This window comes from Acidisarcina polymorpha (assembly GCF_003330725.1).
Taxonomy (GTDB): domain Bacteria; phylum Acidobacteriota; class Terriglobia; order Terriglobales; family Acidobacteriaceae; genus Acidisarcina; species Acidisarcina polymorpha.
The window spans coordinates 1,960,134-2,190,819 of the sequence record NZ_CP030840.1; the positions used below are offsets into that span (position 1 = coordinate 1,960,134).

The following is a 230,686-nucleotide window of genomic DNA, read 5'->3' on the forward strand; positions in this document are numbered from 1 at the left end:
TTTGATCTCGGCTGACCTTGATGGGGAACAACTGCGCTACCAACTTCTTTTTAGTGCCAGAGACTTCGCGGCGGAACACCTGATAAACGATCCGTACGCACGTGATGCACACCACCAGCACGCAGTGAGCGTGCTTACCACCTTACAAAAGGCCGAAACCGAATGGTCTTGGGTGGACAATCGTCTTTGGCGTACACGCTATGGCGAAAAAGCGGCGGACCTTCGCAAAGCACTTGACTGGTGTTTCGGCGCAAGCGGTGACCCAACGCTTGGCATTAGTCTCGCCATCGCTGCGATTCGTCTCTGGAACGAGCAGTCTTCTACTATCGATCAGCTCTACCAAGTCGACCGAGCCTTACAACACTGCGTCATGCTTCCTGAAGGTTTGAAGCGCGGAGCTCAACTCGCAACTTCACGGGCCTGGGGACTTCTGCATGCCCGACGGCTCCGCAGCGAGGCGGACAATGCATGGAACACAGCATTGGAAGTTGCCCGTTTAGACGGTGGGGTCGATCAAGAGATAGCGGTGCACTGCGGAAGAGTCATCTTCTTCGTGTACACAGGGCGCTGCGATCAGGCGATCATAGTCTTGGATCAATTTGCCCGTATCGCGGAACACGCGAATGATCAAGCCTCTCTTTTCGACGAAGCACGACTAAGAGCTTTCGTAAGTATCCATCTTGGTCATGTTGTCGAGGTGCGGATTCAACTTGAGCAGCTCGCGAAGGAGCTTGATCGAGGACTCTCCATCTCGCGAGCAGCCTCCCGCTACGGATTGCAGAGGCTCGTCAGTGTTCAGACAACACTCGCGCTCGCTAATTGGTTGAGTGGCCGCCCTCGTAGTGCAGTTGGCGCTATCGAGGAGCTTCTCTCAAGAACGAGTGAGGCGCGTCAACTTATTGGCCAGGCACACGTGCTAGCACTCTTTGCGATGCCACTCGCACTGTGGATGGGAGACATCGAGACCTTGGAGCGTTACACAAAGATGCTCCGAGACATACTGAATGTAGAAAATATTGCCTTGTGGGACCCAGTTCAACGTTTTTACGAACATGTGGCCCGTCAAGCGCGAGGCCATCATGCCATCGAGGAAATTCAGTCCGCTATCCAAGATCTCGTCAAGGACAACTTTGTGTTTCGTACACCAATGTACCTCGGAGTTTTGGCCCAGATTTTGCTTCGATCAGGTCAACGGGAGCAAGCGCAGGAGACTATCGAGTCGGCACTAAAGCTGCAGCATCAGCTGCAGGAGCGCTGGTGCCTGCCAGAACTAATGCGTATCAAGGGAAGTGTCCTCGAGGCACTTGGAGAGCATGCGATGGCAGACGCCTGGCGACGCCGAGCCCTTGAGGGAGCCCAAAGAGACGGAAGCCGCTTCCTAGAGTTAAGGGTGGCGAATGACCTTGCAGAGACAGCGCTCGACAGCGGAGACTTTTCCAGCGCTGTCAACTTACTCTGCCCAATAACTAAGTTTAGCGACGAAGAGGAAGAGTTCCCCACCGAGGACTTTGGGAGGCGCGCCAGGCTTTTGGCCGAGGCAAGGACCTTGGCGTCATCAGCTGCGTATAACGTCCCAACAATGAGACCGATGGTGACGACCAAACACGATTGATCCTAACTTTAGCGCCGAATGCGGTGCTGACTATCTTGCTGCCCTGAATATATCGACCAACAAAGGCGAAGACCGTTGCACCGGTCCGATACTCTCGTCATCGAGTTGGCTCTCGTCATCGGTTGCTACCTGCTCACTACCGCGGCGACGGCTTCGCTAATAGCGGTCCCACCTGCGGTGACCTCTAGAAGTCTTCGTCGCACCCCCGGCATGTGCAGGAGTACTGCGATCGTCTCGGCTACATCGTCGCGCGGGATCTGTGTGTGATTCTCAGCTGGGCCCAGGCTGGTGAGTCCTTGGCCGGGACCATCGGTCAACACAGAAGGCCTGAGAATAATCCAATCAAGTGGGCTCCGAGCGAGACAGACATCAGCTCTCTTCTTTACTTCTATGTAGTGTTCAAAGCTCTTCGGCATCTGACGTTCTCGCCAAGCCTCAGGAAACACCGACACCAATAAAAGCCTCGAAATGTTCGCCAGACGCGCCGCTTCTATTGCTTTGCTCACCCCATCCCCGTCGACAGCATCTATCATCGAGTCGGGATCCTCGGCTCCGGAACCTGCTGCAAATACCACGACGTCAGCCCCTGAGGCCGCCGATGCGAGCTCAGCCCCGACATGTCGGAAATGTCGCCTAAAATGCCTGCGACGCCGTATTTAATTATGGTCGCTTTTTGTTCAGGTCTTCGGTAGAGACCGGAGACGACGTCTCCCCGATCCGCAAGGAGCCTCGCAACACGAGATCCTGTTGCCCCAGCAACCCCTACAATAAAGACGTTCATCCGTAGCCTCTAGAACGCGTAACTCTGATCCCGGCCCGTGACGGCCCAAACTGTTAGTACGAGCCTCTCTCCAAGTGTACGAGGAACGCGGAGTATTAGGAGACGCAGGAGGATCGCTAGACGCCACACCAACGTCCCGCGAAGCTTAGCGCATTCCTGCTAGTCGAGAACGCCCCTCGAATTCACAAGAGGCATCTCGCGTGATCCACGTCGCCCCCTACCTCGATCGACACGCCTTCCCGATCCATTAGCACCTAGGCGTATGCGAGTCAGTCATATTATTGGCGAGTGACAAAGTAATCCATATAGCTCGCACTCTGAAACAACGGCGCAGACATCTCATTCGACAATCTCTCACCCAACTTTATGTGGCACATAGAGCTCGAAATTGCCAATAGCTGTCAATTGTTGCCCACTCCTGTCACCCAGCGTCAGCAGCGCATCAATGAATCGCAAGTGTACGCTTAGTAGCCAGATGCCGGCGGCCGTAGGGTGACGTGTGACCCACTCTTCCGAAGAACTTAGGAGCGTCAGATCTCAAGCTAACAAGTCTGCTGCGAGAGATTTGCTTTTGGCTACTGTCGGGTTCGGGCGGCAGGCAGCTTGCGCAGCGCCTGGTTACAGCTGGCCAAGGGGTTCGCGCATCTGACGCCGTAAAGCACTTGCATGCAAACTACAGCAATCCCGTATGTATTGACGACCTAGCGGCTCTTGTATACATGAGCCCAGCGACGTTGCATCGCCAGTTCAAACTCTTGACCTCTTTGTCCCCACACCAGTACCTAAAACGCCTTCGGCTTCTCGAAGCCAGGCGGCTCCTCTTTTGCGGGAATAGAAGTGTCAAGAGCGTTGCGTTTCAAGTTGGATACGTAAGTGCGTCCCATTTCAGCCGGGAGTACGCGCGTTTGTTCGGCCAGCGCCCAGGACAGAAGGAGACGCCACGCGTTCGCGATTGCATCTACCGAGATCAACGACGCAATGAGGTGCCAGATTGAGAGCTTTAGACATAAAAGTCACACAGCTTCAGCCATAACATTGTTACATAAGGTTGGGTATTCATAGCTCTGCTTAGTGAGCGGTGGAGGGGCCAATGCACCGCAAAACCCGAATAGGAGGAGGATGATGAAGAAGGTCTTGGTCACGGGAGCAGGCACCGGCTTCGGGCACGAAGCCGCTATGAGGCTGGCCGAGAAAGGTTTCGAGGTAATTGCCTCAGTAGAAATATGGGCGCAAAAGCAAACCGTTGAGCGCGATGCGAAGGCTCGCGGTGTGAAGCTTCAGGTAGAGAAGCTGGATGTAACAGTTGCGGGGGATCGAAAGAAGGCCCTCGACTGGGGTATCGAGATCCTGGTGAATAATGCCGGCGTCCTTGAAGGCGGCGCTGTCGTGGACATTCCAGGGGACAACATGCGGCGCGAATTCGAAGTCAACGTCATCGGCCCGATCCTTCTCACGCAAGGAATTGCTAAGCAGATGGTGAAGCGCGGAAAAGGGAGAATCGTCTGGGTCTCTTCGCGAGAGGGCCTCAACGTAAACCCGTTCACCGGTATCTATTCGGCTTCCAAACACGCCATTGAGGCAGTTGCAGAGACGATGAAAATGGAACTTCAGGAGTTTGGGATTGAGGTCGCTACCGTGAATCCGGGACCGTTCCTCACCGGCTTCAATGACCGGGGGTTTGAAACCTGGAAGAGCTGGGAAGACGAACCCTCCGAACGACTGTTTAACTATTCGAAGTTAGCCTTTCCCAGAGCGCAATTCGATCCCGAGCCGGTTTACGCCACGCTCACTGCAGTAGCGGCAGGTGAACTCGATACGTATCGCAACTTGGAACCGAAGTCGATGCTTGACGAGACCAAGCAACTGATTATGGCGCCGTGGGACAAGAAAACCACTGACGATCTCGGTAAGCGGGCAGAGCAGGTCAAGAAGTGCTACGAGATGACACCGGAAACTCCTGCCCCGACGAAGCCTGGGAAGTAGCCATCCCCGCCTGAGCCGAATGGGCGCCCACGCGCAGCTCATATCTTTGTCAGATTCCAGAGCCGCCTACCAAGAAAGGTTGAGATCAATGCCAAACATCCCGGACACAGAAATTAAGGATGGGAACTATAAGCCTGGAACGATTCTCGATGAGAAATGGCGAGTCGAGATCGATTCGATGGGGCAAGTGAGAGTACCTGCAGAACGCCTTTGGGGAGCTCAGACTCAGAGGTCCTTGATCCATTTCTCCATCGGAAACGACCACATGCCGATCGAGGTCTACCACGCGTACGGCGTTGTGAAGAAGGCGGCGGCGCTGGTAAATACCCGGCTCGGACGTCTTCCGAAGGAGAAGGCCGACCTCATCATCAAGAGCGCCGATGAGGTCATTGCCGGAAAGCTTGATGAGAACTTCCCGCTGTTTGTCTGGCAGACCGGTAGCGGCACTCAAAGCAATATGAACGTCAACGAGGTGATCAGCAACCGCTCCATTCAGCTCGCCAACGGCCTGGTAGGCTCGCAGCACCCAATACATCCAAACGACCACGTGAACTTGTCTCAGAGTTCAAACGACACCTTTCCGACCGCAATGCACATCGCAGCGGTCAAGGAATTACGGGAAGTCCTTCTACCAAAGGTAGGAGCGTTGCTTACTGCTATCGAGAACAAAGCGAATCAATGGAAGGACGTCGTTAAGATTGGACGAACTCACCTGGAAGATGCGGTTCCCCTCACCGTAGGTCAAGAATGGTCGGGCTATGCGGTACAGATACGTCAAGCCCTGCAGCGGGTCGAAGCATCGCTCGATGAGCTTTATCAATTGGCGGCTGGTGGCACTGCGGTCGGCACCGGTCTGAATGCACCGGAACACTTCGGCGTCGAGATCGCGAAAGAGATCGCCAACTTGACAACATTTCCCTTTGTGACCGCCCCAAACAAATTTGCCGCACAGGGGTCGCTCGACGCGATGGTTGCGGCGCATGCAGCACTAAGGGGCTTGGCCGTTGCACTGATGAAGATTGCCAACGATATGCGATGGCTTGCATCGGGTCCGCGATGCGGTATCAGCGAATTGATTCTTCCCTCGAACGAGCCAGGCTCCTCAATCATGCCGGGCAAGGTCAACCCGACTCAATGCGAAGCTATCGTCATGATCTGCATTCAGGTGATTGGCGATGACGCAGCGGTTGCTTTTGCTGGCTCACAGGGCAACTTTGAGCTGAATGCTATGCGACCGATCATCATCAACAACTTCTTACACTCCGCACGGATACTTGCCGACGGTTGTGAAAAGTTCAGATTGTTCTCTGTCGAGGGCACCAAGATCAACGAGAAGAAGATCGAGGGGTATGTCGCGAACTCGCTTATGCTCGTCACGGCTTTGAGCCCGGTGATCGGTTATGAAAAAGCATCGAAGATTGCCTACGCTGCGCAGAACGACGGTAGTACTTTACGCGAGGCGGCTACAAAGTCCGGGGAGATTGATGAAAAGAAGTTCGACGAAATCGTGAACCCGCAGAAGATGGTTGGTGACACCACGCTGATCTTCGAAGTCTAGCGTCCAAATCGACCTGAATACCTTTCAGAACAAAGGGACTACTAAACAACACCCTAGGAGATAAATCATGTCAGACCTCGCTGGAGTCGCGCTGCTCGAAGACCCGAAGCAGAACTTTGGAACAGCCTTCACGCAAAAGGAACGAGAAGAAAAGGGCTTGATCGGCCTCCTCCCTCCGACTATGGAGAAGCTGGAAGATCAAGTCAAGCGCTGTCTTTTCCAACTCAGCAAAAAGAACAACGACCTCGAGCAGTACATCTATTTGACGCAGCTAGCAGATGACAACCGGACGTTGTTCTATGCCGTGATAGCGACAGATCCTGCTCGGTTTCTGAAGATTGTTTATGACCCGACCGTCGGTACTGCATGTCTTGAGTTTGGACATATCTACCGCAAACCGAACGGCATGTATGTCTCTTATGACCAACGCGGCAAGCTGAAGGAGGTGCTGAAGAACTGGCCGGTAGAGGATGTTCGGGTCATTTGCGTCTCGACAGGCGGCCGCATTTTAGGGCTCGGCGACCTTGGAGCTAACGGTATGGGCATTCCAATCGGGAAGCTGCAGCTCTACACCGCCTGTGCCGCTGTTCATCCCGACGTTCTCTTGCCGGTGCTCCTGGATTGCGGAACGGATAACGAGAAGCTGCTTGCCGATCCTCTTTATCTGGGCTTGAAGCAGAAGCGCCCAACAACCGATGACCTTGATGCCTTTGTGCAGGAATTCGTTGATGCCGTACTGGATCGCTTCCCCAAGTGCTGCATTCACTTTGAAGACTGGAAAGGCGCCGATGCGATTCGGCTGTTGGCACGTTATGTCAACCAGATCAGCTGCTATAACGATGACATTCAAGGCACGGGCAGCGTCACGGTCGCAGGTTTGTACAACGCGATGAAAATTGCGAAAAGCAATCTTAAGGATCAGCGCGTTCTATTCTTGGGAGCAGGTTCGGCCGGTATCGGCATCGCAAACATGATCGTTTCGGCGATGAAGTTGGAGGGGCTGAGCGAAAAAGAAGCTCAGGCGAGGATCTCTCTTTTCGACTTGAACGGCCTGTTGGAGCCATCGAGGAAGGACATCACGCCGGAACAACAGAAGTACGTGCATGACGGAGAAAAGCCTGCCAAGGATCTCAGCGAGGCCATCAAAGCTTTGAAGCCGACTGTTCTGATTGGTGTCAGTACCGTAAAAGGCACTTTCACACAGCAGGTCATTGAGACAATGACCCAACTAAACGACCGCCCCGTGATCTTCGCCCTATCAAATCCGACGGACCATGCTGAATGCACGGCCGAGGAGGCTTACAAGTTCTCGCAAGGCAAAGCGATCTATGCCGCGGGTGTGCAGTTCGACCCCGTCGATTTGAACGGTAAAACACTGGTTCCCAGTCAGGCCAATAACTTCTACGTGTTTCCGGCTGTGGGGATGGCGATCGTAGCGACAGAAGCTAAGCACGTACCGGACGAGATCTTCATCGCCGCGGCGCGAGCAGTCGCCGATCAGGTCACGGAAGAGCAGCTGGATAAAGGAATGCTTTTTCCGCCACAAGCCAGTGTGCAAGCGACCTCGCACGTCACTGCGGTGAAGTCCGCGCAACGGATATTCGAGCTAGGATTGGCACGCATCCCAAAGCCAGACTCGGTTGACAAGCATGTGACGATGCTTGAGTACAAAGCTGAATACCCCTCCTAATCATACGGGAGCCGCTGGGCAACGCGTCCATAGGCTCCCTGTCCGGGTGCAAAGGCGCGATGGTTACCGACACAAAGCGGCAATCTGTCATTGCTGTATACGCATTCGCAGGCGGCTTTGCGGATGCCGCGAGTTTCCTCTTGTTCAGATCATTCGCAGGACATGTAACGGGAAATCTCGTGCTGATGACAATCTCAATGGCAAGCCGACGCTGGGCTGAAGCTCTTACACGGCTGGCGGCGATCGTCAGCTTCCTTGCCTGCACTTCAGCGGGATTCTACCTGGCGCAGTCACGGAGAAAGAGTCTGTGGCTCTTCTTGTGCCAGGCGGCGTTGCTTGTACCTGTCGCTTTGAGACCGGATGTTCTCGCAAATACGAAGACGCTGGGGCTGTTGAGTGTCTGCTGCGCACTCGGCCTTCAGAATGGTGTAGTTACTTCCGCTCTGGGGATCAGTGTGCATTCAACCTTCGTCTCGGGCGACTTCACCTCCCTTCTAAAGGGCGGTAATGAGAAATTCCGTTCTGGACAACTACATGATGCAGGCGACTATAAACAACGAGTTCTCTTGTGTGTAGTCGCTTGTTTCAGCCTGGGAGCTTTCTGTGCGGCAGTGGCTGCCATCGCGCAGCCACACTCGGTATTTTTCCTACTATTGGTTCCTCTTTGCCTGGCTGCGATTCTCGATAGCTCGCTTCATTCATGACTATCGAACTCGAGGTATCGGTAAGGTGAATCAATGCACCGAAACTCTCAAACGTGCTCGCAAACCCGACTGTTTAACCAAGAGTCTTGACGGGACGGCATCGGAGATTACAAGGCAGGCCGGAACCATCGCCAGCTACTCATAAGGACAGAGGAGAAGCACTCAATGATAGATACATCCAAGATCCAAAATGATATGGACGTTGTAGGGTCAGACGGTAAGCACGTAGGCACCGTTGACAACATTGGAATCAAATTAACAAAGAATGATTCAAATGCTCATGACCAACACCACTACTTAAAGCTTGAAGCGGTTCAGTCGATTGATGGAAATAAGCTGGTTCTGGGCCTGCCGGCCGAAGAAGCCCTGAGTCAGCTCAAGGCTGTTGAGAATTGAAATTTCGACTTGAGTATGGGCCCACTTTCATCAGCGTGGACCCGCTTTCGAGTACACGCATTAGAGGGCGCAGTCGCACCGTAACGCGAACGCGCCCTTCCGTGTTCCTGCGAGGGGCGGTGCTTGTTGGAGTGTCCTGCTCACCTCTTCTGCACGGGCAGACTGATGCGACCGCACTGCAGGCACAGGTATCCCCCCCAAGTACGAGCTACCTGTCGGCGGAACCTTCTGCCGCCGCAATCACCCCTGAAGAACTTCGCAAACGATATGCATTTGGGAACTGGGCCGGATTACGAACGCAGCTTGGACGGCACGGTATCGTGCCTACTGCTCTCCTGATTACAGATCCCTTCGGCAATATCCATGGTGGAACCCAAACGGGAGCTGCGAACTACAGCCTCTTCGGAGTCGATATTCGATTGGATACAAAGGCGTTGCTTGGACTGAAGGGCGGACAACTCGACATCGGCGGCGCAGTAAACTTCGGGACAAGCCTATCTCGGAGCTACATCGGAAACACTTTCCCTGTTCAGCTCGCCGACGTCGCTGGCGCCCAACCACGATTAACTTACCTGTCCTATACCCAAGCTCTACTGCGAAATCGACTGAGTTTCCGGGTGGGACGAACAACGTTGAATTCTGTCTTTGGAGAAGAGTTCGCCGGCTCCGAAGCTTTTAAGAAATTTGTTTCAGTTGGGTTCGATTTGGTCCCTCAGGGTCTCTTTCTCGACGTGCCGGGAGGGGCAGGATACCCCCGCGCGACGTGGGGAACACGGTTAAAGTACTCCGCGACGAAACACCTCTACGTCCAAGGCGCTGCTTACAATGCCGACGCAAAGCAACTGACAGGCGATCGACATGGAGTCGACTTTTCACTACACGGTCCCGTGTTTGCGATAGGCGAGGCTGGTTTTCGACATTTCAGGCGTCCTGACGACGCCAAGCCATCTCGCAACATAAAGGTTGGCGGCTTCTATGGTGGGGGGACACACTACTCTGTAAAGAACGGGAGCCTGGTTCCGGTCAAAGGGCTTTCTGGCTTTTACGCGCTGGCTGACCAGAACCTCTTCCGGCTTAATGCTCTATCGGACACACCGAAGAGCAGCGAAGAACTGTCCAGGTGGGGAGAGGCTGAATTGGAACGGCGTGTAGGCGCATTTGCATCCGTGGTCGTGGTACCAGAAGCGAGAACAAACATCGTTCCCTATTTCTTCAACGTCGGGCTAATCAGCTTCGGACTTAGCCCGAGCCGGCTGCGTGATCTTTTTGGGGTAGGTTTTGCATATGGCTCGCACAGTAGAGGCCCCTCAATGGGGATATCAGATGCCAGTGAGCCAAGTGTACCGAGAACACCCGCCTACGAAGGCACGTTGGAGGTCACATATGGATTTGCTCTTCGCCCCGGTGTACTCCTCCAGCCAGATTTGCAATACATCCTCCACCCAATAGGTGTTCCGTCCAGGCTTCGAGCACCCGCCTCGAACGTTGCTACCCCGAACGCTACAGCCATCGGCGTAAATGTGGTCGTGAACTTCTGAGCACCGGGCACCGCGCTTCCAAGCCCCAGGGCTCCACAGGATAGATAAAGAGAGCTGAGCAAATCCTTGCTGAGCCACGCCGCTTCGCCGCGTGGCTCAGAGTCGTGTTCCGTCGCGACTGGATCGTTTACTCCAAGCGACCGCGTGGAGTCGGGGAAGGCAGCATGGCCATCCCGTTTATCATCAATATCTAGCTTTGTAAGTTGGCTGCAATGCGCGGGACTCGAAAGCGAAACAGACAAAGGACAAGAATGCATCGATTACAAATTTGCTTACTGACCTTAACAATTTGCTGCTCATTGCCACACTCTCTTCTAGCGGCAGAGTCAAAGGTTGGAACAACCCAAACCGTTCCGATGACCTCAGGTCACTGGCGTCCTGTCAGCGACAAGCCCGACGTGCACTATGTGACACAAGAAGGTTTTCCCGACGGAATCATTGTTCTGAAATCGGGCGATCTTGCTCTCAATGACTTCATCTTTCGCGACGGAACCATCGACTTCGATATGAAGCCATTGGCTGAGGACATACCCGGCATCCGGTTTCGCCAGCGCGATCCTCAAAACGGAGAGGAGTTCTACATCCGAAGTCTGCCCGACTGCAGGGCGGAGAACGACTGCATTCAATACAGTCCGGTGATAAATGGGTTCTTGCTCTGGGATGTCTACCCTCAATATCAGACGCATGCGCCCGTCTTCGCTGACGGCTGGAATCATGTGTGCCTTGTAGTTTCAGGCAAGCGTATGAACGTGTTCGTCAACGACTCGATCCAACCTACGCTCTCAGTCGGCGAACTCCTCGGGAACACCCAGGCGGGCGGTTTAGAACTACACGGCCCTGCAGCCTTTGCGAATCTGACGGTTACCCCTGGTAAAACGGATGGATTGTCACCGGTCCCACTTCCCGACAGCATCGGAAGTTCGCCGGGTATCGTTCATGATTGGGCGTTAGGCCCATTGACACCTCTGCACTACGGATCGGCCCCTACTTACGCCGAGCGACCCCAAGACCCCGCAGCATGGAAGCGCCTCCGTTCAGAACGCTTTGGCATTCTCAACCTGAACCGACAATTCCATGCTTCCAAAGAACCGTCGGCCCTAACCTGGGTAATGACATCCATTGATTCCAATCAGGACCAGACCAAACAAATCTCGCTGGGTTGGTTAGGCCAAGCCTGGATATTCGTTAACGGAGCCTTGATTACCTCCGGTAAAAACTTCTACTACCCGGACTCAGAGCGACGCTTTCCTGACGGTCGTCTCTCCCTTCAGAATGGATCGTTTCCCATTCCACTCCATCGAGGTCACAACGAGATCGTCATTGCTCTGCATGACTCAATTCACGACGACGTAAGTTCTCGAACAAAATACGGATGGGGATTGGCAATGCGCTATGACGACGTACGAGGTCTCTCCGTTCCACGCTAAGACATTACGCGAGCGAATGTTTGCTAAGGTCTAGGCGCAAGGTCATAGAATCCTTCCAGCGATACAAGCGGTGGGAAGAAGAAGTCCAAGCGACAAGGCAATCTGCCTGTGACTCTGTAGCCCTTGACGTACACCTTTTGAAGAAGGAAGCAATATGGACCGACGTCGTTTTCTCACGCGTTTCACGGCAGCACTCTTGCCCCACAGCCGACCCCAGCAGAGACCTCATACGTCGCTCGAGGACCACGCTGGGCAGAAAACTCGACTGACATCTGCTCCTTCCTCCACGGGTTCGCTACTTTTCAAAAGCGGAGGTCGTGATCGCAGGGCTCTCCCATTCAGACACGCCTGCATCTCTGAGACTATAGCGAGCGCGATGGCGACCGGGCCGTCGCCTCCCAAGTCCAGGCCTGCCGGGGTTGCCACTCCTTTTGCAACTTCGTGGAGCGACCAACCAAGGATTTCAGAAGCCTCCGTTACAATCTTGAAGCTCCTCTGCCTTGCCCCGAGAAGCGCGAGATAGAGCGGTCGACGTGGCAGGATGTATCGTAGCCAATCTCGATCCTGCGAGTAACTGTGAGACATCAGGATCACGAGATCCCGCTCACCAACATCCAGGTCTGCCGCATCCCTCAGATCTAGATGAAGGACCCGTTCTGCGTCGGGGAAGCGACTCGCTTTTGCCCATTGCGTTCGTCCGTCGAAGACAACTACTCGCCATCCTAAGAGCGCCGCGAGTTTCACAAGCGGCTGGGCATCATCACCAGCCCCAAGAATGAGAACTCGGGGAGGAGGTTCGACTTGCTCTAAGAAGCAGGTGTCATCCTCCAAGGTCGAACGGAGACCGAACGGTTCCACCAAGAAGCGTTGGAAATGTCGGGAATCGCTCGGCAGGATCGTGATCATCTCAGCACTATCGCCTCGCAACGAGCGTTCGAGAGTGGTCATTAGCAAGTCGAACTCTCGGGTCCCAGCAGGCTCCACGAGTAGATCGAGGGTGCCACCACATCCTAAGCCAAACGGAATCGCATCTGTATCGTCAAACTCAGTAGAATACCTAACCATTGAAGCGCCGTCTTTTATGAGCCAGTGCGCCTTCCGGAGGAGGTCTGCTTCCAGGCAACCCCCAGAGATCGACCCCACGTAGTTCCCGTGTTGGTCGATCATCAGTCGAGCTCCAACCTTGCGGTAGCTGGATCCTTGAACGCGAACAAGGGTAATGAGTGCTCTAGCGCTTCCTGAACGCCACATCCTTACTAAGTCTCGTGTCTCGGCTGTCAAGATGGATCCTCCTCAGAATGGGGCTGTTCACAGGCTTCTCTGTCAATCCTCGAAGCTATCCCCCCGATTTGAAACGTGCCTCGAGAGGGTTGCACAAAGTCGGTCTCACCGATGCGGTGCCGTGCCTCTTTGGTCAGAATTACTTTGCTGAAGAACGATCGTAGTTGCTCCTCAGAAGCATCTGCTTGCAGTCGTGGAGAAATGTCATGGTCTTCATGAGAAAAGAGGCAGGTCTTTAGTTTGGCGTCGGCCGTAATTCTTATCCGCGAACACTGCCACAGAAGGGGCGCGATACTTGCCCAATAATGCCAATCTCCCCACCCCATCAATGAAGGCATACCGGCGTGCGGTTTCGCTTGATTGATTTGCAGGGAAGAAGCGTAAATCGCTCGGCGGACGGCTGCTTACCTTCTCCTCGCCTTTCAGTGCCTGGACCAGCACAGCGCAGGAACTTAGATGGCAGCGAAGACCTATACTGGGTCCGCGTCGGCTGGAGGATGACGGAGTTTTTCCAAGGTAACCCTCTTGCCGAAGATTCCCCAGTCGGAGGCAGGATTCTCCCTGATCAGCACGAAGACAGGGCAACGCGCACCGGAAGGTGTTCCGGAGAATTTACCTATGGATTCGGTGAAGCCTTCGATCAGCTCTTCCTTCGCCGCATCGTCGAGTCCCCCCTCAAATGCATTGACCTCAACCGTGATGACCTTAGTTCCACCCGTGTGCCCCCCTACAAATACTTGATCTGTGGGGTATTCGCGTGCATAAATCCAAACGTTGCTGCGGCCGTACGTTGTTTCTGGCATGTGTTCGCATTGGAGGCCTATTTGGGTAAGCTCCTGTGCGAGCAATTCGAGATTAGCCTGAGTGAAGGCGCCCTGTGGATAGTGAAGAATCATCTTCGGCATGACTTCTCCTTAGAATTAGAAACCTCTTGGTATGGAAACAGTCGCTACGTGTCGGTGCCGCGAGCGCACCTAGGCGAACAGCTTATCCATGATGATTGGAAGATCCCGGACGCGTTTGCCAGTTGCGTGAAAGACAGCATTTGCAACCGCCGCGGCTGTTCCAACAATGCCGAGTTCTCCAATGCCCTTCACTCCGAGAGGATTCACTTCGTTGTCTTCCTCGGGAACCATGATGACGTCCACTTGCGGGATGTCCGCGTTGACCGGGATGAGGTATTCAGCGAGACTGTCATTTGTATAACGACCCCGTGTAGGATCTACCTCTGTTGCCTCGAAGAGCGCGGAAGACAGGCCCCAGATCATGCCGCCCATCAACTGGCTTCGTGCTGTACGGGGATTTATGATTCGGCCAGCAGCAAACGCCCCCGTGATTCGGGGTACCCGAATCTCATGTGTCAGGCGGTGGATGCGCACTTCGACGAACTGTGCACCGAAAGCGAACATGAGGGGCTTGCCGTCCTTTGACTCGTCTCCACGCGCTTCGTTTTTAAATGGGACCTGCCCTTTACGCAGCATATCCAGCACTTCGGGCTTCTGGCCTGGTGGAACATTCTCCCCCACCTCACTGATCTGCGACATTCCTAAACGACGAAAGGCTTCCGTGAGCTTCTTGCCTGCGGGCACGCTTTCTCCAAAATGTCCTTTGATCTTGTCGGCGGCCAGCGTTACCGCGGATCCGACAGACGCCGTAGAGAGCGAGTTGGCTGAGGTGGGTGCAGCCGGCAACTTCGAATCGCCCATGTTGACCTTAACCTGTTGTGGCGATAGACCGAGCGCACGAGCTGCGATCTGACCGAGCGCGGTATAAATTCCCTGCCCGGAGTCCTGCCCGGCCACATCCACCGAGACCTCACCGTTCGCGTGGAGTGTCACTCTCGCAGTAGCCGGAGCAAGATGGGTCGGAAGGCAGGAGGTCGCGCAACCGTAACCGACCATCCAATCGCCGTCAACCATCGACGCTGGTTTTGGATTCCTTTTGCTCCAACCGAAGGTTGCGGCACCCTGGTCGTAGCACTGCATTAAAGATCGACTCGTAAACCTTGCACCGTCAATAGGGCTCTCACGGATGTCGTTAATTCGCCGCAACTCGATTGGGTCCATCTTGAGCGCCACCGCGAGTTCATCCATGGCACTCTCTAGCGTGTACATGTAAGGCATCTCGACTGGTGCGCGCATAAATCCCGACGTTTGCCGGTCGGCTTTGACCAAGTTGACCCGTGACGCAATAGCGGGTTTACCGTACATGGCTGTTGTTACTCCAAGGCCGGCGAGTGGGTAATCGTCAAATCGCGACTGCATCTCCCAGCTCTCGTGTCCATACGCGAGTAGGTGTCCGCTGCTGTCCGCCGCCAAACGGACGTGATGTTTCGTTTCAGAACGGTAGGTGGCGAGTGTAAATCCCTGATCGCGCGTGACCACGTTCCGAACCGGCTTGCCCAGTTCTCGGGAGGCCCCAACGATAAGGGCGGTTCGCTGTGTCATGTACCCTTTTCCACCGAAAGCGCCTCCTATGTAGTGGTTGACCACGTGCACGTTTGCTTGATCGATGCCGGCCATCGTCGCCGCGCCATATGAGAGTTCCACCACAGACTGACACGGCTCATAGATCGTCAGCTGGTCTCCGGACCAGAAGGCTGTAGTGGAATAGAGTTCAATGGGATTCTGGTGCTGTGGCGGTGTACTGTAAGTAGCATCGACCTTGATGGAAGCAGAAGCAAACGACGCCTCGAAGTCACCGACCTTCTTCTCTTTCTCAGAAAGCGCGTCAGGATGCGTAAGTTGCACTCCAGGGCTATCGAGTGATGATGCAGGCGTGACCGATTTATACCGTACGACGATCCGGTGTGAGGCGTCACGTGCCGTCTCATAGGAGTCTGCAACGATCATTGCGATGATCTGGCCGTCGTTATGAATCTCTGTTCCAGTAAGCGGCATGTTGGTATCGGAAACGTACCCGCCCTTCTGGATGTAGGGCGTGGCCACTCGCTTGGGAGCATTCAGGTGTGTATAGATCTTGACCACTCCGCTCAGCGCTTCTGCCGGCGAGGTATCCATTGACGCAATCTCACCTTTGGCGATGGCGCTGGTCAGAAAATATGCCTCAAGAGGCTCTTTCAAAGGCATATCAGTCGCATACTGCAGTGCGCCAGTGACCTTTGCCACTGATTCAGTTCGGCGGATGGGATCTCCCATATTGGCGAGGGGAGCAGGTGCGGCAGCATTTACTGGATCATTCATTAGGAAACCTCCATGGCTTTTGCCTCGAGCAGTGCGCGAACTAACGTGCGCTTTCCAAGAACGACCTTGGGCGCGTTGTGGCCGCGTGGGCGAGCTTCCTTGAACTCCTCGTCCGCGGCACGAGCAGCTGCAGATTCGGTGAGGCGTTTCCCGCGCAGCATAGCCTCTGCGCGGTGTGCACGCCAAGGGACCGTAGCCACGCCGCCTAATCCGATCCTCACGTCCCGGAGAACGTCTCCCTGAAGGTCGAGGGCCACGGCAGCGCTCGCATTCGCGAACTGATAGCTCTCGCGATCTCGGATCTTTCTGTACAGCGATCGTCTCTGTGGGCCGACTGGAATGATGAAGGCTGTGATCAGATCACCGGGTCTTAAGTTCGTCTCGATATGCGGAGTGGCGCCAGGCAAACGATGTAATTCTGAAAACGGCAGCGTGCGCTTACCGGACCGGCTCAAGACTTCCACTTGGGCGTCCAGCGCGATGAGCGCAGGTGCCCAATCACCGGGGTAGGTAGCGATACAGTGCTCGCTCGTTCCCAGAATCGCGTGGCCTCTGTTCATTCCATCCAAGGCCGCACAACCTGAACCAGGGATACGTTTGTTGCATTGCTCATAGCTCGTGTCGCGAAAGTACGAACAACGCGTGCGCTGAAGTACATTGCCTCCGAGTCGCGCCATATTACGCAGCTGCTGCGAGGCTGCTCGCCAGAGGCTCTCTGTCAAGATCGGATAGTCCCGAACGATGGCTTTATCAGAATGCAACTGCCCCATGGAAACGAGAGAGCCAATCCGCAATCCCGTCTCGGTTTGAACAACCTTGTGCATGTCTTCATCACGGATCGAGCTGATGTCGACAAGCGTACTCGGCTGCATGACTTCCAGCTTCATCAGATCGACCAAGGTGGTGCCGCCGCCAATGAACTGAACATTCGAAGTCACGTGAGCGCTTGCCGGAACTGAGGCAAGTGCAACAGCTGACGCACCATCGGTCGCTACTTGGTAAGAAAAAGGTCGCATCAGCCCTTCTCCATTTCTGTCTTGGCCTGCTTGATAGCCGCCACGATGTTAGGGTAAGCCGCGCAGCGACACAGATTACCGCTCATGTACTCTCGAATGTCTTCATCCGATGTAGCATGTCCTTCACGAACACAGGCCACCGCCGACATAATCTGTCCAGAGGTGCAATATCCGCACTGGAAGCCGTCATGGTCAATGAACGCCTGCTGCATGGAATGCAGTTGCCCGTCGTGTTGGGACAAGCCCTCTATAGTCGTGATCTTGTGTCCCTGGGCTGCAACGGTGAGAGTGAGACATGACAAACGACGCTCTCCATCCATGTGGATTGTGCAGGCTCCGCATTGGCCCTGATCACAGCCTTTTTTCGACCCGGTGAGCAGCAGCTTATTCCGGAGAGCGTCAAGCAAGGTCATGCGAGTATCCACTTGTATAGGGCGATTCTCGCCATTCACCGAGAGTACGATGTTTACCATCTGTGGTTCTGTTCTGGTATCTGACACGCTTTGCGCCTCTAGCGGAGAGTACTCCAGGAAAAGCGACGCAGCAGCCGCAGCGCCGGTTGAAACAAATGTGCGACGGTCAAGGAATAAGTCATCCATTTAAAGCCTCTCGCATTCTTGTGGGAAGAAGTAGTAAGCGCGGCGTGCCGAATCGCGCTCGAGGTTGTCGCTGTTAGATCCAGGGTTGGCCTTTGCCAAACGACCAGTTCTCATCGGCTTCGATGACGATGTTGATGAAGACATCTTCGCGGCGCACACCAAGTCGATCATGCAAGCCGTTGGCAACATGCTTGAAGAATGCACGCTTTTGCTCTGTGGTGTCCGACCGTGGTGTACAGCTGGACGAGAATGAGGTCAGGCGTCCTCGGCACGTCCAAACATGTCTTGTCATAGATGAAATTTGTGGTGTCATCTTCGGTCACAATCGAGAGGTGATCACGATCTGGTGCTCCCATGATTTTGTGAGTCCTTCATAAACAACATCGCCGATGGTTGAACGGCAGTCGTCCGGCTTCCCTTTGGGCAGGGGTTGTGCGGCGGTCGTCCGGCCTCCCTTTGAGCAGGTCGATCCCGGTAAATGGCATATTTCTGCACTCCGAAGCGTCGATACTCGATGGAGTTCCGCATCCGCGAGGCGTCCCACCGAGGTGATATCACTATCATTTCTTTGGCCACGGAAAGATTGCTCAAAACTCTCATAGATATGCGGAGTTCTCGCTAAGTCGCATTTCTGCCGCCCGGGCGATGAGAGTCATACGAATCGAGATAATCTTATGCAAGTCTCATGTGACCGAGAAGGAGAGGCCCCGCGCTAGATACGAGCGCGCCGTTGCGAGTCTTAGGCAATCGCTTTCACTCTTGGCGAGGAAGCTGGAAGAGCACCAGAGCCAATGGTAATAGTGATCATCTGAAAAACGCCCAGCGACTGCAGGTAACCGTCTACCAGGAGTAAGTGCCGTCTTTGTGGATGAAGCTCGCGGTAGGCCCATCGTCCGGTAGTTGGGCGAGGCGAACGATGGCGACGGCTCCCTCTTCCAGCGTCTGGTGACCGCTGTGGTTGTTCAAGTCGGTCGCGGTATAGCCGGGGCAGGCTGAATTCACCTTGATTTTTGTGTCGCGTAGATCGTAGGCGAGGTCGACCGTGAACATATTAAGCGCTGCCTTCGAGGCGTTGTAGGCGAGAACCTTGGCGTCGTAGTAGGGAGTGTTGGGGTCATTGTTGATGGCGATCGAACCTAACCCACTGGACACATTTACGATGCGCGCACTTTCTGCGGCGCGCAGAAGAGGTAACAGCGGCTGGGTGAATGCCACGGTGCCGAAGAAGTTGGTTTCGAACGTGCTTCGCAGTGTTTCGATGCTGACATCACTTGCGTGTCCATCGCCCTTTTCGAAGATTCCGGCGTTATTCACGAGCACATCGAGATGCCCAAACTCTGCACCGATTTGCTTTGCAAGCTGTGTCGCACTTTCGCCCGCTTGATTGAGGTCTGCCACAACGAAGCGCACATCAAGCCCCTCTTCTCGCAGCTTGCTCGAAGCCTCTTCTCCTCGCGAAGCATCTCGCGCTCCTAGCAGCACTGTAAACCCGGCTCGCCCAAGCTGACGTGCCACCTCGAAACCGATGCCCTTGTTGGCTCCCGTGATCAGAACAACCTTTGCCATGAATCCCTCTAGATGTGGTCAGTTTGGAAGTGATGCTAAAGATGTACATCATCCACCACGATCATGTACACCGTATACGTTGGCTTGCCCGGGCGTCAAGATGTACAGTGTCAATTGATGGCATATCCCTCGAAGACCGACCGAGAAAGCATTCTGGCTGCGGCGCTGGAGGAAGTCGAAAGCGGCGGCCTTGAGAACCTTGCCATTCGGTCCGTGGCTGCAAAGCTGGGACTGGCGCCAAATGCGCTCTACCGATACTTCGAGAATCTATCAGCTCTGGAGCTTGCTGTAGCTGAACAAGTCCGTTTCCAGATGCTCGAGGTCTTGAAGAAGGTGATCGGGCGAAGGGGTCCATCTGAGTCAATTCGCGCCCTCTCCGAGGCGTACCTCCAGTTTGCGCAGGAACGGCCTCGCGCCTTTGCGCTTTATTTGAAGAACTCCGATTTGCAGACTCCGCAGTGCGCGAAGAACACCGAGTTTTTTGTGGAGCAGGTAAAGCGGGTGTACGGAGAAGAGCGCGCAGAACTCGCGTCCCATGCGCTTTGGGCTCAGGTTCACGGTCTAGCGGTATTGATAGGTGCCGGGGTTTTGCCCTGGGAGGAAGCGCACGTCCGCCTAAAGTTCAATATCAAGATCTGGCTTGACGGCGCTTCAGCGTCGCCAAGAAAGGGCTCCAGCTCCGGTGAGCTGTCACACCGCTCGTGATCATGACCGCCAGACGAATTACTGGTATTCGACTTTAGGCGGAATCTGAGGATGGATGGTGCGCTGCACGATGCCATCACTCCAGGCAGCGTAACTGCTGAATGAGCATCTTCTGGGACACATCGGGAACAGCTCGCTCCAACTCCGACAAGCGCATAACGGACGGCTTGCCTCTTTCAGAGCCAAAGAGATTGTGAATAATCACATGCTTCCATCGTCCTTCCAAGAGTTCGAAAGCCTCTGCCGCAGCTTCAGGGGAGCAGTCCCTTGTCCCGGTAGAAACATTGGGCTTACTCTTCGGTGAGTACCCAACCATCTTGTGGGTTCTTGTCATTCCTGCAGCATAACGCATAGGGTTGATCTATGCCGTCGTAACTTGCGGAACGAGGAGCTCCATGCGCTATACGATTTTTGGAGATCGAACAGGTCTAAAGGTTTCGGAGTTCGCCCTGGGAACAGGGATGTTGGGTAAAGCCTATGGATATGGAACAGAGCCCGACGAGGCTTTGAGAATTCTGGAGGGCTACGCAGAAGCAGGTGGCAATCTAATCGATTTATCGGACGCGTATCAACGAGGAGAGTCAGAGCGCCTGATCGGAACGTTCGTTGGCAACAATCGTAATGACTTCATCCTCATTTCGAAATACACCCGTAGTGCCCATGCCGACCCTTCGCTTGGTGTTTTGGGAAACAGCCGGAAGGTCATGGTGCAAGCTGTTGAAGAGAGTTTGAAGCGGCTGAAGACCGACCGTATCGACATCTATCTCGCACATCTGGATGATGGCGTAACTCCCATTGAGGAGATTGTGCGCGGCTTCGACGACCTGGCGCGTGCAGGCAAGATCGTCTATGGAGGCTTGTGCAACTTTCCGGCATGGAGGGTCGCCACGGCCGTAACGATAGCCGATCTGAGAGGCTGGTTACCGATTGCTGTAGTCCAGTTGGAATATAGCTTGATCGAGCGAACGACGGAGCGCGAGCTCCTGCCCATGGCAGAGGCGATGGGATTGGCTGTCCTCGGCTACTCGCCTCTTGCGTCCGGGATCCTCACAGGAAAGTACCGCACGGGCGAGAAAGGGCGCGTGACTGAATTCAAAGCTGGGGTCCCTCAGGCGGGGGGCAACCATGAGGCTCTGCTTGACGTCGTGATTGCTGTTGCCGCTGAGCTACACAGCGATCCCGCGAAGGTCGCGATCGCGTGGGTGAGCGCCAAAGGAGTCATTCCCATCCTCGGGGCGAACACTCGCTCGCAACTGGACGCAAACCTCGGAGCTTCCTTGATCCGACTCGACGCTGAGCAAATTGCACGTCTGGATAAGGCAAGTGACATACCCCTCGGCTATCCGCAGGAGCGGCTTCGCAGCGAAGGAGTCCGCGCTATGCTCACCGGCGATCGATGGAACCAGATCGATCGTCCAGCTCGTGTTGTCCGGTAGAAAAGAATGGATCGCTCCGAGACTCGACGACTAATAATCGCCAATGCTCGCTTTGAGCGCCGGTCGGGCTGGAGACAACTCGGCCTGTGTCGACATTTGAGTGGCGACAACAGGCCACTTCTGAACGCTAATCGACTTATCTCCATGTCTCCACGGAGCAGCCTCCGAATACCACATGTTGCCTCAATGCAGGCGTAAAGAGGCTATATAGAAATCGCGGCTCGGACGAAGCGCTTACCGCATCGAGGGCCGCACGATGGTCTGCTGAAAGTACGATGTCCGACGCGGATGCATTGTCCATGACCTGCTCGGGTCTGCTGACTCCTATGAGCGTTGAAGTTATCCCGGGTCTTCCGATGACCCAGGACAGGGCGATACGGGCAGGGGTATCTCCGGTCTCCGTAGAAATCCTTTTGACTTCATCCACGATCTTCCAGTTGCGCGGCGTAAAGAGCGAATCTCCAAAAGGGTTTGCGCCGTCGAGCCGCTTATCACCTTCCGGACGCTTGAATTCTCCGGTCGCTGCATCGCGCGGTAACCCACCCGGGCGTGAGGGCGCGGCCTCAACCGCCGCGCGATCGTACTTACCCGTAAGCAACCCATAAGCCAGGGGACTCCACGGCACGATGGCCATTCCAAATTCCTCGGCTAACGGGACATGCTCATCCTCTATGTCGCGATTTACCAGAGAATAAAAATACTGCAACGCAATGGGACCGGAGACTCCGCGCACAGCGGCCAAGGTGGCGAGCTTTGAGACATACCAGGCCGGCGCATTGGACATGCCCCAATACCGGATCTTGCCGGAACGGACTAGAGCCGTCATCGTTTCGAGAAGCTCTTCCGCCGGCGTAACAGAATCCCATACATGAATCCAGAAAAGGTCGACGTAGTCCGTGCGAAGACGCCTCAAAGAACCTTCGAGCGCGGTGTGCAGGTGCTTTGCTCCATTACCGCCCGTATGCACGCCCTGACCTGCTGCAAAGCCGGCTTTGGTCGCAACGATGATCTTGTCGCGAAGCTTCTGCTCAGCGATGAAAGTCCCCAGCATCTCCTCGCTTCGACCTCCTGCATACACGTCTGCTGTATCGACGAAGTTCCCACCCGCCTCAACGTAGGCGTTGAAGACGGCAGCGGACCCAGCTTCATCCAATCCCCAGCGTGCGGTTCCAAAGGTCATGGTGCCTAGGGCGAGAGGGCTGACTACGAGGCCAGAGCGGCCTAAGGTGCGATAGCTTGCGAGAGTCACTGGGTTTCCTTAGTGATTACTATCAAATCCATAATAAACTCCACTTGCAGTGAGGCGTCAAGCTGTTCCATAGTAATAACTATGGAACAGCCTGAAGGCATCGCGAACCGCAAGGTAGGACGGCCTCTGGGGTTTGATCGAGATGCCGCGTTACGCGAAGCGATGTTGTTGTTCTGGAGGCACGGCTACGAAGCCACGTCAGTGAGCGAGTTGACCAGAGTGATGGGAATCACGCCGCCAAGCCTCTACACAGCTTTCGGGGATAAGAAGCAACTTTTCCTTGAATCCGTCCAGCTTTACACATCAGGCGACGTGACTTCAGAACTGATCATCGACAGGGCATCCACTGCACGTGATGCAGCCCTCGGACTGCTACAGGCGTCAGCGATCGGATTCACCGGTGAGAGCACTCCAGCAGGATGTTTACTAGCGAGCTCGGCCATCAGCTGCTCTGCTGCGGCCGCGGATGTGCAGAGAGCACTGCGCGACATACGGCTCAACATTGAGAAGCGTCTTCGAGGCAAGATTGTTGCCGACCGATCGATCCGTAAGCTCAAGCCGAAGATCGACGCAGAAGCCCTGGCAGGTCATGTTATGGCCGTTATTCAAGGGATGTCCACGTTGGCCCGTGATGGTGCCACGAGGGCTAAACTCTTGTCTGTTGCATCGGCAGCGATGCTGGCATGGCCGACTGCAAGCTAGCCCTTTCAGACTTATCTGTATGAGTCTGGCACTGGGTGTATCGCCTCCCATCCGCGTAATCGCAAGATTCTGACAACGTTCAGCTACTTATCGCAAGTCCATCTTGCGTTGGGAGAATCAGATAATTTAGTTGAGATAATCAGTATAGGTGGACTGAAAACAGTGGCAACGTCGGCACGGATCATGGAAGTCGTTGGCTACAAAATTGGCAACATAGAGGACGAGGCAGCGATGACGTCGGATATTGAAATTGATTCCGCAGATCGATTCCGCCAGCCTTAACAATAATGTTGACCTAGAGTGCCGGACAATGGAGGTCCACGCCAAGTCAAATCGCATTAGGGCCATTCACCTTGGCGCTCGGCCGGACCCTGCCGAGTGAACTATGCCTTGCCGTCCTAAGCTTCGCTCGAGTAGTGCGCATGAAACTTGAAAGAAGGCGCTTCCGCAATGTGCCACTGCGTGACTGCTAAGTGCCCCAGCGAAACTTGCCACGGGATGCCGAGAACACCTCGTTGCCACCGTGGCACAACCATCGCGGTTACGCCAGGAATGCCACGCTGGCGACGTCCGAACTACTTTACTGCTGCATCATGTCGGTGGCTCGGCATCAATATGGAGATCTGATTTGCGCACATCGATTGGTGATATATCTCTCTGGTTCGACACCGACGGTGTCGGCCTCGTTGTGGACGGGAAGGCCATGCTCGAACGTAGGACAATAGTGATATTGCATGGCGGTCCCGGCTTCGACCACAGCACCCTCAAGCCAGAGTATGAGGTTCTGGCACAGGTTGCTCAGCTGGTGTTCATCGACCAGCGCGGTCATGGCCGCAGCGACTTGAGTGAAAAGCAGTTCTGGAACCTCGATCGCTGGGCTGACGATGTTGCGGCCTTCTGTCACACGCTCGACATCAAAGAGCCAATCCTGTTGGGGCAGTCCTTTGGGGGCTTTGTAGCGCTTGCCGCTGCCATTCGGCACCCGTCGCTTTTCCGAGGCGTCATCACGCTGGGATCGGTGGCCCACGTTGAGCGCGAGGCAGCGATCGCCCGCTTCGGCGAGTTAGGCGGACCACCCGCAGCGGCCGCGTTTGCAGACGTGCTCGCCAGGCCCGAGGACGAAACGGCTTTCACAAAATTCACCCAGCTGTGCTTTCCACTCTATTCTCGGCAGGGATTCAATCCAGTCAAGATGGCTCGCTCAATCATCAATCGTGAGCTGATCAACCATTTCTTCGGTCCGGGCGGAGAGTATGGCAATTTTGATCTCCGCGCCGGTCTGGCAACTACCCACACCCCTACTCTTCTGCTGCACGGCAAACTTGACCCGATTCTGCCGATCGAATTCGCGAGAGCGACTGCTGCTGCCTTTCCGCCCGGAGTAGCGGAACTCGTCGCGTATGACGATTGCGCCCATAGTGTGGCTGCTGACCGCTGGGAGGATGCCCACTCACGCATGGTGGAATTTATCCGCCGGCTCGACTAAAACATGGCCTGACATGAGAGATCAACTTTGGATTCATGAGCAACGGGCTAGTCATGGAACAGCATCATGGCTGGCAGACGCGTGGAGAGTGGCGGCTAGTCCCTTCATGCAGCGCAGCATCTCAACAGACGCAGCTTGTTAAGCTTTCGCTAGGTTAAGGCCATAGACTCTGCCTGCGTTTCGGGTACTGACTAGAACGAACCTATCGACCATCTGTGCTGCTGGAAGGACTTGAAAATGGGTGTGGTTGAATCGCTTACACCAGCCGAGTGGGCCAAACAACTTGCCAATCCAGAGGGGGAGATTGGCCTCGCAGTGATTGAGCGGGTCTACGAGAGTAACGCCAAATCCAGCCTAGGAGAGGTCGCGAAGCTGGCATTGGGGCCAGGCAGCCGCGTCCTCGAGATTGGATTTGGGAATGGTCGAATGGCGCCGCACGTTATCGGCCAGGCAGAGGGTGTTTCATACGCCGGGCTTGATTACTCGCCAACCATGGTTGCGGAAGCGGAGCGATTCAATGCTGCGCTGGTTGCCAAAGGTCGCGCCAGCTTCCATCTCGGTTCGGCCGAGCACATGCCATTTCCACGCAGCAGTTTCGACTGCGTCTTTTCTGTTGGTGCAGCTCATTTCTGGCCCGCTCCCAACCTCGCGCTTTCTGAGATCCGTCGTGTATTGCGCTTAGGAGGCCGAAGTTTGATGGGCTGTTTGCACCCTCTTACGGCGCCTCCGTTTGCCCGACCCGAGAATGGCTTCTACCTTCGGGAAGCCGAAGAGTGGAATGCGCTTCACCAGGCTGCTGGCTTTGTGGGTGTTCAGGTTGAAACGATAGAAACAGAGCAAATAGGTGCGGCAGGCACATTGGTGAAACGTTATATCTTGAAGATTGACGGACGTGCTTAACGACGTGTTGCGCAAACGAACGTTTGTGCAAGGACTTCCGCGATCCGGATGCAGTACTGCACGACCTATTGCGCGCTTGTGCCCTTCGGCAAGGTGTCCAGGGGCGATTACGTCATCATTACTGCAGCAAGTTCCTCTGTCGGAGTGGCAGCGATCCAAATCGTCGAAGCTAAGAGTGGAACTTCGATAGCACTCACAAGGACGTCTGAGAATAAGGAGAGCCTGCTTGGCAGTAGACGGTTCGTTGAGGCCGGAGATAGCGCGTCTTCCAGTTTGGCGACACCGTCGGGGCCTACGGATATGCCGAAAGCAATGAACAGATCGGCAAAGTGGTAATCACACTTTGAAATACCGAGCGGCCGCTTCCTATGAGGTGTGAGCGATCCGAGAACAGCATTGGGGAATCAGTATGAAGGCATATCATTACACGAACCTTTCAGGCAAGAGCGCCATATCATTACACGAACCTTTCAGGCAAGAGCGCCATCACTCTCGGCGAGGCCAAACGACCCGAGCCAGGTCCGGGCGAGATCCGTATCCGCATGGAGGCGACGAGCGTTAACTACCGCGAACTACTCATCCTTGCAGCAGCGGGTCGTGGAGAAGTAGAGAATCGCATCCCCCTCTCGGACGGGGCAGGCGGGGTTGAGGCGGGCGGAGAGGTAGCGCAGCGATGGCCGGTAGGAACTCGGGTAGCGATGTCTCACTTCCGCGACTGGGTCGCGGGACCTTTCCGATCCGCTTACGTGTCTTCTGGCCTGGGAGGCCTAGCGACAGATGGTGTGCTGGCGAAGTATGTCGTGATGCCCGAATTCTCCGTGGTCGCTATCCCGAACATCATTCCTTTGCGGAGGCGGCTAGTCTCCCATGTGCTGCCGTGACCGCGTGGAATGGACTGGTTGTGCGGGCCGGTCTGAAGGCTGGCGACACGCTCCTCGTCCAGGGCACCGGTGGCGTGTCGCTGTTCGGTCTCCAGTTTGCGGTGGCGCGGGGCTGAGGTCATCGTGCTCTCAAACGACCGGAGCGCGGCCATGCTCCCAGCGTAGACGGAGAAGCCGGGGAATCCCTTCACGCTCATGCCCGATCCATTCATGAAGATCGAGCCCTTGTCGTTGAACAGGGGCGACGCACTGTGAAACAGGGTGCCCCGCAAGTCGAGATTGGAGATGTTGTCAAAAAAAACCTCCTTTACCTGCCCAAGTGGCTCAGGCTCGCCTCTTCCAGCACTCGCGAACAAGACGTCGATGCCGCCCTTCTCCCGCTTCACCGTATCGTAGAGCCGATCCAGAGCGATCGATCTCTCGGGTAGTGGGTAGGCTACTCCGCTGGAAAGCAACGCCTTCGTGCTTCCAGATTCCCACCGCCAGCAGCGCCACTATTTATCCTCAACATATGCGCTGTCTTATTGTGCTCGTACCGTTCATGTTCCCTGCCGTTACTATCCATTCCCAAATACTCCTGCAGCAGCGAATTGCCACGTTGGCGGAGGAAGCGAAGGGTATTGTCTCCGTCTCCTGCTCACTGCCAAGAACAAATCTCAACTGCGATTTGAACGCGCATGGCCATCAGCCCATGCAGTCGGCGTTCAAGCTGCCTCTAGGACTTGCCGTGCTGCACGCGGTAGAGCAAGGGCAGCTATCTCTCGATCAACAGGTGCGTTTCCTTCCCTCGGATATCTATAAAGATACGTTCAGTCCGCTTCAGGACATGTATCCGAATGCAAACGTTGATGTGCCTCTTCGTCAGTTGCTCGAGCTGTCTGTCGGTCGGTCCGACAACACAGCCACGGACATTCTGCTCCGACTTATGGGTGGAACAGGGCCGGTCCAAAGTTATCTCGACACACTCGGATTGCAAGGCATTCAGATACGTGATTCGGAACGTAGTCTGCACGACGATGAGCGACGTCAATACCGCAATTTCGCGGAGCCTGCGGCCTTTGTGAAACTGCTGCGCTTACTTGCAGATACCTCCCCGCTGAACGCTGAACATGCCCAATACCTGCTGGCCATCATGACGGCATCGCCCTCGGGGCCGAAGCGACTGAAAGGCCTGCTCCCCGCTGGCACCATCGTTGCACATAAGACGGGAACATCCGGCTATGAAAATGGCATGGCAGCGGCTACGAATGATGTAGGCCTCATCACGCTGCCCGACGGACGCCGCCTCGCCCTAGCCGTCCTCGTGACAGACGCACATGCCGATGAAGCTGCGGTGGAACATACCATCGCTTCGATCGCTCACGCATGCTATGACGCAGCGCTCGTCGCGAAGCCATGAATGGACTTTCAGACGATTTGATCGCATCATTTCGGTACGTTCTCCGTTGCACCCCTCACTCGAAAGCGCGTCTCTGATTATCAGCCCGGTTGATCTAATACTCGGAGATTTCGCATTAGCCCAGATGCATGCATGCCGACAAGCGCTTCTAACGGGACTTAACGTCCTCCTGCCGTCCAGTCGAGATGTCCGACCTAGGTGGTATGTGAAACGGTTCTACGGAGATGCGCTCGTATCGCACTTCCAGCACCGTCAGGGTTTCCGTGCCGCCCGGGGCATGAAGAACCACTTCGTCGCCCTCTGCCGCTCCCTTTAGTGCGTGCCCCAGGGGTGAAGCCCAACTGATGTGGTTGCGGTCGAGATTCACTTCATCTGTGCCGACGATGCTCACCTCTCGCTTTGCACCCGCGGCATTCGCATAGCGCACGGTGGCTCCAAAGAATGCCCTTGTCGCCCGTTGCCATTTCCTCGGAGCTTCCGGATCCACCACCTCTGCTGCTTCGATTCGCTTTGTCAGGAAACGAACCCGTCCGTCGATCTGCCGCAGTCGTCGCTTGCTGTATTGATAGTCGGCGTTCTCGCTGCGATCGCCATTGCTCGCAGCCCACGCCACCACTTCCACCACGGCGGGGCGATCGTGCGTGAGCAAGAAACGTCGTTCATCTTCCAGGCGTTGGATTCCCCCTGGGGTGATGTAGTTTTTGTCGTGGTTTGCCGCCGGCTCCTCTGCTTTCGGTCTTCTCGTAAACCCTTTTCGCAATTTGCGCCCTTTATTAACGCGATTTGAGCTATAGACGTTTATCGATACTAATCCTTGCACGGCTTCCCATACAGTGCCGGGAAATCGGGCTGTGGCTAGCAATCCGAGCGGGCTCAATCGGCGTATCCAGGCCAAAACGCTCATTGATCCGAACCGTAGGTGATCCTTGCATCCCTGGCCAGATCTCCGACGTAGAATAAGCCGCTGAAGGACATCCTACGAGCATGAGATCGATTCAGTTTGCTGCACGGAGTACCGTTTGGGATATCGCTCTACGAGGTCTGAAAGCTGATCGGTTATTAACGTTAACCTACCAAGAGGTATGTTCAGCTATGCGGAACCAGTTCAATTACAAAGCCGGTTCGATCGGCCCCCTTGGTAGCTAGCTTCTTCCCGGCCGCTCGCACCCGCAGGTGGCTACCCGAACATCCGGATCCCAATCGATTCAACTAATTGAAGTATCACGAACAAAGACCGGGATGATGTTCGAGCCGCCCTGAACCTCCAGATCCCGCAAAGCAGCCAGGTTACAAACAGCCTCCGAAAAACTGCATCCAAGGCACATAGTTACGGGCAGATAGGCGTCATCGTCACGCTCCTAGCGAGATCATTGCTGCTGAAAGGGGACTATTGAACCCTCATATTCCTATCCTCTGCTTCTCCCACCTTCGCTGGCATTTCGTCTATCAAAGACCTCAACACCTTTTGAGTCGCTGCCAAATTAACGCAGATGTATTTTTCTTTGAGGAACCGGTACATGAAGAGAGGGTGGGTCCTGCTCTCCATATCCGCAGGGAAGAGAATGGATTGCATGTGGTGACCCCTCTCCTTCCCCTTGGTACCAGCGGGGCCGAAGCGATAGACGCTCAGCGTTTTTTGTTGAAGAACTTCCTTAAGGAACGAAAGATTCACAGCTTCCTAGCTTGGTATTACACGCCGATGGCCTTGGAGTATACCTCAGATGTGAAACCAGAGCTGGTGATCTACGACTGCATGGATGAATTGTCAGCCTTCCAGGGGGCTCCTCCTCAGTTGGTAGAGCTAGAGCGCGAACTCTTCCGCCGTGCCGACCTTGTCTTTGTTGGAGGTCAGAGCCTTTACCATGTCAAACGAAAGCAACACGCGAACGTGCATTGCTTTCCCAGCAGCATCGATCGGGCCCACTTTGTAGTCGCGCGAGAGGGACTCGCGAATCCAACGGACCAGCGACTTATTCCGCATCCCCGTATTGGTTTTTTTGGTGTGCTCGATGAGCGACTTGACACTGCCCTGCTCGCTGCAGTCGCAGAGCAGAACCCGCAGTGGAGTTTGATTTTGCTTGGACCAGTGGTAAAGATTCGTCCGGAACAACTGCCGCGACTTCCTAACATTCATTATCTCGGGCAAAAACAATACGGCGATCTCCCCGCCTATCTCAGCAATTGGGATGTGGCGATGCTGCCCTTTGCCAACAATGCATCCACTCGCTTCATCAGCCCCACTAAGACACCGGAGTACCTGGCTGCAGGAAAGCGTGTAGTAAGCACTCCCATTCAGGACGTGATCGAGCCGTATGGTCGGCTTGGCCTGGTAGATATTGCAGCGACCCCAAAAGAGTTCAGTACTGCCATCGAAAGTGCCCTTACGAGCACGGATGACGAGAGCTGGTTAGACAGAGTCGACCAGATGCTGAGCCATATATCCTGGGATAAGACCTTCGCGGGCATGTGGCACGAGGTCACTCGCCTTCTCGGCCGCTCGTCGGAATATGCTGCAGGTTACACAACCGTAAAGGAGATTGCGAGTGTTTGACTATTTGATCGTAGGCGCGGGCTTTGCCGGCAGTGTGATGGCAGAACGCCTTGCTTCACAGATGGACGCGAGCGTCCTGCTGATTGATCGCCGTCCCCACATCGGCGGCAATGCGTATGACTTCTACAACGAAGCGGGGATTCTCGTTCATCGCTACGGTCCGCATATTTTCCACACAAATTCGAAGAGAGTGTTCGACTACCTCACGCGATTTACAGCGTGGCGCCCGTATGAGCATCGCGTGCAGGCGAGTGTGGATGGCCAGCTCGTACCGATTCCAATCAACCTGGATACGTTGAACAAATTATACGGATTAAATATGACCTGCAGGCAGGTCGAGGATTTTCTTACTTCGGTGGCTGAACCGCGCAGCCCCATCATGACTTCGGAAGACGTGGTGGTAAGTCGCGTAGGTCGTGAGCTCTACGAAAAGTTCTTTCGCAACTATACAAGAAAGCAGTGGGGGCTAGATCCATCTGAGTTGGACGCTTCCGTCACGTTGCGGGTTCCCGTAAGAACCAGCAGAGATGATCGATATTTCACCGACCAATATCAGGCGATGCCACTGCACGGGTATACCAGGATGTTCGAGCGAATGCTCGATCATCCGAATATCCGGATAATGCTCAATACAGAATTCCGGGACGTTCGTGAAGAGGTCTCGTTTACCAACGTAATCTTCACTGGCAAGATCGATGAATACTTCGATTACTGCTTAGGCAAATTGCCTTATCGTTCGCTACGTTTCGAGCACCAGACTCACAACTCCAAAAGGTTTCAGCCGGCCGCTGTGGTCAACTACCCGAACGAGCACGCTTATACGCGAGTGACGGAGTTCAAGTATCTGACCGGTCAACAGCATGCAAGTACAAGCGTTGTATTCGAATACCCTTGTTCAGAAGGCGATCCATACTATCCGATCCCGCAACCGCAGAATGCCGAGTTATACAGGCAGTACAAGACAATGGCAGAGTTTACACCGAACGTCCACTTTGCGGGGCGGCTCGGCACCTACAAGTATTACAACATGGACCAGGTAGTCGCTCAGGCGCTCAAGCTGTATCAAACTATCACGGAGCGCGCGGATCACCCGTTGCTACTTACAGATAGAGCTGTTGATCAGGAAGAAATGAGAGACAGGTCCGCCGCGTGATCCAAATCAAGCAACCTGCCCTGCAGATCTGGGGTGGAGTTGAATACACGTGTAATCGGGTACGCGATCGCTACTTTGATCAACTTGCCCTGTCCGGACACGGAGAGCGGCTAGATGACTTTGATCTTATTGCGGGGCTTGGTATTCAGGTGCTGCGCCACGGTTTGCTGTGGGAACATCATCACCGAGATCAATCCTGGAAGAAGGCCGATGTTTGCATCGACCGCATGACACAGGTCGGCATTTCCCCGATCATCGGGCTCGTTCATCATGGCAGTGGTCCTCCGTACACAAGCCTAGTCGATGATTCTTTACCAGAGAGGCTCGCCGCCTATGCTGGCGCGGTGGCAGCAAGGTATCCATTCATCGAAAGGTACACTCCTGTCAACGAGCCGCACACGACCGCCCGCTTTAGTTGCATGTACGGTATCTGGTATCCGCACCACATGGACCGAACCAGTTATCTGCGCGCTCTCCTGCGTCAAGTTAAGGGAACCGTTTTGAGTATGGAGGCGGTCCGGAAGGTCCGTTCAGATGCCTTGTTAATACAGACCGAAGATATAGGGAGGATCTGCTCGACACCCGAACTAAGTTCGTTATCCGATCTGCTAAATCAACGGCGCTGGTTGCCGTTTGACTTGCTGTGCGGCCGCGTAGAGCGTGATCATCCCATGTTTGATTATCTTCTGGAAAACGGGATTGATGAAGCAGAGGTACTGTGGTTCCGCGATAATCCGTGCATTCCTGATGTTATTGGGGTGAATTACTATTTGACGAGCGATCGCTATCTCGACCATCGGGTGGAGCTGTTTCCTGAGGACCGCATGTCGGCAGAAGGAAACTTCGTTGATATCGAGGCCGTTCGCGTCTGGCCTGATGGCATCGTTGGCTTCGACGAACTGCTTCTTGAGGCTTGGGAACGATTTCATCTCCCGGTTGCGATTACAGAGGTACACCTTGGGGGCGAAGTAGAGGAGCAGATCCGCTGGGCTGCGGAGGCCTGGTCGGCTGCGCAGTACGCGCGGCATAAGGGAGCTTCGTGCGTCGCTATCACTTTCTGGGCTATGTTGGGCTCCTACTTTTGGGATGCCCTGGTCACGCGGAACAATGGTCACTACCAACCTGGAGTCTTCGACGTTCGTGGCGGATCGCCATCGCCAACTGAGTTAGCCGATCTGGTGCGACAGCTTAGCCGCGGCGACGAGCCGCGCCACTCATACCTTCATCATCCAGGTTGGTGGCGATCTCCCAATCGCATCTCTTTTAAACTTCAAGAGGAGTTGGCGCATGCACGGTGAGACTCGGGAGCACTGTCCTTACTGCTGGAGGATTTGCTCCCTCCAGAGGGTCTCGATATGTGCATCGTAACTCTCTGTCGAGCCCGTAGTTGCCCGCGCAACTTCATGAAAAGGCACTTTTGGCCTGCGATCTGCATAGAGCAGACCATTCGCCTCCTGGTAGGTATCGGTGAACTGGGTATAGCAGAAGCCGGCAAGTAGCGGCAGTTGCCGGACGGTATTCAGCAGCGCTGAATATCTGCTCAGTAGATCGTCCGCCGACTCGGTTTGTGAGTAACCCCATATGGCCTCGCGATCTTCTCCGAAGGCGATGCCGCCAAACTCGGTGAGCACGATGGGGTGGTTCGTCTTATCAGCCTCCCCCAACTGAAGCATCCGGCCGCCGGGGCGTTCCCGCTTCAACAATCGGGTCGCTACATCCTTGATACCGTACCGCAGTCCAAGCCGTTCGGGCTGATCATCATAATCATGGATGCCTATGATGTCTGTAGCTACGCTCTCCCATCCGTCATTACCAATTACCGGTCTGCTCGAGTCGATGCATTTCGTCAGGTGGTAGAGTGCCTGGACATAATGTCGTTGTGCGGGACTATCGGGTAGATCAGGAACTCCCCAGCTCTCATTGAACGGCACCCAGGAAACGATGCATGGATGACTCTTATCTCGTTCCAGTACCTCCAGCCATTCGCGGGTGAGCCGGTGAATGGAACGCGTTGTGTACCGGTAGGCACTTGGCATTTCTTCCCACACCAAAAGTCCCAGCCTATCGGCCCAGTAATGGTATCGTTCGCTCTCGATCTTTTGGTGCTTGCGAACTCCATTGAAGCCGAGTCTCTTGGCAAGCTCGACATCCCGCCTTAGGGCGTCGTCGCTAGGAGCAGTTGCTCCACTTTCAGGCCAATAACCCTGATCAAGAACCAGGCGCAGGTTTAGCGGACGTCCATTTAGAACAAAGCGGTCACGCTGCGTGGTGACCGTGCGGATAGCTGTGTAGCTGCGAAGTGAATCGATAACCTTCCCCTCTTCGTCCAGTAATTCGAGGAGTGCATCGATGATTGTTGGCGATTGCGGAGACCATAAAAGCGTATTGCGGTAATCGTCAATCCCTGGATCGGATAGAGCGATCCTCCGGTGCACCTCACCCGCTATGACTGCATACGTATCAAGAGCCAGCAGTTGACCGCCTGCTAATAGCCGGACGCGCAACGCCGTTTCTCGAAGCTCAGAGTTCACCAGCGCTGTCAGGCAAATTTCCCAGCTTTCAAGGTTTGAACTCCAGTGCACCGACGATATGTGCGTAGCGGCAACAACCTCAAGCCAGACCGTCTGCCAGATTCCAGTGGTTCGCGGATACCAGATGGAATGGGGCTCGAGCTTCCAATCCTGCTTGCCACGAGGTTTTTCCAGATCGGCTGGATCGTCTTGGGCTCTGACAATGATTTCCTGTGTGCCCTCACGCAGCGCGCGGGTAATGTCGGCTTTAAAGGGCGTATAGCCGCCTTCATGCGTGGCCACTTCTTGCCCGTTGACCCACACAGTAGCCCGGTAGTCTACCGCTTCGAAGTGCAGAATGAGCCGATGTTGGGCGTCCAGGCCCGGGCTCTCGAAGCTGCGGCGGTACCATACCGTCGAGTAGAAGCCGGTGTCACCTACTCCACTGGCTGCAGTCTCCGGACTGAATGGAACCAATATTCTTTGGTCCCATTGCACCTCGTCGGGCCTAGAGAAACTTGTCTCCCGGCCGGAGCAGAAGTCCCACGTTCCATCCAAGCTAATCCAAAACTCACGTTCCATTTGCGGGCGAGGAAAAGGAAGACCCTTCCGCTGCTGAGAACTAGCCAAATGGTCGTTCAAGAAGTACCCTCCCGGAGGCTTGCTATCGGACCTTTTTTCGGGGCGCAAGGCCCAACAGATAAAGGCAACAGCACCTTATCACGAGTTTATACACTTCCTCCGTGACCGTTGAGCGATGCTTCGAATGGCGCGGCCTAAGAGGCGGTCCAGTATCGCTCACCGCTGCAGACCAGCCGGCACGGCAGCGATGAAAAAAGCAAGCCGCTGTCTGCGCCTCACTGCCACTATCTTGGTCTTTTTGCGAGGTACCCAAAAGGATGGAAGTTGTCACGGCGGGCTTCAGGAGGAACGAAGGAGTGCCGCCCGATTAACAGGCATAAGCGTTGCCGCCGGCCCGTTTCCTTAGGGACGAGCCGGAGGCATGAATTTAGGCTGCTTCGCTGGCGGCCGCGGAGTTGGAACGCTGTGAAATCTGCGTGAGCAGCTGATCGGCGTGCTTTTCCTCGTCTAATGTTTGCTGGAGGATTGCAGCATGGTCGCTTAGACCCAGTTGCGTCGCCCAGTCACGGGCGCTACCATATGAGGCAATTTCGTAGTGCTCGATCTTCTGCGCTGTGGCGATGAGGCCGGTGTCCCGGATGGCGCCTGCGTCGGTCTCCTTGGTGATGTTCTCCCCGGAACCGACAATTGCGGTAAGAATCGGATCCTTTTTGTCATCAACGTCACCATCATTTACATCGCCAATCAGTTCTTCCAGGCGATTGACATGAACCTGAGACTCCTGGAGGTGCGATTGGAATGCCTGTTTGAGTTGAGGATCATCGGCATGCTCAATCATAGCCGGCAGACCTTTGACGATTTGGTTCTCCGTTGAAAGCAGATAACGGAGCTGGGCGGTATAGAGGGCGTGCAGGCTCTTAAAGTCATTTGGAGTAATCAATCCCATTGCAAAACCTCGTAGACAAAAATGAGTTACTGCCGGTAAGAGGTGACAAACGAGTGCGGCGTTGTCCGGGGCAAGTCCTGGAAATTGATTGCACTGCACCGCTTCAATCAATCTATAGTGAGGACCACAACGGCCTGAGCACGAGATTCACAATTTCGCAGTAATGTGTTGTGTCGGCGGGTTTTATCTTCGGCTGAGGAGTATGGATGAAATATCTTCCAATGGATAGACTGGGCGCTCGCGAGACATCGCCCAAGGTGATTGAGTTCGGCATCTTCCTTCCCGGTATCAGCTCCGCGGCGGGTTACTCGGTGGTCGTGAAGATCATTCACGAGACGGACCAATACATCCAGGCGATCCAGCCGGTCATCGTGAAGCAGGACCATTCTGCCGACCCGACGTACAGCGACTACTGGTCGGGCAAAATGAATCTACAAACAACACCTGCGCCAGCCGGGTCAACCGCATGGGAAGCCCAGGGCGCTATGCTTATCGCTATCTGGTCGGCACTCCCGGAGGGAGCACCATCGACTTCATCATCGATCCCTACGCACGAGAGGTCGGTATCGGGCGGCTTTCGGCCATCACCGTGGGTGGCACGCCATACAACTTCTCTCTAAACGAGTTGACGTGGAAGACCCCGGCGCTAAAAAGCTGCATTATCTATGAGCTGATGATCGCCGAGTTCCGGCAAGACCTCGAGAGGGCCATCGGGATGGTCCCGTATCTGGCGGACCTCGGGGTCAACTGCATCGAAGTTATGCCGGTGGCCAATATGTTGGCGGTCATCGATTGGGGCTATGACCCGGTCGGGTACTTCTGCCTGGCGGAGCGGTACGGCGCGACGAACGATTTCCAGAAGTTCGTGGACCTGTGTCACCAGCACAAGATGGCGGTCATTGTCGATTCCGTCTACGGACACACCGGCGGCGACTTCGCCTACCCGCAGCTTTACGCGGCGCTGCAGCTTCCTTACCCCATCGGCGGTAAGTTAGGTGATTACGGGATCATAAACGACTTCTCGAAGACGCTTACACAGGATTACTTTTACTCGGTGAACCAGTACCTGCTGGACACCTTCCACATTGATGGATTCCGCTATGACGACGTGCCGGAATATTGGGACGGCGGCGCAGGCAAAGGTTACGCGAATCTCGTCTACACCACCTACCAGTTCGTGAAGAACAAGAAGGGCAAGGCGGACCACTATCAGCGGTTTTTTGACGGGCGGTGACATCAACCTGATCCAGATCGCCGAGGACCTGAGCGACCCCATCGGCAATCTTGACCAGAGCTACAGCACCGGGACGTGGCAGAATACCACCCTTGCCTGCGCTCAGTCCTGTGCGGCGGGCAGTACCGGCGCGATTGAGGCTCTGGGGCTGCAGCTCGGATTGAGCGGCTATCCGACTTCCGTCACAATGAACGGGGAAACCCTTTCAAAGACAGGTATCCAGTACGTCGAGAACCACGATCACCAGCGGTTCATCTGCAACTTCGGGACAGTGGGGGTCGATAACGCGCCCTGGGATGAGCTGATCAAGCAAGGAGATCGCAACAACAACTGGTCGCGGGTTCAGCCGTACTTGATCGCCCTCTTCACTGCCAAGGGCACACCGCTGTTGGCTGAGGGTCAGGAAATCTGTGAGAACTACTGGATCCCGGAGCAGATCAGCGAGGGCCGCGTGATGGTCTACAGACCCGTCCGGTGGAATTATTTCTACGACGAGATTGGAAAGTCGGTGATCCGCCTGTTCCGCAAGCTCACCGCCATTCGCAAGGCAGGTGCACAGTTCACCGAAGGCGATCACTACTTCATCAACGACTATGACCGGTTCAACTCCAAGGGACTTCTAGCCTTCACACGTACAACCGCGACGGCGTTCAGCCTTGTCGTCGTGAACTTCACGAGCGAAGATCAAACGACTTCGTACCGGTTTCCCAAAAATGGAACCTACACCGAACTGATTGAGGGCAACAACACTGTCACGGGTGTGGTCGCAAATACCGATCAGTCTATAAAGATTCCCAGCAATTACGGTTGTATCTGGACGATGTAGGCGGCTCCAGATTGTCTCGAAACCGCGTGAGACAGTCTGGGAAATGCCCGGTTCAACGCGTCCTGCGTCACTGCCGTCCAGGTTATCCCGTCGAGGCAGTTGGGACAGCCTCGTCATCGTCTAGGGTGTAGGACTTGGTACTCTACGGAAAATATCCTCACGTGCCCTGACCTTCAAAGGAAGCCGGGCAGAGAAATCGCCCGGAGGGGGATTATGAATCCTCCCTTCGGGCGATAAGTTTAGTGCATCCCGCTAATCGACCTTTTGAGAAAGGGTCGACGAAGTGCTTGTCGCATCATCGGAACTTCCTACGTATATTGCGGTGATCGAGTGGGTACCGGATGCCAGCGCTATGGTGCTGAAAGTGGCTTTCCCAGAACCATTGACGGTGCCCGATCCCAAGGTTGTGGAACCATCCTTGTAGGTGACGCTTCCAGTCGGCGTTGCACCCGAGGCCGCATGCACATTCGCAGTGAAGGTGACCGAACTTCCGTGAGTTGACGGGTCCTTCGAAGAGGTGAGGGTGGTGGTTGTCGAGGCCTTGTTGACGATCTGCGCCTCCTGGCTGGAAGTGCTGGTGAGGAATTCGCTGCTGCCCCCATAAGTGGCCTCAACGTGAGTGGTCCCGACCGAGAAGTTAGAGAGGGTCAGTTTGGCGACACCGCCTGAGGGGGTTACAGAACCGAGAACGGTGCTTCCATGAAGGAAGGTCACCGTGCCGGTTGGGGTTCCTCCGAAGCTGGGTTTGACAGTAGCAGTGAGGGTTACGGACTCACCATAGTTGACGGGTCCTTCGAAGAGGTGAGTGTGGTGGTTGTCGACGCTTTGTTGACGACCTGCGCCAACTGGCTGGAGGTGCTGGTGAGGAATTCGCTGGTGCCTTCATAAGTGGCCTCAACGTGAGTGGTCCCAACCGAGAAGTTAGTGATGGTCAGTTTGGCGACACCGCCTAAGGGCTTTACAGAACCGAGAATCGTACTTCCATGAAGGAAGGTCACCGTGCCGGTTGGCGTTCCTCCGAAGCTGGGTTTGACAGTAGCAGTGAGGGTGACGGACTCATCATAGTTCGACGGGTTCTTGGAAGAGGTGAGTGTAGTGGCTGTCGACGCCTTGTTGACGACCTGCGCCAGAGTGCCGGAGTTGCTGGTGAGATATTTGCTACTGCCTCCATAGGCGGCTGTAACGTGGGTTGTCCCAACGGAGAGGTTTGAGAGGGTTAGTTTGGCGACATTGCCTGAGAGGGTGGCAGTACCCAGAACGGCAGTCCCATGAAGGAAGCTCACGGTGCCGGTTGCAGTCCCCCCACCGTTTGGAGTAACGGTAGTTGTCAGAGTGACGGGCTCGTTGTGGCTCGATGGGTTCTTCGAAGAAGAGAGTGCGGTGGTAGTGGTGGTGGAGATGGTGAAGCTGGTCGACCTCACCGATGAACTGTTCCCGGCAACGTCCCTGCTATAGTACAGAACGCCGTGGGAACCCAGTGCAGATGAGGGAACGGTGAAAGGAGAGCTGTAGGCGACGTAACCCCCGCCGTCGAGAGAGTAGTAGGTGTGGGCAACGCCGCTCGTCGCATCCGTGCTGTTGATAGTAACCTTGACGGCGCTGGAATAGACATTCCCATTCACGGTTCCGCTTAAAGTGGCTGTCGATACTGGCGCTACCGAGTCATAGCAGACCGGTCCGTAAGAACCGATGGTAGTACGCCCCTGGTTGTCCCATCCTTCTACGTAGGCGGTATGGCACCCTTGAGTGACGCCGCCCGCGCACCCGAGCGCGCCGTTGAAAGAGAGGCACCCGGCTGTTGCATTTGGAAACTGCGGTCCGCTGTAAAATGAGTTCCCATCGCCCCCGTGTGGCTCGCTGGACGGATCGGAGGGGATGGAGTCCCAGCCCTGAGTAAATCCGAGGGCGCCCGGTGCTGGATAGCTGCCACTCCCCGCGTCGAGCAGGTTCCAATCGACAACCTGGTCGGTGTTAAACCAGGTGTTGGTCGCCGGACCGCCGAAGGAAAGGGAGGGATTTCCGACTGCGGGAATGATCTGCCAGTTGATGGCCCAGGCGAGCTGCATCATGTTGGCTGAGCCCCAGCCGGTAGCCGGGTCATAGCCGGCGTAGGCGCAGTAGTAGAACAGATCGTTTGCCACTGTAACGTTGTTGTTATTGCAGCCGCCGGTCACGTCATAGAGGGGGTTGTGGGGCGCGCCATAAACACCAGCGTCATAGATGAACGGAGACGCGAGGCCCACCGGAGAGCAAGCCGAGGAACCACTTCCGCATACACTGCCGACTTTGTCGAGGTAGGAGTTCTCCTGGGCAAAGAAGCCGGCGAGCTCAGGCGCCACGATGCTGGTACCGCCGCCGTAACTAGTCCAGGAGCCGCCGGTTACGTACCACTGACCCAGGACGTCTGGGTTTGCCGTCAGGGCGATATCCGGCACGAGGCGGCTTGTGAAGCCGGTGTTGATGTATTCGGTGGTGGTGCCGTTTACGGTCTGCCACGAGTAGAAGGGAGACTCGACGCCGGTCGAATAGTTGCCGCCTGTCATGCTCTGCCAGTAGGGCGCGCCAAAGAGCACGCTTCTTCCGCCGGTGCCGCCGCCGTAGTTGTTTCCGCATGCGCCGCCGTTGTTAGTCCAGAATTCGCCCTGCCAGGCAGTTTCACTGGAGAAGATTCCGGAGGTAGTCATGTTCATCTGTGTGCCGCCCGCCGCAATAAAGTCAGGATCGGAGGACGGGTATTGAACCGCAGTTGCGGCCCCGCAACCTGCGGCCGCGCCCTGGTCGCCCGCGGCGGCGATTAGGGTGATGCCCGATGCCACCATGTTATTGAGGATGCTGTGCATGGTGCCCGTCTCTATTCCCGCAGAAGTTGAGTTCGAGTCCTCGTTGCCGCCGTAGCTGGTGGACACCACCTTGGCGTGGCCGTCGCTCAAAACGAAGTTATAAGCATCCTCGAAAGTGCTCCAAAGGTTATTGGTCATCTCGTACTCGTAGATCGCCGCTGTATCGACCCAAGAGCCGTAGCTGTTGGACATGGCGCCCGAGTACTCGACATCGAGAGGTGCTTCTCCGTCCACTGCCGGGCAGGTCGATCCATCAATGCAGTACGGGGTGACGTTCGCCGCCATCCCGTAGGCGTTGAAGAACGTGACGATGTCGGAGGAGTTGTAGTTGCCGAATCCTACCAGCGCGATCGAACTTTCCGGCGGTGAGCCGGCGGAGTTGCCGGGCACGTTGCAGCAGCCACTAAACCTTTGCAGCGCATTGTAGTCGTAGCCCTGGGAGCTTTGAACATTGGCCGGATCCATGGCGTACGTACCATTCTTGTTGTCCAGGGCATAGTTATCGTTGGCCCCAAAGCCTGTAGACGACTTGCTCACGTTTGCCACCGCGGGCCTTCCGTTTATCGTCGAAGCCAGAGTCCACGGAGCCTTCGCCGGGTTGCCCGCGAGTTGCAACTTCTCAAGAGGAGTGATCGCAGGGCCAGGAACATAATCCGCACCCTTTATCGTCCCATGTGTGGTGCCCATCCTGTGCACCCTCTCGATGCTGTTCAGACCCGCGACGGCACTGAGAATTCCTGAGAGCCTGGCGGGGATCGCCGGGTCGCGGTCATTGGAAAAGTCGACTTCCTCGCCCACCTGGTAGTTGTTGATGGTTACTTTGAACGCCGCCTCAATCGTGCGGGCCGTTCCTTCAACGTCCACCAGCAGTCGATTGGGATAGCGTTTCGTCACAGTGAGGCCAACGCTCTGGGCCCAGTCCACCACCGCCTGCTCATCTTCAACGGACGGGGCGAAGCGCGCGTTCCACTCTTCCTGGCTCAAGAATTTGTGAAAGCCGGGCGAGCCCTTTCTGACCAGTTCCTGGATGAACTGGTCCTCATCGGCCAGGTGTGGCGGTTGAAGATTCAGCACCAGGCGCAGCTTCTGGTCAGGGTTGTAGTGGCTGACCAGGCCAGCCCTCCCCTCCCGTACTTCCCTCGGCGTAAACACCGCAATGCGTGCTGAAGAATCGGGCGACGCAGAAGCTCGAATTTCCTGAATGGGATTCTGTTGGCCCAACGCGGAATGTGGAGCACACAAAGCAATGATGGTGAACAGACCCGCCAACGATTGGCAAGCCCTGAAGGACCAGCGGCAATGGGACGAAACACTTTGCATACACTTCTCCGAGTACTGAATTGAAGGAACGCGGTTGCGGAGAGGGGGCGCGCCGCACCGGCGAAGGCAAAAATGCCGTTCGCAGGATAGTGGAGGGGGAGTAAGTTTCGTTACACATCCTAGCAAAGAAAATAGACATTGCCATGAGAATGCTGGAGCGGGCTGCCCAACTTAACGGCAGTATCTGCAAGGAAGCATGCACAGAAATAGGGCCGCAGTCGGGAACAGGAGAACTGGTGTGTCACTTTCAGAGGTATCTGGCGCAATATTTCGGAGCTATTTGGCGCAGCCCCAGCAGCCAGAGATGTCGAATCTATAGCGGCATTGTCGAGACAAATCCACAATAAGCCATTTGTTTTCCGTGCCAAGCAGTGTCTAACTAGTTATTAGCCGGCATCACTGTTAAAGCAGCCTAGATCTTTGCCTAATCATCATTAGGAAATCTCTTGATTGCTTTCTCAAGCCAATTCCGAAAGTCATCAGCCACAGTTCCGTGAGCATCGATTGTCAGCGTGATTGTGACCACCGTTGCATCCATGCGGGTCAGACAGAGTTGCGGGTCACAACAGAGTTGTAGGGCCTCTAGAGCCTAGCGGACGGCGCAACCGCAGTGCTGATGAAGACAACGATGACAGTGACAATGATGAGGAGAACCTTCCTTCCCAGCTATGGTCACGGCGCGTCACATTCGTGGTGTATCGTGCACAGGCGCAGAGTAAATCCAAGAACTTGTCACCTCTTTTGAGGTTGCGAATGATTGGTCTTGAGGGGTGGTCCGACATTGATTTTGAGTGAGTCATCTTCCATCAGGGGTTTGTCAACACCGGTTGCGCCCTCTAAATCCCGCACCATACGAAGGGGAAGGCGGTCTTTCCTGACCTCTGCTTCCCCGGAATGCACCTTCATTGCTAAAAGTCGACGCGCAGTGCGACCTGCCCTGTCCGGTTTCCTGCGTTCTCGGCCGTTTGTGGCGCGCTGAGAACTCCGAAAGTAGAGGTGTTGTCGATTTGCGTGGCGGGCGGAGCGAAGTTCGTGTGGTTGAGGACATTATTAAATGTGGACTCGAAGCGCACATTTACTCCTTCGGTCACCCTGAAGACCTTGCCAAGACCGAGCGCGACCGCCGCGGTTCCAGGCCCTTCGAGGCTCCCGACAGCTGCGTTGCCAAATCGGCCCGCGCCTGCAGGCGTCGGTCCGAATGCGGCCGGGTTGAAATATTGCGTACGCGACTGCCCGCGATAAAACGCGTTCGAGAGAGCATCTGGCCGTAGAAACGCGCCGCGGTTCACGACATTCGTATTCGACTGATCGAAGGAGCCGCTGATGCTCGGCGTAAGCCACGGCCCGGTTTCGAGCAGAGTCACAGTCGTCAGCTCCCATCCCCCGGCAATCGCGTTCTTCCAGCCTCCAGTGTTCAGGAACTGCTGGCCTTGCCCAAATGGCAGCTTGTAGAGCCCGGAGAGCAGGAAGCGGTTGCGGCGTGTCCCTTCTACGTTTCCGTAGTTGGTGCCCACATGAAAACGGTCCGCGATGGGAGTACCGTAGTTCACCTCGCCTGCGAACGCTGTCGGGGTATCGCCCTGGTTGTCCGCGAGATTCTTGGCAAACGTGTAGTTCGCGTCGAAGTATAAGCCGTGGGCCATTTTGTGACTTTCTTCCACTTCCAGGGCGTTATAGCTCTGAGTGCCGGCGTTGAAGGTGCTATAGATCTCGAACCAGTTGTGATAGGGTGCCCTCGGGTCGACGTAGGGGCTAGCTGCATTCGGCTGATACGCAGTGGTGCTCGCAGGAATCTGGTTAAGGTCTTCGGTGATGTTCAGCCGATACGTGTGCATCCCCACATAGCTGACACGAATGCTGTCGCTATTGGTAATCTGTCTTTCCACAGTAAGGTTCCACTGTTCCGATTGTGGGTCACGATAGTTCGGATCGACGCCCTGATCGATCGAGCCGCCCCCGTATTGCACTCCGACGCTGGGAGGCGCGGTGTTCGGGAACTGGATTAAAGGCGTACCGTTAGCCGTCGTCGCGTTGGTATAGGTGTGAAGAGCTGAGGTCGGGTTACCACTGTTGTTGAACGACAAAGGGCCTAGGTTCGTCATTGTGAAGATCCCGAATCCTGCACGAATGACGGTTCGGGCATCGTTGGTCGGTCTATAAGCAAGCGAGATGCGGGGCTGGAAATTGCCTTTATAGGTATTCCGCAACCCCTGAGGCAGATGGTCCTGGCTGGCGGTGACGTAGTTCGTGCAGGGAAGCGCGGTGTAATTAAGGTTGCAGGCGTTGAATGACTGCTGAAAAGCAAGGTTCGATGACTGTATGTTTTCCTTGGCCAAGTACGCCGCTAGACTGTTGGGGACGACAATGGAGTTATTTCTCTGGTCAAAATTGGCCAGGTTGCCACCGTCTTCATTGAAGGCTGGAAGGATCTGCCAGCGCAAGCCAACATTGACCGTGAGCTTGTTCGTGACCTGGAACTCGTCCTGTCCGAAAGCACTGTACTGCCAAGCTGTACCGGCAACATCTGGACTGGACACGGCGAAGAAGAGATTAGTAGGAGCCCCCTCCAGAAAATCCCCGAACGCGTTGCCGGTGAAGGTTGGCTCAAAGGTGAATTGGCCGAAATCATCGGAAGGCAGGAATGTCTCGATGTCCGAGTAGCGGACTCGCCGCGCATCGATTCCACCCTTGAAGGTATGCCGTCCCGACGTAAAAGTAAGGCTATCGGTCAGCTGGAGCGTTTTCGATTGAGTGACGCCAGTTTTATCGCGACCGATCGGCGTGAAGCCGGTACCGGCGCTAAAGTTGAAGGTCGGGAATGCATGCGTCGTCGGATGTTGGCTGATGTTGACACCCGTCAGGTCGAGTTGCGAGAGGGCCGCCGCACCCTGGATCGGAAAACCGACACTGGTTGTTACGTTGGTGAAGCCGAAACGAAACTCGTTCAACAGTCTCGGCGTGATGGTGTAGGTATGCGAGATCAGGAAGCTGCGATTGTGTACGCTATCGGAATCGTTCGGCAGAAGCGGGTTTGCATAGTCCTCTGTGATGTTCTTCCGGCTAAAGCGCGCATAGGCTGATTGCTTCGCATTGATGGTTTGATCGATGCGGATGTCCGCCCCGTCGGTGCGCGCCGGTGTTTGCTGGAAGTTCTCATAGTTATAGTTGGACTGGCCGGATACATTCGGTAAGGGGTAGTACGTCAGCAATGCGGTAGCAGTCGGGCTGATCTGTCCCTGGGGAATCACAGGGCCCCCGAGTGCGCTCAAATCTCCGTTCCTCTCTGCTGCCGTTGGAACGAGGAACTGCTGCGCTATCGATGTGGAGCGGCGATTTCCCTCATAATCGGCGAAAAAGAACGTATGGTTCTTGCCGTCGTAGAGGTGCGGGATCGTCATCGGCCCGCCGAGGGATCCGCCAAAGGTATTGAAATGCTTTGGCGCCTTCCCGGAAAATCCGTAAGGGTCGGCGTCCAACGCATCGTTTTGAAGATAATCGAAGACGCTTCCGTGAAGTGAGTTTGTGCCGCTTTTGGTGGTGAAAGTCACGTCGCCAACCTGGGAGAATTCCGCGCTATTGTTGAAGGAGGTCACTTTCACCGCAGCGATTCCCTCTTGCGACGGATAGGAATCCTGCAAGGCGCCATTCTGTCGAACATTAGCGGTCGAGATTCCATCCACCGAAAAGTTGACCATCGACGAACTAGCGCCCCCTAATGCGATATTCCCGGAGCTGTCTTGTTGGACATTAGGAGACAGCATGAGCGCGCCGAGCGGACTTGTTGTTGTCGCCCGATTGTTTAACGGCAGTTGGGTGATTTGCTGATTATTCTTCGAGTCCCCGACCGTGCCGTTCTCAGTGTTGATTAGTTCGGCATCGGCGACGACTTCCACGCTCTGCGCTTGAGACTCGACGGAGAGTGTAATCGGAATCCGCAAATCCTGACGGGCCTCCAGGGACGCGGCTGCAACCACGGCCCTGTTGAAACCGGAATGCTCAACGGTGATCGAGTAATGGCCGGGCTTCAGGTTTTCGAACAGGAATTCGCCTGCATCGTTTGATAGCATATCGCGGTCAGAGCTCTGATCAAGCGAGTGAACCGTAATCGTTGAGCCAGGAAGTACTGCGCCGGAGTTGTCCTGTACCGTGCCGCGAATGCTGCCGAAGGTCGATTGCGCGTAAGCACTCAGTGTCACTGCAAAAACCGCAATTGCAATCGATGCCAGCCTACGCCCAATAACTCTTATTCGACGTCGAGGGGTTTCCCGGTACTTTAAGGTTCCCTGGGGGGAAGGGCAGCCGTTAAGCGTGCCGAGAAGAATTACGCGTTCCATCTGGAGATGCAAAATGCCGTGCGCCACGGCCGCCGAAGTATGTCGTGCGTCTATAGGTGTTCTCATTTGAATGGTGTCCGTTTCCGACGGGGGTAGACCCGCTCACCATTAGCTGACAACAGAACCCATTAGCGCGGCGTAAAACATCTTAGAGCATTTATGGACTCTTTATGGAAAATGCAATCGGGCGATTTCTGCTGAGGCACTTATATCTTACTTACAGACCAGTCGTTAGTCTGTTATTGGTGACTGACTAACCGACCGATGAAAAAGGCTGCATACTTCCCAGCTGCTTGGCGCGTGATGTGCGTATTCACGCTTCTCGGAACACTAACCTACGCAGGGCTTAGCTTCCATATCGATATCTTCATCGAAGGTTTCGTGTTCCTGCTTCCGGTTCTGCTCATCTCCGTTCGGTGGGGCTTCCGGGAGGCGACTATCGCTTCGATTGCATCGGTCTTGTGCCTGGATTATTTATTCACAGAACCTCGCTACAGTTTTTACATGGCCGCCCGTCATGACTGGGTTGCGTTATGCGCCTTCGAGACCTTGGCACTCGCGGTGAGCGGACTTGCGGCCCAAGTCAAAGCTCAGGCGGAGAATGCCCAACAGCAGCGACTTCGCTTTGAGAGGCTCTATCGCATTAGCAAGGAGGCCTTCGTATTCGACCAGACACAGTACTGTGGCTCTCAACTTGTCCAAATCACAAAGGACGTGCTTGCAGCCGATGGTGTCTCTCTCTGGGATGCAATTGCGCTCAGGACCGTAACGTTTGGCGACATCGATCTTGATCATGAGGATCTCCGATCGTGGTATGAGGATTCGCATGACGAGATGTGCGTACAAGGAAAGCTTTGGATGCAAAGGCTTCGAGTTAGTGAAAAATCCTTAGGTGTGCTCTGCGTGTCTGCACGGGAGATCGACCCGCTAACCCTGGCTTCGGTCGCATCCATTGCGGCACTCGCATTAGAGCGAGCTAGAGCCTTTGAGGAGAGGAGCGACGCCGAGGCGGCAAACCGGACCGAACAGCTAAGAAGCGCCGTTCTTGACGGTCTGGCTCATGCATTCAAGACACCTCTGACGATCATTCAGAGTGCCAGTTCCGGACTTTTAGAAATCCGGAGACTTGACGATCGACAAAGAGAGTTGGTCGAATTCATCGATCACGAAGCAACGCGTCTCTCGGACCTAACCACGCGGCTGCTCACAACTGCGAGGCTCGACGGTGCAAGATTGGAAGTTCACCGGGAGCAAGTGCTATTAACGGAACTTGTCGACCGATGCTGCATCGACGTTTCGTCGGGTTGTGCCGACCACTGGCTGAGCTGTGACGAAGTCTCCGCGGACAGTCAGGTCTGGGCCGATCCGCTATTGATGAAGCTGGCGCTTGATCAACTGATAGACAACGCCGCTAAGTATTCAGCGTCCGGATCTCAAATCAGGATCTCTTTGCGGAAAGACGGCGATGCAAGCATTGTTGGGGTCCACAATGATGGGTCGTTCATACGCCCCGAAGAGCGTCAACGTATTTTCATGCGGTACTATCGCGCCGCTGGATCCGAATACAAAGCTGCTGGGACAGGCATCGGCCTGTCGGTGACTAAGAGAATTGTGGAAGCCCACGGTGGAAGCGTCTGGGTGGATAGCGATGTTGTCTGCGGGACTACTGTGTTCTTCACCTTACCGCATCGCCCAGGGAGGCCCGAGTGAGTGTATCGCAAGGACGTTTGTTGATTACAGAGGACGATTCCTCTTTGCGTCGGGCGCTCAAGACGACTCTTCAGGCATTGGGCTTCGATGTGGATGAAGCTCCGGATGGAGAGTCGGCGTTGGTGCTGGTTCATCAGAACCAATATGACACCGTGCTTCTAGATATCAATATGCCTGGCATAGATGGTCTGGAAACCTGCGTACGCATTCGCCGGGGCTTCACAAGGCTGCCGATTCTCATGCTCACCGTCCGCGATAGTGAGGATGATAAAGTGAACGCACTCGATGCGGGAGCGGACGACTACATCACTAAGCCCTTCCAGATCAGAGAACTGATTGCTCGCATTCGGACTGCGATCCGTCGCCTCCATGCACCAGGAATCCCTACCGACGCTCCTCTAACCATCGGCGAAATCATTCTCGATCCCGTACGGCATCGGCTCTTCAAAAACGGTGTCGAGATTAAGCTGACGCCTCGTGAGTTTTCAGCGACTCAGTTTCTGATGGAAAATGCAGGCCGGCCCGTCACCCATGCGCGACTGTTGACTCTTCTCTGGGGCTCCGGTTATGGAGATGAGCGTGAATACCTTCGTGTCTTAATCAGCACACTGCGTAAGAAGGTGGAGAGCGATCCAACGAAGCCCGAGTACCTGCTTACGGAAAGCTACATCGGCTATCGCTTTCGCGAAGCATAGCCGCACGCGAAGGAGTTTCCGCGAGGCATTATTGCCCATGCTGTAACCCTTATACCTCTTTTATCAGTCATGCAGGATACTTAAATTGTGGGTTACGAACAGACATCTCAGATCGACCCCGTCAAAGCGGCGCGGCGTTATTCGCGAGCATTACGGACAAGTAAGCGCCGCGATCAAAAGCGGGCGAAGTGTTTCGCGTTGATCGCAGCAGTTCTTCTATGCGTCCTCGTGACGACCTTCGCTATGAGGACCTCTCGACGATTGAGGACGACTGTTGACCGTCTTCATGCAGCAGTTCCAACGCGCATGGCACAGTTCAACGCCTCGCAGTAGTTTGATCAGTCGTATGATCTGAACCGCCATGATCTTTGCTCGAGAGGTTCAACCGGATCATCGAGCCAGTCGGCGAAGCAACGGGCCGACCTCGATTGATTTCAGCAGTGAGTTGGCTCGCCATGATAGAGGCTACTGCGCCCGAACAATACCGCCCTTCGCCTACTCGATCAACTGATGTAACTGAGACTCCGCCCACGTCTAAATGCGTGATACGAGCAGCTACGTCTGAGGATATGGCTGCAGTGACCGCGATTTACGCGCACTTCGTCGAAACCACCACGGCCACCCTTGACCTTATTGCGCCCGGTGAAGCCACGATGCTTCGTAGGCGGCAGGTAGCATTGGATCATGATCTGCCTTACCTGGTGGCGGAGCTCGAAGGCTATATCGTGGGTTATTCCTACGCTGCGCCATTCCGCCCTCGCGAGGGCTATCGATTCACCGTTGAAGACTCGATCTACGTGCGCGCGGATTGTAGAGGGCATGGGGTAGGCAAGAAGCTCTTGTCCGAGCTGCTCTCAAAGTGCCAGGAGAGGAAATGTCACAGCATGATCGCATACGTTTGTGGCGCTAACCCGCCGTCCGTCGCACTCCATGCGTCAGTAGGTTTTCTCCCCATCGGGACCCTGCCGGAGGTGGGAAAGAAGTTTGGGAAGTGGGTGAGCATCTCGATCATGCAGCGGCTCCTCTGATAGGTCGAGTCTTGATCCGGGAGTTGCTGTGTTCTCCGGATTCTATACAGAGGATGTAAGCTCTTCACGTTACTCCCGTCCTAGAGGATCTGTTTACGCTTCCTTTATCAATTTATGCTTCTAATTGGTTTGTAGATATCTTTGTGCAACTCACAGAATGAATCAATAAGGGTACGGTTGCCTGCAGGAAGACATCGCCTCGAGGGGCACACAAAGCCCGGTGCTGCATTCCGTCACCGTTTCTAAAGCTGATCCGAATGGTCTTACTGCCGCTCATTTCGCGACAGGCGGATAGGCCCGCTCTGGCAATCCCGCGGTGGCGGGAAGAGGACTTGCGCGTGGCTCTGGTCATCAGTTGTGACGCGGAGCCTCGCCGGCTGAGGCTTGCTGAACAGGCAACAGCATAGACACTCGCGGTGCGGAATGAGGTTACATTGAACGACGGCCATAGATCGACCAGGAAGGTTTTGTTTGTGGCGATTCTGGCGAATCTGGCAATCCTGATCGCTAAGCTCATTGCCGCTGCGTTTACCGGAAGCTCTGCAATGCTCTCAGAAGCCATTCACTCGCTGGTCGACACTGGCAACGGTGCCTTGTTACTGATGGGACAAAGACTCAGCATTAAGCCACCCGACGAAACACACCCGTTTGGGTATGGAAAAGAACTCTACTTTTGGACAATGATCGTGGCGTTCGTCGTGTTTGCTCTAGGTGGGGGCGCTTCCATCTACGAGGGGATTGTTCATTTGTATCATCCACAAGCCCTCGAACATCTTCGTGCCACGTATGTCGTGCTGGGATGTTCCGCTGCATTTGAGGGCTACTCTCTTGCCGTTGCATTGCGGGAGTTTCGCAAGGTCCGGGGCGACCGGTCGTACTTGAAGGCTATACGGTCCAGCAAAGACCCGGCATCCTTCACCGTTCTGTTCGAGGATTCAACGGCTGTTCTCGGGATCGTTGTTGCGCTCGTCGCTACTTTCTTCGGTCAAAGGTACAGGTTGCAATGGTTTGATGGAGCCGCATCCGTTGTAATCGGCTGTCTTCTGATGACAGTCGCGGGATTGCTCGCCGCGAAGACAAAAGCATTGTTGATCGGGGAGGGAGCGGATAAGGAAACTCTGCTGAGCATTCGAGAGATCGCTGAAGCCGTTCCAGGCGTGAAACGATTAGGATACCCGTTCACGATGTTCTTTGGACCTCAGCAAGCGCTCCTGACAATGACCGTACAGTTTCATGCCGGCTTCTCGATCTCGGAGGTTGAACTTACTGTTGATCGTATAGAAGCGTCGATTCAGGCCAAGTATCCGCAGCTTAAACACATTTTCCTTGAGGTGGATACCGTGCGAGACGTGAAGGAAGAAAGTCTTGGAGGCGAGGTCGTTCTCCTTGAAAAGAGCAGCACAATCCATTCTGAATCGTGAGGGCTTAACGTCGAGCCTCTCTCACGAACGCAGCCACCCGCATTGTGGTGCCTCAAGTTCGCGATTCCGGACGTTTCGGACTCGTAAGGCGGCATCCCTTGTACACCAGTGACGTTCTTGCCGACTAGCAACAGCCTCGGAGAGCTTCTTCTGACGACGCCCTATGATGAACACGTCGGCGTCCTCTTCTACGAATAGCTTTGCTGTCGCGAGTGCCACACCTGAAGTCGCAGCAGTGATCACGGCGACTCTTCCTTTAAGTTTCCCATATCTCATCCTCTCTGGAATGCAACTGAGGATGTCATGTTGGTCGCCTTGGTAAGGCCGAAACCCCCATACCCGACCTACTCAGCAAACCCGGGAAACAACTCACATGCTTGCCTACTTAACAGCGTCGTGCCACAAGCGTTAGGCCATTGAGTCTGGCGGCAAAGCTGGAAGGCTGACGCCGATCGTGTTATCGTCTTCAACGATCAATTGGCAGTCAGGGGTCTTGCAAGTAAATCACGACGTCATAGCAACTGAGGTCTCTGCGCAGTCACATCAAGTTTTCCTAGAAGGGGAGCAAACGTTTCATGTCTCAGATATGGTTTATCACTGGATGTTCGCGAGGATTGGGCCGCGCGTTTGCGGTGGCGGCGCTCGAATCCGGGCATTGCGTCACGGTTACCGCCAGGAACGTGAACGAGGTTGCCGATTTTCGGCAGAAGTATGGCGACCGCGTGCTCCCTCTCTCGTTGGACGTCACCAACGAATCTCAGGCGAAGGACGCTGTCCAAAGCACAATTAAGACATTCGGTCGACTGGACGTTCTCGTCAACAATGCGGGCTACGGCAACGTTGCCCCGATCGAAGACACAAGCCTCGAAGAGTTCCGCGCGCAAATTGAAACAAATCTCTTCGGCGTCATTATTCTGACCAAGGCGGCGCTTCCTCATTTCCGTGAGCGCCGGTCCGGGCACTTCTTCCAAGTCTCATCGATCGCCGCTCGTATCGGCCCGATAGGCCGGGCTCCCTACGCAGCGGCAAAGTGGGGGGTCGAAGGCTTCTCCGAAACGCTGGCCAAGGAAGTCGCACCGTTTGGCGTTAAGGTAACGATCGTCGAACCAGGGGGATTCAGGACCGACTTCGCAGGGGCATCCACTTCCTTGCGGGAGGGCCGTCCGGAATACGAGGAGACGGTTGGCAAAACAGTCCGGTTTCAGCGCGAATATAACGGGAAGCAGCCGGGGGATCCTGCGCGAGCCGCTGCTGCTCTACTGCGTCTTGCCGCCGAGCGGGACCCTCCCTTGCGGATCGTCCTGGGGAGTGATGCCTACAACGCCGCGGAGAAAAACGACCTGACCAAGATCGAACTCGCCAGGAAGTGGAAAGACGTCAGCATCTCGGCTGATTTTCCGAAAGTTGGCGAGTGACAGAAGCTCACGAATGGAAGAGTGCAATTCGTGGCCTCGGCCGGCGGGAGGCAGAAGATATGCCCGGTGGAGCGGGCGCAGCACAAAGAGGGAGCCAATATTGGCAGCGCTCGAGCGCAGCGACCGAAGCGCGCGCTCCGAGTTCTACCTTACTCGGAGCCGTCTTCTGTTCACCAGGCGGTACTGCCCGGGGTTTTGGATGACGATCTTGGCCATGATCGAAGCCAGTGTCCTGCAACGCCCACTGATTGGACGGCCCGAAAACGCAGCCGCCATCTTCCGCGGGGCACTCGCCAGCTTCAGCCGTAAACGATCCAAACATTCGGTTGAACGTTGGCCATGGAGCAGACTCTTTAGCCTCCAGGACGATGCCCTCCCAAGAAGCCAGCTTGTGCGCCGGAGTTTCCCGGCGCTCAACGCTCAATAGCGGGGTACATCGGCAAGCCGGTTCACGTTCTGAAAAGGGATCATCCAGCCGGGGTATTCCGGCGGCAGGGCACTCACCTCATCCAATTTCCGGATCTCGTCGTCATTGAGCTGGATCTCGACCGCCGCGAGGTTCTGCTGAAGTTGATCCACGCGTTTTGCGCCAATGATCACTGAGGTGACAAACGGCTTGGCCAGCACCCAAGCCAACGCAATCGTGGCGACGCTCGAATCATGGGCTTGTGCAATCGGCCGCAAAACGTCAAGAATGCGCCAGGTGCGTTCCTTATCCACGATAGGAAAATCGAACGCGGAACGCCGCGAATCTTCCGGCTTTTGATTCTCGCGGGAATACTTCCCAGAAAGGAGTCCGCCGGCCAGAGGGCTCCAGACCAGGAGTCCGGTTCGCTGATCCTGTAGAAACGGTACGATCTCGCGCTCTAAATCACGCCCGGCGATTGAGTAATAGGCCTGAAGTGTGTCGAACTTGGCGAGGTTCTTCGCATCGGAGATGCCGATCGCCTTCATGATCTGCCATGCGTACCAGTTGGAGCAGCCGATATAGCGGACCTTTCCTTGAGACACGAGTGTGTCCAGGGCGCGAAGGGTCTCTTCAATCGGAGTCACCGAATCGGAGGCATGGATTTGGTATAGGTCGATGTAGTCCGTCTTGAGGCGTTTCAGCGATGCCTCCACGGCATCCATGATGTGACCGCGGGAGGCGCCAATGTCGTTGCGCCCGGGACCAGTCCGTCCATAGACTTTGGTGGCGATGAAGATGTCTTTTCGAGCAATGCCGAGGTTCGCAATCGCCTGGCCGAGGACCTTCTCCGCCCCCCATTGGTGTAAACATCGGCCGTATCGACGAAGTTGATGCCGGCATCGAACGACAGTTTAAGAAGCTCATCAGCGAGTTTCTGTTCGACGCCAGCAACCGGTTTCCACATGCCTTCGCCGGTAGCGAAAGTCATGGTACCGAGACAGAGTTCAGAGACGAGAATTCCGGTGTGGCCTAGAGTGTTGTATTTCATGCGCCCTTGCCTGCTGAGAATGGATTATTGGAGATTTCGGTAAGTTAGATGTCCCCTCAAGGCACGCGATTCAGAGCAAACCTTCCCGAACTCAACGCTACTGGGCAGGATCGTAGTTGAGGTTCTGGCCGAGCCACCGCTCAACTTCCGCCACACTCATCCCCTTGCGTTGGCTGTAGTCCACGACTTGATCGCGGTCGATTTTTCCGAGGCTAAAATATCGCGACTCGGGGTGGGCGAAATAGAGGCCGCTGACGCTTGATCCCGGCCACATCGCAAACGATTCTGTAATCACCATTCCCGTGTTCGCTTGGACGTCAAGCAAGCGCCACAGCGTGCCCTTTTCGGTGTGGTCTGGGCAAGCCGGATACCCGGCGGCCGGCCTGATCCCGCGATACTTTTCCTGGATAAGGTCGCTATTGCTCAGGCCTTCAGCACACCCGTAGCCCCACTCTTCCCGCACCCGTTTATGCAGGCATTCGGCGAAAGCCTCGGCGAGGCGGTCGGCGAGCGCCTCAGCCATAATAGCGTTGTAGTCGTCGTGCGCGGCCCGGAAGCGGTCACATAGTTCCTGAAGGCCGATTCCACTGGTCACCGCGAAAGCGCCGATGTGATCGGCCAACCCGGTTTCTTTGGGGGCGATGAAGTCGCTCAGCGAGCGGCATGGTTCGCTGCCTTCCCGATTTGCTTGCTGGCGCAGGAAGTGAAACTCCTCCAACCTCTTTTCGCGCTTCGAGTCGGTGTACAGTTCCACATCGTCTCCCACCGCATTCGCAGGAAAGAAGCCATAGACTCCGCGGGCAGTAACCAGCTTTTTCTCAATGATGGTGTCGAGAAGAGCATTGCCATCGGCGAAGATCTGTCTCGCCTGCTCGCCGTGTCCCTCATGCTCGAGGATGCGGGGGTAAGCGCCTTTCAGTCCCCAGGTATGGAAGAAAGGCGACCAGTCGATGAAGTCCCGGAGCGTCGCCAGCGGGAAATTATCGAGCACACGCAATCCAGTGAACTGCGGGACCGGCAGGTCTTCGGGACGCCACTCGATCGAAGTTCGCCTCGCGCGAGCCGCTTCCAGAGAGACGACCGACTGGCGCGGTGCCGAGTGCGCCTTGCGGAGCGCTTCGTAGTCGGTGCGATGCTGGGTCACAAACTCCGCTTTGCCGTCCTCGCTCAACAAGCTGGTCGTGACCGGTACGGCGCGGCTGGCATCAAGCACGTGAACAACCGGTTCGCTGTAGTGCGGTGCAATCTTCACGGCCGTGTGCGCCCGGCTGGTCGTCGCCCCACCAACCAGCAGCGGGATTTTGAAGCCCTGCCGCTCCATCTCCTTGGCCACATGCACCATCTCGTCGAGCGAGGGCGTAATCAGGCCGCTGAGGCCGATCAGGTCCGCCTTTTCTGTCCTGGCACGCTCGAGGATTTTTTCGCTCGAGACCATCACTCCCATGTCAATGACTTCGTAGTTATTGCAGGCCAAGACGACGCCGACAATATTTTTGCCGATATCGTGAACATCTCCCTTGACGGTTGCAAGCACGATCTTTCCTTGCGCCTTGACGACCTGTCCAGCGGCCTCCATCGCGGCCTTCTCAGCTTCCATGAATGGTGTCAGGTGCGCTACCGCCTTCTTCATGACCCGCGCCGACTTGACCACTTGGGGCAGGAACATCTTGCCGGCGCCGAACAGATCCCCGACCACGCTCATGCCATCCATCAGGGGGCCTTCAATCACTAATAAGGGACGCCCAAACTTGATGCGCGCTTCCTCAGTATCGACCTCGATGTATGCGTCGATACCTTTGACGAGCGCGTGGGAGAGACGTTCCTCGACGGTACCGTTGCGCCATTCCTCGGCCTTCTTTTCGCTGACCACGGTGCCGATGCTCTTCAGCGATTCGCCGTGCTCGACCAGCCGCTCGGTTGCGTCCGGGCGGCGGTTAAGTAGAACATCTTCGACCAGCACCTTCAGCTCAGGCTCAATCTCCTCGTACACTTCGAGCATCCCGGCGTTGACGATGCCCATGTCCATACCCGCCGCAATGGCGTGATACAGAAATGCCGAGTGCATCGCTTCCCGGACTTTGTTGTTGCCGCGGAAGCTGAAAGAGATGTTCGAAACACCGCCGCTGACCTTCGCATTCGGTAGATTCTTCTTGATCCAGCGGGTAGCGTTGATGAAGTCGACCGCGTAGTTGTTGTGCTCCTCCATGCCCGTGGCAACGGTGAGAATGTTCGGATCGAAGATGATGTCTTCGGACGGAAAACCCACTTGATCGACGAGGATGCGATAGGCGCGCTCGCAGATCCGTATTTTTTCGTCGAAGGTCGCCGCCTGGCCCTGTTCGTCGAAAGCCATGACCACCGCCGCAGCGCCATATTTCAGTACGGTGGAGGCGTTCTGGCGAAACTTGTCTTCGCCTTCCTTCAGCGAGATGGAATTGACGATCCCCTTGCCCTGCAGGCACTTGAGCCCAGCTTCAATGACCTCCCACTTCGACGAATCCACCATGAATGGGACTTTAGCGACCTCAGGCTCGCTGCCTAGCAACTGCAGAAAACGAGTCATTGCGACGACACCGTCGATCATGCCCTCGTCCATGCAGATGTCAATGACATTGGCGCCATTTTCGACCTGCTGCCGGGCTATGCTTACCGCTTCTTCGTATTTCCCTTCCTTGATCAGCCGCGCGAATTTGGGCGAACCGGCCACGTTGGTCCGCTCGCCGATCATGATGTAGACGCCCGGCTGCTGAGTGAATGGTTGTGACCCGGATAGACGCAATGGCTTTACTACAGCATCAGCAATCGCAGCCTCTACGACACTCCCGCTTTCGATTATGCTCATGCTCGGCTCTCACCCTGGAGAGCGTAGGAACCCTCAGTCATCGTTGTTCCCCATTTTCTCGGAGCCTGGCCCTCAAGCGCCTTCGCAATCGCCGCAATGTGCTCAGGAGTATTGCCGCAGCACCCGCCGGCAATGTTGATCAAACCCGCCCGCGCGAAGTCGCCCAGGTAACGAGCCATGTCCGACGGTCCCAAATCGAAGCCGGTTGCAGAGAGCGGATTGGGCAAACCCGCATTGGGATAACAGGAAATCGCCACGTTCGCCTTCTCCGAAAGTTCTTCCAGGAACGGATACATCAGATCGGGACCAAGCGAGCAATTCAGACCTACGGAGAGCGGCTTTACATGCTGCACCGCATTCCAGAACGCCTCGGTCGTCTGCGCCGAGATCAGGGTCTCCCCGCCCCGCCCCACCGCCGCCGAGATCATCACCGGCAGTTCTCTGCCGTCCTGGTCAAACACGTCGCGGATAGCCACGAGCGCTGCTTTGGCATTCAAAGAGTCGAAGATGGTCTCGACCAGAAGCATGTCCGAGCCACCGGCGATAAGCGCGCGCACTTGCTCCATGTAGGCGGCCTTGACCTGATCGAACGTGACTACCCGGAAGCCTGCATCATCGGCGTCGGGCGAGTTCGAGAGAGAGACGGTCAGCGGCCCGATCGCTCCCGCCACGAACCTTTGACGCCCGGTCGCGCTCCCCACGCGCTCGGCCCACTCCCGGCACTGCCGCGCTGATGTCTCGTTGATCTCCCATGCCAGGCTGCTCAACGAAGCATCCTCGATCACCTTTTGGTAGAACTCTGGATCCTTGCGGCCGCCATGCTCGCGAGGGTCGTCGACAAAAAATTCGCTCTGGGTAATGCTGGTCGCACCAAACGTGTTCGTCTCGATGATGTCCGCGCCTGCCTCCAGAAACCGCCGGTGTATGTCACAGATCATGTCCGGCTGGGTCAGCGAGAAGAGGTCGCCGTTATTCAGCAGATCCTTCGTCGAGTTCTTGAAGCGCTCCCCGCGAATATCGGCTTCGGTCATGCTATAGGTGCGGATCGTCGTGCCCATCGCTCCGTCAATGATGGCGATGCGATTTTCGAGAATCTTTTGCAAAGGGTGTTGGCGCTCTGAATTTGTCATTTTCTCCCCGATGGTCTCACACCTGTCAATAGCGCAATAAGGGGTACCTGCCTCGCGTGGTTCACTGGCCATCGAGGCCGGTTAGGCGGCAGAGTCAAACAAGTGCAACTTTTGCTTCCAGCCGCAGGCGTCTAGCCGGAGCGGTGATTTCATCCGCGTGGCGTCATCAACAGCCGTAGAATGCTCTTCTAATTATAGCGTTGCGATTCTGGCGGCCACGGAATGCGCGTCGGCTCTTCGGTCAGCAGGCTTCTCCGCCATTCAGCAGGCTTCTCCGCCATTATGAATACAACCGGCCCGGTGATCGCCATCCACTGATTTCTTTTACGAAAGCGCCGCCCCACCCCCGCGGAGATTTTTGATGCTTGAGAGGGTTGCAACGATTCGACAGGGGCTAACGTAGAAGCAAGTGCTTGAAGAGGGACCGGGCAGGACCGGTTTTCCTGAGCCTGGCAGCTCAACTTCGTTGCCCGAGAGCGCTAAAAAATTAATCTCGCAGTAAAAACGAGTTCGTGATTGTAGCTGTGAAAATGGGAAGTCGCCATCTGCATGCCTGCTCCAAAGGCGATGCCGGTGCGACTATGAGTGTCCTGGGGATGAAACTTGAATTTGCTGAATGTTATGCCGGGAGTCAAGAAATTCTGCGTCTTCCCATCATTCTTACCACCGAGGAAATGAGTCGTGTTCGCCTCGAGTTCCGGCCAAACATACCTGCCTAGGCGGTATTGCGCGGTGGTATTCCACGCGATGGAACGACCAAGCGTCTTGGTATCGCCGGTCGGAAGCAGCCCTCCCAGGGAAGAAATCACGTCGAATCTGCCCAAACCCTTGCCGCCGAGAATTGAAGGCGAGACCGAGGCATCCGTGCTCCCATTGCTGTGGCTCCCGGTTGGAATCGTGGCGGTCACTTGCGCACTCAGCATGTAATTCCCCTGCTTTTCATTGGCCGAGAGGAAACGGTACTTGTACAGGAATCCGACATCGCCGAAACCATCCTTGGCTTTAGGCGTATTGTGCTGAAGATAAGGCGGATAGTAAAAATCAATCTCGCTGTTGAGGCCCGGAACCAGGTTTAGGCCTCGACTGGCTCCGTAATTCCAGGTCGAAGTGTGAGTTGGCGTGATCTGGCGAGTGAAGTCCGAACGGAAGACCTGGATCAGCATCGGATATGGCGCCACCAGCGGAACCGACCAGGACGGCTGTTTTGCCTGGACCGCCGAGGTGCGGGTTTCCCACCGCTGGAAGAAGTTCTCTTGCGCATGGACGACTCCAGCCAACGCAATCAAGCAAACGAGAGCTGCAACTTTTCTCATGGTTTTCCTGTTTATCCTGAACAGAGATCGTGCGCCTGCAGGTGAGGCGGTCTTGTATTTGCGACGGGAGGGTGGTTGATTCGGCTGCTGCCGCGTCGCGAGATCTGCGTCACGGAAATGCTGGGACGAGATGCGGCCCACATAACGCCGCCTCCCGCGGGAAGGAGAGCCGGCTACCAAGTTCTCGGGCTGGCTTTTTCGAGGACTTCATAAATCGTAAGCCAAACCGATCTGCTTCATCAGGTCGTCACGAAGCTGCAAATAACGCGGAGAGCTAATATTTCTCGGGTGAGGGATATCTATCTTAAGGATGTCTTGCACTCGAGCTGGACGAGAACTAAGGACAACGACGCGGTCCGCAAGCTGGACGGCCTCATCGATATCGTGAGTGACAAAAAAAATCGTCCGCTGCTCAGTCTGCCAGATGCGAAGCAGCTCGCCGCGCATGATAAGCCGGGTGATCGAGTCCAGAGCGCCAAAAGGCTCATCGAGATAGAGAATGTCCGGGTTCACCGCTAGTGCGCGCGCCACCTGCACTCGCTGCTTCATACCTCCCGAGAGATCGGAGGGATAGCTATTCTCAAATCCCTGCAGGCGAACCATCTGCACGTAATGTGCGATGCGTTCCTTGCGTTCAGCGCGGGACAGTTTCGAGAGCCCGAAGCCAATGTTGCCTTCAACGGTCAGCCAGGGAAAAACACCCCGCTCCTGGAAGACGAGAATGCGGCGCGGATCCGGACCGCGGACGGCTTCGCCGTCGATCGAGATCGTGCCGCTGGTGGGGGCGAGGAAACCAGCCAGTGCATTGAGGAGCGTGGATTTGCCGCATCCAGATGGACCTACCAGGCAGACGAACTCTCCGTCGCTTACCTCTAGATCAATGTCCTCAAGTACTGAGATTCTTTTGCCATCTCGTTCGAAAACCATACCGAGCTTTTCTGTGCGCAGTTTCGTGGCCACGGATCTTGAGACGCCTACGAACTCAGTTGTCGACATCAACTCTCCGAACACCTCCAGCAGAACGACCTCACTCGCCAGCATAGGACACAGTCTAGTGCGCCCGCACCTACTGGGGCATCATAGTGCCGCGAGCAACGCTAGCGCCTCCACCAAAAGATGGAAGTCGAAATTCTTGATCCTGGGCAGTCGGATCCTCCCATAGGCGTGCGGTTGTGCGTTCAAGGGAAGCAGGCTCGCCCTATAATCCTCCGATGAGCACAAGCTGGAAGACCAGGCTAATTCACGCCGACGTCCGCGTTCCGGAAGGATACCGTTCCCTGGCCGCGCCTACCTTCCGGGGATCAACCACCCTCTTTTCCAGCGCATCGTCTGTTTCGGATGCCTGGAACCAGTACGAGACGGGGTACACCTACGGCCTCTACGGGACTCCGACAACGCTCGAGCTTGCCGAGCGGATCCGTGAACTCGAACAGGGCTATCGGACAGTCATTACCCCCGGAGGGCAGAGTGCGATTTCGCTGATCAACCTGGCGTTCCTGGGAGCCGGCGACCACGTTCTGCTTCCTGCAAGCATCTACGGACCGCATCGTAAGCTTGCCGACAATCTCCTCCGTCGATTCGGATTGGATCACAGCTACTACGAGCCCACTGTTGGTGAGGGCATTCAGGCCGTGATGAAGCCGAATACAAGACTGGTATGGTGTGAGAGCCCAGGTTCTATCACCATGGAAGTGCAGGACCTGCCCGCTATCACCCGAGTCGCACATGCGAACGGGACCTTGGTCGCGGTTGATAACACCTGGTCCGGCGGCGTCTATTTCGATGCGCTGGCCCACGGCGCCGATATCACCATGCAGGCTCTAACCAAGTATGTCGGGGGACACAGCGATTTGCTACTGGGCTCGGTCACGGTGAAGAACGAGGCGGATTGGCAGAAAGTTGGGGCGACCCACCAAGAACTCGGATTTGCGGCTTCCCCAGACGACTGCACTCTCGCCTTGCGCGGAATGAAGACGCTGGCTGTGCGCCTTGCAGCGATTGAAGCCTCGGCTCTTTCAATTGCGCGCTGGCTCGCAGATCGTCCGGAGATCGAGCGCGTCCTGCATCCCGCATTGAACTCGTGTCCCGGACATGAAATCTGGCGACGGGATTTCACCGGCTCTTCAGGCGTTTTCGCCATCGTGTTCAGATCAGGCACGACGAAGGAACAGGTGGTGGCCTTCGTGGATGCCCTGCAGATTTTCAAGATCGGTTATAGCTGGGGCGGCGTCACCAGCCTTGCAGTGGCCTACGATCTCACCGAATGGACAGGCAGGCCGAACTACCAACATCGGATCGTCAGACTCAATATAGGCCTGGAAGATACCGATGACCTGATCGCGGACCTTGAACGAGGCCTGCGAAAGATGTTTGGGTACGCCTGAAGCGGGGCCGCCGGCCTTTTGCTGGCCCCGCCCCAGCTACCTTGACTCGGCGGTTATGGGCACATCCGAGATCAGATCCTGGTTCGAACAATTCGAAGGTCCATTGACTGGATTACACCTGGCGACAGCACCCTCGGGAAGGCTGACCGAGTACGTCGTCCAAGCGGACGGTTCAGACGCTGGGTAGTCGGTGCTTAGCAATTGGGCTCCGCTTGCCAATGCGATTTCCCGTCGAGTGGTGTCGTTGGTTCTCGCTTCTTTGGTATCGGCATCGGTTCTGGTGCGCACGAGATAGCCCCTCCGAACAAGATCTGCGATCTCCTGCTGACTTCCATCGTTTTCTTCCGTGAAGGCGCAATCAGGTTGGCCCGGCGCGGCATTGGTGAAAATGACTCGGCCACGAAGCGAGGGATGCCCCTCAAGATAGACCGGGCCGACTGGCCGCTGATCCATGAGAAATACAACCTTGCCCCGCGCAGCCGCCAGCGTGGGCCAATCGTTGTGCAGCACAGCCTCCTCGAGGGTTTTGTGTTTGCCACGCACCTGGTCCGGGACAATCAGTTCGCCAGCTGAAAATACCGACCGGATTTCTGCATCGAGAGCGTCGAACGTCGCCGACGTGAAGTGTTCCGTCGGCGTCGCGTGATACTCGGCAGGCAGGTCACTCTGCTTCGTTTCGAGAAGAATATAGACAGGCAAATGATTCGGATGGGACTGAGACCATTCACGGACGATCTTGAGGCATGCGGTGAGCGGCTGGCAGGTGCTGCGATAGTCGAAATCCTGAACATGCATGACTTTAAATCCAGGCTTGTTCATGATTCCTTCGGGATCGAACTCCGGATCCTTCGCCAGTCCCGCAGCGGCGACTGCGTCCGGCCCTTTTGGGTGCGCATAGCGGCCGCCGTTGCTGTCCGCGTAAATGTCGAGTTCGATCTGACGTATGCCTGAGTTCAATTGCTGATCGAGCGGGCGATGTCGATATTCGAACGCCTGATACAGTTTTGGGTTCTTCGCCTTCATTAACTTCGCTTCACTCGGCGCAATGCCTGCATGATAGCTGTTATGCGACCCAATCACCTGAATCTGATTCATCTTGACCGAGTCGTTAGCAGCCGCCACGGCCACAGTCTGCAAAGCCAGAGATAAGGCGGCGATACAGACTGTGCCGGACCCATTCCTTTTCATCAAAACCATCTCCATAAGTGTGAACTTCGTCTAGCGTCTAGAAGGACAAGCGCAGGGCTACCTGCACTTGGCGAGAAGGATAGGCATTCGACGCAGTGTAAGTGCCGAAGCTCGCTCCATCGGTGACTGTTGTGTCCGGATACTGAAAGTTGGTTGAGTTCAAGACATTGAATGCCTCAATGCGGAACTCAAGGATTCTGCTCTCCGACCATAGCTGGGCCGACTTATGCAGCGACAAGTCGAGTTGCGCGAACGCCGGACCAGCGAGAGCGTTGCGGCCCGCGTTGCCGAAGTACTGGCTCGGAGAGGGAATGCTCACTTGACTCGCCAGCAGGGTGTTGCTCAGAGCACTCTTTGTCTTGACATAGCTGGATTTAGGCGCGTACACGGCCTGAGCTGTAGTTACCAAGTTCGGACGCACCGCATACGCCGAGCTGGTGCTCGATACGACATTTTGAGCCGAGGGCGTATAGGTCAAGTTGATCGGCAATCCGCTGGTCACGGTGTTGATGGCCGTCACCTGCCACCCTCCCAGAGTCGCTTGTTCCCAACCGGGAGCATTCTGTCCGAACATCCTGCCCTTGCCGAAGGGAAGGTCTGCGATGAAAGACAGGGTGTCATTCAATGGCTGATTGTAGCTGGAGAGGCCGCGGTCTCCAGCCGGATTGTAGAAGTTAACCACCGCCCCATCCCCGCCATAGGTCTCCAGATCGGCAGACGCGTTGTTGATGGCCTTGCCCCAGGTAAAAGAATTAATGAGGAAGATTCCGTCGCTGAACCGCCGTTCAAGCTTGGTTTGGAGTGAGTTGTAAATGAGAAATCCCTGGGGGAGCGCAGTCAGGATGTTGGTGAAGTTGGCGATCGGCCGCCTCTGCTGCTGAGTCAGGCATCCTACGCCGACGTCGCAACTCACTGGCTCTGTGGCACCCTGATTGAAGTCCGCCAGGACGGGAATGCGAACTCCGTGGCTCCCCACATAAGAGACCTCAAGCGTGGTGTTTTTCATGACTTCACGCTGAACGGTGAGGTGAAAAGCCTGCACATACGCCGCATTGAAGTTCCTAGGAATATATCGCGTCTGGGCCTGCAGGGTGGAGAAATTCTGCGCGGTCGCGAAGTTCGTCTCATACCCGGATTGGGTGGTCCGGAAACAAGTGGAAGGATTGTCGGTAACCGACGTGCAAAGTTGCTGGGTGGCCCCGCTCGCCTGACTCGGAGGCGTCTGGTTGATGGTCGCATCCACAATGTAGGGGCCGTTGTAGCCGAGGGTGCTTTCGCCGCCGAAACGGAAGTAATGCATGAACCCGATACCGTAGCCGCCACGTACGACCGTCTTCGGGTTCACTTCATAAGCAAAGCCAAGTCGCGGGGCAAAGTCCTTCTTGTCGATGTTGACGAGCGATCGGTTATAGAGCGAGCCGCCCGATGCTTGCAGCAGCGTATTAGTCGTCGGATCGAAGTTCGCCAGATGATTATGTTGCTCCCAGTTTGGTGTCACCAGTTCATAGCGAAGACCCATATTGAACGTCAGCCGGTCGCTGAACTTGAAGTCGTCCTGAAAGTAGCCCATGTACCAGCGGCGCTCATAGTTGATCGTCGCCAGATTATTCAACTGATAGCTATTGCGGGCGCCGACCAGGAAGTCGGCGAGGTTATAGGCCTGGATGTGCGCGGCGTCGGTCGCTTGTGTTGCCGTGGCTCGGCTGAATTGGCCGGCGTAAAAGTCTTCCCCGAACTGCGGGTGAAAGTCCGATATCGCCATGTTGAAGTAGCCGTATTCGCCGCCCATCTTGAGGCTGTGACGACCCTTCACAATGCTGTAATTGACCTTGGGATTTGCGTCGTAAGGATTGGTAAACTGCGGATTTGTCGTCTGCCGGCCGAACTGCGAGTAGCCGGTAACTGCCTGGCTGTTCAAGCCTCCGGTGATCGATGGATCAGTCGGAATATTCGGGATGTTGAACTCTGCGAGCAGGTTTTCCGCGCCTATATTGACGGGCGACTTGCCGCTCCTGGTCCAAGTGAGGCCGAGACGAAGCTCTAAAATCGAATTCGCTGTCGGGGTGAAGTTATATCCTCCCGCTATTTGCCGTGTATACGCGAAGAGCGTTCCGTTGCTGTTTCCTCCCGCCAGACCGGGTATGTTCGGGGCCAGAAAATAGACCCACGAGTCCTGGCTATAGCGCGCGAAGGCTGTCGAGCGGGGGCTGATGTAAGCGTCGACGCGGCCATCTCCCTTGTTCACCGTCTCAGTGTTGGCTGGAGTCGAGACGAAGTTGCTGCCGCCTGCCGCAACATTAGTGTTGGGCGCCGCATCTGCCTGCAGAATACTCAAGACCTTGGCCGCAAACGGACTCTGATCGGCGGCGGGGATCACGCCGTTAGCGTACTGCGCACCGGTGATCGGGTTGCGCAAGGGAATCGGGTTTCCTTGTGGATCGGTGAAGATACCCTGCGATTGCGCTGGGGTCGGAACTACAGCCGTCTGAATAGAGTGGTCGACGTGGCGCAACCCTTCGTAATCCGCAAAGAAGAAGAGCTTGTCCTTCTTGATCGGCCCCCCGAACGTGCCGCCAAACTGGTTCTGCACCAAAGTAGGCTTGACGCCTGTACCGATGAACGGCCCGTAGGCATTCAAGACCGTGTTTCGCAGATAGTCGTAGAGAACTCCATGAAACTGGTTGGTCCCACTGCGGATGGTGGCGTTAATGATGGCTCCGCCAGCGCGCCGTATTCAGCGCTGTAATTGTCCGTCTGGACCTTGAACTCCTGGATTGCGTCGGGCGAGGGAACGATCGCCTCGTTCGAATATCCCTGGTTCGCGCTCTGGTAGGCGTTATTGTCGATGCCGTCCAACTGGAAGTTGTTGACCATCGAGTTCAGGCCGTTGACGTTGTACGAAGCGTCTCGGCTAGGAAGGGACAGCACTTCGAGCAAGGACTTGCGCACCCCTGGAACCAGAGTCGACAGGTCGGCGTAGGAACGCCCGTTCAGCGGGAGGGTGACTGCTTCTTGGGCCTGGACCGTCTCGCCTCGATCGCTGGTGTCCGTTTCAAGCTGGCTAGCAGCTCCTGAAACAGTCACAGTCTGCGCGTCGCCACCCAGCTTCAGCGTGAGCGAGACTCGCTGTCTGGCGCCCACCGTCACTGTGAAATGGTCGGTCTTCGAGGTCTCGAAACCGGGAGCCGATACGGTGATCGCGTAGTCTCCAGGCAATACATTTGTGAATTCGTAATTGCCGTTGGCATCAGTCGCTCGGGTAACAACCACACCCTTTCCCGAATCCTCCAGCTGAACCGTAGCTGATGGGACACTTGCGCCATTCGGATCGGTGATGCTTCCTAGAACGCTTGCCGAGTCAAACTGCGCATAGGCTAGGGGATGGATGGCTTGAACGATCGCGAACAGGACCAGGGCCGCACTCGCGAAGAACCTGGGAAAAGAGAGACATCCGCTCCGGGGCCTAGAATGGATAGACTTCCTCGACATAACTGCTACTCCTATGCTCGATGGCCGATGTGGAGATCGTCCTCTTTCCGAACTCTAGCCAGTAGCAGCGGGATGTACCCAGTCATTTCGCAGTAGCACCCATGTTAAGCGGACTAAGTTCAATTGGGTTAACCATTTACCCCGCCTTAACAAGGAGATTTACGAGCCGGATTTATCTTTGTTAAATGCTCCGGGCTGAAAACACCTCCTCACTTGCCTTTTATCAAGCGTTCATCTGGAAAGTGTTTACTGACACTTAACCGAATTGACACAACTGTTTGCATGAGCGACACCATACCTCAGCTTGAGCTGCAACCAGCCATCGTGGAAGATCCACGTTGGGCGTTGGTGGAGCGAATTGTTTCGTCGGCCTCATTTGTGAAGTCGCCTAGGTTATGCAGCATCCTTCTTTATATCTGCGAACTTTCACTGCGCGGACGTAACGACGAAATCAACGAACTCAACATTGGCGCGGGCGTCTTCGGAAGAAGCCGCAATTACGATCCGTCGGTGGATGGCATTGTTCGCTCTCATGCGAGTCGATTACGCCAAAAACTGGAACAATACTTCACCGAAGAGGGCATTCACGAGACGATGCGTCTCTCCATTCCCAAGGGAGGCTACGTCCCTGCATTTGAGCCGAGGGGACCGCTTTGGTCGATCGAAGAGACTGGACCGTCTGTCTTGTCAGCGACTGCGAATGAACTTGATCCACCACCGCCGTCCACACCAATGCCGGTCGCTGAAGACTTCGATCGCCGCGTCATATGGGTCTTGAGCGTTGCTCTACTGCTGGCTTGTGGCTGTATCGCATATCTGCTGGCCTCTGCTCGTTCCGATCCGCGTGCTGCACCGTTCATCACAAAAGAGCACCCGTTATGGAGAAATTTCTTTTCGCACGATCGGCCCACGATGGTGATTTGCTCCGACACCGGCTTGACAATCCTTGAAAACCTCACTGGTAGCCCCGTTAACCTGACGGACTATCTGAGCGGCAATTACCGGACACATATAGATTCTCCGGCCGGTACCACCGTGCAGACAGTGCAGACTATCGCAGAACATCGATATACCTCGATTGTGGATACAGAAATCGTCGCTCGTCTCTATCGAACGGCTGGTCCGTCCACAAACGGGATCGAAGTCCGGTATTCCCGTGATGTTCGGCCCAACGACTTGAAGGCCGGTCCAGTCATCCTCCTGGGAACTCAGGAGGGTACGCCATGGGTGGAGCTTTTCGAAGACCAGATGAACTTCCGTGTGCAGCATAATCATCAATGGGGTTCATTCTCGATAATCAATCGCTCGCCTCGCGACAAGGAGCTTCCCCGCTACGAATCAGACCGGGCGGATCCCGAACATAAGATCTACGGCATCGTCGCGTTGAGGCCCAATCTGGCTGGTTCAGGCCAGGTCTTAATCCTCGAAGGCACCTCAATGGCCGGCACCGAGTCTGCTGCGGACTTCGTCTTTGATGACGCTCGCCTATTACCTTTCCTCCAAAGAATCCGCAAACCGGATGGCTCGATTCCCTTCTTTGAGATCCTGCTGCAGTCGAGCAATATGAATGGCAACGCTTCTCATTCCGAAGTCATGGGATATCGCGTCTCTCCTGAGTAATTTTCCAGTTTCTCGCCTTTGATTATCAGCAAGGATTCTCGTCCGGCGCCCAGATCGAGACGTACGTCGACAACACCTCACAGGCGCTCTATTCTGGTGTCTCGCTGCACAACCCCTTTCATTCTCCGAGGACCTCTACCACCCTCACACAGCCCGCGACGAAATCCAGTTGCGGCAATCCCGGGCTCAGACCGCTTAAGCTTGAGAATGATTCAGGGGCAGCTGAGCTGAGCGCATGCTTCGCACTTCAATAGTTGACGACCGCCGGAGAGCCACCAGCCGAGAGGGACTTTAGGCAGCCGATCGCACAACGCGACTGGCCATCTCTTCCTCTATCCAGCGATAGGTCTTCTCTAGACCAATGCGGAGCGGAATCGAAGGCTCCCATTGCAGTCGATCCAAGATCATGGAATTGTCACTATTGCGTCCATTAACGCCCCGAGGTGCATTCAGATCATAGGTTCGCCTCAGCTTGATGCCAGCGATTTCCTCCACGATATCGACTAGATTATTGATCGTGACGACTTCGCTTGATCCAAGGTTGATTGGGGTCTCAATATCACTGTTCATAATCAGTTCAGTACCGTGAATGCAGTCGTCGATGAACATGAAGCTACGGGTTTGCTGGCCGTTGCCCCAGATATTGATCTCTCGCGATCCTGAGACCTTGGCCTCGATGACTTTGCGGCAGATTGCAGCGGGCGCTTTTTCGCGACCCCCTATCCAGGTGCCATGTGTCCCATACACGTTATGAAAGCGGGCCACGCGGCAGATCATGCCGAAGTCCTCTTCGAAGTGTCGGCACATTCGCTCGCTGAATAGTTTTTCCCATCCATAGCCGTCTTCGGGCTGAGCCGGGTATGCATCGCCTTCCTTCAACGGAGAGGCATTTACGCTCCCTTGCTTATCCGCATTGTAGACACAGGCGGAAGACGAGTAGAAGAACCGATCAACCCCACATTCCTTCGCCGCTAGCAACATATTGGTGTTGGTCAACACGTTGAGCATGCAAAGAGCTTTATTGTTCTCGATGAATCCCATTCCGCCCATGTCGGCGGCCAGCTGATAGACCAGATCGGCACCTTCAACAGCCAAGAGACAATTGTGCCTTTCCTTCAGATCAAGTGAAAGGTTCTCCACATCGTCCGATACCTGGTGCCAGTAGCCGACGGGTTTGATGTCTACAGCCCTGATAACCTCGATGCCTCGCTCGAGTAGCCGCTTTACGAGATGGCCGCCTATAAAGCCGCCCGCACCGCAGACTACTGCTGTTTTCCTCTTGGTATCCATCAGCAAGTCCCGACCTTCATTTTCGCGAACGTAGCAGCGCAATAATCTTGCTCAGCTAATTGCGTTGACGCGATTCAGATAGCAACTTAATTGTTCGCGCTGAGGTACTTGTCACCTTCTTGACCTCAGATTGTCACTGCTTTGTTAACCTTCTCAGGTCCCTTCCTCATCCGGCAGCATTCCGGTCCCTACCCAGAGCCGCAGCAGGCATCGCTGGGTCGTCTCGCAACAATGGTACAAAATGATGACATTTCAATAACAAATCGACGAGTGGATGAATTCATACTCGGTCTCCAGGTGACGTCAATCTTTTGCAAAGCCAGTAATGACATAAGAGAGTGAATACTGTCACCAGTTAGCCTCCTTCGTCCTTGCCCACAACTTCCCCGGAACTTAGCCGAGACAGCTTATGATGACGATCGAAGAATTAGAGTCCGCGTGTGATGCCTCGCAGATGTTGGATTTTTCAAGGCATCTCCTGGATGCTCCTGAGCTCCCCCTGCAGAGAATGTTCTATCCGTTTGGATTTCCAGCCGAGCTACGGACAAATTCAGCAGAAATCCTCTCAATATCTGAAGAGGTCTGGGGAGTCTACGAGCCGCGATTCGACACAAAGCCCATCCTGGTGGACGTTCACGTTCTCGAGTGTGACTCGATCGAGTGCCCTCCCGCTCCAGAATATCGGATCATGCAGCCGCTGCTGGTGAGTGTTGCAGATAGCAACAACTACTGCATCTGTGACCTCTCGCAACATCGGACGCAGATGGTTATTTCCACTGCTGCTCTGCGGCACAAGAGCTACCTGCGCTACTTTTTTCTAGAGTCAACCGCCGGCTGCCACATCGCCAATCAGCATACGACTCCCATTCACGCCGGATGTGTAGCGCTTGAAGGAAGTGGCGTCCTGTTGTGCGGCGACTCCGGAGCGGGCAAATCAACTCTCTCTTATGCCTGTGCTCGAAGCGGATGGACATACATCACTGACGATTGCAGTTATCTTTTGAACTCCGGCAAAGAGCGAATCGTCATGGGCAACAGCCACCAGGTCCGCTTCCGTCCATCGGCTGGAGAGCTTTTTCCAGAAGTCTCAAGCCTTGAGATCACTCCGCGCGCGGCAGGCAAGCCATCGATCGAGATGCCGACCAGGTTGATGCATCGGATCGTGCGGGCAGAGACAGCCGAGATCGACTTCATTGTCTTTCTGAATCGGCGGACGGGCGGCGTGCCGCAGCTCACACGCTACCGGACTGACGTGGCCCGCCAGTTTATGCGCCAGGTTCTTTTCGGATCAGCGGAGTCGCTCGCCGTCCACTACGAAGCCATCGAACGGCTGCTGACCGCCGAGGTCTTCGAGCTTCGATACAACGATCTGGACTGGGCCGTTGAGCGGCTGCGCGCATTAGTGAGCGAGGGACGCTGATGGATCTTCTTCTGGAGCCGATCCCTGCGACAGTGGCAGCTTCTTCCTTTTGGAGGAGTCCTTCCGCTTGGCTTCGTCAGAGAAACCTAAGCCGCAGTTTCTGGATTTTCTTCGCCGCTGCATTCTTCTTCGATGCGGGCTTCTCGGTTTATTTCTTCCTCTTTAATCTCTACTTGCTCGATTTCCACTTCAATGAGCGGGCGATTGGCTTGATAGGCGGAGCAATGACGCTCGGATCCGTGGTGGGCACGCTCCCGGCAGGGATGTTCGCACACAAATATGGGATTGGGCCGCTGCTAGTTCTTTGCTTCCTTTTAGCCCCGTTCTTGAATGCGCTGCGTGTGCTGTTGATGTGGCAGACGGCGCAGATCGGGCTCGCCTTCTTGTCAGGGTTAGCCATGTCCAGCTGGGGCGTTTGCTTTCTTCCGGCAGTAGCGCGGTCGACCACCGAGAAGAACCGGCCCTCGGCGTTCAGTCTGATCTTTTCTGTAAGTATCGGTACCAGTGCCTTGGGGGGCGTCGTGTGCGGCTATCTCCCACAGTGGCTCAAGCGGATTGGCCTCCCCATGCAGGCCTTCGAGGTAAAGCGGTTAATACTGCTCGGTTCGTGCGGGGTCGCCATTTTAGGTCTAATCTTCGTGCTTCGTCTACCACTGCCGCGACAACTCGATCAATCGACGACGTCACAGACAGGTTCGTTCCATCGCGGTTGGTTGAGCCGATTGCGGGTTCATCCTTTTTTGTTGACGTTCTTGCCGGCTATGGCCCTCTGGTCTGGAGTGATTGCAGCCTTCAGTCCCTTCGCGAATGTTTACCTGTCGCGCGACCTGCACATCCCGATGAGCCGGATCGGACTGATCTTTTCGACGACCCAAGTCGTTCAGCTTTGTTTGGGGCTGTTGACGCCGTTCGTTTTTCGCAAACTCGGACTGGTCAAAGGAATCATCGCGACCCAGATCGCCACGGCGTTGGCTCTCGCCTCTCTGTCGATTGCAGTGGATGCCAGGGTGGCCGTCGCTTTGTATCTCGGCTTTTCAGCCGCCCAATGGATGAGCTCTCCAGGCCTCTACAACTTGCTCATGAATAGAACCCCCGACAGTGGGCGTAGTAACGCTGCAGCGATGACACTCTTCTGCAATGCTCTCGCGGCGTCTGCTGCTACTGCGGGCGCGGGGATACTTTTCACGCGATTCGGATACCCGCGCGTGTTGCAGGCAATAGCGGCATTGGCGCTCGTAGTGGCAGCGATGTTTTGGATACTGATCGGATCCCGCAACGATGAAGTGCAGGTGCAAACATAGAGCCTCGTTGCGTTGCTCTTGAACTAGCGATTCGGAGATGAAAGAGATGAAGCAGTTCTTCGCCGTGCTGTTTATCGTCCTCGCAGCAACTGTCAGCCAAGCCGGAACCCTTTTACCCGGGAGCGTACAGTTGCGGTGCCATCGAACCGCGAACGAAGATGTTCCGGAGAATACGCTCGAATCTCTGGAGCAGGCGGCGCTTCTAGGCTGCAACGTCGTCGAGATCGATCTGCGGCGCACCCTTGGCGGAGAAATCGTGCTCAACCACGACGGCATCTTGGAAAGGCTCACGGACGGAGTTGGCGAAACGGAAAAGAGCTACTACGAGGATCTTGAACTGCGCGATGCAGGTTCCTGGATGGGTGAAAGATTTGCTGGAATGCATATCGTGCTCTTTGAGGACGCGCTGCGAATGGCACGAAGACTCGACGTCCGGCTCGTCTTAGATATAAAGACGAAAGGCATTGGGTTGAGCGTCTTGGAGGTGGTGCGACATGAGGGCATGTTGGAGCGGGTCCAGTTCGGCGGCCAGTGGAGCGATGTCAAGCAGATCTATCCGGACGCTAAAGACGTCGGTGACGGCACGGTCTGGGTGCAGCCAGGGATAACTGAGACTGAGGTCAGGCAGTACCACTTAAAGGGGAAGAGCGTCGTAGCGAACTTCTCTGCTAACGAGCATGAGATGGATTTGCCTGCAATGAAGGCAGCGGTGGTGGCCGGGGTAGACGCGATCAATGTGGACTACCCCAGGCTGGGGGCGGATGCAGTCGGTAGACCAGTAGAACACAAGCTGCAGGAACTTTCCGAACAAGCCGACAATTGCGCTAGTGACGGGCGCGTCAAAGCCATCCTGCAGCTCTCTCGATATCGTGGACTTCCGCTGCAGAATGATTTTGCGCGATGGCTTTCGGATGGGGACGACCACGTCTCCCGAGCAGCAGCAGTAGCGCTCGTTACGGCCCGTCCGCGAACGCCGATCTCCGCGTTCACTAAAGCCTTGCGATCTCAAGATGCTGATGCCCGTGCCAATGCGGCATGGGCGCTTGGGATGTTAGAGGCCCCCGCAAGCACACTACTTCCGCTGCTGCACGACCAAGATCCAGCGGTCTTGCAAGCGGCGCTGATGGCGCTGTCACGTGCGCCCGGTGACGCTCCCGCTGAAGCGCTGCTGCCGATGTTGTCCCATGGCGACCCCGCGGTTCGTGGAGCGGCTGCCATGGCGTTAGCTAAGCATCAGCCAGAGATCGCGATCAGGGACATCCCGCCGCGGCTTCGCGTAGAGATGTCCTCAGAACGCGTGATCTATGATGACCGAATCAAACGAGGCAAGGCCCCATTCACACCGTCTGAAACTGACGCGCTCACGGCTTCTTTTCGTTGTCAGATGAAGATGGTGCAGGCGATATCCATGCTTAAGGGCACCGACGCCATGCAGGTTTTAGAGGAATTGGCCTTTCGCTCCGATAAGGACTTCGCCCAAGTAAACGCAACCGTGGCGGCATTCGACATGTGGGACCGCATCGGAGGGGATCCACGGCCGGCGGTTGAAGCTCTCGGCTCAGCTGACAATGATGTTGCTGAGCGGGCAGAGTGGATGTTGGTGCAAGGCGGCCCAGCGGTGCTGCCGGAGGTGCGGAAGGCGCTTGCCAACGACAGCGCACAGGTTCGGGAGCGGGCCATCCAGGTCTTGGCCTGGCAAGGAGATCCCGAGGCGCTCGACGCTCTGAAGACCCTTAGCAAAAATCACCCTGCACAAGAACATTTAGCCTTATGGGCAATCGCCAAGATAGAGATGTTGCACCCCAAGGTCTAAATCTCTGGGCATGAGCTACATTCCCACAGCTGCTGTCCGCATTGCTTTTTATGGATCGTCAGTTTAACCAAGTGTATCCAAGAGAGAATGGTAAATATGCTGCAAAATGAGAGAACTAACAGCGACCAGGAGCAAAATAGTGGAGCTAAGAGCAACTCGGATATCGTCGAGACGACAGCGGACGTGCGCAGCAGAATTCTTGTCATCGAAGACGACGTGCGCATGCAAAAGGTGCTCCAACGAATGTTTATTGAGCAAGGATATTCAGTAACCGTATGTGGTGACGGGACGTCCGCGCTTGAGGCTTTCCGTTCACTCAAAGCATCTGCGATCGTACTGGATCTGGTTCTTCCGAACATGCTTGGACGCGATCTCTGCAAGACGATCAAAGCGGAACAGCCAGAAATACCGGTCATTGTCGTCAGTGCCATCAATGAGGTTGCGGATAAGGTTCTGCTTCTCGAGTTGGGCGCCGACGATTACGTGACCAAGCCATTTAGTCCGCGCGAGCTGATGGCCCGAGTGCAGGCGGCGATCCGCAGGCGCCAGAAAACGGCGCCCGGAGCCACCTATAGCTTTGGGGAATGCGAGATCGACTTCGCTAAGATGAGTGCGCGGCGCGGAAATCAGCCCGTGATATTGACGGCCCACGAGTTCAAGCTGCTGAAGTATTTCGTAGAACATGCTGAGCGGGTGCTTAGCCGGGAAGAATTGTTGAACGAGGTGTGGGGCTACAACTCGTATCCCACCACCCGCACTGTGGATAATCAGATCCTGAAGCTCAGGCAGAAGCTGGAACCAGAAGCATCAGAACCCCGGCACCTGCTTACAGTCTATGGCGCCGGATACAAGTTCATCCCTTAGCAGCGCCCGTCCCTTCATGCCATCCAGAACGCTAGAGGTGAGTGTCGCCTCCACTCGCAAGTTCTACGGGGACTCAGCGCCGATGGAAGCATCGACAGATTCATAGAGGTGTCGGAGCTCAATTTCTTTCGGCAACTACCTTCAAAAAGGAGCACCAAGGGCGCCATTGCATGCGCATCGATTTACGGATTCAAGAAGCGAAGCAGCTCCTGTTCATCATGCTGGCTAAGCGATGCGCGAACTCGCATGTGGCGCAGGATCGTACCGGAGATGCGCGGCGAAAAGCTGTCCGGCGCTGCGTGGCAGCGGGAACAATTCTGTCGGAAGATGCGGTCTCCGTCATCATCCTGCGGTCCTGCCTGGTGTGTTCCTGACTGCTGGTTGCCGGGTTGAGAGGCGGGTTGAGGCGGAGGCTGAGTTTCCTTTTGGGGCGTGCTCTGAGAGTGGCCGAGTGAAAACGAGCAGATCCCCACCATAGTAGCGATAGCAAAGAAAACACACTTGAACTTCATCGTCATTTTCCTTTCCAGGCGGGGAAGAGGAAGCGATACACGATTCCCGTCTCCCATTTGTTAGCGTTGCCGGCGGAAGAAAACTGCCGCGAATAGCTGGTAAGGATCCTGACACTATGCGGCAGATTGTAATCCAGACCAAAGTCGGCCTGCTGTGTATTCACCAGCGGAACCCCATCGCTGACGATCGTATCCCGTCGAAAGGTCTGCTGCATGCGAAAGAGCGGTTCAAAGCGGCCGATAAAACTCTCCAGCCCACCAAACGCCTGTGTGCGGTAATCGGCCTCGATCCAGTAGCCCTGCGCATGGTGTCCGCGCGCGTACTCCGAACGCAGGCGAAAAGCGGTGTCCTTGGGTTCCCACCACACATGCGAGCCATAGAAGTTCTCGTGGGTGCCTTGCAGGAGTCGATTGTAGGATAACCCCACTTCAAGACGCTGCTCAGGTAGATAAAGACTGGCACGGCCCCCCGCGGACCGCTCCGAATTGAACTGCTCATTTCCGCTTCGTGCAGAGAAATAAGTGGCGTAATCAATTGAATATTTGGGTCGAGATATAGCGGAGCCGCGCACCATGCCGCCGACACCGGTACCCGTGCCCATAAGCCCCAGATTGGTCGCCAGTGGAACGTCCTGAAAGTTGCCGATCCATAGCGGCGACAGACGTTCGTTGTAGCTATTGAAAGGAATCAAGAAGCTGCCACCCACGATGGTAAAGTGCCGGGAAGCGATGTAGTCCCCTTGAAAATAATTGAGCCCGGTGAAATGAGTATGGATATAGCCGTTGGGTCCGGGGGAAAACGCCTCAAGCAGCGTGGCGCGAGACTCAAACAAGAAATGCCGGCCGATAGGTGCAGCCAACAATGGCTCGATAATCGGCGTGTAAGTCGTATTACCGGCGTTGGTATTGCTCAAGAACCCGACGCCACCGGAAAGCAGCGGAGTATCCTGGGCGACGCCAAAGCGCGAGACGCAGAGCATGATCAGGGTGAGGATTATAAGCCTGGTCCGCCGTGCCACTGTTGAGGACTGTAAGCTGAATAAGAAACGCGGCATACCAGCAACAGTAGCCCGGTGAGGCAAGCTAGCGTGTCCCTAGATCATCCCTGCATTGTCAATTGATTGTCACTTTCGCGGAGTCATGTGTGCACTCCCGAACCCCTAACGACGGGGAGGCAGAGGCCTTTCCTACTGACATCATTGGTCTCAAAAACATAAAACAACCCAGTGACATTCTGCTTACAGCCACATGACAACCCTCGTTCTACGGCTGATTAGAGTCAGGACAACTTATGGCAGCCACGGCTTGACACCATATGCAGAGTAAAGTCGGGCGCGTTAATTAACGGCCGTAAGCAGGGAACACTAGTATTGTTCGCCGAAATCCTAATAGAGGAATTTATAGATGAAGCTGAAGTTCGTGTTACTTTCCGGCTTTGTGGTCGCGCTGGCCGCGTCGCTGTTACTCGTTCATTCCACCCATGCTCAGGCTGCGCCTCGGCGAATTGAAATCACGGCCAAGCGGTTTGACTATACCCCGGGCGACATCACGCTGAAAAAGGGCGAGCCAGTAGTACTCGTACTGAAAAGCGACGACGTCACTCATGGATTGCGATTTAAAGACCTAGGCCTCAACATCAAGATCACGAAAGGCCAAACTACCGAAGTGCCATTCACACCGGATAAGACCGGCGATTTTGTCGGTCAATGCTCCGTCTTTTGCGGCTCCGGTCATGGCTCCATGAAGATGACCGTGCACGTTGTGGGATAAGCGATGCGCCGATTCTTAGTCCTTCCGCTCGGCGCGGCCCTCCTACTCAGCCTGTCTGGCGGCTGCAAAGCAGACCCGCCGGGCAGGCTGGAGACTTCGATCGTGACCACCGCAAAGAGAGACATCTTCGTGCAGGATAAGTCAGAAAAGAACCCCCTCAAGTCCGATTCCGCCACCATCGCGGACGGTAAGGAGGCGTTTTCGCACTACTGCGCGGCCTGCCATGGGTTCGACGGCCAAAATACCGGAGTGCCCTTCGCCGACCGAATGTCCCCACCCGTTCCACTGTTGTCCAGCAGAAACGTGCAGGCTTATACCGACGGGCAACTCAAATGGGTCATCGACTATGGCATTAAACCTTCAGGGATGCCGGGATCTAAGAATATTTTGAGCGACGACGAGATTTGGTCGATCGTAGTTTACCTGCGCCACTTACCCCCTGCCGGCAGCTTAGGGGAACCAGAAATGTATTCGCGCTAAACACCTATGCCTATAGTTCAACCCAATTTGGCGCATCACTCGGTCGACGGAACAGTGTCGATGCGAGAGGCCGTTCTACTGAGCTTCTGCGATCCGTTGCCGGAGACATGCTCGCGGCTATGGCAGCTGTCCCGGAAAGATTGGCAGCAACTGCTTACGTGGCTTGATACCAGCGGACTGGCCCTCTATTTCCTCGAACGGGTTACACAGCTGGAACTCTGCGAGCTCTTCCAGCCGGAGATACTCTTGCGCTTGCGTAGGAATCTGGCCGAAAACACGGAGAAGACTGAAGATTTGATTGCGGAATCCGCAGCGATCCATCGCAGCTTTCAGAATGCAGAGCTCTCTTATGCCACGCTGAAGGGATTTTCTTTATGGCCCAGTTCAGTGCCAAAACCGGAGTTGAGGTCCCAACTGGACCTCGACTTCCTTATCTCAGAGAAGAGTGCGCCTGCTGCGCGACGGATCTTGGAAGAGCGCGGCTACCGTTTGCGCGCAGTTTCCGGCAGGAGTTGGGAATTCAAGACTGACGGTGTTCGCCATACCTCCGTTCAGGACATCTACAAGGTTGTTCCCAATCGTTCCGTTGAATTGCATTTAGAAAGCGAGGAGGCGGGCGGGCGTTCCCTCCTGTGCCGCACCGAGAAACTTCATTTTCGGGGAGTTTGTATGCCAGTGCTCCCCCGTGCCGATCTCTTCCTCGGACAGGGTTTACACCTTTTCAAGCATGTTTGCAGTGAGTTTTTCCGCACGGCGCACTTGATCGAGTTTCGTCGTCATGTGATCGCTCGCCGTTACGACCATGCTTTCTGGAACGAGCTGCGATCGCTCGCTGAGCAGAATCGCCTCGCGCCGATTGCCTTGGGTGTGATCACGCTGTTAATCACGCGGGTGATGGGCGAGTTCGCTCCGGAGGCTCTTACCAGTTGGACAGTGGATCGCTTGCCGGCCGCAGCCCGACTCTGGGTGGATTTATACGGGCGGCATTCCGTCCTTGCCAGCTTTCCGGGTAGTAAGCTTTATCTCTTTTTACACCGGGAGCTTCAGCTATTCGGCGCGCCGGCTCAACGTTCTCTGCGGCGTGTTCTTTTGCCACTCCGCCTGCCGCCGGCGATCACTCATGGAACTGCAGATGAACACTTGCAGGCTCGTCTTCGACGTTATCGCGCAGAACTTCATTATTTAACTTTCCGGATGCGTTTCCACACTGTTGAAGGGCTTCGCTATCTACGCGAGTCAATCCGTTGGCAACAGCACCTGAACGGACTGGCGTCATGATCGTTCTTCGAACCTCAATTTCGTCCTGGCTATCGAGAGCTGCATGGCTCGCTCTGCCCATGGCGTTCGCCGTCTTTTTGCACTCGTTTGCGAATGCCCAACAGAGCTCAGCCGACAGCGCGTCCCCGGCATCCTCCTCTTCACCGCTATCTCCCCTGGCCGGTATGTCAGGGCAGAGTTCATCTGCCGACAGCACAGGCACCTCCGGTTCAGGGACGACCCTCTCTTCAGGGGCTAGTCAGTCGGCCGACCCAACGGCTGCAAGCGGGCTCTCAACCACCGAGAATCCGTCCACGAATACAAGCTTTGCAAATGGGGGGACAAGTCTTGCCAATGGCGCTCCGGCTCCACTGACTGCTGATCAGATCTTCGCCGTATTGCAGGAGGAACCAGACACAATCGTCGAGTTGAAGTCGCTCGTGTCAGACCTTGCCCAGCAGCAGGGTACTCCCATTCAGCCCGACTCTATCACCGATGAGATGCTTTACAGCAAGATCGCTTCTAGCCCCGAGCTTCGCGCGAACATAACCACATTTCTGCGCGCTCGCGGCTATGTAACTGACAATGACCTCCAAAGCTTTGCTGCCGGCAGTGATGGGAACGATGCATTTTCGTTCCAGGTTCCACAGACGCCGGATCAACAGTTCGCCGGCGGAAGCCTTCCACTGAACGTGCTGCCAGAGGCAATTTCAGGCGTACCCTCGCAAGCAAGCAGGGCCGGAACCACACAAAGCAACCTCGCCCGTCCGGTAACAAGTGCGCGCACGAATCCTCCCCGCGAGCCTCAAGTGCTACACCGGCCGACGCCTTATAACTTGCTGTCGTTGCGAGATCTCTATACCCAGTTGCCCGAGCAGAATGGTCAACTCAAACGCTTCGGCTCTGAAGTCTTTCTGCGTCGAAGCGGCTACTCCTCGAACCAGATTGCTCCAAACGCTCGCGAAACTCCCCTCGATGTGCCTGCTGGTCCTGCTTATGTGATAGGACCTGGCGACAGCTTGACGATCACTCTTTGGGGAGGCATCTCGCAGACGGTTACGCGGGTGATCGACCGCGAGGGAAAGCTCGCCCTTCCCGAAGCGGGAGTCGTGCAGGTCGCCGGCCTCTCTCTGGAGCATGCGCAAGCCGTGATTGCCGATACCTTGAAACGACAGTTTCGCGACGCTCAAGTGGCAGTCACGGTAGCTCGCCTGCGGAGCATTCGAATCTTCGTTGTCGGTGATGTGCAGCGTCCCGGAGCCTACGACATCAGCTCTCTCTCTACCCCCTTGAATGCGCTCTATGCCGCCGGGGGCCCGACGTCTACCGGCTCGCTGCGCCTGTTGCGCCACTATCGCGGCAAGGAGCTAATAGGCGAGATCGATCTTTACGACTTCCTGCTGCATGGCGTGCAAAACGAAGAGCATCTAGAGTCGGGCGACACGGTGCTGGTACCGCCGACAGGACCGCAAGTGTCAGTATACGGAGCCGTAAAGCGGCCCGCGCTCTACGAGCTCAAGGGTGAGACTACGCTGGCGGCGATGCTCGATGATGCGGGCGGCGTCACCGTGACCGCGGAACTCGGTCACATCGTGATTGACCGGGTTGTCGCCAACCAGCAACGAGAGACGGTGAGTCTGGACTTGCCCGCGGGAAGCAGCCCGGACAGTGCGCGTGCCGCCATTGTGGCATTTCCCGTGCATGACGGCGATCGCATTCATGTCTCCCGCATCCTGCCTTACAGCCAACGCCTGGTGTATGTCGAGGGCCACGTTGTGCGGCCAGGCCGCATGCCCTACCACGATGGCATGCAGCTAAGCGAGGTTCTGCATAGCTATCAGGACATGCTGCCGGAGCCTGCCGACCGTGGCGAGATCATTCGCCTGGTGCCGCCAGATCTCCATCCTGAGACGATCAACTTCAATGTGCCCGAGACGCTGATCGGCAACAACAATCTCACGCTTCAACCGTTCGACACGATTCGCATTCTGGGACGCTATGAGGCGGATGCTCCGCAGGTGACCGTCGGTGGTGAAGTGCTGAGGCCCGGCACTTACGCGCTCTCCGAAGGATTGACGGCGGCCCAGCTGGTACGCATGGCTGGCGGCTTTAAACGCGACGCCCTACTGACTGACGCCGACCTTACCAGTTATCAGGTTGTAGGGGGAACGAAAGTGGTGAGCGATCGCGCCTCGATTCGCATCGGCGACGCCGTGGATCACAATGATCGAAGTGCCGACGCGCCATTGAAGCCCGGTGATGTCCTCACCATCCACCAACTCACTGGGTGGAACGACATCGGTTCCTCTATCACCATCGAGGGTGAGGTCTCGCACCCCGGGGTTTATGGATTTCAACAGGGGGAACGGCTTAGCTCCATCTTGCGGCGCGCCGGAGGCTTCCGCGATACAAGCTACCCAGCAGGCGCCGTTCTTGTCCGCGATGACGTGCGCAAGCTGGAGGAGAAGAGTCGAGAAGAGCTCATTCGCCAGATTGAGACCAGCAGCACAGCAGCCCGGATGAGACCTACTATCGCCTCCGGAGACCAGTCAGCCACGTTGCAATTGATACAGGAAGAGCAGACCGAAGTACTCTCGCGCTTGCGCAGCCAACCACCCACCGGGCGGCTGGTCATCCACATCGACTCTGATATCAGCAGCTGGGAAAATACGCCCGCGGACATCGAAGTGCGTTCCGGAGACGTACTTCGCATTCCAAAACGTCCCGGGTTCGTACTGGTCAGCGGGCAGGTCTACAACGCATCAGCCATTACCTTCTCTCCGGGGAAGACGGCTGCGTGGTACCTGCGTCGGGCCGGGGGAGCGAACCAGATCGCCAACAAGGGAGACATCTTTGTCATCCGCGCGAATGGCTCGGTGGTCGGCCGCGGGTCGGGTTCGTGGTTCGACCACGACGTGCTCTCGACACAACTCGAACCAGGCGACGTTGTTGTTGTCCCGCAGAAGATCATTGGCGCATCGGTCTTCTGGCGAAACCTGCTGACCGTTGCCCAGCTCAGCTCCTCGATTGCCATCACCGCTTCCGTAGCAGGTCTTCTATGAGCGCAACAAATGGTTTTCAGCATGAATTGTCCGCCGGCGAGGGACATCATCACGACTCGTCAGTACTCGTCGAGAGACCGCCTGTGGCAGCGCCTGCTCCGCAGTTCGCATCGCGCGCAATCCCTCCACCCGCGCTCTCGCCGAACTGGGTGACGAACGCAAGTGTTCTCTGGGAGCACCGGCGGCTCCTGGTCCGCGTCGCCGCTGTCTCTCTGATTCTGAGTCTGCTCCTCGCCTTTATCCTGCCGAAGCAATACAAGTCTTCTGCGAGCATCATGCCGCCGAGTAACTCGGGCGCTAGCACTGCCATGCTTGCCGCTCTGGCCGGACGCGCTCTCGGAGGACTCAACGGCCTCGGAGGACTGGCAGGGTCCTTGCTCGGCGGGAACAACACCACTGCGCTGTTCGTTGAATTGCTCCGCAGCGGCACGGTGGCCAACCACCTCATAGATCGTTTTGACCTCCAGCACGTCTATCGCAAACGCTACCGCGTGGACACAGCAAAGTATCTCGCTCGCCATACGACCTTTGTCGAGGACAAGAAAAGCGGTGTCATTACCATCACGGTCGTGGACACCGACCCTCGTCGTTCCCGGGACCTCGCCCAGGGCTATCTCGAAGAGCTCAACCTGCTGCTGAACCGCACCAGCACCTCTTCCGCGCATCAAGAACGCGTCTTTATCGAAAAACGGCTCGCGAAGGTGAAGGCCGATCTCGAACAGGCGCAACAGGAGATGAGTGAGTTCTCCAGCACCCACTCCACCGTCGACATTAAGGAGCAAACTCGAGCACTCGTCGACGCGGCCGCCAGACTGCAGGCGCAGATGATCGTCGAGCAATCGAGCCTCTCCTCGCTTCGCCAGATCTATGGGGATGGCAATGTGCGAGTGCGCGCTGCACAGGCGCGCATCGGCGTCCTCCAGGGCGAGCTCACGAAGATGAGTGGGACATCTGCGCCCCTATCCACCACCGAAGCCTCACCGGCTGGAGATGAGGGTAGCTCCAACAACGAACTCTACCCGCCGCTCCGTCAACTGCCGCGTCTTGCTGTCCCTTTCGCCGATCTCTATCGCAAGGTCCAGGTTCAGGAAACTGTATTCGAATTGCTCACCCAGCAATACGAACTCGCCCGCATTCAGGAGGCGAAAGATGTTCCAGTAGTGAGCGTCATCGACTCGCCAGGCATCCCCGAGAAGAAGTCGTTTCCTCCGCGCCTGCTTCTCACCCTGCTGCTCACACTGCTCGCCACGGCGGCGGCCTCGGCGGCCTTGCTCTTCCGTCACCGCTGGTCGCAGGTAGGTCCGGCGGATCCGCGCAAGTTGCTTGCAGACCAGATCGTCGGCAGCCTGCAGGCACGACTGACCAACGGACGAAGTGGAGAGCCCCGGTGAGGGAGCAGCTAACCAATGCGGCCTATGGTGTGTTGGACTACGCCGCATATCCGATCGGCATGTTACTCGTCGCTCCCATCGTTCTCCGCTACATGGGAGCGCCGCGCTATGGAGTATGGACGGTCGCCACTGCTGCAGTGAGCATGGGCAGCATCATCGCTTCTGGTTTCGGAGACGCGAACATTCAGCATGTTGCACGACAACGTGGGCTTGGCCGTCACGCCACACTGATACGCGCGGTGCGTAGCATGATCGGCATCAACCTGGTCCTCGGCACCGCGTTGGCGATCATCGCATGGATGCTCGCGCCTTATGCCTCCAGGCATCTGGCTCCTTTAGAGCCAGCCCTGCAGCGGGATTGCCTCTGGTCGCTGCGCCTCGCGAGTATCGTGCTGTGGATTCGCACGCTCGAGAGCGTCTGCATCAGCACACAACGGGCATTCGAACGCTATGGAGCGGCGGTACGCGTAAGCATCGTTGCGCGTGTGCTCTCCCTGGCCGTGGCCGCGGGGCTCGCCTGCATCGGCGAAAGCGTTGGCGCGATCGTAGCGGCAACCGCGATACTCGCTTTGTTCGGGACTTTGCTGCAATACGTCCATCTCTGGCGCATGCTTAAGACCGATTCGCTGCTTCCCTCTTTCGACCGGGAGGCAATGAAAGCACTGCTGAGCTTCGGCGCCTTCAGCTGGCTCCAGGCGGTCTCGGGCGTCGTCTTCAGCCAGGTCGACCGCCTCATGCTCGGCGTCTCCTTGGGAGCCGTCGCAGTCGCTTCGTATGCCCTCTGCGCCCAGATGGCACAGCCTGTTTATGGATTCGCTGCGTCCGGGCTGCACTTCCTTTTTCCCTATTTAGCCGGACGAACCACTTCAGGGCCTCCAACCCACTTGCGCAATGCAATAGCGATTGCCTTCGCGGCGAACTTGCTCTTCGTCGCCGCGGCGACGGTGACGCTGCTTGCGTTTGGTCCGCATATCCTGCGGGCGTGGGCAGGCCCGGCAATCGCAGAGAGTTCCGCGCCCATATTCTCGACCATCGTGTGGAGCTCGGCGCTCTTAGGCGTGAACGTAACCGGAACATATGCTTTATTCGCCCTTGGCCGGGTACAGATCGTCACCTGGCTGAACTTGGCGGGTGGAGCATCCATGCTGTTGCTGATGGTGTGGCTGGTGCCTCGCTTCGGGGTTATTGGCCTGGCGTGGGCGAGACTCTGCTATGGCTCTATAACGCTGCTTATCTATTTGCCTCTTCTACGTTTGCTTAGCCCGCAATCCCAACCGCAGCCGTTGTTGTCTGCTGTCCCCAAGGTCTACGAGGAAGCATGACGACCAGCGTACCCACCGCACAGTCAGCCAACGTCTTCCTCGACGAGACTCATGCCGCCTCCGCAGCGGCAGTGCCCCTCGCCACCTGGATCGGTTTCTATTTTTCGTTTCGGCTATTTTTTGTGCTGCTGGCTGTACGTGTCTTCGGCCAGGATGCTCAGGTAGGCGTCGCTGCCAGTCTGGCAATCAATTATCTTTTCCTCCTCGTTGCCGCCACCTATGCGTTCGGACCCGCGCCAAGAACCCTACGTTCCCTGATGAACTTGCCCTGCCTCAAGTGGGTGATTGTGTATCTTGGCTTCACCGGCATCAGCCTATTCTGGAGCATTACATCTTCGCTGCCGGCGGCGGCCGCCTTCTGGTGCGCTATGGTGGCAGATACGGCAGTCGTCTTGTTGCTGTTGCGCAGCGACCCCGTTGACGCCGTCGTCAACTCGCTGATGCGCGGCTATGTTTGGGCAAGTTGCTTGATCGCTGCCATCGCTTGGATGCTGCCCGCACAGTCGGACCTTCGTCTCGGCGATGAAGAACTCCTGGGCCCCAACCAGATTGGCTGGGTTTGCGCCTTCGCCTTCTTCTTCGCGCAATACCTCATGCGGAACAAAGCTGGGAACTGGACAGCTCAGGCTTTCCTGCTCGCCATTACTTTGCTTCGGAGCCTTAGTAAGACCACCATCATCGCTTTCCTTGCGGCTCAGCTCTACATTCTCCTACGCGACCGTTCAATGAGTCGCCGAACGAAAGCAATGTTCACTCTTGCTGCGGTGCTCGTAGTAGTCGCGTTCTCAAGCCTGCTCACGAACTACTACGACGTATACACGAATGCTGGAACCGAATCTGAAACGCTGACGGGTCGGTTGGGCATCTGGGCCTATTTCCTGAGTGAAGCCATCGATAAGCCCTGGCTCGGTCATGGCTTTCACTCGGTCTGGCTTGTGATTCCACCCTTCTATGATGGTTTCCAAGCTCGTCATGCTCATAACGAGCTGCTGCAGCAGTTCTATGCCTATGGAGCAGCCGGCATCTTCATGCTGGTAGCGGCTTATGGCAGCGTGTTGCGTCAATCACGCAGGCTCACCGACGCTTCTTTGAGGACCTTCCTGATCGGGATGCTGATCTTCGCTGTAGTCCGCGGACTTGCGGACACGGAGGCATTCGACCTTTCTCTTCCCACCTGGTTTATTGCGATCATCGGCGCCCTGATCGAACAATCTCGGCAAAGAGATCAGCAGAGTTTCAGCCGGGGAACGGCATGAGAGTCGTCATCGCCCTGGCCTCGTCGAGCCGCCAGCTTTCCGGTGTGCAGCGCCACGCGATCAACGTGGCACGATGCCTGCTCACGACCAGCGACGTCTCTGCTGTTCATCTTATCGCTGCACCGTGGCAGCAGGAGTTTCTTGAGGATTGCGTTCAGGATTCTGATGGTCGCTTATCTATCCACTCCGCGGCCATAGGTGAGAGCGCTCTCAGCCGCAATCGGTGGTACTACACGCGGCTTCCGCAGCTCGCCGCCGAGTTGAAGGTGGATATCGCCCATCTCGCCTATCCGGCGCCAGTTAAAACCAAGGCATTCCCTTGTCCGGCGGTTGTGACCTTGCACGACCTTTATCCCTATGACATTCAAGAAAACTTTGGGTTCCCAAAGGTATTGTTCAATCGCCTCGTTCTAGGACAATGCCTCTCAGGCGTGGACGCAGTCGCGTGTGTCTCTCATGGCACCCTCTCCCGGATGCGCCATTTCTACCCTGGGCTGGCAGAAGCGAAGGCCGTTGTTATCTCGAATTGTGTCGAGTCATATTCGGCGGCCACCGGCGATTCTTCGTTTCTGAAGACAGGTGAGAAACCGTTTCTTCTCTGTGTTGCCCAACACCGTCGCAATAAGAACATCCTCTTCCTTCTCCGGATCTTCAAACGCATGCTTAGTTCGGGGCAGCTCTCGCGAGAGACGCGGCTTGTCATCATTGGCATTCCAGGGCCGGAGACGAAGCGCATCCTACACTTCCTCGCCGCGGAAGACCTCACCTCGAACGTCAAGTTGGTAAGCGGGGTCTCCGAAGCGGAGTTGCAATGGTGCTACCGGAATTGCGAGCTGCTGCTGGCTCCATCGATCGTCGAGGGTTTTGGCCTTCCTATTGCCGAAGCTCTGCTTGCCGGTTGTCGCATCATCTGCTCCGACCTACCGGTTTTTCGCGAGGTAGGCGGCGATCACTGCCGCTACATTCCCTTGGGCTCTGCGGCGGAGCAAGCATTCGTCGACGCCATCTGCCATGCCCTTAGCCAACCCGTTCCCGCTCCTGTTTCACTGCCGCAACTATCGGCGTCTGTCATAGGAAACCAATATATGAAGCTCTACCAGTCTCTCCAACTACAAGAGAGGCGTGGATGCGCAGACCTCCGGCCTGCATCGATGCAAGACACACAAAGGAAAGCGTAAGCATGATTTCCACCAAACCGGCTGCCGCGGCAAGAGTGCTTGGCGTCGCTGTCGAAGCCCTCAACATGAATCTCGCCTTAGAGCGTATCGCGGGCGAACTCCACGAACGTCGCAAAGGATATATCTGTCTCACCGGCGTTCACGGCATTATGGAGGCCCAACGCGATCCGCGTCTTGCCGAAATTTATGCCTCGGCCGCAATGACTGTCCCGGATGGCGCGCCAACCGTATGGGTAGGTCGTTGGCAAGGCCATAGCTCGATGCAGCGAGTCGCAGGACCTGAACTCATGCTCGAGTTGATGCGCCGCAAGGAATTCGCGGGCTACACCCACTTTCTGTATGGCGGCGAAGAAGGCGTAGCGCAGCGGCTGCGCCAGCAACTGACACTCCGCTTCCCATGGGTCCGCATCGCCGGTACCTTTACGCCCCCGTTCCGGGATCTGAACGAAGTCGAGGAGGACGCGCTCCTCGCTGCGGTCGACGAGCTAAGACCCGATATCATCTGGGTAGGCATTAGCACCCCGAAACAAGAGCGCTTTATGCATCGCTACTTGCATCGATTGAATACGACTCTTATGTTCGGTGTGGGTGCAGCCTTCGATTACCATACCGGTCGAATACAGGACGCTCCACAGTGGATCAAGGTTATTGGTATGCAGTGGCTACATCGGCTGGTTCAGGACCCACGACGCCTGTGGAAGCGATACCTGCGTAATAACTCGTCTTTTCTCTGGAACATTGCCCTGCAGCTTACCGGCTTGCGAGATTACCCGCCTATCCACAACGAGGTCGAAAGCTGGCGTGCGATCCAGCCTTCTGAAGTATCGAAGGCAGGATGAAACTCCTCTTTTAAGCCGCAAGCACAGGCATCAATCCGTAGGCCTATCGGCCTTGTTCTTCGCCTGCAGGGTTTCCAATAGATGTCGAGTGTAGAGTCCGGTGGCAATAAAACTTGCTTGCTGCTGAACCATTTCGTAGAGCACTTCCTCGCCAATCCGGTCGATCGAGGTAACATCGGTGAGGTCGACAACACGCAGCCGCCGACATCCCTGACTCGGTGAGTTTCGCCACCTCTCACTCAACTCCGCGGCAAACTCTCCAACTAGCTGGCCCTGAAGGACCCATCTCTCTCCCGATGGGTTCTGAACGACTGTAATTCTCAACATGTCTTCTTTGGCGCCGCACCGGCAAACAACATCGTCGCATTCAATGGAACTGTACCTGACGTTCTGCAATATCCAGAGAACTCGATGTCAATGTTTACGCAATCGGGTGACCAAAAACAGGAACTTTAGTGACCACTCTTGATTTGGATAATAGCCGAGGGTTTAGACCAAAGTAGGGGCGCAAATCCTCACTAAGCCTTACACCTGCTGCTGAATTATTGGCACGCCGTCAGCATATTGGCACCGCTTAACGCTGGTTTGGTCGCGCGATTCCAAGCTTTCGCATACGAAATTGCAGGGTTGGCCGCTTAATGCCCAGGCGAGCGGCGGCGCCGTTGGGTCCTGAGAAGACCCAGTTGCTTTGCTCAAGAACGTGAAGAATATGGCGCCTCTCGATCTCTTCTAGCGTCGTCACTCCGTTGCTCTCAGTAGGACGGGACTTTAGATCGGCAACTGGCACTTTCAACTCCCTGCCGGTAGAAAGAATTACCGCCCTCTCGATAACATTTTGCAGCTCACGAATATTACCCGGCCACGGGTAGCGAACAATGCAATTCATGGTGTCAGCTGAAATGGTGTCAATCTGCTTCTTCATAAGCCGGGCGAAGTGCTGAGCAAAATGCCGCACAAGAAAAGGGATATCTTCGGTTCTTTCGCGCAACGAAGGGACGTAAATCGGGAAAACATTCAACCGATAGAACAGATCGGTACGAAATCGTTGTGCCTCGACCATTGCATAAAGGTCCCGGTTCGTTGCCGCAATCAGTCGTGCGGCCGTATGAAGGGTTCGTGAACTGCCCAGTCGCTCGAATTCTCGCTCCTGTAAGACCCTTAAGAGCTTCGGCTGCAGTTCCAAGGGTATTTCTCCAACTTCGTCGAGAAAAATTGTTCCTTGCGACGCCAATTCAAATCGGCCGATGCGCTGAGAGATCGCGCCCGTAAACGCTCCTTTCTCATGCCCGAAGAGTTCGCTCTCTAACAATCCGGTAGGGATCGCCGCACAGTTGAGCTTTACGAAGGCATGGGAGCTGCGCTGGCTGAACTTATGAACAGCGCGGGCAATCAGTTCCTTTCCACTGCCCGTCTCCCCATAGATAAGGACGGTTGAATTGGTCGGCGCCACCGCTTCCACTTGGCGCAGCACCTTTCGTAGAGCTGCACTGTTGCCAACAATCTCTTCAAAGTTCAGCTCGCTCCGTATCTCGTCCTCTAGATAGAGCTTTTCTTGCGCAAGCTGATCCGAAAGCTCTGAAATCCTGCGATAGGCGAGAGCATTGTCGATCGCAATTGCTAACTGGCCGGCAATCTGGAGCAGGAAATCGACATCTTCACGCGTAAACGAGTTCCTCTTTAATCTCGCCACGGCAAGAACTCCCAAGGAACGGCCACCCCGAACCAGCGGTAGGAGGCTGAGCGCCTTAAACCCTTCTTGAATGGCAACCGTCCCGCCAAAATATGGCGATTGTTCTTCGCTTATCTCGCCAACCCACGGTTTACCGTTCTCGAAAACTCTGGCAGCCACTGCCTCTGGCGACAGCACTGCTCCGGCGCGTATATGTCCCTTGCCGTCCGGGAAGTCCAGCGCATAAACCTCCAGACCTTCTTTGCTGGGGGTAGGAAGCATGAGAGCCACGGCGTCCAGTTGCATGACGCTTCGGATGTTTGGCGATATTGCTTGAATGAGTTCTTTGAGATTCAGGTTCGAAACAACGCTATTGTTAAGGTCCAAAATGAGCTTGAGCTTGGTTCGCTCGTTCTCCAGCTGCAAACGCGCTCTCTCAGACGCATCGAAGTTCAGTCTGGCATGAATCGCCAGCGCCGCGTGATCAGCCGCCAGCGAAAGCAGACTAAGATCTTCCTCGGAAAATGCCTTTTCAAACGAACGTGCAGCGCAGATGATCCCCAATCGCCGAAGGGAGGTTTGCAGCGGGAGAATACAAAGGGAACGGTAACCATGGGTCTGGAACCAATCGAAAGCATCGCCAAACCTGCGTTCCCTGGCCAATGACTGGATAACGAGTGGCCTTTGACTCTCGTGTACCCAGCAATAGGAAGGACTGCCGACGAAGTGACCCGGAATTCCGTTCATCGTTGCACCGGAATCTGGAGAAACCTCCTTAGACGAAGCCAGTTCCCTCTCGTACACCACCATGAAAGTGTCAGCCGTAGAAAGACTATGCAGCTTTGAGGGCAGCGCCTGCAGCAGCGTCTCCACATCGCGGTATTGGTTTAGCTGTTGGGTGAAGTGGAGGAAGCTCGTTCCGTGGTCCACCGGAAAGGCGCCCTGGGATGAAATTAGTACCTGCTTGTCGCTCTGGCTGTCCATCTCCATGTCCATTCCTATATGTAGTAGGTCTGTCTGGAAGCGATTTTGTTACTTCATAGATGTCGATGGGGTGCCCTCGGTGGCAACCCACTTTGCAGATAGGCCGCCTGGTCCCTAAGCATCGACGAATGCGATGCCAATCTGCTGGCACTATGTTAGTCCGTTGGCATTCTTCTTGGTGTTGCAAGATCCTAACTCCCTGTTCAGAGGAGAGTCATCCTTTTCGGTTTCAATAGCTTAGCCAATAGTTCTTTGAACTATAAATCTGGCGAATCACATGCAGTTACCCTCAACGTCATCTCAGAGAAGCTCCAATAGATTCCTGTGAAGCGACGTTCGATCTTCTTGGAGGGCTGAATGCCTGTTGAGCAACCGGCTGAGCACACTTCGAATTTTCGCCTGGATGTGCCGTTGCATAATCTTCTGACCCAGCCTTTAGGCCCGCCGACCGGGCTGCGTCCGGATGGCAAGCCGCAAACTTTTCCTAACCCCATCTTCCCGCAACATCCCGAACTCTTGGGACCAGTCGAGGACAACGTCGATTGGAATCCTCCTGAAAAGCGCAAATGGACGCCGGGTCAGATATACCACGGTATGCGCGGGTGGCTCTTCCCCTACATTCGCTCACGAGTTACGGCCGGCGATTTTCATCCACTCATCGCATATCTCTTCACCGAGTTCAAGTGCAATCTGGATTGCCACTACTGCTGGGCCTTCGACAACAAAGTGAAGGGCATGAGCGAAGATACGGCGAAACGGTCAATCGACTGGCTTCATGGAACCGGCTGCCGGGTACTTGCCTATATGGGCGGCGAACCACTGCTGCGCCCTGACTTCATTCATAAGATCACTTACTATGCAGCGAAGAAAGATTTCTGGATTTACCTTCCCACGAACGCCCGCCTCCTGAGAACCGATGTGATCGACAAGCTCGCAGATGCTGGCGTGTCCACCTTTAACATCGCCGTCGATGCAGTCGACCTCAAACCAGGCCTCCCGAAGGCATTGGCTCCCATTCGCAAACAATTCGATTACTTGATTCGCAAGCAGTACGGTTACGGCTACTCTGTCTTCCTCAATATCAACATATGCCGTAACAACCTGGACGACGTGCGGCAGCTCACTGAAATCGCTCATGACTGTGGCGTCGCCACTGACTATCACATCAACGAATCACCCTTGCTGGAACAGGACGAGCATTTCAAACATGCCGCCAATAACGTAACTTACATCACCAAAGAGGATTGGCCAGCTGTCGAGGAGACCATCCAATGGCTCACCGAAAAACAGGATTCGGGCTATAAGATGGTGAACTCTAATACCAGGCTGTGGCAGATGGTCGACTTTATGAAAGGAAACCATTTCCCGTGGAACTGCCGCGCAGGACAAAATTCAATGATCATCCGCGCTGACGGGACCTTGGCGCCATGCTTCCCCATGTACACGGCAACCTATGACTGGGGCGTGGTTGGCGATCATAAGTTCGACACGAAGCAGCTCGACCATCAAAAAGAGACCTGCCAGACGCACTGCTTTTCGACGTTGAACCACATCCTCGGTTGGTGCTACAACGACCAACGAGTTATCAAGTACTTCTTCAAGCAGTTGGCACATGGATTCCAAGGCGTGAAAGGGCAGATGTAGCCTTCCCGCAGAATGTATCTGCTGGTCTCACGACATCAAAGCCGGTACTACCGCAGCGACCCACTTGATCACAGGAGAGCAATATGCCAGTAGAAGAGATCGTGCTAACGGACTTCGAAGTAGAGATCCAGGCGCGCATCGATGCAGAACGCGCCCGGCTTCGCGCTGAGGCGGGATTGGCGCGTATGCGTGAGTTCAAGAAGCCTGTAGAGCGGAGTTTTACAGGCCCGGAACGCGACTACGTCACCATTCTCTTTGGCGGCCTCACCTGGAAGCACGAAGAGATGATCAAGGCGGTCTTTCATGGCAGCGGTTATCGCTGCGAAAATATCCCGACCCCGGTTGTTGCTGACTTCCAGGCCGGGAAAGAGTTCGGGAACAATGGCCAATGCAATCCCACTTACTTCACCGTTGGCAATCTGGTGCGCTATCTTCAAAGTCTCGAAGAGCAAGGGCAAACCAAGCAGCAGATCATCGACAACTACGTCTTCTTCACTGCTGGGTCTTGTGGCCCGTGCCGCTTTGGCATGTATGAGGCAGAATACCGGTTCGCCTTACAAAATGCGGGCTTTGAAGGCTTTCGAGTTCTACTCTTCCAACAGACGGATGGCATCAAGGCCGCTAGCGGGGAGCCTGGGCTTAAGTTCTCAGTTGATTTCGGGATGGGGATGCTGAATGCGCTTAACCTGGGCGATGTTATCAATGAGCTCGTCTATCAGATCCGGCCTTTTGAAGTGACTAAGGGAGAGACAGACCGTGTAATTCGCGAATCGGTCAAAACCCTTACCGATACTCTGCGCGACCGGAGGCGCTGGCACATCCTGGAGGCTGCGCCGGGGTGGGCTAAGCCATTCCTTGAAGGACACGCAAAATTTACGGGGATCAGTTGCACGCTCGGTAAAGTAGCTCAAAATGTCTACGGCAAAGAATACGTGGATGCCCTCCATGCCTGTCGCGATAGCATCAACTCAATCCAGGTAGATCGTTTGCGGGTCAAGCCGGTAATCAAGATAACTGGAGAATTCTGGGCGCAGACAACAGAAGGCGATGGCAACTTCAACATGTTTGCTTTCCTCGAGCGCGAGGGAGCGCAGGTTCTGGTTGAGCCCATTGCGACCTGGATTGCCTACATGATGTACGTAGCCAAGGAAGGGGCAAAGGCCCGCGCCTACGCAGAAGCTCCCTACCGCGACCCGAAGTGGTATGAAGTCAAGAAACACCTTGCCAATGAATTGAAGTTGTTGAAGAAGACCGGTGGTCTTAGTGCTGGAAGTGCGATGTGGGGTTATTTCTATCACCGCACAATTAAACATTTGGGAGACACCGCGCACCATCTCATCCCCCAGAAGGAGTTGTCGCGGCTGGCACATCCCTTTTATCACCAGCTCGCCAGGGGCGGCGAGGGCTACATGGAAGTCGGTAAGAATGTGTATTACACGGTGAACCATCTGTGTCACATGGTGCTAGCCTTGAAGCCTTTTGGCTGCATGCCTTCAACTCAGTCCGATGGCGTACAATCGCGGGTCGTCAACAAGTTTAAAGATATGATCTTCCTTCCCATTGAGACCTCTGGTGAGGGCGAGGTGAATGCCCACAGCCGCGTTCAGATGGCGTTAGCTGAGGCGAAAGCCAAAGCGCGGGCGGAGTTCGATGGTGTACTGGTGCAAACCGGAAAGTCATTGGAAGATCTCCGCGAGTATGTCGACGCACACCCGAAACTCAAGCATGCACTTTATAAGGTTCCGCATCGCGAAGGCGTTGCCGGAACTGCGGCACAGTTTGCCTGGCACGTCAGCGACTTGATGGATCGCGACAGAAAGTATCGTCGCCCGGCGCGCGTTTCTTTGCCGGCATCTCAGGTTGCCTGAAACTGGCGGCGTCCGCGGCGGTCGGCGCGCGATCCGGTTGTCGTTACAACCATTTCTTTGCGCCACGACCTATCGACCGCGGCGCAAAGACTGGTGTTTCACTAGATCGTTCAGGGTAATGCAACAGAAACGTACGCGAGCTACTATGGTCGGCCGCTCTCCCTGGTGAGGCGGCTGGTTGTAGTGCGGAGACGGGCATGCAGAGTTTTTTTGTCGGTTTAGATGTCGGCTCAACTACAGTGAAGGCCATCGTCGTCGACGCAGCGACTGACAGGACGATCTGGCAGGATTATCAGCGCCACGAAACCAGGCAGCCGGAGAAGGTCCTGGAATTCCTCCGCCGTATGGAAGATGAATCACGGATTGCCCCGACCAACACGCGCATCTTTATTACCGGTTCAGGCGGTGGTGTCATCGCTGAAATGATCGGTGCAAAGTTCGTCCAGGAGGTGCACGCGGTCTCTCTCGCCGTGGAGAAACTGCATCCCGAAGTCTATTCCGTAATCGAACTAGGCGGTCAGGACGCCAAGATCATCGTCTTTAAGGATGACGAAGAGACGGGACGGAAAAAGAAGATTCCGTCGATGAATGACAAATGCGCGGGCGGCACGGGAGCCGTCATCGACAAGATCAACGCGAAACTGAAGATTCCGGCGTCTGAATTGTCGAACCAGGCTTATCACGGCATCAAGCTTCACAAGGTGGCTGGCAAATGCGGTGTCTTCGCTGAGACCGACATTAATGGCTTGCAGAAAACAGGCACACCACCAGACGAATTGATGGCCTCGCTTTTTGAGGCAATTGTCCTGCAGAACTTAAGTGTCCTTACTCGCGGGCACACCTTGCGGCCGCATGTGCTGCTGTTGGGCGGCCCGAACGGCTTTATTCGGGGCATGCGCGAAGCCTGGCAGGCAAACATTCCACGCATGTGGAAAGAGCGTAAGGTCGAGACGCCTGAGGGCATCGCTCCCGAAGAGTTGATTAAAGTGCCCGACAATGCGCAGTATTTTGCAGCACTTGGTGCGGTCGAGTTTGGTAAGGATGAGGAGCCTACGGTCGGCCGCTATCTCGGCACGGAGAGGCTCGTCTATTACATCGACTACGGCAGAGCGGAAGAGAAAGCGGATTCTGGCGGTAGGGGTTTAGCTGCTGAAGACGCTGAGTTGGTGTCATTCCAATCCTCCTATAAAAAGAACAAATTCATTCCGGCGCCATTCCTCCCTGGCCAGGTTGTCTTGGGCTTCATCGGAGTGGATGGCGGATCCACGTCAACCAAGGCCGTGCTGCTCGGAAAAGATGGCGAGATTCTCTGCAAGACCTATCAACTCTCCAATGGCAATCCAATTCAAGACACCATCGAGGTTTTCGAGAAACTAAGGAACCAGGTGGAAGACAAGGGAGCATCGCTCGAGGTGCTCGGGGTTGGCACCACGGGCTATGCCAAAGACATTCTCAGAGATGTGCTCAATGCCGACGTCGCGTTGGTTGAAACCGTAGCGCATACCGAGTCGGCGCTCAAGTTCTACGACGATCCGCACGTGATTGTCGACGTTGGCGGCCAGGACATCAAGTTAATAGTCCTCAAAGATGGACGAGTCAAAGACTTCAAATTGAACACTCAGTGTTCAGCGGGCAATGGGTATTTCTTGCAGTCCACCGCTGAGGGTTTCGGCCTGAAAGTTGAAGACTTCGCTGACGTCGCTTTCTCAGCCAAATCAATGCCCTCCTTTGGCTACGGCTGCGCCGTTTTCATGCAGTCCGACATCGTTAACTTCCAACGCCAGGGCTGGCGATCGGAAGAGATCCTCGCGGGACTCGCCGATGTGCTGCCGAAAAATGTGTTCCTCTACGTGGCGAGCATTCCGAATCTGGCTGCGCTGGGCTCCCGATTTGTTTTGCAAGGGGGCACCCAAAACAATATGGCTGTGGTGAAAGCAGAAGTCGATTTCATCAAGTCGAGCTTCCGCGCCAACGGGAAAGAACCAGAGATCATCGTCCATGAGCACTGTGGTGAATCCGGCGCGATCGGTGCGGCGCAGGAGGCTTTACGTCTTTGGGGCAATGGAAAGCAGACAACCTTCATCGGCCTTGAGGCGGTCGCAAATATCAGCTATCGCACCACTCGCAACGAAGATACACGCTGCTATTTCTGCAAGAACAATTGCCTGCGTACCTTTATCGATGTCGACGTGAATGGCGGGCAAGCCGTTGCGGCCGGCAGCGGCGACCGCGCAGCCAGTGCTGAAGAGGTTCAGCAAGCTGCTAACTTGTTGCCGAGTCTCGAAGAAGTGCAGGCTAATTTGCCGCCGGTTGAGAAGCACGGATCTTCATGCAGCACGGGAGGAGGATGCGGCACCAGCTCATCTTCTCCTTTCAAGGCCAAGGCGGAGCCTCTCATCCAGATTCAAATTTCTCCGGGATCCAGCAAAGTAGTGGAACTCCCCAAGCCAGTCGCATTTCAGCCGCGAAAGACTAAAGTCCCTCTACGCTTGGGTGAACAGCGCCTGATCATTGCAACCTGTGAAAAAGGCACCGTCGAAGATCTCGACGAAATGAAAGACATCAAGTCGGATATAGACAAGATCAAGGATGCCAATCCCAACTTCGTTGATATTGCAGCCCACGATGTCTTTCGCCCCCGTCAAGTGGAGATCGTCGCCGATCCCCCGCCCATCACCAAAGGATTCTTCGTCCCCAAAAGCGCCAAAGAGCGTGCTGCGCTCATGGCCCGCAGGCAGGACTTTCGCGTCGGTATTCCGAGGCTACTGAACACCTATACCTATGCGCCGCTCTTCAATGCCTACTTTGCCAGTCTGGGGTTGAAGTCCGAGAATATTGTCTACTCCGATTACACAACTCCCGAGCTCTATCGCGCGGGCGCCAGTCGTGGAGCCATCGATCCCTGCTATCCCTCGAAGATCGGGATCGCCCATGTTTATAATCTGCTCTCCACCAAGCACGCCAAGAAGCCGCTCCACGCCATCTGGTTCCCGATGTACGACGTCTTGCATTCGCATCTCGTCAATCTCACCGGCTCAAACGCCTGCCCCACTGTAACCGCCACGCCCGAGACAGTGAAGGCCGCATTCACCAAAGAAAGCGACATCTTCGCGGAGAATGGCGTTCTCTATTTGGATCCGATCCTTAATCTCCAGGACCACAAGATTTGTGCCGACCAGATGTACAAGGTATGGGGACCAGTGCTTGGCCTGAGCCGCGAGGAGAACGAGCGGGCCCTCGAAGTGGGCTTCAACGCTCTACAGACCTGCGAGTCGGAAATACGCCGCCAGGCGCGAGAGACTCTGGATCAGCTTGAACGCGAGGACCGCATTGGAATTGTGATGCTGGGTCGGGTATATCACCACGACCCGGGTTTGAATCACGAAATCATGGAGGAGTTCCAGAAACTGGGGTACCCGGTGTTTTCGCAGAGTACACTCCCGATCGACGAGGATATTCTCGACCGTCTCTTCGGCGATGAAGTACGCGCTGGACTGATCACGCATCCACTTGACATCTCCGACGTCTGGAAGAATCGGTATTCCACCAGCACCAATCATAAAGTCTGGGCGGCGAAGTTCACGGCTCGCCATCCCAATCTTGTAGCTCTCGAAGTCTCCAGCTTCAAGTGCGGACACGATGCTCCCATATACGGCGTGATTGAAGGCATCATTGAACAATCCGGCACACCTTACTTTTCGTTCAAGGATCTCGACGAAAACAAGCCATCCGGCTCGATTCGCATCCGCGTAGAAACCATTGATTACTTTCTGCGCCGCTACCGGGAAGACATCATCAAGCGGCGTCAGGTTGAAGGAGACATCGAAGCCCAACTTGCGGCCTTCGAGCAAGGACTACGCCGCCAAGCTGAGGAGACCTGCAAACTGGCAGTAGCTGGGGATTGATGGTCGGACCTGCATGCGATTGCGCCTGAATTCCATCGACAGATTTGTTCTGTCTAACGTGAGTTATCGCCCGGTGCGCACGTTTCTTAGCGTGTTCGCCATCGCCGTTGAAGTGACCATGATTCTGACGCTGGTTGGTGTCAGCTATGGAACTCTCGATTCAACGGCGCGTCGCGCCAGAGGAGTTGGCGCCGATATCATGGTCCGTCCTCCAGGATCTTCGATCATCGGACTTAGTTCGGCTCCGATGCCGGATCTGCTGATACCCATGTTGCTGAAGCAGCCGCATGTTACGCTGGCCACCGGCACCGTGGTGCAGCCGCTGGCCGGCTTCGATACGGTCACCGGACTTGATCTGAATTCGTTTACCAAGATGAGCGGAGGGTTTCATTTCCTGGAAGGGGGCCCATTCCAAAAGGATGACGATATCATCGTCGATGAATACTATGCCCGTGAAAAACATCTTCATGTCGGGGACACAGTTCCGCTCATCAACCACGTATGGCATCTGAGTGGAATCTTCGAGTCGGGCAAACTCACTCGCATTGCGGTAAAACTGCCGGTGCTTCAGGAGTTGACCGGAAACCCAAACCATCTCAGCCAGATCTATCTCAAGGTAGATAACCCGAAAAATGCACACAAAGTAGTTAGTGCCCTGCAGCAGAAAATGCCCGGCTATCCCATCTACACGATGGAGGAATTTACTTCACTGCTTACCGTCAGCAGCGTTGAATTGTTACGGAATTTTATCGGCGTAGTGATCGGCGTGGCTGTGATCGTCGGCTTCATCGTCGTGTATATGGCAATGTACACCGCCGTTTTGGAACGGACCCGAGAAATCGGGATCCTCAAAGCCATGGGTGCCTCAGCGGGACTCATCCTTACTCTGCTGCTCAAAGAAACTCTGGTCCTGGCATCCTCCGGTGCACTGGCGGGAATTATTCTGACATACGGGACCCAGTGGTGCATGCAGCATCTCGTGCCTTCAAGCCTGACTCAGGAAACTGTCTATGCATGGTGGCCGATTGCCGGCTGCATCGCGATTGCCGGCGCACTTCTGGGCGCCATCGTGCCAGCGATGAAGGCCATCAACCAGGACGTCACCCAGGCGCTTGCGTATGAATAGCGGCCCGGTCAGGATGAAGTAGCCCATCTCCCACGTCTACTCAAATGAGGTAGACACGCCTCTCTCCAACTCGAGAGGAAGCATCGCAGGATACTAATGGTTGTCTCTCCACTCTCGCCTCAGCATCGACCAGAGCACGTCGATCAGACCAGCGACGGGAAGAAGGAGGAACATGAGTAGCAGAATCCAGAACTCCATGGGTCACCTCCATAAACAACGCTATGCTGCTCAACGGCGGTTCGCAGTGTCCGCGCGCACTGCGGTGTGTGCTCTGGATCACTGAAATAGCTTCCCCATTTCAGGGAAATCCCTCGTCCGCTGCAAACTGTACTCCATGGATGTAGACTCCCCATGAGTAGGAAGTGAAAGACTCAGTCGGTGGCATGAGCAGAATTGGTTCTGATTGATCAGAAAGTCAGCTCTTAAGACCTCGTTCTGACGAATAGCCACCGGGAGGAATGTCGTTGAAATCCGCCGTGCTGTCTGGCAACAACCGGGATCGTCCGCTCAGTATCCAAGAAGCTGCCAAGCCCGCCGCCGAGGCTGGGCAGCTTCTTTTGCGCGTGCGGGCGTGCGGAGTTTGCCGGACCGACCTTCACATCGTCGACGGGGAACTCGCCCCTTTAAGGTCCAACTTGATCCCAGGTCATCAGATCGTGGGTGAAGTCGTCGAAGGATCGACCTCAGAGCATCCGCCGGGAACAAGGGTGGGCGTCTCCTGGATCGGCGGGACGGATGGCCAGTGCTGGTATTGCAGGCATCAACAGGAGAACCTCTGCGATTCACCGACCTTCACCGGCTATACCGTTAATGGAGGGTATGCAGAGTTTGTTGCCGTACGCTCAGATTTCGTCTTCCCGCTTCCCGATTCGCTGGACGATACCTCTGCGGCGCCGCTGCTATGCGCTGGCATCATCGGCTTTCGCAGTCTTCGGGTTGCTGGCGTTCAACCAGGAGAGCGCGTCGGCTTGTTCGGCTTCGGGGCCTCGGCACATCTCACCATTGATGTTCTGCGCGCTTGGCACTGTGAAGTGTATGTATCGACCCGTGGCACGTCACATCGGAAGTTAGCCGAGTCGCTTGGAGCGACCTGGGTTGGTACCGAAAACGAGAGGCCGCCGGTTGAGCTCGATCGTGCCGTTACCTTCGCTCCAAGCGGAGATGTCGTTGTTTCCGCCCTGTCCAGTCTCCGCAAAGGGGGCATCGTGGCCATCAACGCGATTCACCTCGATCGAATGCCCGAGTTCGACTACGACCGTCTACTCTGGGGTGAACGTCAGATACGAAGCGTCGCGAACATGACCCGGCAAGACGCCCGCGACTTCCTGAACATCGCAGCAGAGATTCGAATGCGACCTAAGGTGACGATTTTCTCGCTCGACCAGGCGAACGAAGCACTTGCCGCCATTCGAAGCGACTCGATTGATGGAGCAGTAGTGCTTGTGCCCTGACCGGAAAAGCCCCCAGACTAACCGCGAGACCGTTCTGCCACTCACTTTCTGCCTGGTCAGCCGCCCCGCCTCATGCCGCCGCCTTGAGGTCCCAGAGCGTTCAAATCATCCAGAACGGCTTGCCGGTCTTGCGGACGGAACGACCCGGCGTTCATCGTTTGCTCGATCTCCGACTTCGCCTGCTTGAGCGATCTGAATTGCTGCAGCTTCCCTTCGCCGCTGGCCTTCAGGGATTGCAACGAGTTCAGGCTTTGCTGCAACTGCTGCACCTGGGCTTCGGTCGGGTTGCCGCGCATCACCGCGAGGTAGACGTCCTTGCCGAGCTTCTTTCCTGGTGTCTCTGGCTCCGCGGAGGCAGTCGGCTGCTTGTTGGCGACCACCACCTGGAAGTCCTGCTCTAAAGTCTCGCGGTCCGGCTGCTTCACCGTAGCCATGACTGCTTTAATCTTTGAGACGGCGCCATAGGGCGTTACCAGATCGAGCGGAGCGCCTGGTTTTTGAGCAGCTTTGCTCTCCTTCAGCGCTGCCAGACTTGCCTGTAGTTCTTTGACTTGAGGAATGGTCAGGCTACCATTCATGACCGCGGTCTTGATGTCCTGGTGAAACTTCTCGGTAGCCGGGTTGGAATCGGGAGCGTCAACCGCCGCCGCCATAATGAAGCCCGCCGGTGCCACAAGGAGATACGTCCCAAGAGCAATTAATCTGAAGCTGGTTCTTATCATTTTTCTTCCTCGATAATCCCGGTACACCGTACTCGCAGTCTGTTTAGATCCCACATCGGGACCTTACTTGACCGAATAACCTCGAGCGTCAAGGCAGGCCGACATAGACCGCTTGAAGCCATCCATGGATTGTTCCTCCTGGGTCTTGCTCGCATTCGTCTGCTTCTCGGACTTTTCCGATTGTTCTTTTTCCTCGCGCTTTCTCCTCGCAGCCCCGATCAACGCCCCGCGCCGCGCGCCGACGGCGGGGTCCCCTCCTGCGGCGCCCGCCACCACGGCGCCTCGTGCTGCATCTTTTCCGGTCGAACCATTCCCCTCTTTATTCCCCGAGGATGTCGAGGAGTGCGAGGCAGCGGGGGCCGTCGCGTTCGGGTCGAAGCCGGTCTGCGTCTTCGCATTGGAATAGCATTGTCCTTCGTCACTGAGCTGCTGGGTCGGGCTCTGTTGCGCCCGAGGATAGACATAGAGACCTACGGTGCTCGCCATCCCTTTGATGGGCGGAGCAGTATTGCTTTGACCTTTCAAGGCCGGCGTGCAGCTCAACAGCAGTGTCATAGCGACAAGACTCGGTTTCCGGCAATTTACGGTAACGGGTTGTAGAGTCAACATTTTTCTCACCTGCGCGGTTGGTGGAATGAGTTAGCTTCGGAACTCAGTTCATGAGTTGATGAAGATCAAGGCGGATAACTCCATCCAAACCTCCATAGCGCGACAGGTCGCTTCCGGAGGATTGGAGACGAGCGTAGAAGTACGGGGCTATTCCCGCTATCGAAATGAGAAAAGTGTGGCAGGCACGGAGGGGGTTGTCGATACTCTCGAGGTAAAGCGTTGTAAATACGGTATAAAGAAACGGGCTTATCCCCAACGATTCAATACGCCGGGCACAGTCGCGTCTGCCGACGCGTTCCTGGTAAGGGCTTTTTCGCAGATCCGGGTTAAGCCCTAGTTACTTGCGGCCCTGATAAAAATCTGGATTGCGAGACATCTGGATTTGGGGAGACCCTTGTCCACAAACGCACAAGCGCGCCCGATTGTGGACACCGCAGGTCTTCGAAGGATTAGCTCGGCGCATCATTGACCGCTTCCTATTGGGATTTTTCGAGCACTCGAACTGGCCGGGAAATTGCTGCGTCTGTCTACCAGGGCGATAGGTCAGCGCGTTCATCCAAATTCACTTTACATACAAAATAACTTTCTCAGGCGGAAGTGCAGTTCAAGAAATAAGCGAGGAAGTCGATGCAAACTCTGTTACAGAATCTCCGCTTCAGCCTTCGAATGCTGGCCAAGAATCCTGGCCTTACCTTCACCGTGATGGTGACCTTGGCGCTCGGCATCGGCGCCAATACCGCGATCTTCACAGTGGATTACGCAACGTTGCTCGCCCCTCTCCCCTATCCTGAACCCGAACAACTGGTCATCGTCTGGTCGAAGATCCAGACTTCTCATAATGGTGTGTCGGCAGGCGATTTCACCGATTGGAAGCGGCAGAGTACAGTCTTCCAGGATCTCAACGCCTGGAACGGCGGACGATTCAACATTGCCACCAAGGAGCAGCCGGAGCTCGTTCAGGGACGACAGGCGACCCCAGGTTTTTTCCAGATGATGGGGCAAAGCTTTTCCCAGGGACGCGGCTTTCTGCCTGAGGAAGGGCAGGACGGAAAGAACCACGTCGTCGTCTTGAGCCACAAATTATGGCTCAAGCTTGGTGGCAATCCGCACATTGTCGGTTCGACCATGCCGATGGATGGGGCGCCCTACACCGTCGTGGGGGTGCTGGCGCCGGGTCCGGATGACCGCGCCGACTCTCAATTGACGGTGCCGCTGGTCTTCAAGCCGGAACAGTTGAATCACGACTTCCATTGGCTGCTGGTGATGGGCAGGCTGAAGCCAGGCGTGACTCTTCGGCAAGCGCAAGCGGACATGGATGCGGTTACTGCGCACATCGCGGAGCAGTATCCCAAGAGTGACAAGGGTTGGGGAGCGTTTGTTGAGCCGTTGAAAAACGATTTCCTCCCGAAGGAGAGAAAGCTGACCCTATGGCTGCTTTTGGGGGCAGTCGGGTTTGTACTGTTGATTGCCTGCGTGAATGTAGCCAACCTGCTGCTGGCGCGGAGCATGACTCGCCAAAAAGAGTTGGCCGTGCGGAGTGCGCTGGGCGCCACGCCAAGAACGATCTTTATTCAACTGCTTACCGAGAGCGTGATGCTCGCCCTGATGGGAGGTGTTCTCGGAATCGGGGTGGGCTATGCGATGCTGGCGGGGTTGACGGCGGTGATGCCGGAAGGCACGCTTCCTAGCGAAGCCGATCTGCGCCTGAACCTGCCTGTTCTCCTGTTCACTCTATTGGCAACAAGCTTTGCGGGCCTGCTGTTCGGGTGTGTGCCATCGTGGTATTCGTCGAGAGTCGATCCAGCAGAGACGTTGAAGGAGGGCGGTCGTTCGGGGACCGGGGTGGGGCGGCACCGGCTGCGGCGAATACTGGTGGTGGCCGAATTCACCCTCGCGCTTGCGCTGCTTGCGGGAGCCGGTCTCGCCATCCATAGTTTCTGGAACCTGCTTCGTGTGGACCTTGGAATTCACACCGACCACGTTCTTACCTTCTCGCTTCCGGTCCCGGATTCGCGGCCGAAGGAGCCGGACAAGATCATCTCGTACTACCGGCAGATGCTGGCGAGCATCCGCGCCGTGCCCGGAGTTTCGGGAGCCACCGCGATGACCGGACTGCCCCTGCAAGGGACATATTTCGGAATGCCCTTCACGATTGCCGGAAAACCTGCCTATACCGATCCCTCTCAGCGCCCGGGTGCAGGCTTCCAGATGGTGACGCCGGAATACTTCAAGACCTTCGGGATTCGCCTCACCGGCGGCCGGGAGTTCAACGAACAGGACACTGCCTCGAGCGTGAAAGTGGCCATGGTCAATGAGGACTTCGTCAACAAGTTCCTCAAAGGGACTGATCCGCTGCAGCAACGGGTCGTCGTCGAACAGCTGATACCGGGAGTGACGAAGCTGGGACCAGCAGTCGAATGGCAGATTGTGGGCGTCTATCGCACTGTTCGCAATCGCGGCTTCCGCGAAGAGACTCCGGAGATTACGATACCCTTCTGGCAGATTCCCTGGCCGCAAGCCTCCGTCGGCGTGCGAACTGCGGAAGAGCCCGGAACGATGACCCGGAGTATCGCCGCCGCCGTACATGCGATTGACCCGCAGATCGCGCTCGATGAACCGAAGACGCTCGATGCAGTGCGTGACGACGTGTTAGCCAACGACCGTTTTACGGTGATCCTATTCGTGAGCTTCGCCATTGTGGCGCTTCTGCTTGCTGCGCTTGGAATTTACGGAGTCATGTCGTTTTCGGTGGCGCAACGGTCTCATGAAATCGCCTTGCGGATGGCCCTCGGCGCCACCCGAAACCGCGTGGTCGCCCTGGTGGTGCAAGAAGGAGTGATCCTGGTGCTGGTAGGGCTGGGCTTTGGTCTGGTCGGCGCCTACTTCGTGGGCCGGGCTATGCGCAGCACCCTCTTCGGCGTTGGAGCCATGGACTTCTCCGCCTTTGGAGCGGTGGGATTGATTCTGGTGATCGCGGCGCTTCTGGCATGCTGGCTCCCCGCCCGGCGAGCCGCTTCGGTCGAGCCGATGCGCGTCCTCCGGACGGAGTAAGTGCGAGTGAGGAGCCAGTCTAGTTCATCCGTGCGTCGGCATCGAGGTATTCACCCCGGCGCGGATGCCGGTCGGCCACCGGCCCGTGACCGTCTTCACCCGCGTGTAAAATCGAACGCCTTCCATACCATGCACATTATGATCGCCAAAGAGCGAACGCTTCCACCCGCCGAAACTGTGAAATGCCATCGGCACGGGTATGGGGACATTGATGCCGACCATGCCCACTTGCACTTGGTTGGCAAAGGCGCGGGCCGTGTCTCCATCGCGGGTGAAAATCGCAGTCCCGTTGCCGAACTCATGATCGTTCACCAACTCCAGGGCCTCTTGAAATCCTGAGACACGCAGCAACGACAGCACGGGACCAAAGATCTCCTCACGGTAAATTCGCATATCGGGAGAGACCTGATCGAAAACGCAGGGTGCCACGAAGAAGCCTTCCCCGGGCGGGAGCGATTCTTGAGCATGGCCGTCGGAGATAAGCATTGCTCCCTCCTGAACGCCCAATTCGACATAACCTCTGACCTTGTCCCGATGCGTTCCGGTAATCAGCGGCCCCATCTCGGCGCCCGCAGTCGTTCCTTCCGCGATCTTCAGGCGCGCGATGCGATCTTTCAAGCGTGCGAGCAACGCATCGCCGGTCCCATCTCCCACGGCAATAGCGACCGAGATCGCCATGCAGCGCTCACCCGCTGAGCCATACGCGGCGCTCGCCAACGCATCGGCTGCCTGGTCCATATCAGCGTCCGGCATCACGATCATGTGGTTCTTCGCGCCACCGAGAGCTTGCACGCGTTTGCCGGCATGAGTACCGCGGCGGTAGACGTATTCTGCCACCGGGGTCGAACCAACAAAGCTCACTGCGCGAATTTGAGGATGATCCAGAATGGCATCGACCACTCGTTTGTCCCCGTGAACGACGTTAAAGACCCCGTCGGGCAGCCCTGCTTCTTTCAGCAGCCTGCCGAGAACGAGCGAAGCCGAAGGATCGCGCTCGCTTGGCTTCAGAATGAAACAATTTCCGCAAGCCAGTGCGATCGGTACCATCCAAAGCGGGACCATCGCGGGGAAGTTGAACGGCGTAATTCCAGCGACGACGCCTAGCGATTGACGGTACGACCAGCTATCGATCCCGGTTCCGACCTGTTCGGTGAATTCGCCCTTCAACAGATGAGGAATGCCGGTGGCAAACTCGACCACTTCCAGTCCGCGCATGACCTCGCCCCGCGCATCGTCTAACACCTTGCCGTGCTCGGAGGTGATGACCGCGGCAAGCTCATCAGTATGCCGCTCCAGCAGGTCGCGGAACCGGAAGAGCACACGTGCCCGGCGCAGCGGAGGCTGGCTCGACCATTCAGGAAAGGCCGCCACCGCTGCTGCAACAGCAGCGTCTAACTCCGAAGCGCCGTCCAGCGGAACACGGCGCTGAACCTGACCGGTCGCTGGGTTGAAGACGTCGCCGAAGGCTTTCGCCTCGCCATGAACGGCACGCCCACCGATCCAATTTGGTACGCTTTCCAGGATGTGCGGAGTTTCCGCCTGTACCTCCGGAGCTGCAATCGTAGCCATGACTCCTCCTCTCGACAAGGAGGAGCATACACCAGCACCCTCCTTTTGAGGAGGCTTCGATCGGCATCGCAGGCCCGGAGCCTTAAGTGCCGGCTATCCATTGAAGCGTCTTAGAGGCGAGACGTTCAAAGGCCAAGACCGCCAATTCCAGATGCTCTAGCCGGGTATCTTCTATCTTGTTATGACTGATACCGGCGAGCGATTGCACAAACATCATGACCGTCGGAATTCCCGCCCGCGAAACCTCGGCGGCATCGTGTAAAGGTCCGGACGGCATGCGGTGAGAGACTCCGACTGTCTCGAGAATCGCTTGGTCGCATAGCTCGACAAGCTCCGGGTGAAACGGAACTGGCTCGATACTCCAGATCTTCGACCACTCGACGGTGCAGCCCTCTTCCTGGGCAAAGCGCTGGCTGGCTTCATAGGCTTCGCGAAACATCTCTGCCAACACCCTAGAATCGAGATCTCGCTGATCGAGCGTCGCCTCGCATCGCCCCACTACGGCAGTCACGATCCCAGGGAAGGTCTTGACGCTCCCCATCGTACAGACCGCATCCGGATGCTTTGCCGCGATCGAGCGGATCTCCAAGGCGAGCTTGGCTGCGCCGGCCAAGGCATCGCGGCGCGCCTTCATCGGAGTCGAGCCCGAATGAGCTTCCTGTCCGTAAAAGGTAATCGCATGCCGTTCCACCCCTTTGGTTCCGAGCACCACGGCAAGCGGCAGATCCATCGCCTCCAGCACCGGCCCTTGCTCGATATGAAGTTCCAGGTAGGCGGCAATATCCTTCCGGCCTTCAGCGACTTCGCCGATCCGGTCAAGGACAATCCCGCACTCCTTAAGTGCCTCATCGAGACGAATGCCATCACGGTCCTGACGCGCCCGATCCGCCTCGATTGTGTGGGTCCCGGCAAAGGCAGAAGACCCGAACAGGCTGCGGCCGAATCGCGCGCCCTCCTCATCGGCCCAGTCGACTAGACTCACAGTAACTGGGGGATGGCCCCCGTATTCCTCAGCGATGCTCCGTAGCACTTCGAGTCCAGTGAGAAGTCCAAGACAACCGTCCAGCCAGCCGCCATTTGGCACCGAATCCAGGTGGCTGCCGAGCACCAGCTTCTTTTCTGATGCGCCCCGCAGCGTCAGCCAGACATTCCCGGCGGCATCCCGATGCTGCGTGACCGGCAAGCCATCGAGCTTGCCCCGGAACCACTCCCGCGCCTTCAGCCACGTCGCGGTCCACGCCACTCGTTGAGCGCCGCTCGCATCCCCAGTGAGCTGCTGAAGCTCTTTAAGGTGAGCGACCACTCTCTTCGGATCTACCGGCATCATCCTTCTCCAGCTTCAATCGATTTCGCTCCATCAACGATAGAACGATTTGGCGTAGACCGCCTGCTTTGTTGTTTCGCAGCAAATCGGAACTTGTTTGAGGCAATCGATAGAGGCGGGCAATAGCCGGCGCAGGTGCGAGAAGGCCCATCCCTCTCCACAAGGGGCTGCGTCTACCGCCGCTTACCCCTTCAACTCCGGGAATGCAGTGATCCTCAACTTCGCCGCCGCATAAGGCACAAGCGTCAGACGTTCACTGGGTTCGTCGCTGCTCACGGGGCTCTGCGGAATGGGGTCGGCAACGCCATCGACCGCCCGCCAGGAAGGCAGCTTTCGTGCCTCGACCTCAAGAGTGACCGGCGTTCCTTCGCGCGCAAATGGAGATGCATCGAGCGAAGTTTCCTTGACTCGTATATCGCGCACAGTTCGTTCACTCGCAGCAAGCGCGTAGTTCCATGGGGAACTGGGGAAAACCTGCCAATCGGCCGTCATGCCACGGTCGCGCAGCTTCACCCAGTCTTCGCCGATCGGATACGAAAAAACCAACGGACCGCGATTGACCGAGATCGATTCGTTGTACCCGCGAACTAAGGTCGGTTGCAATGGAAGCTGTAATTCAACGACATCCCCGCTCTTCCACTGCCGCTCCACTTGAACGAAAGTGCCCTTCTCAGCCGAAGGAAGAAGGCGCCCATTCACTTTGATGGTGGCGTCCTCAGCCCACCCGGGAACTCTCAAGCGGAGTGGAAAGGTAGACGCAGCAGCGGGATTGATCGCTATCCGAACGGCTCCGCGGAAAGGATAATCGGTATCTACAGAGACACGTACCGCGACCCCTCTCACGGTTGTGTTGACTTCACAGGGTGAATACACCGCAGCCACCAGTCCATCATCGTGCGATGCCATCCACAGGGCTGCCGTGAACTTAGGCCATCCCTGGTGATAGTTTGCCGTACAGCATCCGAAGTTCGGTTCCAGGCCGTAGAGGTTGGATTCTGGCCCGTCGGTAGTCCACGGCTTGCGATGCAGGCTTACCTCAACCTGATTCGGCTCCTGGTTATATTGATGGGCCCACATATCATCGGTGAACGTGCCGGGTAATGCGTTGAAAGCGATCTGCTCCAGACGATCGCCGATGCTTGCATCCCCCAGAATCGCGAGTGACTGCTCCAGCGAAAACATAGTCTCGACAACCGTGCATAGCTCACTTCCCTGAGAAGGATTGCGGCCAGCAAGATGCTCGTCGCAGGAGAACATGCCATTTGGCAGTCCATGATAGGTGTCGAGCGCCGCAAGCATTTGATGGAAGCCGCGCCGGTCGATCTCGGCGCCTGAGACCATCGCCCAAACCGGCGCGGCTTTAAGCGCCTGCCCGTTGTTGACTCCGTGGGTCGACAATGCCAGATCAGCCAAGCCCTGACCTTCATTCAGCTTGATCATCTCTGCCGTGACCGGCTGAGTGTATTTGAAGTCGGCGTATTGCGCCTGCCAATCGAACCCTTGCCGGTGCAAGAGCCGGACAAGATCGACCAGGCTTGGATCACCGGTGCGGTTGTACAGCCAGATCGCGACCAGCGCATTATCCTGCCAACGGAACTTCCCCCAGTCCCGCAGCGGTCTGTCGGGAAGAGTCTTCAATTGATAAGCGAAATAGCGCGAAAGCAATGGCAGTACTCGAGGATCGCCCGTCACCTCTGAATATTGGACCAGTGCTTTGAGCATGACCATACGCGGCCACCAATCGTTGTTGCTGGACGGACCGATCATGCCGTCAGCTGCCTGATGCGTCAAAGTCCATTCGACATATCTTTGCGCCTTGGCTTTGAGGCGATCATCGTCAAGCAGGTAAGCCAACGGAAGCAATCCGTCGAGGTAATACGGGCCTCGTTCCCAGGAGTCGCCGGTACCGCCCAGCCAGCCACTGTTGTTTCCTACATCCGCCCAGGTTTCGTCCAGATGGCCAGACAGGCCATGCGCTTGAATGCGCAGTTGATTCAGCAGCCATCCCTTCGGCCGAACTGAACCGAGAGGCAGTAGATAAAATGCATTGGGGGCCATCGGCGAGCGGTTCTTAAAAACTTGCGAAGGACGTGCGAGTACCCGGGCCGCGAACGTATCCGCAAGTGCGTGCCGGCTGCTTAGAGGCAAAGAAGCGATTGCCGCGCTTCCTGCCTGCTTCAGAAATCGCCTGCGGCTGTTTGCCTTTGCTTCAGGTTTTTTCATCTCAACCAAATCCGCCTTTTGTCTTGAAGTCCGCTCATGAGTGGTTTCTAGCTGATCGCCCCGTTTTAGCTAGTAGCCAACGTCAAAAGCTCGTCAAGGTTCTTAGCAGAGGTGGACTCCGCCCCTCGAGGCAGTCCAGGCGCTACCACCAGGGCCTGCTTATGAGCTTCGTACCACACCAGAAAAGAAGACTCCCCGGCTCCCGGCAATCGTTGCTGATTGATCCACTGATAGTAGGCGCCCATGTCGGCGTCAACCAAAGACCCGGCGAAGTCGAGGTTCGTCTCGCTGCGGCCGCTGGTCAGCAACTCGTTCATCGGCTTCTGCTCTTGCCGCGGAGCAAATCGAACCAGGAGCGTCAGCGGCTGTGCCCTGCGCAAGGTTTCGCGTGCGGCCCATTGTGCAAACGTGGTGCTGAATATCTGCGTTCCGGAGCCTTCCGTAAACAGCCTGACTTCAAACCGGCCGAGGACCTTATCTCCAGCCCGCTCCATACCAAGGTCCGCCGGGGACAACCTGGCAAGACGACTACGAAGTTCCTCCGGGCCCATCCCTGGCTGGCTGATCTCCGTCTGAACGTACTTCAGCAGCGCGGAGCGAACCGGCTCGAGCGCCCGATAGGACACGCATGTCAGCAATGGGCTATGGGCAGCTTCCTGCCCGCCATCGACATACCAGTGACCGTAAGTGGCGGGATAAGTCTTCGCGCGGGCAGCAGCAGCGGCCAGCAAAAGTTCCACTCCATCCTTCGGGTCGACATTTCTGAAATAAGTGCCGTGCGCACGCAAGTTACGGAATAGCGGTCCTTCATAAGAAGAAAGACCTTGCCCGATAATGGCGATCCCCAATCTGCGTACCGGCAGCTTTGGCTTTGGCAGGACCGCTTGCAGACGATCTCCATACGAAATAGCAGCCTGGCGAAATCCGTCCAGTTGATGCGTGGTCCAGAGATAGGCCGAAAGCTGTTCGACGAACTGTGCCGGCTGGTTGATCCAGTCGAACCGCTGCAGATTGGGCGAAAGCGAGAACGACGAAAAGGCCCCAAACCACTCCTGCATCTGTGCTCGCGACAAGGAACTCAGATTTGTAAGTTCGCCATCGATGGCCGCGCGCTCAGCCGGAAACTTGAAATCATACTCAACCAGCTCCCGCAATAAACTCGGCGCTATCGAGAGCGGCAGTTGACGAATCGCATCCAGGTGAGAGATCACCAGCATTCTTGCTTCTGGCGGGTACCCGGCGAACTGCTCGGCCTTGAGTTCCGACGGAAGCATAACGCTAGACCAGTTCCTTTACCGGCCGGCCCTGCGCCTGCGATGGGGAGAACCCCATCATCAATCCGAGCGTCGGCACCAGATCGATCGACTGCAACGGATTATCGTAGACCACGCCTTCTTTCACTCCAGCCCCCATCGCCATCATCCAGGTGGTTCGCGAGGCTGCATCGCCGGTGCGGTGATGCTGAAACCCATTTCCCCCGGCATCCTCGTCGCCATCCCGCCCGAAATCGGGAAGGATAAACAGAGTGGTGTTGCCCGCGTACTCCGGTTCGCCTTGAGCCGCATTCCATAGCTCCGCGCAGAGACGATCCGTTCGCCGGATTGCATCAATGTACAGCGAGTAGGCTCCCGAATGGGCAATATCGATATCGTGCATGGTGATCCAGAGCAGACTCGGCGCCTGCTGCCGCATCAATCGCCGAGCGATGTACATTGAGAGCTCGTCCGGACTGGACACCGTAAGCGCGTGCGCTTTGAAGTCTTCCACTGACAGCTTCAGGATCATCTCTAATTGCTGCAATTCAAATTCGCCGCCGGCCAGCTTTGGTGTGTAGAGCGGAGTCTCGTAGTTGTCATGCAGCAGATGTTCATAATCCGTCGAATTTCCCGACGTCGCCGCGTTCAACAAGTGTTTGGGCAGCACCACTCTCGCCCCCATCCCTGGTCCATACGAGCGATAGTCGCTCTCCCCGATACGGTTGAAGCCATTGCTGGGCGCCACCACCCAGGCGTCGGAAGAAGGCCGGTTCAGGTCCTTGCGAAAGTACTCGAAGACGGTTGGATGTTCCGGGGGGACCGCGGAAAAATTATTCAGCGTCTCATAGACCCCAGTTGCCAGGCTTGCCGTCGCCACATAGTGGCCGAGAATACCTTGGTTCATCACCTGCGTAAAAAAACTGGCTTGAGGGATTAGTTCGTGCAGCAGATGGGGGATGTTCTCCTGCCCCTGCGGGGCGAAGGTCTCCTGGTCTCGAGCTCCTCCGCCAAATGTAATGACAATGACCTTCCGCTTCCTGGCAGCCGCCGCACCATGCACCAACGGGCTTGCGCCCAGCATTGTGGCGCCGAGTGCGACACCCGCCGCGCTGCGCAGAAAGTCGCGCCGGTTGCAGCTGAGGCCTCTCGCAAGTTCCAGCGGTGAAAAGCGACCCGGAGCGAGATATCCTGCTCGAACAGCCTTGCTTGGTAATGTCCAGTCCGACAAGGCAAACCTTCCTAAGCACTACTTGGCTGGCGGAGCGGCCTTTGCCGAGTAAACAAACTGCTGAACTTCCGTCGCTTCCTTGTCCACCTCAGCAAGATGTTCCGCCCGCAATCGCTGATAGACGTCAAATTCGGTCGAGGCCTGGCTCTTCTGTCCGACGTGAACATAATACTGAGCCAAACGATAGTGAGCATCCGCAAGTTTGGGATCGACCTGCAAGGCCTGCGTGTACTCAGGCAATGCTTTCTCAGACTCATGCCCCTGGGTATAAAGAATGCCCAGCTGCAAGTGCGCCTCGGCAAGCTTAGGATCAAGGGCGACTGCTTTTTGGAGTAATGACTCGATCTGCGCATGCTCGGGGTTAGCTTCTTCCGCACCTTTTCCCTTCCACAAGCTCATAGCATAGTAGTATTGCGCGAGCCCGTTACTCGGCTGGAGTTCCGCGTAGCGGCGGAATCGTTCGATGACGTCTGCTGCCTGATTTGGCGAACTGTCGTACGCCTTTGCAAGAAAAAGATAGCAACGGGCATCTGAAGGATCGAGATCCGCGGCCGCCAAAAGAGACCTCACCGCCTCCTCGTATTTTCCGCGCCAATAGAGGGCCATGCCCAAACCGATTCGCAGCCGGGGAGAGCTCGGATACCGTTCCGTAGCTTGCTGGAAAACCTCGATCGCCGGTCCGTAAGTCCGATGAAGAAGCAATTCGCTCCCCCAGGCAAACAGGTTGTCCTCGCTCGGATCCAGACGCGCGGCAGTCTCAAATTCCTTTGCCGCCTCCACGAACTTGCCATCCTTCTCCTCGATCTGTCCCAGCAAATTATGTAGCTCACCGGTATTTTTCTCGAGAATCAGTCTTTGTACAACCAGCCTCGCTTCCGGAAGTTTTCCGATAAGAAGATCTGTCTGGGCGAGGTCGTAGCCATTGTCGTACGAGGTGGGTTGAAGACGCTGCGCCTCTTCAAGAAGGGGCTGTGCCTGAGCGACCTTCCCGGTTTGGACGTAGAACTCGCCGAGGTTATGGTTCGCCTCGTAATCCCGGGAGCTAGCCCCGTGTGCCTTGAACAACTGGTCCCCTGCTAATTCCGGTTTTCCTGCGTGCGAGAGAGCCGCTGCAAGATTGGTCCTCGCTTCGGCTGAATTTGGCTTCAAGTGGACCGCCGCTTCCAGTTGTCCCACCGCCTTGTCATTCTGCGACTCGGCAGCGTAGACCAGGCCTAAGAGCTCATGAACCTCGTAGCTCTTTGGTGTCTTCGGTAGAAGAGCCTCTAAGAGAGCAGCGGCCTGGGCAAACTTGCCCGCATCATATTGAGCCACCGCTGATTGAAATTGCCGATCGAGCTGTTGCCCCGGCACTTCTGTCTGGCTGGAAGCGAACGCCATCCTCCCGAATGGAAGCAGAAAGGCGAGAACCGCAAGTACAGATCCGGAAGAAGTGGATCCGGCTGCTGGGCAAGTGGAATGCATCTTGTCGAGGAAAAATTGGGTAACCGCGTGCGACCGTGAGATACGGCTACTCTGTTTTTGCTGGAGCCGTAACCAAGGCCTGTTGCACACCGCCCCACCTCGAGATCAACACACCAACAAAATCCTACGCGAAACACCCCGGAAGGTCACTCCACCAAGTGTGGTGACCTTCCGGGGTGTTTTGCTTCAGTCGAATTGCAGTTAGTAGTACAACTTTAGAGCGAACTGGATCTGTCGCGGGTCGTAAGGAGCATCCCGGGTCGATCCGATTTCGCCAAAGCGTGAATCGGTAAAGTTGGTTGAGTTGGTAATCGCCACCACGCCATTGCCGCCGAAGCCGGGAGCATTGAAGTTCGGGTGGTTGAGTATGTTAAAGAACTCAGCCCGGAACTGCATCGAGACCCGCTCCGTGACCTGGAAAGCTTTGAAGGCGGAGAGATCGAACTTCGTCACCCCAGGGGCCCTGAGAGTCTCAAGACCACCGCCCAGCGCAGCAAGCCCGTTCAACGGCACGCATCCAGATGGAGAATCCACTACAGGCACGGGGGCACCTGCTGTGCCTCCGAGCAAGCAAGGCTGTTGGAAGGCGGCTGGATTGCCAATCCAATTAAGTTTTCCGTTGGAGTCGGTGTGCAAACCGAGCTTCGCGCTTTGCCCCGGAACCAGCACGTCGTAGCAGCCGGTGCCGGCGCCTGATGTGGAGGGGCAGCTGAAGGTCACAGGTTGGCCGCCCTCGAGGGTAGCGATCCAGTTCAGACTCCACCCTCCCACCGCTGAATTCGTCAGGGCGTTCGCATTACCCAGGAAGTGCTTGCCTTTGCCGAAGGGCAGCTCATACCCGCCGCTGGCGTGGAAGACATTCCGTATATCGAAGTCGGCAGGACCCCAATCGTACTTGATCCCGGCGCCCGGTACATAAGGAGCACGGTAGCCGCCATTGTTGCCGCCGTTGAGCAAGTCGCCGGCATCGGAGAGCGTCTTTGAGAAGGTGTAAGTGAAGAGGTAACTCAACCCATTCACGGCCTGCTGCTCCAGAGTAAGCAGACCGCCGTTATAGATGCTCCTGCCGATTGTTCGTTGGTAGCTTCCACCATGGCCGAAATCGGGAAATGGCACAAAGTTCGAGGTGCTTGCGTTTGCCGGCAGTAGTTGGCTCACCTGGTTGTTCCCAATCCCGGTCTGAAGATTGGTGCCGTTCGTCAAGACATAGGCAGCCTGAATCGAAAGCGTCCGGGTAACCGCATATTGCAGGGCAAAGTTAGAACTCAGCGTGCGAGGAGTCTTGTAGTTGAACTGAAGTCCCTGCAGACCCAAGCCCGAAGCATCCACTGCTAGAGGCGTGAAGCCGATGCAAGAGAATCCGGAAGAGAGCGTCGCCGTGCCGCCTGGACCGGCAGTCCCGCATCCCGCCCAGGGAGTGCTGGCGCTAATCGGAGTGACGCTGGGGACGTAACCAGGCAAATTCGCCTGCGAGTAGTTGAAGTTGAAGACGAAGGGATAGTTCTCGCCGATATTCGGTCCGTAACCCTGATTTTCAAAGGCGTTATAGGAGAATCCGAATCCGCCGCGCGCCACCAGCCTTGGTGTGGCCTGATAGGCAAAGCCTAGACGCGGCGCAAAGTTGGTCTTCTGCGTCTGATACAGTCCTTTGCCGTATCGGTCTGTCTCCTCCAGCGCAATGCCATCTTTCGCCAGAAGATCGAGGAAGCCACTGCCATTGAGCGCGGGGTTGTTGGCTGTTGAAGACAGGCTTCGATCGTCTTTCCCTGTCGCCGGGATCAGGTACGTCGGGACCCCGTTTGGCGGTCCGTCCTGCACGAAATTGGCTTGACCGCCGTTCGCTTCTCCGATCGGCCCGAAGTAGTCCCAGCGCAACCCTAGGTTGAGCGTCAGCTTCTGATTGACCTTCCAGTCGTCCTGAAAGTAGGCCGCGAAGTAGTTCCTGACGTCGTAGGTCTTGTTGATGTTGGAGGCTTGCACCTGATCGGAGCCGCCAACGTAATTGACTCCATTCGGAACCGTCGCCAGCTCTGGAACCAGGAGGAATTGTCCTTTGCCGGTCGCCCCGCCGCCGACGTTGGGGATATCAGTAAAGCTGACCGAGCTGCTGTTTGAGTTATAGCTGAAGGTGCCGCGCGAGTATGCCGGCTGGAGGGTCGAAAACTTGACGTGCTGATATTCGATACCGGTCTTGAAACTGTGGCTGCCGTAAATCTTGGTGAAATCGTCCGTGATCTGCAGCGTCTGGCTGACTTCGTCCGAAGGCAGATAAGAGTTGCTGCCCAGGGTCGACAGTCCGCTGATTGAGATGGCTGGGAGTCCACCGTTCTCCGAAACCTGGGGAATTCCCTGAATGCCAAACTGTGCAGGAATTCCAAGGGTGCTGCCCACCGGACCGTACCGGGTGGTATGAAGATGGTTAAATCCACCGTGGATTACGTTAATGGTGCTCGGGGTGAACACGTGCGTGTAGCCCGCGACCGCTTGATCCGACTTTGCCGACTGATTGCCCTCCTGAAAGCCGCCGCCATCAGCGATGCCGCCAAATGGTCCAGGAATCAGGTTGGGATCGTCTTCGTAACTGAACCGAACGAATACCTGATCTTTCGCGCTCGGATCATAGTCTCCGCGAACGTCGAACTGGTTGCGATGCTCGTACAGGTTCGGACTCGATCCGAAATTCGACGAGACGCCAGCGCTGGTCGGGTTGGGGAAGAGGTTCAGCAGCTTGATGGCATTCGGATCCAGCCGGCCCCCTGGAAGCTGATTCAAATCGGGGCAGGCTGCCAGAGAATAGCTCGCCGTGCCTGGCCCGCAGGCAGCGCTAAATGGGTCCCGAACGTATCCAGTAGTGGGGGCAACGATGCCGGAGACTGGGTCCACAACTCCCTTCGTGACTGCCCGGGTCGTGGCCGGATCCAGAATCACACCGCCCGGTATCTGCCGGCCAAGCGCGTCGGCGCGTGGCGCACCCGTAATGATGTCGGCAAGGTTGGTGTAGTTGCTGCTGCGCTCGGCCACGGTCGGAACCGTAACGCCGGACTGGGTGTTGCCCTGCACTCTCCGCAGACCCTCGTAATCCCCGAAGAAGAAGATCTTGTTCTTGAGAATCGGACCGCCGATCGATGCGCCAAACTGGTTCTGGCGCAGCTCGCCCTTGGGAATGCCCTGGTTGTCTTCAAACCAATCAGCAGCATCCAGCTTGTCGTTGCGGAAGAACTCCCAGACCGCGCCGTGAATGCTATTGGTGCCGGACTTGATCGTCGCATTCAGGACAGCGCCCGCCGAGCGCCCGAATTCGGCGCTAAAGTCGGCAGTCTGCACCTTGAACTCTTGAATCGCGTCAACCGGCGGAAGAATGACGAAGTTCGTCCCATTCAAAAAGTCAACCGCGTTGGAGTTGTTGTCGATGCCATCCAGCAGGTAGTTGTTCTGCGCAGGACGCAATCCGTTGGCAGAAAAAGCGCCTGAGGCGGAGTTGCCGCGGGTGTCGGCTTGCGGAGTATTCACGCCGGCGCCGAGCTGCGCGAGAAACGTAAAGTTGCGCCCGTTCAGTGGCAGGCTGTTTACGCTTCTTTCGCCAATGACCTGGCCTACGGACGCGTCGTCGGCCTGCAACTGTGGCGGCGCGGTGGTCACTTCGACCGTCTCGGTCGCAGCGCCAGTCTTGAGCTGCACATCCACTTGCAGATGCTGGCTGACCGACACGCTCAGATGCTGCTGGGTTGTGGTGGAAAAGCCGGGAGCGGTCACCGATACGGAGTAATTGCCGATCCTCACCGGAGAGAAACTGTATTCGCCGCTGCTGTTCGTACTCGCTTCGAGGGTCAAGCCCTGGTCGATATTCAGGAGCGTCACCTTCGCGCTCGGAACCACGGCGCCGGTAGGATCGGTCACCGTTCCTGCAATCGAGCCTTCATCGACCTGTCCAAAAACCCGCTGCCCTTGCGCCAAAAGCAGGCAGAGACACGCCGCGGCGAGAAAGCCTCTAGTTTGCCACCAATTTTTAATATTGCGACCACAGCCCATGGGAATGCCTCCAAACTCTTACGCCATGGCGCTTCTTTCAAACCATGGTCGGCGCGCGGACTCCAAAATCGCCGCGCTGATTCGTTTTTCTAGTAACCGGTTACATGTGTGCCGGAATGAAGATATAGAACAGCGTAAGAACCTTTGTCAATCAAAAGTTGTAGATCGCGAGCACCCGCTAGTACCGTTTGAGGAACACGCGGTATTCGGATTCTGATCGAACTGCGCGTGCCGCTGCCCTTTGGGGCTACGTGGTGCATAATGCTAGCATTCAATCACTTGGCCGACGACACGAAATCCGTGGGAATGGCGCGTCCTCACAACAGCAAAAGCCAACTCCTCTCAAGGCGGGCCATTCTCAAAAGCATGGGACTGACGCCATTGCTCCTGCGGCCGTCCCCCCTTTTTGGATCTTCGCTGCTCTTCGACAGCCACATCAACTCGAACTTCGCCCGAGGCCAGGATTTTGCCTTCGCCGATGCCCGGCTCATCCCCCACTATCCCGCGAAGTCTCCACTGGCGGCGGTGCTCCGCCTGGTTTCACCAGGATTGGACGAGTACCCTACCGAAAAATATGTTTCCGAAATAATGCCCGCTTTTCAGCAATGGGGTCAAGCTCTCCGGCAATCGCTAAGTGACTTGTCGGCGCTTGCCCGGTGTTTGGATCCGCAGATCGAAGCCTCCACACTGATTCCTCGCAGAGAGACGACGCTTCGCTCGGACGGGGCGATAACCGTCCTCAGGAGAGAGTTTGGCGACGAGGTCCTCGCCGGAGACGAACGCTTTCTTGCGGCGATCCAAGCCTGGGTCAGGCCGATTTCCCGGGTGGAAACAGCGGCCTTCGAAGCTACGGCCATCGAAGAAATGTCGTCAGAGCCATTAACCGTCAGCCTTGTTATTCGATACGATATTGTCGCAAGCGATAATAAAGGCCAGCGCGAAGAACGGATCGGCTCCTGGCGCACCGAGTGGTATCGCAATCCAGAGGGAACCTGGAAAGCTAGGCGATGGGTAGCCGGAGAAGAGACGCACAGTGTCGCTCGAGGGCCGGTTTTCCTGGATGTAACGGCCCAGGCAATGGGCAGTACGGCATCATATCTATCCCAGTTGCTTCGCGGCTCAGACTACTGGCGGACCGTCCTTGACGGTGCAAGCGGCATTGACGTTTATGGCAACAATGGCGTAGCTGCCGGCGACTACGACAACGACGGATTCGACGATCTCTACATTTGTCAGCCGGCCGGATTGCCGAACCGGCTGTACCGCAATCGCGGCGACGGCACCTTCGAAGATGTCACTGAAAAGGCTGGGGTCGGTGTTCTGGATAATTGCTCATGCGCCTTGTTCGCCGACTTCGAAAATAAGGGCTTACAGGATCTGTTGGTCGTAGGGGGTAGTGGGCCCTTGCTCTTCCTGAATCAAGGAAACGGCACGTTCTCGATGAAGCCGGACGCCTTCCAGTTCAAGAATCCACCCCAGGGGACCTTCACCCATGCGGCAGTCGCCGACTACGACGGCGACGGGCGGCTGGATGTTTATTTTTGCTTATATTCCTACTACCTTGGCCTGGATCAATATCACTATCCTGTCCCATACTTCGACGCCAGGAATGGTCCTCCGAATTTTCTCTTCCACAACCAGGGAAACTCAACCTTTGTCGATCGAACCGAAGCTGCAGGGTTGAACGCGGAAAACGATCGCTATAGTTTCGCCTGTTCGTGGGGCAGTTCGGGTGCAAAAGGCCTGCCCGACCTGTTCGTCGCCAACGACTTCGGACGGGCCAACCTCTATCGCAACAATGGGAACGGGAGCTTTACCGCCGTCTCCAGAGAGGCCCATGTGCAGGATGTGGGTGCCGGAATGAGCGCCACCTGGTGCGACTTCGATAACGACGGAAATCAGGACATTTACGCCGCCAACATGTGGTCGTCGGCAGGCCAGAGGGTTTCGGCACAGAGCCCCTTCCACGAAAAGGCCACGCCTGAGCTCCAGGCGCTATACCGGCGGCACGCACGAGGAAATGCGCTCTACCGGAACCAAGGCAATGGAGAGTTCCGTAACGTGAGCGAGCAGTCTGGGGTTGAAATGGGCCGCTGGTCGTGGTCATCCGACTTCTGGGACTTCGATCATGATGGCTGGTCAGATCTCTACATCGCCAACGGGTACATATCTGCGCGCGAAGACAGCGATCTTGCAAGCTTTTTCTGGCGGCAGGTGGTCGCCAAATCGCCCGAGGACTCCACGTCATCGCCGGCCTACGAACGAGGCTGGCAAGCTCTCAACGAGCTGATTCGATCCGATACTTCGTGGAACGGATACGAGAGGAATGTGTTGTACGCCAACAACCGTGATGGTACGTTCTCGGAGGTTTCAGGCGCAGTCGGCTTGAATTTTCCTGAGGACGCCCGTTCGTTCGCACTCGCCGATCTCGATCATGATGGGCGGCTTGAGGTCATCCTCAAGAATCGAAATGCTCCTCAGCTGCGGATCCTGCACAATGTCATGACAGACCTTGGCGGCTCGGTTGCCTTCCGTTTGCGTGGGACGAAGAGTAACCGGGATGCCATCGGGACTGCAGTCACCGTCGAGGCTGGCAGCCTCCGCCAAACGAAGTATCTGCAATCGGGATCTGGATTTCTCGCCCAGCACTCCAAAGAGCTCTTTTTTGGAGTCGGAAAGTTTGACCAGCCCGTCCAAGCCACCATACGTTGGCCGAGCGGCCTGACACAGAAGTTCGAGCAATTGCCCATCAACCACCGGATCGAGATTGAGGAGGGCGCAGTCCGCTTTGTGGCTAAGCCTTTCAGCGCTGCGCCACCCGCCTTTGCCCAAGCAGGCTCGGCTCCGGACACACAGTCTCTGCCAACTCAGATCGAGACCTGGCTCATCGAACCCCTCCTCGCACCCGGGTTTTCTCTTCCCGATCTCGCGGGTAATACGCGGGAACTCCGCTCTTTCCGGGGCGGCCTGGTCTTACTGCACTTCTGGTCCACAACCGCGCCCCTCTGTCGCGACCAGCTGAGACTTCTCCATCAAAACCTGCCGGCCTTCACCGCCAGCCAACTCAGCATCGCTGCCATCAACGTCGACGACGCGGCAAACAATCAGGTAGCACACTCCTACGCGACCCAGCAGAGCTTTCCTTTCCCGATCCTGTTTGCGACCGAAGAGGTAGCCGGTATTTACAACATCATCTATCGCTATCTCTTCGATCGGCGCCGTGATCTGGCCATTCCGACTTCTCTCCTCCTGAATGAAGAGGGGATGATCGTGAAGGTCTATCAAGGACCACTCAATCCTGGCCGCGTGCTTGCGGATGTGAGGGAGGTTCCCAAGACGGCGGCAGAACGCGTACAAAAGGCACTGCCTTTTGCGGGAACTCTCTACCAGGGAAGCTTCCAGCGCAACGATTTCACCTACGGCGTGGCGATGTTCCAGCATGGCTACCTCGAGCAGGCAGCAGAGTCCTTTCAGCAGGTCATCGCCGCCAAGCCGGACAACGCCGAGGGTTATTACAACCTGGGCACTCTCAACCTCAGAAGGAATGATTTGCCGCAGGCGCGCCACTACCTCGAAGAGACCGTAAAGCTGCGCCCGAATTACCCCGAAGCATGGAATAACCTCGGCATGATCGCCGCTCAGGAGGGGCAACCGGACGAGGCTATCCAGAACCTTCAGCACTCCATCGATCTGAGGCCCGGCTATTCCATCGCACTCTTGAACTTAGGAAACGTGTATCGCCGCCAAGGGTCCTTTGCGAAGGCGCAGGATTGTTTGAGTCGCGCACTTGAGATCCAACCCGATGATCCCGAGGTCAATTACAGCCTGGGAATGTTTTATGCCCAGCAAAACCAGCCGCGACAAGCGTCGAACTACCTTGAAAAAGCGATAAGCCTGCGCCCCGACTATGCCGAAGCTCTCAACAATCTTGGCGTTCTCTTCGTGCGCGAGCAGGACTATACAAAGGCCGAGGAAGAGTTCAAGACCTGCATTCGCACGGTACCCGCCTTTGATCAGTCTTATCTCAACCTGGCTCGCCTGTATGTGTTGCAAAAAGACACCGAAAAGGCCAAGGCAGTGTTGAACGAACTTCTCACCCTCCAGCCTCACAATGCTGCGGCCGCACAGGCTATGGCAATTCTGAAATAATCATCCCAATCTATGAACTTCCTTCGGCGGCGTTTTCTCGGCTCCTCGCTTTTCGTGCTCGGCGGAGCGTTGACCGATGCTCTTGCCACTCCTCTCTGGAGATGGAACAATTCGACGCCGCTGCAAGCCGTAATAGCGACTCCGGATTCGTCATCGGTCCAGTTCATCGATGTCGCTCAGCATGCCGGCTTAACGGCGCCGAACGTCTGGGGTGGTGTCGATCACAAGCGGTCGATTATCGAGACCAAGGGAAGCGGCGTCGCTTTTTTCGATTACGATAACGATGGCTGGCTGGATATTTATCTCACCAACGGAAATCGTCTCGACACGCAGTGGCCCACTGGCCAGGCCCCAACCTCTCACCTCTATAAGAACAACCGCGACGGCACCTTCACCGATGTTACCGCGAAGTCGGGACTAGGAATTACCGGTTGGCAGACCGGCGTCTGCATCGGCGATTACGACAATGACGGATGGGACGACCTCTTCTGTTGCTTTTGGGGACATAACATCCTCTTTCATAACAACGGTAATGGGACCTTCACCGATGTGACCCGCAAATCCGGTCTATATCAGGAACAGGCACGCTGGGGCGCGGGCTGCACCTTCCTCGACTATGATCGCGATGGACATCTCGACCTCTTCGTCTGTAACTACCTCACACTGGATTCTAAGAAAATTCCCTCCCCGACCGATCCCAGTTACTGCCAGTGGAAGGGCGTTCCCATCTTGTGCGGCCCCCGCGGCTTGCCCGGCGACACTAACATTCTCTACCACAACAATGGGGATGGCACCTTCACCGACGTCTCGCAGAAATCCGGAATCCTGAAACCCGGACCGCGTTATTCAATCACCGCGGTCTCCTATGACTTCGATAATGATGGATGGCCCGATATCTACGTCGCAGTCGACTCCCAACCGAGCATCCTGTTTCAGAACAATCATGACGGTACCTTTACCGACGTTGCCGTCATGTCCGGCACAGCCTATAGCGACAGCGGCCACGAACAGGCTGGAATGGGCGTGGCTGTCGCCGATTATGACTGCGATGGCTGGTTCGATATCTTCAAAACCAACTTCGCGGATGATACTTGCAACCTATACCACAACAACGGCGATGGCACCTTCAGTGATGTCACCTTCAGCGCCGGAACTAGCGTGAACAGCCGCTATGTGGCCTGGGGCTGCGGCTTCGTCGATTACGACAACGATGGTTGGCAAGATATTGTTCAGATCAACGGGCATGTCTATCCCGAGATCGACAACTATCACTTCGATCAAACCTTTAAGAATCCGCGTCTGGTCTACAAGAACCTGGGCAATGGCCGCTTCAAGGATGTCTCGGCAGAGATGGGCGCGGGCATCAGTGAGCATTTCTCCAGCCGCGGCGCCGCATTCGGCGACTATGACAATGACGGCGGCATGGACATCTTAATACTGAACCTGAATGACCTTCCGTCGCTGCTTCACAATGAAGGCGGCAGCAAGCAGAACTGGATCAAGATCAAGCTGGTAGGCACAAAGTGCAACCGTACTGCCATCGGCGCTCGTGTCCGCGTCATCACCGGCAAACATGCGCAGATGGATGAAGTCCACAGCGGCACCAGCGTCATGTCCCAAAGCGATCTTCGCCTGCACTTTGGCCTGGGAGCGATCGATACTGTCGACCTTATCGAGGTAAAGTGGCCAACGACCCAGAAGATCGAAAGCTTCAAGCAAGTCCGCGCTAACCAGATACTCACGATTCGCGAAGGCGACGGTATCATCGACACGTTCAAACCCAAATTGCGATAGCGACATAAGGATTAAAATATTCGGACGCAAAACGCCGCTATTTCTTTGTGAGCGCATCCAGGCCAGCTTGTGCGACCTGCTCGTCTATCTCAGATTTCGCTCCGCTCGCTGAAATTCCTCCCAGCGTCTGACCATCGATCTTCACCGGCAGTCCTCCCTGGTTCGGAAAGAACTCTGGAAACGCTAATACCTCGACGTTTCCCTTCTTGATTGCATCGGCTCCGTCCTTTGACGGGCTCCCGTAAAAGGCAGCGTGGCGGGCTTTCTTTTGGGCGAACTGTATGGTGTTCAGGCTCGCGGTTTCACCCTTCTCCAGAAAAAGCAGGTTGCCGCTCTCATCGACCACACAGATCGTGACACTGACATTGAGGTCCTTGGCCTTGGCCTCGGCGGCAGCGACCATGATCTTAATCGTGTTCAGGTCAAGGTATTTCTTGTTGGGTAGATCGCTGGCATAGACAGCACTAGAAACAAGCATCATGACCAATAGCTTGAGCATAGAAAGGCCTCCTGTCGTTCGTGTGACAGCTGTATATCTTCAATGACTCGCTGAACTGGCGGGCTGACTCTGCGACACAACTAAGAACTGTTTTACGTCTCGCCGCTCGCGCTCAATAGCGGCGGCCTGGACTCTCTCGATTTCGTCGTGGATCTGGAATTCCTGCTTCGCCTCCGCTGGTTTGCCGATGCGATCATAAACTACGCCCAGCCGGTAATGGGCCTCACCCAGTTCAGGATTCACTTCGATCGCCCGCCGGTAACGGTCGATCGCTTGCTCAATATCGTGTCGCGAGAACGCGAGAATACCGAGTTGCAGATAGGCTTCTCCGCATTTCGGATCAAGCGCGACGGCTTTCTTCAGCATGGTCTCGGCGGAGCTCTGTTGATCGCCGGCCTGCTCTCGTCTCAGCAGGGCCATCGCATCGAGGTAATTTGCGATCGGATTGTCAGGTTGCTGCTGCACGAAATTTGCGAGCCTCTGACCGATGCACGGCAACGGCGTAGGCGAGGCCATTTCTATCTTCCCCATGAAGATATACGGCTCCGGATCTGCCGGATTCAAGTCAGACGCCTCACATAAGCGAAGCGACGCCTCCTCGTACCGAGCTGTAGCAAAGAGCGCCGCGCCCAGGGCCGCGAGCATCCGGGGAGATTTTGGATATGCCTTCGCCCCATTGCCGAAGACCTCCACGGCTTGCCACATGGCGCGGTGAAGCAGAAGCTCTGATCCCCATTCAAAATAATTTTGCTCGCTTGGGTCCAACCGCGCAGCCTGCTCCTGCTCATGGACGGCAGACAAAGGATCCCCTAACTTCTCATCGAGTTCACCTGCCAGCCGATGAAGATCGGAGCGATCCGCCTTTGCCAACAATGCCCGCACATGCCCTCGGGCCCGCGAGTAATCGCCGGTCGCGTTATAGGCGAGCGCCAGATCGTATTCGTTTTCACGGTTGGAAGGGTCGATCTTGTAGGCAGCCTCCAGCAGCGGAATCGATTCCTGGTATCTGCCCGCGTGGAGGTAGAAGATGCCGAGCTTCCGGTTAGCCTCAAAACCAGCAGGCGCTGCCACCAGAGCAGCGCGTAGTTCGCTCTCCGAACCATCCACTTTACTGGCGCTCTCCAGATGGGGCGAGGAGCTGTTTTCCAGGGACTTCGATTTCAACGCTGAGGTTTCGCGTGCAAGCGCTTCGCTCGTTCGCAAACTGGCATCCGAGCCATGACCGCCGACCGCAGTCCAGTCGGTCACGCCCGCCACGGTAAAGTTAGGCTTGTCGGCGAACTCCATCGCATCCGTCGGGGCTCCAGAAGAACCCGCGTTCTCGGAGGGACTTGTTCCTGAAGCTGCTAAGACCAGGTCTATCCTGAGCTCGCCTCCTGTGGCTGATACAACCACCGGGATAGCAGCGCGCAATGAGGACTTCTCTGCGCTGATCACATATGCCCCGGCTTTAATCCCTGAGAAGGCAAAATTGCCAAGCGCATCGGTGTGCGTCTCGGTCGTAGCAGCGGCGCTCTGTTGCCGCAGCCGGACAATTACGTCTGCAACTGGTTTTTTCGCGCTATCGAGAACCTGACCTTGGACGATATCAGAGCTGGATGGCTGGGCGCCAGCTCCCTTCGCCAGAGCCAACCCCGTCACCATAAGGATGAAAAAGAGCCTAGAAATTCCCGGGAGGCGCCACAGATCCCGGATTGCATGCGACGGCCGCAAGGCGTTACCCATTTACGAAGAACTTGACCAGACTACCTCGTGAATTCTACTAGCTCGCGTTGCTGCTCCGGTAGCAACCGCTTCGGCTGTTGACCACGCCCGCGATCATGAGCGAATACTGAGCATGCTTAATACAACATTTGGCTCTCGATAAACTCTTCAGGAGTTCCATCCTGGGGATTTACAAAAATAACGTCTCTCGGGTCTCGTCGTGGCGTATCCACGGAGAAAACGACAAATGGTTCCTCCAGAATCTCACTGGTGCCGTGGACGGTACCCTTCTTGAAGAAGACCAGTTGCCCGGGCCCAAGTTCAAACCCAGGCATCTCGCCCAGGAAGAAGCGCGCCCGTCCGGAAACCACCAATAAATACTCGTCGCAGGTTGCGTGATAATGGGCAGGCACCCTGGTGTAGACGCGGAAAACCCGGGCGCTTGCCTCCGGCTCATCCGTAAGGCGCGTGTCGATCAGCATCGTACGGGCTTCGTCGGGAAAAGCTTTGGCGATCGCGTGAATATCGAAGACCGCTGACTTTTGAGACGACTGGGCATTGGGGCTTTCAGACATTTGTGACCTCACTCTTCGAGGACGAACAACGTCGCATGTTTGTTCCCTTTGAACTACGAATTCGTGCCTCCTCCGACGCTCGCGCCATGACAGACTGAAAGAGTGAATGATCTGCATTTACCGCCCGATCCACTTCCTTGCGAGGCCGCATGAGTGGACGACCGCGACTGTTGCCCGGCCTGCGCGTAAGCGAGGGGTTTATGCAGCATCCCTTCGACGCCGCAGCCGGCGTCCAGACCAGCGGCCTGGTGAGCGGCCGCAATCTGAAGACGGGACACGCTCACGACCGGCACAACACCGCCTATTATGGCGTGGCGCCATCGGTCTTTCGGGAGCTGTGCAGACGCTGGCTTGGCTCGTCTCCGCAGATCCAGTCCTCACAAATCAAGCTGGAAGACCGCACTTTTATTGACTTCGGCGCCGGAATGGGCCGAGCCATGCTCCTCGCGGCCGAGCTGCCGTTTCGCGAAGTCCTCGGGGTCGAGATCAATCCTTTCCTGGGCCGGATCGCGGAAAAGAACATCGCTATTCAGCTTCAGTCCGAACAGCCCCGATGTTCGATGCGTCTGCTTCGTCAGGACGTTCTCGACTTCGAGTTTCCCGACAATCCTTGTGTCGCATTCCTCTTCAACCCCTTCAGCGGCACAGTCCTTCGGCGTCTCTTGAAGCGAATCGGGTCCGCATTCGAAGCTAGACCCGGAACGCTGGACCTGCTCTATGTCAACCATGAGTTCAAGTCGGTATTAGGGCAACATCGAGGCTTCGTTCAACTCTGGAGCGGAGACATCTTCAAATCGAGCGAGGACGAAGAGGCCGACCGCAACATCCTGCAGAACCAGCCTGACGGGGAGTATGCCGCCAGCGAGTACGAATCTTGTTCGATTTTTCGCTGGGTGGGCGTTCCTCGGTTGACACTTCCCCGGCACCGCAATGATGTCCGTGGCCCGTACAATCAAGAACGCATGACTACAAAACACTCCGGAACAATCCCTAAGCATTCGCCAAAACCCAGGGTCGGAATTTTATTCGGTGGCCGCAGCGGCGAACACGAAATCTCCTTGCTCTCAGCAGCCTCGATATTGAAGGCCATCGACCGGGAGCGCTACGAGGTCGTACCGCTCGGCATTACCAAAGAAGGCCGCTGGATTACCGCACAAAACGCCGAAGCCTTGCTCGCAGGCGACGCTGGGGCCCTACTGCTAGTCAGTTCTGCCAACCCTGATGCACCTGCCCCTGCCCGTGTGGAAGCGACAATTCAGCCGACCGCGCTCAGTCAATCACTGCACGTCGATGTCATCTTTCCGGTGCTGCACGGCACCTTCGGCGAGGACGGCACCATCCAGGGACTCTTCGAACTTGCGGACATTGCGTATGTCGGGTCCGGCGTGCTCGGTTCGGCCGCCGCCATGGACAAAGACATCATGAAGCAGCTCTTTGCCGCAGCGGGTCTGCCTATCCCGAAACACGTGGGTATCCTCCGCAAAGAGTGGAAGGCTGCACCCAGGAAAGTCATCAAACGTGCGGAAGATGCACTGAAATATCCAATGTTCGTGAAGCCGGCGAACCTGGGCTCCTCGGTGGGAATCAGCAAGGTCCATGATCGCAGGGAACTTGGTCCGGCCATCGATCTGGCGGCCACTTACGACCGCAAGATCGTGATCGAACAGGGCGTCGGAGGCGCAAAAGGAAAAGCTCGAGAGTTAGAGGTCGCCGTGCTCGGCAACGATGAACCTCTCGCCTCGGTCGTCGGCGAAATCGTTCCCGGCAAAGAGTTCTACGACTACGAAGCCAAGTATCTCAGCGAAGGTTCGGTGCCGATCATCCCCGCAAAACTGACAAGATCTGAATCGAAGCAGGTTCGCCAGATGGCGATCGCCGCCTTTCGCGCCTGCGACTGTTCGGGTCTAGCCCGGGTTGATTTCCTGATGGAGCCCCAGGCCAAATCTGGCAAGCCGCCTCGCATCTACGTCAATGAGGTCAATACCATGCCTGGATTTACCAAAATCAGCATGTATCCAAAACTGTGGGAAGCTTCTGGAATCGCCTATACGCAACTTATCGACAGGCTCATCGAGCTGGCCTTGGAGCGACGAGCGGAAAAAGACGAGACCAAATACAGCCGATAGAGCAACCGCAGGGAACTGGTGACAAGCCGGCGGTGTCAATTTAGATTGGAACTGCTCTGAGACAGCGCCGCTTGGCAAGCCCTTCTTGCGGCGACCCAAGAGTGCATCTTAGGCATGAGAGCACTTTGACTTCCGGGGCATGCAAGGCCGTCGGTCAGTGCGTTGCTTTTTAGCCAGAAAGCCACACCTCGCAACTCTCGGCTGTGATTAGAAGTGAGAATGCTCTAGAGGGAAGACAGAACGATGACGCTGCTCGATGCACCGCAGTACAACGAAAAACGGGCCAAGCTGGTTCGCAACCTCTCGATTGCTGCCCTGGTCATCGTTCTCGTCGGCGGTTTTTGCACGTTCTGGTTCTGGAATTGGCCGGCGGAACACCGCATCAACAATTTCATGGCCGTCGTCGAATCTGGCGATTTTGCCAAGGGCTTTGCCGAATGGAATCGAGACCCCAATTGGCAGAAACATCCTCAGCAATACTCGGCCTATGACTTTGACCAATTCCAGAAGGACTGGGGTCCCATGAGCGAGTACGGCAAGATTCGCAGCCACAAGCTGCTCATGGCCAAATCAGTCGGAAACGGCACGGTGGTCGGCATGGTGATCAACGGAGACACGGCCCACCCCTTGTTTCTCCGCGTGGACAACAAAACCAAGACGATCGGATTCTCGCCAGTCGAACTCTACGTAGGCCCGTAACGAATGATGGAAGCCGGGTCATGCTTTCAGGCGACGAGAGACCGGCGAAATCAACCAGTCGATCCTGCCGAGTCCCCGCTGATGCGAGTTGTTTCACGCTCCTGCAATCATCTCGATTGCGTGATTTAAGGTCGCCGCGTCCTGCACGTGAGCATGCTGCTGCTCCCGGTCGATCTGACGAACCAGACCGCTCAGAACCTTGCCTGGACCAACCTCCAGGAAGAGGTCCGGCTTTTCCGCGATCAACAGCTGCATCGATTCCACCCAGCGTACCGCGCCAGTCACCTGCCGGATCAGCGCGTCCCGCAGCGCCTCTGCTTCGGTGCTAAAGACTGCACCGACATTGACCACGACTGGAATCCTGGCGGCAGTGAACGACATTTCCTTCAGCAAAACCGCCAGCCTGTCCTGCGCCGGCTGCATCAGCGGGCAGTGGAATGGGGCGCTTACCGCCAGCAGGACCGCCTTGCGTGCACCACGCTCTTTCGCAAGAGCAATGGCGCGCTCCACGGCTGTAGTTGTCCCTGAAACCACGATCTGCGAAGGGGAATTGATGTTCGCCGTGGCCACGATCTCCCCCGTCTCAGCCGACGCGTCGACGCATGCCTTCAGCACCTCGTCTGCCGCCATGCCGAGAATGGCCGCCATCGCACCTTTTCCCGCCGGGACCGCCTCTTGCATGTAGCGTCCCCGCTCCCGGACCGTCTCCACGCCATCGGCAAAGGTGATTGCGCCGGCCGCAACGTTGGCGGAATATTCGCCTAGAGAATGACCGGCTGCGTAGCTCGGAGTGACACCCTTCTCCGCGAGAACGCGCTGCGCCGCAACCGACACTGTGAAAATCGCTGGCTGCGTGTTTTCAGTCAAACGAAGCTCTTCTTCGGGCCCCTCGAAACACAGTTTCGAAAGCGAAAACCCGAGAACATCATCGGCTTCCTCGAAGGTTTGCCGCGCTACCGGGAAATTCTCATAGAGGTCGTGGCCCATACCGACGGATTGCGAACCCTGGCCAGGGAAAAGAAATGCGAGTTTCTTATCGATCATGTCAGTGGTTATTCAAACGGAGTTCCCTGGAGGATGCAAGCCCGGACAAGACTCATATTTCCCAGACTCATACTTCCCAGACTCATCTCTTCAAGAGATGCCGTCCTTCCAGTCAAGGAGATGCTGCTTCCCGTCCGACCCTGAATGACAAGTGTCACCCCATCTTGCTGACAAACGCCTCTACACGAGCTTCGTGAGCATAGCCATACTTGTTTTCAGAGTGGCGATCGCCACAGGAGCGCAATCATGACACAGACTGGCAAAACGGCAGCGGCGGTTTCGGGGAGGGCAATAGGGGTGCTTTTCTTGGCGGGCTTCGGGTCCATCTGGTTGTTGAACGGCCTGACCGCCCTGCACCGTCTCAACGCCATTAGCCTGGGAGCAGTTGTGATGATCCTCGCGGTCTTCGCCATCCCCGCGCTACGGCTGCTGCGCATGGCTGGCAAGCGTGACGCTCATGCAGAGGCAACTCCGGAAGAACGTCAAACCAGGCGCGTGTTGCTTCGCGTCAACGCCACGCAAGGGGTGGCTATCATCGTTTCCGTCTGGCTGCTGAACGCCATCCATCGCGGAGAATTTGTTGCCCCGGTGATCGCATTCATCGTCGGAATGCATTTATTCCCGCTGGCGGAGCTCTTCAACTATGCACCCTATAACGTGGCCGGAACCCTGCTGGTGGGCTGGTCAACTGTGGCCGTCACCATCCTGCCACCGGAGCTGCTTTCTTCGATTGGAGCGTTGGGGACGGCGATCATTCTACTGGGAAGCGCGGCATACACACTGATGTCCGCAAGCAGGGCCGCACGAGCAACGCCAAGTTCCCCCAGATTGACCCATCAGACCGCTTGAACGGTTCCTTCTGAGATCCCTTACTGAAGCGGCAAGCCGAATCGGTTTGCGGGAGGAGGATCGATCGGGCGCTGAGAAAACTCGCGCTCGATACGATCGTTGATCCCGGCTTGCGCGAACTCGGCTGCCACCCGAATCCCATTCATGATAGCCCGGTCATTCGATGACCCGTGGCCAACGATGCAGACGCCCCGAACCCCTAACAACGGTGCCCCGCCATACTCGCGATAGTCGAGCCGCTTTTTGAATTCCTTGAGGGCCTTTCGAGAGAGCAGGGCGCCTGCCTGGGCAGTCACCGTGCGGGTGAGGGACTCGCGAAGCATCTCGCTCACCAGCCGGCCTAGTCCCTCCGAAGTCTTGAGCGCAACGTTGCCGACAAAGCCGTCGCAAACGATCACGTCGGCGTTGCCGTTATAAATATCGCGGCCTTCGACGTTCCCGATGAAGTTGATGGGCAACTGCTTGAGCAAGCCGTACGCCTCGCGAGTGAGTTCGTTGCCCTTACTCTCTTCTTCGCCGATCGAAAGCAGGCCCACCCGGGGACGAGCGATCTTGAGCACACTTCGCGAGTACATCTCACCCATTACCGCGAATTGTTCAAGATTCTGAGGCTTGCATTCCACGTTGGCGCCGACGTCGAGCAAGACGCAGGGGGATCCGGAGGAGGTCGGCAGGATGGCTGTCAGCGCCGGACGATCCACCCCAGGAAGCGCACCTAACACCATCTTCGCCGTCGCCATCGCAGCGCCCGTGTTGCCGGCGGTGAGAAATCCGGCGGCGCGCTTCTCACGCACTATTTTGAGCCCGACACGCATCGAGCTATCGCGCTTATTGCGCACCGCAACGGCAGCCTTTTCGTCCATGCCAATCCGCTCGGTTGCATTCACGACGTGAATAGGCAGGCGCTCGCCCTTAAGATAATCATCGAGGGTGGCGCGCAGCGCAGCTTCCGGGCCGACTAAATGGACGCGTACCGCATGCTCGCGGCAAGCCAGAATCGCGCCGCGAACCTCGGGCTCCGGCGCCTTGTCCGATCCCATCGCATCGAGAACGATGTCAGTCAACGCGATCTTAGGCCATGCTGGCTGGGACATCATGGATGCGTGGTAGGACTAGCTTGCTTCCTTAACTTCCAGGACGTCGCGGCCTTTATAGGTGCCGCATTTAGGGCATGCGCGGTGCGGTAGCTTGCGCTCGTGACAGTTGGGGCATTCGGAGAGCCCGACCGCAGTCAGGCCGTCATGCGCGCGGCGTTTGGAGGTGCGGGCCTTGGAGTGGCGCCGCTTTGGGTTTGCCATTACAAATTCCTTTCATACGCGTCCCCTGAGCGGCATCACGCACGCTGACAGGTCACGGAACCACATTCTTGATAATGCCTTGAAGCCATCTTAGTGTCTGATCCGAGTGCGCAAGTTGGAGAGCGCCGACCATCGAGGATCGGTCAGGGTCTCGCTGCAAGTGCATGTTTCGGAATTCAGATGCCGTCCGCAATGAGGGCAAAGCCCTTTACAGTCCTCGCGGCACAGGGTCTTCGCTGGAAGCGACAGCAACACCTGCTCACGCAGGATGTCTTCCAGCAAAACACCATCTTTCTGATAATACCCGATTTCAGTCTCAGAGGTGGTAATGGAATGCTCCGAAGCGTCCCCATCTGCCCCGGTTGGCCGAAAAAGCAGGTCAAACTGGCCCACCAACGGATGTTCGACGGGGTCCAGGCAGCGGGCGCAGAGCACCTCGAAGCGACCCTTGTAACTCGAGCGGACGCGGATATCGTCCACCAGCTGCCCCGGCCCGCGGTGCTCGACAATTAAGTCGGCGCGTCCTTCGACGGCAAGCGGGTCAAGCTGCCGTATATCGAAGCCGTATTCGATGGAGCCGGGTTCAAAAGTCTGATTGAACTCGAGTGGATCTTTCTGAAGAGCAAGAACCGTGATCAACATGGCATGTGCGGAGCCTCTTGGTACGAAACTCCCTATTTCAAGGGTAACATCTGAAAATCTGGGCCGGCCAGCGAGAGGCATACTGAAGGGTCTTCTGAAACAGACTTGAAGGACTCAGGGGTTCGTTTCACGAAGCCGCCTCCATCCTTCTCCAAGAAACAGCCGGATCGAGGCGACGCCGGCCGCCCCCGCAGCGGCACATTGATTCGCGTTCTCTACCGTGACCCCGCCCAGCGCAAGCACCGGAAGCGCGCGCTCGGCCGCCCCCTGGTGACCGGCGCGGCACGCCGCTGCCAGAAGATCGAGACCGACTCCACAGGTTGCGCCCTTCCCGGGTATGTTTTTGTGGAAGACGGGAGCGAAGAGCGCGAGGGTAGCCCCGGCCGAAGCCGCGGCGGAGACCTCTTCTGTCGAATGGCACGAAACGCTGACGGGCGTGCTCGCGGCAAAGCTCCTCCGGATCAGCGAGATGGCGGCAGCCAACTGCTCCGCGCTTAATCCTCCGGTCAAATGGACGCCATTTGCCCCGGATCCGGCGAGAATCCCCGCGGCTGAATCTGGTCTCGAGTTGACGAAAACCTGGGTAGAACCCCCACTCTGGCGACAAGCGCGAACAATCCCGGCAGCCAAGGAGATGAGCGCGGCAACGGGCAAGTCTTTCTCGCGGACCTGGATGTAGTCGACTCCGCCGGCGCTCCATTGCGCAGCCAGCGAGAGGAGGATGCGCTCGCATTCACCGCAATTGCCAGCGAGCGAATTGCGGTCGGTAATGGCGTATAGGAGCATAAGAACGATTCCAAACAGGCTTCTAGCGCGAGCCCAGAATGGTGCGTAGCTCGTTGCTTGTCTCTACTTTACGAATATTCACGCAGGGAAAACAAAGCTCGCGCTGTAATATGGGCGCATTGAGCTTAAAGTCAGGTGAAACGGCCGAGTCTTGGTGGCGCTGACTATCTCTGCAATCCGAATTGACCGATAATCGAACGAGTGACGGTAATCGCGCGAAGAGTGTGGCCTGTGGTGTTGATGGCTGCGGATTGTGAGTGGAAATTTTGGTTCTGCTATGAATGAATACGACCTGTTAGTCATCGGCTCCGGGCCCTCTGGGCAAAGGGCAGCGGTAGCGGCTGTGAAGCGCGGTAAACGTGTCGCCCTGATTGAAATGCGGGATGTCGTCGGCGGCGTGTGCATCAACACCGGGACGATTCCCAGCAAGACCATGCGCGAGGCGGTGCTGCATCTCTCCGGCTATAACTATCGGTCGGTTTACGGCATGAACTACCGGGTGAAGGAAAAGATCACCATGGCCGATCTCGCCTTCCGGGTGCAGCATGTCATCAAGACTGAGGTCGATGTCACCGAGGCGCAATTATCGAGAAATGGCGTAGAGGTGTTGACCGGCATCGCGAGCTTTGAGGATCCGACTCACGTCCGAGTGACCAGTTCCCGGGGCGCCAGCGTCTACGCGGCAGAAAATATTTTGATCGCTGTCGGCACCAAGCCTGCCGCCTCCGCCAAGGTGCCAATCAACGGGCGGACGATCATTGACAGCGACCAGATCCTCGACCTTCCCGAACTGCCAAAGACCCTGATCGTGGTCGGCGGGGGCGTCATTGGCGTTGAATACACCTGTATGTTTTCGGCCCTCGGGGTGCGCGTAACGCTGATTGAGAAGCGCCCTAAACTGCTCGAATTCGCCGATCAGGAGATCGTTGAAGCGCTCAGTTATCACCTGCGGGATACGCGCGTCACCATGCGCACCGGCGAGGAGGTCGAGAGTGTTGAGGAGATGCCGGATGGCTCGGTCGTCGCCAATCTCGAGAGTAAGAAACGCATCAGCGGGAATGCTCTGCTCTATGCCGTCGGCCGCCAGGGAAATGTGTCGGAGCTGAATCTACCGGCCGCCGGCATCGAGGCCGACAGTCGGGGGCGCATTCCGGTCGACAAGGATTTCAGGACAAAGCAGGCTCATATTTATGCGGTAGGCGACGTGATCGGCTTTCCCAGCCTCGCATCGGTATCTATGGAGCAGGGGCGCATCGCGGTCGCCCGCATGTTTAACGACGAATCCGTCCACACCAACCCGAGCGTCTATCCATACGGCATCTACACCATCCCTGAGATATCTTTCATCGGGAAGACCGAAGAACAGCTTACCGACGAAGACGTCCCTTACGAAGTGGGAGTCGCTTACTACCGGGAGATCGCCCGCGGCCAGATTCGCGGAGACACGACCGGGCGCCTGAAGCTGATCTTCCATCGTCAGAATAAGCAATTGCTCGGGGTGCATATCATTGGAGAAGGCGCCGCGGAACTCGTGCATATCGGGCAAGCGGTCATGACCCTGGGCGGCACAGTGGATTACTTCATCGAAACTGTGTTTAACTACCCAACGCTGGCCGAATGTTACAAAGCAGCAGCATTCAACGGCATCAACCGTCTCTCTAGATTCGAATAGCCGACCTCGACTGTGGCGGTCGGTTCCCCGGCGCTCTCTCCGGTTTGGCTGAAGGAACTGAAAGCCGTTGGGCGGCGAAGAAAGGTTTCATTATGGCGAGAACCATCGGAGTAGTGATGGCTGAGCGCGTGGTCACAGCCCTCATTGAGGACCACAAGATCGTTGGACAGGTCCACGAGTACCCCGAAGATGCCGAACAGTTCGACGGTCTGGTCGAAGTCCCCTCCGAGGATTTATGCGACATCATCTGTGACCAGATCGTCAAGCTCGTTCCGGAGGGATCGCACATTGACGCCATTGGCGTCGCCTTACCCGGCATCGTTCGCAATGGCATTATCGAGGACTCCCCCAATCTCGCCCAGCTGAAAGGCGCAAAGATATGCGCATGGATTCAGGAGACGCTCCAGGAGCGTGGACGCGATTACCCGGTCAACATCTTTAATGACGCGGATGCGGTCGCAGCGGGGCTTGCCGCTACCAGGGGGCAGCTCGATCGCCTTATTCGCGTTTGGACGATTGGCAATGGCATAGGTTTCGGCAGGTTTCCCTATGCCGAGGGCCCATGGGAGGGGGGACATACGGTCATCTCCCTCGATCTTAAGGAAAATTACTGTGGCTGCGGCGGCCGGGGACACCTTGAAGGCATCATGGGACACCGCGCCATGCGGCTACGCTTCATGGACATGGAACCCGACGAGGTCTTCGCTGCGGCAAAAAAAGGCGATAAGCGCTGCACCCAGTTTGTCGAGCTGTGGCATCGTGCGCTGGCCGCGGCAACCGCCACCCAGATCCACCTGGAGGGGCCGGGGCGCTTCTACTTCACCGGCCGGGATATCAGCCGGCTCGACCTGGTCCTGCTCAAAGAGTACCTCTGGGAAATGGTGAAAATGAGCCCGCTGCAGAGCTATACGCTCGAAGTGGTTCAGGAGAATGCGGAGCTCGCCATCATCGGCGCGGGAGAAGCCGCCGCCCATGTACGCATCGGAGATCGGTGAACCTCCTGACTCGTATGCGACTACCCGTATGCGACCATGGAGCAGCGGCGCATCTGGGAACTCGTGACAGACGCAACCCGACAGACGATCCAGGGTCACCAGGTTATCGATAACTCCGCTGGTAAGTCCGGCTGATCCGGTCATGCCATCCCAGCCGGTCATCGTCGAAGAAGGCCCATAAAATTCCGAGGCCTAGCGGGCTGGCGGAGAGCAAGAGCGCCCCAACCCGTTGACGCATTGCCTGGCGAGTGGGATTTTCATCATCGAAGGTGCACAAGGCGATCTTGGTATAGCGCATCCCCGGCGTATCGGACCCGAAACAGAAGAAGAGCAGCTGATAGAGGAGCCCGAAGCAGAAAAACGCAACGGCGGCGCCGATCATCGCTGGCTTTCCAGTCGGCGGATGAGTCGTGCAGGCGACAAAAACGAAGATGAACAGGAGAAATCCTGCAACCACCAGCAAAAGGTCAACCAAAGAGGCCATGAGCCGGTCTTCGAGCGACGCAGTCTGCAGCGGTAGCTCAAATGCGGACGCGGCCGGTCTCCTCTCCGCAACCGGCGGCGAGGAGCGATGTTCCTGCAATTGCTCGAAAAACCCTCCCGATCGAGGGGCGTCCCGAGAAGCGGCCGAATCAAGACGGATGGTTGACCAGCCCGGCAGCACCTGTTCGACCGCCGGTTGAGTGGAAATACTCTCCTGCTCCACCTCGAAAATCCTCAGCTGCGACTGCGAAGTCTCCCGATCGTACTCCTCGCGCAGTGGCCCTTCGGCTAGACGAGGACGCGCCTTGCGCGCAGCCACCAATTCGCGGGGGAACTCAAGCAATTTCGCGGGAAGAGGCTGAATTGGAGCTATCGGCTCTTCTCTCTCAAGTTCATCGAGCTGCTCCAGGACCGAAGGTTGATGGGTCGAATCCTGATGGATCGAATCCCGATGGATTGAGGCCGGATGGGTCGAGGCTTGATGCTCGGCAGCCATCTGCGAGTGCCGTTCGAATCTCCGCGCAGCGGTAAGGTCCTTGCTGGTCTGAGGAACATTGCCCGGACCGCTTTCGTAGAGCAGTTCCTCGTCTAGACCTTCCTGGGTCTCAAGGTTGAGACCGCTCAGGATCGCCTGCGCGGCGTCTCTCGCTTCTCCAGCCGCCACCGCTGCTGCCTCCGCGGCGCGAACCGCATTCCGCGCCTCCGCGGCGAGCATTTCACTGTAGCTGGGCGCCTGCGCATAACGCGCCGCAACCCGATCGGCAACGTTCTTTCCTCTCGGCCGAACGACAGGCTCGCTGGCCGCCACGGTTGTGCCCTCAATCGCTTCCATTCCAGGCAGTGGATGTTGAAGCGAGTGGTGTTTGTCGCGACGGGCGCGATGCGCAGCAAGGCGATGATTAGCTTCCCGCTTCCATTCCGAAGAAGATGGGTTGAAGGGTGCTGAGGATGACTCGACTTCTGCGCCCGATGATGAAGATCTCACTTCGATTCCTCTTCGTTGTTCAACATGAAGCAATTGCTCTTTCAAGCATGAGGCTTTGCTATTCTGAAATCGCTCCAAAGCATTTTCGTAGCGGGTGAATGCCCGGGAGTAGAAAACGGCGCGCGTGATTCATCCAATACCCAGTTGCACCCAAAAGTTTGCCGGTCGCTTTCACCATGAAAATGCTTTGTTAGAAATGGCAGCCCGCTTTTGTTGGTGTATCACGCTGTGCCTGCTATGTCATCCGCAGCTTGGTGCGCAGGCGTTGTCAGAACAGCTTCCCCCCTCCCAGACGAGGCCGCAAACAGTGTCAAAGCTAGCGGCAACGGCTCCGCCGGTTGAAGCGTCGCCAGCAACCGATAGCGCGTTGCAAGATTCGATCCCTGTGGCCCAGGTGGTCCCGCCGATGGATGAAGGCGTGCCTGTGCGGATTTTCGCGAAGCAACAGGGAAAACGTGGCGACGTGTGGACACTCAGCGGGGAAGCGGAGATCGACTACCGCAACTACATCGTGCGAGCCGACAAGATCACCTACAACGAAGCCATCGGTACGGTAGAGGCGGTTGGCCATCTCCATCTTGAAGGTGGTCCGGATGAGGAACAAATCGACGCTACCCGCGGGACCATGAACCTCGATGCCCAGACCGGTCATTTCTACGATGTGTCGGGCTCGATCGGCGTACGCCGTGTTCCGGCCACCAACAGTAAGATCTATACCACCTCGAACCCCTTCCTCATGACCGGGCGCGAGGTCTTCAAGGATGGCCCGGAACGATACCGGGTGCTGGATGGCACAATGACTTCTTGCCATCTTCCCAAGCCCGACTGGCAACTGCTCTCCGCCAAGATCAACGTGGCAGACGGGAAAGCGACGGCCCGCAGTACGTGGTTCACTTTGCTCCGCATCCCATTGATTTTCCTGCCGTACGTCACTCATCCGGTCAACACGGAAAGCCGGCAGTCGGGACTTCTGATCCCGGTTATCTCGAATTCAACCACCAAGGGCGTTGTGCTGGGGGATCAAATCTATTGGGTCATCAATCGCAGCGCCGATCTCACCATTGGGACCGAATACTACTCGAAACGCGGCTTTGCACCGAGCGCCGAGCTCCGCTATCGCGGAAAGGGACTCGACTTCGCTACCGCTAATTTCCACGCCCTGTTTGATCGGGGCCTGCCCTCAGGTCTCGCCAACGTCCCCCCGATTGATCAGGGCGGTCAGGATGTCATCATCAATGCGCGGCGGGATTTCACTCCGCAAATTCGCGCCGTGACCAATATCGAGTACCTGAGTTCCTATGTATACCGGCAGGCATTCGAGCCCAGTATCGTGAACGCAACCAACTCCGAGGTGAAGTCAGAGGCGTTTGTGCAGCATGAAGACCATGGTGTTGCCGAGAGCGTGTATCTGGCAAGGTACCAGAGCTTTCAGAGTGACACTGCCGGGGATGAAATCCGCATCCTCCACTTGCCCTCATTCCAGGCCAGCGCCATTGACCATTCTCTTTGGAGTGGTCGCCTACTAGGCAGCTTCGCCGTCTCACTGGATACCCTGACCCGCTCCGAGCCCCTGTTTCATGCGCGTAACCTGGAACGGATTGACCTCCACCCTCGCCTGGCACTGCCGCTCGGTTTCGGCGGATGGAACATCCGCACCGAAATCGGCGGCAGGGAGACGTTCTATTCCAAATCCGAGCTGCTACCCTCCACTTTGAATGGAGAAGTCTCCCCGACCCTCCAGCCAGGCAGCCTCAACCGCGCAGACTTCGAGACCGACGTCGACCTGCGCCCTCCAGTCGTGCAACGCGATTTCTCCGCCCCCTGGATGGAGAAGCTGTTTGGCGGGGACGTGCGCCACACCATCGAGCCGGATCTTCACTATCGCTACGTGACGGGCGTCGGCAACTTTAATTCCGTCCTGCGCGTAGACAATGTCGATATCGTCAGCAACACCAATGAGATCGAATATGGGTTGACGCAGCGGTTCTTTGTGCGCAACACCGCAACCCACCCCTGTCGCGATGATGAGCCGCAGACGCCAAGTGGAATGTGCGGAGGCGGTGCCATCGATCGGGTGTCGTGGCAACTGGCGCAGAAATATTTTTTCGATTCAGACTTTGGCGGAGCCGTGACCGAGGGCGCCCGTAATGTTCTGGCCACGACCCTGGATTTTTCCGGCGCGGCGTTTCTTGAGGGCCCGCGCTCCTCATCGCCAGTAATCTCAAGACTGCGCCTGGCGACGACTTCGTCGAGCGACGTGCAGTGGGATCTGGACTACGACCCCAAGGTCGGTAGGATCAATTCCAGCAATATCTTTGCAGACCTTCACTATGGCGACCTGCATGTTGCGGCTGGCCAGTTTAAATTAGTCTCACTCGACGCGCCGGTCACGTCCCCACAGACCGTCACTGCCGCCGTCACTCGTTACAACCAGGCGCGGCTTTCGCTGTCCTACGGAAACTCCAAGCATGCCGGCTTCGGCGCAGGCGTCAACGGCGGTTACGACTTCATCCACGAACAAGTCCAGTTCGGTACCATCCAGGCCTCCTATAACTGGGATTGCTGCGGAATCAGTGTCGGATATCGCCGATACTCCCTTGGCCCGGCACGTGATGAGAGCCAGATGGTCTACAGCATCACTCTTGCGGGCGTGGCGACCGCCGGGAATTTCCGCCAGTCGGAGAAGGTCTTTTAGCGAATCGATCCAGGCCTTGGACTCCGCCATTCAAACCCTTCCCCTTTTTCGAAGTCCAATAGGATGCGTTGCGAAATGAGATAATCGAGAGAGTGTCGCGAGGCGCGTCGCGAAAGGTGGTTCGTGTGGTTCGGAGTCGACTTCTATTTTCTTGCCTGCTAGCCGTGGCAGCCTTAGGTTGTCGCGCCCAAACTGCATCGACCGCGCCGACTGTTGCAGAAAATGCGCAACTGAATCGCCGTATTGAAGTGCAGGTGCGCTCCCAATTGCAGGTGCCGTCCGATTACGCCGTCTCGATTGGAACTAGAACGAAGAGTGCTTTTACCGGTTATGACACCGTGCCGATCACCTTTTCTCTGCCTTCAAAACCCGGATCGAAACCGACCACGGTCGACTTTCTCTTGTCTCAGGACGGAAAGACTTTGGCCCGCATGCAGAAGTTCGATCTGACCAAAGATCCGGCCCAGGTGGCCCAACTGACCAATCGGCCGGTCCGCGGCCCGGAAGCCGCCAAAGTTGTCATCGTGAATTTCGATGACTTGGAATGCCCTTACTGCGCTCGTATGCACCAAGAACTCTTTCCTCAGACTTTCGAACGCTATAAAGGGCTGATCAAGGTCGTCTACAAGGATGATCCGCTGGTTGAAATTCACCCCTGGGCCATGCATGCGTCCGTTGACGCTAATTGCCTCGCCGACCAGAGTGGGGCCGCCTATTGGTCCTATGTTGATTATGTCCATAGCCATGGAGATGAAATCAGCGGCGCCGATCGCGATCCGGCGAAAGCCAACGCCGCCCTGGACCGCATTGCTCGTGAACAAGGCTCCCGAGAAAAGGTCAATCCGGCGAACCTCGACGCCTGCCTGCAGAAGCAAGATAACGGAGCGGTGATCGCATCGATGAAGGAGGCCGATCACTTGAATATCGACGGCACCCCTACCTTGTTCGTGAACGGCGAACGCATCTCCGGTGCTGAACCGATAGAGCAGGTTTGGGCAGCCATTGACCGTGCCCTTGAGGCCGAGGGAGAAAAGCCGCCGCCACCAAGCAGCGTTCCAGCGAGCACACCGGCCAAAGCGCCCGCCGGAAACTAGCCCGGTGACGACTCAAGTCGTCCGGAAGGTATCAGGATCGTCGCGCAATCTGCCGTCACGACTCAACCCCCACGTGCTTCCATCGGAAATCGACAGACCAGGTCTCGACGAATGCCTGGGACCGCGATTCTCCGATTAAGTCAGCAATCAAGTTCCCCAGGAGAGAGCTTTTGCACGAACAATTGGTAGCAAGCGCAAGAAAGTCGCCGGTTTCGAATTCTTTCGGAAGCTGTCACAAACAGGTTTTAGCAGTGCTTGTCTCGGTCTCTCTCGGTACCGGCCTGTCAGGCTGCCAACGGCAGCATGGCCCCGATGTCGTAGCCATGGTGAACGGTAAGCCGATCATGCGCGCCGATGTCGAAACCGTCTACCGCAGCAACCTGGGAGACTCAAAGCAGGAACCGCCCAAAGACCAGGCCGACAATGTTCGCCTCAACATCGTGCGCGAACAGATTGACGAAGAAATTGTGGACCAACGTGCTGCCAAGCTGAATCTGACCGCAAGCGATGACGAGGTAGAGACGAAGCTTGCTGAGTTCAAAGCGCCCTACACTCAGGAGGAGTTCGATCAGAAGCTGAAGAGCCAGCACCTCACGCTCGATGAGCTCAAGAAAGAAATACGCAAGAATCGCACTCAGGAAAAGCTCTTCAATAAAGAAATTAATTCCAAGATCAACATTACCGACGCAAATATCACCAACTACTACAACGCCCATAAGGCGGACTTCAACCTGGTGGAGCCCCGATATCATCTCGCCCAGATTGTCGTCACCCCACAGCCCGCGCAGCAAGGTCAGCAGCAGCCGATCAACATGCAAAACAGTAAGGCCGGCAGCGATGCCGACGCCAAGAAAAAGATTGATGTGCTGCATGGACGGCTGGAGAGTGGAGAGGACTTCAGTACCCTCGCCGCCAACTTCTCAGAGGACCCCAATACCTCCACAAACGGGGGCGACATGGGCGGCATCCAGGAGTCGGTGCTGCGCCGTCAACCCGAGGTCTTTCAGGTCATCGATAAGCTTAAAGCAGGTCAGATGACACCAGTGATGACGATCCCCGACGCGCCCGGTTCGAAGCGCGCCGCTTACTACGTCATCTTCAAGCTCATTGACCGCGAGGCCGCCGGGCAGCGCGAGCTGAACGATCCCCGCGTGCAGCAGACCATCCGCGCCGAGCTGCGTCAGGAAAGATCCCAGTTGCTCAAGAACGCCTACATCGAAATGCTGCGCGACCAGGCCCACGTGGAAAACTACTTTGCTGAAGAGATCTTCAAGAATGGCGCACAGTAGATCGGCCCAAGTATCTCCGAGAATCTCGAAGATACATCCCGCCTAGGATCCGCTCGGACTCGAGCCTTGGACACCTGCGGCGAAACGTATAGTTCCGTCTTCGCTGAACGCAGTGTCCTGAAATGGCAGCGCCCTGGCGGTTCTCAGGTAAGACTAGTGGAGCGCACCGCCAGGCCGCATTGAACCCGCTAATTTAAACCAGCGTCTGCGCCTCGGTGATTTCGGGTGACCGCTTCGCAACTCCAAAGCTGTCGATTTCCGAAGCTCTCAATTTCTTTGGCGAGAGAGCCCTCATCAGTGGCCGTTCAACCAACGGATACGTGAGGGAAGCTCCGGCGATGGTCACGATGCCCGCCACGATGATGGTCAGATCCCCCGGAAAATGCCCAAGCCGAGGATATTTCTTGAGCACCACCGCGTAGGTCATCGAAAAAAATGCGTGCGTCAAGTAGATCGAATAGGAAGCGTCTCCGAGATAGACCAGCCAGCGGGGGCAACGCGAAGAGCCTAACATCGCGGCTCCCGTCACCATCAGCAAAGCCGGAACTCCATAGATCACGAAACGCAGGTAATCTGCCGCATGATAGAAGCCCGTGCTTAAGAAGCCGAGCGCACCTATGACGATGAGAGCGACGGCTAATCTCTTCATGGAATCTTCGTTAGAATCCGACGCCAGGCGAAGTAGCACCTGGGCGGCCAACACGCCGAAGAGGAACTCGATAATGATCGGTTCGGAAAAAAGATATTTTAGGCCATTATGCTCGGGCAGAACTAAGCTGAAGAGCGCCAACAAGGCAAAAGATGCACACAGAAATGGCAGCTTCCAGCGCTTGAAATTGATCAATATCCCAATCGAAAAGACTATGTAAAACAACATTTCAAAGGAAAGCGTCCATCCCTGAGAGAGAAAAGGATGATAGTTTCTGCCATCGAAGAAAGGCAGCAGAAGGTAGGAATGAATGAGAAAAGAGGGCTGGTAATGATGGGACTTCAGCGCAACCCCGACCAGCCATAGCAGGAGCAAAGCCGTCGTCCAGACCCAGTAAAGGGGGTAGATGCGAGTGGCCCGCTTCCGCAAGAAATCAAGCGCATCTGCCGCTCCAGCTTTCTTCGTCGTGGTGTAAACCATAATGAAGCCGGAGATGACAAAGAACAGATCCACGCCCGCCGCTCCGAGCGTCTTGAAGCCCCCATCAGCGATCCATGATGGCCGATTCGTATATTCCTTGAGGACCCATTCATAGTGGTAAAAGACCACCATGGAAGCCGCTATTCCGCGAAGGACCTGAATTGAAGGTAGCTTGCCGCGGCCTGCAGAGAGGCGTTGGACGCTTGCTGTGGAGTCTGGATGCATGCAGAAATCCTTGGTAAGGCCGCAGTTCAGGCCCGAATCAGACTTTTCTCGCTATGAAGACGAGTTATTCTCTTTCCGCGGAACTCTGGGCAAAATTCTGAAGTAGATCAAGAATGTGACTACAAAGGCTGGAATACCCCGGAGCCCTGGTGACGACGGCCCTCGGTTTCTTACTGGCTGACTCGGTGCTTCGCCGGCCAGTTGGAGAGACGAAGGATTTGCTGCTCTCCATGAATAGGTGGCTATGGCAAGTCTATCGGCAGCCTGTAGGCGTGTCTAGTCAATTTCGAGAGAGAGCGAAGAAGAAGCCTCGGGCCGTCTATTCAGCGAATCCGGTAACGAGGCCTAAAGCTGAATATTGACAAGCTCCGCGACCGTCCCCTCAAGACCGGGACTTACCTGACGCGTCTGCGGCGCGCGCCAGTGATCAATGTAAGAAATCTGGTGAACGCAGGAGATCGTGCAATTTGGTGCGCATGTTTTCTCTGTCAGGAACTCCCGTTTCAGGTCCTCCCGGGTGTACTCCGCCAAAGGCACTCCTGGCCAGCCGCGCTGCTGAGAACAATAGTGGACCAGCCCATCTTCGCAAATGTATAGGTAGCGGGATCCGGCCCGGCAGCGCCACTGATTCGGCTCGCCATTGGCGATGGCTTCCTGGAAGTGATTGAAGCGGGAATAGTTCTCTTTCTTCATGCCACGCATTTCGAAATAGACGCGGCGTTCTTCATCTTGAAGCGGCTTGAGTTGACCATCCCCATCGTGAATGATCCCAATCGTCGAAGTGAATCCAAGGCCCAGAGCGCGCCGGCCAATCGTCAGAGCGTCCTGCGGGTTCTTGATGCCGCCGCCGACCACGGAATTTATATTGACGTGAAAGTCTGCGTATTCCGCCAGAAACTCGAGCTTCTTATCCAACACTTTGAGACTCTTCTTTGAAATCTCGTCGGGCTGGACATTGTCGATTGAGATCTGCATGTGATCCAGACCAGCTTCATTCAACCGCTTGATCCGATCCGGCATAAGAAAGTAGCCGTTGGTGATCATGCCTGCAATTCGGCCATGGTGGCGAATGCGAGCAATGATCTGATCGAGATCCGGATGAGTCAGCGGTTCGCCGCCCGAGATGGTGATTATGCTTGTTCCCAGTCGAGCCAGGTGGTCGATGCGTCGCAGCATCTCCTCTAGCGGCACCGGGTCCGAGACCTTGTCGTACTCATTGCAGTAGGCGCAGGATAGATTGCAAAACCGCATCGGCACAATCTGGGCCATCACGACGTGATCGGTAGCCGCGAGGGCGTGACCTACGGTAGCCAGCTCCCGCACCTTGCGGCTTGCAGCGCGCATCCGGCGGGAGATCGAAGTTGATGTTGCTGCCATCCTTATCCTATTGAATCACAATGGCGTCGCAGGCAGCGAATTGCGGGGGCCGAGTGGTGCAGTCGCGGCTTCGAACGGATCGAAGCGGACATTTAGAGGTCAGATTTGTCGAGGTCAGTACATTTGCTGTGTTCGAGAATTGCACGAATTTGGGTTTTCGTGGAGGATCTAGTGGCCTCGCCGGCTTGCTCCGCCTATTTGCGACACGGCTATTCTTCGGCCAACCAAGATCGATGCCTCCCGTTGACCCTTTCATCTTGTCAGCAATGCTGCCGCAATATTGTTCAGTTCCATTGCAACTCCGCAACGGTCGCAGCAGCCGGTGCTTCGAAGTCGTGATATCGCAGATCGCTGCTGTTTTTCACCTCCCCGACCACCATGCTGAGCGTCTGTTCTTTCTTGTCACGAATAAGCGTCAACTGCACCTGTTTGCCGTGATTCATCCGTATGGCGCGTTCCCAGTCGGAGAGGCTTACGATCGGTTTGCCGTTTACCTTCTCGATAACGTCGGCGACCTTCAGCCCGGCAGCGGCAGCGGGGGTATTGGGAAACACATTGCCGACCAGCATGCCCGTCCCGCCGTGGACACCAAAATACTCACTGAGGCCAGAGGTCAGTTGTTCGAGTTCCACACCGACGTAGTAGCGGTTGCGGGTGAAAGTGCCGAGGAAGCTATTGGCGTGGCCCGTCCGCGCCCGTCCCGAACTATTCGGGATCGGCGCTGCCTGGGCCGTGGCGCTAGTGGCCTGCGGCGCCGAGGATGAATCCTCATCCAGGCCCACGATGATGTCTTTTGCGACGGTAGCGCGATCGGCCAGTTGCACCGTGATATTTACCGCCTGGCCATCCCGCATAGCGACCAGCATCACCCTGCGGCCAGGCGGAGTCTCGTGCAGCATCCGGCTGAACTGGGAGACGCCCTCGATCCGTTGTCCGTTCATCTGGATCACGACATCGTGAACCTTGAGGCCCGCCTTGGCTGCCGGTGCATCCTGATCAACAGTAATAATTTCGGCTCCATGCGCATCTTTGAGCTTCAGCGAGGAGGCACGGTCATCGTCCACGTCGTTCAGCCCGACTCCTAAATACCCCTGGGAGGAATGAGAAAAGAGCATCTCTTGCGTCAGCGCGGGAAATCTCGCTTCGATCCCGTCTGCATGAACCATGGGGAGTAAAACCACTCCGCCCACCAGCACTGTCAGCGTTCCGAGCCTCGAAAAATAAATCATGGTCTGATGCCTGCCTTGTCTGGCTCTGATGTCCTGCTTCCAAACCACCCGCTCAAAATGAATATCCCTGAGCTTTTATAAAGAGGATGCGCCTGCTCGAAAGGTTTACTGTATCTCCGGCAGACCGCTGAGCATCTTCTGCGAAACCGTACGCAGATAGGGGTTCTCGTCGGTATCGGCCACATTGTGGAGCACCTGGCGAACGCTGCTGTCGCTATCGACCGGCTGCAATAGAGCGACTGCTTTAAGCCGGACCTTGGGATCGGAGTCTTTTCGCAAAGCGTTCAAAATCACATTGCGAACGTTCCTGTCCTCTCCCACATAGGGCTGTAAGCCTTCAAGCGCCTTGAGCCGCACTTCGGCGTCTTTATCGCGCCGCAAAGCAGCTATAAGTGCATCGCGCTCCTGGCCGGCTTCGCACTGATGCCCGGCCCGGCACTCTCCGGCCAGCAACGCCACTGAATCAGAGCGGACACCGGTATCCAGATGGCTCGATGCGCCAATCAGCAGCATCTTCCGTATCTCGGGACTGTCGAGCGAACCGGTCATCGTCTCCGGAACCAGCCGTTCATAGGTGATCTTCACATCCTCCGACCCCGGCTCTTGCTCGATCCCGTGAATAGCACCGATATTCAAGCTGTCCTGAGCAGCATCGGCACCTTGGGAGATCGTTACGTGAGGCGTGATGGGAGCGGTTTTCTTCCCCATCCGATACCCTGCAGCGCCGCCCGTGCACAGTCCAATGATCAGCAATACCGAGGCCATCGCCGGGGCGGACTGGACGCGGGCGATGCCATTAAAAAGCCGGTCAATGACCTTCGTCATCCAACCACTGCGGGGAACCGCATCCAGCGCCTCTTCCAGCCGAAGCCGGGTGCGCGTCAGCAGATTCGGAGAGGGCTCCAGCATCGGGTAAAGCGACATTGCCTGACGGAGTCCCTGGACGGCTTCCATCTCCTTTCGACAATGCCCGCATTCGGAAAGGTGGCGTTCTAATCGGTGACTGGCGTCATCGGGCAATTCCCCGTAGATCGCCAGCGCAATATCCTGCTGCGCGGTTTCGCACTGTGATTCGTGCTTCATGGTGTTCCTTTGCTCCTGGCCTCAACGTAAAGTCGCCAAATTTGCTCTTAATTTTTTTGTCGCCCGGAAGAGCGTATTCTTGGCGGTCTCTTCCGTGGTGTTCAGCATTTCGCCGATGGTCCTTAATTTCAGACCCTGGTAATGCTTGAGTTCAAAAACCATGCGCTCGCGGGGAGTGAGAGTATCGAGTGCTGCCTTAATTCTTTCGCCCAGGAACTTGCGCTCCAGTTCGCGATCCGGATTGGCCATCGAGCGATCGTCCGACACATTGCTCAACAGATCGATCTGCTCCCCCGAAGAGTCAACCATCACCGCCTGATCTTCCCGCCGCGACTTCCTGCGGCGTAGATGATCCAGACAGAGATTAGTCACGATCCGGTAGAGCCAGGTGTAAAAGGAACATTCAAACCGAAAATTTCCGAGATACCGGTACGCCTTGAGAAACGCCTCCTGGTGAACATCCTGCGCATCCTGTTCCGAGCCCGTCAAATGCAAAGCCAGCCGCAGCACCGCCTGGTCATATTGACGAACCAGCGAGTCGAATGCCGGCCGCGAGCCCTGTTGGGCCTCGCGAATCAGTTCATTCTCGTTTTCGCGAGTCCGGGCATCGATGGCCATGCTAGAAGAGGATTGTAGCCTCCGCGGCTTGGTCGCTATTTGCGCGGGAAGGCGAAGGGCGTCGGTGGCCATGCGATCGTGCTCCTGTTTGGTTAAGGGACGGGTAGGTATTGAGTTGGTGAGCATAGAACAGCAAAATTCTTCTGGATTCCCCAAGTGCTCGATACCCAAAGATGGAAACTCCAATTTGAGCGAAAAGTTGTCGGCTGCGCAAACGCCGGCCGCTCGGCGACGCAAGACCGGGCGGTGACTCTCGTTCTAAACTTGTGAAATGGTTCAAAATAACGCAGAGAACGAAGGCGAAGAACTTTTCGCCCGCGCCACAAAAGCGGCTCCTGTTTTAGCATCAGCCGGTTGGATCACCGCCTATTGTGACGGCGGGTCGCGCGGCAATCCCGGTCCCTCTGGCTATGGCGTCTACCTCCAGGACGAAAGCGGAAAACCGCTCGCTGAATTGAGCGAATACCTGGGTAAGCAAACCAACAACTACGCCGAATACTCCGGTCTGCTGGCAAGCTTGAATTTCGCCCTGGAACATGGGCATTCGCGACTGCGGGTGGTCTCCGATTCGGAGCTCATGGTCAAACAGATCAAAGGCCAGTACCGAGTCAACAGTCCCGATCTGCGCCCGCTCTACGACGAGGCCAAACAGCGTATCGCCAGGCTCGATCAGTTCCAGATCCAGCACGTTTTACGAGGAAAAAACAAAGACGCCGACCGGCTAGCTAATCTAGCTATGGATCGGGGCGCCAACCGGGTCGCGTCGGCGCCCGCCGCAGGCTCCACCTTTCGCGCAGCAATCAAGGCAGTCGCCGGGAGCGGTCCCGCAAAGGATACTGCCCCCGCAGCGGTCAAACCTTTGCGCGGATTGGTCAAGGGAGGCGTCATCCACCTTCTGGGCGGCGAATTACCGGATGGAATTTTCGTGCGGGTGACGCCCGAAAGCAAGTAGCTTACCTGCGGGTGACGCCCGCTTCGCATCTCGACTTCAACCCACACGCGGTACTCCTCTCTTGCACTCTCGGGAAAACTGAGTGGAATACCGCCAGCTTCTACTTGAAATCGGCAGGAACCCCGTCCAATGAGATACGGCTGAGGGCCGCTATTTCGCCAAGCAAGCCTTGACCGCCTCACTCACGAGCTTTCCATCCGCGCGAACTCCGGCTTCCTTGATCCGCTCCTGCACCGCCTTCATCACCACCCCCATGTCCTTCGGCCCGGGGACGAAGCCACTGACCGCCAGGTCATCGATGGTGGAGACGACCAGCCTGCGAATTTCATCCTCGCCTGCTGCCTTGGGCATGTATTCCTCGATGAGCGCGATCTCCCCGGCCTCTTTCGCTGCCAGGTCGGGCCGGTTGCCCTTGGTGAACTGCTCGATCGAGTCCCGCCGCTGCTTAATCATGGTGGTGAGGATCTGGTAGGCCTCGGCGTCGGTCAAGGGCTCACGCTTGTCGATCTCCTTGTTCTTGAAAGCGGTCTTCATCATGCGAATCGTCAAAAGCCGTTCCGTATCCCGCGCCTTCATCGCCGCAATCATGTCCTGATCTACTTGCTTGACTACACTCACGACTGCTCCATTCTCGGTGTGCCCTACGGTATCTTGCCTGCTCTTTCAAGTACATGCCTTAGATGGGTGGCGGGTCAACCTCCAGGGTTCTTCGATTGGCGCACTGGTCCGGAACTTGCTGACGAGGCGCTTCACGGCCGGAGCGCAGCTGCACGATGCCGCCGCAGCGCGTCCAGGTGGACGAGCAGAGCGATGAGAGCGCCGGCGATCATACTCCAGGCACGTCGCTCGGCAAGCGCTGGCCCAGGATTCTGATTGAGGATGTGGCAGATTGAGGCTTCATTCTCCTGAAGCCGACGCATCTACCTAGAGATACGATCTCCACTGAGTTTGAGATCGGTTTAGGGAGATTGAGGATGCCGATCATCCTGGCTCTAAATCCGGGCAGCAACTCGCTGAAGTTCGACCTGGTTGAAGTTCACGACAAGCAGCAGTGCGCGAGCTTAGGTGACAAGCTGTTGAGCGGAAACATTGATGATATTGGCAAGAAGACCACGCTCAAGTTGATTCGAGATGGAGAGCAGATCGCCGAGACAGAGGGAGACTTTGGCGATTTTCACCAAGCCACCGAACAGGTCATTCACACCTTAGAAACCGCAGACTTCGAGAGAGTTCCCAAACTAGAAGGGGTCGACCTGGCAGCGGTACGGGTTGTCCATGGTGGTGACAGCTTCACCGCAGCAGTGAAATTTACAGACGATGTAGCGCGGACGATCGAGAGTCATGAGAAGCTGGCGCCGTTGCATAATGCCAACTCTCTCGAAATCATTCGCGCGGTTCAGAAAAAAGCGCCTACGTTGCCGATCGGTGTGGCCTTCGACACTGCCTTTCACCATAGCTTGCCCGAACATGCGTGGCGCTACCCGATCGAACGGAAGCTTGCCGACCGGTACGGCATTCGCAAGTATGGTTTTCATGGGCTGTCGCATCTCTACATGCTGGAGCAGTACGCACACTTGACCTCAAGGCCTCCAGACCGGATTTCGGCAGTCACCATGCACCTTGAGAGCGGTTCTTCGGTCGCCGCGATCCAAAACGGAGAATCTGTGGACACGTCGATGGGCTTCACTCCGCTCGAGGGACTGATGATGGGAACCCGTTGTGGGAGCATCGATGCGGCCATTGTGGGCTTCCTCATCAAAGAGGCGCAGATGACCGCGGACGAAGTGATGAAGGTGCTGGAGAAGGAATCCGGTCTGCTCGGTATCTCGGGGAAGAGTCTCGATACTCGCATTCTTCGCAAATCGAATGAGGAGGCCTCCAAGCTGGCGCTCGAAATGTTCGGCTATCGGGCCAGACAGTTCGTGGGCGCCTCCCTAGCGACGCTTGGTGAGGCGGAAGCCCTTATCTTCGGCGGAGGCATCGGGGAAAACACGCCCGAAGTTCGGCTCAATGTTTGTGATGGCCTAAAGGGATGGGGTGTGGTGCTGGACGAAGATAAGAATTGGGCGACCAGCGACGGAGACGTGCTCATCAGTGATCCTTCCTCGAAGATCGCTATTTGGGTCATTCATTCCGAAGAGGGCCTGCAACTTGCCCATGAATGCGCACACATATGAATTCCCGCTGCTGGCGAACTCCGTTGCTGCGAAGAGAATCCTATACCGGAATGGAGAGTTTATGCCTGGCTTGACTGGAGAAAGTGCCGCGCCATTTGTCCCGGAAGACCACTCGCTGGCCGTGTTGCGGGAAGCGATAAAGCAGTGCCGAGGCTGCGATCTCTATAAACATGCCACCCAGGCAGTATTCGGCGAGATAGAAGACAAAGGTGGGCACAAGCGACCGAATGTTTCGATCATGATGATCGGCGAACAACCAGGTGACCGCGAAGACGTGGAAGGAAGACCGTTCGTCGGCCCCGCCGGAAAGCTCCTTGATCGCTGCTTGAAGGAGGCGGCAATCGACCGGCTGGAGGTCTACATTACGAATGCAGTCAAGCATTTCAAGTGGGAGCCTCGCGGTAAATTGCGCCTCCACAAGAAGCCTTCGCTGACTGAAATTCGGGCCTGCCGGCCGTGGCTCGACGCGGAGATTGATGCGATGCGCCCAAGCCTGATCGTCTGTCTCGGAGCGACTTCCGCTCAGGGTTTGTTGGGTTCAAACTTCAAAGTGACTGTTGACCATGGAGTTGTACAGCAACTGATCGGGCTCCCTCCGATCATTGCCACCCTTCATCCCTCGGCAATCTTGCGCGCGGCTACTGAAGAGGACGGCCAGAGGCAGACGGAAACGCTCGTGAATGATCTTCGTGAGGCGAAGCGCGTTCTCAGCTCGCTTCCAGCAGCTTCTTGACCCGGGTTTGCAATGCTTGCGCATCGACCGGTGCTCGCACCTTCATGTCGTTGTCAAAGTAGACGAAGACGTCCCTCTTCTTACGCTTCGGGGCATCGATATCACCCGCCCTCTTCCCATCGCGAACTTCGCCGCCGGCCGCCCACGACGCGATGCGGCGCGCCCAGCGATCGAGTGCTTCGTCTTCATAACCGCTCGCATAAAGCTGTTCGCTGCCGTGCAGGCGGCAATAAACAAAATCTGCCGTCACGTCCATCAGCAGCGGCCACTCGACCGTATCGGCTACGACCAGGCCCACATCGTGATGGCGAAGCATTTGTATGAATGCGTCGCAGGCGAAGCTGTCATGGCGGATCTCGACCGCGTGGCGAAGGCGAAAGGAGCGCTTTACCTCAAGCCAGCTCCGCTGATCGAGACGCTTGTCATGAAGACGGCCGAGTTCGGCTGCTTCCTTTTGGGTCCTCGGAAGAAGTCTGAAGAAAGCGTCTAACTTTTCTGCTTCGAACTTGAAATTCGGTGGAAATTGCCACAGCACAGGGCCCAATTTCGGACCAAGGCGCAGGACGCCCTGCGCGAAGAAGTTCGCAAGTGGAACTTCGATGTTGCGCAACTTGAGCATATGGGTGATGTAGCGAGAGCCTTTGACGGCAAAAACAAAATCGTCCGGCGTCTCGGCACACCAGGTCTCAAAGCTGCTTGGTCGTTGCAGCGAGTAAAAAGAGCCATTCAGCTCGATGGTGTTGAAGCGGCGCGAGGCAAATTCCAACTCTCGTCGCTGGGCCAGGTTTTTGGGATAGAAAACACCACGCCAGCCCTTGTAGCGCCAGCCTGATATTCCGATTCGCACGTCCCCCGGCGCTTGTTTCAAACTCAAGCCTCTATGGCGCAAAAGATGACGATGAGATTAGTTTAGGATGCCTTAGCGAGGCCAAAGTTGGTCGGGGAGAGAGGATTCGAACCTCCGGCCCCCTGCTCCCGAAGCAGGTGCGCTACCAGGCTGCGCCACTCCCCGAACGTGTGAAAGGATGCTCCGGCGCGGGGTTCCTGGAAGGTCCTTCGATCGCCACAAGCAGTCTTAAGTGTAGCAGAAAGACCGCGTTCAGCACGACCTTCGCTAGAGGCCATCCGGGAGCGGTTGGACCCCCCGTCTCTGCCTCCTTCTGTCACAATTGAGGAGCCGTTGTCGTGAAAGTGAGGCGGCAGAGGAACGAAATCAGCTTCGAGATGACCCCACTCGACCAACTCGACCTTTCCGGCGTGCGGGTGCTGGATGGTGGCATGGCGACCGAGCTTGAAAAGCTGGGGTGCGATCTATCCGGCGCACTCTGGTCGGCGCGCGTCCTGCGGGAAGCACCGGAGAAGATAGCTGCGGTCCACTCCGCATATCTCGCTGCTGGCGCTGATTGCATCCTCACTGCCAGCTACCAAGTCTCAGCCGAGGCCTACGCGGACGCCGGACTCTCCCCGAAAGATGCTGAAATCGCCGCTGCTGCCGACCTGGTAAAGTCTGTCCAGATCGCAGAAGACGCCCGCGCCGGCTTCTTTCCGTCTTCTCGCCGCGAAGTCCTGATAGCAGCCTCGCTCGGCCCCTATGGGGCGGCGCTGCACAACGGCGCCGAGTACCACGGCAACTACGAGATTTCCCTTGACGAACTCGTGGCGTTTCATGCGCGGCGGGTGGCCGTCCTGGCGGGGACGAGTGCCGACCTCATCGCCTTTGAGACCGTCCCATCCTTTCAAGAAGCCAAGGCGATCGTCAAGGCACTCGCGCCGTTCTCGGAGATTGGGGGTTGGGTGACCTTCACCTGCAAAGATGAATCACGTGTCGCCCATGGGGAACCCATCTCGGAATGTGCCGCCTTACTCGACGCCGCGCCCCAAGTCGTCGCCGTTGGGATCAACTGCACGCCGCCAAACTTGGTGGCCGCGCTGCTCCGCGAAGTCAGGAGAGCCACGGACAAGCCGATCGTGGTGTATCCCAATTCCGGGGAAAGCTGGAATGGGGCAACACGAACATGGTCGGGCACGGCCGATCCGGCCGGGTTCGGGGAGCTGGCCGCTCAATGGGTGGATGCTGGAGCTCAGATTGTCGGTGGGTGTTGTCGTACCGGGCCGGCGCATGTGCGCACCATCCGCGAGGTTCTCGCGTGATCACGGGCGCCTGTTTGCCGGACACGATTTTGCTGACAGGCTTCAGATGAGCCAGAAGTCGGGTTCAAGTGTTAGGACGACCGGTCTTTCCCATGCGACAATAAAAATACCGCTATGAATTCAGAGTCGCCTACCGTGACTTTACCTCATGTGATGAGGATGGCTGCTCCTCCCGCGCCCACGAACGTCACCCCCGAGCTGCTGGCGCAGCACGGCATCACCGCTGAAGAATATGCGCGGATAGAAGCGGCGCTAGGCCGGGTCCCGAGCCTCACAGAGCTGGGCATTTACTCGGTCATGTGGAGCGAACATTGCTCCTACAAATCCTCCAAAGTTCACCTGAAGCGGCTGCCAACCAAGAGCGACCGCGTAGTTCAGGGGCCGGGCGAAAACGCCGGAATCATCGATGTCGGCGACGGCTGGGGCTGCGCCTTCAAGATCGAGTCGCACAACCACCCGTCCTATATCGAGCCATTTCAGGGCGCGGCCACTGGAGTCGGCGGCATCCTGCGCGATATCTTCACTATGAACGCGCGACCACTGGCGGTAATGGATTCGCTGCGCTTCGGGCCGATTTCGCCCGGGGAGTCTCCCGAAACCGCGTCCGATGTCATTCGGAAAAATCACACCATCATGGAAGGCGTCGTCAGCGGCATCGCTGGATACGGCAACTGCTTCGGCGTGCCGAACCTCGGCGGCGAGACGCGCTTCGAGCCTTGTTATTCGGGTAATCCGCTGGTAAACGCCTTTGCGCTAGGACTGGTTCGGCTGGACGAAATTTTTTACGCGAAGGCCACAGGTGTCGGCAATCCCGTGATCTATGTTGGCGCCAAAACGGGACGCGACGGCATCCACGGCGCCACCATGGCGAGCGAAGAGTTCAAGGAAGGCTCGGAGCAGAAGCGCCCCAACGTGCAAATGGGCGACCCGTTCATGGAGAAGCTCCTGCTTGAGGCCTGCCTCGAGGCGATGAAGACCGGCGCGGTCCTCGGCATTCAGGACATGGGAGCTGCCGGTTTAACGTGTTCGACTTGCGAGATGGGCGCGCGGGGCGGGGTCGGCCTTGAGATTGAGCTCGACAACATTCCGCAGCGAGCGACTGGCATGACCTCCTACGAGATCATGCTGTCCGAGTCGCAGGAACGGATGTTGCTGGTCGCTGAAAAAGGCCGCGAGCAGGAAGTTCTCAGCGTTTTTGCCAAGTGGGGCCTCGACGCGACCATCGCCGGCGAGGTGGTAGCCGAGAACCGGATGCGCGTCCGCCATCACGGCGAACTGGTCGCCGATATACCGAATGAATCGCTGACCGACGACGCACCGCTCTACCATCGGCCAGTCGGCACGTGGAAGGCTCCGGTACCGCTCGATCCACCGGCTGAAGTTCTGGCGGAACTGCAAAAGCCCCGCGACTATACCGCGGATTTGAAGAAGCTTCTTGGCTCGTCGAACATCTGTTCCAAAAGATGGGTCTTCGAGCAGTACGACTCGATGGTTCAGACGAACACGGTGCAAGGGCCGGGTGGCGAAGCGGGCGTTATGCGGATTAAAGGAACAAATCGAGGCCTCGCGATGGCGCTGGCCGGAAACAGCCGCTGGTGTTACCTCGATCCCAAGCTCGGAGCCATGCACGCAGTCGCCGAAGCCGCCCGTAAAGTCGCCTGCACCGGCGCAACTCCCGTAGCCGCAACCAACTGTTTAAACTTCGGCAACCCCGAAAAGCCCGAGATCATGGCCCAGCTCTCCGCCGCCATCGACGGCATTGGCGAAGCTTGTAAGGCGCTCGGGACCCCGATCACAGGCGGGAATGTTTCGCTCTATAACGAAACTCGGGGCGAAGGAATCTATCCGACTCCAGTGATCGGGATCGTTGGGATTATCGACGATGTGACGAAGGCTGTTGGGTCAAGTTTTTCTAACCCAGGCGATGTACTGCTCCTCATCGATGCGGGAGGGTCCGCAGGCCACACAGCTATACAGGAATTCGGCTCCTCCGAGTATGCCAAGCTCATTGTAGGCGCGCTTTGGGGAAGGCCGCCGTATATGAACTCGTGGGCATTGTCGGTCGAAGCTGAATTGCACCGAAGACTGGCGGCGCTGGCGAAGGACGGCTTGATCACCGCCGCCATCGATATCTCAGACGGCCTGGCTGTAGCACTTGCAGAAGGTTGTTTTGCACAGAAAACCGGAGTGGACATAAACCTTATCGGTTATCCAACGGAAGTGCCTTCTGTGCGCTTATTTTCAGAGGAGTGTTCGGGGCGTGTGATCGTAGCCTGCTCGCCTCACAATGTCGAAAAAGTCGAATCCGCCTTTCGCTCGGGCGCTCCTAACATATGGAAGATGGGCACGGTGACAGACGGAACGTTCCGCATTGCAATTTCGGTCTACGAGGAAACAGATCGAAATCAATTTAGGAAGGTCGACAGTGTTACTTATATACACACCGATATATCGGAGCTAGAGGCTGCCCACTCTGGCACCCTCTCGTCCCTCCTAACCGAGGTACACGCGTGAAGACTCCGCGCCTCTTGATGGAGGGTGTTCCCGGCGCGGAGCCGCTGGAAGCGCAGATCCTTCGACTACGCCGCTGCGCGGCTCCGCGCAGGAGGACAAAAGTTGTGGAGGACGACGCAGACACCCTCCACGAAGAGTGCGGAGTCGTAGCCATCCACGGCCATCCCGACGCCGCGCGCCAGGCCTATCTCGCCCTCTATGCCCTGCAGCATCGCGGACAGGAATCGGCTGGCATCGCCACCGCCGACTACAAGAACCTCTCGAACATCAAGGGCATGGGCCTGGTCGCGGACATCTTCACCGACGACGTGCTGGCCAAGCTGCCGGGCGAGATGGCCATCGGCCACACTCGCTATTCGACGACTGGCGACTCGGCGCTGCTCAACGCGCAGCCGATTCGGGTGGATTCGACCAAGGGCCTCATCGCCATCGCCCACAACGGCAACCTCGTCAATCTCGGCAACATTCGTACCCGGCTTGAACGCGACGGTGCGTTCTTCCAGACCACCAGCGACTCCGAAATCATCGTTCAACTGATCGCGCATTCCCACGCCGGAACTCTGGTCGACGCGATCGCCGACTCGCTTTCGCAGGTCGACGGGGCCTTCTCGATCGTGATGATGACCCGCGACCGCATCTTCGCTGCCCGCGATCCGCGCGGCTTCCGGCCGCTCTCGATGGGTCGCATCGTCAACCCGGACGGCCCCGACACGATCGTCTTCGCCTCCGAGACCTGCGCCTTCGATCTGCTCCGCGCCAAGTGGGAGCGCGATGTCAAGCCCGGGGAACTCGTCATGGTCACCCAGGATGGCGTCACCTCGCGGCAATATTCTACCGGCGTCCCCCAGACCAGCTGCATCTTCGAGCATGTCTATTTCGCGCGTCCGGACAGCCGTATCTTCGGCCGCTGGGTGCAGGAAAGCCGCGACCAGATGGGCCGCCAGCTCGCCCGAGAATCGGGCGTTCCCGCCGACCTGATCGTGCCGGTTCCTGATTCCGGCGTGACGGCGGCGCTTGGATACTCAGCCGAAAGCGGTATCCCGTTCAACTTCGGTTTGATTCGCAACCACTATGTGGGCCGCACCTTTATCGAGCCCGAGCAGCGCGTCCGCGATTTCGGCGTGAAGCTCAAGCTGAACCCCGTCCGCAACCTGCTTGAGGGCAAGCGAATCATCCTGATCGACGACTCCATTATTCGCGGAACCACGAGCCGCAAGATCGTGCGCATGGTTCGGCAGGCGGGCGCGAAGGAAGTCCATCTGCGGATCAGTTGTCCGCCAACGATCTCGCCATGCTTCTATGGAGTGGATACGCCGCGGAAGAAGGAGCTGATTGCGGCGAATAACTCCGTCGAAGAGATTCGCCGCTACATCGAAGCAGACACGCTGGCCTATCTCTCACTTGATGGCCTCGAACAGGCCTGTCACGGCGTCGAGAACAACCATTACTGCACGGCTTGTTATACCGGGATTTATCCTACCCAATGGGTCGACGTGGAAGACATCTTGCCGGCGGCGGTAGGCGCCCGGTAAGCTGCTGATCACTCTGCTGCAGCTTCCACCTGCATCCTGCGAACCGGTGCCGTTCTTCGGACCACTCAAGTACAACCCCACGTTGCAGCCACGCTTCCCAAGTCGGTGGAGGAACTGCTATGCCTGCAGCCAAAAAGGCCGCCAACAAGTCTACGACCAAAAAGTCCCCCGCCAAAAGTGCGAGCAGGAAGAGCGGCGGACGGAAGTATAGTCCCAAGGCCTCAGAGTCGGTCGAAACCGAAATGCATGAGATGAAGCGAGGCAAGCTGAAAACGGGGACGGGCAAGAAAGTGACGAACCCGAAGCAGGCGATCGCCATCGGATTATCAGAAGCGCGGAAGTCTGGGGTGAAGGTTCCGCCTCCACCGAAGAAGTCAGCTTTGGCGAAAAAGACCTCCACCAGGAAGAGCAACTAACCTTCGAGGCCGTCCTACTCTTTACTAGGCGACGAAGTTGAAGCAGCCGCGCTCGTTGACGGCGTAGAGGATGAGCTATCCGAACTGGACTTGCTTCCGTCACCTGCGGATTTCGATGAAGAATCCTTGCTTCCTTCGCTCTTGCTTGAGCCTTCACTCGAAGATTCGCTCTTGCCTCCTCCGTCGGCCTTCGGGGCAGCGGATGATTTCGAAGGATAGTCTGTCGAATAGAAACCCGAGCCTTTGAACTGCACGGCTGGTGCGGAGATGAGGCGTTCTACTGCGCCCTTGCATACCGGGCATTCCTTCTCGTCGGGCGCACTGAAGCTTTGGATCTTTTCGAAACGGTGGCCGCATGCAGTGCAGCGGTATTCATAAAGCGGCATTGGGGTACTCCTGCTTCTAAACCGATGGCAATGCTATGGACATCGTTTCGCTCGTCAAGGCGATCTGTAACAGTGGAACGCACTCTCTCAAAAAGAGCACACGCCAGCTTGACTTCAGTTCACCAGGCTTAGATGTCCAATCGCCTATACGTCAGTATTACAGATTCACCGATTAACATGGCGGCGCAAACAAGAGGCGCCGCCCAAGGTTAGGTTGACTTACGCTTCGTTGAGGGTGACGACGCCGGCCTGAACGATCCCGTCGGCTGATCGCAATGCCTCGAGCAATTTGGTGGTGACATTGCCGTCCACCTGCACCACCGCCAATGCGGAACCTTGCGGCACATGCTTGCTGCGCACCGATCGTCCTAGGGCAAAGTTGGCGATGTTCACATTGTGCTCGCCCAGGATTGTGCCGATGCGGCCGATGACTCCCGGAACATCGAGATTACGCAGCGACAAGAGCGTGCCTTGCAGCGGAGCCTCGATGTCGATGCCATCGAGGTTCAGCAGCCGAGGCGAGTTGCCATGCAGTACGGTTGCGCTCGCCGACGCTTCGACGGCATTGGTGTGCAGGACAATCTTGAGCACGCTGCCTGCGCCGCCGATGGCAGCGCTGTCCTTTTCTTCATGAACGCGAATGCCGCGCTCCTGAGCAACAGAGGCTGCATTGATGCGATTCACCGCTTCGGAATGAGACAAGATGCCCTGAATGGCGGCATTGCGAACCAGATCGGTTTTGGCTTCCGCGAGTCGTCCGCTATAGGTCAGATCAATGCTCTCGATGTTGCCTTGCAGGGAGTGTCCGAGAAACGTTCCCAGGCGTTCCGCCATTTCAAGGTAAGGCGCGACTTCCTGATATTCCTCATGTGAGAGGGAGGGCAAATTCACCGCATTCTGAACAACGCCATGCTTGAGATATTCGCGCACCTGCATGGCGATTTGGATACCGACCGCCTCTTGTGCCTCGGCCGTCGAACCCGCGATGTGTGGAGTGAGAATCACGTTCTCGAAACTGGTGAACGGGGAATCCTTCGGAGGCTCTTCGCGAAAGACATCGAGCGCCGCCCCGGCGACCTTGTCACTCTTCAACGCTTCGAGCAGCGCCTCATCGATAATCAACTCGCCGCGAGCGCAGTTGACAATGCGGACGCCTTTTTTCATGGTCGCGATCGAGGCTTCATTGATGATGCCGGCAGTTTGCGGGGTGAGGCCGACATGAAGTGTGAGGTAATCTGCTTCCTTGAAAAGATCCTCGACCGATACCAGCTTGATGGCGGCTTCGCGGGCGACGGCGGCAGAGACGTAGGGGTCATGACCAATCAACTCCATGCCAAAGACCCGTGCGCGCTTGGCGACTTCCAGACCGACGCGGCCGAGGCCAAGAATCCCCAGCGTTTTGCCGCGCAGCTCAGAGCCGTTGAGAGACTTCTTCTCCCACTTCCCAGCATGCATGCCGATGTTGGCCTTGGGCAGTTGGCGTCCCAAGGCGAGCATGAGGCCGATCGTCAATTCGGCAACGGCGACGGCATTGGCGCCCGGAGTGTTCATGACGACCATGCCGCGCCGGGTGGCTGCATCTGCATCGATGTTGTCGACGCCAACTCCGGCGCGCCCGATCACCCTAACCTTGGGCGCAGATTCCAGGAGTGCGTCATCGACCTGGACCGCCGAACGAACCACGAGGGCATCGGCATCGGCCAATTCCGCGGCCAGTCCGTTCTTAATCTGGTCGTGAGTGACGACGACCCAGCCGGGTTCCTGCTGAAACACGGCGAGCGTTGCTGGAGACACTTTCTCCGCGAGAACGATCTTCATCCTGCTCCTTCATTCTTTCTATTCGGAAGCCGCACCGAAGGAGGGGGATCTGCGAACAGCGCAAATCCCCTCCGGCCGGTCGGCCTGACATTGAATCGCAGCGTGAAGTTTAGCGAGCTGCGGTTACTTCCATAGGCGCAAGCGAGGATTGGCTCTCGGCAAGCTGCTGGGCTGCCTCATCGGGCCGGCGCGAGGCGAAGACCTTCTGCGCAGCGGTCAGCGCGTCGCCCAACCGCACACCGGGGAGTTTGAGCGTGTCGATGGCGACCAACTCCAGCGCGCCTACCAGTGCGATGGTGTCCATGTAGTCGAAATAGCCGAGATGCGCGATGCGGAAGATTTTGCCTTGCATCTCGCCCTGGCCGTTGGTAATGATGGCGGCGAAGCGGGCTTTGAGTTCCTTTACGACGACTCCCGAATCAACACCTTCGGGAGCAATGACGGCAGTCGCAGCCGCCGCGGGGGCATCCGGCGCGAACAGCTTGAGACCGAGAGCCTCGACACCGGCCCGAGTCATGGCAGCGCAGGTTTCCGCGTTCTCGATCAGCTTATTGCGGCCTTCGGCGAGGTTGCCGCCGCCCTGAGCGGCGATATAGTCGAGCGCCGCGCCAAGACCAGCGATCAGCGCGACCGAGGGCGTATAGGAGGAATCGCCCTTGAGGGCGTTTTTGCGCTCTTTAAGCAGATCGAAGTAGTAGCGCGGGTTCTTGGTAGTTCCCATCCGCGTAAATGCCCGCTCGCTGACGCTGAGATAGGCAAGGCCGGGCGGAATCATGACCGCCTTCTGGGAGCCTCCCACGACCACATCGATCCCCCAGCCATCTACGTCGAGGTGGGTGGTGCCAAGTCCAGTGATGCCGTCGACCACTAGCAGGGCATCGCTGTCGGCCGCCTTGAGCAAGTCGGCGACTCCGCGCACAGAATGGCGGATCGCGGTCGAGGTCTCCGTCGCTTGCATGTAGACCGCGCGGGTATCAGGTTTCAGCGCAGCCCGCACTTCTTCCAAATCGAACGTCTTGCCGTAAGGGGCGCTGACCACATCGACTTCGCAGCCAAACGCTTTGGCGAGAGAGGTCCAACGTTCGCCAAACTTACCGGCAGAAAGCACTAGCACCCGATCGCCAGGAGAGGTCAGATTGGAGACCGAAGCCTCCATCGCTCCGGTGCCGGAGGCTGCCATGAGCAGCACATCGTTCTTCGTGCCGACGAATTCTTTCAGTTGCGCCAGCACTTTCGAGTAGAGCGCCTTGAACTCCGCCGTGCGGTGATGAATGTCGGCGGCAGCCATCGCGAACTGCGCGGCAGGAAGCAGAGGAGTCGGTCCGGGAGTGAATAGTCTCGTCTTACGAATCATCGTGGGTTGAGTCCTTTGGCTTTATTGTACCCAATGCGGGAACACCCGCCGTCCGCAATCGCCTCCTGAAAGCTCCGGCAGGCTTCGCCGATGTTTCCACTCCGGACAGGAAATCCTCAGAAAACAAAGGCAAAAACTCACGAAGAAGAATTGCCACAATATTTTTCAAGCGCTCCCGTCTACATCCGCAGAGACAAATGCCAGAAGCAGATCAAAGGACGGTTGACCAGGACCAACTGATTGCCTTGGCGATGGAGAAGGATGGATCGCGCCTGCTTAGCTACATCCGTAACCACGTGGTCGATCGCAGCACGGCTGAAGACATTCTGCAGGAGGTGTTCTGTGAACTGATCGAGACCTACCGCCTGATGAAGCCGATAGAGCAGGTCAGCGCCTGGATGTTCCGTGTAGCTAAGAACCGGATCATCGACGCTTTTCGCAAGCGGAAGGGCGAGTCGCTCAATGATGAGAGGTATCGCAGTGAGGAAGGTGAGCCGCTGCTACTCGAGGATCTGCTGCCCTCGCCCGAAGAAGGTCCTGATGCCACATTTGTCAGGGGAGTGCTGCTGGAGGAGCTCGATGAGGCGCTGGACGAGCTGCCGGAAGCACAGCGGGCGGTTTTCATCGCGCATGAGATCGACGGGCTGAGTTTCAAGGAGATCGCGGCTGAAACCAATGTAGGAGTCAATACGCTGTTGTCCCGCAAACGATACGCGGTGCTGCACCTGCGGAAGCGGCTGCACTCGATCTATCAGGAATTTGGGAAGAAATGAGGGAGGGAAGAATGAGAGGAAACAGATTGGCAAAGGGAGTCAAAATTGCCCTGGTTGGGGTAATCGCAGTGGCGGTTTTTGGGTTCGTGGTTCAAGGCCTTTGGAACTGGCTCATGCCGAGACTCTTTGACTGGCACACTATCACTTTCTGGCAAGCAGTTGGTCTTCTGGTGCTGTGCAAGATCCTCTTCGGCGGATTTCGGGGAGGACCAGGCCGCGGGATGCACTGGCGGCGGCGAATGGAAGAGCGTTGGGAGCAGATGTCTCCGGAGGAGCGGGAAAAGTTCAGCTGTGGCATTGGCGGGCGCTTCCGGCCTGCCGAATTTCGCGAACGCGTACGCGAAGGTTGAATTACGGTTCCTCTCTGCCAGCTGTTACCATCCGGGCTATTTCCGTTACCACAACCAGACATCCAAGCAGCGGCGAAACAGCAAACGAGGCCAAGCATGTCAAAGAATGCGAAATCAGCTGACTGTCCACAACCGGCGGGCAGATTTGTGCCAGTCATAAATAGAACCCGCTGTGAAGGCAAAGACGATTGTGTTTCGGTCTGCCCATGCGACGTCTTCGAAGTACGAAAGATCGGTCAGGCCGAGAGGTCCGCGATGCCATTCTTGTCGCGAATCAAGGCTTCGGTGCATGGAAACCGGCAAGCATTCGCAGTGCGAGCAGAGGCTTGCCAGGCATGTGGCGTCTGCGTTTCGGCTTGCCCCGAAGGAGCAATCCAACTGGTTAGGAGTGGAGTGTAATGGGAATCGAATATAGAGATCATGCTCAGGATAGAGGGTATGCGGCCGCGCCTGCCATCTGCCCGGTATGCCGCGAAAAGCGGGAGCCGCTCGCCGCTGGAATGGTAAAGGAGTCGCAGAAGTCTCCGTCGGCCGACTTGGAGCTTGAGCTTTCCGGATTGCGGCGGCTTGTCGTTGAGTTGTTGGAGAAGAATCAACGACTGCGCGAAAGGCTCCAACTGGCAAGCGACCGGGAACAAGGCCGGCCAGCAGTGACGTGACCTGAAAACTTCAGTCGCCGTCACTGCTGGCCGTTTGCCGAACTATGTCGTTTGTTGATGGATGCCCTTCGAAAGCCGTTACTGGACATGGTTGTAGATGTAGCTCAGCGAGGCAAGAAGTGATCCATTTGATTTCATGACGATCAGAGGGAAGCACCCGTGGCCGTTGCGAGCGTCCGCGATTTGGTTATGGCTTTTGCAACCACCAATCCGGTGCACGGGTTTTCCACGCTGATTCGCGGTGTGGAGCATGGATCAAATGAAAGAGTTCGAGACTTGAACGTGATTCGAAACGGAGAGCGAGAATTCCGCCCTGAGCAGCGGACGCTAAGCTGCTTTGCTGATGCTTGCCTCACCCGTATTGCGAACTGGGAGCAGCGCGGGGCGTCGAATCCTCTCCACAAGCAACTCTTCTAGAATCAGTGAAGTTCCGCAGACAACGAAGGGAATCAGCTCTCCGAATACCCGGGTCTCGATCAAAATGCCGTAGACGAACATGAAGACAGTCCAGATCGGGATCAGCCACATCCAGGCCCTCAACCGCGGATCCATAATCCGGCGGCGCATCACTGCGACAAACAGCAAGAGATATCCGCAAGCACTCAGCAGCTGCGGCCAGGCATGGGGGGCGAGGATCGATTTCACGTTCCAATCCAGCCGCGGGTAGAACTCCGAGGGATTATGAGCGAAAAGGTGCCGGACAAAAACCTGCCAACAGAGCCAGACGAAAGCCAGGGGCACAACCACCGCCAGCGCTTTGCCGCGAAATAGCAGCCTCCACCGCAGCTTTCCGCCCTCTACCGCCTGATTCAATAAATAAAGAGGTAAGAGCAGCAAGGTGGTTTCGCGATTAATCGTGGCGACAAGGAAGAGGACGGCAAAATAGCCCCAATGCTTTCGGAAGTAAAGCAGGTACATCGCGGCTGCGAAAAAAGCGAGGCTGGGAAAGTCGTAGATGAAGCGGAAGTTCTGCACTGTGTGCATCACGTAGGTTGCTGCGCATGTCACCAGCACCAGCGGGTAGACGAGCGGGGTCAGTAGCTGCCTTCTGGAGCTGGCTTGATAGATCCTGGTGGTGAGTATGCCGGTCACGGCGATGCAAATCACATTCAGCATCGCCTGCACCAGCACTTCAGGCTGCACGGTCCGGGGGAACCAGAATCGGGACACGGCGAAGGGTTGAGAGAGCCAATGCAGAAGCGAGCTTGCATGCGCCCACCGCATTGGAAAAACCATTAAGCAGCGTCCCTGGAAGGGCATCGCCGCGCGGCCTTCTTCGTAAAGCGAGGTGTTGACGTAGGGCCGCGTGAGCCATAGATAGCACCAGGCAAACTGCAGAGTGGCAACCCCGTATAACGCTAGCAGGCTGAGTTTTCTTCCTTGTCGCATCGAATGCTGGGCGTCGCGGCTGAGCTGCAGCTATCCTTCCTCTGGCGATCCATAGAAGCGGCTATCCACAATGAGATAGTCAGCGTTAGGACGGTAACGAAACTTCAAAGGTTGTAAATGTCCGGTAATGGAGAGTAGAACCAGTTGAAAGAAGGCCATACGATGGATGTAGTTTTATTTGGAGCGACGGGCATGATCGGTCAAGGAGTGCTCCGTGAATGCCTGCTCTCCCCAGAAGTAGCCCGCGTCATTTCTGTCGTTAGAACTTCGACCGGGCAGCATCACCAGAAGCTCCACGAGATTGTTCATCAGGATTTTCTGGATTTCCGCTCCATTGAACCCCAATTATCGCGGCTCAATGCTTGCTTCTTCTGCCTCGGCGTTTCATCCTCGGGAATGACTGAAGAGCAATACACACACGTCACATACGGCATCGCCATAGCGGCCGCGCAGTCATTGCTGCGGGCCAGCCCGGAGATCACTTTTGTGTATGTATCCGGGGCCGGTACCGACAGCACCGAGCACGGGCGAACGATGTGGGCACGGATCAAGGGGCGCACCGAGAATGCGCTACTTAGAGCAGGCTTTCCTGCCTCCTACATGTTTCGGCCCGGGTTCATCCAGCCGCTTCATGGAATCAAATCGAAGACCCGGCTATATCGGATTTTCTATGCGTGGAGCGCACCCATGTTGCCGCTCTTGCGTGCCGCATTCCCTCGATCGATCGTCACCACCGAACAACTCGGCCGGGCCATGCTGTCGGTTGCCAGGGACGGCTATGTGAAGCCAGTCCTCGAGGCGCGAGACCTTAGCACTTTCTGATTAGCAGGTGACGGTGCTTCTGCTCTAGCCGGCCGTCAATCCGAGCAGCTTCCGATTGAAGCCCGGATCGGTCTTGCTTCCAGCGAAATCATCGAACGCCCGGTCGGAGACCCGGATCGAGTGGTCCCGAATGAACACCGCCCCTTCTTTCGCTCCATCTTCAGCGTTCTTGATGCAGTCTTCCCACTCCAGCACTGCCCAGCCTGGATAGTCATACTGTGCAAACTTGCTGAAGACCGCTCCGAAGTCTACTTGGCCGTCTCCCAGGGAGCGGAAGCGCCCTGGACGGTCGATCCAGTCCTGGTATCCGGCGTAGACTCCCGAACGCCCGTTCGACCGGTACTCCGCATCCTTTACGTGAAAGGCCCGAATGAAGGGGTGATAGATATCGATGAAATCCAGATAATTCAGCTGCTGGAGCACGAAATGACTAGGGTCGTACAGAATGCGCGCCCGCGGGTGGTCTCCGACTTCTTTCAGGAAGCGCTCGAAGGTTACGCCGTCATGAAGATCTTCGCCGGGATGAAGCTCATAGCAGACGTCGACTCCGGCCTCTTCAAAGACATCGAGAATTGGCCTCCATCGCTTCGCGAGTTCGGCGAATGCCTCTTCGATCAACCCCTTGGGACGCTGCGGCCAGGGATAAAAGAATGGCCAAGCCAAAGCACCCGAAAACGTAGCGTGCGCCGAAAGACCGAGATTTCTGCTGGCTTTCGCCGCATTCGTCAACTGCTCCACCGCCCAGGCGCGACGAGCCGTCTCATTGCCTCGAACCGCTGCCGGTGCGAAATCATCGAACTGCGCGTTGTACACAGGGTGAGAGGCAATCAGCTGGCCCTGCAGATGGCTCGATAGCTCCGAGATTGCAAGTCCATGACCGGCAACAATCCCGGCAATTTCATCGCAGTAGGTTTTGCTCGCCGCCGCCTTCGTCAGGTCGAAGAGGCGGCCATCCCAGGAAGGTATCTGGATTGCCTTATAACCTAAATCGGCCGCCCAGCCAGCCATCGAGTCGAGAGAATTGAAAGGGGCTTCATCTCCAGCAAATTGCGCTAGAAAGATCCCTGGTCCTTTGATCGTCTTCATAGTCGGTATATCTCTGCGGCCTTAGTCGTACCAGGCGGGCGACAGCTCCGCACAGGCAGTTGAATGCTCAGATGCCAGAAAAAGCTGGTTTCGGTCGCCGGGGATCAAGCCGCGCATCGTTTCGCGCACGTGACGATGCTCCATCAAGAGAGCGGCGCCAAACAGCTTCCTGAAGAGGCTCGGCGTGCCATTCGGCCAAAGCTTATAAACCGGGACGACTGCCCCGGCATGGTCCGGGTGGTAGGTGCGCTCATCCCATTTCCTCTGTCCTTCCGGGTAATTGGGATATTCCCGAATGATGTCGAGGAAGTTCTGCCAGAGCCGCAACCCCATCGGTTCCTCATATTGCGGCATGAAAAGGACCGTGCTTCGCCGCTCGTTCCTGATCTCCGAAATGAACTCCTCAAAATCCTCTGCGCGAGTGAGGTTCAGGTTGGCGTTGGGTTCACAGCCGTGACGGTCGCCACCCGAAACCAGCACCTGGTTCCATTTCGCGGCTAGATCGGCAACCCTCTGATTCTCTTCCCGCCGGCGGAGCCCATTCAGTTCAAAGGCGTGAAGAAAGCGTCCGTTCTCGACGAGGAACCGATCAAGCTCAAACTGGAAAATATTTTCCGGCAGGTCATACAGGTTCCATACCGGATGATTGAAGACAATTAGGACGGAAGGCATGCTATGCAATTCCGCTATCATCTCGCGTACTTTGCCGTCTTCACGAGTCGCCGTACATGCCCGCAAGCTTGACATGATGTCACGCGCGAGTGAAGCGGACAGATTGTGAAGCCCGAGGTGGAACTTCGACGCGCCCCATGGCGCGGTCCATTCCACCGAAATCGGGGCATCGACCGTCTCCAGCTTTTCCCGGAGCTGCAACGACGCCTCGATGGTGTCATGGTCCGAGAGAGACACCATCGGCAGAAGTCCTATGGACTCGATCTGCCGCCTCTCCAGCTCGAATGCCCGGCCGCCACTCAAGGGAGGGGTCCAGTAAGCGTGCTCCAGGTTCAGGGCCAAGCCGGTCGTTCTCTTGCAATGCAACTCACGGCGCTCCAACCAGGACTTGACTGGCCCTTTGCTGCGCAGAATACCAGCTACGAAACCCAGGCTTTCGCGGGAATGATGAGTATGACTATGGAGTGAAACTCCGGAACGAAAGGACGCAGGAACGTTGCGATCTCTCGACAGATACACCAGTTGACTTCGCAATAAGCCTCCGCCCAGCCGGCAGCACCTTCTACCGCGCCGCCCCTTCAGCGAATCAGCAGACATTCTACAGAGCTGTTTATATCACTAAAACTTCAACGCAGAATGAGGGATAATGTTGCGCACGGGCGCACGTGTCTGCGTTGCCACTCGTTTCGCTCACTTCGGCAGAACCTGTGTGCCATGGATGCTGAAGCCTCCTTCGAGGACCTTTGCCGAACCGTCCGGCTGCGATCCACCGACTGACAACGTGTATTTACCGGGCATCACCGCCCGGCTGCCATCCTCGCGGACGCGACTTAGATCGCGGGCATCGAGAGCAAAATCCACTTGCTTTGAAGCTCCAGGTTCCAGCGAAACCCGCTTGAAGCCCTTCAAGGCTCGCACAGCAGACGCGCCGGGAGCGGTTAGATAAAGCTGAACAACCTCATCGCCTTTTACGTTCCCGGAGTTGCTGACGGTCACGCTTACCTGGACGGGTCCGTTAGCTTTCGCCTCAGTAGGGGTGATCTTCAGCTCGCCGTACGAGAAGCTGGTGTAACTAAGCCCGTAGCCAAACGGATAGAGCACCCGCCCCTTGTAATAGCGGTAGGTGCGATTTTTCATGGAATACTCGTCGAACGCAGGCAGGTCTTCTACCGATGGATAGAAGGTCACCGGCAATCGACCGGCGGGATTGTTTGTTCCAGCCAGGGTCTCCGCGATGGCCGTGCCCCCCTCTTCACCCGGATACCAGGCCTCGAGAATGGCCGCCGCATGTTCCTTCGCCCAATCGACTGCTAGCGCGCTGCCGTTCATCAATACGACCACCAGCGGCTTCCCTGTCGCGTTCAGCGCTTCGAGCAGCTGCCGCTGAACTGCAGGAAGCGCAATGTCGGTGCGATCGCCGCCGCTGAAACCCTCCACGTGGACTGGCATCTCCTCACCCTCGAGGTCAGGAGATAGACCGACGAACGCCAGGACGACATCCGCCTGTTTGGCCACGGCGACCGCTTGCTCGCGCAGCGCCGCGGCATCCGGCTCCCACTCCATCCGAATACCCCCTCCCCGTTCTTGGCCCTGATGCGCATACTCGATGCGAATCGCATGAGACTGGTTCTGTTCGAAATGCACACTGAAGGAGTTTGCCCCACTGGTGTTTCCCTTTCGCCCACCATCGACCACTTGGCGGTCATCCACAAAGACGCGAATCCTATCTTCTTCGGTGCAGGGATAGCAGTCAGCGTCGCGGAAACCGAATTTGTAGTCGCCCGCTCCCGGTGCCTGAATCATCGCCGTCCATCGAACGGAATAGAGCGTCGACGATAACCCCGCCACGGGCGAAGCACTCTGCCAGTCGAAATCAAGATTGGGATCGACGCGGGTCACGACCGGGGTGCCGGACAGGTCGCCGCTGCTGAAATATTCGCCCTTCAGTCCGACCTCGCTGCTACCCGCCGATGGATGGAAGACCGTCCGAGGAACCACAAGCGGCAGTTCGACCGTGAAAGCCGAACCCTGCGAATAGACCACCTTCGACTTACCGGCAAAGTGGTCCTCGATCCCCTTTAACGGCACGACCGGGGCGGAAGGAACCCCGTTGTAGTTGCCTTCGATCGATGCCAGGTTCGCCGCGTTCGGGCCGATCACCGCAATCGTGCCAGTCTCCGAAGCCAGAGGGAGAATACGGGTGTCGTTCTTCAGCAGAACAATAGATTTCTCCGCCGCCTCCAGGGCGGCCTTGCGGTGTTCTGCGGTGTTGTTCTCCGAAAAGCCGATCTTGGAATAAGGCACGCTCTCCTGCGGATCGAACATCCCCAAGCGGAATCGGGCCGTGAACAGCCGCTTCACCGCGGTGTCGATCTCCTGCTCGCTAATCTTGTGATCTTTCACCGCCTGCACCAGGGTTGGGTATTCCGGGCCGCAGGTCGTGTCGGTTCCCGCCTTTACTGCGGCGACCGAAGCTCCGGTCAAGTCGGTAGCATATTTGTGCCCTTCGGAGATATCTCCGACCGCCCCGCAATCGGAGGTCACGTACCCCTGAAAGTTCCAGGCTTTTCTTAAGTGCTCTTGGAGCAGCATCGTGTTCGCGCAGGCGGGCGCACCATCGATCGCGTTATAGGCGCACATGATCGAATCCGCATGGGCCTCGGTGATCGTCGCGCGAAAGGCAGGCAGATAGGTGTCTTCGAGATCATAGGGGGAGACATTCACGTTGAATTTGTGGCGCAGCGATTCGGGACCGCTGTGCACCGCGAAGTGCTTAGGTGTCGCAATCACCTTGAAATACTTCGGATCGTTCCCCTGCATTGACTCGACGAACGCCACGCCCAGCCGGCTGGTCAGATACGGATCTTCGCCATACGTCTCCTGCCCTCGCCCCCAGCGCGGATCGCGAAAGATATTAATGTTGGGCGACCAGAAATCCAGCCCGTAGTAGATGTCGTGGTTGCCATGCGCGATCGCGTCGCCATACTTCGCGCGGGCCTCGGTCGAGATGATCTCCGCCTCGTGATGAATCAGATCAGTGTCCCAGGTAGCGGCCATGCCGATCGCCTGCGGAAAGACCGTCGCATAGCCGGAACGCGCCACCCCATGCAGCGCCTCGCTCCACCAGTCATACGCCGGAACCCCGAGCCTCGGGATCGCCGCCGCATGGTTCTGCATCTGCGAAACCTTCTCCTCCAAGGTCATCCGCGAGACCAGGTCGTTCACCCGCTGTTCGGTAGGCAGAGATGGATTCTGGTAAGGCAGAGAAGACTGCGCCAGCGCCCCGATAGAAAACCCGAAGCCTATCGCGATAAATTGTTTTACTAAAGGAGATATCCGCACCACGCACCTCGCAGAAAGAGCTACGCAAGCATCTTTCTACGAGTCGCGGGCGGGAGTCAACTGCTAGCTTTTAGGGGTGAATGTCCAATTGAGTATGCTTTGGGTTGACACCTCACCGCCGGTCGCTCCAGTAAACCCGACATAAGCGGTATTTCCTCCAACTGCGGAGGGAATATCAACTGAAAACGGATGCGTATACTGCGCCTTGGTGATCTGGTCGGTGATCGTCATGGTTAATACCGAGTTGGCATAAACGAGTCCGACGACCATGGGATCGCCGCTATGCAGGTTGATACCGGTTCCCGCGAGATTGATCGCTGGGAGTGTTGGCGCAACTCCTGCGATGTAGACGCCGGTCGAGTTCACGCCTTCTCCCGCATTGTTGAAGAGGTCGAACTTGAGTGCCACGCTTTTCGGAATCGAGGCGTAGCCGAGCCCTCCTCCAATCCCGCCTAGGGCCACCGGTCCCACTCCCTGGATAGTGAAGGTTAAGCCATCCGCAGCCGGATCGGCTATCTGGAAGCTGAACTGCGAAGTGAAGGATTGTATGTTCTGGGCGTTCGGGAAGAAAAGGCTCCCGGCCTGGTTTTCACCGCCGGTTGTCAATTGAATCGCTGGGCCAGCGGGAACGGCGACGCCATTGAGGTAGAGTCCGATTCCGCCATTTAAGCCAGTAGGAAACCTTGGACCGGCCGGAGCGCCGGCAAGGTAGGTCCAGTTCTGAATAACGGAGTGTGAGGTCGTCCCTCCGGTACTGCCAGTGAAACCAACATATGCGGTCGAGCCGCCCACCGTTGCTGGGATATCGATCGCCCAGGAGTGCGAGAACGAATCTGGTGCATAGAAGAGGTTCGTGATGGTCATGTTCAATATGGCGCCGTCATAGGTAACATGGACGCCATAAGGGATGTCGTCTGCAAGATTAATTCCAGTTCCCAAGAGATTTATGGCCGGAACTGTCGGTGTATTTCCCCCGGTATAGAGGCCGGTTGAATCCGGACCCTCACCCACATTGTCCCAAATATCAAATTTGATGGCGAGGCTCTTTTGGATGGTCACATATCCCAAGCCGGCGCCATCGCCCCCGAGAGCCTTCGGCCCCGAATTCTGGATGGTGAAGGTCATACCGTCCGCGTTTCCCGAAATGTGTAGCGTGAAGTCGGCGGTGAACGATTGCACATTCACTGGAGTGGCATAGAAAGAGCTTCCTGCTTGATCATAGCCATCCTGGGTCAGATACAAGTCTCCGTTAAGTACGGCGGCGCTTCCATTTGTGGTTATCGCTGAAGTGTTCAACGGGAAACCCTGGCTAAAGTTGATCCCCGGTGTCGTTGGGTAAGTCGGCGAGGTATAGGTCGCCGAAGAAACCATGCTAGAGGCACTGTTGTACACGGCGATCGCCTGGATGTGCATAGTTCCTAGGATGGTAATCGGAGAATGATACAGCCTCGAAGAGGGCGTGGGTGTGCCTCCATTGATGGTGTAGTAGATCGAGGTATTGGGGGTTGTAGAACTCAGCATGAGCTGTTCGACTGGATTGTCGCCCGGGGCGTCTGCCACCGCAAAAATTGGCGGACCCACCTGGCTTGCAGTGACCGTGAGCGCTCCGCTGCTTGCCGAGTACACATCCGGCTCCCCTAAGTAGCTGGCGGCGATCACATGCTGCGGGGCGAAGAGGATGGTCGAGTAAGTCGCGCTGCCGTTTCCGTTCAGTGCCGACTGCGCGACAACAGTTCCATCAACCTTCCAAGTAATCTCTCCGGGGGGGATGCCGGTCCCACTGACCGGCTCAACATGGGCAGTGAAAGTGACCTCCTCACCCGCGACCGGTGAGCTGTGGTTCGACGTAACTGTCGTTGTCGTCCCTCCGTGGAAGGCGAACTTGGCGACGAACGGACTGCCTGCCCCACCGGCCTCGTTTGTTGTTTGGAAAGCGCCTCCGGTGACGGGAAAGTCTCGAGAGGCCGCAATTCCATTGATGTAGACGTTGCCGAAACCATCGATCACGGCTTGCCTTGCGGAATCGCCGTCCCCATGTATATTCCCGCTTCCACCAAGATAAGTGGCATAGAGCAAGGCCGATCCGTCGGCATTCAACTCCGCGAGTACCCCATTCGAAGAATAGCCAGCTCTTTGGGGGTAATTAACACCCTTGTAGGTGGTCTGGAAGGCACCGGGCGTGACCGGAAACCCTCCGTAGCTGTATCCGGAGACGAAGGCGTGGCCCTGGTGATCGACGGCGATTCCTATTAAGTCGCCCGGTTTTCCGCTGAGTTCGCCTGTCCCTCCGACGTAGGTGCCATAAATGAGAGCTGTGCCAGTGGAATTGAGCTTTCCGGTCCAGCCTTTGCCGCTTGCCTGAAAGGCGCCGCTGGTGACTGGCCCAGTACTAGCTACCGAGTAGACATCTCCGGCACTGTCAACCGCCATGCTTCCTAGGCCTTCGGAAGGGAAGTAGGTGGAGTAGACGAGGCCTGAGCCCTCAGGGTTGAGCTTGGCCACATAAGCGGTATAAGTATTTACCGTGCTATAGGCGCCCGGCGTAGTAGGAAAATCGGGGCCGTGCGTATACCCCGCGACATAGGCGTCGCCCGTCCCGTCTATCTCGATGCCGGTAGCATAGCTTATATTCTCTTTACTCGATGTTGATTGAAGGAAAGTGGAATAGATCAGTGAGGAGCCCGCCGCATTCAGCTTGGTGACAAATCCAACGGAACTGTCTGTGATATTGGCCTTCGGCTGGAAGGCACCGGCAGTTGTGGGAAAGTCGGCTGAGGATGTGTATCCGGCGACAAAGGCGTTTCCCTCTGCATCCACCTCGATTCCAGTGCCAAAGTCACTAGAGCTCCCACCAAGCAAGGTTGAATAGACAATGCCGCCAGTCGGGTTCAGCTTGGTTACGAAGCCTGTACCATTAATGCTGTTGTAAACGGTTTGGAATGCGCCGGGCGTTACCGGAAAATTAGAGATGGTCGCTGCACCCGTCAAGTACGCATTGCCGGTTGCGTCGACCGCGATCCCATAAATACCCCCCACATTGTCATTGTTAGATGAGCCTGTTCCGGGTAGGGACGTAGAGTAGATCATGGTCGACCCGGCAGCATCGAACTTCACTAGGTACGGGCTATCATTTTCGACAGATAAGTAAAGATTTCCTTCTGCATCAACAGCCAAAGCATCAGGGGTGTCGGAGCCTGCTCCCAAGTAGGTGGAGTAGGCCAGTACCGGATCAATCACTAACTCCCTGCTTTGGTCATAGCTCGCTAACCGAAACCCTACGGTATTGTTCGCCAGCAGTTGGAAGCTGCCTTCGACCGGCTGACGCTGACCATCCTTCAACTGATAAACAACTGGCTTATGGAAGGCGATCTCTCCGTCCTTGGCGATGATTTCCAGGTCGCCTCCGCTGTTGAGCTTTAGCTTGCTAGCTCCGGCGAAGTGCAGGCGCGCCTGCTTGGGGTCAGCATTTGCCGCGACGACGAAGTCATACTCCAACTGCCGCTGATTTCCGTAATAGACCAGGTCAATGCCGGGATAGACATTGCTGTACTTGACCTTGGCATAAGTCGGCACATTCGTATGCCACTTCGACGAGTCTTTGCCGAGGAAGTAGTTCGCTTTGCCCGGCAGCGGATCGGCCCCGCTCACCTGCATGCCGCGCGCCGCGCCCGCGAGCTCCATGCGTACGACATCGGTCTTGACCTTGGCGGCTTTTTGAGGGGCGGCCTTGCCGCCTATTGCGCTAGTCTTCGGCTGCGAAGCAAGATCCTTGCTCAGCGACAGCACCGCGGAGGTGTCAGTCAGGAAAAGTGAATAGCCTTGTCCGCGGGAGAGGAACTTCACCTGCGGATCGCTCTGGCCTCGGTTAGCTTCAAAGCTGAGGGGCAGCTTGCCGTAAGCGGCTGTGATCGCAGGCGACGCGGCTTTCGTTGGAGAGACAAGCTTCGCGGGCGCGAGGTTCTGGTTCGCGGCAGCGATCGTGGGGTCAGGTTCCTGGGCATTGACGACCATCGGACTCATGGCCAACAAGGAAAATGCGACGGGCAGAAAGCTCTTCATGGTTGCTCCTCGGGGGATGAGGCAGTGCCGTAACGTTCTTTAAAACGGCTGCTGGTAGGGTTGGGGGTGGAGGGGTAGCATAGTCCCGAAGCGGCCGGGGACCATATAGAAATGCGAAATAACGATGCGGCCATTTCCAGCCAAAGTCAAGTGGATCTTATGGAACCTTGGGCATTGACTCTCGATCGGCCAAAGCTTCAGGTAGATTCTCTTCTCGTGTGTTTAAGCAAACGAACGCACCGGCGGTAGTAGTCCGGCTTCGCGGCAATGCAGTACGTCCAACTGCATCCGGATAATTCATCTAAGATGAGGCTGAGTTCGAAATCATTGCGGATACCCGATCGAATCTGGACGAAATCCAATTATCGGCGAGCCTGCTTGCTGCTGTGGGTGGTCACCGTTGCCAGCCTGGCGTTCTGTCTCGATCCGCAAAAAGATCTCGGCCAGTACGGACATCGTGCGTGGCAAACCGACAGCGGCTTGCCCCAAAATACCGTTCACGCCGTCATTCAGACCCAGGACGGTTACATATGGTTGGGTACAGAAGGTGGCTTAGTCCGCTTCGACGGCTTCGAGTTCGTCATTTACGACAAGCAAGCCCCCGCGTTTCTTCGAAGCGAAAGCATCAATTCTCTTTTTGAAGACAAAGATGGCGACCTGTGGATCGGCACCAATGATGGCCTGGTTCGCCGCCGTGGCAACCACTTCACAAACTATGGCGCTTCCAATGGGCTGCCGTCGAACACCGTCGGGTCGATCTTTCAAGACCATCGCGGCAAGATCTGGGTCGTCACTCTAGAGGGCATTGCTAGTTACCAGGGTGGCGAGCAATTCCGCTCGTTCCCCATGAGCGACGGCATCACCAACCCGAAGAGCCTGGCCGAAGCCCTGGATGGCTCCTTCTGGATCGGAACCCGCTTCGGAGCGGTGCATTTCAATCAGGATCATTTCGGGCCCCCGCTTCTGCTGAATGTCGAGGTGCAGACGGTTGCGGCCACAGGCGACGGGCGCATCTGGCTTGGGACCCACAACGGGCTCTACTCCTTTCCGTCGGGTAGTCCCGAAAAAAATGCTCCGGTTTCCGGACTGCCTTCGAGTGATGTCGCTTCGTTGACCGCTGCCAAAGATGGCAGTCTTTGGATTGGCACTGCCAAAGGCGCCGCTGTCCTCAAGAATGGTGAACTCACTGCGTTCAGCGCACAGAACGGCCTACCTTCGGACCGAGTTGAATCGGTGGTCGAAGACCGCGAAGGTTCGATGTGGATTGCCACCAGTCGTGGTCTCGCCCGTATCGTGAAGGACCATGTTCAGACATTCGGAGGACGCGAATCACTCTCCAGCGGAGCCGTCCTTTCCATCTTTGAAGACCGCGAGGGCAGCCTCTGGCTCGGCACCGAATCGGGTGGCTTGGAGATGTTGCACGATCAGAAGTTCACCGCGTATACCACCGCCGATGGCCTCTCCGATGACCTTGTGCGCTCCATCATTCAAGACCGCAAAGGCATCGTTTGGTCCGGAACCAGCGGCGGTGGGCTCGACCGCCAGGACAGCCACGGCACATTCACCAGTCTCAGCACCGCCGATGGGCTCTCGAGCGACATCGTACTCGCGCTCGGCAGCGATGCGGCTGGAAACCTCTGGGTTGGCACCCCCGATGGCCTCGACCGGATCGTAGAAGATTCCCGTGGAAGAAGAACCATCACCACCTTTACTTCAGCCGATGGTCTCGCAGATGATTTTGTCCGCTCCCTCTACGCTGCCTCGGATGGTTCGATGTGGATCGGCACCCGCCGCGGCATCTCGCATTTCTCAAATGGCCGCTTCACTACCTACTCCAGTATGGACGGCCTCGGCAGCGACCTCGTCGGCGCCATCGTCGAAGACCCCGCGCATGTCTTATGGATCGCCACTCTCGGAGGCCTCACCCGTTTCGACCATGGTAAGTTCACGACGTTGACCACCCGCGACGGGTTGAGCAGCAACGTCATTACTTCCCTCTATCCCGACAAACAGGGCAGCCTCTGGATTGGCACGAACCAGGGGGGTCTTAACCGGCTCAAGGATGGCAAGCTAGCCGACTTCTCCTCCGAAGCGACGCATCTTCCCGAAAGTATCTATGCCATCCTTGAAGACGCTCGAGGAAATTTATGGCTTGGTTCAAAAACCGGTATCTACCGCGCGACCAAGAAGGACCTGGATGACTTCGCCAATCACCGGCGGCCAAGTATCAGCCCAGCTGTCTACGGCACGGCGGATGGCATGAAGATCAGCGAATGCAGTAGCGGAGGCCATCCGGCGGCCTGCAAACTGACCAATGGAAGTATGTTGTTCGCGACCCTGAAGGGCATTGCCGCCGTCGATCCCGAGCGGCTGACCTTGAATACAGTCCCGCCATCGGTAGTGATCGAACAGGTCCTGGTGGACGACCAGGTGATCGATGATCCCGTCGTTCCGAAAAGTACCTCCGCTGCAGCCTTCATCGTGCCACCCGGCCACAGGCGCTTTGAATTCCACTACGCCGGCCTCAGCTTCATCGCGCCTCAGAAGGTTCGCTTTCGCTACAAGCTCGAAGGATTCGACCGTGACTGGGTAGACGCCGGAGCGCGGCGGACAGCCTATTACACGAACCTGCCTCCCGGGGCATACAGCTTCCGCGTGATTGCCTCCAACAATGATGGTGTCTGGAACCAGAGTGGAGCAAGCTCAGATTTCCGGCTGCAGCCGCACCTTTATCAGACCTGGTGGTTTTACCTTGCTTTAATCGCCGCCCTCGCGCTGTTCGCCTATCAGGCTTACCACTGGAGATTGCGCCAGATTGAACTGCGCTACGATGCCGTGCTCTCCGAGCGAGGACGCATCGCCCGCGAGATCCATGACACCCTCGCCCAGGGCTTGGTCGGCATCTCCGTTCAACTCGAACTCGTGAACCGGCTGCTCGCTTCTTCAGTCGAAAGCGCCAGAGCGCAACTGGACCAGGCTCGCGGACTGGTTCGAGAGAGCCTGACGGAGGCGCGCAGCTCCATCTGGGACCTGCGCTCGCAAGCGGCCGAAACTGAGGACTTCGCGACCCGGCTGGCGCGCATGGCAGCCACCGCAACCGAGCGCTCCACATCGAAAATCAGGGTTAAATCCAAGGTCTCAGGAGCTTACCGCCCGGTCTCTCCAAAGGCAGAGGCGGAGTTGCTGCGGATTGCGCAAGAAGCAGTCACCAACGCCGTCCGCCATGCCCAGCCGGTTCACATCGCCATTGAGCTCCGCTTCGGTGCACGTGATTTACTAATGACTATCCAAGACGACGGATGCGGCTTTAACGGTCAGCTGCATCCACAATCGTCCGGGCCTCAGGGCCACTTTGGCCTTGCCGGCATGCGGGAACGGGCGGAACAAATCGGCGCTATATTCGTTGTTGACAGCGCGCCCGGAAAAGGCACACGGGTCTCCGTCCAAGTACCAATTGACGCATAAGGGAAGCGGTGGATGCAAGGTGGAACACTCGTTTGTTGGATTCCTTGTACCTGCTTTTGCTCTGATTTCAGAGCCTGACATAATAGGGCAATTACATGAACACCGCCGAAACGCTGCGCGAGCTTGAAGAACAACTGCTGGACAGCTCGATCCGTAAGAACGCGGAGGCTATCTCCTCTCTGCTTGCTGAGGACTTTCAGGAGTTCGGGAGTTCCGGACGAGTCTTTTCGAAGCCGGAGATTATCGCCACGCTCCAGACCGAATCCCCGGCGAGGCTTTCCTTGGGCCACTTCCATGCGCAGCTACTGGCGAACAACATCGCGCTGATCACCTACAGGTCGAGGCGGGAAGAGCCAGGAATGCCTGCAATCGAGACCTTGCGAAATTCTATATGGGTGGTTCGGGACGGCCATTGGAGACTACTCTTTCATCAAGGAACTCGGGCTTTAGAGAGTCCGGCTAACGATACTCAACTTAGGAACGAGCCTTAGCAATGACCGAAGCAATTCGCATCATGGTTGTCGAAGACCACCACGTCGTTCGCCAGGGCCTGATGGCCCTCATCAAGACTGTTCCAGGCCTCGAGGTCATCGCCGAGGCGCCAGATGGCAAAGAGGCCGTAAGGCAATACCGGCAGCACAAGCCCGATATCACGCTGATGGATCTTCGCCTGCCAAATCTTGGCGGCGTCGATGCGATCACCGCAATTCGCGCCGAATTCCCCGCCGCCCGCATCATTGTTTTGACCACCTTCGATGGCGATGAAGATATCTATCGAGCCCTGCAGGCAGGGGCGCGCGGCTACTTGCTCAAAGGGATGGATGCCGACGAGCTCATCGACGCGATCCGCACCGTTCACAATGGGAAGACTCGCATCCCGGCCACCGTCGCCCAGCGCCTTGCCGGCCGGATGGGTGGCCAGGAACTTACCGGCCGTGAGACTGACGTCCTCAAGCAGATCGTGGCCGGCAAAAGTAACAAAGAGATTGCCTCGTTCCTTTTCATCTCCGAAGCTACAGTGAAGACGCACATCAACAGTTTGCTGGGCAAGCTCGGCGTTACCGATCGGACTCAGGCAGCTACAACTGCTCTACAACGAGGAATTGTCCACCTTGATTGACGTTTCCTTGATAAGTATCGACGGCGGTTACTTATGAGATCGTCGCTGCTCAGGCTCGTCCTGGCGACTCTGTGCATGCTGTCACTGCTGCCCCTGGGTGCGCAAGAGAAGTCAGGTTGGCGCGAAGCTTCACCGAGCGAATTGAAGACCCTGATCCCGGCGCGCGCTCCGGTTGAAAAGGAGCGCATCGAGACCGAATTTCGCACGGCTTCCGGTATCACCGATGGCAGCCACCGCTTCATCGCCGGAGTCGTGCTCATTACCGCCGGCTATTCCGCCGAGGGCAAATACTCCCACTTTGTGATCGTCCAAGCGCCCATCAAAGTTGGCGATATCGCCCTGTCGCCAGGCCAGTATGTCTTCGGTTGGACGCATAAGGAAGATTTGCTCACCGTGAAGTTCTATGAAGCCGCAACCGGCAAACCGCTAGGCTCCGTCGATGCCACTCTGAATCCCACCATCAAGAGTGTCGCCTCGTTCCGCATCTGGCCGCCAAACGAAAAGTCCGTGATGCAAATTGGCAGATTCACCTTCCCCTATCAGCTGGTTCCATAAGTTGTTCAGGTTTTTTGCTTCGGACGGGCCCTGAAACTGACTCAGTGCGCCAGTTTCGCGTAATAGTCCTGTAGCACAAAAAACGCCTTCTTCTTGATCCCCTTGTTCGAGATCACCCCTTTGCGATTGTAGAAGTCTTGTATGTTCGGCAGTTGCCGCGTTGGGGACCGGAAATCCATCAGCACCCAGGGCGTAGTCCCCGCCAGAAAAGGGATCTTGCTGAGCATCGCCAGCTGTTGCTTAAAGATCTCTGCTTGCATCTCTTCGGAGAAGCGCGCATTGATCTCACCGTGAAGTCCCGACTTCGCACCGCCGCCCCACTCACTCATAATCAGAGGCTTGTTGTAGGGATTTTGCCATGTATAGAGCGGAGCATCTTCCGGCTTTCCGTTGTACCAGCCTATGTATTCGTTCGACCCCAACACATCCAGGGAGGCGCCGAGCGGATCGTCGAGTATCGCGGTCTTGCCATCCATGTGGGTCAACAGCGCGGAGGTCACCAGCCGGGTAGGATCCTGGGCATGCGCCTCGTCGACGAGCGCCTTAAGAAAAATCAGCCGCTCCGGGCTCTTGGGAGTTTCATTCGAGACCGACCACAAAATTACCGATGCTTTGTTGTGGTCGCGTCGGATATTCTCCGATAGCTGCTGCTTCGCCGACTCGAGCGCGTGCGCACCTTTCCAGTCGATCGACCAATAAGTCGGCACCTCCGACCACACCAGGATGCCGAGTTTGTCAGCCTCGCGGGTCATGTGTTCGTCATGCGGATAGTGGGCAAGCCGCACAAAGTTTCCATGCAGCTCATGCACCCATCCAAGCAACGTATCGGCGTCCTGCTGCGACCAAGCCCTGCCTCCGCGATAGGGCGCCTCGGCATGAGTGTTAATGCCACGCAAGAAAATCGGCTTGCCGTTGAGCAGGATCCGGTCGCCCTCCACCTCGACGGTGCGAAACCCTATGTCGTCGTCCAGATGGTCTTCGCCGGCTTTGATCTGGATGCGATAGAGCTTCGGATGATCGGGGGCCCAACGAACAAGCCCCTGCGGTGCAAACGAGAACTTAGCGTTACCATCCTCCCCGACGGTGGACTCTCGGTCGACATTGAGTTCAGGAATCCGCAGAGTCAACGCCGAGCCTGCTTTCGAGCCGACCAGGTGCACATAGCCTTCGATCTGGTCTCCGGCGCCGCGTCGCAGTTGGAGAGAATAGTCATCGACGTAGCTCTGCGGAACGTCGACAAGAAACACTTGGCGCGTCAATCCCCCATAGTTCCACCAGTCGGTCTTCATTGCTGGAACCGTATCCGGCCGCCGCGAGTCATCCACCGCCACAACGACGAAGTTGCCTTCGGGCTTCAAGACGTTCGTGACCTCGCAATCGAAGGGGGTAAAACCGCCCTCATGATCGCAGACATGAACATCGTTCACAAAGACCGAAGCGCGATGGTTGGCTGCTCCAAAGTGCAGGAATGTCCGCATCCCGGCCTTTGGCTGATGGCTGAAGTCCTTCTCATACCAGACCAGGCCTTCATAGAGAAGCAGGTTATCGTGCTGAGAATTCCAATCTCCAGGCACCTGCAAAACCGGCGAGGTCGCAAAGTCATACTCCACCAGGTCTGTCCCGTTGAAATGCGCATTCTTCGCATAACCGTTCAGGTTCGGCTTGTCTGGATCGTCCCCCCATCCGTTCCGGTATGGGTCAACGATGTAGTGCCACGCGCCATCGAGACTCACCGCAGGGCGATGATCGATATCCACCAGCAGCGTCGGGGCTTGCACCGTTGTCTGCGCCGAGGCTGGCAAAAGGAACGGCCCTGCCGAGATAAACAGGGGCGCCAATCGGCTCAGAAAAAACAAAAATGGCAGAGGTCGCATGCCACCTATACTAATGCCACGAACAGGATCCCCCTAAGCACATCCGACGCAGCGTAGGAGTAAGGTCGTTTGCCATGTATTCCACTGAGGATCTGGCCAAAGATTTTCGCGCGATTGGCATCACCCCCGGGGATACCGTCATGCTGCACGCTTCAGTCCGAGCGGTCGGAGAAGTGGCCGGCGGCCCCGATTCAATTCATCTTGCGCTTAAGTCGGCCCTGACTGAGGAAGGCACCCTCATGATGTACGCAAGCTGTCCGCGATACTACGACGAGGTCGGCCGCGGCGAGCTAAGCCTGGATCAGGAGCGCGAGCTTCGCGACAAGTTACCAGCATTCAATCCTCTTACCGCTAGGTCGGCCCGCGATAACGGCGCACTCGTCGAACTGCTGCGGACCTATCCAGGCTCTTGTGTAAACCATCACGTTGCTCGTTTTGTGTGCTGGGGAAGGCAGGCCGGCCACCTCATTTCCATCCAGCCGTGGAATTACGCCCTGGGCCGCGATTCCGCTTTGGAGCGATTTCTGGCTGCGGATGGCAAGATCGTCCTGCTCGGATCCGACCATGACGCTGTGACCTTCCTCCACTATGTCGAGCACATCGCGGACATCTCTCAAAGGCAGATCGCCCGATATGACGTGCCGGTGCTGCAGGACGGTCGCCGAGTCTGGCTTCCGATGGAGGAAGTCGATACCTCCGATCGTGGCGCTCACGCCAACTGGCCAGAGCGTTTCTTTGCAAAGATCGTGGACAGCATGCTGGATGCGGCCGGAATTCGGGGCGGTCGAGTCGGAGATGCGATGACCTATGTGTTCACCGCCCGCGAGCTGTTCGCTTTTGCCCAGCCTCTAATGGAAGCTGTCGCAGCAAATCCGCACGCAGCAAACTCCTTGATAGAACACGAAGGCCACATACGGGGCGAACCCTGATTTCCATTATTTCTACGGACGAAACCGCCCGGCTCGAAAACGGTTCGCCAGATCGAACTCGTCTCGCAACTCGGGAGTCTTCAGGTGCTCACGCAGGTGCATCAAGCGTTGCTCCAAAGCCAAAAGCGACCCGGCGATCGCTTCCGTGTTCGTGTGCGCAACGTCACGCCACATCGAGTATGGACTTGCTCCCAAGCGCGTCATCTCCCGCAATGCCCGGCCGCCGATGGCGCGCATATCGGCGTCCCCCGCAAACTTGTCTTCGAGCAGCGCACTCATGGCAGTCGCGACGAATTGTGGCAGATGGCTCACCCACGCACAGAGTTCGTCGTGCCGGGCCGGATCGAGATCGAGTGTCCGGCAGCCGAACTTCGTTACCCACTCGCGCCATTCGGTCTCTAATGCAGTGGCCGGCGACGCGGTCGCTAACGGAGTAAACAGCCACACCGCGTCGCGAAACAACGAAGCCTCGGCGTGTTCCGCTCCATGCACTTCTTTTCCGGCCATCGGATGACCGGGGAGACAAGCCGCCTGCCCAATGCCGCCGAAGTTCCGCGCAGCCCGCTCGCTGATGGCGCCTTTTACGCTACCCACATCCGTGATGAGTTGGCGGGATGTCAAGAGCGGGCCAAGCTGGTCGATCCATTCAAGAATGCTGAAGACTGGGCCCGCCAGCAGCACCACGTCGCTCGATACGGCCGCTGTCACCGGATCTTCGGTGGCCTCATCGATTGCGCCTCGGCTCAAGGCGATCCCCAGCTGGGCCGGATCCTTGTCCCAGCCGAAGATCGTGCCGGGAAATTTCTGCTCACGCAGGGCGAGACCGACCGATGCCCCGATCAGCCCCGTCCCCAGGATGGCGATTCTATCCATCCTCGGCATGATTTAGATCGAGACCTGCTCGGCCACGGGAGCGGCGATCTTCCTGCCAATAGCCGGCGCGAGGAGACGAATTTCCTCGAGCAGCTTCTCGAACTGCTCCGGAAAGAGCGACTGCGCTCCATCCGAAATTGCCTTATCCGGATTCGGATGCATTTCGATGAGCAAACCGTCTGCGCCCGCAGCCACTGCCGCCTTAGCCAATGCCGGAACAATGTCCCGCCTTCCCGCTCCATGCGAAGGATCACCCAGGATGGGAAGGTGCGACAGCTTGTGAATGACCGGAATGGCCGAGATGTCCATGGTGTTGCGAGTCGCGGTCTCGAAGGTGCGAATGCCACGTTCGCACAGCATCAGGTCATAGTTGCCGCCAGCCAGAATATATTCCGCCGACAGTAACAATTCCTCGATAGTCGCCGACATGCCGCGCTTCAATACGATCGCCTTTCGTACTTGGCCCAACTCCCGGAGCAAGTTGAAGTTCTGCATGTTGCGCGCCCCGACCTGAAAGACGTCGACATACGGCAGCATGAGTTCGATTTGAGAGATCTCCATGACCTCGCTGATGATGAGCAAGCCGGTTGCATCTCCGACTTCTCGCAACAGCTTGAGTCCCTCAAGTCCCATTCCTTGAAAAGAATAGGGCGAACTGCGCGGCTTGAAGGCGCCACCACGAAGGAACTGCCCACCCGCCGCCTTTACCAGCGCCGCGCTCCGGAAGATCTGGTCTCGCGATTCGACCGAGCAAGGGCCGCCCATTACCACGACCTCACCGCCGCCGACGGTGACCCCATTTGCGAATTTGACCACCGTTCCCTCTGGCCGAAAACCTCGACCAGCAAGCTTGTATGGAGAAGAAATGCGGTGCGCCTCAGCGACCCCCTCGAGCAATTCGAAGTCCTTCACATCGAATATGCCAGGCGTCCCAACCCCGGCAAGAATGGTCTGTACCGTTCCCGTGGTGCGATGAACGTTAAACCCTATATCCGTCAGTCTGGAGATGATCTCCTGGATCTGTTCTTCGGTGGCGTGTTCCTGCATCGCGACAATCATGCTTTGATCTCCATTCCGGGAGTGGCTACCGCGTCCCGATGGTCGACGGCTCCATCAGCCGCGCCTGTTTCTTTCTCAATCTCCTGCGATGGGTTCTTCGAAGCCAACTCATTCCTCTGGGTCGCCCGCATGACATCGATGATGCGCTCATAAATATGGGTCATTTCGATATCCGGAAGCGGTCCATGGTTTGCCGACCGCACGTTCTCAAAGATCACCTTTTCTCGATTGGGCTCATAAACGGGCAGGGAATCCACTCGCTTCAACCTCCCAATCGCCTGGGCCGCACTCGCTCGCTCACTAATGAGCGCCACGATCTGGCGATCCAATTCATCAATCTTCTTTCGCCAATCTTCGATGTTCACGTGATTCCTCTCTTGCACCGGTCGAGCGCACCTATTCCCGCCATCGACGCCGCGGTCACTCGCCGGCTAAAGTCTAGAAATTCGATTAAGGCAAAGCAGGGCGGCCGCGAACCTGCAGGTCCTGTTCCCACACAAAGCGTCCTCATGACGTCGACCCTGCTTTTGCCTTAGGATACGCGGCCAGTGTGTTTTCGCAATGACGGGAAGTTCCCAGCAAAGGCGTCGTTGTCCTTTTCCTCGAAGTAGGACACTGGCGCTTACTGGTAGCGAAACTCATTGCGAAAGGCGCTGCCAAGCCGCTAGGAAGCGAGTTATCGGGCCAGCGCAGCCGCCCCAGCGAGGGACGGGCTCTCGCGCAGACCCCTGATAAATCGAGCGATGGAGCTGGGCGCTTCCTCAGAGGTCGACTTTTCAATAATCGCCACCAACGCACTCCCCACAACGGCGGCGTCGGCGAACTCGCCCACCGCGGCAACATGCTCGGCAGTCGAGACCCCAAAGCCAACCGCTATCGGCAGGTTGGTATAGCTGCGAAGCCGCCTCACCAACTGCCCGGCGTCGGCCGTCAGGTTCTTCTGCGCACCAGTAATGCCGGTGCGCGAAATCGCATAGACAAACCCTTCCGAAACTTCAGCAATCTTCTTGAGCCGCTCATCAGGACTCGTCGGGGCCGCTAGAAAAATCGGTGCAAGATGATGCCTGCGCAGATGGACAAGGTAATCGTCCGCCTCTTCCACGATCATGTCGGTAACGAGGACGCCATCCACTCCGGCCTTCTCCGCCGTTTCGCAGAACTTCTCGATGCCGAAGCGCAGTACTGGATTGTAGTAGGAGAAGATTACCAATCCCGCCGAAGGTCTAGCCACACGCAACTCGGCGGCCAACTCCAGCACATCTACCAGCCGCGTTCCCCCGGCAACTGCGCGCTCACTCGCCCGTTGTATCACCGGCCCATCCGCCAAGGGATCGCTGAACGGCACGCCTAGCTCGATCACATCCGCACCAGCATCGATGGCAGAGAGTGCAATCTCGCGCGTCGTCGAGAGATCGGGGTCGCCCGCCGTGAGGTAGGCGACGAGGCCTGGTTTGCTGGCGAATCGGATTGGCATGGTTCCTTCTATGCCCCTTGCAGCTTCAGTTCGCGCGACAGGATCCCAATGTCCTTGTCCCCGCGACCGGAGAGATTGACTACGAGTATTTCATGGCGGCCCAGGGTGGGCGCAACCCGAAGACATTCAGCGATCGCGTGGGCGCTCTCCAGAGCCGGAATGATCCCTTCCGTTCGCGCCAGCCGTACGGTGGCATCGAGCGCGTCGGCATCCGAAGCCGAGACATATTCCGCCCGTCCCGAATCGTGCAGCGCCGCATGTTCAGGCCCCACTGAGGCATAATCCAAGCCTGCGGATACCGAGTGGGTCAGCGCAATCTGCCCCGCTTCATCCTGCAAGACATAAGAGAACGTCCCCTGCAAAACTCCAGGCGAACCGCCCCCGTTGAAGCGAACTGCATGGGCGCCAAGGGTCGTCCCTCGGCCCCCGGCTTCGACGCCAATCAAGCGAACGTTCTCATCCCCTAGGAACTCGTAGAATGCCCCAATCGCATTGGAACCTCCGCCCACGCAGGCGATCACCGCATTCGGCAGGCGTCCTTCTTTTTCCAGGATCTGACCGCGCATTTCCTTGCTGATCACGCGATGGAAATCCCGGACCATGGTGGGATAAGGATGCGCTCCAAGCACACTGCCGAGCAGATAGTGGGTGGTCCGAACGTTGGTCACCCAATCGCGCATAGCCTCATTGATTGCATCTTTCAGCGTGCGCGAACCGGAATTGACGCCGCGAACCTCGGCGCCTAGCAGCCGCATGCGGTAGACATTCAGCTCCTGCCGGCGCATGTCCTCCTCGCCCATATAGACGACACATTCCATGCCGAACAGGGCACAAACCGTGGCCGTCGCCACCCCATGCTGCCCCGCCCCGGTCTCGGCGATGATGCGCTTCTTGCCCATACGACGCGCCAGCAGACCCTGGCCGATGCAGTTGTTAATCTTGTGCGCACCGGTATGCAACAGGTCCTCACGCTTGAGGTAAATCCTGGCGCCACCCAACTCTTCGGTCAGCCGTGTGGCGAAATACAGCGGAGTCGGCCGACCGGCATAGTCCCTCAGCAGCGAATCAAGCTCCAGATGGAAAGCCGGATCTGCCTGAGCCACCGCATAGGCCAACTCGAGCTCTTCGAGCGCCGCCATCAGCGTCTCGGGGACATACCGCCCACCATATGCGCCAAACCGCCCCGGGATATTCACGGTCTGTGTCGGCAACGTCGTTGTGCTCATACCTGCTCCTGAACTTCAAGAATATTCCCATTTCGCGATTTCGGCTGCGATGGAGAAGAAAGCCTATGCCTCCGCAGGCAACTTTACCTTTTCGATCTCTGCCGCGGCCTGCCGGACCGCATTCACAAATGCCCTCACCTTTGCCGGATCCTTCTTGCCTGGGAAAGCCTCCACTCCGCTAGCGACATCCACCCCCCAGGGCTGAAGCGTATACACCGCATCGGCAACATTCTCCGGGCGCAAGCCCCCTGCAACGATCAGCCGAAGATGGGGAGCGCTCCGTAGAAAACTACTCTGCGCCGCCCGCCAGTCGAAGGCAACGCCGGTCCCGCCAACCGCCTTGGCCGTCCGCGAATCGATCAGCACGGCATCCACTGCATGGTCTGGCTGCAACTCCCCGACCTGAGCATCAAAATCCGTCGTGTAATGCAAGACCCGAAGGATGCCCAGCCGCTTTGGCGCGGGCATATCGCCGAAATGTTCGCGTAATCGTAACGGCAATGCCGGGTCGCTCGTCGTATGCAGTTGAACTCCGGTCAGCCCGCAATCCATGACGGTGTCCGCGACTTCATCAAAACTCGGATGGACAAAGACGCCGTACTTCTCGATGTTCTTCGGAAGCCGGGCAGCGATCGCCCGCACCTGGGTCCGCGTCACTCGGCGGGGGCTCTCGGCGAAGACGAAACCTACCGCATTCGCACCCGCATCTACTGCGAGCTGGGCGTCTTCCAGGCTGGTGTTCGCGCAAATCTTGATCCACATAGAAACTAGCGGCTCTCTGCTGGATCAAATCCGGCCTTAAATATCGCGCGGACGGCCCAAGCTGCAGTGACTACCATAATTACCCAGAAAATGACTTCATTGGCGGGAACATAACCCGTTTTCGCCGGGGTCGTGTACGTGAGCCCGGTTTCTAGGCGAAGGTACATTTTGCAAAGGAACGCCGCCGAGATGCCGCCCATTCCGATGAGAGCCACGTCCACGCGGGAAGCCATTCCTATCTTTCCGCCGGAATCAGGGACGGGGCCAATAACTTCGCTATTCCCTCGCCTGGATCAGCCTGCCGCATCAGCGACTCGCCCACCAGGAATGCGTGGAATCCGGCATTCCGCAGCCGGGTAAGATCCTCCGCTGTATGGATGCCGCTCTCTGCGACATGCACCGCCCCGATGGGCAGCTTCTCCGCCAGCTCAAGCGAAACCTCCAGCCTGACATTGAAGGACACCAGGTCCCGGTTGTTGACTCCATAGGCATCGCACCCCAGGTCGGACACCCGGGCCAGTTCCTCGGCCGTATGTACTTCGCAAAGCACATCCAATCCGAGCCGATGCGCTGCATCATTGAACTGGCGCAGCTCGCCGTCCTCCAATGCCGCAGCAATCAGCAGGATGGCGTCTGCCTGGTGCGCTCGCGCCTCGAGGATCTGGAACTCGTCGACAATGAAGTCTTTCCGCAGGCAAGGGAGGGTCGTCACCGACGAAGCCAGCTCAAGATTTCGCAAACTGCCCTGGAAGAACTTCTCTTCCGTCAGAACTGATAAGCAACTGGCGCCGCCTCGCTCCAGCGACTTCGCGAGAAATTCAACGTCGAACTCGGGCCGGATCAACCCCTTCGATGGCGAAGCTTTCTTAAGCTCTGCGATGATGGCCGGACCATACTCCGACTTCCGCCGCAGCGCCGCCGCAAATCCGCGCGGCTGGTGGGCGGCTGCTAACGCTTCCAGCGAAGGCAGATGAGCCACTCGCTTCCTTGCTTCTACCGCCCTCCGAGTTTCAGCCAAAATTGGTTCCAAATGCATTGCCTACCGTTCCCCCTTCGTTGTCTCTTCCTTTTCAGTATATCGGCAGCCTAACTCCGCAAATTTCCAGCCAACTGGCCAGCGACTCGGACCGTGAAGTCTCGAGCTTGATTCTGCGTTGGTGTATGGAATCGCAGCAGAGTTACTTGCGCAGTCTGGCCGTCTTCTGCCAACCGCGGCCCGCTAGCTCAGACTTCGAATTGCCGAACTGATTGAGAGACGAGATGACCGTCAATCTGGACTCGAGAGACGGTACTTGCTGTCTCCCGAGCCTGGATTGAGGAGAGCGGTTCAGACGAGTTGGGCGTCCAGGGTGATCTCCGCATTCCCGTGAAAAAGCTTCGAAATCGGACAGCCCGCCTTGGCATTCTGGGCTGCGGTGTCAAAGGCCGCCTTGTCGGCGCCCGGAACTTTAGCTTTGGTGACCAGATGGATGGCAGTGATGGCGAAGCCGTCGTCCTTCTTTTCCAGCTTCACGCTCGCAGTAGTTTCCAGCGATTCAGGTGGCAGGTTAGCGCCGCTCAATTGAGCGCTGAGCGCCATAGTGAAGCAGCCCGCGTGAGCGGCGGCGATCAACTCCTCGGGGTTGGTGCCAACTCCATTCTCAAACCGGGTGCTGAACGAATACTGAGTGTCCTTGAGAGTAGTGCTCTGGGTGCTGATGCTGCCTTTGCCGTCTTTCAATCCGCCGTGCCAAATGGCGCTTGCTGTACGTTCCATAAAAACTCCTTTGGTGGTGCTGTGATCGTTTGTTGAGAGGCTGCGCCTTTTTCCGGACGCCGCTGTTATCTTACGACGTCCCGGCGTGGACAGGGCTCCATTGCTCTACCGGCTGTAGGTAGCAGAATGGACGTTCTAGTGTTGGGCGGTGAGTTTCATGCTGATATGGCGGGTTTGGACCGCATTTCCAGCGTCATCACGAGCGCTGAGTGTGCCAGCGAGGACATAAAAAGCATCTTGAGCGCGGGACAATCCGGACCCACGCTTCACTTGGCCATCAAACGAATAGAAGACGCCATGCACTTGCCGGGTGGTAAAAGAGAAATGGCCATTACCGCCTTTGACCTCGCTCAGGAAGTAGCTTGAATAGTGGCCTCGGCCGCTTTTCGGGTCGGGAATGGTGAGATAGCCGGAGACTTCGTCGAATTGTTCGGTGATCTGCAAACCTTCGCCGAAGGCGTTCTCGTGGTCGCTGAACCGGTAAAGGCCGTATCCATCCTCCGGTAGCACCGGCTGGCCGGATTCCTTGATGACTGTGACATGTTGGTCAGGCGGTTGCCCGGCGGGTCGATTTTGCAGATTCGGAGAGGTCACTTGCCCTGCTCCCATGGACAATAACGCCGCCAGGGCGGTTGCCGCGATCATTCCATATCCTCTTCGTTCTCGGTCTGTAGCTGCCGAATTTGGGCTCAGTTCCCGCTCGTCGTCTTACGGATTTTCTCGAACTCATCTCCGGATTGCCATTGAATTTCACCGGGCAGCGAAGACGCTTCCCATCCAAGAATAAAGCCGAAGCGCGCCAATTTCGCGTTCCCGCGGAAATCCATCGTGTCCCGGTATTCGTCGGAGGGTTGATGGTAACGGTGGGCGACATAGTCATCCGATTGGGCCTTGCCCCACTCCGGGGTTTGCCCCTCAAAGAGAGTGCCCTGCTCAATCGAAAAGGCAGGCACGCCGACGCGCGCAAAGCTGAAATGGTCGGAACGGTAATAGTGTCCCGCCAGGGGCTGCTGATCAGGTTGGATAGTCAAGCCGAATGCCTTCGCTGTCGATTCGACTACCGGATAGAAGCTGGTGCGCTCCGACCCAGCAGCCCCGATGGCAGTAGGAATCCCGACGGGGAGTAACGCGTCGTAGTTCAGGTCTAGGCTGATCTGCGAAGCCGGAACAGGAGGGTGCATCCCTAAATATTGAGAGCCCAGCAGCCCCTGTTCTTCGGCGGTGACGGCGGCGAAGTAGATTGGATGGGGCGGCTTCACCTGGGTCCACGCGCGCGCCATTTCGAGCAGGATCCCACAACCCGTCCCGTTGTCGTTGGCGCCGTTATAGATGCCGTCCCCCTTGGCGTCGGGATCAATCCCCAGGTGGTCGTAGTGCGCGGAGTAGATTACAGCCTGTTCGTTCCCGGGTGCGGTTCCCGGGATCATCGCCACAACATTGTCGGAGTCATAGCGGCGGACTTTGCTGACGATGTGCGCTTTCAGTCGAACCGGCAAGTCGATGGGCTTGAATCCGCGTTTGCCGGCAGCTTCGATCGCCTGGTCAGCCGACATGTGGATCGACGCGAGCAGCTTATCGGCGACCCCATGCTGAATCCAGCTGGCGGCGCGGAGCGTCGCGGCGGGGTCGCCTTGAAGGTAGGACTTCTCAATCGCTTGCGAATTGCGGACGACGTCCCACGGATAACTGGCGAGGTCGGTACGGTGGATGATGAGCACTCCGGCGGCGCCCAAGCGGGCAGCCTGCTCGTATTTGTACGTCCAGCGGCCGTAGTAGGTGAGAGCTTCCGCTTTGAAGAATTTTGGATCGGTCGAAGGTGGCTCGTTGACAATGACTAAGAGCACCTTCCCCTTCACATCCGCGCCGGCAAAGTCATTCCACTGGTATTCCGGGGCATCAATACCGTATCCCACAAAGACAATCGGCGCGTCGATGTCCGCGAAAGCCTTGCCGGTTGTGTCTTTCGTGACGACATCTTCACCGTACTTGAGGTCGATCGGGGGACCGGCATTCGGCACGAAGCTGAAGCTGGTTTGGTCCTCTACGGTATGAACGGCATAGAGCGGGACCTTTTGAAAATAAGTTCCTTGGTCGCCCGCTGGCTTTAGTCCTTCAATCGCAAATTGGGTCGCAATGTACTGAGCGGCGATTTCGGCGCCGCGCTTTCCCGGGCCGCGGCCTTCAAGTAGGTCATCAGCAAGAAACTTCACGTGCGCCCGGATTTTTTCGGGATCGATACCGGCAGCCGCCTGTTGCAAAGCGGCAGGAATATTGGGAAGTGAAGGCACGGAGACCTGGGCCCGCGCTGCCGCTAGGTTGCCGACTACCGTTAACCCCAGGAAGACTCTGTAGAGAGAATTTCTCATTCACACTCCATGACTCGTCGTCAGATTGGCGCAATTTACGGCATGGACCGTACCGGACCTAAGATGATTAGCGATTTCAACCAGCATAAGGAGGTTTGATGAAGCTTGGCATGAAGTCTACATCACCAAGAGGGGGATTGATCTATGGGAGAAAAGCATGGGATCAAAGCGGCCGATGCCAGAAGCGATCGATCCCCATGCGCCAACAGACGCACCGAGAATCTCGGTTTGAGAGGCACGCGGACCTTACTAACCGACAGGAGGAGGTACCTTTGACTAGAGTTCGGAGTCGCTGCGCAGAGAATCCCGCAGCTGCTTGTTGATCGCGACCGCTCTCTGAACTCCATCATCCAGCAACTTGTGCCAGGCCCTGCCGTTCTCGCCTAACTCAAGCGTTCCCATCAGGAAGCTCGTCTGCATGATGATTTCGAGAGCATTGCTTAAGTCGTGGGCCAGTTCGCGCTTACTTTTCATTGAATGTGTGGAAACGTGAGAAGTGGCCGAAAAGCTACTGGGTACAGGCAAACTCGCCATTAAGATCTCCTCTCGTTTCTTAAACCGATCGGATGCCGGGAACGGCAGCGGGGATGTCTAAAACGAATGTCTCAGATTCAGCATAAACAATGCTTTATCGTGCCGTCACCGTTTCCGCGAATTTCTTATAGAGGAGAATGATCACTTTGGGAGTGAAGTCATGCCCTAGGCAATTAGCGACGAGCCATCTGCATCCAAATATTGTTCACCTGTTCCTATCGGAGTTTTGATTCCCTTACAAAGGCCAATAGTCTCGAAGTGGAAGTACTGTCTTCCAGAAGATTCGCAAAGAGAATTACATTCGAAAAATAGCTTGACTACAAACCTACTACTACAGGAAAGAGAACGGAAAATCAGATGGCAATTCAGATGCATGAAGGGGTTCCCAGCCCCCGGGGAGCGACTTGGGACGGTAAGGGAACGAATTTCGCGGTATTTTCCGAGCATGCAACCAAGGTCGAAGTCTGCTTCTTCGATGAGAGCGGCGAAAATGAAGTCGATCGCCAGGAATTACCCGAATACACCAACCAGATTTGGCATGGTTATATCCCCAGCGTTCGGCCCGGCACCCGTTACGGCCTGCGCGTTTACGGACCCTACGATCCCGAGAACGGGCACCGTTTCAATCCAAACAAATTGCTGCTCGATCCGTACGCCTGCGCTCATATCGGCGAAATCAAGTGGGGTCCCGAGGTCTTCGGTTATCAGATGGAGTCAGGTGACGACACCACCTTCGATGAGCGCGACAGCGCACCGTTCATGCCCAAATGCATCGTGGTTGATCCCGATTTCGATTGGCACGGACAAAATCGGCTTGGCAGATTCCGGGTGCCCTTCGACGACACGATCATCTATGAAATGCATGTCAAAGGATTCACCAAGCTCCATCCAGCGGTCCCTGAGCATGAACGCGGCACGTATGCCGGCCTCTGCAACCCCGCCGTGATCGATTACATTAAGTCCCTCGGAGTCACGTCCATCGAGTTGCTCCCTATTCATACGTTCGTCAACGACAGTCATCTTCTCGAGAAAGGTCTTACCAACTACTGGGGCTACAACACGATCGGTTTCTTTGCCCCCGACCCGCGCTACGCCTCGAGCCGAGCCGATGCCTTGAAGGAATTTAAGGAAACCGTCGCGGCCCTGCATGATGCCGGTCTCGGGGTCATCCTCGACGTCGTCTATAACCACACCGCGGAAGGAAATGAACTCGGGCCGACGCTTTCCTTCAAGGGCATCGACAATGCTAGCTATTACCGGCTCATGCCCGACAAAAAGCGCTACTACATCAACGACACTGGTACCGGGAACACGCTCAATATCAGCCATCCCCGTGTGATCCAGATGGTCACTGACAGCTTGCGCTACTGGGTTGAACAAACCCGGGTGGATGGCTTCCGGTTCGATCTGGGCACCATTCTCGCCCGCGAAGTGAATGGCTTTGACAATCAGAGCGGCTTCCTCAAGTCCGTCAGCCAGGATCCCTGCCTCTCGAACGTTAAGCTGATCGCGGAACCGTGGGATTGCGGCCCCGGGGGCTATCAGGTCGGCGGCTTTCCTCCTGGATGGGCGGAGTGGAACGACAAGTTTAGAGACACGGTTCGCGAATATTGGAAGGGAGGTTCGACCGCATCGGCGTTGACGAAGCGGCTGTGTGCGTCGGCCGAGATATTCAATTACCAAGGTCGGCGCCCCTGGTCCTCCGTTAACTTCATCACCGCCCATGATGGCTTTACGCTGAATGATCTGGTTACTTACAACGAGAAGCACAACGAAGCCAACGGCGAAGACAACAAGGACGGCAGTAGCGACAACCATTCCTGGAATTGCGGTGCAGAAGGGCCGACCGATGACCCGGAGATCAACAAGCTCCGCGCACGTCAGATGCGCAACATGCTGGGCACCTTGTTGCTTTCGCAAGGTACGCCAATGTTGTTGGCTGGCGACGAGTTTGGCCGTACCCAGCAAGGCAATAACAACGCCTACTGCCAGGACAATGAGATTAGCTGGCTGAATTGGGACTTGAAGGACAAAGGGAAGCACCTCGTCAAGTTCGTGCAGAGGCTCACCAGCTTCCGGCACAAATACCCGATCCTGCGGCGCAACCTCTTCCTTACCGGGGAATACAACGAAGAGCTATGCGTTAAGGATGTGACCTGGATCAACGCCAACGGCCGCGAAATGGAAGACCATAACTGGGGCGACACCGGCATGCGCTGCTTCGGCATGCTGATCGATGGACGTGCTCAAACCACCGGCGTACGCCAGCGCGGAAAAGAGACTACGTTACTCATGGTCATCAACGATCACAGCGACCTGGTCAACTTCACACTCCCTGAAGCAGTTGGTGGCTCCGGGTGGTCTCTCCTCGTCGACACTAACATTGAAGACAACAGCGAAAAAGGCTCCTTCAAGACCGGCGATATCTATGGAGTAACTGCCAGGTCCCTGTTGCTCTTTGAACTCGAACCAGAAACAGCGTAGACGTAGACAGTCAGAGAGGAGGCCGGAATGCCTCCTCTCTGCTCTGAGATCCGCCGCAACCCCCTGATAAATCGCTATTGGGCCACAGCACCTCCGTCGCTTGCCCGAGAACAGAAATTAACAGCGTCACTGTATAGCTCGCCGGCGGCGGATTCTTGCCATGCCATTGCGTAAGACGGCGAAGGTTTGACTTCGCCGCTGCAGTTTGTGACACTAGAAGTTGCTGCCGTATTCAGCGTCCCTGCTGGATATCACAATGGATTGCCGAAGTGGTGGAATTGGCAGACGCGCATGGTTCAGGTCCATGTACTCGCAAGGGTGTGGGGGTTCGAGTCCCCCCTTCGGCACCAACTATCGAGATCATGCGGCCCCGAACCGCCAACCGCCTCCCCGTACAAAGACTCTGACGCAATACGCCGATGCCGCTCCTTACGTAGGCGGTTTCTTATTCAGGTTGCGGATGCACTCACTGAATGTCAGTCCAGATTCCGTCGAGATTGGATTAAATTTGGATCCTCATCATCGCGCATTCATTCGCCCCGCTGAGCTGCGGCGACGACGCAAACCATGAAATGCTTCACTACGCCTCTAGATGACGGTCTCCTATCTTAATGCCGCCCAGTAAACCTCGATAGGCGGCAGAATTTGGAACCAAGAAACGGACAGCCTCGGGCGGCTCACCGGGTCGGTTCCTCCGCATAAAGTGGCTATGGGTTATCGGCATAAAAAGAAGTTGGTCATCGCCGAACTCACTGCTTGCCCTTCCTAACTGGTGAATCTCCACCGGGCCTGAAGTAGGTTGCCAAATCGTGGTAGCAGGAGGTCTACGCCGATGGGCTCCGCAAGATACAAATCCGTGACAACCTAACGAAAGTGTCTCGATACAATGAGATTTTTACCAGGATACTAAGGACGATATGCCGGGCATAGGGGCACACTATCCTTCATTCGTCAGAGTTGGAGATCTATCTCGATGAAGACGCTGAGCAGGCTGATCGTTGCGGCGGTCCTGATATTCGGGCTGTTGCAGCTGGTGCGTCCCGGCATTCCGTCGATGCCGGCAAGCGCCGAGTTGCAGGCCCCCCCTGAGATCAAGCACATCCTGGAAAAGGACTGCTATAGCTGTCACTCGAACCAGCGGCGGCTTTCGTGGTTCGACCAGATCGTGCCCGGTTACTGGCTGGTGCGCCATGACATCCTGACCGCCCGGGAACACGTCAATTTCTCCACGATTGGATCAAAGCCGATCGCCATGCAGAAGGCGACGCTCTTCGAAGCCGTGAACATGATTCAGCTGGGCGCCATGCCTCTGCCGATGTTCCTCAAGTTGCATCCAGAGGCAAAGGTCACGCCCGACGAGCTGGCGATGATTAAAGCCTACCTGGCTCCGTGGTCCTCCAAACCAAACCCGCCCGGAAGCGCGCCCAAGTCAACGACCGGCGGCGAAACCAATGAGAGCCAGGCTACCGGAGGCAAGACGGATGCGTCACCAGCCGCCATTCCGGCTGAGACGCCGGCACTTGTTTCTCTGGCGGCCGTCCCGCCAGAGCTGAATGGATTTCGGTTTGACCCGACCTTCGAGAGCTGGAAGCCGATCAGCTTTTCCGATCGCGGCGACAACTACACCTTTCGCTACATTCTCGGCAATGATGTAGCCGTGAAGGCGGCCGCTGCGGGCAACATCTCTCCTTGGCCAGACGATGCGCGGTTCGCCAAGATAGCCTGGCAGCAGGAATCCGGCGCAGACGGCCTGATTCATCCCGGGAAGTTTGTGCAAGTGGAGCTTATGCAGAAAGACGCAAAAGCTTATAGAAAAACTGAGGGCTGGGGCTGGGGACGCTGGCGCGGTCTTGACTTGAAGCCTTATGGCAACGACGCCCACTTCGTGAATGAATGCACCAGCTGCCACCTTCCAGTTCGCGGCGACGACTACGTTTATACCTTGCCGATGTCCGCTGCCCGCGTCGGCCGAGAGGAAGCGGTCAACAGCCGCGCGGCAGACCTGCCGCCCAGCCTGCCTTATCAACCCCTAGGCTGGAATGCCATCACGATGTACGTCGACCCCAAGAACCATACTATGGCCACGCTCTACGGCAACGACTCCGCGGTGCAAGCGGTGCGTCCGCGCGGCTATGTTGCCGCGACCGTATCTAAGGGGCAGGCATATCCCGCGAATTCGGTTCTGGCGCTTGTCACCTCGGCGCAACGGGAGGATCCGCATTGGTTCGGTGCACGCATCCCGGATGCACCCGAGGCCGTCGAATTCGTGGAGGTTGCTGCCGCAGGATCAGAGAAGTATCGAAGGTTCAGCGGTACCGGGCTCACCGAGGAGCACGGTGCGCCCGCCGACGCCTCCCAGCGGGCCCAATTCATCATGGGACTTGCTCCTGCTCAGCTGCCGTAGTGCTAGTGGGAATGAAGCCCCGCATCTCTCAGGCCTTCACGCCAAAGTATAGTCCCGCCACGCCGAAGGTATACGGTGTCCAGGAGGTTTGGGAGTAGCCTACCTCTGCCATCGTGGCGAGCATTTCAGCGGGCGGAGGGAAATCGTGCACCGAGTTGGGTAGATAGGCGTAAGGACCGGAGACTCCTGAAAGGCGCGACCCGATGGCGGGCAGGACGCGGCGGAAGTAGAACGCATATAGCTTACCCAAAACCCCGCCAGGCTCACTGAAGTCAAGAATGCCCAGTTCACCGCCGGGGCGCAGCACTCGGTGGAATTCTTCGAGTCCAGCGCGATAATTGGCCAGGTTGCGAAACCCGAATGCGGTCGTGATCAGGTCAACGGAGTTATCGAGCAGCGGGAGATGCAGCGCATCCGCCTCGATGGCGATCGCACCGCGCTGCACAAATTTGGCGGCTCCCCGCACCAGCATCTGGTGCGAGAAATCAGCGGCGATTACCGGCCGCGCATTCGCTTGCCGATACCGCAACAGAGCCAGCGTCATGTCCCCGGTTCCACAGCACAGGTCGAGAACCACCGCCTCGGGTCGTGCTAGAACTTCACGGAAGCGCCGCGCCGTGCGCCACCACCAGAGACGATCGATATTCAACGAGAGGACATGGTTCAAGATGTCGTATCGGGGTGCAATGCCATCGAACATCTCACGCACGGCCGCCGCCGCCGTTTGTTCATCGGTTGCGCCAATTGGCTTGGCTCCTGGCCCAGGCATCATTCCTTGACCGAATCTGTCGTAGCGGAAGATTCACGAGCCGTGCGCAACATCGATTCCGCGACGTCATGAAGTTCTGCATCGGTTACATCTTCAACGACGACCGCGTTGCCGATACCCGACGGCAAGATGACGCGCCGCACTCCACTGCGATTCTTCTTGTCGCGCGTCGCCGCGTCCAGCAGCCGGTCCACCGGCAGCCGGAGCGAAGGTAGAGGTCCATACTCAAAGATCAGCTTTTCGATACGATCTGCCTGAGCTCTGGTGACGGTCTGGCGAGCCAGCCCAAGACGAGTGGCTGCTATCATCCCCCAGGCGACTGCCTCGCCATGCAACAACTTCCGGTAGCGAGTGGCTGCTTCGATCGCATGACCGAGAGTGTGGCCGTAGTTCAGGATCATCCTAAGCCCGTTCTCCAACTCGTCGATACCTACGACTTCCGCCTTCATCTGGATCGACGCACTCACGACGTACTCAATGGCCTTCGGATCTCGGGCGAGGATCGCCCCAGCATTTCGCTCCATATAGCCAAATAACTTGGGGTGGCGGATGATGCCCGCCTTGACACTCTCGAAGAGGCCCGCACGAAGCTCTCGGGAGGGAAGCGTCTGCAGCAGCTCCGTATCGGCAAACACCGCCAGTGGATGATGAAAGCACCCCACCAGATTCTTGCCTGCCTGAAGGTTCACGCCTGTCTTGCCTCCCACCGACGAGTCGACCTGCGCTAACAGGGTGGTGGGGACCTGCACGTAGTCGATGCCGCGCATGAAAATGGCGGCTAGAAATCCGCCAACATCGCCGACAATCCCGCCGCCGAAGGCGATGAGCAGGGAAGAACGATCGGCGCGCGCCTCCGCTAATTGTTCCGCCAGCCGCTCGACCGTACGTAGCCGCTTATGCTCTTCTCCCGGCTGGAGAAACAAGATTGAAGGAGGATCCTGATGCGGAAAAGATTCCAGAAAAGCGTCTGCCCAAAGCGACCATATCTCCGGAGAAGTCAGGACGAAGACGCCCCTTGGTCCTTTACCACGCACATTGACAAGTCTGCGGCTCAACGTCGAAAGCAAGCCTCTTCCGACAAAAACGGAGTAGCCGGCGCTGCCGGATTTTACTTGGATGGTCCTCACTCGACTCATCCTATCGCATCGCAGCACTGAGCTTAGATTGCCATCAACCGCAACCCTCTGTGCAAGATGCAAATATCGCGATATCGCGGAGGTTCGTGGATTATCCCGGAGTTGGTGTTATGTGCCGGAAGCCGGCCTGCAGGTTTCTTCTGAAGGAAAAATCTGCGGAACTCGTTATCGATACTGTATTTCTGCTCTAGCCTTTGCTACCCGCACTCGCCAGCTTCGACTCGGCGTCGGCAATCAGTTCGTTAGCATCCGCATATTTGTCTTCGCTATCGCCGGCCTCATTCCACTGCTTGTGGCCTTCGTCAAGCTCCTGGCGGGCTACCTCGGTATCGATCTCTTCCGGCTTCAGGGCCGAATCGGCGAGGATCGTGACTCGCTCCGGCAAGACCTCCACGAATCCCCAGGAGACGTGGAATCGCTGCTCGCCTGCTTGCCCGCCGTGCAAGCGGACCTCGCCTGACCCCAGCTCCGCCAGTAGCGGAGCATGCCCCGGCAGCACTTCCATGTACCCTGACACTGAAGGCAACTCGACCGCAGTAGCCGTCTGATCGACCAGGATGTGGTCGGGAGTAACCAGCCTCACCTGAATTTCATTTCCATCAGCCATTGTTTACTCATTCACCGCTGTATCTCTCAACACTGTTGCGCGAATCCGCCTAGGCATTCTTCATCTTCTCGGCAGCTTCGAGGACTTCTTCGATCGCACCCTTCATGTAGAAGGCCTGTTCTGGGAGCGCATCATGTTTGCCCTCGATGATCTCCTTGAAGCTCCGTACCGTGTCCTCAACCTTCACGTAGCGTCCAGGCGCTCCGGTGAAAACCTCGGCCACGTGAAATGGCTGGGAGAGGAATTTTTGCACTTTGCGGGCGCGGTTCACGGTCACCTTGTCGTCGTCAGAGAGTTCGTCGATGCCGAGAATCGCGATGATGTCCTGAAGATCCTTATATCTCTGCAAGATTCGCTTCACGCCTTGGGCCACGTCATAATGCTCCTGCCCGACGATTCGGGGCGAGAGGATACGCGAAGTCGAAGCCAGCGGATCGACGGCGGGATAAATGCCCAACTCCGAAAGTGGACGCGAAAGTACCGTCGTCGCATCGAGGTGAGCAAAGGTGGTCGCCGGTGCCGGGTCTGTCAAGTCGTCGGCGGGCACATAGACGGCCTGCACCGATGTCACCGAACCCTTCTTGGTCGAGGTAATTCGTTCCTGCAGTTCGCCCATTTCGGTCGCCAGGTTCGGCTGATAACCGACGGCCGAAGGCATACGGCCAAGCAGCGTCGAGACCTCAGAGCCGGCCTGGGTGAAGCGGAAGATGTTGTCGATAAAAAGCAGCGTGTCCGCGCCCTCTTCATCGCGGAAGTACTCGGCGACGGTCAGGCCGGTCAGCGCAACCCGCAGACGCGCTCCTGGAGGCTCGGTCATCTGCCCGTAGATCAGCGCCGCCTTCGACTTCTGGAAGTCCTTCAGATCGATAACACCCGATTCCTGGAATTCGCGCCAGAGATCGTTGCCTTCGCGAGTTCGTTCGCCCACGCCGGCGAAGACCGAGAAGCCGCCGTGTTTCATGGCGACGTTGTTGATCAACTCTTGAATGACGACGGTCTTGCCGACCCCAGCACCGCCGAAGAGGCCGATCTTGCCGCCCTTCAAAAATGGCTGGATCAGATCGATGACCTTGACGCCAGTCTCGAACATCTCTTCGCTGGTCGACTGCTCGTCGAACGCAGGAGCGAGCCGGTGGATCGGGCGACTCTGGTCGGAGTTCACTGGGCCAAGCTCATCGACCGGTTGGCCAATGACATTGAGCACGCGGCCAAGCGTGGCACGGCCCACCGGCACCATGATATAGCTGCCGGTATCGATCGCCTTCATGCCTCGAACCATGCCTTCGGTAGCTTCCATCGCCACCGTCCGCACCCGGCCTTCGCCAAGATGCTGCTGCACTTCAAGGATGACGTTGACTTCATTAGGGACATCGAAGCCCTCGCTGGTAACCCGCAAGGCCTGGTAGATAGGCGGCATGGTGGCTTCGTCGAACTGCACATCCACTGCCGGCCCCGAGATCTGAACTACTTTTCCTATGTTCTCTGCCATAAATCTCTTTCGAAGAGCTGACCGGCGGCTACGACAACGCCGCCGCTCCGCTCACAATTTCGATAATTTCCTTGGTGATCGCCGCCTGCCGCGCCCGGTTCATCGCCAGGGTGTAGGAGTCAATCATGTCGGAGGCGTTATTCGATGCCGAATCCATCGCCGTCATACGGGCAGCATGTTCGGCGGCCACCGATTCCAGCATTGCATGGTATAGCTGAATCGTGACATAGCGAGGCAGGAGCGACGCGAATAACTCGGCCGGGGGCTGCTCGTAGATATAGTCGACCTCCGAGGTGCCGAATTTTTTCGCCTCTTCCTCGGCCTGCTCTGCATCCGCCTCGGACTCTTCCGCGAGACCAGTGATCGTAATGCCGGCCGAGGCCGCCGCTTCCGCGGCCCGCTCGCGCTCCTCTTTCGATAACTCTTGCGCCTGGGCTATGTCTTGACGGCCTATCTCCAGAATGGGCAAAATACGCTCGACCACCAACCGCTGCGAAATGACCGATTTGAACTCGTTGTAAACAACGTATACGCCGTCAATTTCTTCGCGCGCATAGCGACGCACAATATCGCGGGAAATCTCATCGATGCGCTTAAACTCCAGCTTCTCGAGAATACCCGGATGATCGCCGGTCACTTGGATCTGCCCCGCCCGCTCGACCGGCCTGGAAGCCTGTTCTTCCTCTTCGCCAGCAACGCCTCTGCCGCCATCTCGCTCTCCGAAGCTGTCTCGGCCGCGCTGCTCGGTTGGCACATGTTCCTCGATGATAGCGGCCGGGTACTTCTTGCGGAAATGGTCCCGGGCCTTGCGCCCCACCGGCTCAATATCAATTTGCCGATCGCCCTCAAAGGCGATGAATTGATTGGCGGCTTTGAAGATGTTGGCGTTAAAAGCTCCAGCAAAGCCCTTATCGCCAGCGACCACCACCAGCAGCACCGTCTTTTGCTCACGCGTCACCAGCAACGGGCTGCGAATCTCGCCCGTTGTCGGGTCGACCAGTTCAATCCGCCGCTTGAGCGACTGCAGCATGCTGATGAGCATCTGCGCATAGGGCCGCGAATTGAGCGCCCGTTCCTGAGCGCGGCGCAACCGTGCCGCCGAGACCATCTTCATGGCCTTGGTGATCTGGCGCGTGTTTTTCACGCTGCGAATGCGCCGTTTTAGATCGAGGACACTAGCCATAGAGGGTGCCTACTTCGCCGCCGTCGCGGGCTCGGGCGCTGCCGCCGGAGTCGTCTGCTGGGCTTTCTTCTTTTCACCCTCATCTAAGGGCTTGACCGACGATTCGGGCAGCTTCGCATCGCCGTGGTCGGAGAGAAAGTTTTGCTTGTACTCCTTGAGTGCCGCATCGATACGGCCTTTGAGATCGTCATCGAGCGTCTTCTTGGAGAGAATGTCGCTCAGCAATCCCGATTGCGCCGAGTCGAGGTATTTGTAGAGGCCGTCTTCAAAAGCCCGGATCTGCTCGACCTGCAAGTCATCAAGATAACCGTTGTTGCCGGCATAGATGATGATGATCTGCTTCTCAGTGGGCAACGGCGAGAACTGTGGCTGCTTGAGAAGCTCAGTGAGCCGCCTGCCGCGGTTGAGTTGGTTCTGAGTGACCTTATCCAGATCGCTGCCGAATTGTGCAAATGCGGCGAGTTCCCGGTATTGCGCGAGGTCGAGCTTCAGGGTACCGGCAACCTGGCGCATCGCCTTGATTTGCGCACTGCCACCTACGCGGCTGACCGAGAGTCCCACATTGACTGCTGGGCGAACGCCCGAGTTGAACAGATCGGTTTCCAGGTAGATTTGGCCGTCGGTGATGGAGATGACGTTTGTCGGAATATATGCGGAGACGTCGCCGGCTTGAGTTTCAATGATTGGAAGAGCGGTCAGAGAGCCGCCACCTTTTTCGTCATTCAACTTGGAAGAGCGCTCCAGCAACCGCGAATGCAGATAGAACACGTCCCCCGGATAAGCCTCGCGTCCCGGCGGCCGGCGCAGCAGCAAGGAGAGTTCGCGGTACGCAACCGCATGCTTTGAAAGATCGTCGTAGATGACTAGGGCATGCTTGCCGTTATCGCGGAAATACTCCCCAATAGCAGTTGCAGCGAAGGGCGATATATAGAGCATCGGCGCCGGTTCCGAAGCAGTCGCCGCCACCACCACGGTGTAGTCCATCGCGCCGTTCTCGGTGAGCGTCTGCACCACCTGCGCGACTGAGGAACGCTTCTGCCCGATCGCGCAATAAATGCAGATCAGGTTGTTTTTCGCGCTGTTGATGATGGTATCGAGCGCCACCGCAGTCTTGCCGGTCTGCCGGTCGCCAATGATCAGTTCCCGCTGGCCTCGGCCGATTGGAATCATGCTGTCGATGGCCTTCAGGCCGGTGGTCATCGGCTCGCGAACTGGCTGGCGGTCGACCACCCCGGGGGCAAGCCGTTCCACTGGATAATTCTCTGTCGAGGCGACTGGTCCGCGATCGTCGATCGGCTGCCCGAGTGCATTGACGACTCGACCGATCATGGCATCGCCAACCGGCACACTCAGGATGCGGCCGGTCCGCTTGACCTGATCGCCCTCGCGAAGATGGGTGTAGTCGCCCAAAAGCACCGAACCCACCTGGTCCTCTTCGAGGCTCATCGCAAGACCGGAAATGTCATGAGGAAACTCGAGCAGTTCGCCCGCCATGACCTTGTCCAGCCCATGCAGGCGCGCAATACCGTCGCCCAGCGACATAATGGTCCCAACTTCGTCGACGCGGACCTTCGCGTCATAATTCTCGATTTGCTGCCGCAGCAGCTCGGTTATTTCATCTGCTTTGATCTGAGCCATTCGTCACTTTCCCAACTGAATCTCGCGTTGTTGCCACCATCACTAAAAAAATCAGCTTGCCGCCAACTCTTCCCGCAACCGGTCGAGCTGCCCGCGGACGGAACCGTCGTAGACCGTGCTGCCAAGCTTCACAATTACTCCGCCGAGCAGGCTTTCATCCTGGCGATATCTGGCATTGACTCGTCCTCCAGCCAGCTCCCCGACCTGAGCTTCTAATCCCTGGCGCTCATCGTCGCCCAGAGGACGGGCCGATATGATGTCTACCTCGTAAATTCCCTGCCGACGGTCCATCTCCAGCCGATACTCGGAAGCTACTTCGCTGAAAGCAGCGATCCGGTCATGATTGATCAGAACTGCAATAAAGTTCCTGACGATCGGAGAAAGTCCGATTCGCTCATTCAATTTATCGAGAATCCCAACCTTCTGCTCGGATGGGAAAACCGGGTCCTCGAGGACTTGGCGTAGTTGTGGACTTTCGTCCCAAGCAAAGGCGAAATCATCGAGTTGCCGGCTGACTTCCGCCGGGTCCAGCTTAGCCCCTTCGACCGCTTCAGCAAAGGCGCGGGCGTATCTTGTGGCAAAGAGGGACATCAGTTTTGCCCTCCCTTGCCGAATTGGCCAGCCAACTCACGACCGAACCGCTGGACGAGGGCCTTGTCCGTCTCTGCCGTCAGTTGAATGCGCTTGGCCGCCTTATCGATAGCCAGCTCCGCTGCGAATCGTTTCAGCTCGCGTTGTGCAGCGGTCCCTGCCGACTCAATCTCCTGCTCAGCTGCCTTCACGATCCGCACCCGCTCTTCCTCGAGCGCCTGCTTAATCCGCTTCTCATCTTCAACGATGTCTCGATCTGTTTGCTTCCGGATCGCGTCGATATCCTCGCCGAGCCTCGCCAGCTTCGTCTCGACCGCGGTCAACCGTTCATTGGCAATCTCGGTTGCGGACCGCGCGTCGATCAACTGCTTCTGGATGGTCGCAGTCCGACTGCGTATCGCCTTCGGCACCGCCCTCGCCAGAAAGAAGAGGATCACTAGAATCAGGATCGCTGAATTCAAATCCTCAAAGATCTGAGCCGCCACCTCGGTGCTGACATTGAGCGTCCGCGCGATGGCCTTCACCGGACGAGCATGGCGAAACTGTCCGTTCTCGGCGTCGGCTTCCTGGTTGTCCGCTCCCTTGGCGGTGTCAGCCGCCGGCGATCCCGGGGCCGGATTACCGCTCGGCCCAGAATCCTCGACTACCACCGCCCGCGCCGCGGGAAGAGCGAAGGAACCAATCGACAGGGTGAGCGCCAAACCTACAAGAAGGCTGCGATGACAGGTGAGAAGATTACGAAGACAGGTTTTCAATGGGACTCCTCAGCTGCGACTGGATTTCCCGGCAACGAGCCGCCAGACAGCACCGCCTTCAGAATGTCCGCAACCAAGGCATCGGCGCCACGCTCGAACTCCTGCCTCGAAGTTGCCGCCTGCGCTTCGAGCGAACTCTTGGCGGCGTTCACTCGGTCCCGGGCCGCCTGGCGCGCGGTCGCCAGAGCGCTCTCTCTTTCCGCATTCCAGGCTTTGATGCGGTTCTCGCGTGCGCGGAAAATCTCAGCCCGCGCCGCCCTCAGTTTGGCTTCGTACTCCTGGGCCTTGGCATCCGCGGCGGCGATTGCCGCATGAGCCCTCTCGACGGCGCCTTCCGTCCGCGCGCGCCGCTCGGCCAGGATCTTCAATAGAGGCCCATGGAGCAGGAATTTATACGCGATCACCAGAACGAGGAACAGGATCATCGTCGGCACAGAGCCGATCACCAGAGGTACGAGTTGTCGCAGTATTTCGTCCATTGCCTTCACCGGCTTACGGTGGATTGTCTCAGGGTTTTTGAGCCGGAACTCTAGGTTCTAACAAAGCTTACGGGAGTGTCAACGTGCAAGCTGGTGCGTCGCCGGAGATGCTGCACTATCCGTGATGAATTCTTCTTGACGGAACCGGTCTCAGGCGTAAGCTAAAGGATATCACCTCGACCCGGTTCAGGGTCAGGCGGGTTGCTGGTTGAGGACTCTTTACCGCGCCCCAGCCGGCAACCCGCTACTAATCAGCCGACATGAACTACCAGAGAATGGGTCAGCAGGGCGGGTAACCCATCCTAATGGACTTCGGAGATAGACGTATGCATTTCGGGGAACATCCGATCCATAGGTAGGTGCCGCTGGTCACAAAGCTTGGCTAGACTGGATCCACTTCGGAGGACGGCGTCGCCCAAAAGCGCCGGTACCTTCCCAACAACGAGGCTGGTCCCGAGACCTCGATCCGTACACGTTGCTCCTGAAACTCTCGTGCCTCGATCAAAGCTCCTGCATCCAGAGCAGCGAGAACGGCGCCCTCGTCCTGCGGAATCTCGAGTATTCTTCGGACGATCGGATCGGCGACCAGCGCGGCATCGATACGCCTTAGCAACAAATCCAGACCCGCGCCGGTTCGCGCCGAGATGGCGATCGCGTCCGGACCCAGCAGCTCTCTTTCTTCTTCCGGGAGCAGATCGACCTTGTTCAGCACCTCGAGCCGTGGCTTGTTTTCGGCGCCAAGTTCGGCCAACACCTTCTCAACCTCAGCCTTCTGTTCTTCCTGGGTCGGACTCGAACAGTCCTGCACATGCAGCAACACTTCCGCCTTCTGCACCTCTTCGAGGGTCGCGCGAAACGAAGTAATCAGGGTATGGGGAAGATTTCTGATGAATCCAACGGTGTCCGAAAGCAGGATCTTTCTGCGAGATGGCAGCACCAGCGAGCGCAGCTTGGGATCGAGAGTGGCAAACATTCGCGACGATTCCAGCACTCCGGCATGGGTCAGCGCATTGAACAGCGTGCTTTTGCCGGCATTGGTATAGCCCACCAGGGCCACCGTCGGCACCGGCACCGCCTCACGTCGGTGGCGCTGCTGACCACGCACCTTCCTCACCGACTCAAGTTCGTCCTTGAGGTGAAGCACTTTGCGCTGGATCCGCCGCCGGTCTGTCTCCAGCTGCGTCTCGCCAGGACCACGGGTGCCAATGCCGCCACCCAGTTGCGACATGGAACTCCCTTTGCCGGTCAGCCTCGGCAGCATGTACTCCAGCTGCGCGAGCTCGACTTGCAGTTGACCTTCGCGAGTTCGGGCGTGGCGGGCGAAAATGTCCAGGATCAACTGCGTCCGGTCGACTACCCGGCAGGGAAGCGCGTCCTCTAGATTGCGCAGCTGGGTTGGCGTTAGATCGTGGTCTACGAGGATGACAGTAGCGTTCGAAGAGGCCGCCGCCGCCGCAACTTCCTCGACCTTTCCTGCGCCAAGCAGTGTAGCCGGATCGGCTTTCGCTCGCCGCTGCGCGATTTCTCCCACAATTTCAGCCCCGGCACTCTCTACCAGCTCCCGGAACTCCGCCCGGGACGCCTCGGAATCTAAGCCGGGAGTGGGAGATACACCAGCAATTTCGGCTTCGGCAATCGGTTCATGGTCGGCCTCGGAGTCCTCATCTTGCAAGGATCGGGCGGAACTGCGGCTTATCGCCGCTGCATGACGAGCCAGGGTGGCGGATTGGGAAAGCCCCTTACGTTTCGACGAAAGTTCAACCACGACCAGCAGGGCGCGCTCCGGGGAAGCCTCCGTGCTCGTCAACCGGCGACTTTCATCCGAGCCTGGCTCAAGATCCCTCGGTAGCTTCACTAGCTCACTCGCTGCCGGAACAGCCTTGCCTTCAAGAGTGCGAATTCCCCGGAGAAGGATCGTGCGCTCCTGGCGTTCCCGTTACCGTTGCGGCTGGCCCGGTCGCAGGAGAAGCCCCGGCATGCGCTGGTGCTCCGAGCGGGGGTCTGTGCTCACCATGGATCACCGAGCGATTACTCACTACGGTCGAGATAGCGTGCTTGAAGATCAACTGTTCCTGGCTGTTGTTCTCCAATAGCACCGAGTACTTGTCAAAGGACCTTATCTTGCCGGTCAGCTTCACTCCGCTGACCAGATAGATCGTGATGGGGGTCTTGTCTTTACGGACCGTATTAAGAAACGTGTCCTGAATGTTTTGTGCCGGCTTGTTATCCATGCGCCGATCTCCCGCGTCGGTTAGTTGGTCTCTTGAAGCAAAACTAAAACTTACAGCGAAAACAAAGGTGTCCGTTTAAATAGACGGACATCCGCGGAATAGTGTGCTTTCAACATACCGGTCGCCACCCCTTTTATCAACTGGCGGAGCTTCAGGAGCTTGCTGCAACTTCAATATATGCGCCATGGCAACCTCCATCGCTGGTGAAATGATTGGATGGCGAAAAGCAACTTTGGGGTGGCATCGATTTGCTTTTTCTTCCCAGGCTGGTTGCGACCAGAACTCCCCGAAGGTCCAGAATCAGTGCCGGGGATGGCGTTTCGCCTCGCCCGCGTGTTTTCCTCTCCTGCTGGAGTGGCGGCCAGTTGCTGGCGTCTGTGCGGTAGGTTGGGGTCTGACCACCGGCGCGGGCGCCGCGGGATCTACTTTCCGTACCTGTTCACCGTCGAGGCGGTAGGTCAAGGTTTCGGAAGCGGCGGGATGGATCGCTCCGGATTCGGGGTCTACAATCACGCCATCGCCAACTCCTTGCTTGAAGCGAAAGGTCGGCACCGGACCCTGCTTATTGGGACCCTGATTATCTAAAGCGAGGTTTTCCACCACTACCGGAAGGTACCCGCGAATGTTCCGCTGCCGGAAGGCGGTCTCATAGCGGTGCTTCCTCAGGTTCCAGGTAAAAACCCGTACCTGGCTGAAGTCATAAGGCAGTCCATCCTGGTACGGGTTGAGTACCGTCACATACTCCGGCGCCTGCTTATCCGCAAAAGATGATTCCGGATCGTTGACTTTCTGCAGCAAATACGCCCCCACGATCCGCTGCCCGTCGGCATAGCCGGCAATTTCATCCGGAACATCGACATCCAGACGCCTCGACATCAGCCATCCGACTTTGCCGCCGCTGTCACGGACGAGCCACCAATCCTCCATCGGTACCGGCGGCTTTGGCGCAAGCGTCGCTGCCGGCTCAGATCTTGCTCCACTTTGCACTGGGGCATTCTCTGAAGTTCCCGTTCCTGGAGTTCCCGTTCCCGGACTGGTCAGCGTTACTGGCGGGGCGGATGGGGGCGCCGGAGGCGCTGGCCGGGTCGCGGCATCCGCTGCCTTGTCAGCTGCCCTCCTGTCATCCGCCGCCTTCGCCTTCGCGGACCTTTTCGCAATCGTCGCTGAGGGCTTGCCGGCATAGGACGAACCCGTTCCCGAAGCCTGCGGCCCTATTGCCTTCGGGACGGATGCCCGGACCAGCAATTGCAGCTTGTCGCCTTCCGGTAGCAAGTAAAATCGGTCGGTATCACGCCCCGGCTTCACATGCAGATAGCCGTCGTCCCGCAAGACCGCCGTCGCAATCACCGGGTCCTTGGCATGGGCCTTCTGCAGCTCTTCAAAACCAGTAATCACCTCGGGATTGACAACCGCATGCTCCTCGATCCAACCGATCTCCCCCTGTTCGGTCTTGACTCGCAAAAACCGCCGCCCTCGCTCCAGCAGTTCCAGCTTTTGGCCATTTTGGACCATCGCTACCCGGTTCGACACCGCCGCCACCCGGTCGCGCAGAAAGGTCTGCTTCGATAGCACATAGACGGTCTCGTTTTCCTGCTTGTGCTTGAGATGGCCGCACCCTGTCAGCACCACCAGCAACAGCGTGGCAAGCAAACCGACGGGGGAATGGGATGGGATCCTCCAGGCGAGACGCGGCGCGGAAGGCGACGGGGATGGAGGAAGCACGATCACCTGGCAGAGACTAGAACAACAATCTGGGTTCCGAAAAGAAAACTTCATCGGGAGCCTTGATCGCTCGATCGGAGAAAGTGGGTACGAGCAAGGCCAACCTTACTTAACCTGATTCTTCTTTAGAGAATAACACCCTCCAGCTTCAAACCTGGTCCTCAAGTGCTGCTGACCGCCTTCGACGCAACGATCGCGATTGGCAGTGTCGGGTCGGTACCAGTGGTGGCGTTCCCCGCGGCATCCAGCTTGCCCAGCGTGGTGGCATCAAAGCTATACACCTCCAGATCCGACCCGCCTCCGTTGCATACCACTCCCAGGTAGGTCTTGGTCGAGTCTTCCGCAAGTCCGGACGGTCCCGCTCCGGTGGCAAAAGGAGAGCCACTAATCGCGGTCAGCGTGCCATTGGCCGCCAGGACAAAGCCGCTCACGGTATTGCTCGTCGAGTTGGCGACGTACACGTAACTGCCGGAAGAATCGACCAGCACCGCGGCCGGTCCCGTTCCTCCGGTGGCGAACGGAGAGCCGCTCACATTGGTCAATGCACCGTTTGTGCCAATAGTCAGCACCCTCACCGCCGAGGCGCCGGTTTCGGTGACGAAAACAAAGGTGCTGTTCGGATCAGTGGTAACTCCGAGGTCCGCGTTGGGGGTGGTGATGGGAGGCAGATTCGCCTGATCGGTCAGCGCACCGGTGGTCGCATTTAACGTCAGCGATTCGGTCCCCCCGGTAGACAACGTCAGGAAAACATTCACGTTGTTCGGCGCGATAAAGAGTTGCCGGCTGGCGCCCGCTACCTTGACGCCATTGAGCGTTCCCGAAAGCGTCAAAAGCCCGGTTGTGCTCGCAATCGAGTAGACATTGATGATCGCGTTCGAACTGGCCAGACTCGCATCGGCCACAATCAGCCAGGAACCCGTGCTGTCCACTTGCATCGAAGAGGCGAGATCCGAGGCCACCGCAGTGGAGTTATTCTCCTCGGTCAGCGCTCCATTGCTGCCCACGGAATAAAGAAAGATGCCGGTCGTCTGCGAAGCCGCATAGATGAAGGTATTCGTGGGGGTAATGGCGATCGCCGACGGCACGAATCCTAGCGAATAAGCGGAGTTCGGAGTCACTGCCAGGCTCAAGGTTGAGGTTGCCGGAGTTGTGCTGGTGGCCGCGGTCGTCTTCGTGGTCAAAGAAAAACCGGCGACACTGCCGGCAGCGGTACCTGCGCTTGCAGTATTCGCCACATACATGAAGTTGCTGGCGGTCGTGCAGTTGGTGGTGCAGGTGGTGATTTTGGGAAAGAAACCGCACCCCGTCGTCATTCCGGCAACGCCGGTCAGACCCAAGACCGCGAGTACCGCCAACCAGAAGCGAGTTGTATAAAACTTGAGCATCACTAGCATTCCCGGCTGCAATTTCCCACTTCCGCTGCCCCGCATTCCTGAAAGAAGCCTTGCTTGCAAGATTAATCCTTCCGCCAACGACTTCCAAAAGCGCCCGCATAGACACCGGGATACACCCCAATGCGAAAGTTAAGACGCAAAAGCCCGCCCGTGTGCTCACACAAAGCGTAGAGCATAATGGGCGGGCTGTCTGGTCAGTGGGCCTTTATGCCTATGCCGCGACTGCTTCTCTGACCCGCTCCGCATCGAGCACTGCTCCGAGGGCGTGGATCACGGAAGCGACCCGAACCACTCCCAGCACCAGCTCGTCGCCGGCGCCCTTCTCCCGCACTACTTTTTCATGCGAGTCGACACACTTGCCGCAGCCGTTGATCGCTGAGACCGCCAGCGCCCAAAGCTCAAAATCCAGGGGCTCGATGCCATGCGTCCGGATGGCATTCATTCGAAGCTTCGCCGGCAAGGTTGAATATTTGTCATTGGAGGTCAGATGAAGGAAGCGGTAATAGATGTTATTCATTCCCATCACCGCCGCCGCCGACTTCGCCGCCTCAAAGGCCTGCGATGTCAGCTGCTTTTCTCCCGCCGTCAGCGCCGCTTCGGTGAGCGCCGCACTGCGGGTGGCAATCGCGCTCGCTACCACCGTCCCCCAAAGCTGCTGTGGCGTCAACTCGCTGTTCTGCCGCACCAGGGTTGAGTAGTTGAGCTTCAAGTCTTTCGCATATGCTGGCATTGCATCAATCAATTCATCGAGATTCATGGAAGCGCCTTCCGCGCGTTTGAACGCGCTATTCAATAGGTTCAAATTCCGGGTGAAATCCTGGGTCGAAAACTTGCACTCAAATTCTGGCAAAGAAAAAGGGAGCAGCGCACCCGGCGTCACTCCCTCTAATCCATCGCGCGAATTAGACGGTGATCGTCTGCTCGCCCTTCTGCCAGTTGCAAGGGCAAAGCTCGTCGGTCTGGAGCGCATCAAGAACCCGCAGAACTTCTTGAGGATTGCGGCCAACCGACAGATCGGTGACATAGACAAAGCGGATGACGTTCTCAGGGTCAACAATAAACGTCGCCCGCTGCGCGACGCCTGCGCTCACATCAAGAATGCCAAGCTGCTCGGTTAGATCACGCTTGATGTCGGAGAGCATCGGAAAGGGCAAGTCTTTGAGATCGGCGTGGTGCGTCCTCCACGCCACGTGGACGAACTCAGAATCGGTGCTGCCGCCCAGAATCTGCGCGTCGCGCGCTTCAAACTCCGGATTCAGCTTGCCAAAAGCCGCGATTTCAGTGGGACAAACAAAGGTGAAATCCTTCGGCCAGAAGAAGTAGACCTTCCACTTGCCAGGATACGATTCATCGGTAATCGTCTCGAATTCCTTGCCTTTTTCGAGGCTGACGGCTGCAGTAACAGCAAAAGACGGAAACTTTTCACCTACGGTTAACATGTATGACTCCTTAAAGTGAATTAGACAAACAACGGTGGGTAAAACAACTTTGCAATCAAGCATGAGCGACTGCTTCTGAAAAGCTTGAAAGATGGCCGAAGCTTGAAAATGCCCTCGATGGGGTCAAGCTGATTCAGAGTCTTGGTGCAATGAGCGCGGGCCCGGCAGAGACCAGAACAACGCTATGTCGCCTGACCTTCTGCCTGCTGGCACGCCGGACAGCGGCCTAGGACGTCGATTGCATACCGCTCTACTAAAAAGCCGCCAGGCAGTTTTCCGCCTTGGGTCGTCAAGCCCAGCTCCGACTCGTCAATATCGTGAATCGACCTGCAATGAGTGCAAACCAGATGGTGATGCGGCGTCTGGTTCGTTTCCACTCGCAATGATCCATGATGCAAACTTACTTCGTGAAAAATCCCGCCTTCAATGAAGGAATGAATCGTCTTGTAGACAGTTGCCAGAGAGATGGATGGAATCTTGCGCCGGACGCGCGCATACACTTCCTCCGGGCTGGGATGGCCATGGGTGCTCCTCAGCACTTCATAGACAACCTGCCTCTGGTGAGTCACCGCCAGGCCGGCCGACTCGCAAACACTTCGAAACTGCCTGGTGTCATTCGCATTCATCGCTAAACCAAGTAGATAATAATTATTATTTAATGTCAATAGTTATCACCGGCGAAAAGGCTACAGCCGTTCACGGAACTGTCGAAATAGAGAGGGGGCGGGGTATTCGGGATTCCCGGGACGCGCGGCGGAACGTCCCGTCCGAGTAAACTTGCAGCAAACACTACTTGGAAATCGAGCTCGCTCGATGGATAATCCGTCCTGCATTGCTAGAAAGCTGGACTCAGAACCAATGTCACCCCTGAAAGCCAAATCGAACCACGTCACCATCGTCGATGTCGCCACAACCAGCGGTTTTTCTCCCTCCACAGTCTCCATCGTGTTGAACGAGGCCCCGCTCTCCCGCTACGTCGCTGCAAAGACGAAAGAACGCATCCGCAAAGCGGCCAAGGATCTAGGCTACCGGCCCGACGCCTTTGCCCGCTCGCTTCGCAATCGACGCAGCCATACTGTTGGCGTTCTGATCTTCGACATCTCGGATCCCTTCTGCACCTTGATCCTGCAGGGCATTGAGCGCTGCCTCGATTCCACCGCCTACTTGCCGATCATCATGGATGCGCACAATGAGAAGAAGCAGTTTGAGGGATACCTCGAAATGCTCATGGAGCGCCGCGTAGAAGGCTTGATCGTGGTTGCAAACTGGCTGTTTGAGGAAGGCGGCCTGCTGCTGAACCTGAGGCGTAACAATCTTCCGACGGTGGTCGTCGGTCGCGACCTTAGCACCGACCTCATCAGTTCGGTGGTTGTTGACAACGTCGCCGGCGGCTACACCGCGATGGAGCACCTATACTCGCTCGGCCATCGCAAGATCGCGGTCATTCGCGGACCTGAAAAACTTGGCGACAGCAACCTTCGCTGGCAAGGCATCCAGCAGTTTGCCGCCGAACACAATTACCAACTTGACCCTCGGCGGGTGCGCCTGCTGCCGGAAGCCCTGGATCCGACGTCCGGCTTCGAAGGCGGCGTTGCAGCGACCGAAGACTTGCTCCGCTCCGCGGCCGACTTTACCGCGCTGCTCGCCTTCGATGATCTCACCGCCCTGGGAGCAATCAGGGCCTTGATCCTCAGCGGCCGCAGTGTTCCCGGCGACTGCTCGGTCATCGGCTTCGATGACGTTCCACCAGCAGCTTTTTGCACCCCCGGACTTACCACCATCCGGCAGCCCATGGAAGAGATGGGTAGGATCGCCACCGGTTGGGTGCTGCGCGCAGTCCAGGGCCCGGATACGGAGGATGCGATTCTACCGCCGATGCAGATACTCTCCCCTCAACTGCTTATCCGTGAGTCGACCTCCAGGGTGTAGTGCTTTTTTCGGAAACCTTTACCGACCTTCGCCCTCCCGCATCTTTAGCGCGCAACAAGGGAACCGCGCCGCCACAACCGCCGTATCTCTCAGCGATGGCTGCAGATTTGGTGCTGCCCTGTCGGAGAAATGCCGGGATGTTGACTTTTTTGCTATGGTGCCTGCTGTTGGTGGTTTGCTGGCCGCTCGCGCTCGTCGCAGCAATCCTTTATCCATTTGTCTGGCTTCTTCTCCTACCGTTCAGGCTGGTCGGTATTGCGGTCCACGGCGCCCTCGAACTGGTAGCCGCGATCGTCTTTCTTCCGGTTCGTGTTCTCCGCGCCATTTAGGACCTCTCAGTTCTAGTCTGTCCGGCCGAGACTTGCGAGATGTGGCTGTTTCCCGGGGGAAGAAGCCATGAATCTTCCCGACTGCATTGCATGCACGCCTCATGGGAAGCCTGCGTTAGCACGAGTTGCGGTTGGAGTAAATTTTCTGGCATGGCGAGCTACTCCGACGGACTGATGGGGTACGCGGACTTCAGGTCCGCAGGACGCAATTTTGGATGGGCGACGGCGGCTTCCGTGGTCGTTGGCGCGGCCTCCCTGTATGTCGCTGGCGGGCGTTGGCCGGGGGTGATCCGCTCCTCGGAAGATCTGATGATCGCCGGAATGCTGGGCTGCATCGCGCTGGGACTTAGCGCGGTGATGGGACTGGCCGTTGCCGGCTCCCTGATGGCCAGCCAGCGCGCGAAAACTCAATAACCGTCTCGGAAAAGGGAGTTCTGCGGCAGCATAGAGGGAACGAGCTGTTTCTCGACGCGAGGAGATTCTCGGGATGGTAGAAGTTCCCTCGGGACCGATGCCTCGGGGGAAACATGATCGTGGTGACCGCGGACCGGAACCGGCAGATATCGATCCCGAATTCGTTGGCGCACTATGGCAAATGCCTCGACGAACTACAGCAGATAGGGATCCCGGTATTGCCACCCTCACGCACGAGACGGTGGCAGAGGTTCGCTGGATGGCTGCTTCAATTTGTCGCCGTTGCCGAGGTCATCCTCATCCTGGACGGGACACCGCGTCCACTACTTCAAAACTACCACCGGTGGATGCTGGTGGCCGGCGCGCTGCCGGTCGGGCTGACGGCGTGGGCTGCTATCACGCTGCAGTCGCCGAAATACCTGACCTTGCCAAAGCGCTGAACGCCTCAGTTCGGCTTCTCCGGCTTCGGCCGGTTCGAACGTCCTTCAAAGCGATCATCCAGTGGCTGGCGGCCGCTAAATCCCGCTTCCATGGTATGCCAGTGCGTTATCTTCGACTCGCCCATCTTCCAACACAGAAGCACTACTTCCTCGTTAACCTTGCAGGGGAAATCGAGCAGACCGATATCCAGGTCCTTGACCTGAACGCCGATTGCGTCGATCTCCTCGAAGGCGTCCTTGGCCCGCTGGATGTGCGCATCCATTTCAGTGCGCTGCTGCGCCACCTTGCCGACGTCCACGTACATGCCGCCGGACAAGAAGATGCGATGGCTCAATCGCTGCAGGTTTTCACCGACCGCCTCGGCCGCCTGCTTGGCGTCAATGCCCCGCTTCAGCAGGGATTCGAGCACCGGCACCAAAGCTTGTGCTTCGTCCAACGTAAATAGCTTCATAAAACCCTGACCTTGCTTCAAGCATACGTCCGCAGACAGACCGGGCCAAATAAGGTTCTTTGACGTGATCTACGAAATTGCGCCTCGATGCATCCGCAGCCGGGGCTTTTCCGTACCAGCAGTGAATGCGGCGGCAAATCCGGCGGATCATCTTCCACCGTCATTTGTGGCAGACCCGCAAGCCATTTATCATGAGGGTCGATGCACGTTGGCGATACTATCTTTATTTTTTGTCTGGCGCTTATCATCTTTGGCCCCAAGAAGCTGCCGGAGATCGGCCGTCAAATTGGCAAACTGATGGTCGAGTTTCGTCGTGCCAGTAATGAATTCAAGATGCAGATCGAAGAAGAGCTGCGCGCATCCGACGAGGCAGAGCGGCAAAAAGAGATCACCGCGGCGACCACCATGCTGCCGAAGACTGCCACAGTCACGCCAGCGTCGCTCCTGGAGGGAGCCGCTGCAAGCCAATCGAACGGCGCCTCCTCCGCGGCGGCCCAGGATCCTGTGATTTCGCCACCCAGCACCGGCGTTCCGGTCAACCACACCTTTTCTCCGGTCGAGACAACGGCCGCTGAGTCGATTTCGGCCGAAGCTCCAGACGCTTACCCGGAGCCGGCGGACGGCTTCAACCCCGGCCTGAACACTGCCTCGAATGCCGAGCTGGCCGAAGTACCAGTGGCCAGCGTCCAGCCTGAGTTCCCGACGGAGACCTTCGAACCGGCAGCTGCCGCGACCGACCACCCGGATCCAGAGAAAGCCCAGGCGTCCGTTCATCATGGTTGATCTGGTAGAACGTGCCCGCGCTGCGCTCACCGAGCGCAAGGACCAAACCGAACTTCCAGGCATGAGCCTGATCGAGCACCTGAACGAGTTGCGCCAACGCCTGGTGCATTCGGCGGTTGCGCTCGTGATCGGTTTCTTCATTGCCTACGCTTTTCACGAGAAGATCTTTGGCATCATGCAGGCGCCCATCGTCGAGGCCCTGAAAAAGAACCACCTCGACACGCAGCTTGTGATCCACAACCCGATCGATGGCTTCAATATGTATTTGAAGATCAGCTTCACCTTTGGAGCCATCCTTGCCGCGCCCTACGTTCTCTATCAGCTGTGGCTTTTCATCTCGCCCGGCCTTTACGCGAATGAGAAAAAGTATGTGACGCCGTTCATGGTCGCCACGGTGGGGCTGTTTCTCTGTGGAGCATTTTTCGGGTACCACTACGTATTCCCCGGCTCGCTCGGCTTCCTGTTCGACTACTCCAAGCAGTTCAAGCCGCTGATCGAAATCAGCGAATACACCGACCTCTTCAATACCGTGATCCTGGGCTTGGGGATTACCTTCGAACTGCCGATCCTGGTCATGTTCCTTTCCCTCTTCGGGATCGTGAGCCCTAAGTTCCTGTGGAAGAACATCCGCTATGCGATCCTGATCATCTTCATCATCGCGGCGATCATCACTCCTACCCCGGATGTGCTGACCATGTGCGTCTTCGCGAGCCCGATGCTCGTGCTGTACCTCATCAGCATCGGAGTATCGTTCATGGTCCACCCAGCCCGCCGCCGCAAACGGGCAGCGGAAGCCTCTTAAACAATGACGACCGCGAATCCAGAGCCGCAGGATGGTCGAGCGTCCGGCCGGAAGCATGAGGCTCGAGTCCCAAGAATCGGACCCGCTGAGATACTCCCTTCGGGCCTCGCCTGCTCAATACTGGCGACACTCCTCATCGCCCTCACTACCCTTGCAACTGCTCAGGCAAGCCACTTCAATGGTGCGCGGGCCCTCGAATACGCGCGTGAACTGGTCGCCTTCGGGCCCCGTTACAACGCCAGTGAAGGCCTGGTCAAAGCACAGGCATGGCTGCGGAAACAATTCGCGAAAGACGATCTGGTCGAAGACACCTTCGTCGTCGACACTCCGGCAGGCCCCCAGCAGCTGCATAACTTTGTTGTAAGATTTCCCGGTAAGAAAGACGGCGTGATCGTCCTCGCGACCCACTACGAGACCAATTACTGGCTGAAAGACACGAGCTTTGTCGGTGCGAACGACGGTGCATCGACGACCGGCCTGCTCATCGAAATGGCCAGCCATCTGCGAGCGACGGGCGGCAAGCCACTCGACGGTTACAGTGTGTGGCTCGTCTTCTTCGACGGCGAAGAAGCCGTAAAGAGCTGGTCCAGCTCTGATTCTCTCTATGGCAGCCGCCATCTCGCCGCCAAATGGCAAAATGACGGCACTCTTAAGAAGATCAAGGCCTTCCTGCTCACCGACATGATCGGCGATAAGGATTTGGACATCGCTCGCGATGGCAACTCCACTCCATGGCTGGAGGACCTTGTCGGCAAGGCCGCCGCCCGCCAAGGCGATCAGCGCTACTTCTTCCATCACAACACGGCCGAAGATGATGACCACATCCCCTTCGCTCAGCGCGGCGTTCCGGTCGCCGACATCATCGACGACGACTACGGGCCGCATGACGCCGGCCACCCTGACGGCTATCACCACACCCCCCAGGACACCCTCGACATGATCAGCGCCAAAAGCTTAACCATCGATGGCGATGTCCTGCTCGATGCCCTCCGCGCCCTGAATCAACGCTAAGAGCAGGTTCAAGGGGCGCAATGCGGGCCTCAGCTTCGCGAAGCTAACCAGGGCCTCTTCTCCCAATCATCGTCGTTCTCTCGCCGGGATGCGGTAGCATCGAAACAATGCTCGCCGGCGCGCCTCTAAGCTATTGGATCGGTTTCCACGCCCTGGTGCTCGCCCTGCTGGCAATCGATCTCCTCTTCCTGAACCCTAAGAACGAGAAGAGAGCGCAGAAACTTGCGTGGGGATGGACCCTCTTTCTCTTCTGCCTGGCATGCGCTTTCGCGCTCACTCTGGTGCGTGTTGACGGCCACCAGCATGCACTTGAATTCTTCTCCAGCTATCTCATCGAGAGCTCGCTCAGCGTCGACAACCTTTTCGTCTTCCTGCTAATGTTCCGTTCGCTTCAGCTCGATCGCCAACAACAGCACAGCATCCTGCTTTGGGGAGTGGGCGGCGCCATTGTTATGCGCGCTCTTTTTATCGCTGCAGGCGTCACCCTGCTCGCTCATTTCGCCTGGATTGAAGACGTTTTTGGAGTCATTCTGCTCATCGCCGCCGTTCGTCTCATACGCCACCAAGCCAACAATGAGAAGCCCTCGGCAGTGGTGCGATGGATCCAGTCGCAGTCGCTGAAGCGCGCCGCAAAAGCGGCAGAGGGGGAAGGGCGTAAGAACGATGGACCTGCGAAAGGCGGCAGAGGCCGTCCGTCAGCCGGCAACGTTGAAGCGGCCGTCCAGCCCCAGACCACCGCCGCGCCGCTCCGAGCCGCTCAACATCAGGTAACCTTGACCCCGGCTACCTTTGTCATGATCGTTCTCGCCGTCGAGGGAACCGACCTTGTCTTCGCCCTCGACTCGATACCAGCGGTACTGGCCATCACCCGCGATCCATTCATCGCCTACACGTCGAATATCTTCGCCGTACTGGGCCTGCGCTCGCTCTACTTCGCGCTCGCCGGCATGTTGGATCGCTTCCGTCTGCTCCACTACGGACTGGCGGCGATCCTCGGCTTCGTCGCTCTGAAGATGCTGCTGGCCCGCTGGGTGCACGTCAATGTGGTGATATCTCTAGCAGTGATTTTGGGGATACTGGCCATCTTTATCGCCGCCTCTCTACTCGAGGAGAAGAGGCGGAGGGCTCACGCCTAAGCGCGAAAACAGATGCTTTCTGCAAAATCGAAAGCGGGCTGAACTACGCCTCTTTGCCGCATGAGAGACCACAGAAAAATTCCCTGCTAACTTTGCGCCTCGAGAACTGCGACTCCTTGAGTCACGGCCGCGATCTCGCAGAGTTGGTATTGGGACTCAGCTGTTGAGGGTCTCCATCAGCTTGTTGAGCGTTCGGTTTAAGTCCTTGTCGGTGCGCTTCAACTCATCAATCTTGCCGATGGAATGCATGACCGTCGTGTGGTGCTTGCCGCCGAACTGACGCCCGATCTCTGGCAAGGAAGCCTCGGTCATCTGCTTCGCGAGGTACATAGCGATCTGCCGGGGCACGACCACGGAGCGCGAGTTATTCTTCTGCTTCAACTCCGCGACGCGCATGCCGAACTGCTCAGCCACCGAACGCTGGATCGACTCGATGGTGATCTTGCGCACCTGGGTATCGATGAAGGCCTTGAGGCACTGCTGGGTGGTCGGCAGCGTGATCTCCATGCCATTCAAGCCGCACCAGGCAATCAGACGCACCAGGGCGCCCTCGAGCTCGCGCACGTTGGTCCTCACGTTGGAAGCGATGAAGAGGGCGACATCAATCGGCAGCGTAGTCTGCTCGCTCTCCGCCTTCTTCTGTAGAATCGCGACCTTGGTCTCAAGATCTGGCGGCTGAATGTCGGCGATCAGTCCCCATTCGAAGCGGCTCCGTAAACGATCTTCAATCTCCGGCAACTCTTTGGGCGGCCGGTCCGACGCAATGACAATCTGCTTCATGCTCTCGTGCAGCGCATTGAAGGTGTGGAAGAACTCTTCCTGGGTCCGCTCTTTCTGCGCGAGAAATTGAATGTCGTCGATCAGCAGCAGGTCCACGGAGCGGAACTTGTCGCGGAAACTGGTCATGCGGTCATTACGCAGCGAGTTGATCATCTCGTTGGTGAACTTCTCGCTTGAGACATAGCAGATGGAGGACTGCGGCATGCGCATCTTCATCTCGTGGCCGATCGCATGCATCAGGTGGGTCTTGCCCATGCCCACACCGCCGTACAGAAAGAGCGGATTATAGGCTTTGGACGGCCGCTCTGCGACTGCTCCGGCGGCGGCCCTCGCAAACTGATTCCCGTTGCCGATCACAAACCCATCGAACGTATAGCGGGGATTGAGCTGGGCGGCTGAGTTCCAATCAAATCGCGCCTGCTGCGCGCTGCTCGCCGGACTTCCCGGACGCTGGCCGTTGCTCCGCTGCCCGATTCCCTGAGGAGCATTCGACGCATGGGCAGGCATGGGCGCAAAGCCTCCATCATCGCGCAGTCGCGCCGCCGCCGGATCCTGCTCCGGAGTGACGAACTTAACTTCCTGAAATTCCATCTCCAGCGACTCCATGGCTTCCTGGATGATGTCTCCATAGCGATCGCAGGTCTCTTGAATGTCCGTGCTCGGTACGCGCACAAACAGCGTGGTGCCGCTCGCATGGCTGAAGCGTGTCGGCTTCAAGCACGCGTCGAATGAGTGACGCGTGACTTTTTTTTCCAGAGCTCCCAGGATTCTCACCCAGGGATTTGGTGCTAGTGCGGGCGATGGTGCAAATGACATAAACTTCCTTGCTCAGGGTCGTTGCTCGCCCGGCGGCAGCCTCGCCCAAACCGAAAAAGAAATGCGGCCATGCACCCGGCGAGTTTGCTTGCTGGGTTGGCCATACTTCTCTCGTGGGCTCGGAGCTTGCATCCGAACGCTAGGGTTGGGATGCTTCTGATTCGGTCGGCAAAGAGACAGCCTGACGTGCAGATTTCTCTCTTGAACGAAACCGATGCTAGCACGATTGAGGGGCCGTCGTAACGGGTCTTTTCTCGAAAAAAATCTTTTGTCGAAGAGTTGCACCAGTAGCAGTGAAAAGTGCAAAAGAGGCCGCTTTTTTGCTGCTTTTTAGACGATCGGCTATACTGAAAGTCTCGCTAGTAGTGGACTTGAATCGATCGCAGCGAGCGCCAAATTCAACACCCAAATTGTAAGTAGAGGAGCGCACTTCCATGCCGAAGCGCACATTTCAACCCAATCGCCGTCACCGTTCAAAGACCCATGGCTTTCGGGTACGTATGAAGACCAAGAGCGGAGCCGCCGTACTCTCCCGCCGCCGCGCCAAAGGCCGCCATCGCGTCTCCGTCAGCGCCGGATATCGCGACTAATTGCCCCCGCCGCTGTCTCTCTCGCGGCCATTATGTTAGTCAATTGCATCACCATCTCCACCACCGAACCATCACCAATCCGCGTAGTGGGACAAGCGCAGCGGCTGCCGCCCCCTGAAGTTGGGGCGGTACTCGCACACGGACCCCTATCGCAGGATATGCATGCCGTCGCCATGATTCCGAACCACGTAAGCCTGGATCATCGCCTGCGCAAGCACGCCGACTATCAGCGCGTCTATCGCGAAGGGCGAAAGCAGTTTTCTTCGTCGATGAGTTACTTCTACGCGCAGCGTAGTGTGGACGCGCTGACGCTGTCTGGTCCACGCGTCGGCCTGACCGCCGGCAAAGTTCTCGGCAAGGCGGTCGAACGGAATCGCATCAAGCGCCGCATGCGCGATATCGTTCGCCGCCGCGTCGATATGGTGAGTGCCGATGTCGACATCGTGCTGCATCCGCGAAAGTCTGTCTCTACCATGGAGTTCGCCAGGCTGGAGAGCGAAGTCGTACGCATCTTTACCACGATTCAAACGACCTTGAACAAAGGCGAGAGGAACATCGGCGAGAAGAGTCGAAGTGAGAAGACCCTGCGCGGCGGCCCAGAAGCTGCCCTGCCAGTGGCTGAAGATCAGGCTTCTTCGTGAACGCGCCTGGCAACGCTACCGAGTCCAGCAACACCAACGCGCTTAGCAACTTCAACGCGCCCGGGAAGACCAGTCCCATGCGACGTCGCACCAGGCTAGGCCAAGCTTTGTTCGTTGGCTACAAGCAGTGGCTCTCTCCGGCTCTCCACGCCGCTATGGGGGTTGCGGGCGGCTGCCGCTTTCAACCCACGTGCTCGGAATACGCCGTTCTCGCGATCGAACGTCATGGTCTTGCGAAAGGCATACTTCTTGCGATCCGGCGTATCGCCAAATGCCATCCGTGGCATCGTGCCGAATTCGATCCGGTCCCCGGCTCCTGGTCTCCCCGTGCCCCTTTTGCGGCTGCATCCATGCAGACTTACACGCCGCCAGTTACCATAGAACCAGCAGAGCTTGCGCCAGGGCCGGCATTGCGGCCATGATCCGCAGTCCTGCCTTACGATCGTCGATAGGAACACCTTTTGCCAGAGATTAAGAACCCCAATCAGCAGGGCGGCGGCGGCCAGGACCCGAAGACCATGCTCGCCTTCACGGCGATTTTCATTCTCATGTTCCTCGGGTTGCAATACTTCAAGCCAAAGAAGACGCCGGAGACCGGCGCTCAGCAACAGCAACGTAGTCTCCCGGCGACGGCTGAAACCCCCGCTTCGAGCCCCGCTTCTCCCGCGGCAACAGCGACAGCGAAGTCGGGGGTGGTGAGTGCCGCCAATGCCGTGCAGGCCAGCAGCGAATCCTCAACGATTGTCGAGAACGAACTTTATCGAGTCCAGTTCTCCAATCGCGGCGCGCAGGTGACCTCCTGGATTCTCAAGAAATACAAAGACGGCGACGGCAAGCCGCTCGACCTCGTAAACCAGAAGGCCGCGGCCCAGTTCGGGTACCCGCTCTCCCTCTTCACTTACGACAGCGGGCTCCGTACCCGCCTCTCTGAGGCGCTCTTCGTTCCCTCAACCACTGGCGTTGTCAACGCACCCGGCTCCGTCACCTTCACCTGGTCTGATGGCAGCCTCACTGCGCGCAAGAAATTCAGCTTCGATTCAAGCTATGTCGTTCATGCCGAAACATCGGTCGAGCAGAATGGCACGCCAGTCACTGCGCTCCTCACCTGGCCCTCCGGCTTCGGTGATCAGGAGACGCTGCCGCAATTTGCCAAGTCGAGCTTCAACACCATGCAAGCCGGCAAGTCGACTTCGGATGCCTATAAGAAAGTCATCGGCGGCGCGACCCTGAATGGCCCCTTCGACTGGGCGGGCGTCAGCGATCTCTACTTCGCCGCCATCTTCCTGCCCGATGCGCCACAGCAGACTACCGTCGTCCAACTGCACAACGAAGAGACGATCCCGCGCAACATCAAGAAGCCCGATCCCAACGCCACAGATCGCGCGCCCGTTCTCGGCGCCGCGATGGGCGTGGTTGGCGGCAGCTCTTCGGCCCGCCTCTACGCCGGACCTAAACTGATCGACGTGCTCAAGAGCGTGAAAGCAACTGGTCCAGCCGGCAAGCCGACCGGACCTGACATTGAGCCCATTGTCAGCTTTGGCTGGATGAAGTTTATCTCCGAACCGCTTTTCCTGATCCTCCACTGGATGCACGAACACATCGTCTCCAACTGGGGCTGGTCGATCCTGCTACTGACCTTGCTCATCAATTTGTGCATGCTGCCTACCCGCATCACCATGATGAAGTCGGCGCTGAAGATGCAGCGCATCCAGCCGCAGATGGAAGCCATCAAGGAGCGATATAAAAAGTACAAAATGAACGACCCGCGCCGCCAGGACATGAACAAGGAGATCTTCGACCTTCAAAAGAAAGAAGGCGCGAACATGTTCGGCGGCTGCTTACCGATGCTCATCCAATGGCCGCTGCTCTACGGCTTCTACAACATGCTCTCGAATGTCTTCGAGCTTCGTCAGGCGCATTGGCTATGGCTGCCCGATCTGGCGTCCCCCGATCCGCTCCACATTCTTCCGGTTTTCTTCATCGTCTCCATGTTCCTGGTTCAATATCTGACGCCGTCCCCCGGTGTGGATCCCGCTCAGCAGCGCATGATGGCCTTCACCATGCCTGCGGTCTTTGGCTTTATGACCTGGAGCGTCGCTTCTGGACTCGCACTCTACTGGGCCTGTGGCAACATCGTCAATATCGTGCAGCAGACGGTCATGAATCGCACCAGCCTCGGCCGCGAGATGCACGATATCGCGGCGAAACGCGCAGCCAAGCGCCTCGGCAAACCCGCCGCCAGCAGGCGATGAACTTTCTCCGCACGTGATTCGTCTGAGTAGGTTAGTACAGAAGCACAGCTGCGGCCTTCTGTGAGTAGCTGTACTTCTGCTCAAGTTCCGCCGCGGCTTGGAGCGGTTTGAATAGCGAGTGAAGCCCTCATGTTTGGCCCGTCGTTGACCATCATCGGGTGAACTGATCCTGGGGAGGTACGAGTCAACGATGCCGATTGAAGATCACGCAGCCGCAGCCAACAAGATTGCCGGCTTCCTTCAAACGCTGGTCAAAACCGGAGGGCTCCGGGTCAAGTACCGCATTACTGCGGGCGGGGGCGCCGCCGATCCCGACGGTCTTGAGGCCCGTGAAATCTATGTCGAGCTTGCCGGCCCGGATGCGGCGCTGGTGACCGAGCGGGGCGGGGAACTCCTGCGCGCCCTCGAGCATGTCGCCGCCAAAATCATCCGCCTCGAACCTGAGGAGCATGACAAGGTTTCCTTCGACGCAAACCAGTTCAAGACGCTCCGCGCCCAGGAGCTGAAGCTCACGGCCGAAACCGCTGCCGAAAGCGTACGGCGTACCGGACAGCCCTTCAGCTTTGCTCCCATGAGCTCTCGCGAGCGCCGCATGTTGCATCTTGCGTTGCAAGCCTACGAGGAGGTCGAAACAGCCAGCAGCGGAGAGGGTCTAGGGCGCTTCGTCGTCGCCTATCCTAAAGGTTCACCTTTGGCACGGGCCGCCGCCGTGGCGCCGCGGAACGGTTCGGGCCGCGGCGGCGATCGCCACTCCAGCCGCGGCTTCGCAAGTCGCAGCCGCCCCGAACGCCGCCCCCGTCGCGAGGGTTGAGCCCAAAAATTGAGGGGAAAGTCGAGCCCTGCGAGAAGTCATTTGAGAAATGGAAGAGGAGCTTGCGTGGCACCGCTACGCCACTGTGCCACGCAAGCTTGTTGAGACAGACTCCGGGAGCGCTAAGACTGGAACCGCGAATTTGTCAGGTTGAATCCGTTGCGGATCTCCTTCGCTAGTTGGATCGAATCTCCGGTCTTGAACTGATGGGAGAAATAAAGCTGCGGCTTCTCGTCAGTTTCTTGGTTGTACAGGCAGCCAATGTCCCAGCCTTGCTTCTGCATCAAGCCCACCACCGGGTTGATCTCCGAGGCAAGCATGCCGAAGTCTGGCACCGCCGCCGCATTCTGTCCGCCGCCGTACGGCTGGAAAGCGACCGGCGCTGAAACATTTAGGTAAGGATTGATGGGGAGACCGCCAAGGGTAATGCGTTCCTTGCGTGGAATTTGGTAGGTCACCACTCCGTCCGCACCGATGGTCGGCTTCGCTCCGAGGATCTTCCCAATTTCATCTGCCGGCAGTGGTGTCGTCGGATTGCTGGGGCTGGTTTGAGGAAATGGCGTCGAGGTCACATTGAGCGCCGCCTTAATGCCCTTCGCGATCTTAATCGGATCCCCAACCGCTCGAAAGTGAATGAACCAAACAATTGGCGCCAGGTCGTACAGGTGTTGGTGTTCCGCCTGGAAGACGATGTCGTGACTGATCAGTTCGTGAATGAACGCGTCGAGTTCCTTCGCCTTCAAGCAAAGGTCCGAGTTCATGATGACCTGCTTGTCTCCATACGGTTGGAAATTCAGGTCGCCATTGATTTGAAATGCAGGCTTGATGGGGACGCCATGCAGGGTGGTGCTGGTGATATCGTCGCGATCGATTTCAATCGCGAAGACGCCATCGGATACCGATCCCTCCGCTTCAATGATGTTTTCGATATCGTCTTGGATGCTTTCGGCAATCGCCGCGTCGTCGGAGTCTCCGTCTTCATCCTGGGCAAACGCAACTCTCCTGCCGAGCGACGCCGCCAGCAGGCCGCCGGTAAGGCCCGCACCGGTCAAGAGCGCGCGTCGCCTGGTAACGAGCGAAGTAGGGTCAAAGATGCTCATAGGTATGTTTCTCCCTTTTTTCCAATCCATGGTGATCGTTGCAAGTTGAGAAGGCAGGTTCAAGCCAGCTGTTGGCCGAACAGTCGAGAGCCCCTGGTGGGAACGGAGGTGCGTTCTCTCCATTCAATCGAAGCTAGATGCGAGGTCTTATCAGCGTCGTTGTCTATCCGGTAAAAAAGAACGGAGATCTTGATAGTGCGATTTGATCGCGCCGAAAGGAGTTTGCAACTGGTAACACCTAACTTCGTAGACAGCGGCGAGCAAGTGCAAGTGGGGGCGAGCTAGGCAACAACGGAATATGACAAAAATGTCATCTTTTGACACCGCTATGTCATCTTCTTGCCGGAGCTATGGCGCCACGTACCGACAACATACTCTGTATGAATGCCGCGAGTAACTCACTCGAGAAGCAATCAATTGGCTTCCACTCCATCTACAGGCCGTAACGATACAGCTCCGCCTTCGCATAAGACCAATGACAGTCGACGAGGCTTTGGATACCAGACATGGTATCGCGAGATACCTGATAGCAAACTAGAACGAACCAGGTAACAAGTTAGTAGCTTGACTAGCGAAAGCCAGCTAGGGTTGGATCGAGAGGGCAGTCTGGTGAAATCTAACTCGGTACTCGGTGTCCGCTAAATTGACGAAGAGCCGCTAAAGTCCAAAAGGAGGTTGTCGATGATGAAGTTAGAGGAAAATACTTATGAGTTTGGCCTCGATCGGCCCCGTCGCTTCCGCTCCTAGCTCCCCCGAGATCCAGAAATCCGTCCCGGCTCCCAAACCAGAGAACCCGCAACCGGCCGTGCTCAAACCAGACACAGTCGCTCTTAGCTCTTCTAGCAGATCCAGCGACGGTGACGCAGACGCCAGTTAGAGCAGCCCATCCACACCCGCCGACCAGCCGTTAAGAAGTTTGGCCTTCAAGAGCCTCACGCCGAAAAGGCGGTCGTATGCCGCCAAAGAATCGGCGCTTCTCCAAGCGGACTTCCGACACCGTCGCAGGTCCGCTTTTTTGTGCAACGAATTCCCAGTATCCCGAGTTAGAAATCCGTGCAACAACCCCCGTCATCCTATGGCCTTCAAACCCTGCAACACAACCGATTCGCGCCTACACTAATCAAGTGCACTCGCATCAGGATCCAACTGCCACCGCCGATCGACGAGCGACCGACACGATCGTCGCCATCTCAACCCCTCCCGGCCGTGGCGGCATTGGCATCGTCCGTCTCTCTGGGCCGGACGCGGTCGCCATCGCCACCCCTTTGTTGAGAATCAAAAACCCCTTGGCCCACGGCCAGGCACGATTCGCAGAGATCCTTGATCCTGATCAGAGCTCGTACTCTTCTGAGGGAGCGAAAGCGATTGACCAGGCAATCGTCACCTTCTTCGCCGCGTCAAACTCCTATACCAGTGAAGACCTTGTCGAAATAGCAGCCCACGGCTCGCCGGTGGTGCTCGACCTGCTTCTCCGCCGGGCGCTCGAGCGAGGCGCTCGCCTCGCCGAACCTGGAGAGTTCACCCAGCGCGCCTTTCTTTCCGGACGCATCGATCTCACCCAGGCGGAGGCGGTCCGCGATCTCATCGACGCTCAGACGCTCTACCAGGCTCGCGTGGCCGCGGACCAACTTGGCGGCTCGCTCGCGCGCCGCATCCAGCCCGCCAAGGCCGCCCTCATCACCCTGATCGCCACCATCGAAGCCGGCATTGACTTTGCCGAAGATGACATCGACGTTATTCTCAACTCTGAAATTCTGAGCCGGATTGAGACTGTCCGCACCCAGTTGACGCCTGTCGAAGCCTCGTTCGCCCAGGGCCGCATCATCCATGATGGACTTACTCTGGCTATCGTCGGGCAGCCCAATGTCGGCAAATCATCGCTTTT

General features: G+C 56.9%; 186 protein-coding genes, 2 tRNA genes and 3 pseudogenes (2 of these 191 only partly in view). 93 read left to right on the forward strand and 98 right to left on the reverse strand.

Annotation, left to right across the window (positions count from 1 at the left end):
* Window positions 1-1,612, forward strand: partial view of an ATP-binding protein gene (locus ACPOL_RS08550; RefSeq protein ID WP_114206679.1) — the 3' portion only. 1,400 nt of this gene lie to the left of the window's left edge; 1,612 of the gene's 3,012 nt are visible here — the last part of the coding sequence; the start codon falls outside the window, past its left edge; it ends in the stop codon at window positions 1,610-1,612.
* 125 nt (window positions 1,613-1,737) lie between these two features.
* On the opposite strand, the gene ACPOL_RS08555 is transcribed toward ACPOL_RS08550, so the two are convergent.
* A complete protein-coding gene (locus ACPOL_RS08555; RefSeq protein ID WP_414633363.1) occupies window positions 1,738-2,268 on the reverse strand; it encodes an SDR family oxidoreductase in 531 nt (176 codons plus the stop codon).
* 787 nt (window positions 2,269-3,055) lie between these two features.
* Here ACPOL_RS08555 and ACPOL_RS36110 point away from each other — a divergent pair.
* From ACPOL_RS36110 to ACPOL_RS08595, 8 genes are all read left to right on the forward strand, one after another.
* The gene (locus ACPOL_RS36110) at window positions 3,056-3,388 is read left to right on the forward strand and encodes a helix-turn-helix transcriptional regulator (protein WP_414633340.1); all 333 of its coding nucleotides are present in this window, start codon (window positions 3,056-3,058) and stop codon (window positions 3,386-3,388) included.
* A gap of 124 nt (window positions 3,389-3,512) precedes the next feature.
* Window positions 3,513-4,376, forward strand: coding sequence for an SDR family oxidoreductase (locus ACPOL_RS08565; protein ID WP_114206681.1), 864 nt, complete (start codon window positions 3,513-3,515; stop codon window positions 4,374-4,376).
* A gap of 88 nt (window positions 4,377-4,464) precedes the next feature.
* A complete protein-coding gene (gene fumC / locus ACPOL_RS08570; protein ID WP_114206682.1) occupies window positions 4,465-5,934 on the forward strand; it encodes a class II fumarate hydratase in 1,470 nt (489 codons plus the stop codon).
* Window positions 5,935-6,001: 67 nt separating this feature from the next.
* The gene (locus tag ACPOL_RS08575; RefSeq protein WP_114206683.1) at window positions 6,002-7,624 is read left to right on the forward strand and encodes an NAD-dependent malic enzyme; all 1,623 of its coding nucleotides are present in this window, start codon (window positions 6,002-6,004) and stop codon (window positions 7,622-7,624) included.
* Window positions 7,625-7,683: 59 nt separating this feature from the next.
* Entirely contained in the window at window positions 7,684-8,328 is a 645-nt protein-coding gene (locus ACPOL_RS36115; protein WP_114206684.1) for a DUF1275 family protein, read from the forward strand.
* Between the two features lie 165 nt (window positions 8,329-8,493).
* Window positions 8,494-8,724: a DUF2171 domain-containing protein gene (locus tag ACPOL_RS08585; protein WP_114206685.1), complete on the forward strand. Its 231-nt coding sequence runs from the start codon at window positions 8,494-8,496 to the stop codon at window positions 8,722-8,724.
* Window positions 8,725-8,843: 119 nt separating this feature from the next.
* The gene (locus ACPOL_RS08590; protein WP_236657328.1) at window positions 8,844-10,262 is read left to right on the forward strand and encodes a carbohydrate porin; all 1,419 of its coding nucleotides are present in this window, start codon (window positions 8,844-8,846) and stop codon (window positions 10,260-10,262) included.
* A 356-nt stretch (window positions 10,263-10,618) separates the two neighbouring features.
* On the forward strand, window positions 10,619-11,689 hold the full coding sequence (locus ACPOL_RS08595; RefSeq protein ID WP_201759133.1) for a LamG domain-containing protein: 1,071 nt from the start codon (window positions 10,619-10,621) through the stop codon (window positions 11,687-11,689).
* A gap of 225 nt (window positions 11,690-11,914) precedes the next feature.
* On the opposite strand, the gene ACPOL_RS36120 is transcribed toward ACPOL_RS08595, so the two are convergent.
* The 8 genes from ACPOL_RS36120 to ACPOL_RS08635 all read right to left on the reverse strand — a co-directional run bounded on the left by ACPOL_RS36120 (window position 11,915) and on the right by ACPOL_RS08635 (window position 19,354).
* Window positions 11,915-12,940, reverse strand: coding sequence for an XdhC family protein (locus tag ACPOL_RS36120; protein WP_414633364.1), 1,026 nt, complete (start codon window positions 12,938-12,940; stop codon window positions 11,915-11,917).
* Window positions 12,941-12,966: 26 nt separating this feature from the next.
* Entirely contained in the window at window positions 12,967-13,308 is a 342-nt protein-coding gene (locus ACPOL_RS34615; RefSeq protein WP_338026769.1) for a GTP 3',8-cyclase MoaA family protein, read from the reverse strand.
* Between the two features lie 132 nt (window positions 13,309-13,440).
* Window positions 13,441-13,875, reverse strand: coding sequence for a tautomerase family protein (locus ACPOL_RS34620; RefSeq protein WP_114206688.1), 435 nt, complete (start codon window positions 13,873-13,875; stop codon window positions 13,441-13,443).
* A gap of 69 nt (window positions 13,876-13,944) precedes the next feature.
* The gene (locus ACPOL_RS08615) at window positions 13,945-16,173 is read right to left on the reverse strand and encodes a xanthine dehydrogenase family protein molybdopterin-binding subunit (protein WP_201759135.1); all 2,229 of its coding nucleotides are present in this window, start codon (window positions 16,171-16,173) and stop codon (window positions 13,945-13,947) included.
* The gene (locus ACPOL_RS08620; RefSeq protein WP_114206689.1) at window positions 16,173-17,189 is read right to left on the reverse strand and encodes an FAD binding domain-containing protein; all 1,017 of its coding nucleotides are present in this window, start codon (window positions 17,187-17,189) and stop codon (window positions 16,173-16,175) included. Before ACPOL_RS08620 ends, ACPOL_RS08615 begins: the two co-directional genes overlap by 1 nt.
* Window positions 17,189-17,788, reverse strand: coding sequence for a (2Fe-2S)-binding protein (locus ACPOL_RS08625; protein WP_114206690.1), 600 nt, complete (start codon window positions 17,786-17,788; stop codon window positions 17,189-17,191). Before ACPOL_RS08625 ends, ACPOL_RS08620 begins: the two co-directional genes overlap by 1 nt.
* Before the next feature lie 73 nt (window positions 17,789-17,861).
* On the reverse strand, window positions 17,862-18,101 hold the full coding sequence (locus ACPOL_RS36125; RefSeq protein ID WP_114206691.1) for a tautomerase family protein: 240 nt from the start codon (window positions 18,099-18,101) through the stop codon (window positions 17,862-17,864).
* Window positions 18,102-18,628: 527 nt separating this feature from the next.
* Window positions 18,629-19,354: an SDR family oxidoreductase gene (locus tag ACPOL_RS08635; RefSeq protein ID WP_114206692.1), complete on the reverse strand. Its 726-nt coding sequence runs from the start codon at window positions 19,352-19,354 to the stop codon at window positions 18,629-18,631.
* Between the two features lie 117 nt (window positions 19,355-19,471).
* Between ACPOL_RS08635 and ACPOL_RS08640 the strand changes: the two genes are divergently transcribed.
* Entirely contained in the window at window positions 19,472-20,059 is a 588-nt protein-coding gene (locus ACPOL_RS08640; RefSeq protein ID WP_161557268.1) for a TetR/AcrR family transcriptional regulator, read from the forward strand.
* A gap of 76 nt (window positions 20,060-20,135) precedes the next feature.
* Here ACPOL_RS08640 and ACPOL_RS08645 read toward each other — a convergent pair whose 3' ends face one another.
* Window positions 20,136-20,411 carry a winged helix-turn-helix transcriptional regulator gene (locus tag ACPOL_RS08645; protein ID WP_338026770.1) on the reverse strand — a complete coding sequence of 92 codons (276 nt, stop codon included), beginning with the start codon at window positions 20,409-20,411 and terminating at the stop codon, window positions 20,136-20,138.
* Between the two features lie 43 nt (window positions 20,412-20,454).
* Between ACPOL_RS08645 and ACPOL_RS08650 the strand changes: the two genes are divergently transcribed.
* Window positions 20,455-21,495 (forward strand): aldo/keto reductase, encoded by a 1,041-nt coding sequence (locus tag ACPOL_RS08650; protein WP_114206694.1) that lies wholly within the window; start codon window positions 20,455-20,457, stop codon window positions 21,493-21,495.
* A 136-nt stretch (window positions 21,496-21,631) separates the two neighbouring features.
* Here ACPOL_RS08650 and ACPOL_RS08655 read toward each other — a convergent pair whose 3' ends face one another.
* Window positions 21,632-22,744: an aldo/keto reductase gene (locus ACPOL_RS08655; RefSeq protein WP_114206695.1), complete on the reverse strand. Its 1,113-nt coding sequence runs from the start codon at window positions 22,742-22,744 to the stop codon at window positions 21,632-21,634.
* A gap of 81 nt (window positions 22,745-22,825) precedes the next feature.
* Here ACPOL_RS08655 and ACPOL_RS08660 point away from each other — a divergent pair, with 81 nt between their 5' ends.
* The 4 genes and pseudogenes from ACPOL_RS08660 to ACPOL_RS36130 all read left to right on the forward strand — a co-directional run.
* A complete protein-coding gene (locus ACPOL_RS08660) occupies window positions 22,826-23,446 on the forward strand; it encodes a TetR/AcrR family transcriptional regulator (protein ID WP_114206696.1) in 621 nt (206 codons plus the stop codon).
* Between the two features lie 628 nt (window positions 23,447-24,074).
* A complete protein-coding gene (locus ACPOL_RS08665; protein WP_114206697.1) occupies window positions 24,075-24,932 on the forward strand; it encodes an alpha/beta fold hydrolase in 858 nt (285 codons plus the stop codon).
* A 237-nt stretch (window positions 24,933-25,169) separates the two neighbouring features.
* On the forward strand, window positions 25,170-25,832 hold the full coding sequence (locus tag ACPOL_RS08670; RefSeq protein ID WP_114206698.1) for a class I SAM-dependent methyltransferase: 663 nt from the start codon (window positions 25,170-25,172) through the stop codon (window positions 25,830-25,832).
* Window positions 25,833-26,374: 542 nt separating this feature from the next.
* Window positions 26,375-26,605: pseudogene (locus ACPOL_RS36130) on the forward strand (hypothetical protein); the annotation flags it as partial.
* Here ACPOL_RS36130 and ACPOL_RS08685 read toward each other — a convergent pair.
* Window positions 26,575-27,168, reverse strand: a complete 594-nt coding sequence (locus tag ACPOL_RS08685) for an SDR family NAD(P)-dependent oxidoreductase (RefSeq protein WP_114206701.1) — start codon at window positions 27,166-27,168, stop codon at window positions 26,575-26,577. The pseudogene ACPOL_RS36130 and the gene ACPOL_RS08685 overlap by 31 nt on opposite strands.
* Window positions 27,169-27,254: 86 nt before the next feature.
* On the opposite strand from ACPOL_RS08685, the gene bla reads away from it, so the two are divergent.
* Window positions 27,255-28,112, forward strand: coding sequence for a class A beta-lactamase (gene bla, locus ACPOL_RS08690; protein WP_236657329.1), 858 nt, complete (start codon window positions 27,255-27,257; stop codon window positions 28,110-28,112).
* A gap of 148 nt (window positions 28,113-28,260) precedes the next feature.
* Here bla and greB read toward each other — a convergent pair whose 3' ends face one another.
* A complete protein-coding gene (greB, locus tag ACPOL_RS08695) occupies window positions 28,261-29,016 on the reverse strand; it encodes a transcription elongation factor GreB (RefSeq protein ID WP_236657330.1) in 756 nt (251 codons plus the stop codon).
* A gap of 624 nt (window positions 29,017-29,640) precedes the next feature.
* On the opposite strand from greB, the gene ACPOL_RS08700 reads away from it, so the two are divergent.
* From ACPOL_RS08700 to ACPOL_RS08710, 3 genes are read left to right on the forward strand one after another with little or no spacing between them, the layout of a single operon-like run.
* Window positions 29,641-30,663 carry a glycosyltransferase gene (locus ACPOL_RS08700; RefSeq protein ID WP_236657331.1) on the forward strand — a complete coding sequence of 341 codons (1,023 nt, stop codon included), beginning with the start codon at window positions 29,641-29,643 and terminating at the stop codon, window positions 30,661-30,663.
* Window positions 30,656-31,816, forward strand: coding sequence for a UDP-galactopyranose mutase (glf, locus tag ACPOL_RS08705; RefSeq protein WP_114206704.1), 1,161 nt, complete (start codon window positions 30,656-30,658; stop codon window positions 31,814-31,816). Before ACPOL_RS08700 ends, glf begins: the two co-directional genes overlap by 8 nt.
* Complete coding sequence (locus tag ACPOL_RS08710; protein WP_114206705.1) at window positions 31,813-33,114, forward strand: glycoside hydrolase family 1 protein; 1,302 nt, start codon at window positions 31,813-31,815, stop codon at window positions 33,112-33,114. Before glf ends, ACPOL_RS08710 begins: the two co-directional genes overlap by 4 nt.
* 18 nt (window positions 33,115-33,132) lie before the next feature.
* Here the strand turns inward: ACPOL_RS08710 and ACPOL_RS08715 are convergent, their stop codons facing one another.
* The gene (locus tag ACPOL_RS08715; protein WP_236657332.1) at window positions 33,133-34,968 is read right to left on the reverse strand and encodes a glycoside hydrolase family 2 protein; all 1,836 of its coding nucleotides are present in this window, start codon (window positions 34,966-34,968) and stop codon (window positions 33,133-33,135) included.
* A 367-nt stretch (window positions 34,969-35,335) separates the two neighbouring features.
* Window positions 35,336-35,854: a YciE/YciF ferroxidase family protein gene (locus ACPOL_RS08720; protein ID WP_114206707.1), complete on the reverse strand. Its 519-nt coding sequence runs from the start codon at window positions 35,852-35,854 to the stop codon at window positions 35,336-35,338.
* Between the two features lie 206 nt (window positions 35,855-36,060).
* On the opposite strand from ACPOL_RS08720, the gene ACPOL_RS34000 reads away from it, so the two are divergent.
* From ACPOL_RS34000 to ACPOL_RS34010, 3 genes are read left to right on the forward strand one after another with little or no spacing between them, the layout of a single operon-like run.
* The gene (locus ACPOL_RS34000; RefSeq protein WP_201759137.1) at window positions 36,061-36,474 is read left to right on the forward strand and encodes a hypothetical protein; all 414 of its coding nucleotides are present in this window, start codon (window positions 36,061-36,063) and stop codon (window positions 36,472-36,474) included.
* Window positions 36,444-37,088 (forward strand): alpha-amylase family glycosyl hydrolase, encoded by a 645-nt coding sequence (locus ACPOL_RS34005; protein ID WP_201759139.1) that lies wholly within the window; start codon window positions 36,444-36,446, stop codon window positions 37,086-37,088. Before ACPOL_RS34000 ends, ACPOL_RS34005 begins: the two co-directional genes overlap by 31 nt.
* Entirely contained in the window at window positions 37,075-37,914 is an 840-nt protein-coding gene (locus ACPOL_RS34010) for an alpha amylase C-terminal domain-containing protein (protein ID WP_201759141.1), read from the forward strand. The genes ACPOL_RS34005 and ACPOL_RS34010 overlap by 14 nt, the downstream gene beginning before the upstream one ends.
* Before the next feature lie 252 nt (window positions 37,915-38,166).
* On the opposite strand, the gene ACPOL_RS08730 is transcribed toward ACPOL_RS34010, so the two are convergent.
* The 3 genes from ACPOL_RS08730 to ACPOL_RS08740 all read right to left on the reverse strand — a co-directional run bounded on the left by ACPOL_RS08730 (window position 38,167) and on the right by ACPOL_RS08740 (window position 46,474).
* Complete coding sequence (locus ACPOL_RS08730) at window positions 38,167-38,784, reverse strand: Ig-like domain-containing protein (RefSeq protein ID WP_236657520.1); 618 nt, start codon at window positions 38,782-38,784, stop codon at window positions 38,167-38,169.
* The gene (locus ACPOL_RS08735) at window positions 38,679-42,074 is read right to left on the reverse strand and encodes an Ig-like domain repeat protein (RefSeq protein ID WP_114206709.1); all 3,396 of its coding nucleotides are present in this window, start codon (window positions 42,072-42,074) and stop codon (window positions 38,679-38,681) included. The genes ACPOL_RS08730 and ACPOL_RS08735 overlap by 106 nt, the downstream gene beginning before the upstream one ends.
* Window positions 42,075-42,982: 908 nt before the next feature.
* Window positions 42,983-46,474 carry a TonB-dependent receptor gene (locus ACPOL_RS08740; protein WP_236657333.1) on the reverse strand — a complete coding sequence of 1,164 codons (3,492 nt, stop codon included), beginning with the start codon at window positions 46,472-46,474 and terminating at the stop codon, window positions 42,983-42,985.
* A 198-nt stretch (window positions 46,475-46,672) separates the two neighbouring features.
* Here ACPOL_RS08740 and ACPOL_RS08745 point away from each other — a divergent pair, with 198 nt between their 5' ends.
* The 4 genes from ACPOL_RS08745 (at window position 46,673) to ACPOL_RS08760 (ending at window position 51,262) form a co-directional block, all read left to right on the forward strand.
* On the forward strand, window positions 46,673-48,118 hold the full coding sequence (locus ACPOL_RS08745) for a sensor histidine kinase (protein ID WP_114206710.1): 1,446 nt from the start codon (window positions 46,673-46,675) through the stop codon (window positions 48,116-48,118).
* The gene (locus ACPOL_RS08750) at window positions 48,115-48,813 is read left to right on the forward strand and encodes a response regulator transcription factor (protein WP_114206711.1); all 699 of its coding nucleotides are present in this window, start codon (window positions 48,115-48,117) and stop codon (window positions 48,811-48,813) included. Before ACPOL_RS08745 ends, ACPOL_RS08750 begins: the two co-directional genes overlap by 4 nt.
* A 542-nt stretch (window positions 48,814-49,355) precedes the next feature.
* Window positions 49,356-49,841 (forward strand): GNAT family N-acetyltransferase, encoded by a 486-nt coding sequence (locus ACPOL_RS08755; protein WP_414633365.1) that lies wholly within the window; start codon window positions 49,356-49,358, stop codon window positions 49,839-49,841.
* 416 nt (window positions 49,842-50,257) lie between these two features.
* Window positions 50,258-51,262 (forward strand): cation diffusion facilitator family transporter, encoded by a 1,005-nt coding sequence (locus ACPOL_RS08760; protein ID WP_414633341.1) that lies wholly within the window; start codon window positions 50,258-50,260, stop codon window positions 51,260-51,262.
* A gap of 95 nt (window positions 51,263-51,357) precedes the next feature.
* Here the strand turns inward: ACPOL_RS08760 and ACPOL_RS08765 are convergent.
* A pseudogene (locus tag ACPOL_RS08765) lies at window positions 51,358-51,538 on the reverse strand (SDR family NAD(P)-dependent oxidoreductase); the annotation flags it as partial.
* A 299-nt stretch (window positions 51,539-51,837) separates the two neighbouring features.
* Between ACPOL_RS08765 and ACPOL_RS08770 the strand changes: the two are divergent.
* Window positions 51,838-52,677 carry an oxidoreductase gene (locus ACPOL_RS08770; protein WP_114206713.1) on the forward strand — a complete coding sequence of 280 codons (840 nt, stop codon included), beginning with the start codon at window positions 51,838-51,840 and terminating at the stop codon, window positions 52,675-52,677.
* A 420-nt stretch (window positions 52,678-53,097) separates the two neighbouring features.
* On the opposite strand, the pseudogene ACPOL_RS08780 reads toward ACPOL_RS08770, so the two are convergent.
* From ACPOL_RS08780 to ACPOL_RS08800, 5 genes and pseudogenes are all read right to left on the reverse strand, one after another.
* A pseudogene (locus ACPOL_RS08780) lies at window positions 53,098-54,134 on the reverse strand (aldo/keto reductase).
* A gap of 97 nt (window positions 54,135-54,231) precedes the next feature.
* Window positions 54,232-56,976, reverse strand: a complete 2,745-nt coding sequence (gene metH, locus ACPOL_RS08785; protein ID WP_114206715.1) for a methionine synthase — start codon at window positions 56,974-56,976, stop codon at window positions 54,232-54,234.
* A complete protein-coding gene (locus ACPOL_RS08790) occupies window positions 56,973-58,106 on the reverse strand; it encodes a homocysteine S-methyltransferase family protein (protein ID WP_114206716.1) in 1,134 nt (377 codons plus the stop codon). Before ACPOL_RS08790 ends, metH begins: the two co-directional genes overlap by 4 nt.
* A 479-nt stretch (window positions 58,107-58,585) precedes the next feature.
* Window positions 58,586-59,419: a hypothetical protein gene (locus ACPOL_RS08795; protein WP_114206717.1), complete on the reverse strand. Its 834-nt coding sequence runs from the start codon at window positions 59,417-59,419 to the stop codon at window positions 58,586-58,588.
* Between the two features lie 207 nt (window positions 59,420-59,626).
* Complete coding sequence (locus ACPOL_RS08800) at window positions 59,627-60,415, reverse strand: ABC transporter ATP-binding protein (protein WP_114210715.1); 789 nt, start codon at window positions 60,413-60,415, stop codon at window positions 59,627-59,629.
* A 215-nt stretch (window positions 60,416-60,630) separates the two neighbouring features.
* On the opposite strand from ACPOL_RS08800, the gene ACPOL_RS08805 reads away from it, so the two are divergent.
* Window positions 60,631-61,803, forward strand: coding sequence for a cystathionine beta-lyase (locus tag ACPOL_RS08805; protein ID WP_114206718.1), 1,173 nt, complete (start codon window positions 60,631-60,633; stop codon window positions 61,801-61,803).
* A 36-nt stretch (window positions 61,804-61,839) separates the two neighbouring features.
* On the opposite strand, the gene ACPOL_RS08810 is transcribed toward ACPOL_RS08805, so the two are convergent.
* Genes ACPOL_RS08810 through ACPOL_RS34630 form a run of 3 tightly spaced genes read right to left on the reverse strand, consistent with a single transcriptional unit; the run spans window position 61,840 to window position 66,480 of the window.
* A complete protein-coding gene (locus ACPOL_RS08810) occupies window positions 61,840-62,991 on the reverse strand; it encodes a phosphatidylinositol-specific phospholipase C1-like protein (RefSeq protein ID WP_114210716.1) in 1,152 nt (383 codons plus the stop codon).
* Between the two features lie 37 nt (window positions 62,992-63,028).
* Entirely contained in the window at window positions 63,029-65,725 is a 2,697-nt protein-coding gene (locus tag ACPOL_RS08815) for a TonB-dependent receptor domain-containing protein (RefSeq protein WP_479686128.1), read from the reverse strand.
* Complete coding sequence (locus ACPOL_RS34630) at window positions 65,626-66,480, reverse strand: carboxypeptidase-like regulatory domain-containing protein (protein ID WP_236657338.1); 855 nt, start codon at window positions 66,478-66,480, stop codon at window positions 65,626-65,628. Before ACPOL_RS34630 ends, ACPOL_RS08815 begins: the two co-directional genes overlap by 100 nt.
* Before the next feature lie 282 nt (window positions 66,481-66,762).
* Here ACPOL_RS34630 and ACPOL_RS08820 point away from each other — a divergent pair, with 282 nt between their 5' ends.
* Window positions 66,763-68,100, forward strand: coding sequence for a hypothetical protein (locus tag ACPOL_RS08820; RefSeq protein ID WP_114206719.1), 1,338 nt, complete (start codon window positions 66,763-66,765; stop codon window positions 68,098-68,100).
* Between the two features lie 291 nt (window positions 68,101-68,391).
* Here ACPOL_RS08820 and ACPOL_RS08825 read toward each other — a convergent pair whose 3' ends face one another.
* Complete coding sequence (locus ACPOL_RS08825) at window positions 68,392-69,390, reverse strand: NAD-dependent epimerase/dehydratase family protein (RefSeq protein ID WP_114206720.1); 999 nt, start codon at window positions 69,388-69,390, stop codon at window positions 68,392-68,394.
* Window positions 69,391-69,799: 409 nt separating this feature from the next.
* On the opposite strand from ACPOL_RS08825, the gene ACPOL_RS08830 reads away from it, so the two are divergent.
* The 4 genes from ACPOL_RS08830 (at window position 69,800) to ACPOL_RS08845 (ending at window position 74,788) form a co-directional block, all read left to right on the forward strand.
* Window positions 69,800-70,810 carry an aldolase gene (locus ACPOL_RS08830; RefSeq protein ID WP_114206721.1) on the forward strand — a complete coding sequence of 337 codons (1,011 nt, stop codon included), beginning with the start codon at window positions 69,800-69,802 and terminating at the stop codon, window positions 70,808-70,810.
* Window positions 70,810-72,111, forward strand: coding sequence for an MFS transporter (locus ACPOL_RS08835; protein WP_114206722.1), 1,302 nt, complete (start codon window positions 70,810-70,812; stop codon window positions 72,109-72,111). The genes ACPOL_RS08830 and ACPOL_RS08835 overlap by 1 nt, the downstream gene beginning before the upstream one ends.
* 46 nt (window positions 72,112-72,157) lie before the next feature.
* Window positions 72,158-73,924, forward strand: a complete 1,767-nt coding sequence (locus tag ACPOL_RS08840) for a HEAT repeat domain-containing protein (RefSeq protein ID WP_114206723.1) — start codon at window positions 72,158-72,160, stop codon at window positions 73,922-73,924.
* A 96-nt stretch (window positions 73,925-74,020) separates the two neighbouring features.
* Complete coding sequence (locus ACPOL_RS08845; protein ID WP_114206724.1) at window positions 74,021-74,788, forward strand: response regulator transcription factor; 768 nt, start codon at window positions 74,021-74,023, stop codon at window positions 74,786-74,788.
* A gap of 182 nt (window positions 74,789-74,970) precedes the next feature.
* Here ACPOL_RS08845 and ACPOL_RS08850 read toward each other — a convergent pair whose 3' ends face one another.
* Both ACPOL_RS08850 and ACPOL_RS08855 read right to left on the reverse strand, forming a co-directional pair.
* Window positions 74,971-75,300, reverse strand: coding sequence for a hypothetical protein (locus tag ACPOL_RS08850; protein WP_236657339.1), 330 nt, complete (start codon window positions 75,298-75,300; stop codon window positions 74,971-74,973).
* 2 nt (window positions 75,301-75,302) lie between these two features.
* Window positions 75,303-76,355 (reverse strand): hypothetical protein, encoded by a 1,053-nt coding sequence (locus tag ACPOL_RS08855; protein ID WP_236657340.1) that lies wholly within the window; start codon window positions 76,353-76,355, stop codon window positions 75,303-75,305.
* A 349-nt stretch (window positions 76,356-76,704) separates the two neighbouring features.
* Between ACPOL_RS08855 and ACPOL_RS08860 the strand changes: the two genes are divergently transcribed.
* Genes ACPOL_RS08860 through ACPOL_RS08900 form a run of 9 tightly spaced genes read left to right on the forward strand, consistent with a single transcriptional unit; the run spans window position 76,705 to window position 87,855 of the window.
* The gene (locus ACPOL_RS08860; protein WP_114206726.1) at window positions 76,705-77,070 is read left to right on the forward strand and encodes a cupredoxin domain-containing protein; all 366 of its coding nucleotides are present in this window, start codon (window positions 76,705-76,707) and stop codon (window positions 77,068-77,070) included.
* Window positions 77,071-77,073: 3 nt separating this feature from the next.
* On the forward strand, window positions 77,074-77,550 hold the full coding sequence (locus tag ACPOL_RS08865) for a c-type cytochrome (RefSeq protein ID WP_114206727.1): 477 nt from the start codon (window positions 77,074-77,076) through the stop codon (window positions 77,548-77,550).
* 6 nt (window positions 77,551-77,556) lie between these two features.
* Window positions 77,557-78,828, forward strand: coding sequence for a nucleotidyltransferase family protein (locus ACPOL_RS08870; RefSeq protein ID WP_236657341.1), 1,272 nt, complete (start codon window positions 77,557-77,559; stop codon window positions 78,826-78,828).
* Window positions 78,825-81,869 carry an SLBB domain-containing protein gene (locus ACPOL_RS08875; protein WP_236657342.1) on the forward strand — a complete coding sequence of 1,015 codons (3,045 nt, stop codon included), beginning with the start codon at window positions 78,825-78,827 and terminating at the stop codon, window positions 81,867-81,869. The genes ACPOL_RS08870 and ACPOL_RS08875 overlap by 4 nt, the downstream gene beginning before the upstream one ends.
* Window positions 81,866-83,260, forward strand: a complete 1,395-nt coding sequence (locus ACPOL_RS08880; RefSeq protein WP_114206729.1) for a GumC family protein — start codon at window positions 81,866-81,868, stop codon at window positions 83,258-83,260. Before ACPOL_RS08875 ends, ACPOL_RS08880 begins: the two co-directional genes overlap by 4 nt.
* Entirely contained in the window at window positions 83,257-84,582 is a 1,326-nt protein-coding gene (locus tag ACPOL_RS08885) for an oligosaccharide flippase family protein (RefSeq protein WP_114206730.1), read from the forward strand. Before ACPOL_RS08880 ends, ACPOL_RS08885 begins: the two co-directional genes overlap by 4 nt.
* A complete protein-coding gene (locus ACPOL_RS08890; RefSeq protein WP_114206731.1) occupies window positions 84,579-85,838 on the forward strand; it encodes an O-antigen ligase family protein in 1,260 nt (419 codons plus the stop codon). Before ACPOL_RS08885 ends, ACPOL_RS08890 begins: the two co-directional genes overlap by 4 nt.
* A complete protein-coding gene (locus ACPOL_RS08895) occupies window positions 85,835-87,016 on the forward strand; it encodes a glycosyltransferase family 4 protein (protein WP_114206732.1) in 1,182 nt (393 codons plus the stop codon). Before ACPOL_RS08890 ends, ACPOL_RS08895 begins: the two co-directional genes overlap by 4 nt.
* A gap of 2 nt (window positions 87,017-87,018) precedes the next feature.
* Window positions 87,019-87,855: a WecB/TagA/CpsF family glycosyltransferase gene (locus tag ACPOL_RS08900; protein ID WP_114206733.1), complete on the forward strand. Its 837-nt coding sequence runs from the start codon at window positions 87,019-87,021 to the stop codon at window positions 87,853-87,855.
* Window positions 87,856-87,885: 30 nt separating this feature from the next.
* Here ACPOL_RS08900 and ACPOL_RS08905 read toward each other — a convergent pair whose 3' ends face one another.
* Together ACPOL_RS08905 and ACPOL_RS08910 are read right to left on the reverse strand one after the other, a co-directional pair.
* Entirely contained in the window at window positions 87,886-88,182 is a 297-nt protein-coding gene (locus ACPOL_RS08905; protein ID WP_114206734.1) for a hypothetical protein, read from the reverse strand.
* A gap of 247 nt (window positions 88,183-88,429) precedes the next feature.
* The gene (locus tag ACPOL_RS08910; RefSeq protein WP_161557269.1) at window positions 88,430-90,508 is read right to left on the reverse strand and encodes a sigma 54-interacting transcriptional regulator; all 2,079 of its coding nucleotides are present in this window, start codon (window positions 90,506-90,508) and stop codon (window positions 88,430-88,432) included.
* A gap of 357 nt (window positions 90,509-90,865) precedes the next feature.
* On the opposite strand from ACPOL_RS08910, the gene ACPOL_RS08915 reads away from it, so the two are divergent.
* The 5 genes from ACPOL_RS08915 (at window position 90,866) to ACPOL_RS08935 (ending at window position 100,502) form a co-directional block, all read left to right on the forward strand.
* On the forward strand, window positions 90,866-92,152 hold the full coding sequence (locus tag ACPOL_RS08915; protein WP_114206736.1) for a radical SAM protein: 1,287 nt from the start codon (window positions 90,866-90,868) through the stop codon (window positions 92,150-92,152).
* 83 nt (window positions 92,153-92,235) lie between these two features.
* Window positions 92,236-94,020, forward strand: coding sequence for an activator of (R)-2-hydroxyglutaryl-CoA dehydratase (locus ACPOL_RS08920; RefSeq protein ID WP_114206737.1), 1,785 nt, complete (start codon window positions 92,236-92,238; stop codon window positions 94,018-94,020).
* Between the two features lie 197 nt (window positions 94,021-94,217).
* Window positions 94,218-97,925 carry a BadF/BadG/BcrA/BcrD ATPase family protein gene (locus tag ACPOL_RS34015; RefSeq protein WP_201759143.1) on the forward strand — a complete coding sequence of 1,236 codons (3,708 nt, stop codon included), beginning with the start codon at window positions 94,218-94,220 and terminating at the stop codon, window positions 97,923-97,925.
* A gap of 73 nt (window positions 97,926-97,998) precedes the next feature.
* Window positions 97,999-99,051 carry an ABC transporter permease gene (locus ACPOL_RS08930; RefSeq protein ID WP_236657343.1) on the forward strand — a complete coding sequence of 351 codons (1,053 nt, stop codon included), beginning with the start codon at window positions 97,999-98,001 and terminating at the stop codon, window positions 99,049-99,051.
* Between the two features lie 458 nt (window positions 99,052-99,509).
* Window positions 99,510-100,502 carry a zinc-dependent alcohol dehydrogenase family protein gene (locus ACPOL_RS08935; RefSeq protein WP_114206739.1) on the forward strand — a complete coding sequence of 331 codons (993 nt, stop codon included), beginning with the start codon at window positions 99,510-99,512 and terminating at the stop codon, window positions 100,500-100,502.
* A gap of 56 nt (window positions 100,503-100,558) precedes the next feature.
* Here the strand turns inward: ACPOL_RS08935 and ACPOL_RS08940 are convergent, their stop codons facing one another.
* Window positions 100,559-101,224, reverse strand: a complete 666-nt coding sequence (locus ACPOL_RS08940) for a hypothetical protein (RefSeq protein ID WP_114206740.1) — start codon at window positions 101,222-101,224, stop codon at window positions 100,559-100,561.
* A gap of 63 nt (window positions 101,225-101,287) precedes the next feature.
* Window positions 101,288-101,779 (reverse strand): hypothetical protein, encoded by a 492-nt coding sequence (locus ACPOL_RS08945; RefSeq protein WP_114206741.1) that lies wholly within the window; start codon window positions 101,777-101,779, stop codon window positions 101,288-101,290.
* 112 nt (window positions 101,780-101,891) lie between these two features.
* Here ACPOL_RS08945 and ACPOL_RS08950 point away from each other — a divergent pair, with 112 nt between their 5' ends.
* Window positions 101,892-102,170 carry a hypothetical protein gene (locus ACPOL_RS08950; protein ID WP_114206742.1) on the forward strand — a complete coding sequence of 93 codons (279 nt, stop codon included), beginning with the start codon at window positions 101,892-101,894 and terminating at the stop codon, window positions 102,168-102,170.
* A gap of 290 nt (window positions 102,171-102,460) precedes the next feature.
* A complete protein-coding gene (locus ACPOL_RS08955) occupies window positions 102,461-104,884 on the forward strand; it encodes an ABC transporter permease (RefSeq protein ID WP_114206743.1) in 2,424 nt (807 codons plus the stop codon).
* A gap of 24 nt (window positions 104,885-104,908) precedes the next feature.
* Here the strand turns inward: ACPOL_RS08955 and ACPOL_RS08960 are convergent, their stop codons facing one another.
* From ACPOL_RS08960 to ACPOL_RS08990, 7 genes are all read right to left on the reverse strand, one after another.
* Entirely contained in the window at window positions 104,909-106,453 is a 1,545-nt protein-coding gene (locus tag ACPOL_RS08960) for a CoA-acylating methylmalonate-semialdehyde dehydrogenase (protein WP_114206744.1), read from the reverse strand.
* 82 nt (window positions 106,454-106,535) lie between these two features.
* Window positions 106,536-107,780, reverse strand: coding sequence for a Zn-dependent hydrolase (locus tag ACPOL_RS08965; protein ID WP_236657344.1), 1,245 nt, complete (start codon window positions 107,778-107,780; stop codon window positions 106,536-106,538).
* Between the two features lie 180 nt (window positions 107,781-107,960).
* The gene (locus ACPOL_RS08970) at window positions 107,961-110,000 is read right to left on the reverse strand and encodes a beta-L-arabinofuranosidase domain-containing protein (RefSeq protein ID WP_114206746.1); all 2,040 of its coding nucleotides are present in this window, start codon (window positions 109,998-110,000) and stop codon (window positions 107,961-107,963) included.
* Between the two features lie 65 nt (window positions 110,001-110,065).
* A complete protein-coding gene (locus ACPOL_RS08975; protein WP_114206747.1) occupies window positions 110,066-111,274 on the reverse strand; it encodes a hypothetical protein in 1,209 nt (402 codons plus the stop codon).
* Between the two features lie 4 nt (window positions 111,275-111,278).
* Entirely contained in the window at window positions 111,279-112,484 is a 1,206-nt protein-coding gene (locus tag ACPOL_RS08980; RefSeq protein WP_236657345.1) for a hypothetical protein, read from the reverse strand.
* An 18-nt stretch (window positions 112,485-112,502) separates the two neighbouring features.
* A complete protein-coding gene (locus ACPOL_RS08985; protein WP_114206748.1) occupies window positions 112,503-113,864 on the reverse strand; it encodes a tetratricopeptide repeat protein in 1,362 nt (453 codons plus the stop codon).
* A 285-nt stretch (window positions 113,865-114,149) separates the two neighbouring features.
* Complete coding sequence (locus ACPOL_RS08990) at window positions 114,150-117,977, reverse strand: TonB-dependent receptor (protein ID WP_114206749.1); 3,828 nt, start codon at window positions 117,975-117,977, stop codon at window positions 114,150-114,152.
* 261 nt (window positions 117,978-118,238) lie between these two features.
* Here ACPOL_RS08990 and ACPOL_RS08995 point away from each other — a divergent pair, with 261 nt between their 5' ends.
* Window positions 118,239-122,126, forward strand: a complete 3,888-nt coding sequence (locus ACPOL_RS08995) for an FG-GAP-like repeat-containing protein (RefSeq protein ID WP_236657346.1) — start codon at window positions 118,239-118,241, stop codon at window positions 122,124-122,126.
* A 12-nt stretch (window positions 122,127-122,138) separates the two neighbouring features.
* Window positions 122,139-123,920, forward strand: coding sequence for a CRTAC1 family protein (locus ACPOL_RS09000; protein ID WP_114206751.1), 1,782 nt, complete (start codon window positions 122,139-122,141; stop codon window positions 123,918-123,920).
* Between the two features lie 37 nt (window positions 123,921-123,957).
* Here ACPOL_RS09000 and ACPOL_RS09005 read toward each other — a convergent pair whose 3' ends face one another.
* The 3 genes from ACPOL_RS09005 to ACPOL_RS09015 all read right to left on the reverse strand — a co-directional run bounded on the left by ACPOL_RS09005 (window position 123,958) and on the right by ACPOL_RS09015 (window position 126,698).
* Window positions 123,958-124,419, reverse strand: coding sequence for a GlcG/HbpS family heme-binding protein (locus ACPOL_RS09005; RefSeq protein ID WP_114206752.1), 462 nt, complete (start codon window positions 124,417-124,419; stop codon window positions 123,958-123,960).
* A 39-nt stretch (window positions 124,420-124,458) separates the two neighbouring features.
* On the reverse strand, window positions 124,459-126,144 hold the full coding sequence (locus tag ACPOL_RS09010; protein ID WP_114206753.1) for a tetratricopeptide repeat protein: 1,686 nt from the start codon (window positions 126,142-126,144) through the stop codon (window positions 124,459-124,461).
* A 116-nt stretch (window positions 126,145-126,260) separates the two neighbouring features.
* Entirely contained in the window at window positions 126,261-126,698 is a 438-nt protein-coding gene (locus ACPOL_RS09015; protein ID WP_114206754.1) for a cupin domain-containing protein, read from the reverse strand.
* A 962-nt stretch (window positions 126,699-127,660) separates the two neighbouring features.
* Here ACPOL_RS09015 and ACPOL_RS35865 point away from each other — a divergent pair.
* Both ACPOL_RS35865 and ACPOL_RS09025 read left to right on the forward strand, forming a co-directional pair.
* Window positions 127,661-128,824 (forward strand): D-alanine--D-alanine ligase family protein, encoded by a 1,164-nt coding sequence (locus ACPOL_RS35865; protein ID WP_114210720.1) that lies wholly within the window; start codon window positions 127,661-127,663, stop codon window positions 128,822-128,824.
* Between the two features lie 243 nt (window positions 128,825-129,067).
* Window positions 129,068-129,523: a hypothetical protein gene (locus ACPOL_RS09025; protein WP_114206755.1), complete on the forward strand. Its 456-nt coding sequence runs from the start codon at window positions 129,068-129,070 to the stop codon at window positions 129,521-129,523.
* 93 nt (window positions 129,524-129,616) lie between these two features.
* Here ACPOL_RS09025 and fabD read toward each other — a convergent pair whose 3' ends face one another.
* Window positions 129,617-130,567 carry an ACP S-malonyltransferase gene (gene fabD / locus ACPOL_RS09030; RefSeq protein ID WP_114206756.1) on the reverse strand — a complete coding sequence of 317 codons (951 nt, stop codon included), beginning with the start codon at window positions 130,565-130,567 and terminating at the stop codon, window positions 129,617-129,619.
* A gap of 246 nt (window positions 130,568-130,813) precedes the next feature.
* On the opposite strand from fabD, the gene ACPOL_RS09035 reads away from it, so the two are divergent.
* On the forward strand, window positions 130,814-131,416 hold the full coding sequence (locus ACPOL_RS09035) for a DUF7010 family protein (RefSeq protein WP_114206757.1): 603 nt from the start codon (window positions 130,814-130,816) through the stop codon (window positions 131,414-131,416).
* Between the two features lie 20 nt (window positions 131,417-131,436).
* On the opposite strand, the gene plsX is transcribed toward ACPOL_RS09035, so the two are convergent.
* The 4 genes from plsX to ACPOL_RS09055 form a co-directional block, all read right to left on the reverse strand.
* The gene (gene plsX / locus ACPOL_RS09040) at window positions 131,437-132,510 is read right to left on the reverse strand and encodes a phosphate acyltransferase PlsX (RefSeq protein ID WP_114206758.1); all 1,074 of its coding nucleotides are present in this window, start codon (window positions 132,508-132,510) and stop codon (window positions 131,437-131,439) included.
* Window positions 132,511-132,528: 18 nt separating this feature from the next.
* Window positions 132,529-132,714 (reverse strand): 50S ribosomal protein L32, encoded by a 186-nt coding sequence (gene rpmF, locus ACPOL_RS09045; RefSeq protein WP_114206759.1) that lies wholly within the window; start codon window positions 132,712-132,714, stop codon window positions 132,529-132,531.
* 90 nt (window positions 132,715-132,804) lie between these two features.
* A complete protein-coding gene (locus ACPOL_RS09050; protein WP_114206760.1) occupies window positions 132,805-133,356 on the reverse strand; it encodes a YceD family protein in 552 nt (183 codons plus the stop codon).
* Between the two features lie 114 nt (window positions 133,357-133,470).
* On the reverse strand, window positions 133,471-134,142 hold the full coding sequence (locus tag ACPOL_RS09055; RefSeq protein WP_114206761.1) for a thiamine phosphate synthase: 672 nt from the start codon (window positions 134,140-134,142) through the stop codon (window positions 133,471-133,473).
* Between the two features lie 277 nt (window positions 134,143-134,419).
* On the opposite strand from ACPOL_RS09055, the gene sthA reads away from it, so the two are divergent.
* Both sthA and ACPOL_RS09065 read left to right on the forward strand, forming a co-directional pair.
* On the forward strand, window positions 134,420-135,814 hold the full coding sequence (gene sthA / locus ACPOL_RS09060) for a Si-specific NAD(P)(+) transhydrogenase (protein ID WP_114206762.1): 1,395 nt from the start codon (window positions 134,420-134,422) through the stop codon (window positions 135,812-135,814).
* A gap of 92 nt (window positions 135,815-135,906) precedes the next feature.
* Window positions 135,907-136,809, forward strand: coding sequence for an ROK family protein (locus tag ACPOL_RS09065; protein WP_114206763.1), 903 nt, complete (start codon window positions 135,907-135,909; stop codon window positions 136,807-136,809).
* Window positions 136,810-136,912: 103 nt separating this feature from the next.
* Here the strand turns inward: ACPOL_RS09065 and ACPOL_RS09070 are convergent, their stop codons facing one another.
* Window positions 136,913-138,277, reverse strand: coding sequence for an RDD family protein (locus tag ACPOL_RS09070; RefSeq protein WP_150132942.1), 1,365 nt, complete (start codon window positions 138,275-138,277; stop codon window positions 136,913-136,915).
* A 307-nt stretch (window positions 138,278-138,584) separates the two neighbouring features.
* On the opposite strand from ACPOL_RS09070, the gene ACPOL_RS09075 reads away from it, so the two are divergent.
* The 3 genes from ACPOL_RS09075 to ACPOL_RS09085 all read left to right on the forward strand — a co-directional run bounded on the left by ACPOL_RS09075 (window position 138,585) and on the right by ACPOL_RS09085 (window position 143,355).
* The gene (locus ACPOL_RS09075; RefSeq protein ID WP_161557271.1) at window positions 138,585-140,972 is read left to right on the forward strand and encodes an LPS-assembly protein LptD; all 2,388 of its coding nucleotides are present in this window, start codon (window positions 138,585-138,587) and stop codon (window positions 140,970-140,972) included.
* A gap of 254 nt (window positions 140,973-141,226) precedes the next feature.
* On the forward strand, window positions 141,227-142,066 hold the full coding sequence (locus tag ACPOL_RS09080; protein ID WP_236657347.1) for a thioredoxin domain-containing protein: 840 nt from the start codon (window positions 141,227-141,229) through the stop codon (window positions 142,064-142,066).
* 170 nt (window positions 142,067-142,236) lie between these two features.
* A complete protein-coding gene (locus ACPOL_RS09085) occupies window positions 142,237-143,355 on the forward strand; it encodes a SurA N-terminal domain-containing protein (RefSeq protein ID WP_236657348.1) in 1,119 nt (372 codons plus the stop codon).
* Between the two features lie 193 nt (window positions 143,356-143,548).
* Here ACPOL_RS09085 and ACPOL_RS09090 read toward each other — a convergent pair whose 3' ends face one another.
* The 5 genes from ACPOL_RS09090 to ACPOL_RS09110 all read right to left on the reverse strand — a co-directional run bounded on the left by ACPOL_RS09090 (window position 143,549) and on the right by ACPOL_RS09110 (window position 149,088).
* Window positions 143,549-144,709, reverse strand: a complete 1,161-nt coding sequence (locus ACPOL_RS09090) for an acyltransferase family protein (RefSeq protein WP_114206766.1) — start codon at window positions 144,707-144,709, stop codon at window positions 143,549-143,551.
* 345 nt (window positions 144,710-145,054) lie between these two features.
* Complete coding sequence (locus ACPOL_RS09095; RefSeq protein ID WP_236657349.1) at window positions 145,055-146,086, reverse strand: radical SAM protein; 1,032 nt, start codon at window positions 146,084-146,086, stop codon at window positions 145,055-145,057.
* Between the two features lie 284 nt (window positions 146,087-146,370).
* The gene (locus ACPOL_RS09100) at window positions 146,371-147,315 is read right to left on the reverse strand and encodes a PDZ domain-containing protein (protein ID WP_114206767.1); all 945 of its coding nucleotides are present in this window, start codon (window positions 147,313-147,315) and stop codon (window positions 146,371-146,373) included.
* 105 nt (window positions 147,316-147,420) lie between these two features.
* On the reverse strand, window positions 147,421-148,398 hold the full coding sequence (locus tag ACPOL_RS09105; protein ID WP_114206768.1) for an anti-sigma factor family protein: 978 nt from the start codon (window positions 148,396-148,398) through the stop codon (window positions 147,421-147,423).
* A gap of 21 nt (window positions 148,399-148,419) precedes the next feature.
* Window positions 148,420-149,088, reverse strand: a complete 669-nt coding sequence (locus ACPOL_RS09110; RefSeq protein WP_114206769.1) for an RNA polymerase sigma factor — start codon at window positions 149,086-149,088, stop codon at window positions 148,420-148,422.
* A 199-nt stretch (window positions 149,089-149,287) separates the two neighbouring features.
* Between ACPOL_RS09110 and ACPOL_RS09115 the strand changes: the two genes are divergently transcribed.
* The gene (locus ACPOL_RS09115; protein WP_114206770.1) at window positions 149,288-149,968 is read left to right on the forward strand and encodes a ribonuclease HI family protein; all 681 of its coding nucleotides are present in this window, start codon (window positions 149,288-149,290) and stop codon (window positions 149,966-149,968) included.
* Window positions 149,969-150,118: 150 nt separating this feature from the next.
* Here ACPOL_RS09115 and ACPOL_RS09120 read toward each other — a convergent pair whose 3' ends face one another.
* Window positions 150,119-150,586 carry a GatB/YqeY domain-containing protein gene (locus ACPOL_RS09120; RefSeq protein WP_114206771.1) on the reverse strand — a complete coding sequence of 156 codons (468 nt, stop codon included), beginning with the start codon at window positions 150,584-150,586 and terminating at the stop codon, window positions 150,119-150,121.
* Between the two features lie 356 nt (window positions 150,587-150,942).
* Between ACPOL_RS09120 and ACPOL_RS09125 the strand changes: the two genes are divergently transcribed.
* Window positions 150,943-152,145, forward strand: coding sequence for an acetate/propionate family kinase (locus ACPOL_RS09125; RefSeq protein WP_114206772.1), 1,203 nt, complete (start codon window positions 150,943-150,945; stop codon window positions 152,143-152,145).
* Window positions 152,126-152,878 (forward strand): UdgX family uracil-DNA binding protein, encoded by a 753-nt coding sequence (locus tag ACPOL_RS09130; RefSeq protein WP_236657350.1) that lies wholly within the window; start codon window positions 152,126-152,128, stop codon window positions 152,876-152,878. The genes ACPOL_RS09125 and ACPOL_RS09130 overlap by 20 nt, the downstream gene beginning before the upstream one ends.
* Here the strand turns inward: ACPOL_RS09130 and ACPOL_RS09135 are convergent.
* Together ACPOL_RS09135 and ACPOL_RS09140 are read right to left on the reverse strand one after the other, a co-directional pair.
* Window positions 152,853-153,752, reverse strand: a complete 900-nt coding sequence (locus ACPOL_RS09135) for a DUF72 domain-containing protein (protein ID WP_201759146.1) — start codon at window positions 153,750-153,752, stop codon at window positions 152,853-152,855. The genes ACPOL_RS09130 and ACPOL_RS09135 overlap by 26 nt on opposite strands.
* 61 nt (window positions 153,753-153,813) lie before the next feature.
* Window positions 153,814-153,890 (reverse strand) — tRNA-Pro (locus ACPOL_RS09140).
* Window positions 153,891-154,063: 173 nt separating this feature from the next.
* Between ACPOL_RS09140 and mmuM the strand changes: the two genes are divergently transcribed.
* The 4 genes from mmuM (at window position 154,064) to ACPOL_RS09160 (ending at window position 159,491) form a co-directional block, all read left to right on the forward strand.
* The gene (mmuM, locus tag ACPOL_RS09145) at window positions 154,064-155,029 is read left to right on the forward strand and encodes a homocysteine S-methyltransferase (protein ID WP_236657351.1); all 966 of its coding nucleotides are present in this window, start codon (window positions 154,064-154,066) and stop codon (window positions 155,027-155,029) included.
* A gap of 153 nt (window positions 155,030-155,182) precedes the next feature.
* Entirely contained in the window at window positions 155,183-157,543 is a 2,361-nt protein-coding gene (purL, locus tag ACPOL_RS09150) for a phosphoribosylformylglycinamidine synthase subunit PurL (protein WP_114206774.1), read from the forward strand.
* Window positions 157,544-157,560: 17 nt separating this feature from the next.
* Window positions 157,561-159,075, forward strand: coding sequence for an amidophosphoribosyltransferase (gene purF / locus ACPOL_RS09155; protein ID WP_114210725.1), 1,515 nt, complete (start codon window positions 157,561-157,563; stop codon window positions 159,073-159,075).
* A 119-nt stretch (window positions 159,076-159,194) separates the two neighbouring features.
* Window positions 159,195-159,491, forward strand: coding sequence for a DUF6496 domain-containing protein (locus tag ACPOL_RS09160; protein WP_114206775.1), 297 nt, complete (start codon window positions 159,195-159,197; stop codon window positions 159,489-159,491).
* Between the two features lie 14 nt (window positions 159,492-159,505).
* On the opposite strand, the gene ACPOL_RS09165 is transcribed toward ACPOL_RS09160, so the two are convergent.
* From ACPOL_RS09165 to ACPOL_RS09175, 3 genes are all read right to left on the reverse strand, one after another.
* A complete protein-coding gene (locus tag ACPOL_RS09165; RefSeq protein ID WP_114206776.1) occupies window positions 159,506-159,877 on the reverse strand; it encodes an FmdB family zinc ribbon protein in 372 nt (123 codons plus the stop codon).
* 219 nt (window positions 159,878-160,096) lie between these two features.
* Window positions 160,097-161,695: a phosphoglycerate dehydrogenase gene (gene serA / locus ACPOL_RS09170; RefSeq protein WP_114206777.1), complete on the reverse strand. Its 1,599-nt coding sequence runs from the start codon at window positions 161,693-161,695 to the stop codon at window positions 160,097-160,099.
* Window positions 161,696-161,804: 109 nt separating this feature from the next.
* Window positions 161,805-163,049 carry a pyridoxal-phosphate-dependent aminotransferase family protein gene (locus tag ACPOL_RS09175; RefSeq protein WP_114206778.1) on the reverse strand — a complete coding sequence of 415 codons (1,245 nt, stop codon included), beginning with the start codon at window positions 163,047-163,049 and terminating at the stop codon, window positions 161,805-161,807.
* 251 nt (window positions 163,050-163,300) lie between these two features.
* On the opposite strand from ACPOL_RS09175, the gene ACPOL_RS09180 reads away from it, so the two are divergent.
* The 4 genes from ACPOL_RS09180 to ACPOL_RS09195 all read left to right on the forward strand — a co-directional run bounded on the left by ACPOL_RS09180 (window position 163,301) and on the right by ACPOL_RS09195 (window position 164,831).
* The gene (locus tag ACPOL_RS09180) at window positions 163,301-163,822 is read left to right on the forward strand and encodes an RNA polymerase sigma factor (RefSeq protein ID WP_236657524.1); all 522 of its coding nucleotides are present in this window, start codon (window positions 163,301-163,303) and stop codon (window positions 163,820-163,822) included.
* Window positions 163,823-163,833: 11 nt separating this feature from the next.
* Entirely contained in the window at window positions 163,834-164,172 is a 339-nt protein-coding gene (locus tag ACPOL_RS09185; RefSeq protein ID WP_114206780.1) for a hypothetical protein, read from the forward strand.
* Window positions 164,173-164,427: 255 nt separating this feature from the next.
* Entirely contained in the window at window positions 164,428-164,571 is a 144-nt protein-coding gene (locus ACPOL_RS35870; protein ID WP_349700487.1) for a 4Fe-4S binding protein, read from the forward strand.
* Complete coding sequence (locus ACPOL_RS09195) at window positions 164,571-164,831, forward strand: hypothetical protein (protein WP_114206782.1); 261 nt, start codon at window positions 164,571-164,573, stop codon at window positions 164,829-164,831. The genes ACPOL_RS35870 and ACPOL_RS09195 overlap by 1 nt, the downstream gene beginning before the upstream one ends.
* A 327-nt stretch (window positions 164,832-165,158) precedes the next feature.
* Here ACPOL_RS09195 and ACPOL_RS09200 read toward each other — a convergent pair whose 3' ends face one another.
* A complete protein-coding gene (locus ACPOL_RS09200; RefSeq protein ID WP_114206783.1) occupies window positions 165,159-166,220 on the reverse strand; it encodes a hypothetical protein in 1,062 nt (353 codons plus the stop codon).
* A 162-nt stretch (window positions 166,221-166,382) separates the two neighbouring features.
* Between ACPOL_RS09200 and ACPOL_RS09205 the strand changes: the two genes are divergently transcribed.
* Window positions 166,383-167,042 carry an NAD-dependent epimerase/dehydratase family protein gene (locus ACPOL_RS09205; RefSeq protein WP_114206784.1) on the forward strand — a complete coding sequence of 220 codons (660 nt, stop codon included), beginning with the start codon at window positions 166,383-166,385 and terminating at the stop codon, window positions 167,040-167,042.
* Window positions 167,043-167,066: 24 nt separating this feature from the next.
* Here the strand turns inward: ACPOL_RS09205 and ACPOL_RS09210 are convergent, their stop codons facing one another.
* From ACPOL_RS09210 to ACPOL_RS09225, 4 genes are all read right to left on the reverse strand, one after another.
* Window positions 167,067-168,128 carry a sugar phosphate isomerase/epimerase family protein gene (locus ACPOL_RS09210; RefSeq protein WP_114206785.1) on the reverse strand — a complete coding sequence of 354 codons (1,062 nt, stop codon included), beginning with the start codon at window positions 168,126-168,128 and terminating at the stop codon, window positions 167,067-167,069.
* A gap of 21 nt (window positions 168,129-168,149) precedes the next feature.
* On the reverse strand, window positions 168,150-169,334 hold the full coding sequence (locus ACPOL_RS09215; protein WP_114206786.1) for a PHP domain-containing protein: 1,185 nt from the start codon (window positions 169,332-169,334) through the stop codon (window positions 168,150-168,152).
* Between the two features lie 156 nt (window positions 169,335-169,490).
* Window positions 169,491-172,142 (reverse strand): beta-glucosidase, encoded by a 2,652-nt coding sequence (locus ACPOL_RS09220; RefSeq protein WP_236657352.1) that lies wholly within the window; start codon window positions 172,140-172,142, stop codon window positions 169,491-169,493.
* A gap of 63 nt (window positions 172,143-172,205) precedes the next feature.
* On the reverse strand, window positions 172,206-176,201 hold the full coding sequence (locus ACPOL_RS09225) for a DUF7948 domain-containing protein (protein WP_114206787.1): 3,996 nt from the start codon (window positions 176,199-176,201) through the stop codon (window positions 172,206-172,208).
* 306 nt (window positions 176,202-176,507) lie between these two features.
* Here ACPOL_RS09225 and ACPOL_RS09230 point away from each other — a divergent pair, with 306 nt between their 5' ends.
* The 4 genes from ACPOL_RS09230 to ACPOL_RS09245 all read left to right on the forward strand — a co-directional run bounded on the left by ACPOL_RS09230 (window position 176,508) and on the right by ACPOL_RS09245 (window position 181,341).
* Window positions 176,508-179,666, forward strand: a complete 3,159-nt coding sequence (locus tag ACPOL_RS09230) for a sensor histidine kinase (RefSeq protein WP_161557272.1) — start codon at window positions 176,508-176,510, stop codon at window positions 179,664-179,666.
* Between the two features lie 95 nt (window positions 179,667-179,761).
* Window positions 179,762-180,157 (forward strand): nuclear transport factor 2 family protein, encoded by a 396-nt coding sequence (locus tag ACPOL_RS09235; RefSeq protein WP_114206789.1) that lies wholly within the window; start codon window positions 179,762-179,764, stop codon window positions 180,155-180,157.
* Between the two features lie 2 nt (window positions 180,158-180,159).
* Window positions 180,160-180,786 (forward strand): response regulator, encoded by a 627-nt coding sequence (locus ACPOL_RS09240; protein ID WP_114206790.1) that lies wholly within the window; start codon window positions 180,160-180,162, stop codon window positions 180,784-180,786.
* Between the two features lie 33 nt (window positions 180,787-180,819).
* A complete protein-coding gene (locus tag ACPOL_RS09245) occupies window positions 180,820-181,341 on the forward strand; it encodes a hypothetical protein (RefSeq protein WP_114206791.1) in 522 nt (173 codons plus the stop codon).
* Between the two features lie 41 nt (window positions 181,342-181,382).
* Here ACPOL_RS09245 and ACPOL_RS09250 read toward each other — a convergent pair whose 3' ends face one another.
* Window positions 181,383-183,215, reverse strand: a complete 1,833-nt coding sequence (locus ACPOL_RS09250; RefSeq protein WP_114206792.1) for a glycoside hydrolase family 2 protein — start codon at window positions 183,213-183,215, stop codon at window positions 181,383-181,385.
* A 74-nt stretch (window positions 183,216-183,289) separates the two neighbouring features.
* Here ACPOL_RS09250 and ACPOL_RS09255 point away from each other — a divergent pair, with 74 nt between their 5' ends.
* The gene (locus ACPOL_RS09255) at window positions 183,290-184,144 is read left to right on the forward strand and encodes an AAC(3) family N-acetyltransferase (RefSeq protein ID WP_114206793.1); all 855 of its coding nucleotides are present in this window, start codon (window positions 183,290-183,292) and stop codon (window positions 184,142-184,144) included.
* Window positions 184,145-184,156: 12 nt separating this feature from the next.
* On the opposite strand, the gene ACPOL_RS09260 is transcribed toward ACPOL_RS09255, so the two are convergent.
* The 12 genes from ACPOL_RS09260 to ACPOL_RS09315 form a co-directional block, all read right to left on the reverse strand.
* Window positions 184,157-185,017: a prephenate dehydrogenase gene (locus ACPOL_RS09260; protein WP_114206794.1), complete on the reverse strand. Its 861-nt coding sequence runs from the start codon at window positions 185,015-185,017 to the stop codon at window positions 184,157-184,159.
* 12 nt (window positions 185,018-185,029) lie between these two features.
* Window positions 185,030-186,076 (reverse strand): 3-deoxy-7-phosphoheptulonate synthase, encoded by a 1,047-nt coding sequence (aroF, locus tag ACPOL_RS09265; RefSeq protein ID WP_114206795.1) that lies wholly within the window; start codon window positions 186,074-186,076, stop codon window positions 185,030-185,032.
* On the reverse strand, window positions 186,073-186,441 hold the full coding sequence (locus ACPOL_RS09270; RefSeq protein WP_114206796.1) for a chorismate mutase: 369 nt from the start codon (window positions 186,439-186,441) through the stop codon (window positions 186,073-186,075). Before ACPOL_RS09270 ends, aroF begins: the two co-directional genes overlap by 4 nt.
* 311 nt (window positions 186,442-186,752) lie before the next feature.
* Window positions 186,753-187,550, reverse strand: a complete 798-nt coding sequence (gene trpA / locus ACPOL_RS09275; protein WP_114206797.1) for a tryptophan synthase subunit alpha — start codon at window positions 187,548-187,550, stop codon at window positions 186,753-186,755.
* A gap of 8 nt (window positions 187,551-187,558) precedes the next feature.
* On the reverse strand, window positions 187,559-188,776 hold the full coding sequence (gene trpB, locus ACPOL_RS09280; protein WP_114206798.1) for a tryptophan synthase subunit beta: 1,218 nt from the start codon (window positions 188,774-188,776) through the stop codon (window positions 187,559-187,561).
* A gap of 63 nt (window positions 188,777-188,839) precedes the next feature.
* Window positions 188,840-189,538: a phosphoribosylanthranilate isomerase gene (locus ACPOL_RS09285; protein WP_114206799.1), complete on the reverse strand. Its 699-nt coding sequence runs from the start codon at window positions 189,536-189,538 to the stop codon at window positions 188,840-188,842.
* A gap of 5 nt (window positions 189,539-189,543) precedes the next feature.
* A complete protein-coding gene (locus ACPOL_RS09290; RefSeq protein WP_114206800.1) occupies window positions 189,544-189,771 on the reverse strand; it encodes a hypothetical protein in 228 nt (75 codons plus the stop codon).
* 2 nt (window positions 189,772-189,773) lie between these two features.
* Entirely contained in the window at window positions 189,774-190,574 is an 801-nt protein-coding gene (trpC, locus tag ACPOL_RS09295) for an indole-3-glycerol phosphate synthase TrpC (RefSeq protein ID WP_114206801.1), read from the reverse strand.
* Window positions 190,575-190,865: 291 nt separating this feature from the next.
* Complete coding sequence (locus ACPOL_RS09300; RefSeq protein WP_114206802.1) at window positions 190,866-191,294, reverse strand: OsmC family protein; 429 nt, start codon at window positions 191,292-191,294, stop codon at window positions 190,866-190,868.
* Between the two features lie 135 nt (window positions 191,295-191,429).
* Window positions 191,430-191,939, reverse strand: coding sequence for a hypothetical protein (locus tag ACPOL_RS09305; protein ID WP_114206803.1), 510 nt, complete (start codon window positions 191,937-191,939; stop codon window positions 191,430-191,432).
* Between the two features lie 44 nt (window positions 191,940-191,983).
* Entirely contained in the window at window positions 191,984-193,660 is a 1,677-nt protein-coding gene (locus ACPOL_RS09310; RefSeq protein ID WP_114206804.1) for a M28 family peptidase, read from the reverse strand.
* Window positions 193,661-193,936: 276 nt separating this feature from the next.
* Complete coding sequence (locus tag ACPOL_RS09315; RefSeq protein ID WP_114206805.1) at window positions 193,937-194,194, reverse strand: hypothetical protein; 258 nt, start codon at window positions 194,192-194,194, stop codon at window positions 193,937-193,939.
* A 357-nt stretch (window positions 194,195-194,551) separates the two neighbouring features.
* On the opposite strand from ACPOL_RS09315, the gene glgX reads away from it, so the two are divergent.
* The 3 genes from glgX to ACPOL_RS09330 all read left to right on the forward strand — a co-directional run bounded on the left by glgX (window position 194,552) and on the right by ACPOL_RS09330 (window position 199,082).
* Complete coding sequence (gene glgX / locus ACPOL_RS09320) at window positions 194,552-196,678, forward strand: glycogen debranching protein GlgX (RefSeq protein WP_114206806.1); 2,127 nt, start codon at window positions 194,552-194,554, stop codon at window positions 196,676-196,678.
* 263 nt (window positions 196,679-196,941) lie between these two features.
* Window positions 196,942-197,028: transfer RNA gene (locus tag ACPOL_RS09325), tRNA-Leu, on the forward strand.
* Window positions 197,029-197,651: 623 nt separating this feature from the next.
* Window positions 197,652-199,082: a cytochrome P460 family protein gene (locus tag ACPOL_RS09330; protein WP_114206807.1), complete on the forward strand. Its 1,431-nt coding sequence runs from the start codon at window positions 197,652-197,654 to the stop codon at window positions 199,080-199,082.
* A gap of 28 nt (window positions 199,083-199,110) precedes the next feature.
* Here the strand turns inward: ACPOL_RS09330 and ACPOL_RS09335 are convergent, their stop codons facing one another.
* From ACPOL_RS09335 to ACPOL_RS09415, 16 genes are all read right to left on the reverse strand, one after another.
* Window positions 199,111-199,854, reverse strand: a complete 744-nt coding sequence (locus tag ACPOL_RS09335; RefSeq protein WP_114206808.1) for a ubiquinone/menaquinone biosynthesis methyltransferase — start codon at window positions 199,852-199,854, stop codon at window positions 199,111-199,113.
* Window positions 199,851-200,987 carry a 3-dehydroquinate synthase gene (gene aroB / locus ACPOL_RS09340; protein WP_236657353.1) on the reverse strand — a complete coding sequence of 379 codons (1,137 nt, stop codon included), beginning with the start codon at window positions 200,985-200,987 and terminating at the stop codon, window positions 199,851-199,853. The genes ACPOL_RS09335 and aroB overlap by 4 nt, the downstream gene beginning before the upstream one ends.
* A 187-nt stretch (window positions 200,988-201,174) precedes the next feature.
* Window positions 201,175-201,594 carry an ATP synthase F1 subunit epsilon gene (gene atpC / locus ACPOL_RS09345; protein ID WP_114206811.1) on the reverse strand — a complete coding sequence of 140 codons (420 nt, stop codon included), beginning with the start codon at window positions 201,592-201,594 and terminating at the stop codon, window positions 201,175-201,177.
* A gap of 49 nt (window positions 201,595-201,643) precedes the next feature.
* Window positions 201,644-203,083 (reverse strand): F0F1 ATP synthase subunit beta, encoded by a 1,440-nt coding sequence (gene atpD / locus ACPOL_RS09350; RefSeq protein WP_114206813.1) that lies wholly within the window; start codon window positions 203,081-203,083, stop codon window positions 201,644-201,646.
* Window positions 203,084-203,111: 28 nt separating this feature from the next.
* Window positions 203,112-204,266, reverse strand: coding sequence for a F0F1 ATP synthase subunit gamma (locus tag ACPOL_RS09355; protein WP_114206814.1), 1,155 nt, complete (start codon window positions 204,264-204,266; stop codon window positions 203,112-203,114).
* Window positions 204,267-204,275: 9 nt separating this feature from the next.
* Window positions 204,276-205,904 carry a F0F1 ATP synthase subunit alpha gene (atpA, locus tag ACPOL_RS09360; RefSeq protein WP_114206817.1) on the reverse strand — a complete coding sequence of 543 codons (1,629 nt, stop codon included), beginning with the start codon at window positions 205,902-205,904 and terminating at the stop codon, window positions 204,276-204,278.
* Window positions 205,905-205,955: 51 nt separating this feature from the next.
* A complete protein-coding gene (atpH, locus tag ACPOL_RS09365) occupies window positions 205,956-206,495 on the reverse strand; it encodes an ATP synthase F1 subunit delta (RefSeq protein ID WP_114206818.1) in 540 nt (179 codons plus the stop codon).
* Entirely contained in the window at window positions 206,495-207,250 is a 756-nt protein-coding gene (locus tag ACPOL_RS09370) for a F0F1 ATP synthase subunit B family protein (protein ID WP_114206819.1), read from the reverse strand. The genes atpH and ACPOL_RS09370 overlap by 1 nt, the downstream gene beginning before the upstream one ends.
* Window positions 207,247-207,729, reverse strand: a complete 483-nt coding sequence (locus ACPOL_RS09375; RefSeq protein WP_114206821.1) for an ATP synthase F0 subunit B — start codon at window positions 207,727-207,729, stop codon at window positions 207,247-207,249. Before ACPOL_RS09375 ends, ACPOL_RS09370 begins: the two co-directional genes overlap by 4 nt.
* Before the next feature lie 382 nt (window positions 207,730-208,111).
* Complete coding sequence (gene hflX / locus ACPOL_RS09380) at window positions 208,112-209,536, reverse strand: GTPase HflX (RefSeq protein WP_114206824.1); 1,425 nt, start codon at window positions 209,534-209,536, stop codon at window positions 208,112-208,114.
* 79 nt (window positions 209,537-209,615) lie between these two features.
* Window positions 209,616-209,960 (reverse strand): RNA chaperone Hfq, encoded by a 345-nt coding sequence (hfq, locus tag ACPOL_RS09385; RefSeq protein ID WP_114206826.1) that lies wholly within the window; start codon window positions 209,958-209,960, stop codon window positions 209,616-209,618.
* 300 nt (window positions 209,961-210,260) lie between these two features.
* A complete protein-coding gene (locus tag ACPOL_RS09390; protein ID WP_150132943.1) occupies window positions 210,261-211,682 on the reverse strand; it encodes an SH3 domain-containing protein in 1,422 nt (473 codons plus the stop codon).
* Window positions 211,683-211,843: 161 nt separating this feature from the next.
* Complete coding sequence (locus ACPOL_RS09400) at window positions 211,844-213,136, reverse strand: lactonase family protein (protein ID WP_150132944.1); 1,293 nt, start codon at window positions 213,134-213,136, stop codon at window positions 211,844-211,846.
* Window positions 213,137-213,287: 151 nt separating this feature from the next.
* A complete protein-coding gene (gene ahpD, locus ACPOL_RS09405) occupies window positions 213,288-213,833 on the reverse strand; it encodes an alkylhydroperoxidase, AhpD family (RefSeq protein WP_114210727.1) in 546 nt (181 codons plus the stop codon).
* Window positions 213,834-213,978: 145 nt separating this feature from the next.
* Window positions 213,979-214,515, reverse strand: a complete 537-nt coding sequence (locus tag ACPOL_RS09410; RefSeq protein ID WP_114206834.1) for a peroxiredoxin — start codon at window positions 214,513-214,515, stop codon at window positions 213,979-213,981.
* A 182-nt stretch (window positions 214,516-214,697) separates the two neighbouring features.
* Window positions 214,698-215,180, reverse strand: coding sequence for a Fur family transcriptional regulator (locus ACPOL_RS09415; protein ID WP_338026777.1), 483 nt, complete (start codon window positions 215,178-215,180; stop codon window positions 214,698-214,700).
* A 193-nt stretch (window positions 215,181-215,373) separates the two neighbouring features.
* Here ACPOL_RS09415 and ACPOL_RS09420 point away from each other — a divergent pair, with 193 nt between their 5' ends.
* From ACPOL_RS09420 to ACPOL_RS09435, 4 genes are all read left to right on the forward strand, one after another.
* Entirely contained in the window at window positions 215,374-216,444 is a 1,071-nt protein-coding gene (locus ACPOL_RS09420) for a LacI family DNA-binding transcriptional regulator (protein ID WP_114206836.1), read from the forward strand.
* A gap of 137 nt (window positions 216,445-216,581) precedes the next feature.
* Window positions 216,582-216,773 carry a hypothetical protein gene (locus ACPOL_RS09425; protein ID WP_114206837.1) on the forward strand — a complete coding sequence of 64 codons (192 nt, stop codon included), beginning with the start codon at window positions 216,582-216,584 and terminating at the stop codon, window positions 216,771-216,773.
* A gap of 150 nt (window positions 216,774-216,923) precedes the next feature.
* Window positions 216,924-217,187: a hypothetical protein gene (locus ACPOL_RS09430; protein ID WP_114206838.1), complete on the forward strand. Its 264-nt coding sequence runs from the start codon at window positions 216,924-216,926 to the stop codon at window positions 217,185-217,187.
* A gap of 113 nt (window positions 217,188-217,300) precedes the next feature.
* On the forward strand, window positions 217,301-217,627 hold the full coding sequence (locus tag ACPOL_RS09435) for a hypothetical protein (protein ID WP_114206839.1): 327 nt from the start codon (window positions 217,301-217,303) through the stop codon (window positions 217,625-217,627).
* A 5-nt stretch (window positions 217,628-217,632) separates the two neighbouring features.
* Here ACPOL_RS09435 and ACPOL_RS09440 read toward each other — a convergent pair whose 3' ends face one another.
* Window positions 217,633-218,064: a DUF2203 domain-containing protein gene (locus tag ACPOL_RS09440; protein ID WP_338026778.1), complete on the reverse strand. Its 432-nt coding sequence runs from the start codon at window positions 218,062-218,064 to the stop codon at window positions 217,633-217,635.
* Window positions 218,065-218,280: 216 nt separating this feature from the next.
* On the opposite strand from ACPOL_RS09440, the gene ACPOL_RS35450 reads away from it, so the two are divergent.
* The 4 genes from ACPOL_RS35450 (at window position 218,281) to ACPOL_RS09460 (ending at window position 221,811) form a co-directional block, all read left to right on the forward strand.
* Entirely contained in the window at window positions 218,281-218,862 is a 582-nt protein-coding gene (locus ACPOL_RS35450; RefSeq protein ID WP_114206841.1) for a twin-arginine translocase TatA/TatE family subunit, read from the forward strand.
* Window positions 218,855-219,664, forward strand: a complete 810-nt coding sequence (gene tatC, locus ACPOL_RS09450) for a twin-arginine translocase subunit TatC (RefSeq protein WP_114206842.1) — start codon at window positions 218,855-218,857, stop codon at window positions 219,662-219,664. The genes ACPOL_RS35450 and tatC overlap by 8 nt, the downstream gene beginning before the upstream one ends.
* A gap of 3 nt (window positions 219,665-219,667) precedes the next feature.
* Window positions 219,668-220,675, forward strand: coding sequence for a M28 family peptidase (locus ACPOL_RS09455; RefSeq protein ID WP_114206843.1), 1,008 nt, complete (start codon window positions 219,668-219,670; stop codon window positions 220,673-220,675).
* Between the two features lie 107 nt (window positions 220,676-220,782).
* The gene (locus ACPOL_RS09460; RefSeq protein WP_114206844.1) at window positions 220,783-221,811 is read left to right on the forward strand and encodes a TerC/Alx family metal homeostasis membrane protein; all 1,029 of its coding nucleotides are present in this window, start codon (window positions 220,783-220,785) and stop codon (window positions 221,809-221,811) included.
* Between the two features lie 156 nt (window positions 221,812-221,967).
* Here ACPOL_RS09460 and dnaA read toward each other — a convergent pair whose 3' ends face one another.
* On the reverse strand, window positions 221,968-223,407 hold the full coding sequence (gene dnaA / locus ACPOL_RS09465; protein WP_114206845.1) for a chromosomal replication initiator protein DnaA: 1,440 nt from the start codon (window positions 223,405-223,407) through the stop codon (window positions 221,968-221,970).
* A gap of 434 nt (window positions 223,408-223,841) precedes the next feature.
* Between dnaA and rpmH the strand changes: the two genes are divergently transcribed.
* The 5 genes from rpmH to ACPOL_RS09490 all read left to right on the forward strand — a co-directional run bounded on the left by rpmH (window position 223,842) and on the right by ACPOL_RS09490 (window position 227,701).
* A complete protein-coding gene (gene rpmH / locus ACPOL_RS09470) occupies window positions 223,842-223,997 on the forward strand; it encodes a 50S ribosomal protein L34 (protein WP_114206846.1) in 156 nt (51 codons plus the stop codon).
* A 32-nt stretch (window positions 223,998-224,029) separates the two neighbouring features.
* Window positions 224,030-224,638, forward strand: a complete 609-nt coding sequence (rnpA, locus tag ACPOL_RS09475; RefSeq protein WP_236657354.1) for a ribonuclease P protein component — start codon at window positions 224,030-224,032, stop codon at window positions 224,636-224,638.
* On the forward strand, window positions 224,635-225,060 hold the full coding sequence (yidD, locus tag ACPOL_RS09480) for a membrane protein insertion efficiency factor YidD (protein ID WP_236657355.1): 426 nt from the start codon (window positions 224,635-224,637) through the stop codon (window positions 225,058-225,060). Before rnpA ends, yidD begins: the two co-directional genes overlap by 4 nt.
* A gap of 39 nt (window positions 225,061-225,099) precedes the next feature.
* Complete coding sequence (yidC, locus tag ACPOL_RS09485; RefSeq protein ID WP_114206847.1) at window positions 225,100-226,890, forward strand: membrane protein insertase YidC; 1,791 nt, start codon at window positions 225,100-225,102, stop codon at window positions 226,888-226,890.
* Between the two features lie 190 nt (window positions 226,891-227,080).
* Window positions 227,081-227,701, forward strand: a complete 621-nt coding sequence (locus ACPOL_RS09490; RefSeq protein WP_114206848.1) for a Jag family protein — start codon at window positions 227,081-227,083, stop codon at window positions 227,699-227,701.
* 122 nt (window positions 227,702-227,823) lie between these two features.
* On the opposite strand, the gene ACPOL_RS09495 is transcribed toward ACPOL_RS09490, so the two are convergent.
* Complete coding sequence (locus ACPOL_RS09495; RefSeq protein ID WP_161557274.1) at window positions 227,824-228,801, reverse strand: DUF1259 domain-containing protein; 978 nt, start codon at window positions 228,799-228,801, stop codon at window positions 227,824-227,826.
* Window positions 228,802-229,754: 953 nt separating this feature from the next.
* On the opposite strand from ACPOL_RS09495, the gene mnmE reads away from it, so the two are divergent.
* On the forward strand, window positions 229,755-230,686 hold the 5' portion of the coding sequence (mnmE, locus tag ACPOL_RS09500) for a tRNA uridine-5-carboxymethylaminomethyl(34) synthesis GTPase MnmE (protein WP_114206850.1). The gene runs 757 nt beyond the window's last position; 932 of the gene's 1,689 nt are visible here — the first part of the coding sequence; it begins with the start codon at window positions 229,755-229,757; the stop codon falls past the right edge of the window.

Excerpts from the sequence above, each read along its gene's own strand:
- ACPOL_RS08565 (WP_114206681.1), top strand. The coding sequence starts at position 3,513 with ATGATGAAGAAGGTCTTGGTCACGGGAGCAGGCACCGGCTTCGGGCAC.
- fumC (WP_114206682.1), top strand. The coding sequence starts at position 4,465 with ATGCCAAACATCCCGGACACAGAAATTAAGGATGGGAACTATAAGCCT.
- ACPOL_RS08575 (WP_114206683.1), top strand. The coding sequence starts at position 6,002 with ATGTCAGACCTCGCTGGAGTCGCGCTGCTCGAAGACCCGAAGCAGAAC.
- ACPOL_RS36115 (WP_114206684.1), top strand. The coding sequence starts at position 7,684 with ATGGTTACCGACACAAAGCGGCAATCTGTCATTGCTGTATACGCATTC.
- ACPOL_RS08585 (WP_114206685.1), top strand. The coding sequence starts at position 8,494 with ATGATAGATACATCCAAGATCCAAAATGATATGGACGTTGTAGGGTCA.
- ACPOL_RS08595 (WP_201759133.1), top strand. The coding sequence starts at position 10,619 with ATGACCTCAGGTCACTGGCGTCCTGTCAGCGACAAGCCCGACGTGCAC.
- ACPOL_RS36120 (WP_414633364.1), bottom strand. The coding sequence starts at position 12,940 with ATGTGGCGTTCAGGAAGCGCTAGAGCACTCATTACCCTTGTTCGCGTT.
- ACPOL_RS34615 (WP_338026769.1), bottom strand. The coding sequence starts at position 13,308 with ATGCCTTCATTGATGGGGTGGGGAGATTGGCATTATTGGGCAAGTATC.
- ACPOL_RS34620 (WP_114206688.1), bottom strand. The coding sequence starts at position 13,875 with ATGCCGAAGATGATTCTTCACTATCCACAGGGCGCCTTCACTCAGGCT.
- ACPOL_RS08615 (WP_201759135.1), bottom strand. The coding sequence starts at position 16,173 with ATGAATGATCCAGTAAATGCTGCCGCACCTGCTCCCCTCGCCAATATG.
- ACPOL_RS08620 (WP_114206689.1), bottom strand. The coding sequence starts at position 17,189 with ATGCGACCTTTTTCTTACCAAGTAGCGACCGATGGTGCGTCAGCTGTT.
- ACPOL_RS08625 (WP_114206690.1), bottom strand. The coding sequence starts at position 17,788 with ATGGATGACTTATTCCTTGACCGTCGCACATTTGTTTCAACCGGCGCT.
- ACPOL_RS36125 (WP_114206691.1), bottom strand. The coding sequence starts at position 18,101 with ATGACACCACAAATTTCATCTATGACAAGACATGTTTGGACGTGCCGA.
- ACPOL_RS08635 (WP_114206692.1), bottom strand. The coding sequence starts at position 19,354 with ATGGCAAAGGTTGTTCTGATCACGGGAGCCAACAAGGGCATCGGTTTC.
- ACPOL_RS08640 (WP_161557268.1), top strand. The coding sequence starts at position 19,472 with ATGGCATATCCCTCGAAGACCGACCGAGAAAGCATTCTGGCTGCGGCG.
- ACPOL_RS08645 (WP_338026770.1), bottom strand. The coding sequence starts at position 20,411 with ATGCGTTATGCTGCAGGAATGACAAGAACCCACAAGATGGTTGGGTAC.
- ACPOL_RS08650 (WP_114206694.1), top strand. The coding sequence starts at position 20,455 with ATGCGCTATACGATTTTTGGAGATCGAACAGGTCTAAAGGTTTCGGAG.
- ACPOL_RS08660 (WP_114206696.1), top strand. The coding sequence starts at position 22,826 with ATGGAACAGCCTGAAGGCATCGCGAACCGCAAGGTAGGACGGCCTCTG.
- ACPOL_RS08670 (WP_114206698.1), top strand. The coding sequence starts at position 25,170 with ATGGGTGTGGTTGAATCGCTTACACCAGCCGAGTGGGCCAAACAACTT.
- bla (WP_236657329.1), top strand. The coding sequence starts at position 27,255 with ATGTTCCCTGCCGTTACTATCCATTCCCAAATACTCCTGCAGCAGCGA.
- greB (WP_236657330.1), bottom strand. The coding sequence starts at position 29,016 with ATGAGCGTTTTGGCCTGGATACGCCGATTGAGCCCGCTCGGATTGCTA.
- ACPOL_RS08720 (WP_114206707.1), bottom strand. The coding sequence starts at position 35,854 with ATGGGATTGATTACTCCAAATGACTTTAAGAGCCTGCACGCCCTCTAT.
- ACPOL_RS34000 (WP_201759137.1), top strand. The coding sequence starts at position 36,061 with ATGAAATATCTTCCAATGGATAGACTGGGCGCTCGCGAGACATCGCCC.
- ACPOL_RS08735 (WP_114206709.1), bottom strand. The coding sequence starts at position 42,074 with ATGCAAAGTGTTTCGTCCCATTGCCGCTGGTCCTTCAGGGCTTGCCAA.
- ACPOL_RS08740 (WP_236657333.1), bottom strand. The coding sequence starts at position 46,474 with ATGAGAACACCTATAGACGCACGACATACTTCGGCGGCCGTGGCGCAC.
- ACPOL_RS08745 (WP_114206710.1), top strand. The coding sequence starts at position 46,673 with ATGAAAAAGGCTGCATACTTCCCAGCTGCTTGGCGCGTGATGTGCGTA.
- ACPOL_RS08770 (WP_114206713.1), top strand. The coding sequence starts at position 51,838 with ATGTCTCAGATATGGTTTATCACTGGATGTTCGCGAGGATTGGGCCGC.
- metH (WP_114206715.1), bottom strand. The coding sequence starts at position 56,976 with ATGAGCATAATCGAAAGCGGGAGTGTCGTAGAGGCTGCGATTGCTGAT.
- ACPOL_RS08790 (WP_114206716.1), bottom strand. The coding sequence starts at position 58,106 with ATGACAAATTCAGAGCGCCAACACCCTTTGCAAAAGATTCTCGAAAAT.
- ACPOL_RS08795 (WP_114206717.1), bottom strand. The coding sequence starts at position 59,419 with ATGAGAAAAGTTGCAGCTCTCGTTTGCTTGATTGCGTTGGCTGGAGTC.
- ACPOL_RS08800 (WP_114210715.1), bottom strand. The coding sequence starts at position 60,415 with ATGTCGACAACTGAGTTCGTAGGCGTCTCAAGATCCGTGGCCACGAAA.
- ACPOL_RS08805 (WP_114206718.1), top strand. The coding sequence starts at position 60,631 with ATGAGCACAAGCTGGAAGACCAGGCTAATTCACGCCGACGTCCGCGTT.
- ACPOL_RS08810 (WP_114210716.1), bottom strand. The coding sequence starts at position 62,991 with ATGAAAAGGAATGGGTCCGGCACAGTCTGTATCGCCGCCTTATCTCTG.
- ACPOL_RS34630 (WP_236657338.1), bottom strand. The coding sequence starts at position 66,480 with ATGTCGAGGAAGTCTATCCATTCTAGGCCCCGGAGCGGATGTCTCTCT.
- ACPOL_RS08820 (WP_114206719.1), top strand. The coding sequence starts at position 66,763 with ATGAGCGACACCATACCTCAGCTTGAGCTGCAACCAGCCATCGTGGAA.
- ACPOL_RS08825 (WP_114206720.1), bottom strand. The coding sequence starts at position 69,390 with ATGGATACCAAGAGGAAAACAGCAGTAGTCTGCGGTGCGGGCGGCTTT.
- ACPOL_RS08830 (WP_114206721.1), top strand. The coding sequence starts at position 69,800 with ATGATGACGATCGAAGAATTAGAGTCCGCGTGTGATGCCTCGCAGATG.
- ACPOL_RS08835 (WP_114206722.1), top strand. The coding sequence starts at position 70,810 with ATGGATCTTCTTCTGGAGCCGATCCCTGCGACAGTGGCAGCTTCTTCC.
- ACPOL_RS08840 (WP_114206723.1), top strand. The coding sequence starts at position 72,158 with ATGAAGCAGTTCTTCGCCGTGCTGTTTATCGTCCTCGCAGCAACTGTC.
- ACPOL_RS08845 (WP_114206724.1), top strand. The coding sequence starts at position 74,021 with ATGCTGCAAAATGAGAGAACTAACAGCGACCAGGAGCAAAATAGTGGA.
- ACPOL_RS08850 (WP_236657339.1), bottom strand. The coding sequence starts at position 75,300 with ATGAAGTTCAAGTGTGTTTTCTTTGCTATCGCTACTATGGTGGGGATC.
- ACPOL_RS08855 (WP_236657340.1), bottom strand. The coding sequence starts at position 76,355 with ATGCCGCGTTTCTTATTCAGCTTACAGTCCTCAACAGTGGCACGGCGG.
- ACPOL_RS08860 (WP_114206726.1), top strand. The coding sequence starts at position 76,705 with ATGAAGCTGAAGTTCGTGTTACTTTCCGGCTTTGTGGTCGCGCTGGCC.
- ACPOL_RS08865 (WP_114206727.1), top strand. The coding sequence starts at position 77,074 with ATGCGCCGATTCTTAGTCCTTCCGCTCGGCGCGGCCCTCCTACTCAGC.
- ACPOL_RS08870 (WP_236657341.1), top strand. The coding sequence starts at position 77,557 with ATGCCTATAGTTCAACCCAATTTGGCGCATCACTCGGTCGACGGAACA.
- ACPOL_RS08875 (WP_236657342.1), top strand. The coding sequence starts at position 78,825 with ATGATCGTTCTTCGAACCTCAATTTCGTCCTGGCTATCGAGAGCTGCA.
- ACPOL_RS08880 (WP_114206729.1), top strand. The coding sequence starts at position 81,866 with ATGAGCGCAACAAATGGTTTTCAGCATGAATTGTCCGCCGGCGAGGGA.
- ACPOL_RS08890 (WP_114206731.1), top strand. The coding sequence starts at position 84,579 with ATGACGACCAGCGTACCCACCGCACAGTCAGCCAACGTCTTCCTCGAC.
- ACPOL_RS08895 (WP_114206732.1), top strand. The coding sequence starts at position 85,835 with ATGAGAGTCGTCATCGCCCTGGCCTCGTCGAGCCGCCAGCTTTCCGGT.
- ACPOL_RS08900 (WP_114206733.1), top strand. The coding sequence starts at position 87,019 with ATGATTTCCACCAAACCGGCTGCCGCGGCAAGAGTGCTTGGCGTCGCT.
- ACPOL_RS08905 (WP_114206734.1), bottom strand. The coding sequence starts at position 88,182 with ATGTTGAGAATTACAGTCGTTCAGAACCCATCGGGAGAGAGATGGGTC.
- ACPOL_RS08910 (WP_161557269.1), bottom strand. The coding sequence starts at position 90,508 with ATGGACAGCCAGAGCGACAAGCAGGTACTAATTTCATCCCAGGGCGCC.
- ACPOL_RS08915 (WP_114206736.1), top strand. The coding sequence starts at position 90,866 with ATGCCTGTTGAGCAACCGGCTGAGCACACTTCGAATTTTCGCCTGGAT.
- ACPOL_RS08920 (WP_114206737.1), top strand. The coding sequence starts at position 92,236 with ATGCCAGTAGAAGAGATCGTGCTAACGGACTTCGAAGTAGAGATCCAG.
- ACPOL_RS34015 (WP_201759143.1), top strand. The coding sequence starts at position 94,218 with ATGCAGAGTTTTTTTGTCGGTTTAGATGTCGGCTCAACTACAGTGAAG.
- ACPOL_RS08935 (WP_114206739.1), top strand. The coding sequence starts at position 99,510 with ATGTCGTTGAAATCCGCCGTGCTGTCTGGCAACAACCGGGATCGTCCG.
- ACPOL_RS08940 (WP_114206740.1), bottom strand. The coding sequence starts at position 101,224 with ATGATAAGAACCAGCTTCAGATTAATTGCTCTTGGGACGTATCTCCTT.
- ACPOL_RS08945 (WP_114206741.1), bottom strand. The coding sequence starts at position 101,779 with ATGACACTGCTGTTGAGCTGCACGCCGGCCTTGAAAGGTCAAAGCAAT.
- ACPOL_RS08950 (WP_114206742.1), top strand. The coding sequence starts at position 101,892 with ATGAAGATCAAGGCGGATAACTCCATCCAAACCTCCATAGCGCGACAG.
- ACPOL_RS08955 (WP_114206743.1), top strand. The coding sequence starts at position 102,461 with ATGCAAACTCTGTTACAGAATCTCCGCTTCAGCCTTCGAATGCTGGCC.
- ACPOL_RS08960 (WP_114206744.1), bottom strand. The coding sequence starts at position 106,453 with ATGGCTACGATTGCAGCTCCGGAGGTACAGGCGGAAACTCCGCACATC.
- ACPOL_RS08965 (WP_236657344.1), bottom strand. The coding sequence starts at position 107,780 with ATGATGCCGGTAGATCCGAAGAGAGTGGTCGCTCACCTTAAAGAGCTT.
- ACPOL_RS08970 (WP_114206746.1), bottom strand. The coding sequence starts at position 110,000 with ATGAAAAAACCTGAAGCAAAGGCAAACAGCCGCAGGCGATTTCTGAAG.
- ACPOL_RS08975 (WP_114206747.1), bottom strand. The coding sequence starts at position 111,274 with ATGCTTCCGTCGGAACTCAAGGCCGAGCAGTTCGCCGGGTACCCGCCA.
- ACPOL_RS08985 (WP_114206748.1), bottom strand. The coding sequence starts at position 113,864 with ATGGCGTTCGCTTCCAGCCAGACAGAAGTGCCGGGGCAACAGCTCGAT.
- ACPOL_RS08990 (WP_114206749.1), bottom strand. The coding sequence starts at position 117,977 with ATGGGCTGTGGTCGCAATATTAAAAATTGGTGGCAAACTAGAGGCTTT.
- ACPOL_RS08995 (WP_236657346.1), top strand. The coding sequence starts at position 118,239 with ATGCTAGCATTCAATCACTTGGCCGACGACACGAAATCCGTGGGAATG.
- ACPOL_RS09000 (WP_114206751.1), top strand. The coding sequence starts at position 122,139 with ATGAACTTCCTTCGGCGGCGTTTTCTCGGCTCCTCGCTTTTCGTGCTC.
- ACPOL_RS09005 (WP_114206752.1), bottom strand. The coding sequence starts at position 124,419 with ATGCTCAAGCTATTGGTCATGATGCTTGTTTCTAGTGCTGTCTATGCC.
- ACPOL_RS09010 (WP_114206753.1), bottom strand. The coding sequence starts at position 126,144 with ATGGGTAACGCCTTGCGGCCGTCGCATGCAATCCGGGATCTGTGGCGC.
- ACPOL_RS09015 (WP_114206754.1), bottom strand. The coding sequence starts at position 126,698 with ATGTCTGAAAGCCCCAATGCCCAGTCGTCTCAAAAGTCAGCGGTCTTC.
- ACPOL_RS35865 (WP_114210720.1), top strand. The coding sequence starts at position 127,661 with ATGACTACAAAACACTCCGGAACAATCCCTAAGCATTCGCCAAAACCC.
- ACPOL_RS09025 (WP_114206755.1), top strand. The coding sequence starts at position 129,068 with ATGACGCTGCTCGATGCACCGCAGTACAACGAAAAACGGGCCAAGCTG.
- fabD (WP_114206756.1), bottom strand. The coding sequence starts at position 130,567 with ATGATCGATAAGAAACTCGCATTTCTTTTCCCTGGCCAGGGTTCGCAA.
- ACPOL_RS09035 (WP_114206757.1), top strand. The coding sequence starts at position 130,814 with ATGACACAGACTGGCAAAACGGCAGCGGCGGTTTCGGGGAGGGCAATA.
- plsX (WP_114206758.1), bottom strand. The coding sequence starts at position 132,510 with ATGTCCCAGCCAGCATGGCCTAAGATCGCGTTGACTGACATCGTTCTC.
- rpmF (WP_114206759.1), bottom strand. The coding sequence starts at position 132,714 with ATGGCAAACCCAAAGCGGCGCCACTCCAAGGCCCGCACCTCCAAACGC.
- ACPOL_RS09050 (WP_114206760.1), bottom strand. The coding sequence starts at position 133,356 with ATGTTGATCACGGTTCTTGCTCTTCAGAAAGATCCACTCGAGTTCAAT.
- ACPOL_RS09055 (WP_114206761.1), bottom strand. The coding sequence starts at position 134,142 with ATGCTCCTATACGCCATTACCGACCGCAATTCGCTCGCTGGCAATTGC.
- sthA (WP_114206762.1), top strand. The coding sequence starts at position 134,420 with ATGAATGAATACGACCTGTTAGTCATCGGCTCCGGGCCCTCTGGGCAA.
- ACPOL_RS09065 (WP_114206763.1), top strand. The coding sequence starts at position 135,907 with ATGGCGAGAACCATCGGAGTAGTGATGGCTGAGCGCGTGGTCACAGCC.
- ACPOL_RS09090 (WP_114206766.1), bottom strand. The coding sequence starts at position 144,709 with ATGCATCCAGACTCCACAGCAAGCGTCCAACGCCTCTCTGCAGGCCGC.
- ACPOL_RS09095 (WP_236657349.1), bottom strand. The coding sequence starts at position 146,086 with ATGGCAGCAACATCAACTTCGATCTCCCGCCGGATGCGCGCTGCAAGC.
- ACPOL_RS09100 (WP_114206767.1), bottom strand. The coding sequence starts at position 147,315 with ATGATTTATTTTTCGAGGCTCGGAACGCTGACAGTGCTGGTGGGCGGA.
- ACPOL_RS09105 (WP_114206768.1), bottom strand. The coding sequence starts at position 148,398 with ATGAAGCACGAATCACAGTGCGAAACCGCGCAGCAGGATATTGCGCTG.
- ACPOL_RS09110 (WP_114206769.1), bottom strand. The coding sequence starts at position 149,088 with ATGGCCACCGACGCCCTTCGCCTTCCCGCGCAAATAGCGACCAAGCCG.
- ACPOL_RS09115 (WP_114206770.1), top strand. The coding sequence starts at position 149,288 with ATGGTTCAAAATAACGCAGAGAACGAAGGCGAAGAACTTTTCGCCCGC.
- ACPOL_RS09125 (WP_114206772.1), top strand. The coding sequence starts at position 150,943 with ATGCCGATCATCCTGGCTCTAAATCCGGGCAGCAACTCGCTGAAGTTC.
- ACPOL_RS09130 (WP_236657350.1), top strand. The coding sequence starts at position 152,126 with ATGAATGCGCACACATATGAATTCCCGCTGCTGGCGAACTCCGTTGCT.
- purL (WP_114206774.1), top strand. The coding sequence starts at position 155,183 with ATGAGGATGGCTGCTCCTCCCGCGCCCACGAACGTCACCCCCGAGCTG.
- purF (WP_114210725.1), top strand. The coding sequence starts at position 157,561 with ATGGAGGGTGTTCCCGGCGCGGAGCCGCTGGAAGCGCAGATCCTTCGA.
- ACPOL_RS09160 (WP_114206775.1), top strand. The coding sequence starts at position 159,195 with ATGCCTGCAGCCAAAAAGGCCGCCAACAAGTCTACGACCAAAAAGTCC.
- ACPOL_RS09165 (WP_114206776.1), bottom strand. The coding sequence starts at position 159,877 with ATGCCGCTTTATGAATACCGCTGCACTGCATGCGGCCACCGTTTCGAA.
- serA (WP_114206777.1), bottom strand. The coding sequence starts at position 161,695 with ATGAAGATCGTTCTCGCGGAGAAAGTGTCTCCAGCAACGCTCGCCGTG.
- ACPOL_RS09175 (WP_114206778.1), bottom strand. The coding sequence starts at position 163,049 with ATGATTCGTAAGACGAGACTATTCACTCCCGGACCGACTCCTCTGCTT.
- ACPOL_RS09180 (WP_236657524.1), top strand. The coding sequence starts at position 163,301 with ATGGAGAAGGATGGATCGCGCCTGCTTAGCTACATCCGTAACCACGTG.
- ACPOL_RS09185 (WP_114206780.1), top strand. The coding sequence starts at position 163,834 with ATGAGAGGAAACAGATTGGCAAAGGGAGTCAAAATTGCCCTGGTTGGG.
- ACPOL_RS35870 (WP_349700487.1), top strand. The coding sequence starts at position 164,428 with ATGCCATTCTTGTCGCGAATCAAGGCTTCGGTGCATGGAAACCGGCAA.
- ACPOL_RS09195 (WP_114206782.1), top strand. The coding sequence starts at position 164,571 with ATGGGAATCGAATATAGAGATCATGCTCAGGATAGAGGGTATGCGGCC.
- ACPOL_RS09200 (WP_114206783.1), bottom strand. The coding sequence starts at position 166,220 with ATGCGACAAGGAAGAAAACTCAGCCTGCTAGCGTTATACGGGGTTGCC.
- ACPOL_RS09205 (WP_114206784.1), top strand. The coding sequence starts at position 166,383 with ATGGATGTAGTTTTATTTGGAGCGACGGGCATGATCGGTCAAGGAGTG.
- ACPOL_RS09210 (WP_114206785.1), bottom strand. The coding sequence starts at position 168,128 with ATGAAGACGATCAAAGGACCAGGGATCTTTCTAGCGCAATTTGCTGGA.
- ACPOL_RS09225 (WP_114206787.1), bottom strand. The coding sequence starts at position 176,201 with ATGAAGAGCTTTCTGCCCGTCGCATTTTCCTTGTTGGCCATGAGTCCG.
- ACPOL_RS09230 (WP_161557272.1), top strand. The coding sequence starts at position 176,508 with ATGAGGCTGAGTTCGAAATCATTGCGGATACCCGATCGAATCTGGACG.
- ACPOL_RS09235 (WP_114206789.1), top strand. The coding sequence starts at position 179,762 with ATGAACACCGCCGAAACGCTGCGCGAGCTTGAAGAACAACTGCTGGAC.
- ACPOL_RS09240 (WP_114206790.1), top strand. The coding sequence starts at position 180,160 with ATGACCGAAGCAATTCGCATCATGGTTGTCGAAGACCACCACGTCGTT.
- ACPOL_RS09245 (WP_114206791.1), top strand. The coding sequence starts at position 180,820 with ATGAGATCGTCGCTGCTCAGGCTCGTCCTGGCGACTCTGTGCATGCTG.
- ACPOL_RS09250 (WP_114206792.1), bottom strand. The coding sequence starts at position 183,215 with ATGCGACCTCTGCCATTTTTGTTTTTTCTGAGCCGATTGGCGCCCCTG.
- ACPOL_RS09255 (WP_114206793.1), top strand. The coding sequence starts at position 183,290 with ATGTATTCCACTGAGGATCTGGCCAAAGATTTTCGCGCGATTGGCATC.
- ACPOL_RS09260 (WP_114206794.1), bottom strand. The coding sequence starts at position 185,017 with ATGGATAGAATCGCCATCCTGGGGACGGGGCTGATCGGGGCATCGGTC.
- aroF (WP_114206795.1), bottom strand. The coding sequence starts at position 186,076 with ATGATTGTCGCGATGCAGGAACACGCCACCGAAGAACAGATCCAGGAG.
- trpA (WP_114206797.1), bottom strand. The coding sequence starts at position 187,550 with ATGCCAATCCGATTCGCCAGCAAACCAGGCCTCGTCGCCTACCTCACG.
- trpB (WP_114206798.1), bottom strand. The coding sequence starts at position 188,776 with ATGAGCACAACGACGTTGCCGACACAGACCGTGAATATCCCGGGGCGG.
- ACPOL_RS09285 (WP_114206799.1), bottom strand. The coding sequence starts at position 189,538 with ATGTGGATCAAGATTTGCGCGAACACCAGCCTGGAAGACGCCCAGCTC.
- ACPOL_RS09290 (WP_114206800.1), bottom strand. The coding sequence starts at position 189,771 with ATGGCTTCCCGCGTGGACGTGGCTCTCATCGGAATGGGCGGCATCTCG.
- trpC (WP_114206801.1), bottom strand. The coding sequence starts at position 190,574 with ATGCATTTGGAACCAATTTTGGCTGAAACTCGGAGGGCGGTAGAAGCA.
- ACPOL_RS09300 (WP_114206802.1), bottom strand. The coding sequence starts at position 191,294 with ATGGAACGTACAGCAAGCGCCATTTGGCACGGCGGATTGAAAGACGGC.
- ACPOL_RS09305 (WP_114206803.1), bottom strand. The coding sequence starts at position 191,939 with ATGATCGCGGCAACCGCCCTGGCGGCGTTATTGTCCATGGGAGCAGGG.
- ACPOL_RS09310 (WP_114206804.1), bottom strand. The coding sequence starts at position 193,660 with ATGAGAAATTCTCTCTACAGAGTCTTCCTGGGGTTAACGGTAGTCGGC.
- ACPOL_RS09315 (WP_114206805.1), bottom strand. The coding sequence starts at position 194,194 with ATGGCGAGTTTGCCTGTACCCAGTAGCTTTTCGGCCACTTCTCACGTT.
- glgX (WP_114206806.1), top strand. The coding sequence starts at position 194,552 with ATGGCAATTCAGATGCATGAAGGGGTTCCCAGCCCCCGGGGAGCGACT.
- ACPOL_RS09330 (WP_114206807.1), top strand. The coding sequence starts at position 197,652 with ATGAAGACGCTGAGCAGGCTGATCGTTGCGGCGGTCCTGATATTCGGG.
- ACPOL_RS09335 (WP_114206808.1), bottom strand. The coding sequence starts at position 199,854 with ATGATGCCTGGGCCAGGAGCCAAGCCAATTGGCGCAACCGATGAACAA.
- aroB (WP_236657353.1), bottom strand. The coding sequence starts at position 200,987 with ATGAGTCGAGTGAGGACCATCCAAGTAAAATCCGGCAGCGCCGGCTAC.
- atpC (WP_114206811.1), bottom strand. The coding sequence starts at position 201,594 with ATGGCTGATGGAAATGAAATTCAGGTGAGGCTGGTTACTCCCGACCAC.
- atpD (WP_114206813.1), bottom strand. The coding sequence starts at position 203,083 with ATGGCAGAGAACATAGGAAAAGTAGTTCAGATCTCGGGGCCGGCAGTG.
- ACPOL_RS09355 (WP_114206814.1), bottom strand. The coding sequence starts at position 204,266 with ATGGCTAGTGTCCTCGATCTAAAACGGCGCATTCGCAGCGTGAAAAAC.
- atpA (WP_114206817.1), bottom strand. The coding sequence starts at position 205,904 with ATGGCTCAGATCAAAGCAGATGAAATAACCGAGCTGCTGCGGCAGCAA.
- atpH (WP_114206818.1), bottom strand. The coding sequence starts at position 206,495 with ATGTCCCTCTTTGCCACAAGATACGCCCGCGCCTTTGCTGAAGCGGTC.
- ACPOL_RS09375 (WP_114206821.1), bottom strand. The coding sequence starts at position 207,729 with ATGGACGAAATACTGCGACAACTCGTACCTCTGGTGATCGGCTCTGTG.
- hfq (WP_114206826.1), bottom strand. The coding sequence starts at position 209,960 with ATGGATAACAAGCCGGCACAAAACATTCAGGACACGTTTCTTAATACG.
- ahpD (WP_114210727.1), bottom strand. The coding sequence starts at position 213,833 with ATGAATCTCGATGAATTGATTGATGCAATGCCAGCATATGCGAAAGAC.
- ACPOL_RS09410 (WP_114206834.1), bottom strand. The coding sequence starts at position 214,515 with ATGTTAACCGTAGGTGAAAAGTTTCCGTCTTTTGCTGTTACTGCAGCC.
- ACPOL_RS09420 (WP_114206836.1), top strand. The coding sequence starts at position 215,374 with ATGTCACCCCTGAAAGCCAAATCGAACCACGTCACCATCGTCGATGTC.
- ACPOL_RS09425 (WP_114206837.1), top strand. The coding sequence starts at position 216,582 with ATGTTGACTTTTTTGCTATGGTGCCTGCTGTTGGTGGTTTGCTGGCCG.
- ACPOL_RS09430 (WP_114206838.1), top strand. The coding sequence starts at position 216,924 with ATGGCGAGCTACTCCGACGGACTGATGGGGTACGCGGACTTCAGGTCC.
- ACPOL_RS09435 (WP_114206839.1), top strand. The coding sequence starts at position 217,301 with ATGATCGTGGTGACCGCGGACCGGAACCGGCAGATATCGATCCCGAAT.
- ACPOL_RS35450 (WP_114206841.1), top strand. The coding sequence starts at position 218,281 with ATGCACGTTGGCGATACTATCTTTATTTTTTGTCTGGCGCTTATCATC.
- tatC (WP_114206842.1), top strand. The coding sequence starts at position 218,855 with ATGGTTGATCTGGTAGAACGTGCCCGCGCTGCGCTCACCGAGCGCAAG.
- ACPOL_RS09455 (WP_114206843.1), top strand. The coding sequence starts at position 219,668 with ATGACGACCGCGAATCCAGAGCCGCAGGATGGTCGAGCGTCCGGCCGG.
- ACPOL_RS09460 (WP_114206844.1), top strand. The coding sequence starts at position 220,783 with ATGCTCGCCGGCGCGCCTCTAAGCTATTGGATCGGTTTCCACGCCCTG.
- dnaA (WP_114206845.1), bottom strand. The coding sequence starts at position 223,407 with ATGTCATTTGCACCATCGCCCGCACTAGCACCAAATCCCTGGGTGAGA.
- rpmH (WP_114206846.1), top strand. The coding sequence starts at position 223,842 with ATGCCGAAGCGCACATTTCAACCCAATCGCCGTCACCGTTCAAAGACC.
- rnpA (WP_236657354.1), top strand. The coding sequence starts at position 224,030 with ATGTTAGTCAATTGCATCACCATCTCCACCACCGAACCATCACCAATC.
- ACPOL_RS09490 (WP_114206848.1), top strand. The coding sequence starts at position 227,081 with ATGCCGATTGAAGATCACGCAGCCGCAGCCAACAAGATTGCCGGCTTC.
- ACPOL_RS09495 (WP_161557274.1), bottom strand. The coding sequence starts at position 228,801 with ATGAGCATCTTTGACCCTACTTCGCTCGTTACCAGGCGACGCGCGCTC.